The sequence below is a fragment of the Lysobacter arenosi genome, from assembly GCF_016613475.2.
Taxonomy (GTDB): domain Bacteria; phylum Pseudomonadota; class Gammaproteobacteria; order Xanthomonadales; family Xanthomonadaceae; genus Lysobacter_J; species Lysobacter_J arenosi.
On record NZ_CP071517.1, the window covers coordinates 109681 to 333187 of the forward strand.

Sequence of the window (223507 nt, forward strand, 5' to 3'; positions counted from 1 at the left end):
GTCCAGGTCGTGCCGTTCAGTGCCGATCCGTATCCGGCGATCGAGAGCATCGATGTCTTCAGCGGCCGGCGCGCACGCGTTGCCGTTTCGCCGGTGCGGCGCGCCACCTTCTTCACCGACAACCGTGGCGAGGTCCGCTTCGTCGCCGGGTCCGAGTCCGACAACGTCCGCAAGCTCTACTACCGTTCCGGTGAAGGCGACGGCTGGGCGCTGTTCGGCATGGAGGACAGCAAGGGCCGCTTCGAATATCCGATCGGATTCTCCGCCGACGACAAAGTGGTCTACCTGATCGCCGAACAGCCCAAGGGACCCGACAAGATCGTCGCGCTGGACCTTGCCAGCCGCGAACGCAAGATTGTGCTCGGGGATGACAACGTCGACCCGGAGCAGATCATCTACCGCAACGGCACGCGCATTCCGCTCGGCGCGTTCTTCATGGACGGCAAGCCGCGCACCGCCTTCATCGACGAGACGGTGCCGGAAGCCAAGCTTTACCACAGCCTGGAATCGGCGTTCGCCGGCAGCAGCGTCGAAATCACCTCGCAGACGTCCGATGGCAGCCTGGCGCTGATCCGCGTCTCCAGCGACCTCAATCCGGGTGACTTCTACCTGTTTGACACCGTCAACAAGAAGGCGGCGCATGTGCTGGCGCGCCGGCAGTGGTTCGATCCCGACAAGATGTCGCCGATGCAGGCGGTCAAGCTGGCCGCGCGCGATGGCCTCGAGTTGCAGGGCTACCTGACCACGCCGCGGGGCAGCAGCGGCAAGGGCCTGCCGCTGGTGGTGATGCCGCACGGCGGTCCGTTTGGCATCCAGGATGCGTGGGGCTTCAACGACGAGGCGCAGATGCTGGCCGCCGCCGGCTACGCCGTGCTGCAGGTCAACTACCGTGGTTCCGGCGGATACGGCCTGGCCTTCAGGCAGGCCGGTGCGCAGGAGTGGGGCGGCACGATGCAGGACGATCTGACCGATGCCACGAAGTGGGCGATCGCGCAGGGCGTGGCCAACAAGGATCGCATCTGCCTTTACGGTGCCAGCTACGGCGGCTATGCCGCGCTGATGGGCGTGGCCAAGGAACCGACGCTGTACCGCTGCGCGGCGGGCTACGTGGGCGTGTACGACCTTCCGAAGATGGTGGCCGACGACAAGCGCGTCCTCACCCGCTGGGGCAACTGGTCCATGGATTGGGTAGGCAAGCCGGCGGACCTGGGTGCGGTATCGCCCAACCGCATGGCGGACCGGATCAAGGTGCCGGTGTTCCTGGCCGCCGGTGGCGAGGACACGACCGCCCCGATCGAGCACAGCAAGATGATGGAACAGGCGCTGCGCAAGGCCGGCACGCCTGTCGAGTCACTGTACTTCGACACCGAAGGCCACGGCTTCTATCTGCCCGAGCACAAGAGCGAGTACTACACCCGCCTGCTGGCCTTCCTGTCGCGCAGCCTCGGCGGCGCGGTGGCGGCGACCGGCGCTGGCGACGCCAAGTCGGCGAAGTAATCGCCGTAACGAAAGAGGGGCTGCATGGCAGCCCCTCTTTCTATCTGGAAGTGTCGCAGGCGGACTGTTACTTCACGCCGTGCATCATCCGTCGCAGCATCGGCGAAGCGATCAGTGCGACCACGGCCCAGCCGATACCGATCCACATCATCAGCCAGAACAGGCTTTCGTACTTGCTGCCGGCGACGGCGAAGTCGAGCGTGGTGCCTTCGGGGATGTCGATCGCGGCGAGCTTGCCGAACAGAGCGGCCAGGGTTTCCGAGAATGCGGTGGCGAGGAACCACGTGCCCATCATCAGGCTGACCACGCTCTTGACCGACAACTGCGTCACCGCCGCCAGGCCGACAGGTGCCAGGCACATTTCGCCGATCTCCAGCACCAGGTAGGCCAATACCAGCCACCACACGCTGGCGACTTCGCCCGATGCGCCGGCTTGCTGTGCTGCCATCGCCAGCGGGATGAAGCTCAGTCCCGCGAACAACAGGCCGAAGGCCGACTTCACCGGCTTGGACGGGTCCATGCCGCGGCGGTCGAGCACATCCCACAGGCGACCGAACAGCGGTGCCAGCAGCACCAGGAACAACGCGCCCAGGTAGGTCAGCGAGCCGGCCGTCTGCGGCAGCACCAGGCAGTCGCGCAGCAGGAATACCAGCATCACCAGCACGGCCGATGCGAACAGCACCTTGGGCATGCGCGACTCGGGATGGCGGTCCGACAGCGCCGCCGAGACCATGAACGCCAGCGGCGCCAGCAGCAGCGAAATCGTCGACCACGGCCACGGCGTACCTTCGCGGATCACCAGCGACGGCGCCACGTCCTTGGTCAGCATGCGATCGGTGAAGGTGACCCACGAGCCATAGGTCTGCTCGTACAGGGTGAAGAACACCAGGCACATGAAGATCATCGCCAGCAACGAGATCATCTGCTGCCGTTGCACTTGCGTGCACCGCGCAGTGACGAACCAGGCGAACCAGGCCAGCACCGCCAGCATCACCAGCAGCATCAACAGCAGCGCCAGCGAAACCTCGCCACCGAGGGCGAAGCGGCCGTTGGCCACGGCCCACATCAGCGCCGCGACCGGTACCAGGCCCAGCATCGTGCCCAGGTAGATCGCCCACTCGCGCGGCAGGCCGAACACACGCTCACGCAGGCGTGCAGGGTCCGGCGGTTCGGCGTGGCCGTGCAGGTACTTCTGGCCCCACAGGAACTGCCCCAGGCCCAGCAGCATGCCGATGCCGGCCGCGCCGAAGCCCCAGTTCCAGCCCAGCGTCTGGCCGAGGTAGCCGCACACCAGCGAGGCGAAGAGCGCGCCCAGGTTGATGCCGGCGTAGAACAGCGAGAAGCCCGAATCGCGGCGCGGATCGTTGTCGGGATACAGGCGCCCGACGATCGTGGAGATGTTGGGCTTGAGGAAACCTACACCGAGGATGATCAGCGACAGCGACAGGTAGAACACCCGCAGCGAGCCTTCGTCGCGCACCACCACGCCGTTGGTGATCGTCGCGGCATGGCCTTCCACCGCCATGCCCAGATGGCCGGCGACCAGCAGCAGGCCGCCGAACACCACCGCCTTGCGCATGCCCAGGAAACGGTCGGCCAGCAGGCCACCGACCACGGGCAGGCAGTAGACCAGGCCGCCGTAGGCGCCGAGCACGTCCAGGCCGGAGCGGTCGCCGAATTTGTGGTGCTGCAGCAGGTACAGCAGCAGCAGCGCCTTCATGCCGTAGAAGGAGAAGCGCTCCCACATCTCGGTGAAGAAACAGACGTAGACGCCCTTGGGGTGGCCGAAGAGCTCATCGCGGGCGTCGCGGATGACGACGTCGCCGGGGACGGCCGGGGCAGCGATGGTGGACATGGGCGATCCGTGACTGAAGTCGCCGAATTCTAGGCCCTGGAGGGGGGGCTGCGCGCATCGCCGGCACCGCCCGGGGCCGATGTACGGCGCGCCGGCCGGTCTGCAATACTCGCCCGAACTTCAGCAGGGGCCCGATCCAGTGACCAGCACCAGCCTGTCCGACACCGCGCCGCGTACCGAACTGACTGTACGCAGCCTCATCCTCGGCGTCGTCATCACGCTGCTGTTCACCGCGGCCAACGTGTTCTTCGGCCTCAAGGCCGGCCTGACCTTCGCCACGTCGATTCCGGCGGCGGTGATATCGATGGCCCTGCTGCGCAATTTCAAGGACTCCACGATCCAGGAAAACAACATCGTGCAGACCGTCGCCTCCTCGGCGGGCACGCTGTCGTCGATCATCTTCGTCCTGCCGGGCCTGGTGATGATCGGCTGGTGGACCGGCTTCCCCTACTGGGAGTCGTTCGCGATCTGCGCCCTGGGCGGCATCCTCGGCGTGATGTATTCGATCCCGCTGCGGCGCGCGCTGGTGACCAATTCCGACCTGCCGTATCCGGAAGGCGTGGCCTGTGCCGAGGTGCTGAAGGTTGGCAGCGGCGGTGACTCCTCCACGGCATCGGGCGTCGAGGAAAGCCGCTACGGTTTGCTGGCGGTGGTCTGGGGCTCGGTCGTGGCCGCGGCGTTTTCGCTGATCGTCGCCACCCGCATCTTCGGTTCCAATGTTGGCGCCTACTTCCGCCTCGGCGGCGACCGCGGCGGCGTCACCGGTTTCGATTTCACCCTGTCGATGGCGCTGCTCGCGGTCGGCCACCTGGTTGGCCTGTGGGTTGGCGTGGCGATGGGCGTGGGCGCGCTGATCGCCTGGGGCTGGGCCGTGCCGCACTACTCGGCACTGGCCGCCACGGCGGGTCCTGCGGCCGACCTGGGCCAGGCGACGTGGGCAACCTACGTGCGCTTCATCGGTGCCGGCACCATTGGCGTGGCCGCGATCTGGACGCTGGCCAAACTGGTCAAGCCGGTCGTCAGCGGCCTGTCCTCGGCGATGGCCGCCTCGCGCATTCGCAAGGCCGGCCAGGCCGGTTCATTGCCGCGCCAGGAACAGGACATCCCGATCGGCGTCGTCGGCCTGATCTCCATCGCCTGCTTCATCCCGATCGCCTTCCTGCTGGGCCACTTCGCCCTCGGCAGCGGCCTGGGCGAGCACATGTGGAAGCTGGTCATCGGCGGCCTGCTCTACGTCATCGTGATGAGCTTCCTGGTGTCGGCGGTGTGCGGCTACATGGCCGGCCTGATCGGCTCGTCCAACAGCCCGCTGTCGGGCATCGGCATCCTGGTGGTGATCGGCGCGGCGCTGTTGCTGGTCTTCGGCATCAAGCCGCTGCTGGCGCCGGGCAACGAGAAGGGCCTGGTCGCGTTCGCGCTGTTCGTCACCGCGGTGGTGTTTGCGGTGGCGACCATCGCCAACAACAACCTGCAGGACCTCAAGACCGGGCAACTGGTCGACGCCACACCGTCCAAGCAGCAGTGGGCACTGGTCGTCGGCGTGCTGGCCGGCGCGGCGATCATTCCGCCGATCCTCGACCTGCTCAACCAGGCTTACGGCTTCACCGGTGCGCCGGGTGCGGTGCCGGGCCGCGCGCTGGCCGCGCCGCAGGCTGGCCTGATTTCGGCGCTGGCGCAGGGCGTGATCCTGGGCAACATCGACTGGAGCCTGATCCGCATCGGCGCCTACATCGGCGCCGGCCTCATCGTCATCGACATCATCCTGCGCCGGACCACCAAGTCGGCGCACCTGTCGCCGCTGGCGGTCGGCCTAGGCATCTACCTGCCGACCTCGGCGACGCTGATGGTGGTGGTCGGCGCGGTCATCGGCTGGCTCTACGACCGCCGTGCCGAGCGCAGCGCCAAGCCCGAGTCGACCAAGCAGATGGGCGTGCTGCTGGCCTCGGGCATGATCGTCGGCGAAGGCCTGATCGGCGTGGCGATCGCAGCGATCGTGGCGTTCTCCGGGGAAGACTTCCCGCTGGGCCTGGTCGGCGACGGCTTCGCCGGTCCGGCGGTGTGGATCGGCGGCGCGGCATTCGTCGCGGCGGTGTTCGTGCTGTATCGCTGGGCCGAGCGCGTCAGCGCGAAGGCCGCCGCGGCCTGACTTGGCGGCCAGGCCAACTGGCCTGAACAGGGGGCGCCGGCCAACCGGCAAACCCGGCAATGACGGCGGGCGCATTGGCCTTTGCGGCCGCCGTCACGGACGCCTAACATCGACGGTCTTTGTACTCAGCTGGAGCCGTCATGACGTTTCGCCGCGCCCTTCTGCCGCTGATGTTGGCGGCCGCGCTGTCCCCCCTTGCCGCCTCGGCCGCCCCGCGTGGCTTCGAAGTCCGCGACATGGCCACCCTCGACCGCGTCTCGTCGCCGACCCTGTCGCCCGACGGCCGTCGCGTCGTGTTCGCCAAGCGCGTGGTCGATTTCGCCGCCAACAAGGGTGCCTCGTCGTTGTGGATCGAGGACCTGTTCGCGCGCGATGCCGCGCCGCCGGTGCGACTGACGCCGGAAGGCTGGAACGTCAACTCGCCGAGCTTCTCGGCCGACGGCAAGACCGTCTATTTCCTCAGCGCCAAGTCGGGCAGCTCGCAGCTGTACTCGATCCCGGCCAGCGGCGGCACGCCGAAGCAGCTGACCGCGTTTTCCACCGACGTGGGCGGTTACAAGCTCTCGCCCGATGGCAAGCGCATCGCCTTCAACGCCGAAGTTTTCGCCGACTGCAAGGGCGACTTCGCCTGCTCGGCCAAGCGCCTGGACGACAAGGGCAAGCAGAAGAACAGCGGCATGCTGTTCGACCGCATCTTCATCCGCCACTGGGACGCCTGGAACGACGGTCGCCTCAACCGCCTGTTCGTGACGGCGGTGACCGACAAGCCGGCAACCACGGCGACGCTGGTCAGCTTTGATGTGATCGGCGACGTGCCGTCGCGTCCGTTCGGTGACAGCAGCGAATACACCTGGGCGCCGGACGGGCAGAGCCTGGTGTTCAGCGCTCGCATCGCCGACGCCAAGGAACCGACTTCGACCAACTTCGACCTCTACCAGGTCAGTGCCGACGGTACCGGCACGGCGAAGAACCTGACCACGGCCAATCCCGCCTGGGACACCGGCGCCACGTTCAGCGCCGACGGCAAGACCCTCTACTACCGCGCGATGAAGCGCCCGGGCTTTGAGGCCGACCGCTTCGCGCTGATCGCGCTCGACCTGGCCAGCGGCCAGCGTCGCGAGATCGCACCGCAGTGGGACCGCTCGGCGGACGGCATCACCCTGTCGGCCGACGGCAAGAGCATCTATACGACCGCGACCGACATGGGCGAGCACCCGCTGTTCGCCGTCGACATCGCCAGCGGCAAGGCCAGCAAGCTGATCGGCGAAGGCAGTGTGTCGGCCATCGACCTGGCCGGCCCGACGCTGGCGCTGACGCGCAACTCGCTCAAGAGCGGCGACGTGCTGTACACCACCAGCAGCGATGCCACCGCGCCGCTGCGCGCGATCACCGCGACCACCGGCGAAACGCTGAAGGACGTCGCGTTCGGCGACTTCGAGCAGTTCAACTTCAAGGGCTGGAACGGCGACACCGTGCACGGCTACGTGGTCAAGCCGTGGAACTACGTCGAGGGCAAGAAGTACCCGGTCGCGTTCCTGATCCACGGCGGCCCGCAGGGCAGCTTCGGCAACGGCTGGAGCTACCGCTGGAACCCGCAGACGTACGCGGGCCAGGGCTACGCGGTGGTCATGATCGACTTCCACGGTTCCACCGGTTACGGCCAGGCATTCACCGACGCGATCAGCCAGCACTGGGGCGACCGCCCGCTGGAAGACCTGCAGAAGGGCTGGGCCGCGGCGCAGCAGAAGTACGGCTTCCTCAACGGCGACAAGGCTTGCGCGCTGGGCGCCAGCTACGGCGGCTTCATGGTCAACTGGATCGCCGGCAACTGGAACCAGCCGTGGAAGTGCCTGGTCAACCACGACGGCGTGTTCGACCAGCGCATGATGGGCTTCGCCACCGAAGAGCTTTGGTTCACCGAGTGGGAGCAGGGCGGCACCGCGATCGACAAGGCCGCCAACTACGAGAAGTTCAACCCGGTCAACCACGTCAAGGATTGGCGAGTGCCGATGCTGGTCGTGCACGGCCAGCTCGACTTCCGCATTCCGGTGGAGCAGGGCATCGGCGCCTTCACCACGCTGCAGCTCAAGGGCATCGAGTCGAAGTTCCTGTACTTCCCGGACGAGAACCATTGGGTGCTCAAGCCGCAGAACTCGGTGCAGTGGCATGACACGGTCAATGCCTGGCTGAAGCAGCACATCGGCGAGTAATGCCTTCAAAGCCCCTCTCCCGCTTTTGGGGGAGGGGTGTGCGGCGCGACGTCAACGCAGCAACGCTGCCGTCTCCGCGACCAGCGCATCAAACAGTTCCTGCGCGTGCCGATGTTTCAGCAACGGCGCGCCCTGTCCGGCCCACAGCGAAATCATGTCGCCGCGCCCCTGCGCAGCGGCCGTCGCCTTGAACGTCCCGGTGAACCAGTTCTGGATCGGGTAGGGCAGCGGCGCTACTCCTTCCCACTCCTCGACGAAGCGATTGCGGATGCCGCGCGCGAGCCGCCCGCTGAAGGCGCGCGTCAGTGCGGTGTACTTGGCGTCGTCGGTGAACAGCATCCTGCGATGCAGCTCGTTCGTACCGGATTCCTCGCAGGCCAGGAACGCCGTGCCGATCTGCACGCCCTGCGCACCGAGTGTCAGCGCAGCAGCGACGCCACGACCGTCGGCGATGCCACCGGCGGCGATCACGGGCCTGGATACGCGATCGGCTACCTGCGGGATCAGCGCCAAGGTCCCGGTCAACGACTCTTCGGCCGAGCGCAGGAACGACACCCGATGCCCGCCTGCCTCGAAGCCGGTGGCGACAATCACGTCCACGCCGGCCTGGTCCATCGCGATCGCTTCGTCGATCGTGGTGATGGTGCCCATCGTGGCGATGCCGCGGCTCCTGCATTCCGACAGGATTGCCGGGGAGGGGATCCCGAATACGAAACTCATCACCGGCGGCGCTGCATCGAGCATGGCTTGCACCTGGTCCTCGAAGCGCTGGCCGTAGCGCTCTGGCATCGGCGGTGGCGTCATGCCGAGCGCGTCGTAGTACGGGCGAAAACGCTCGATGGCGGCAGCGAACTGGTCGGCCGATAGGCGATCGCCGCCGGGATCCTGGTTCGACACCCAAAGGTTCAACGCGAACGGCCGCTGCGTGCGCGCGCGGATCTGCCGGGTGAGATCGCCGAGCTTCTCCGGGGCAAGATGGTGCGCGCCGAACGAGCCCAGGCCACCGGCCTCGGAAACGGCGACCATCAGATCGATCGAAGACAGTCCGCCACCGAACGGTCCCTGCACGATCGGATAGCGCAGGCCCAGGCGCCGGGTGAAGTCGTTGTCATGCCACATGGCATCACTCCGTTGCGGGAAAGGGCGTCCGGGCCGCAGGGGCCGGAACGTGGTGCCAACTCTAGGAGTAATCGCGCAGCGGGCGGATGAAGGCAGGCATCCGAACAGGCGCGTCGCGTTGGGAACACCTCGCCGAACAGGCCCCGCAAGCTGGTACATTCCGGCCGGGAAGGTCCAGCGCAAAGTCGGCTGCAGTTTTCGGCTCCGGCCATGTCGCTAGGCCAGGCAGTTTGTGGTTGGGCGTCGGTGTCGTCGGGCACCCTGTGGTCCTGACGTCGCGTGGCGGCGCCTGACAATTCATTCAAGCCGAAGCCGCTTCCTGGCTCGGCTCAATTCAGGCGTTAGGCGCTCATCGGCAGGCACCGCGAATGCTCAATAGGGTCGTACGAAAGCTTGGCTGGTTGTCCATCCCCGCGGGCCTCATCACCGCCGCGTTCTCCATCGCCAGCTTGTGGTTCCTTATGGCATTGAAGGACTACTCATCCACGCTTCGTGACGCTTACGAAGCTCCCCCCGGGATCACGCAGTACATCGTCTATGGGGCGGCGTGCCTTGGCCTCCTGCTACTCTTCGCGGGAGGGGTGGCGACGTTTGTTCTCGGGCTCCGGTCCGGTTCACGCGGCGCCTGACAATTCATTCAAGCCGACACCGCTCCGCGGTGCGGCATTGTCAGGGGGCTGGCATGGCATCTGGGATTCGGTTGTTGGCTGCCGTGCTTTTAATTCTTGCGCTCGCACTGAGCTGGAAGGCAGTCTCCATGCTCGGTGCCAGTTCCCATTTTGGCAGTCCCGCCATGCAGCTCTGCAGCGCCTTAGGTGATCCAGTGGATTTCGCGAAAGCCTGCGAGACATTCAAGTCGCAGGTTCTCGCAATGTCTGGCCAGTACAGTGAGGCCTTGAAGCTGTTGGTCATGGCCGCAATTGCCGCCTTTTTCCTCGGTGCAGCCGCGTTGAATCTTAGCTTCAGGCGGGAGGGTGCGCCCCCTGACAGTTCACTCAAGTCGAAGCCGCTTAGCGGCTCGGCTTGACTAGGGAGTTAGGCCCGTGACAAACATCAATCGTCTCCCCACGAAGTCGGAAACATTCTTCGGGGCCATCTTCTCCGTGCTTCTGAGCTGCGGGCTTGGCTATGTGGTCTGGTACTTGCTCCGAACAGCTTCTGGTCGCCCCGAACTCCTGACGCCCGGGACAATTTCTGTCCTCGCCGTTCTTTCCATCATCTTCGCTTGGTCAAGTGCCCTGTTTCTCCGCATCCTGTTCGGCTCGCCGAAACTTCCAGGCTTCAGGGGGCAGGCCGTAATGGGCTATTTCATGGCCACCGCCGGTCTAGTTCTTTGTCTTGGCTCGATGCTGATCTCGAATCAACGCCCGGCGCTGTATTTTTCGCAAGGTGTTTGCGCAATCGGCCTTGGTCTGTTCTGGGTGGCTCAGGCGCGCAAAGCAGCGCGGCGACGGGCCTGACAGTTTGTTCAAGCCGAAGGCGCTTCGCGGCTCGGTTCAGTTGGAATCAGGCGGAACAGCATGAAACTGAGTGATCTTGAAAAGTCAGCCTTGCAGCTGAACAAACTCTACGAGCAACTTGAGCTCAAGAGGTATGGGCGCATCTGGAGCACGGAGGAGCTTGCGCTTGGTTTCGTGGGGGACGTAGGCGATCTGGCAAAACTGATCCAGGCAAACGCTGGCATCCGAACCATTGACGACTGCAAAGCGAAACTTGGTCACGAATTGTCGGACTGTTTATGGTCGATCATTGTGCTGGCGAACAAGTGCGGCATCGACCTGGAGGCGGAGTTTGTCAAGAACACCAGGGAGCTGGCCGAGTATGTAGCTGGCGAGCTGGACACATAGAGCCTATACCGTTCCGCGGCACGGCCTGGTTATGGCACTGGGGGGAGAGTCATGTCGGGGTGTGTTCTCAGGGCAGCGGGATCCGCGTTCTCGCCGGAGTCGTTCCTGGCGGCGTTCCCACTTCCAGAGGCGAATCACCGAGGCAACGCGCTGAACGTCGTGGTCAGTGACCGTGACGGGGCGGACCTGGCGGGGCAGGTCCGCGATGCGCTGGCATTTCTTCAGTTGCACGCACCAGCCGTAAGGGCATTGCTCGCCATGCCAGGCGTCGAGGCATCGCTGGATTTTGGTTTGTGGCGCAAGGACACCTTGTCGCAGTCGGTACTGTTTCCGCCGACGCTTACGGCATTTGCTGGTGAGTTGGGGCTTGGGCTGGAGGTCTCGTTGTACGTCGCTACCCCGCCAAGGAGCATCTGAGCAGTCTTGCGATTCATCTCTCAACGGAACAGGGGATATCCATGTGGTTTGCACTGCTTGTACTCAGTCTGCTCGCTGCATCCATCCACGTTCGAGTTCGCCCGACAGGTTCCAAAGCCGCCTCGGCAGAGCTTGTGCTGGTCTACCTTCTGGCGGGCTATTGCGGGTTCGCGCAGATCATTCGCGCTTTCGCCATCCTGGTTAAGGGCGCGCCTCTCATGGCGCATGTCCAGTTCACGCCAGGCGATCCGGCCGTGATGTGGCTGGCGTTCTTCAGCCTGGGGTGTGGAGCGATTGGCGCACTCTCCATCTGGAAGCGCGGCGACTTCCTGCTTGCGCCTGTGGTGGTGTGGGCCATCTTCTGGACCGGGACCACATTCGCGCACCTTCGCATGGACGAGTGGCATGGAATCACCAACTCGTGGGTCGGCGTCGCATGGGCGTTCGCCACGCATGGGTTGATCGCCGTCCTGCTGGTCGCGTTCTACTCACTCTCGATCCGGCGTCCGCCGGTTGCATCGGGGCAAGCCTCCGCGGCCTGACCGTTCATCAAGCCGACGCCGCTTCGCGGCGCGGCTAACTCCAGGCATCAAGTGGCAATGCAAACTCTGCGCAGCTTGTGCTTTTGCAAGGCTTGCTCTACGGGTTCGGCGCCGTAGGGCTCTTTGCAATTGGCGCACTGCCGTTGCGTACTTACATGATTGCGGTTCGATTGAAGGCTGCTTCAAGACCTGCCTGGCAATTGTTGACGGTCTTGACCGTTGCGCTCGGTTCGATGGTTCTGTCCAGCCAGTTTCTGCTCCAACTAGGCAGATGCCTCTTGGGGTATCACTGCTCGGCAAACGCTGCCGGAGGCTGGATCAACTCCGCGTTCCTGGGCGCAATCTATGTGTCCTTCGAGATTGTGGCCTTTGTTGTTTTCCGGGTTGGCGGACTTCGCCGCTTCTCACCCTGATGTTTAATTAAAGTCGGCGCCATTTTTCGGCTCGGCCAGGTTCACGCGTCCAGGCTGCGCGATAATGGCATCCAACGACAGGAGGCCGACATGCTTCAGATGCGTCCAGGCTGTGAGTGCTGCAATGTTGATCTGGCGCCGGATTCGCAAGACGCCTGGATCTGTTCGTTTGAGTGCACGTTCTGCACGAATTGTGTTGAATCAAAGCTGGGCGGTCGCTGTCCCAACTGCGGGGGGGCGTTCTCCAGGCGTCCCACTCGTGTCGGAGGCGCTCTGGAAAGAAATCCGGCATCGACAGTGCGCGTGTTCAAACCCAGTGGCTGTGCTCCTGCGGCCTGAGAAGTCATCCAGCCCAGCACGCGAACCAGAGAGTTCGCGCTCCGAGACCCTGTTGGGGACTACGTCATGGTCATCGCACTGAGGCCGGGCTGACGCGGCAGACCGGTCGGCGAAAGAATTTGTGGCGATCGTCACGTTAATGGGAGGCGCCTCATCGGCAGCCCGCTGAGAATTTTTCTCGCGTGCTGGCTCAACGGTCCCAGCGGGCAAACTTCCGGGGCGTCTCCCATGCTTGAATGAGCGTTCGACGGCTCAGGGAACCTGCTGGGGAGCGGGTGGGGCCAGGAGGGGATTGCATGGAAAAGATGCTCGTTCGCGTGCCGCTGGCTCGCGCCGTCATGCTGTGTCTTGCCGTTTCGCTTGCAGGCTGCGGAGGCGGCGGCGGTGGCGGTAATGTCCGAAGCGATCCGCCGCCACCGGCACCTGTGATCACCCCGCCCGTCACGCCTCCTGTGACGCCGCCGGTCACGCCTCCAGTCAATCCTCCAGTCACGCCTCCGGTCACGCCTCCGGTCACACCACCGGTGACGCCTATCCCGACGGGCCTGGTGATGCCGACGCGCCTCGACGCACCGCCCGCCGTGGGCGACGAGCATCTGCGGGTGATGCACGCGGTCGATGCGCACCTCAATGGCCACAAGGGCAACGGGCAGTTCATTGCGCTGTTCGATACCGGAGCGCTGCGCACTCCCGCGCTCGACCAGCACCTTTGGTGGAGTAATGACTCCGACCTCGTTGACCGCGACCACGCCGATTACACCCGTGACGACGTCAACGGACACGGCACGGCGACCGCTTTGGCAGCCATCGGTCGCGCCCAGGGCAGCTGGAGCGGCGGCATCGCACCCGATGCAAACCTGTCGGTCATGCGGATCATTCCCGATCAACCCACGCTCGGGAATCCGTTTGGCCAACCCACGGTGGAAGCCGGCCTGACTGCGCTGGAGCGTGGCCTGTCCGGCAAGAGCGCATTCACCCGGGCGGCCGGCTTCACCTGGGATGGAAACTTCCAGTGGACCGATCCGGCCATCTCGACCCGCCTTTTCAATGCGTTCGCAACCTTCGTGGACTCGTCGACCAATTTCCCTCCGGACGACGGACTGGTGGTCTTCGCGGCCGGCGATGGCGGCAAGGCCGAACCGAGCCAGATGGCGAAGCTTCCCAGCCTTGCCGGTGCACCTGCCTCACTGGCGGATCACTGGATCACCGTTGCGGCGGTGGAGACTGCTCGTCCCAACCGTCTGGCGGCGTACTCCAACGGCTGCGGCGCCGCGATGAACTACTGCCTGGTCGCACCGGGCGACATGACGCTCGTGGGCAAGGACGACACCGCGGGCAATCCCACCTACTGGACGATGAGCAGCACGCAAGTCGCCGCTCCGCTGGTGCTGGGTGCCACCACACTGGTCTGGGGAGCGTTTCCGAACCTGAGCGGCGAGCAGGTGCGCGACATCCTGCTCGGCACGACCACCGATCTCGGCGTTCCGGGTACCGACCCGATCTTCGGTCAGGGCCTCATCAACATCGAGAAGGCGCTGCGCGGCCCGGGTCGCCTCGATTGGGGCGACATGAATGTCTTCCTGCTCTACGACACCGACACGATCTGGTGGAACGACATCTCCGGACGCGCCGGAATCAATGTCACCGGTTCCGGCGGTTGGCTCCTCCTGCATGGCAACAACACCTTCGAGGGGCCGCTTCACATCAAGGGAAGAGCCGACGTCACCGTCAATGGCAGCCTGGCCGCCGACATCGAAATCGAGCGCGATGGCTTGCTTTACGCCTCGGAAGTGACACTGGAAGGCGACGTCACCAATCGCGGCAGCCTGCTGTTCAACACCAGCGCTACACCGCAAAGCCCGACGGTGATGAAGGGTGACGTGATCAATGAAGGCTTCATGGCCAACTGGGGCAATACCGACGCTACGACGATGGAAGGAAACTTGACGCTGCGCGCGTCCAGTCTCTACCAGATCGAGCTGGGCGCGCCCCCGCTGCACGTCAATGGCCATGCCGATATCGACGGCAAGCTGCAAGTCGTGGGCGTCGCACCCGGCTACGTGGCGCGCAGCAACACCGAAGTTCTGATTGCCGATGGCGGCATCGACGGGACCTTTTCCGAACTCAAGCTGATGGGTCTGATGGTGCAGGCGACGCTGGGTTACGACGCAAATCGCGTCTGGCTTGACGTCACCCAGATCCCGGCCACCACCGCCGTTGGCATGGCCTTCACGCCGGCCAGCTTCAGCGCGGCTGAGCGACTGGACGGGGCATTCGGGAAACTCGACGAGCGCGAAGCGCGCAAGTCGGGCAACTCCGCCGACCGCGACCGCGACGATGTCGCCGCGTTCGCCAATGGCGCAGGCACGCTGCAGCGCATCGCCGATCAAGGTGCACTGCAGGAATCGCTCGACAGCCTTTCGGGCGAGCTGCATGGTGCCGACCTGCCGTTTGCCACGATGGCGATCGAGGACAATCGACACGCGCTGGAGTCGCGAATCGACGCACTTCGCGAGGGGCCTGCCGGCATCTGGACGGATGAACTGCGCTCGCGCCGTGAGATGGGTCGCTTCGACATGGATGCCCAGGGTTGGACGATGGGCATGGACCTGCGCCACGACAATCGCCTGACGGTTGGCGCTGCGCTGTCCGAAGTGAATGGCACGGCTTACCACGCACAACGTGGCGATCGCGAAGTGAATCGCCAATACGACGGCCAGCTCTACGCCACTTGGGCGCTGGGCAGCGGTTACCTGCTCGGCACGACGTCGTTCGGTCAGATGCAGCGTTGGACCCGGCGCGAAGTCCTGCTCGGCGCGAACGCTTTCCGTGTCGGCACCGACTACACGCAGCGCTATGCGACGGCGGGCCTGCAGGCGGGAATGCCACTGGCATGGAACAGCGGTTCTGTCACGCTCTACGGCGGTGCGCAGGGCATGCAGTTCGAACGCAATGGCTTTGATGAATCCGGCGCCGCCGGTTTCGGCCTGACCACGCAGGACTCGACGCTGCATGCAGCGCAGGCACACCTCGGCACTCGCCTGCAGCAGGAAGGCAGCATCGGCCCGGTCACCTGGCGCTTGCACGGGCGACTGGAATGGCAGCGCATGCTGTCAACGTCCGGCGAGGAGCTGCAGGCCCGCTTCTCCGCGGTGGATGCATGGGCGCCGGTGGATGTCGAGGGTCTCGCGCGCGAAGCCGGCGTGTTCGGCCTCGGCTTCGACGCGCGGTTCGGTCGTCGTGGCGTCCTCGGCCTCAACGTCGATTCGCGCCGGGAGCATGGGGAAATCTGGAGTGGGGCGATGGCCACCTGGTCGGTCGCGTACTGAGGCCAGCGCCGCGGCTCGCATGACTCAGGCGATGGGCAACCAGGTTCCATCGCCGTATGCGGTGCCTCGTCGGGGATTCTGGCCGGTACGTCGCAGGCTGGTTGCTAAAGGCCTTTACGGCCGGCAACGTCCCCACTTCTGTCAGTCACAGGGAGACTGGGTATGAAGGCGCTCATTGCCATTGTCGCGTGGTGCATCCTGTTCGTTCTTTGCTGGCCGCTGGCGCTGCTGGCGTTGGTCCTCTGGCCCATTGCCTGGCTGGTATCCCTTCCGTTTCGTCTCGTCGGCGTCACGTTCTCTGCGCTGTTCGCACTGTTGGGGGCTATCCTTTTCCTGCCTGCCCGGATCCTGGGGTGGCGTTCCGGATCAACGCAGCCGCGCAGCGCGGCCGTGGCCTGAACGTTCGTTCAAACCGAACCTGCCGTGATTCGGTTGCTGGCCTGAAGGGGGGTGCATGACCGCAGTCCATCAGATCACTCCCTTTCTGCATGTGCCGGATCTGCAGGAGGCGCTGGCGTTCTTCTGCAAGCTCGGGTTCGAGCTCAGGTTCCGGGAGAGCAACTACGCCTACATCGAGCTCGCCGGTTGTGGCCTGCGCCTGCTGGAGGAGCCAGCGCGCAGACTCACTGCCGATGGCAAGGCTCGCGTGGCGGTCTACATCGATGTCGCCGACATTGATGCGCTGCATGACGAACTCGCTCCGGCGCTTGCATCGCTGCCGGGTGACCGGGTCGAGCCACTGATGAATCGGCCCTGGCGTCAGCGTGAATTCCAAGTCCGCATGCCCGACGGCGACTGGCTCACGTTTGGGGCAGCAGTGACCACGGACCCAGTTCGTTGAACCTCGGTGTCGCCAGAGCGCACATGCGTGTCCGGGGTCTTGAGTCTTTGATCGCGGCCGGTCAGGATCCGCGAGGGGTAGGGCCGCGCGAAAGCGACTATCGGGGATTGCATGTTCGGACTGTTCCAGTCAGCTCCATTTTCCGATCCGATGCTTGGTGAGCTGGTTCGCTGGCGCGGCTTCTGGCGCGGCAGCATCCAGCTCGAATCCGGTTCGGCGCCGCTGGTGCTGGCCGGAACCCGAGCCGAGCCCGATCCCATGGCGCTGGCCGTCGCAAACGAAGTGCAGGCCAGGCTTGCCGGTTGGCGTGCCACGATCGAAACCGCGATGTTCGAGCACTACCAGCCCTATGCCGAATCATTGGCGGCTGGCGAGGAGGCGGGTGACGGATTTCCCGGCATCACCACGCCCGCTGGTGTCTGGCCGCACGTTTCGCTGCAGTACATTGCCGTGCTGCCGCTAAGCGGCCATCTCACGACCGAACTCGGCTACACCGCCGCGTGGGACGAGGAGCACACGCTGGGCATGCGCTTCAAGGGCGACGCGTTCGTCGAGCTGTGCGGGAGTGTGCTGGCGCCCTGAAGCGGGGTTCGGCAGTCCACCCGGAATGGCCTCCGCCGTCCTGTTGTCGATCGCCAGGCCAGGTGATAGCGTCTTCCCCGGGGGATTGGGGCTAAAGGGGGCTCCTTGAATCGGAACGTCTTCGGCGTCCTTCGGGCGGCGCGGCCATGAGTCGCGTCTCTGGCTATCCCACTTCAACCTTCGCATCGAGCGCGCTGCTGTTCTTCGGCAGCGGTCTTGCCGCGACGCTGCTGTTCTCGGCGAAGCCATTGGAATCATTGATAGGCGTCGCCGTGGCCTGCATCGGCCTTTCGATCATGTTCTGGCGATGGCGACAGCGCAGCTTCGCAAGTCGTCTGCTGCAGCACGGCACAGCGTTGGAGGCCAGGATCACCCGTGTCCTGGCCGGCGGGTTGTTCCAGGTGAACGGTGGTTCGCCGTACCGGATCGAGGCGCAGTGGGTGGATCCGGTCACGGGTGAGGTCCGGATATTCCGAAGCTGGAACCTCTGGAACGACCCGGCGGTGTTCATCAGGCACGAGCACGTCGTTGTCCACATCGATCCACAGCGCAGCGACCGCTACTACATGGACGTCTCGTTCCTGCCCGAGTTCCAGCAGGCCTGACGAGCGACAGCATGGGCGCGCGAACACACGGCACACTTTCGAAGTGGAACGACGACCGCGGCTTCGGCTTCATCACGCCGGCGCAGGGAACAGCCGAGATTTTCGTCCATGTCTCTTCGTTTCCCTCGGGCGGCCCGCGTCCCACGGAGGGTGAGCTGATTTCCTTCGAAACGCAGGCCGGCCCTGACGGCAAAGTGCGCGCCATCCGGGTCATGCGGACCGGTAGCGCCGCCAAGAGCACGCCGCGTCATCGCCCCGCGCCTGCACGGGTTCGCATCAGCCTGACGGGTGTGCTCACGGCCGCCGCCATCGCTGCAATCGCGATGTACGGCTATCGTGAGTTCGTCAGCTCGTCGCCCGTCGAAAGTGTCGTTGCCACGCCGGTCGCCCGCGTCGCCGCGTCGCCGGTGGTCGCGCAGTTCAAGTGCGACGGTCGCACCATGTGCTTTCAGATGACTTCGTGCGCGGAGGCGAAGTACTTCCTGCAGCACTGCCCGAACACACAGATGGACGGGAACGGCGACGGCCAGCCCTGCGAGCGGCAATGGTGTAACTGACGAACCGCGGCCGTCACGGCGCCCACTGGCGGCGGGCCGTCGGCCGCGACTATCCTGCGGGCGGAGTCCTGGGGAGGGCGCCGCGGCACCGACTTATCCGGCGCCATCCATTCGGTCGACCGCGAGGTCGGCACAAAACCGTAAGACCAAGGGGAAACCAAATGCAGAATCCGTATCAGGCGCCGGCCGCAACGCTGGCCGAACTGTCGATGGGCGGCGACAACACATCCGGCATGGGCAAGGACGCTACGATCCCGCCGGGCGTCGCAGGGTGGAGCTGGGGCGCGTTCCTGCTCAACTGGATCTGGGCGGTGAGCAACCGCACCTGGATCGGCCTGCTCTGCTTCATTCCGTACGTCGGCTTCGTGATGTCGATCGTCCTCGGCATCAAGGGCCGCGAGTGGGCATGGCGCAACAAGCGCTGGGACAGCGTCGAGCACTTCCAGCGCGTTCAGCGCAAGTGGTCGATCTGGTCGCTGGTAGTCATCGTGGGCGTGATGGGGCTGGCCATCCTCGCGGCGATCGCGATCCCGGCGTATCAGGATTATGTGGTGCGGGCGCAGGCGGCAGCGGCAGGCTGACCTCGCAGGCTCTCACCTCAACCCGCACCGGCCCGAGCGCACAGCGCTCGGGCGTTCGAGGCCACGCGAGCCGATGGCTCGCAAGCGGTGTCCTCTTACCCCGCGAGCGGGAGAGAGGCTTCAAGCCGGTCAGCAGCAGCGCGAACGGCCCTTGCCGTAGCGCGCCATCATCCGCTCGTGGAAGAACTCGTCGCGGCTCATCGGCAGCCGATCCGGGTGGTTGCGCTGGATGTGCTCGACATAGTTGTCGTAGTCGGGAATGCCGATGGCCAGGCGCGCGGTCTGGGCTGCCGCACGCCACCAGCGTGCGAGCAGCTCCAGACCCAGCATGCCGGCCTCAGCGAGCGACCGCATCGAACGCGACATACTCACTCTCCTTGGCCGTCGGAGCGTTGCTGCGGCGTGCCGCCAACGCTGCCTTGAAGCCGAAGTAGACCGTCGCCAGCACCACGAACACGAACAGTGCGCACAGGCCGGCGTCGAGGTAGTTGTTGAAGATCACCCGCGACATGTCGTCCATCGACTTCGCCGGTGCCAGCACCTCGCCGCGCGCGGCGGCGTCGGCGAACTTGCGGGCGTTGGCGATGAAGCCGATCTTCGGCTCCGGGTGGAACAGCTTCTGCCAGCCGGCGGTCAGCGTGCAGATCAGCAGCCACGCGGTCGGGATCAGCGGGATCCACAGGAACTTCTCGCGCTTCATCTTCACCATCACCACGCTGCAGAACACCAGCGCCAGGCCGGCGAGCATCTGGTTGGCGATGCCGAACAACGGCCACAGGGTGTTGATGCCGCCCAGTGGATCGACCACGCCCTGGTAGAGGAAGTAGCCCCACAGCGCGACCGCCAATGCGGTGCAGGCCACGTTCGCCGCCCAGCTTTCGGTCTGCTTGAACGGCGCGTAGGCCAGGCCGATCAGCTCCTGGATCATGAAGCGCGCCACGCGCGTGCCGGCATCGACCGTGGTCAGGATGAAAAGGGCCTCGAACAGGATCGCGTAGTGGTACCAGAACGCCATCATGCCTTCGCCGGGGATCAGGCCGTGCAGGATCTGCGCCATGCCGACCGCGAGCGTCGGCGCGCCGCCGGTGCGCGAGAGGATGGTGGTCTCGCCGATTTCCTTGGCGGTGGCGGTGAGGATGTCAGGCGTGAGCACGAAGCCCCAGCTCGAGATCGCCGCGGCCGCGGACTCGGCCGTGGTGCCGATCAGCGCGGCCGGTGCATTCATCGCGAAGTAGACGCCCGGCTGCAGCACGCAGGCAGCAATCAGCGCCATGATCGCCACGAAGGCTTCCATCAGCATGCCGCCGTAACCGATCAGCGGAATCTGCGATTCGTTGGAGATCATCTTGGGCGTGGTGCCGGAGCTGATCAGCGAGTGGAAGCCCGAGACCGCGCCGCACGCGATGGTGATGAACAGGAACGGGAAGAGCTTGCCGCTGAACACCGGGCCGGTGCCGTCGACGAACGTGGTCATCGCCGGCATCTGCAGGTCCGGCATGGCGATCAGGATCGCCAGTGCCAGCACCAGCACCGTGCCGATCTTGAGGAAGGTCGACAGGTAGTCGCGCGGGGCCAGCAGCAGCCACACCGGCAGCACCGCGGCGATGAAGCCGTAACCGATCATCAGCCAGGCCAGGGTGGTACCGGTGAAGTGGAACATCGGCGCCCAGTCCGGGCTCGCCGCGACCTTGCCGCCGCTCCAGATCGCCAGGATCAGCAGGACGAAGCCAATCACTGACACTTCCATGATCCGGCCCGGACGGAAGTAGCGCAGGTACAGGCCCATCAGGATCGCGATGGGAATGGTCATCGCCACCGTGAAGGTGCCCCACGGGCTGTCGGCGAGCGCCTTGACCACGACCAGTGCCAGCACCGCCAGCAGGATCACCATGATCATCAGGATGCCGATCATCGAGATCACGCCGGCAGCCGGCCCCATCTCGGCGCGGATCATCTCGCCGAGCGAGCGGCCGTCACGGCGCGTGGAGAAGAACAGCACCAGCATGTCCTGGACCGCACCGGCCAGGACCACGCCGAACAGGATCCACAACGTGCCGGGCAGGTAACCCATCTGCGCGGCCAGCACGGGACCCACCAGCGGGCCGGCGCCGGCGATCGCGGCGAAGTGGTGGCCGAACAGCACGCTGCGCGGAGTGGGGACGTAATCGAGGCCGTCGTTGCGGCGCCATGCCGGCGTCGCGCGGGTGGCATCGACCATCAGCGCGTTGCGCGCGATGTACAGACCGTAGAAGCGGTACGCGATGGTGAACACCGAGACCGAGGCCACCACCAGCCACATCGCGCTGATGGTCTCGCCACGGTGCAGGGCGATCGTGCCGATGCAGAACACGGCAAGGACCGCGAGCGCGACCCAGCCAAGCCAGGACAATGCTTTCATGACACCCCTCCGTAAGGATCACCGAAGGGTCGCGCCGGCGATGGCACCGGGTCAATGCGCAGTGCGCAATGAAACCTGAGACTTTGGTCTAACCAGGAGGCAAATCCCTGCGTTTACAGCCACTTGGCCCGGCGCAGGAAACCGAAGAGCACCAGGCACACCAGAACCGTGACGCCGATCAGGATCGCGTAGCTGTAGCGACCATGCAGTTCGGGCATGGCCTCGAAGTTCATGCCGTACCAGCTGGCGATCAGCGTGGGCGCGGCCAGCAGCGCGGCCCAGCCGGCCAGGCGCTTTACCACTTCGCCCTGGTAGATGGTGACCAGGGACAGGTTCACGCTCATCGCCGCGGTGAGCATTTCGCGCAGGGTGTCGGTGGACTCGTTGATGCGCACGACGTGGTCGAGTACGTCGCGGAAGTACAGCGCGCTCTCCTCGTCGATCATTGCGCCACGTGCGCGCGCGAGCTGGCCGAGGATGTCCTGCAGCGGTGCCACCGCCATGCGCAGGCGGGTCAGTTCGCGTTTGAGCTCGTAGAGCTTCTTGACGGTGTCCTTGCGGAACTCGTCGGCGAAGATGTCCTGCTCGAGCTCGTTGAGGTCCTGGCTGAACTCCTGGACGATCGGCAGGAAGTTGTCGACGATCTGGTCCAGCACCACGTACAGGGCCGCGGCGGGGCCGTGGGCGATGTCATCCGGGTCGCGCTCGAAGCGCGCGCGCGCGGGGGCGTAGCTGGTCGACGCGCCATGGCGCACGGTGACCAGGTAGCGCTCACCGACGAACATGTGGCTTTCGCCGAAGCGGATGTGGCTGTCAACACTCTGCGCGGTGTGTACGACGATGAACAACGAGTTGCCGTAGGTCTCGATCTTCGGGCGCTGGTGCGCGTTGCGCGCGTCCTCGATGGCCAGGTCGTGGAGGCAGAATTCCTCCTGCAGCTTCTCGAGGATGTCATCGCCCGGCTCGTACAGGCCGACCCAGACGAAGGTGCCGTCATCGACGGCGAGGACGTCGCTGATCTGGTCCAGGGTGATGTCGCGGCGCTTGCCGTCGCGGGTGTAGGCGGCGCAGTTGACCACGCACTGGGGGAGGGTGGGATCTTTCATGGCGCGATCCTGCCCGCCTCAGGCCGGCACGGCAACCCGGCGATTTCTTACCGGGGGCGCCGGAAGGCCAGCCACAGGCCCAGCTGGATCGGCAGCATCAGCGCGACCCAGTGCGCGTTGCGTTGCGGGTACACCGGCAGCCAGTACAGGAACAGCGCCGCCACCGCGGCCACGGCCAGCACGGCCAGCCAGCGCCGGAACCAAGGACCCGGATCGCGCCCGCGCAGCACTCGCCATCCGCCCGGCAGCAGCAGCCACGCCAGCGGGCTCAGCAGCAGCAGGTTGTTGTTGGCCCAGCCGTAGCGGTGCTGGGTGCCGAGCCAGATGAACAGCATCAGCGCGCCGAGCACGCCCGACAACGTCCAGAACGGCAAGGCGACCGCAGCCAGTACCCGCGGCTGCCGGCGACCGGCCCACGCCGCGGCGATGCCGAGGGCGAGGCCGACCAGGCACCACGGCCACCAGCGCGGCGGCGGCTCCTGCGGTTCCGGCGGCAGGCGGTGCGGAAGGATCGGCTGCTCGGATTTCACCAGCGGCCGGCCTTCGCTGTTCTTCACTTCGCGCAGGGCCGCGGCCAGGCGCATCGGCACGTACGACTCGTTCCACACCGGCAGCGGCTTGTCCGAGGACGGACCCAGGCCGACGTCGAACCCCAGCCACATCCACCATGCCGGCGAAGCCAGGCGCACGGCCTCGCTGCGGTAGGTGCTGCCGTGCGAGCGGCCTTCGATCTGGCGGCGCAGGCCGCCGCCGAGCACGCGGTCGAGCGAATCGCGCACGCGCGTGCTGCAGTTGTCGTCGAAGTACTGGTAGGCGTAGTGCGCGTTCTCGGGCTTGGCGTTCTCGGCCAGGGCGGCGGCCAGTTCGTTCGCCTGCGCGTCGCTCAGGTCGAGCCACTGCACGTCGACGCCGCGGCCTTCGGCACGGTACTGCAGCAGGTCCTGCTCGAACGGCAGTGCCGCCAGCTGGTAGCGCATGTGGCCGCGGACGAAGCGGCTGATGAAGTCCGGCTCGCTCGGGTCGAAGAAACCGAAGTTGTAGGAAGTCGCGGCGCCGGTGTCGGGGTCGACAACCACTATCGCGTTGTGGCCGAAACGCTCGAAAAAGATTTCGCCGGGCTGCATCGTCGCCACGCCGATGCGGGGCGTGGCGGCGAAGGCTTGGGTGGCGAACAGGGCCAGCAACGCCAGCAGGAAACCCAGCGTGATCCGCTTCGTTCGCCCCCACCCCAACCCGTCACGCATCCGACAGGACGCCAACGTGGAAGGCGTGCACGCGGCGCGCGTCGGCGCCGGAGACGCGGAACACGAAGCGACCGAGGGTGAGTTCCTCGCCGGCTTCGGGCAGGTGGCCGATCGCGGCCGTGACCAGGCCGCCGATGGTGTCGTATTCGTCGTCGTCGAAGTCGGCACTGAAGCGCTCGTTGAAGTCGGCGATGGGCGTGAGCGCGTCGACCACGAACTGGCCGTCGGCCTGCGCGGCGATGAGGGCGCTGGGGTCCTCGGCGTCGTCGTGCTCGTCGTCGATCTCGCCGACGATCTGCTCCAGGACGTCCTCGATGGTGACCAGGCCGGCGACACCGCCGTGCTCGTCGATCACGATCGCCATGTGGTTGCGCGACTGGCGGAACTCGCGCAGCAGCACGTTCAGGCGCTTGGACTCGGGGATCAGCACCGCCGGACGCAGCAGCTCGTGGACGTTTCCGGGGCCGAAGTCGGCGACGACGCCGCGCAGCAGGTCCTTGGCCAGCAGCACGCCAAGGATCTCGTCCTTGTCGTCGCCGTGGACCGGGAAGCGCGAATGGCCGGACTCGACCACCTGTCGCATCAGGTCGAGGAACTTGCCGTCGGCCGGCAACGAGACCATCTGCGAGCGCGGGATCATCACGTCGCCCACGGTCAGGTCGGACACCGCGATCGCGCCTTCCATCATGCGCAGGGTGTCGGCGGCGATCAGGCCGTCGGCTTGCGCGTCGCGCAGCAGTTCGACCAGGTCCTCGCGGGTGGTGGGTTCGCCGGAAAGCGCCGAACTGATGCGTTCGAGCCAGGAGCGCGGCTTCTCGTGGTGCCGCCGCTCGTGGGTTTCCTGCGCGTGGAAGCTACTACTGTCGTCCTCGGACATTGCGTTCTTGAAGGCGCCCAGGGGGAAGGGCGACGGGAGGAGTCTACCTCGGAAGCGGCTGGGGTGGGTTTCGGGCCTGGGACAGGCTGATCCAGTGTCGCCGCCACCCGGGGCACGCTCACTCGTCCCGGTACGGGTCCTCGATCCCCATCCCGGCCAGGATCTCGCGCTCGAGCTGCTCCATGCAGATCGCCTCCTTCTCGTCCTCGTGGTCCCAGCCCAGCAGGTGCAGGGCGCCATGGACGGTGAGGTGGGCGTAGTGGGCGGCGAGCGGCTTCTTCTGTTCCTTGGCCTCGCGCGCGACCACCGGTGCGCAGATCACCAGGTCGCCCAGCAGCGGCAGCTTCACGCCCTTGGGCAGGCCGTCGGGCAGTTCGGCGGGGAAGCTGAGCACGTTGGTCGCGTAGTCCTTGCCGCGGTAATGGCGGTTGAGCGCGCGACCTTCCTTGGTGCCGACGATGCGGATGGCCAGGTCGGCTTCGCGGATGCGGCTTTCCAGGGCGGCGGCCACCCATTTGCGGAAACTCACCGCTGCCGGGATGCCGGTGCGCGGCACCGCGTAGGTGATCGAAACGTCCAGTCGGATAGGACCCCGGGTCATAGGTCTGCGCTCATTTGGGCGGGCCGGGCCGCGCGTCGCCAGCGTCGGCATCCCTCGCGTCGCGGGCGTCATAGGCGTTGACGATCCGCGCGACGAGCGGGTGGCGTACCACGTCGCGCGATTCGAAGAAGGTGAAGCTGATGCCGTTGACGCCACGCAGCACGTCCAGCGCATCGCGCAGGCCGGACTTCTGGTGCTTGGGCAAATCGATCTGGGTCAGGTCGCCGGTGACGACGGCAGTGCTGCCGTAGCCGATTCGGGTCAGGAACATCTTCATCTGCTCGATCGAGGTGTTCTGCGCTTCGTCGAGAATCACGTAGGCATCGTTAAGCGTGCGTCCGCGCATGTAGGCCAGCGGCGCGATCTCGATGACGTTCTTCTCCAGCAGCTTGACCACCTTTTCCACGCCGAGCATCTCGTAGAGCGCGTCGTACAGCGGGCGCAGGTAGGGGTCGACTTTCTGGGTCAGGTCGCCCGGCAGGAAGCCGAGCTTCTCGCCGGCCTCCACCGCGGGGCGCACCAGGATCAGGCGCTGCACGCGTGCTTCGTTCAGTGCTTCCACCGCGCTGGCGACGGCAAGGAAGGTCTTGCCGGTGCCGGCCGGACCGATGCCGAAGTTGATGTCGTGGGTGGCGATCGCGTGCAGGTACTTGGCCTGGTTGGCGCCGCGGCCGCGAATCGTGCCGCGCTTGACGCGGATGCTCACTTCCTGCGGTTCGACGTCGTCGTTGGCGACGCCGTCGGCATCGATCTCGGTCAGGCGCAGGTGGATCGCAGGTTCGGTCAGCGTTTCGTCAGCGGCATCACGCCACAGGTCGCGCAGCAGTCGCTCGGCCTGGTTGACCGCCAGCGGCGGTCCGACGACGCGGAAGACGTTTCCGCGATTGGCGATCTCCACGCCCAGGCGCAGTTCGATCATGCGCAGGTGGCCGTCGAACGGGCCGGTGAGGTTGGCCAGGCGTTCTGCCTCGGCAGGTTCGAGGGCGAATTCGGAAGTGGTTCGAGAGGACATCGAGAGGAAGTGTCTTCCGTGGCGAACGGGGGGACGCACTCGCTTGCGCGTCGGGGGGCAAACAGCTTGCGCCTGCTCGGGCGATTTCGCAAAACGCTCGCCGCTTGAAAGCGTCCGGTGGACTAGTCGCGCGGCGGCGGGGACGGGGATTTCAGCGCGCGGTAGACCAGTCGCACGCCGATGGCACCGACGACTAGCGAGCCGACCAGCCACAGCCACATCACCGCATCGCCGGCATGCTCGCCGTCGCGCAGGTAGCGCATCGCATAGCGCAGCAACCCGAGTGCGGCGATGGCGCAGAACCACAGGCCCAGTGCGCAGCGCTGGAGCAGGCCGGGAGCGGGAGCAGGGTCGGGCATGGCAACGGCGATCTCAGGCGATGGCAGGCAACACGATAGGGCAGGGCGCGCCGCCAGTGCTTGCAGCTCCGGGCGGTCGGGCGGCCGCCCGCTGACCGTTCGTCGGCTTGGAGTTGAAACTAATTAATCATTGAATTAAATATAGCGCCCATGACAGAGTCCCCCAAAACCAGGGCCGCGAAGGCCAGCAAGTCGGCCAAGGCCCCCAAAGGCGCGGTCCGCCGGGCCCCCGGCCGCCCCGGCCCGGATAGCCCCGACCTGCGCGAGCGCCTGCTCGACGGCGCCATCGCCTGCTTTGCCCGGCAGGGCATCGCGGCTACCCCGTTGCGTGCAATCGCCACCGAGGCCGGCGTCACGCCGGCGCTGCTGCACTACTACTTCGGCGACAAGGCGCAGCTGCAGGAGGCGGCGGTCGCCGAGCGCGTGCTGCCCGCGTTCGCGCGCCTGCGCGAACCGCTCATGCATGCCGGCGACGACATCGCCGACCTGGTCGCTGCATTCGTGAAGGGCATCGGCCTGCTGGTTGCCGAGCATCCCTGGCTGCCGGCGCTTTGGGTGCGCGAGGTCCTGTGCGAAGGCGGTGCCCTGCGCGAGGTCCTGTTCGAACGGATCGGCCCGCAGATGCCGCTGATGATGGCCGCGCGCTTCGCCCAGGCGCAGCAGCGCGGCGAATTGAACGAGGACCTCGACCCGCGCCTGCTGATGGTGTCGCTGGTCGGTCTGACCCTGTTTCCCGCGGCCGGCGCCCCGATCTGGCGCCGCATGTTCCAGGCCGACGACCTGGATTTCGATGCACTGCGCCGGCACACGCTGGCGCTGCTGGACCGCGGCCTTGGTGTGGGATGACACGCGTTGGACAAGCGAACGAAGCCATGAACACGAACAAACACTCGACAACGCCGGGCGCCTGGCTGGGCCTTGCATGCATCGTGCTGCTCGCCGGCTGCCGCAAGGAACCGCCGCAGGCACTGGGCACGCTGGAATGGGACCGCATCGCCTTGCCGGCGACGGCGCCGGAGCGCATCGTCCGCATCGACGTGCGCGAGGGGCAGCGGGTCAAGGCCGGCGCGCGCCTGGTGCAGCTCGAAGTCACCCGCACGCAGGCCGAGCTGGCGGCGCTGCAGGCACAGGCCCGCCAGGCCGGTGACGTGCTGGCGGAACTGGAAGCCGGCCCGCGTAGCGAAGACATCGCCCAGGCCCGTGCCAACCTCGCCGCGGCGCAGGCCGAAGCCGCCGACGCAAGTGCGTTCTACGCGCGCCTGCAGCCGCTGGGTCGGCAGCAACTCGTCGCCGCTTCCGACGTCGACCGTGCACGCGCCGCTGCCGGCAACTCGCAGGCGCAGGTGCGCGCTGCGCAGGCGGCGCTGCTCGAACTCGAGCGCGGTACCCGCATCGAACAGATCGCACAGGGCGAATCGGCGCTGGCCGCCGCCACCGCGCAAGCCGCTTCGCAGGAAGTGACGCTGCACAAACTCGACCTCATCGCGCCGCGTGCCGGCGTGGTCGACAGCCTGCCGTACCGCCTTGGCGACCAGGCGCCGGTGGGCGCGCCGCTGGCGATCATGCTCGTCGGCGATGCGCCGTATGCACGTGTCTACGTGCCCGAGCCGATCCGCGCCGACGTGCGCGTCGGCCAGTCCGCGCGGGTGTTCATCGACGGCCGCGACGGCTCGCTCGAGGGCCGCGTGCGGATGATCCGCAACGAGGCAAGCTTCACCCCGTACTACGCGCTGATCGGCAAGGACGCCGCACGGCTGAGCTATCTGGCGGAGGTCGAACTGGTCGGCGGCAAGACCACGGACCTGCCGGCGGGACTGCCGGTGCGGGTCGAATTCGGGGCTGGCACGAAATGAACGCAGGCGCGGACGAGCTGGCCATCCGCGCGCGCGGCCTGACCAAGCGCTTCGGCTCGCTGGCCGCGGTCGACCATGTCGACCTGAGCGTGCCGCGCGCGAATGTCTACGGTTTCCTCGGGCCCAACGGCTCGGGCAAGACCACCACCATCCGCATGCTCTGCGGCTTGCTGACGCCGAGCGAAGGCGATGTCGAAGTACTCGGCCTGCGCATTCCCGAGCAGGCCGAGGAGCTGCGCAAGCGCATCGGCTACATGACGCAGAAGTTCTCCCTGTTCGATGACCTGACGGTGCGCGAGAACCTCGAGTTCCTCGCCGCCGTGCAGGACATCCCCCGCGCGAAGGCGGCAAAGCGCATCGACGAACTGGTCGAGCAGTACCACTTCGCCGATCGCCAGAAGCAGCTGGCCGGCACCATGAGCGGTGGCCAGAAGCAGCGCCTGGCGCTGGCTGGCGCGGTGATCCAGAACCCCGAGCTGCTGTTCCTGGACGAGCCTACCAGCGCGGTCGATCCGGAGTCGCGCCGCGACTTCTGGGAAAAGCTCTTCGATCTCGCCGACGCAGGCACCACCATCCTGGTCTCGACCCACTACATGGACGAGGCCGAGCGCTGCCATCGCATTGCAATCCTCGATCGCGGCGTGCTGGTGGCCGACGGAACGCCGGACGACCTCACCCATGCACTGGCCGGACGCACGGTCGAGGTGCTGGCGGCGCAGCCGCGGCGCGCCCAGCAGATGCTGGTCAACGTACCGGGCGTGCTGAGCGTCGCGCAGATCGGCAACACGCTGCGGGTGTTGAATGAAAGCAACGGCGAGGCCGCGGCACGGCTGCAGAAGGCGCTGACCGATGCCGGGCTGGAGGCGACGGTAGCGGCCACGCATCCGAACCTGGAGGACGTGTTCGTCGCCTCCACGCGCGGTCGTGCAGAGAAACCGCAGGAGCGTGCCGCATGAACCTGCGCCGCATGTTCGCGATCGTGCAGAAGGAGTTGCGGCAGATGCGCCGCGACCGCATCACGCTGGCGATGATCGTCGGCATCCCGGTGATGCAGCTGGTGCTGTTCGGCTATGCGATCAATCTCAACCTGCGCGGCCTGGAAACCGGCATCGCCGACCAGGCCAACACCGCTGGATCGCGCGCGGTGGTCATGGACATGATCGCCACCGGGGTGATCGACCCGACGTTCAGCGCGACTTCGCCGCAGGAACTCATGGAACAGTTGCGTCGCGGCGAAATCAGCATCGGCGTGGTGATCCCGCCGGACTTCGAGCGTCGCCGCTTCGAAGGACGCGAGGCGGTGCAGGTGCTGGTCGACGGCAGCGACACCGTCGTGCAGAGCGCGGCGGTGCAACTGGCGCAGCTGCCGCTGAGCAACACGCCGACCAATAACCTCGCCCCCACGCGCGGCGGCACCGGTCAGGTGGCCGCCGGGCAGATCGGCGTGGTCAGCTTCTACAACCCCGAGCGGCGATCGGCGGTGAACATCGTGCCGGGCCTGATCGGCATCATCCTGACCATGACCATGGTGATGTTCACCGGCGTGGCGATCGTCCGCGAGCGCGAGCGCGGCAACATGGAACTGCTGATCGCCACGCCGCTGAGCAGCAGCGAGCTGATGATCGGCAAAGTGCTGCCGTATGCCGGCATCGGACTGATCCAGACCACGCTGGTGATCCTGCTGGGCGTTTGGCTGTTCGACGTGCCGATCCGCGGCAGCCTGCTGGATGTCTACCTGGCCTCGGTGCTGCTGATCATCGCCAACCTGACCCTCGGCCTGCTGATCTCGACCAAGGCACAGTCGCAGTTCCAGGCGATGCAGATGACGTTCTTCGTGTTCCTGCCGTCGATCCTGCTGTCGGGCTTCATGTTCCCGTTCGCCGGCATGCCCAGGATCGTGCAGTGGCTGGCCGAGGTGCTGCCGCTGACGCACTTCCTGCGCCTGATCCGCGGCGTGATGCTTCGCGGCGCGAACCTCGTCGAGCTGTGGCCGGAGGTGCTGGCGCTGCTGGTTTTCATCACCGTGATGATGACGGCGGCGATCATGCGGTTCCGCAAGCGGCTGGATTGAGACCTCTCCGCTCCCTCCACGCCGTCATCCCGGCGAAAGCCGGGATCCAGTTTGCCGTTGCAGCTGGCGGGCAGGAGCGAGATGGATCCCGGCGTTCGCCGGGATGACGGTGCGACTTGCACCTCATCGCATCATTGCGCAAAGTCGCCAGGCTCCGATCGCCTGGGGAGGGCGTGATGCAAAAGCTTGGATTGACCATTTCGACGTTGCTGCTGGCGCTGGCAGGTAGCGCGAACGCCGCCGAAGTCACGGTTTTGAGCGCGGCCCGGATCCACACGATGGCCTCCGCCCAGCCGCGCGTGCAGGCACTGGCCTACGACGACAGCGGACGGATCCTCGCCCTGGGCGACACCGCCGCGCTGATCAAGCGCTACCCCAAGGCCAGGCGGATCGACGCGGCGGACGCCACGGTCATTCCCGGCCTGATCGACGCGCACGCGCACGTCTCCGGCCTGGGGCTGACGATGCTCACCGCCGACCTGGTCGATTCGACCAGCAAGGACGAGGTGATCAAGCGCCTGCGCGAGTTCGCCACCAAGCTGCCGGCCGATGCCTGGCTGATCGGGCGCGGCTGGGACCAGAACGACTGGCCCGAGAAGCGCTTCCCGACCGCTGCCGACCTCGACGCGGCCTTCCCCGATCGGCCGGTCTGGCTGGAACGCATCGACGGCCATGCCGGCTGGGCCAACAGCGCGGCGCTGCGTGCGGTCAAGCGCGACCTCGCCGGCAGCTGGCAGCCCGACGGCGGCCGCATCGAGCGCGATGCCGCCGGCAAACCCACCGGCATCTTCGTCGACGGCGCCATGGCCCTGGTCGACGAATCGCGACCGCCGCTCGATGACGCCACGGCCGAACGCGCGCTGGTGCTGGGCATGCAGTCCGCCGTCGAACACGGCCTGACCGGCGTGCACGACGCCGGCGTCAGCCTGGCCGAGTTGCGGCGTTACCAGCACCTGGCCGATCGCAACCAGATGCCGTTGCGCATCACCGCGATGGCGGCCGGCGACGGCGACGCGCTCGCGCAGATCTGCCGCGATGGCCTTTACCGGCACGCGTCGGGCCGCCTGCAGATGCGCACCGTCAAGCTGTATGCGGACGGCGCGCTCGGCAGTCGCGGCGCGGCGATGGTGCAGGACTACAGCGACGACCACGGCAATCGCGGCCTGATGCTGATGTCGCCCGATGCGTTGCTGGCCGCTGCTATCAAGGCCAAGGGCTGCGGCGTGCAGGTGGCGACGCACGCCATCGGCGACCGTGGCAACCACGAAGTGCTCGAAGCCTATGCGAAGGCGCTGGGTGCGGATTCGGCGGGCGACCATCGCTGGCGCATCGAACACGCGCAGGTGCTGACGCCTCAGGATCTGCCGCGGCTGGCGCAGCTGCACGTGATCGCCTCGATGCAGCCCACCCACGCCACCAGCGACATGCCGTGGGCGCAGGACCGCGTCGGGCCGCAGCGGATCGTCGGCGCCTACGCCTGGCGCCAGCTGCGCGACAGCGGCGCGCGCCTGGCGCTGGGATCGGACTTCCCGGTGGAGTCGGTGGACCCGCGCTTCGGACTCTATGCGGCGGCCACGCGCGCCGACTCGCACGGTCTGCCGGTCGGTGGCTGGTTCCCGCAGGAGAAGCTGACCGCGTTCGAAGCGCTGCGTGGCTTCACCCTCGATGCCGCCTACGCGGGATTCGCCGAGGCGGAAGTCGGCAGCCTCGAGGTCGGCAAGCGCGCCGATTTCGTCGTGCTGAAAGAAGACCCGCTGGCGATCCCGCCGGCGCGCTTGCGCGAGTTGACCGTTGAAGCGACGTACGTCGACGGTCGCGCGGTGTATAGCGCCGCGAAGTAGGGCAACGCCCTCATCCGCCCGCCGGGCACCTTCTCCCGCTCGCGGGAGAAGGGATTGACGCGTCAGGCGACCTCGAGCTCGCCCATGGCCACGCGACCGCGCAGCGAGTTGCTCAGCGCCTCGGTGATCACCACGTCGACGAACTGGCCGACCAGGCGCGGATGGCCCGGGAAGTTCACCGAGCGCATGTTCTCGGTCTTGCCGGTCAGCTCATTCGGATCCTTCTTCGAAGGACCTTCGACCAGCACGCTCTGCACGCTGCCGACCATGGTCTGGCCGATCTTGCGGGCGTTGTCGTTGATCGTCGCCTGCAGGCGCGACAGGCGGGCGTGCTTTTCCTCGCTGGAGACGTTGTCTTCCAGGTCGGCGGCCGGCGTGCCGGGGCGACGCGAGTAGATGAAGGAGAACGACTGGTCGAAGCCGACGTCCTCGATCAGCTTCATGGTCTTCTCGAAGTCGGCACCGCTCTCGCCCGGGAAGCCGACGATGAAGTCCGACGATACCGAGATGTCCGGACGCACGGCGCGCAGCTTGCGGATCTTCTGCTTGAACTCGAGCGAGGTGTAGCCGCGCTTCATCGCCGCCAGGATGCGGTCGCTGCCGGCCTGCACCGGCAGGTGCAGGTAGTTGGCCAGCTTGGGCACGTCGCGGTAGGCCTCGATCAGCGAGTCGGAGAACTCCAGCGGGTGCGAGGTGGTGAAGCGGATGCGGCCGATGCCTTCGATCTCGGCGATGGTGCGGATCAGCAGGCCCAGGTCAGCGACTTCGGCCTCACCGCCGTCTTCGGCCGGGGCGATCGGCCCGCGGTAGGCGTTGACGTTCTGGCCGAGCAGGTTGATCTCGCGCACGCCCTGCGACGCCAGGTCGGCGACTTCGACCAGCACGTCCTCGAACGGACGGCTGATTTCCTCGCCACGGGTGTAGGGCACCACGCAGAACGAGCAGTACTTCGAGCAGCCTTCCATGATCGAGACGAAAGCGCTCGGGCCTTCGGCGCGCGGCTCGGGCAGGCGGTCGAACTTCTCGATCTCGGGGAAGCTGATGTCGACCTGCGGCAGGCCGGTCGCGCGCTTGGCGGCGATCAGCTCGGGCAGGCGGTGCAGGGTCTGCGGACCGAACACCAGGTCGACGTACGGCGCGCGTTTGACGATCGCCTCGCCTTCCTGCGAAGCGACGCAACCGCCGACGCCGATCACCACCGTGCGACCGCCATTCTTCAGCGCCTTCCAGCGGCCGAGCTGGCTGAAGACCTTTTCCTGCGCCTTCTCGCGGATCGAGCAGGTGTTGATCAGGATGACGTCGGCTTCCTCGACGTTGTCGGTCAGCTCCATGCCGTCGCTGGCGGCGAGCACGTCGGCCATCTTGGCCGAGTCGTACTCGTTCATCTGGCAACCGTGGGTCTGGATGTAGAGCTTGCGGGCACCCGGAGTGACGGGTGCGGGGGCGCTGGTGGCAGTCTTGTCGGTCATCTGGCTCGTTCCGGGAGGGGCGGCGGTTATTCCGCTCCGGAGGGGGCGTCATTCTACCCGCGCCGGCGGCACGGGGTCGGGCCGGGTTGGCGGCTGGTTCGCGTTGGCTCAGGAGTAGGGCAGGCGCGTGGTGCGCCGACGGGGCCGAGGGAATGTCCGTGAAGGCAGGTTCGTGGTGGCTGCGGGTGGTGTGCCTGCTGGCGTTCTCGCCGGTCGTGGCCGCGGGCCCCGAGCGCTGCGAACGCGGCGCCGAGCCGCTGACGGCGGCCGCGGAAGCCTCCACGCCCGTTTGCCCGGGCACCTTCGAGCCTGCGCCGCTGGGCCGGGTCAGCCAGCCGTCGATGCCGGCCCGGGTCGGCGAGACGAACCTGCTGCCGCCGGTGGCTCGCGAGCTCCAGGAGCCCCAGATCGCCAGCGCGGCGCCGACGGATGCACCTGTGAATGCACCAGTGCATGCGCCTGCGCGTGCTCCTGCAAGACCGGCAAACGCCGTTCCGATGCGCGTCGCCCAGGGCGAGATCTACAGCTACAACAGCGGCGGCGACGTCATCTACAGCAGCCGTCGGCCGGAGCATGGCGCCGGCATCGGGCCGGTCAGCCGGGTGCGCTACACCTACATGGAAACCTGCTACGCCTGTGACCTGCAGCCGGGCGTGGACTTCGGCACCGTCGGCCTCAACACCGAGGCCTACCGGCGCGAGATCGCCGCGGCCGCGCGCGACTTCGGCGTCGACGAGGCGGTGGTGCGGGCGGTGATCCATGCCGAATCGGCCTATAACCCGCGCGCGCTGTCGCGGGTCGGGGCGCAGGGCCTGATGCAGCTGATGCCGGCGACGGCGCGGCGCTTCGGCGTGGCCAATGTCTTCGACATCGGACAGAACATCCGCGGCGGCGTGCAGTACCTGGCGTGGCTGCTCAAGCGCTTCAACGGCAACCTGACGCTGGCTGCGGCCGGCTACAACGCCGGCGAAGGCGCGGTCGACCGCTACCAGGGCGTGCCGCCCTACAGCGAGACCCAGCGCTACGTCGAACGGGTCGCCGTACTGGCCGATCGCTACCGCAACGCCAGGCAGTCGCCCTGAGCGAGGCAATGACAGGGGCCCAGGGGGCGAAGCCGGGGGTGGGGCTCCGGCGTCGCCCGCCATGGGAGCAGGACCAGGCACCGGGGGAGGCGCCAGTGGCAGGCATGACGGGGTACCGATCACGTTTCGATTCAACCCGCACGATCAAGCACTTGAAGCACCTGGGGAGACAGGACACACTCGCGGCCATGAGGGGGGGCTCACTGCTACTGGGGATTGCCTTGTTGCTGGCTGCGGCGCCGTCCGTGGCCGGTGGCCTGTACCGTTGCGACCTGCCTGACGGCAGCCGCAGCTACGTCAGCAAGAAGCCGGCAGGCGCCCGTTGCACCCTGATCAACCAGTCGCGCGGCGCGGACCGACCCGCTGCCGCGCCCGCCAAGGCGCCGGCCGCGATGGGCAGCGCCACCCCGGCCAGTCCGGTTGCCGGGTCTCCCGTTTCGATCCATGCCCCGGCTGCACCGGTCGCGGTGCCTGTCGCCATGAATGTGTCCGCGGCAGCCACGCCGGCGCCGGCCGCCCCGGCCCAGGCCAGCGGCACGGGCCCGCGCGTGGTGCGCGGCCAGGTCTACTCGTACATCCAGGATGGCGTCCGCCACTACACCAGCAAGGCACCGCGCGGGGTGGCCAGCGCCAGCGCCGTGCGCACCATCCGCTACAGCTACATCGAGGCCTGCTACGCCTGCAGCGCCCGGCCGGGCGTCAACTTCGGCACCGTCCGCCTCAATACCGATGCCTATCGCAACGAGATCGCCGCCGCCGCCCGCCAGCACGGCGTGGACGAGTCGATCGTGCGCGCGATCATCCATGCCGAGTCGGCCTACAACCCCAATGCGCTCTCGCGCGTGGGCGCGCAGGGCCTGATGCAGCTGATGCCGGCGACGGCGCGGCGCTTCGGCGTCAGCAACGCATTCGATGCCAGCCAGAACATCCAGGGTGGCGTGCAGTACCTGGCCTGGCTGCTCAAGCGCTTCAACAACAACCTGACCCTGGCCGCGGCCGGCTACAACGCCGGCGAGGGCGCCGTGGACAAGTACAAGGGCGTGCCGCCCTATAACGAGACCCAGCGCTACGTCGTGCGGGTGGCCCAGCTGGCCGAGCGTTACCGCGGCGCGGGCAGCGTCGTCCGCTGATTTGAGGAGTTTCTGAGGCCGCAGGGCGCCTGCCGGGGTCCAGCGGGCGGTTTGCGCAACATCGGCGGATTGTCGGGCCATTCACCGTTCCGTTACACTTCCCCGTCTTTTGTGCCGCGAGCCGTCGCCAGTGGCTGGCTACGCGGTGTAACTTCGAACAGCTTTGCGGAGTGCCGGATGGCCAACCAAGGGGTCCACGATCCTGTCAACCAGGGCCGCCGTCGGTTCCTGACCGCGACCACTGCCGTGGTCGGTGCGGTCGGGGCCGGTTTTGTGGCGGTACCGTTCATCAAGTCCTGGAATCCGAGTGCCCGAGCCAAGCTCGCCGGCGCTCCGATTTCGGCGGACATCAGTGCGTTGGAGGAAGGCCAGCGCATGATCCTCGAATGGCGCGGCCAGCCGATCTGGATCGTCAAGCGCTCCAAGGCGATCCTTGCCGCGCTGCCGACCCTCGACGCTCACCTGCGCGATCCCAAGTCCGAGAACAAGGACCAGCAGCCGGCGTACATCACCGGTGAGCTGCGCTCGATCAAGCCGGAGGTCTCCGTGCTGGTCGGCCTGTGCACGCACCTGGGCTGCTCGCCGGAAATGAAGGCCGAGATCCGCCCGGAGCCGTTCGACGAGAACTGGAAGGGCGGTTACTTCTGCCCGTGCCACAAGTCGCGCTTCGACATGGCCGGCCGCGTGTTCCAGGGCGTCCCGGCGCCGACCAACCTGGTCGTGCCGCCGCACCACTATGAGAACGACACCACGATCGTGATCGGCGTCGATCCGTCGTCCGGCAGCAAGGGAGCGGCGTAAGTCATGTCGAACATCATTACCCGCACCGCCCTCGGCGCCTGGGATTGGGTCAACGCGCGCGCGCCCGGCATGATGCCGGCGTACCGCAAGCACATGACCGAGTACTACGCACCGAAGAACTTCAACTTCTGGTACTACTTCGGTTCGCTGGCACTGCTGGTGCTGGTCAACCAGATCGTCACCGGCATCTTCCTGACGATGCACTTCAAGCCGTCCGCGGCCGAAGCGTTCTCGTCGGTCGAATACATCATGCGTGACGTGGAGTGGGGCTGGCTGATCCGCTACATGCACTCCACCGGTGCGTCGATGTTCTTCATCGTCGTCTACCTGCACATGTTCCGCGGCCTGATGTACGGCTCGTACCAGAAGCCGCGCGAACTGGTGTGGATCCTGGGCATGCTGATCTACCTGGTGCTGATGGCTGAAGCCTTCATGGGCTACGTGCTGCCGTGGGGCCAGATGTCGTTCTGGGGCGCCAAGGTGATCATCTCGCTGTTCGGCGCGATCCCTGTGATCGGCAACGGCCTGACCGAGTGGATCATGGGCGACTACCTGCCCGGCGATGCCACGCTCAACCGCTTCTTCGCCCTGCACGTGATCGCGCTGCCGCTGGTCCTGCTGCTGCTGGTCGTGCTGCACCTGGGCGCGCTGCACGAGGTTGGTTCCAACAACCCCGACGGCGTCGACATCAAGAAGGGTCCGAAGGGCAACCGCTGGGACGCGGCGAAGCCGCTCGACGGCATCCCGTTCCACCCGTACTACACGGTCAAGGACCTGTTCGGCGTCGGCTTCTTCCTGATTATCTGCGCGTTCGTCATCTTCTTCGCGCCGGCCTTCGGTGGCTGGTTCCTGGAGCATGACAACTTCACCGAGGCCAACCGCCTGGTGACGCCGGAGCACATCAAGCCGGTCTGGTACTACACCCCGTACTACGCGATGTTGCGCGTCATCCCGCACAAGCTCAGCGGCGTGATCGTGATGTTCGCCGCGATCGCGGTGCTGTTCCTCGTGCCGTGGCTGGACAAGTCGCCGGTCAAGTCGCACAAGTACCGCGGCTGGATCACCAAGCTGATGCTCGGCATCCTGGCGATCTGCTTCCTGTGGCTGGGCAAGATCGGCGCCGGTCCGGGTACCGACCCGGTCGAGACGATCATCGGCCGCGTGCTGACCTTCCTGTACTTCGTCTTCTTCATCACCATGCCGATTTGGACCAAGCTCGACAGGACCAAGCCGGTGCCGGAACGGGTGACGATGCATGACTAACCAGACCGACGTCCGCCAGCCCTTCCAGAAGACGCGCATCGTGAAGAAGCTCGCCATTTTTGCCGCCGGCCTGTTGGTGTCGGTGTCCGCCTACGCTTCCTCGGGCGGCAACCTGCTGCAGTCGGGCACCGACCTGGGCGACCAGGCCTCGCTGCAGCGCGGCGCCAAGCTGTACATGAACTACTGCTCGGGCTGCCACTCGCTCAAGTACCTGCGTTACTCGCGCATGGCCGAAGACCTCGGCTTGAGCGAGGACGACGTCATGGCCAACCTGAACTTCACCGGCGCCAAGGTCGGTGAGCAGATCCAGGTCAGCCTGACGCCGGAGCATGCCAACCAGTGGTTCGGCAAGATGCCGCCGGACCTGAGCCTGATCTCGCGCGTGCGTGGCAGCGACTGGATCTACACCTACCTGAAGTCGTTCTACCTGGACGAGTCGCGTCCGCTGGGCTGGAACAACCAGCTGTTCCCGAACGCCTCGATGCCGAACCCGCTGTGGGAACTGCAGGGTCTCCAGCACGCCGAGTTCGGCGAAGCCGACAAGAAGACCGGCGACCGTCCGGTGCACGGACTGAAGGTGACCCAGGCGGGCCAGCTCGACGAGCAGGGTTTCAACCAGGCAGTGCGCGACATCACCACTTTCCTCGAGTACGCCGGCGAACCGGCCGCCCTCAAGCGCCAGAACCTGGGCGTATGGGTGATCCTGTTCCTGGCGATGTTCACCATCATTGCCTACCTGCTCAAGATCGAGTACTGGCGAGACGTGGACAAGCACTGATCGCTGCTGTATCCCTTGGAACCCGCCCAGCAATGTGCGGGTTCCTTGGTTGATGCGGCGGGCTGCGCGATCGAGGCCGTGACGACCGTCCACACGGGGTGGATGGCGTCTTGCCACCGGCGGATTCTGGTGGCTGGGAGAGGTCGATAATGGCGGCGAGTCCACGTATGCGTAATGCCCTGACGCTGTTTTCCTCCACCGATTGCGTGCTGTGTCACCGCGTGCGCCTGGTGCTTGCGGCCAAAGGCGTCACCTACGATCTGGTTCCGGTCGACCCGCAGAATCCGCCCGAAGACCTCGTTGATCTGAACCCCTACCACTCGGTGCCGACCCTGGTCGAGCGCGACCTGGTGCTCTATGCGGCCAGCGTGGTCAGCGAGTACCTCGACGAACGCTATCCGCACCCGCCGCTGATGCCGGTCGACCCGCTTTCGCGCGCCCGCCTGCGCCTGGCGATGCTGCGCCTGGAGCACGACTGGGTGCCGCAGGTGCAGGCCATCCAGCTGGGCAACAAGGCCCAGGCCGAAGCCGGCCGCAAGCGCCTGAAGGAACTGCTGACCGCCTCGGTGCCGCTGTTCAAGGCGAGCAAGTTCTTCCTCAACCCGGAGATGAGCCTGGCCGACTGCGCGATGGCGCCGATCATCTGGCGGCTCGATGCGCTGGGCGTGCCGATGCCGAAGGACGGCAAGGCGATCGAGGACTACGGCAACCGCATCTTCCGCAACCCCGGCTTCACCCGCAGCCTGACCGAACAGGAACGCAAACTGCGCGAAATGCCGGCCTGATCCGGCCGCCGGTACTACGGATTCGACGAGCGGGCCGCATGGCCCGCTTGGTTTTTTTGCCGCCGGTTTCCACCTGCCCACGACACGACGGCGCTAAACTCGCCGCATGAGTCAGGAAAGTCCCCCGATGACCAGCCACCGCCCTTATCTGCTGCGGGCGTTGTACGAATGGATCGCCGACAACGGCATGACCCCGCACCTCCTGGTCGATGCCGCCCGGCCGAGCGTGCAGGTGCCCATGCATGCGGTGAAGGACGGCAAGATCGTGCTCAACATCGCCGAGCGCGCGGTCTCGCATCTGGAGATGGGCAACGACGCAATCCGCTTCAGTGCGCGCTTCGGCGGCGTCAGCTATCCGGTGAGCGTGCCGGTGCAGGCCGTGCTGGCGATCTACGCGCGCGAGACCGGGCAGGGCATGGCATTGCCGGACGACGTGCATGCCGCGGGCGACGACAGTGAGCTCGACAGCGACATCGACAGCGCCGAAGAGGGCGTGACCACGACGCTCAGCGCGGTGCCCAGCGATCCGGCCCCCGAGGGTGACGACGACGGTCCGCAATCGCCGACGCCGACGCCGCGCCGCGGCGGGCATCTGCGCATCGTCAAATAAACCGACTGTCATTCCCGCGAAGGCGGGAATCCAAGGACGTTGCGCCTCAATGCAACTGCGCAGGCGCCCGCGTCACCGGCCCACTGAAGGCAATCAACCGATCCCCGCGCAGGACCATGCGGCCCACGTGCCGGTCCTCGCCATCGATCGAGTAATCGAAGCGGAACGTGCGCTCCCAGCCGAGCCAGCCATTGTCATGCCGGCACAGGCGGATGCCCGTCGCGTGCACGCTCTGGTCCAGCCATTGCACCCCGGCTGCCCGGCAGGCGTCCCGCCCGACCGCCTCGGCGCGCTCGGCCGCGGCGCGTCCGGCGCTCCAGAATGCGAACACCATCGCAGCGGCAATCATCAGGATCAGTAAAGTCGGCATGCAATTCGGGACCGCGGGATAGGGTATCCAGGTCCTAAATGTGGCGGCGCGCCGCGCCGGCCGCAAGGGGTACAGGACATTGCTGACAGGGGAGCAGGTCCAACAATGAAACTCGTCTTTCCGGGTGGCGAACACCCGCAGGTTCTGCTGGGCCACGGCATCAATCGCGTCGGCTCCGATCCACATTCCACCATCGTCATCGACCACCCCGGCGTGCTGCCGCAGCACTGCCAGCTGCACGTGACCGCGCAGGGCGTGATGCTCGATGTCCCGCCGGGCACCGCGGTCACCGTCAACGGCCGCAAGGTGGCGGGCCTGATCACGCTGCGACCGGGTGACAGCGTCGGTTTCGACCAGGTCCAGGCCAAGCTCGCCGCGTTGGGTCCTGCGCCCGTGGTCGCGCGGCAGGCGCCGCCGACCGGGCCTGACCTGATGCCGGCCAACGACGACCCGGGCGTGACCGCGGTTCGCCCGGTGGTCCCGCGCTTCTTCCTGCGCGGCGTGTCGGCCGAAGTGTCGGGACGCAGCGACCCCCTGGTCGGTGTCATCACCGTCGGACGCAGCAGCGAAAGCACGATGCGTTTCGATTCGCCCGGCCTGTCGCGCAACCACGCCCGCCTGATGCCGACGGAGAGTGGCGTGCAGGTCGAGGACCTGGGCTCGAGCAACGGCAGCTTCATCAACGGCAAGCGCGTGCTGCGCGGCGAAGCCAGGGTCGGTGACGAGATCGCCTTCGACACCCTGCGCTTTCGTCTCGCCGCCACGGCGAAGTCCGAGCCGGTGCAGGTGGTCGCGGCACCGCGTCCGGCGCCGCGTCGGCGCCCGGTGTGGCCGTGGCTGCTGGCCGTCGCGCTGCTCGCATCGGCGGCAGCGGGTGCCTACGTGGTCATGGCTCCGGGCGGCCTGCAGATGCTCTGAGCAGGCCGGCGCACCGCGCCGCCTCAGGCGGGCGGTGGGCCGAGCTTGAGCGAGAGGTCGATGGCGCGGACGTGCTTGGTCAGTCCGCCAATGGAAATGCAGTCGACGCCGTCCTCGGCGATCGAGCGCAGGGTCTGCATGTCGACACCGCCGGAGACCTCCAGCGGGATGCGCCGGTTGGACGGCGGGTTGGCGGCGATGCGGACCGCTTCGCGGCGCGTTGCCGCATCGAAGTCGTCGATCAGGATGCGGTCGCAGCCCTCGTGCAGCGCTTCTTCCAGCTGGGCGATCGTCTCCACTTCGACGATCAGCGGCAGCTGCGGATGCATCTGGCGTGCGGCGCGGATGGCGGCGGTCAGCGAACCGGCGGCACGGACGTGGTTCTCCTTGAGCATCACCGCGTCGAACAAGCCGATGCGGTGGTTCACGCCGCCACCGACGCGCACCGCGTACTTCTGCGCCTGGCGCAGGCCGGGGATGGTCTTGCGCGTGTCGAGGATCTTCGCGCCGGTGCCGCGCACGGCATCGACATAGGCCGCCGTGGTGGTCGCGGTGCCGGACAGGGTCTGGAGGAAGTTCAGCGAAGCGCGCTCGGCGCTCACCAGGGCGCGTGACCGGCCCTGCAGAAGTGCCAGCACGGTGCCCTTGGCAACGCGGTCACCCTCGGCGACGCGCCAGTCGATGCGCACGTCCGGATCGAGTGCGCGATGGCAGGCGTCGAACCAGGGCCGGCCGCAGACCACGGCGTCTTCCTTGCACAGCAGGTAGGCGCTGTCGGCGGCGTCGGGCAGCAGCGAGGCGGTGACGTCGCCGCTGCCGAGGTCCTCGGCCAATGCGCGGGCGACGTCGGCGGCGATGACCTCGGCCGGCGGCGGGGCAAAGGGCGCGGTCATGCGCTGGGGAAGGCGTCGACCTGGGCGGTGGCGATGGCCTCTTCGGCCAGCAGCACCGGGATGCCGTCGTCGATGCGGTAGGCGATCTTGCGGTCGCGGGTGACCAGCGCTTCCTTGACCGGTTCGGCCTGGGCGCCGCCATCGCCGCGGACGATGCCGCCGGCCTGGATCGCGGCATTCAGGGCCTGCAGGCTGCGGCTGTCCAGCAGTTGCAGGGGCTGGCGGGTAGTCGGGCAGACGAGCAGGTCGAGCAGCTTGCGATCCATACGGTGTGATGCCGGGAGAACGGAACAGGCGGTTAGAATACGTCTTTGCACCAAGGCTGGACCAATGTCCGAATCTTCTGTGGCCCCTCTGGTGGGCATCGTGATGGGCTCGCGCTCCGACTGGGAGACGATGCAGCACGCCGCCGCCAAGCTGGAGGCGCTGGGCGTCCCGCATGAGATCCGCGTGGTCTCGGCGCATCGCACCCCCGACGTCCTGTTCGACTACGCCGCCACGGCGCAGTCGCGCGGCCTGCGCGCGATCATCGCCGGCGCCGGCGGTGCCGCCCACCTGCCGGGCATGCTCGCCGCCAAGACCGCCGTGCCGGTGCTGGGCGTGCCGGTGCAGAGCAAGGCGCTCAACGGCATGGACTCGCTGCTGTCGATCGTGCAGATGCCGGCCGGCATTCCCGTGGCGACCTTCGCCATCGGCAACGCCGGCGCCGCCAATGCCGCACTGTTCGCCGCCGCGATGCTGTCCGCCGAGCATCCGGCGATCGGCGCCGCGCTCGATACATTCCGCACGCGCCAGACCGACGACGTGCTCGCCAACGACGACCCGCGGAAATGACCACCGTAGGCATCCTTGGCGGCGGGCAACTGGCCCGCATGCTCGCCCTTTCCGGCGCTCCGCTCGGCCTGCGCTTCCTGGTGATGGACAACGTCGCCGATGCCTGCGCCGGCCAGTTCGCGCCGATGGTGGTGGGTGACTATCGCGACGAAACCACGCTGGCCGAGTTCGCTTCGCGCGTCGACGTGGCCACGTTCGATTTCGAGAACGTGCCGTCCGAGTCGGCGCAGTGGCTGAGTGAGCGCGTGCAGGTGTTCCCGAATCCGCGCGCGCTGGCGACGGCGCAGGACCGCCTGGCCGAGAAGACCCTGTTCCAGAAGCTGGGCATCCCGGTGCCGCCGTTCGCCGCGATCGATACGCGCGAGCAGCTCGACGCCGCGATCGCACAGATCGGTACGCCGTGCATCCTCAAGACCCGGCGCCTTGGCTACGACGGCAAGGGCCAGTTCCGCATCAAGACGACGGCCGACGCCGACGCCGCGTGGGATGCGCTGGGCGCGCAGGCGAGCAAGGTCGGGCTGATCCTGGAAGGCTTCGTCCATTTCGAACGCGAGCTGTCGGTGGTGGCCGTGCGCGGCCGCGACGGCGAATTCCGCACCTGGCCGCTGACCGAGAACTGGCATGTCGACGGCGTGCTGTCGGCCAGCCTTGCCCCCGCGCGTGTCGACAGCGCACTGGCGCAGGTCGCTTACGAGCATGCCCGCAAGCTCGGCGAGGCATTGGATTACGTCGGCGTGTTCGCGCTCGAGCTGTTCTGCCGTGACGGTGAGCTGCTGGCCAACGAACTGGCGCCGCGTGTGCACAACTCCGGTCACTGGACCATCGAGGGCAGCGAGACCTCGCAGTTCCAGAACCACCTGCGCGCGGTGCTCGGACTGCCATTGGGCGACACGCGCATGGTCGGCCTGGCTTGCATGCTCAACTGGATCGGCGAGATGCCGTCGGCAACGCCGGTACTGGCCGAGCCGGGTGGTCACTGGCACGACTACGGCAAGTTGCCGCGGGCCGGGCGCAAGGTCGGCCACGCCACCGTGCGCGCCGACTCGGCGCAGGCGCTGGCGACGTCATTGCAACGCGTTGGCGAAGGCCTGGGCCGACAGGCGCAGGTCGATCCGGTGATCGCTGCGCTGGCTCGTTCGTAGCGCTTGCCGACATCGTCCTGAAACGCAAACGGCCGGGTTTCCCCGGCCGTCTGCTTTTGCGGCGTTGAATCGCGCGCGGTTACTTCAGGTTCGCAGCCACGAAGTCCCAGTTGACCAGGTTCCAGAACGCCTCGACGTACTTCGGACGGGCGTTGCGGTAGTCGATGTAGTAGGCGTGCTCCCACACATCGCAGGTCAGCAGCGGGGTGTCGTCGCCGGTCAGCGGGGTGGCGGCATTGGAGGTGCTGACCAGGGCCAGCGAACCGTCCGGACGCTGCACCAGCCAGCCCCAGCCCGAACCGAACGTGCCGACCGTGACCTTGGTGAACTCTTCCTTGAACTTGGCGAAGTCGCCGAAGGCCTTGTTGATCAGCTCGGCCAGCTTGCCGCCGGGCTCGCCGCCGCCGTTGGGCGCCAGGCAGTTCCAGTAGAAGGTGTGGTTCCAGATCTGCGCGGCGTTGTTGAACATGCCGCCCTGCGACTTGCGGATGATCTCTTCGAGCGCCATGCCGGCGAACTCGGTGCCCTCGATCATCTTGTTGAGGTTGTCGACGTAGGTCTTGTGGTGCTTGCCGTAGTGGAAGTCGATGGTTTCGCCGGAGATGTGCGGTTCGAGCGCGGTGCGGTCGTAGGGCAGGGCGGGCAGTTCGATGGCCATTGCGGGCTCCAGAGGGCTGGCTAAGGGGAGGGCCGGGGGCGAGTTCCGGGTGGCCGGAGCGTCCGCGGCTCGGGAAGGCTTACAATTGGACATTCTATCCCCACGCTTCGTTGCCGTGCCGTCAAAGGTTCGCAACGCACCATCGCAGGAGTTGCACCCATGTCCGTAATGGAGCGGATCCAGGCTGAAGTCGAAAGCCATCCGATCGTCCTTTTCATGAAGGGGACGGCGCAGTTCCCGATGTGCGGCTTCTCCAGCCGCGCGGTGCAGGCGCTCAAGGCCGCCGGTGCGGACGAGCTGCACACGGTCAACGTGCTCGAGGATCCGGAGATCCGCGCCAACCTGCCGCGCTATTCGAACTGGCCGACGTTCCCGCAGTTGTTCATCCACGGCGAACTGATCGGCGGTTGCGACATCACCATGGAACTGTTTGAGTCCGGTGAGCTGGCGCGCATGATCAGCGAGACCCACAGCCAGTGAGCCCGGTGGTGGACCGCGCGCTTGACGGGCGCCCGCTTGAAGGGCGCGTGATCCTGGTGACCGGCGCCCACGGCGGCCTCGGCCAGGCCGCGGCGCTGGCGTGCGCGCGCGCTGGCGCGACGGTCGTGCTGCTCGGACGCAAGCTGCCGAAGTTGAACCGCGTGTACGACGCACTGACCCAGGTCGGCCCGGAGCCGATGCTGTATCCGCTCGATCTGGAAGGCGCATCGCCCGACGATTACGCCGAGCTGGCGCAGCGCCTGGAAAGCGAAGTAGGGCGCCTGGATGGCGTGCTGCACTGCGCCGCCGAATTCACCGGACTGACGCCGTTGGCGCAGACCGACCCTGCCGTGTTCGCCCGCGCGATCCACGTCAACCTCACCGCACCATGGTGGCTGACCCAGGCCTGCCTGCCGCTGCTCGGCAAGGCGCCTGATGCGGCCGTGGTGTTCGTGCTCGACGATCCGGCACGCATCGGCAAGGCTTATTGGGGTGGCTATGGCGTCGCCAAGCAGGGCCTGGCCGGACTGGTCGGTACCCTGCACGGTGAACTCGCCAACACCCCGGTGCGCGTGGCCGGACTTCAGCCCGGCCCGATGCGCACGCCGCTGCGCGCCAAGGCCTACGTCGAAGAGAACGACCGCGGTGCCGTCGAGCCATCGGCGTACGCCGGCGCCTGCGTCACCCTGCTGTCGCAGGCTGGCGCGGTCCATCGCGGCCAAGTCTGGAATCCCCCGGCCGCCACTGCGCTGCCGACCTTGCCGACGCTCGGCCTCTGACGCCGTACCGATGACGCCACGCCCATGACGATTGCCTCGGCAGCACTGCTGCTGTTCCTGATCCTGGATCCGCTCGGCAACGTGCCGGTGTTCCTGAGCCTGCTGCGTGGCCTGCCGCCCAAGCGCCAGCGGATCGTGCTGGCGCGCGAGCTGCTGATTGCCCTGGCCGTGCTGATGATGTTCCTGTGGGGCGGCAAGTACGCCCTGGAACTGATGCACCTGCGCCAGGAGTCGGTCTCCATTGCCGGCGGCATCGTCCTGTTCCTGATCGGCATCCGCATGATCTTCCCGCCGCCGGAAGGGCTGATGGGCGAGATCCCCGACGGCGAGCCTTTCATCGTCCCGATGGCCATCCCGCTGGTGGCGGGGCCGTCGGGCATGGCCGCGGTGATGCTGATGGGCAGCAACGAGCCGACCCGCCTGGGCGAATGGAGCCTGGCCCTTTTGATTGCCTGGGGTGCGACCGCGGCGATCCTCTTCAGCGCCACCTTGCTCTACAAGCTCATGGGCATCCGCGCGCTGACCGCGATCGAGCGCCTGATGGGCATGCTGCTGGTTGCCATCTCGGTGCAGATGTTCCTGGACGGGCTGGGCACCTACCTGCAGATCGCTCCCCCGTAAGCGGCCGTGCTGGCCGATGGCCCCTCCGGGGCGGCCTGGCACTGCCCGGTATCGGCGTAAAGGCCGAGCCTGCGGGGCGGGAGGGCAGCACCGAACGCTCCCGGAGCAAAGCCAGCGGGCGGCGTTCCCCGGCTTTGCCGCCCATGGCGTTTCTTGACAGTCGTCACGACTCTGTCACAAGCCCCACCTAGCCTGTTAAACTACTGTTAACAAACGGGTTGGGGGCCCACACCCACCGGGTGTTGGGGCCACGCAATTTTTTCAAGCATTTACCGCGCGGAAGTCGCCCCGTGCAGGCAACGCATTCCTTTCCTTTGATCTGACGCATGAGGCCATCTGCAATGACCCATCCGAACCGCGTACGCATGTCCAAGCTCGCGCTTGGTCTGTTCGCCGCTCTCGCCACCTCTTCCGTGTTCGCCCAGGCCACCTCGGCCGGTATCGGTGGCCGCGTTGTCGCTGCAGACGGCCAGCCGGTCGCCGGCGCCGAAGTCGTCATCACCCACACCGAGTCGGGCACCGTCAGCCGCGCCACCACCGGTGCCGACGGTCGCTACAACGCCCGCGGCCTGCGCGTCGGCGGTCCGTACACCGTCACCATCAACAAGGCCGGTGCTGGCACGACCAGCCAGGATGGCGTCTACCTCAACCTCGACAAGGTCAACCAGGTCGACCTGGCGCTGAACAACGAAGTCACCACGCTGGAATCGGTGCAGGCGATCTCGTACGGCGGCTCGGAAGTATTCAGCGCCAACAAGATGGGCGCAGGCTCGCAGATCACCCGCGAGCAGCTCGAGACGATGCCGAGCATCAACCGCAACCTGCAGGACTTCGCCCGCCTCGACCCGCGCATCGTGCAGAGCGACAAGGCCCGCAACGAAATCACCGTTGGCGGCCAGAACCCGCGCTACAACGTGATCCGCGTCGACGGCATCAGCAGCGCCGACTCGTTCGGCCTGCAGGGCAACGGCCTGCCGACCCCGCGCCAGCCGTTCTCGATGGATACCATCGATGAAATCGCGGTCGACGTCGCCAACTACGACGTCACCATCTCCGGTGGCACCGGCGGCGTGATCAACGCCGTCACCAAGTCGGGCACCAACGAGTTCCACGGTTCGGTCTACGGCATCTACCGCGACAACGACTGGTCGGGCAAGAACCAGAACGACATCCGCCCGCAGCTGTTCGACAACGAGCAGACCTACGGCATGACCTTCGGTGGTCCGCTGATCAAGGACAAGCTGTTCTTCTTCGCCAACTACGAGAACTACACCGGCAAGGACCTGTTCACCGGCAACTCCGGCTTCGGTCCGGTCGGCTCGGGCGAGAGCAACATCGTCGGCATCACCCAGGCGCAGATCGACCAGGTCATCGCCCTGTCCAACGCCAAGGGTTTCAATCCCGGCACGCTGACCAAGCCTTCGCTCGACACCGAGAGCGAAGAGTACGGCCTGAAGATCGACTGGAACATCACCGACGCCCAGCGCGCCAGCTTCCGCTACGGCAAGACCGAGCAGAGCACGCCGTTCCTGCAGGGCTTCAACAACACGTCCCTGGCACTGAACACCTACCACTACGTGCAGGACTTCGAACTGGAGACCTACAGCGCGCAGCTGTTCAGCGACTGGACCGACGTGTTCTCGACCGAGGCCAAGGTTTCGTACCGCGACTACACCGCCGTGCGTAACCCGCTTACCGACCTGCCGGCGATCGCCGTGCGCATCGGCAGCAACACGCTGAACTTCGGCACCGAAGAGAACACCCACGCCAACGTCCTCGGCACGAAGACCTGGAACGGCTTCTTCGCCGGCAACCTGTTCCTCGGCGACCACACCGTCAAGTTCGGCGCGGACTATGAGTCGAACGAGGTCTACAACCTGTTCGGCCGCCGCGTGAACGGCGTCTACACCTTCAACAGCATCGCCGACTACGCCGCCAACCGCTCCAGCCGCTACCAGTTGTTCTATCCGCAGGGCGGCGACCTGGACGCGATGGCGGCCGTGTTCACCCAGGAGAACCTGGGCCTGTTCGTGCAGGACAGCTGGGCGGTCAACAGCAACCTGACGCTGACCTACGGCCTGCGCTTCGATCATTCGATCGTCGACGACAAGCCGGTGTTCAATGCCGCAGCCTCGTCGCTGTTCGGCGTCCGTAACGACAACACCATCGATGGCGCCGACCTGTGGTCGCCGCGCTTCGGCTTCAACTACACCATGGACACCGAGCGCCCGAGCCAGGTCCGCGGTGGCGTTGGCCTGTTCAAGGGTGCGGCGGCGACGGTGTGGCTGGCCAACCCGTTTGCCAACAACGGCGTGACTTACACCGACTACTTCGACTCCAACGGCACCAACGTGTTCTCGGCCGATCCGCGCGGCCAGCTGGCCGTTGCCCAGACCGGCGGTACCCCCGGTCAGCAGTCGGTCGACTTCATCGGTTCCGATGTGGTGCAGCCGTCGGTGTGGAAGTCCAACCTGGCGTTCGATACCGAGCTGCCGTGGTGGGGCGTGGTCGCGTCGGCCGAGCTGGTGTTGACCTCGGTCAAGGACGGCATCTACTACCAGCAGCTCAATCTGGGTAACTCCACCCGGACCGGCCTGGATGGTCGCGCACTGTTCTGGAACGCCGCTGGCTACAACCCGGCCAACTGGAACCGCGACGGCGTGTCCAGCGGCGGCGCCACCGCGCGCGCCAATCGCGCCACAGCCTTCAACGACGCCATCATCGCCAAGCGCACCGGCAAGGGTGAAAGCCAGCAGCTGACCATTGGCCTGAACAAGCCGTTCAACGACGGTGACTGGGCCTGGGCCGCGTCGTACACCTACACCAACGCCAACGAAGTCAGCCCGCTGACCAGCTCGACCTCGAGCTCGAACCTGGGCAACGTGTCGGTGTTCCAGTCCAACGAAGAAGTCAGCGCGACCTCGAGCTACGAGATCAAGAACCGCTTCCTGGCCACGGCCCAATGGAAGCACGCCTTCTTCGGCAGCAACAACACCATCGTGTCGCTGGTCTATGAAGGCCGCTCGGGCCGTCCGTACAGCTACACCTTCGACAACGATGCCAACGGCGACGGTCGCGTCAACGACCTGCTGTACATCCCGGCCGGTCTCGACGACGTCATCATCGGCCAGGGCGCGACGAAGGCCGCGGAAGAGGCGACGTTCTGGGCGTTGATCAACAACAATGAGTACCTCAACTCGCATCGCGGCCAGGTGGCAGAGCGCAATGCCGAGACCAGTGACTGGGTCAACCAGTTCGACCTGCACATCGCCCAGGAATTCCCGGGCTTCATGGACGGTCACAAGGCCGAGATCTCGATCGACGTTCTCAACATCGGCAACCTGCTCAACAAGGACTGGGGTCGCGTCGAGGAAATGGCGTTCCCGGGCATGCGCGGCGTGGTCGAGTACGGCGGCGTCGATGCGGCGACCGGCAAGTACATCTACCGCGTCAATACCCCGGATGCCCTGACCATCTACGACGACAAGGGCATCTCGCGCTGGGCCGCCCAGGTCAGCCTGCGTTACAAGTTCTGATCTGACTCGGGTTGTCTGAAGCACCTGAAAACGGCCGGGTTTCCCGGCCGTTTTCTTTTGTGGGGGAGGCAGGCTAGAGTCATGCCGGTAAACAGAAGAAAAGAAGAGAAAGATGAGCGCCACCATTGAAACCACCCTTCCGACCGTCAACGCCCGGATCTACCCGAAGGGCGGGCTCGACGTCCTCTCCCGCGACGAGGTCGCGCGCCTGCGCGACGTGTCCACTGGCATGCACGACCTGCTGCGCCGTTGCGCGCTGGCGGTGCTGACCAGCGGCAGCGCATCCGACGACCCGCGCGCCGCGCGCGAGCTGTACCCCGAATTCGACATCCAGGTGCACCAGCAGGATCGCGGCGTCCGCATCGACCTGACCCATGCCCCGGCGATGGCCTTCGTCGACGGCGAGATAATCCGCGGCGTCGCCGAACTGCTGTTCGCCGTGGTCCGCGACCTGGCCTACACGGTGATGGAACTGGGCCCTGACTCGAACAAGGACCTGGAAACCTCGTCGGGCATCACCGACTCGGTGTTCGGCCTGTTGCGCAACGCTCGCATCCTGCATCCGACCGAACCCAACCTGGTGGTGTGCTGGGGCGGCCACTCGATCTCGCGCGACGAGTACGTCTACACCAAGCAGGTCGGCTACGAGCTGGGCCTGCGCGGCCTCGACATCTGCACCGGCTGCGGCCCGGGTGCGATGAAGGGCCCGATGAAGGGCGCGACCATCGCCCACGCCAAGCAGCGCCGCGGCCGCACGCGCTACATCGGCATCACCGAGCCGGGCATCATCGCCGCCGAATCGCCGAACCCGATCGTCAACCATCTGGTGATCATGCCGGACATCGAAAAGCGCCTGGAGGCGTTCGTCCGGCTCGGCCACGGCATCATCGTGTTCCCGGGTGGCGTCGGCACGGCCGAGGAAATCCTCTACCTGCTCGGCATCCTGCTGCGCGAAGAAAACGCGCACCTGCCGTTCCCGCTGATCTTCACCGGCCCGACCGCATCCGCGCCGTACTTCGAACAGATCGACAAGTTCATCCGCCTGACCCTGGGCGAGGAAGCAACGAAGCGCTACGAGATCATCGTCGGCGAGCCGGACAAGGTCGCCAAGCGCATGTCCGCGGGCATCCGCAAGGTCCGCGAACACCGCATCGCGCAGAAGGACTCGTTCTTCTTCAACTGGTCGGTCGATATCCCGCTGGCGTTCCAGCGTCCGTTCGTGCCGAGTCACGAGGCTATGGCCTCGCTCGACCTGCACCATGGCCGCAAGCCGCATGAACTGGCCGCCGACCTGCGCCGCGCTTTCTCCGGCATCGTTGCCGGCAACGTCAAGGAAGACGGTATGCGCCGGATCGAGGCGCACGGCCCGTTCGAGATCCACGGCGACGCCGACATGATGCAGTCGCTCGATGCACTGCTGCGCGCTTTCGTCGAGCAGCGACGCATGAAGATCGCGGGCGAGTACAAGCCCTGTTATCGCGTGGTTGCGTGATTTCACTGCGCCCTTCTCCCGTTCGCGGGAGAGGGGTGGGCGGCAAGGGCTAGCCCGGCGAGACCGGCAAGCGCACCGTTGCGATGAACCGCTTGCCCTCCTGCTGGGTTATCACGCTGCCACGGCCGCCGGTCAGCGCCTCGATCCGCACCTGGGAGGCATTGAGGCCGACATGATGGCCGGGATTCTGCCCGGCTCTCGATGCAAGCGGATTGATGATGCGCACGATGACCGTTTCCGGCGTGGTCGTGACCGCGATCTCGATCTGCCCGCCCTCGGCGCGACGTTCGATGCCGTGACGAATTGCGTTCTCGACCAGCGGCTGGATCGACAGGGCCGGGACGGTCACCGCGGGAATTTCCCGGGGCAGCTGCCAGTCAATCTGCAGACGCTCGCCGAAGCGCAATTGCTCAATCTCCAGGTATCGCCTGGCCAAGGCCAGTTCGTCTTCCAGTGAGATGTCGTGCGGACCGGCCAATGCCGCCCGGAACAGATCGGCCAGGTCCAGCAACAGGCGTTCGACCTCTTCCGGCTTGCGGTGGACCAGGGCCGCGCCGGTATTGAGGGTATTGAAGAGGAAGTGGGGGCGGATGCGGGCCTGCAGGGCCAGCAGTTCCGACTGCTTTGCGCGAACGGCGTGCAGGATGCCGCGCCAATGGTTCTGGAACGCGGCCAAGCCGAGAAGTCCCACTGCCAGCGCGATTCCAGTCAGCTGCAGAGTCAGCGCCGGCCAACCGCCTTCGGCCAGGGGCCAGTCAGTTCCCAGCGCCAACCAGGCGAGCCCGGTAACCACCCAGGTGCTCGAGAGCAGCAGCGCCAGCGTCACCCAGGCCAGGATCTGCGGCCGCAGGCCGGAGAGGAGATTGCGCAACAGGTACAACGTGCCAAGTGACAACAATGCGATCCACTGCACGACCAGCGACGCCAGCCCGAAGTAGATCAAACGGTTGCCGCGACCCTCGCCCGGGGCCAATGCCAGCACCGTAGCCACGCATTCGCCGGCCAGCACGACCCAGATCAACACGGGGGGCTGCCAGAGAACGTCGAGAGGGCGATGGGGTGGATTGGACTTCTGCATCGTGCGGGCGGAAGCGAGGGGCCAGGTTCCCATCATGCCTGTCCTGGTCGGCTTCGGCAGGCCCTCCGCCGCTCATGCCATCGCCGTGACCACCCATCGGTGTTCGCTGGCACCCACCGGGCAGGCCCCCTAACGTTGTCGGCAGACGATCCTCGGGAGGGAGTCATGTCGCGTTTCGCTGGCCGTAAACGGGCCAATTCCTTGAATGCCACCAGCTCGCGCGGCTTCACGCTGCTCGAGTTGATGGTGACGATCTCGGTGCTGGGGATCCTGGCCGTGATCGCGTTCCCCGCTTTCACGTCGATCACCAACAGCAACCGATTGACCTCGGCGGCCAATCAGTTCGCCGTGGACCTGCAGTTCGCTCGCTCTGAAGCAATGCGCCGCAACGTGCGCGTGGAAGTCTGCGCGAGTGCGGACGCCGCCACCTGCAGCGGCGACGACTGGCAGAACTGGATCGTCCGCGACGCCGGAGCCGTGCTCCGCGTGGGTAATGCGAAAGCGCCGGTGCAGATGGTTGCGAGCGCGGCGCTGGTGGCAGACGACAACAAGATCACCTTCCGGCCGGAGGGGCTGGCGCGCGGCGATGACGATCTGGTCCAGGACGTCAGCCTGCAACCGTGCATCGCAACGGACAACCCGCCTGAGAACATGCGCGTGGTTGCACTTGGCAGTGGTAGCCGCGTTTCCGTCAACAGACATGACGGCGGCGGGGCGTGTGAGGCAGTCGACGATGGCGATTGAGGGATGCAAAGAATGAAGTCCGTGAGCAGACATCTTGCCAATGACCGCATCGGCGGCGCTGGTCAACGCGGCGTGGGCTTGCTGGAAGTGCTCATCGCCGTCCTGGTGATGGCGGTCGGCATGCTGGGCATCGCGGCGCTGCAGGCCGTGGCGTTGCGCAACAGCCAAAGCTCGTTCGAGCGAAGCAACGCGGTAGTGCAGAGCTACGCGATCCTCGATGCCATGCGCGCCAATGCGGCTGCCGCACGCATCGGTCAGTACGACCGCGGAATGATCTGCGAGTTGCCCGACGAGGGCGACCTCGTCGAGACGGATCTGCGCAATTGGATCACTTCGTTGCACCAGAGTCTCGGCGACGACGCCTGTGGCCAGACCGATTGCGACAGCGTCAGCTGCAAGGTGACGGTGCAATGGAACGATTCCCGCTCCCAGGATGCAGGTGACGACGGGGAAGACAAAACGCAGACGGTGACAGTGGAGACCAGGATATGACGGCGCGACGTTCCCTTCGCGGCACCCGCGGGCCGGTGCTGGCGTCAGGTTTCTCGTTGATCGAACTGATGATTTCGCTCGTGCTCGGCTTGCTGGTCGTGGCCGCGGCCGGGACGCTGTTCATGGCCAACCGGCAGACCTACACGGCCACCGAGAGCCTGGGTCGCCTGCAGGAGAATGCCCGCGTCGCATTCGAGTTGATGTCGCGCGACGTGCGCGAGGCTGGCGGCAATTTCTGTGGCGCGCCGCTGGCAAGCACGGTCAACGTCCTGGTTCCGGGCGGTGCCTGGTACACGGACTTCTCCGGTGGCGTGCGCGGCTACCCCGGTGATACGGCCTTTCCGGATTCGGCATTCGGCACAGGCGCGGCGCAGCGCACCGCGGGCACCGATGCAATCGAGCTCAAGTCGGCCTTTGCCGATCCGGTGACGATCGAATCCGACAACCCGACTACCGGCACGATCACCCTGAACTCGGCGGACCACGGTTTTGCCGTCGGCGATATCGCGGTGGCGTGCGACTCCAACCACGCTGCCATCTTCCAGGTCACCACGGCTGGTGCCGAGACCATCGAGCATGCCACCGGCAGCGGCACTCCGGGCAACTGCACGCAGGGCCTGGGCATGCCGCTCAGCTGTGACGGCGCCGCCGGAACCGGCTACCAGTTCGGCTGCGTGTTCGGCGGCGTGCCCGCTTCCGGCGTGGATTGCACGCAACCCGGCAGCAAATGGACCGCGGTTGTCACCAAGATTCGCGCGGTTCGCTGGTACGTGGCCACCAACGACCGCGGTGGGAAGTCTCTGTATCAGTCCGTCCTGCACGGCTCTGCCGCAGCGCTGGAGACGAACGAAATCGTAGAGGGCGTCAACGACATGACGCTGGAGTACCTCCGGCAAGGTGACGCGGCATACCAGGGCACCGTCGCCGCCGCGGATTGGCCGTCGATCGTCGCAATGCGGGTCACCCTGGACCTGGTCGGACAGGATCGGGTCGGAACCGACGGCAATCCGCTGCAACGCACCCTGGCGCACGTCATCACCATCAGGAACCGCCTGCCATGAGGCACTCATTTCCCACCCGCCAGAAGGGCGTGGCCTTGTTCGTAGTGCTGATCCTGTTGGTCATCTTGACCCTGCTGGGCCTGGCTGCGATGCGCGGCACGCTGCTGGAAGAACGCATGAGCGCCAACCTGCTTGACCGGGGCATGGCCTTCCAGGCGACCGAGGCAGCGTTGCGCGAGGGTGAGGAGTACGCGGAGTCGCTCGCAGTGAGCAGCTTCCCCGCCAGTGGCTGTGCCGACGGCCTCTGCTCCAGGCCCGATCCGGCCGTTGCCACCGACAACCAGCGCTGGCAGGCCGACGGATTCTGGGACGACGATTCGGGCTTCTGGCGCGAGGCCACCGTCGATGTCGGTGACCTCACTGCCAAGCCGCGCTTCATCGTCGAACTGCTCGACACCACGTTGCCGGCCAGCGGCCAATGCTCGACCAGCATCGACGTTTCGCCGGATGCCAGTTGCTCCGGCAACGAGCGTCGCTACCGCGTCACGGCATACAGCCACGCCGACGGACGCGCTGAAGTGATGCTCCAATCCACCTACGCAGTGCCTTGATCGAAGGATCACCATGACCATCAAGACAATGGACGGCACGTCCAAGCGCGGCCCCGGCCGAGTAGTGTCTGCGCGACGCCCTGGTACCTTGCGCCGCCTGACGCCCTTCTTCGTCACCCTGTGCGCGACGCTTGTCGCCGCGCCGGGACACGCAGTGGACATCCCGGTATTGCCGATGCAGACCGGCGTGGCCTACCCGGCGGCGAACGTCATGCTGATCCTCGACGACTCGCTGTCGATGGAAGGCGACACCCTTCCCTACAAGTTGTCGATCGATACCGGCGCCAGCGAGGACGAGGCGTATACCGCCAACTCGCTCGCCTACAACCCCGCCACGACATACTCCGCCTGGCTGGGCAGCAACAGCGAGCCCGTTACCGGAGGCACCACGTTCGACACCGCCTACAGCGATGCCTCGTTGCTTTCAGGCAGCGCCAACCTCGCCAATACCACACAGACGTTCTATATCCCCAAGCCCACTGCGACCAACCTGACGGTCTCTTCCAGCTACTACCGTTACCAGATTCTCAGTGGCACGGGCCGGGTCGTGCAGGCCGAATGGCTCAGCGCGGCGCCCACAACCCCGGCGGTGGCGCTGACCAGCGACTCCGATCTGCGCGCCAACAGGGGAGCCTGGGCATTGAAAGGCACCAGCGGCGCCGACACGGCTGCCGACGCGCCTGTCGCCGCCCGCTTTTCGTTCACCATCCCCGAAGTAGAGGGCAAGACGGTGTCGTTGACGGTCACGACGTCCGGAAACGACGCCGATGCGCACCTCTATGTGCGTCACTCCAATGACGGATCGCCTTCTACGAACCAGGGGAATAACAACAATAGTTGGCGCTGCAAGTCAGAAACGACGGGCAGCAGCGCCGAAACGTGCACGGCGTCGACCGCGCAGCCCGGCGTCTGGAACCTTGCCCTCAAGGCGCGCAACAACAGCAACAGCGACAGCTTCACTGGCGTCAGCTTCACCGTCAGCTATACGGTTACCGAGAACAACACCCTGGGTTGCACGGCCGCAAGTACCAGCGGCAATGCCTGGCGAAACTGCACGCGTACCACGCCCCAGTACAAGGCAGATGGCAGCAAGCGCACCGAACAAGCCGAGAAGGACAACTACGCAACCTGGTACTCATATCACCGCACCCGCATGAAGTCCGCGAAGAACGGCGCGAGCACGGCATTCGCCGGACTGCAGCAGAACATCCGCGTCGGCCTGATTGGCCTTTATCCCCCGGGCGACAACAAGTACCAGGGGTACAAGATCCCGGTTACGCACGACAGCGGATTGTTCAAGGATACCAATCGCTCGCAGTGGTTCACGAAACTCCACGAGATGGACGGCAAGAACACCACGCCGCTGCGCAAGGCGCTCAATACGGTTGGCAAGTATTTCTCCGAAACGGCCGATGACGGCCCGTACGGTCCCGCCACTGGTTCTGGCGCCACCAAGGTACAGCTGGCATGCCGACAGAACTTCGCCATCCTGACCACGGACGGTTACTGGAACAACTTCAACGGCACCGACGATCCGGACAACAACTACACGCACATCAGTGGTGATGAAGAAGACGGCGTGACGATCACAGGGCCGAACAATGGTGACTTCAAGTACACCAAGCAGGCACCCTACTGGTACAACCCGGCTGGTGATGCGGACGACGGCCTGGACACCACCACGCTGGCCGACGTTGCCATGCATTACTGGAAGACCGACCTGCGCACCCTCGAGAACAAGGTGCCTTCCTCCACGGCAAACCCTGCCTTCTGGCAGCACATGGTGACCTTCGGCATCAGCCTGGGCGCGCGTGGCCTGATGACCGATGCGCAGATCAAGGCGGCGAAGGAGAAGACCGCGGGTGCGTACTGGGTCCAGCCGAAGCACGCCACCAACGGCGACGACAACCCTCAGAACATCGATGACCTCCAGCATGCCGCCGTCAACAGTCGCGGCACCTTTGTCTCGGCGCAGGATCCCGAGCAGTTCGCCAAGGCGCTGAAATCGGCGCTCGCCACCGTGGCCGAGCGCCTGGGTTCGGCGTCCAACGTTTCCACCAACACATCGTCGCTGCAGGGCACCGATGGCCGGGTCTACCAGGCCAGCTATACGTCAGGCAAGTGGGCCGGCGAGTTGGCGGCCCACAGCGTCAGTAGCGCGGGCATTGACCTGACTCCGGCATGGATCGCCTCCGAGCATGTCCCGGCGGTGGCCAGCAGGAACATCAAGACCTGGGAGGGGTCGGAAGGCGTAGCGTTCCCCACCACTGACCAGGTGACGGCGCTGGGGGCGCAGGTCACGAGCATCTTCGGTTCGACTTCGACGGTTACCGGCGCGCAGATCGCCTCCTACATCAGGGGCGATCGGAGCAAGGAAACCAACCAGACCAATGGTGTTATGCGCGAGCGTTCGACGGTCCTGGGCGACATCGTGAACTCATCGCCGAACTACGTCGCGGACAGCAAGACCATCTTCGTCGGGGCCAACGACGGCATGCTGCACGCCTTCAAGACGGTGACCGAATCCAGTGGTCCGGTGGCCGGTACGGAGCTGTTTGCCTACGTGCCGCGCGGTGTCTCCATGACCGACCTGGCGCAACTCGCCAATCCGCTGTACGTGCACAAGTATTTCGTCGATGGTCCGATCACGGTGTCCAACACCACCCAGACCCCGGGCAAGAACTACTTGGTCGGCGCGCTGGGGCGCGGTGGCAAGGGCGTTTACGGGCTGGATGTCACCACCCCCGGCAGCTTCGACGACGACGACGTGCTTTGGGATCTGACTGGCTCCGCGGCACCGACCAACATGGGCCTGGTCCTGGGCGAGCCGTTGATGGTGAAACTCAACGACGCATCGAAAACAAAGGCCGTCGTGGTGAGCAACGGCATCAACAGCAGCACGGGAACCGCCAGCCTGTTCGTCATCAACGTCGCCACCGGCGACGTGATCCGCGAGATCGACACCGGCGTGACCGGCGACAACGGCCTCTCCGCGCCGCGTGGCGCCGATCTGGACGGAAACGGCACTGTCGATTACGTCTACGCCGGCGACCTCCAGGGCAATGTCTGGAAGTTCGATCTCCGGTCCAGCGCATCGGCGAGTTGGTCAAAGTCGAAGTTGTTCACCGCGATGGATGACGATGACAAGGCGCAGCCGATCACCGCAGGCGTTGCACTCGCGCGCAATCCGCTTACCGGGCAGATCTGGATTTTCGTCGGCACGGGCAGCTTCCTGACCGAGAACGACCGCGACAGCAACGACGTGCAGTCGATGTACGGCATCATCGATGACGGCGGGTCGTACGACCGCGGCGACTTGGCGGAACGCGAAATCATGGTGGTAACCACGAAGGACGGCCGAAAGGTGCGCGCGTTCCAGCAGCACATCGAATCGCTGGAAAGCGGGAACAAGGGCTGGTACATCGACCTCGACGATCCCGAGCCGGGTGAGCGCATTGTCAGCAATCCGCGAGTCAGCGGTACGGCTCTGATCACGGCCAGCCTGATTCCGCCGGACGACGAAACGACGACCGACTGTGAGAGTGGCGGCTCGGGCTATATCAACGCACTCGACGCATTCACCGGCACCAGCCTTTCGGAGTCGTACTTCGATTCCAATGGCAATGGTGATTCCAGCGACGATACCGTTGCAGATGCCGACGGAAACCAGCTGCCGATCGGCTCGGTCGACCTGGGCGTGGGCATGCCGACGCTTCCCACCGTCATCGACTCGCTGCTGGTCGTGGGCGGTTCGAAGGGCACCCTTGGCTCGGTCACCGTTAACCCGCAAGGCGGACAACCCCGCCGCGTGTCCTGGCGCGAAATTCAGAGGAACTGACGAATGATGCCGAGCTCCAAGAATGCGGTTCTCCCGGCCCGGACACGCCAGCGCGGCGCGCCCGGAAAGGCGGCGGGTTTCACCCTGATCGAGTTGATGATCGTGGTGCTCGTTATCGCGGTCCTCATGGCCATCGCTTACGCGAGCTACCAGGGGGTGGTGGTCAAGTCGCGCCGCGTCGCGGCCGAAGGCTGCCTGATGCAGCACGCGCAGTTCATGGAGCGCTACTACACGACCAACTTCACTTATGTGGGGGGGGCGGCCCCGGCCTGCGATGCCGATGTCGCGAATTTCTACACCGTGGGCTTCGTAGCGGATCCGACCCGAGCGGCGTTCACGCTGCAGGCTGCGCCCAAGTCAAACCAGCGCGATGGGAAATGCGGCACCCTCACGCTCGACGAGAAGGGGCAGCGGGGTGAAGGCGGTACGGGCTCGGTCGACGACTGCTGGTAAATCCGGTCCGGGCGCGCACCAGGCGCCCGGCGTCATGCCTGCCAACTCCGTGGAATCAAGAAAATGCCCGCATCGATGCGGGCATTCTTCTTGGGCGATCGTGCCGGTACAAGGCAAAAAAAAAAGACCTGCGACAGCGTCGCAGGTCTTTTTTATTATCTGGCGCCCGAAGTTGGACTTGACGCGGGCGCCACGGTCGCCGGAGGCGTCGGCCTGACGGTCATGTGGCGCGCGTCAGGGATGAACGTCTAAGCCAGCCCCGGCTGGTACGCGGCAAGGAACGAGTTCAGTCGCGGCGCGTCGTAAGCGCACACCAGCCCGTTGTACTGGCCGCCGAGGATGTGCAGGCGCATCACGTCGTAGCGATGGCCCGGTTCGCGCACGTCCATCCGCCGGCCCTGATGGACCGCGTACACATACGGGAAGGCGTTGGTCAGGTAGTCGAGGAAGTCGGGGACCGAAACGCGGTGGAAGGCGTTGAGGCACCAGTGGTTCATCTCCAGCGCTATGACCGGGCGATAGCGCCATAGCGTCTCCGGAGCGCCCTTGATGACCTCCAGTTCGTAGCCCTCCACGTCCATCTTGATGAAGTCCACCGGGCCGATCTGCTGGGCTCGCACCACGTCGTCCAGGCGATTGATCTGGATCGTCTCGACCGTGTGCCCCTCGGTGGCCTTGGTCTGATCCGACACGAAGCCACCCGATCTGTTGTTCGGGGCAAAGGTCAGTTCGGATACCGCCGCGGCCCGGCCCAGCCCGAGGTTATGCGTGGTCACGTTCGGCGCCTGCCGCGTGTTCTGGTGCAGCCAGTGATGCGTACTGGGCGATGGCTCGAAGGCGTGGACCTGCTTGGCGATCTGGCTCAGGAGCAGGGCAGTGCAGCCGACATTGGCACCGATGTCCAACGCGACGTTACTGCCGGAGGCAAGGTGCCGGAACAGCTTCACGGTGTCAGGCTCAAACACCCCTCCATGTGCTGCGAGGTAGTCGTCGTCGGAGACGAGGGTGTAGCCCCGTCCGCCAATATCGATCCGTGCCGCTTGCTCCATTTAGCTTCACTCCGGACAGGTCTGCCCGATCATAAGGCATGCGCCTGCTGCAGATTGGGCGCTCCTAAGCGCGGCTTCGTCAGCGGCCCGGCCACTAGCCGCTGGCTGCACTGCGGCCCTGTAGCCGTCGCAGTGATCGCATTCCACAACGACCTGTGGCGGACGACCCTCAACCGGCATCTAGATGTGGGCATGGAGCGCAAGGCCAACGCGCCGTGTGAGGCCGTGGCGATCGCTTGGGTGGACCGGTGGGCTGTGGCGAATGCGGGGCGGATCAGGCGAGAGCTACCTGCACAGCCCAAGAGTTTTCGACAGTCCCGACAATTTTTGGAAAGTGGCCGCAGAAACGAAAAAGGCCCGCATCTCTGCAGGCCTCGATCTATATAGCTTGTACTGGCGCCCGAAGTTGGACTCGAACCAACGACCCCCTGATTAACAGTCAAGTGCTCTAACCGGCTGAGCTATTCGGGCGGGGACGGGCATTGTAAAGCCTCAGCGGACAGGGTCAATAGTCCAGGCGGAGATCAGGGGGAATTACTGCTGATCGTGGCCATTGGCGTGCGTTCCGATCGGATCCGGCCTGCCTGGCTCACCTTGATGACACCAATCAATGGGCCATCCGCGTCGGCGTACACGTACAAGGTGAGATTGCTCCCCTCGCTGAAGCCGCCCGCCTGGAAGCGCAGACGCGGGCGATTGCTTGTGATCACCAGCCCGCGTCCGCCGGACGAAGCACGCACAAGCCTGCCGTCGCGTGCGGTGAATGCGATCCATCCCTGGTCCCAGACGCTGTCGTGCCTGCAGGTGACGCCATCCTGGCTCGGGCAGACCACGACCGGGGCGTTTCGCATCAGCGAGTGGGTTCTCGCCATCGCCAGCGATGCCGTCAATTCATGGAAAACGCCATTGGCCCGGACCGCCAGGGTCATTTGCCTGAACGCGGGAGCGACCAGGCCCAGCGTCACCCCCAGTATCGCCACGGCCACCAGCAGTTCGATCAAGGTCAGGCCTTGCATGTGCCGGTCCATGGCGCCAGTTCCGGTGTCGCGGGCAGCCGACTATCCGCGCGCCGGCAGCTGAATCCAGTCGGCGCCCGGACGTGAGCCGGGGTAGGGAAGGGCCGCCGCTGCCCCCATCTCCAGCAGCGACTACACTGAAGGATTACCCCCGGGGCCATCGCCGATGAACGACAGTCTCCATCCCGCAGGCTTCCAGCTGGTATCGCCCTACGAGCCCGCGGGTGACCAGCCGCAGGCGATCGCGCGCCTGGTGGATGGCTTCGAGAGCGGACTGGCCTCCCAGACCATGCTCGGCGTGACCGGCTCGGGCAAGACCTTCACCGTCGCCAACATCGTCCAGTCGGTGCAGAAGCCGACCCTGGTGATGGCGCCCAACAAGACCCTCGCCGCGCAGCTGTACGGCGAGTTCAAGGCGTACTTCCCGCACAACGCGGTCGAATATTTCGTCAGCTACTACGACTACTACCAGCCCGAAGCCTACGTGCCGTCGAGCGACACCTTCATCGAGAAGGACAGCTCGGTCAACGAGCACATCGAGCAGATGCGCCTGTCGGCGACCAAGGCGCTGCTGGAGCGCCGCGACACGATCATCGTCTGCACGGTGTCGGCCATCTACGGCCTGGGTGATCCCAACGAATACTTCCGCATGGTCCTGCACATGGTCCGTGGCGAGCGCATCGACCAGCGCGAGCTGATCCGCCGCCTGACCGAGATGCAGTACACCCGCAACGACACCGAGCTGCGCCGCGCGACCTATCGCGTTCGCGGCGAGGTCGTCGACGTGCATCCGGCGGAAAGCGATTCCGAGGCGTTGCGGATCGAGTTGTTCGACGGCGAGATCGAGCAGCTCAGCGTGTTCGACCCGCTCACCGGCGAGACCCTGCGCCGCGTGCCGCGCTACACCATCTACCCCGGTTCGCATTACGTCACCACGCGCCGCACCGTGCTCGACGCGATCGAGACGATCAAGGATGAGTTGCGCATGCGCCTGGAGCAGCTCTACGCCGAGAACAAGCTGGTCGAGGCGCAGCGCCTCGCCCAGCGCACCCAGTTCGACCTGGAGATGCTGGCCGAGGTCGGCTACTGCAACGGCATCGAGAACTACTCGCGCCACCTCACCGGGCACATGCCCGACGAGCCGCCGCCGTGCCTGTTCGACTACCTGCCGCCGGACGCGCTGCTGGTGGTCGACGAGTCGCACGTGACCGTTCCGCAGATCGGCGCGATGTACAAGGGCGACCGCTCACGCAAGGAAACCCTGGTGCAGTTCGGTTTCCGCCTGCCGTCGGCGCTCGACAACCGACCGCTGCGCTTCGAGGAATGGGAAGGCCGCTCGCCGCGTGCCATCTATGTCTCCGCTACGCCGGGCCCATACGAGCTGCGCAAGTCCGAAGGCCAGATCGTCGAACTGGTGGTGCGCCCGACCGGCCTGGTCGATCCGGAAGTCGAGATCCGCCCGGTCGGCACGCAGGTCGACGACGTGCTCGGCGAGATCCGCGAGCGCGTCGCCATGGGCGACCGCGTGCTGATCACGACGCTGACCAAGCGCATGGCCGAGAACCTCACCGAGTACCTCGGCGAGCACGGCGTGCGCGTGCGCTACCTGCACTCGGACATCGAGACCGTCGAACGCGTGGAGATCATCCGCGACCTGCGCCTGGGCAAGTTCGACGTGCTGGTCGGCATCAACCTGCTGCGCGAGGGCCTGGACATGCCGGAGGTGTCGCTGGTGGCGATCCTCGATGCCGACAAGGAAGGCTTCCTGCGTTCGGCCGGTTCGCTGATCCAGACCATCGGCCGCGCCGCGCGCAACCTGCGCGGCAAGGCGATCCTTTACGCCGACCGCATCACCAACTCGATGCAGAAGGCGATCGACGAGACCGACCGTCGCCGCCAGAAACAGGTCGAATACAACCTCGAACACGGCATCACGCCCAAGTCGATCGCCAAAGCCATCGTCGATGTCATGGAGGGCGCACGCGCCGAACCGGGCGAGACCGCGAAGGGCAGGGGCAAGGCACGCAAGGTCGCCGAGGACCTGGCCGAGTACGCCCGGCTCAGCCCGAGTCAGTTCGCGGCGCGGATCAAGGCGCTGGAGCAGCAGATGTACCAGCACGCGCGCGATCTGGAGTTCGAGGAAGCCGCGGCGGTGCGCGACCAGTTGCGGCAACTGAAGGACGCAGGCTTCGCTGCCTGATTCCTTCACTATCGTTCCCGCCAAGGCGGGAATGAGACGACAAGGGTGTTGCCGCCATCGCGCCGACGGGCTAAACTGCGCGCCCTCGTGAGCCACTTGTGGCGAAACGAAGGGCGGTTAGCTCAGCGGTAGAGCACTACCTTGACATGGTAGGGGTCACAGGTTCGAACCCTGTACCGCCCACCAATATGTTGCGAACGGCCGGGCTCTGCCCGGCCGTTCTGCTTTCCGGGCCCGGGTTTCCGATGCCTGCACGCGCTCCGGCGTTGACTTGGCCGCGCGAAGACCCAACTATTTCACCCTGGCATCCGGCAATCGGCCGGAGGCAGGACCCAGAGGTGGCCCGCGGCAACACCGTCGGCCGAGCGTGCGACATGAGCACTACCACTTCCCATCGCTGAACGCCGACGACGCCCCTGCAGGACGGCGCCGCGGCGCCGTTTTTGTTTCCGGAAGCCGACATTTGCCGCCGCTTCCGACGATCTCCAACCGCCAAGCCGCGCACCCGCGCGCCAGCAAGACGCCCTCTCATGATCGCAATCACCCTCCCTGACGGCAGCCGCCGCGAATTCGAACAGCCCGTGTCCGTCGGCGAGGTCGCCGCCTCGATCGGCGCCGGCCTGGCCAAGGCTGCCCTTGCGGGCAAGGTCGACGGCAAGCTCGTCGATTCCAGCTTCCGCATCGACCACGACGCCTCGCTCGAGATCGTCACCGAAAAGCACCCCGACGCCCTCGAAGTGCTGCGCCACTCCACCGCGCACCTGCTGGCGCAGGCCGTGCAGCGCCTGTACCCGGGCGCGCAGGTCACCATCGGCCCGGTCATCGACAACGGCTTCTATTACGACTTCGCCTACGAGCGCCCGTTCACGCCGGAAGACCTGCCGGCGATCGAGGCGGAGATGCAGAAGATCGTCAAGGAAGCCCTGCCGGTCTCGCGTGGCGTGAAGTCGCGTGACGACGCGGTCGCGTTCTTCCGTGGCATCGGCGAGGCCTACAAGGCCGAGATCATCGAATCGATCCCGGCCAGCGAAGACCTCTCGCTGTACAGCCAGGGCGAGTTCACCGACCTGTGCCGCGGCCCGCACGTGCCGTCCACCGACAAGCTGCGCGCCTTCAAGCTGATGAAGGTCGCCGGCGCCTACTGGCGCGGCGATTCCAACAACCAGATGCTCAGCCGCATCTACGGCACCGCCTGGCTCAACGACAAGGACCTCAAGGCCTACCTGACCCAGCTTGAGGAAGCCGAGAAGCGCGACCATCGCAAGATCGCCAAGCAGCAGGACCTGTTCCACCTGCAGGAAGAGGCCCCGGGCCTGATCTTCTGGCACCCCAAGGGCTGGTCGATCTGGCAGGTCGTCGAGCAGTACATGCGCAAGGTCTACCGCGACAGCGGATACCAGGAAGTGCGCTGCCCGCAGATCCTCGACGTGTCGCTGTGGCAGAAGTCCGGCCACTGGGACAACTACCAGGAGAACATGTTCTTCACCGAGTCGGAGAAGCGCACCTACGCGCTCAAGCCGATGAACTGCCCGGGTCACGTGCAGGTGTTCAACCACGGCCTGCACAGCTACCGCGACCTGCCGATCCGCTACGGCGAGTTCGGCGCCTGCCACCGCAACGAGCCCTCCGGCGCGCTGCACGGCATCCTGCGCGTGCGCGGTTTCACCCAGGACGACGGCCACATCTTCTGCACCGAGGACCAGATCGAGGCCGAGGTCAGCGCCTTCCACCAGCAAGCCCTGGCCGTCTACGACGTCTTCGGCTTCAGTGAGATCCAGATCAAGATCGCCCTGCGCCCGGACAAGCGCCTGGGCGACGATGCCACCTGGGACAAGGCCGAGAACGCCCTGCGTTCGGCCCTGAGCGCGGCCGGCGTGCAGTGGGAAGAGCTGCCCGGCGAGGGCGCCTTCTACGGCCCCAAGATCGAATACCACCTCAAGGACGCCATCGGCCGCACCTGGCAGCTGGGCACCATGCAGGTCGATTTCATGATGCCGGGCCGCCTGGGCGCCGAATATGTCGACGAAAGCAGCCAGCGCCGCCACCCGGTGATGCTGCACCGGGCCATTGTCGGCTCGATGGAGCGCTTCATCGGCATCCTGATCGAGCACCATGCCGGCCAGTTCCCGGCCTGGCTGGCCCCGATCCAGGCGGTGGTCATGAACATCACCGATGCCCAGGGCGATTACGTGGACGAAGTCCGGAAAACCCTTGCAAATCAAGGATTCCGGGTCCACGCCGATTTGCGCAACGAAAAGATCGGCTATAAGATTCGCGAGCATACCCTGCAGCGCGTGCCCTACCTGCTCGTGGTCGGAGACCGTGAGAAGGAAAACGGCCAGATTTCTGTGCGCACGCGGGGAGGGGAGGACCTCGGGACGATGACCGTCTCCGAATTCGCCTCGCGTTTGCGCAATGAGGGCGTTCAATAAGCCCGTGAGCTGCCCAGGTCCGGCTGCCACCCCACGGTGGCCGGCACGATCCATACCGGAGATTGCAACATCAGTACCCCCGAAAAGCCGAATCGCAAGAACCAGGAAATCCGCGTCCCGCGCGTGCGCGTGATTGGTAGTGATGGCGAGATGATCGGCGTGCTTACGCGCGACGAAGCGCTGCGCATGGCAGAAGACGAAGGCCTCGACCTCGTCGAAATCCAGCCCAACGCTGATCCGCCGGTCTGCAAGGTCATGGACTTCGGCAAGTTCCGCTTCGAGCAGCAGAAGAAGGCCAACGAGGCGAAGAAGAAGACCAAGCAGGTCGAGATCAAGGAACTCAAGTTCCGTCCGGTGACCGACGAAGGCGACTACCAGATCAAGCTGCGCAACATGCGCCGCTTCCTGGAAGAGGGCGACAAGGTCAAGGTCAACATCCGCTTCCGTGGCCGAGAGATGAGCCACCAGGAACTCGGCCGCGAGATGGCCGCGCGGATCGAGGCCGACCTGGGCGAGGACATCGTGATCGAGTCGCGCCCGCGCCTGGAAGGCCGGCAGATGGTCATGATGATCGCGCCGAAGAAGAAGGTCTGACGCTTTACACCCTCTCCCGCCTGCGGAGAGGGGCTCAGGGGGCCAAACCCCCCGCTCAAACCTCTGATTCTGAAAGAAAACATTTGCAAGCCCGGCAGCCAGCCCGCATAATGTGCGGCCCGGTTCGCCGGGTTTGTTGTGTGCTGTACCAGGAACCTGTCGTAGAATCCTTTCAAGATCAACGACTTACAAGCCGGCAAGGGCAGGACGGAAAGAGTGGCGCAAGCCACCGCCCAGGCCAGTGACCAAACTCCGAAAGGACATCGCAATGCCCAAGATCAAGACCAATCGGGCGGCAGCCAAGCGCTTCCGGAAGACTGCTTCCGGCAAGTACAAGTGCGGCCACGCCAACAAGAGCCACATCCTCACCAAGAAGGCGACCAAGCGGAAGCGCAACCTGCGGCAGACGAACCATGTTCGTGCCGAGGACGCGGGCCGTCTGGACCGCATGCTGCCTTATCTCTGAGGAGGACTGAACAATGGCACGAGTTAAGCGTGGTGTTACGGCGCGCCGCCGTCACAAGAAAATCCTGAAGCAGGCCAAGGGCTACTATCACGCCCGTCGCAAGGTCTTCCGCGTCGCCAAGCAGGCGGTGACGAAGGCCCTGCAGTACGCCTACATCGGTCGTAAGCAGAAGAAGCGTCATTTCCGTTCGCTGTGGATCACCCGCATCAATGCGGCTGCCCGCATCAACGGCATGAGCTACAGCCGTTTCATCAACGGCCTGCTGAAGGCTGGCATCACCCTCGACCGTAAGGTGCTGGCGGACATCGCCGTGCACGACGCGCAGGGTTTTGCAGCGCTGGCAGAGAAGGCGAAGAGCGCGCTCGCGGCGTAAGTTGCTCGCCCGGTTCCACGGTCCGCACTGCGGATCGTGTTGCCGCGGCACAACGCAGTACACGCATGGGGAAGGGCGCAAGTCCTTCCCCATGTTTCGTTTTGGACGATGCTTTTTGTCCGGGGGTTGCTGGCAAATGAGTGGAATCGAATCACTGACGCAGCAGGCGCTTGGCGAGATCGCCGCCGCCGACACGCCCGACGCCGTCGAGGCGTTGCGCGTCGCGCTGCTGGGCAAGCAGGGCAGCGTCACCGCGCAGCTCAAGCAGCTGGGCGCATTGCCCGCCGACCAGCGCAAGAGCGCCGGCGAGGCCATCAATCGCGCGCGTGACGCGCTGACCGACGCACTGGGCGAGCGCAAGCGCGTGCTCGACGATGCCGCGCTGGATTCGCGCCTGGCCTCCGAGAGCATCGACGTCACCCTGCCGGGCATCGACGCCGGCCGCGGTGGCCTGCATCCGGTCAGCCGCACCATGGAGCGCATCGCCGAGATCTTCGGTCGCCTGGGCTTCGAGCTCAGCAATGGCCCGGAGATCGAGGACGACTGGCACAACTTCGAGGCCCTGAACTTCCCGCCGCACCACCCGGCGCGGGCCATGCACGACACCTTCTACTTCGGCGACGGCCGCCTGCTGCGCACGCATACCTCCGGTGTGCAGGTGCGCTACATGCAGGACACCCGCCCGCCGCTGCGCATGATCGCGCTGGGCAAGGTCTACCGCAGCGACAGCGACCAGACCCACACGCCGATGTTCCACCAGTGCGAAGGCCTGCTCGTCGACGAGCACGCCAGCTTCGCCGACCTCAAGGGCACGCTGGCCGAGTTTGTGCGCGCGTTCTTCGAGCGCGACTTCGAGATGCGCTTCCGCCCGAGCTATTTCCCCTTCACCGAGCCGTCCGCTGAAGTCGACATCGCCTGGCAGCAGCCCGACGGTTCGACCCGCTGGCTGGAAGTGCTCGGCTGCGGCATGGTCCACCCGAACGTGCTGCGCAACGTCGGCATCGATCCGGAGAAGTACACCGGCTATGCCTTCGGCCTGGGCGTGGAGCGCTTCGCGATGCTGCGTTACGGCGTCGATGACCTGCGCAGCTTCTTCGACAACGACGTGCGCTTCCTGAAGCAGTTCGCTTGAGCGACAGCAAATGGGTCCCGGCGTTCGCCGGGATGACGAAGCAGAGATACCGGACACCAACGCCGCAATGAAATTCTCCGAAAACTGGCTGCGACAGCATGTGCCGACCACCGCGACGCGCGACGAACTCGCCGCGACGCTGACCGCGATCGGCCTGGAAGTCGAGGAAGTGACCGCGCTGGGCGAATCGCTCGACGGCGTCGTCGTCGGCCACATCGTCAGCGCCGAAAAGCATCCCGAAGCCGACCGCCTGCAGGTCTGCCAGGTCGACACCGGCAATGGCACCGTGCAGATCGTCTGCGGCGCGCCCAATGCGCGCCCGGGCCTGAAGGCACCGCTGGCGATGGTCGGCGCGAACCTGCCCGGCGGCATCGCGATCAAGGCCGCCAAGCTGCGCGGCGTCGAGTCGTCGGGAATGCTGTGCTCGGCCAAGGAACTGGGCGTCGATCCCGACGCATCGGGCCTGCTCGAGTTGCCGGTCGATGCGCCGGTGGGCGCGCCGCTCGCGCAGTACCTCGGCCTTCCCGATGCCAGCATCGAGATCAAGCTCACGCCCAACCGCGCCGACTGCTTCAGCGTCCGTGGAATCGCCTACGACGTGGCCGCGGCACTGGCCAGCGAAGTGCATGACTTCGACGCCACGCCGGTGGTGGCACAGAGCGATGCGACGATGGTCGTCGAACTGCAGGCCGGCGCCCGCGTGCCGCGCTTCGTCGGCCGCGTCATCGACAACGTCGACGCCACGGTGGCGACGCCGGCATGGATGGCCGAACGCCTGCGCCGCAGCGGCGTGCGTCCGATCAGCTTCCTCGTCGACGTCACCCAGTACGTGATGCTCGAACTCGGGCAGCCGATGCACGCCTTCGACAAGGCGACGCTGGAAGGCGCCGTAGTCGTTCGCCCGGCACGCGCGGGCGAGGAACTCAAACTGCTCGACGGCCGCACGGTCGCGCTCGACGAGGAGTTCCTCGTCGTCGCCGACAGCCGTGGCGGCAATGGCGCACGCGCAGTTGCGCTCGGCGGAATCATGGGCGGGTTCGACACCCGCGTGACCGATGCCACCCGCAGCGTCTTCCTTGAAGCCGCGCACTGGGTGCCGTCGGCGATCATCGGCCGCAGCCGCAAGCTCGGCATGCACACCGATGCCGGCCACCGCTTCGAGCGTGGCGTCGATCCGGAGCTGCCGCGCATCGCCGTCGAGTACGCGACGAAGCTGATCCTCGACATCGCCGGCGGTGTCACCGGCCCGATCATCGAAGCCGTATTGCCCGAACACCTGCAGCCGTCGCAGCCGATCACGCTGCGACGCGCGCGCCTGGCGCGCGTGCTGGGCCTGCAGGTCGCCGATGCCGAAGTCGAGCGCATCCTGCGCGCGCTCGGCCTGTCGGTGGAGAACCTTGCTGACGGTTGGCGCGTGATCCCGCCGAGCCGCCGCTTCGACCTGGCGATCGAGGAAGACCTGATCGAGGAAATCGCGCGCATCCACGGCTACGACTCGATCCCCACGACGCTGCCGAGCGGCGCCGCGCGCCTGGTCGCGCCGAGCGAAACCCGCGTCGAGGACGCCAGCGCCCGCCGCCAGATGGCCTCGCGCGACTACCTGGAAGCGGTCAACTACGCCTTCGTCGAAGCCGACCTGCTGGCCCGGTGGGGCAAGGCCGACGGTGCCGTGCCACTGGCCAACCCGCTCAGCGCCGAGCTGGGCGTGATGCGCACGGCCCTGCTGCCCGGCCTGGTCGCCGCGCTGGCGCGCAACACCGTGCGCCAGCAGCCGCGCGTGCGCCTGTTCGAGCTGGGCAATGTCTTCAGCGCAAATGGAAGCGATGCACCGCGCGAGACCCCGCGCATTGCCGCCGCTATCTGCGGCGAGGCGACCGCCGAGCAGTGGGCGACGACCGCCCGTCCGGCCGGTTTCCACGACCTCCGGGGCGACCTGGACAGCCTGGCTGCCCTGGCCGGTGCCAACCTCGAATACCGCCCGTCGCAGCCCTCCTGGGCGCACCCGGGCCGTTCCGCCGACGTCTACCGCGACGGTGTCCAGCTGGGCTGGATCGGCCAGCTGCACCCCCGCCTGCAGCGCTCATTGGACATCGATGTCGACGTGGTGGCCTTCGAGCTCGATCTGGAGCCGCTGTTCAGGCGCGCGGTGGCCAAGGCCGGCGCGCTGTCGAAGTACCCGTCGGTGCGCCGCGACCTGGCGTTCGTCGTGGCTGAATCGGTCACCACCTGGGGTGCCTTGTCGGCCGCCGTTCGTCGGGCTGCGGGAACCGCTCTTCGCGATCTGGTCCTGTTCGACAAATACCAGGGCAAGGGCGTGGAACCGGGTTTCAAAAGTCTTGCTATGGGCTTGATTCTGCAGGATGAATCGCGCACGCTCACTGACCGTGACGTGGACGCAACGGTGGCTTCGGTGACCGATGCCCTGCAGCGCGAACACGGTGCGGTGATCCGGGGCTGAGGTTGAAGGAAAAAAGATGGCACTGACCAAAGCTGAGATGGCCGAGCGCCTGTTCGACGAAGTCGGGCTGAACAAGCGCGAGGCCAAGGAATTCGTTGATTCCTTCTTCGACGCCCTTCGCGAGGCGCTGGAGCAGGGCCGCCAGGTGAAGCTGTCGGGTTTCGGCAACTTCGACCTGCGCCGCAAGAACCAGCGGCCGGGTCGCAACCCGAAGACCGGCGAGGAGATTCCGATCTCCGCGCGCACCGTGGTGACCTTCCGTCCCGGACAGAAGCTCAAGGAACGCGTGGAAGCGTATAGCGGCGTTGAACAGGCAGGAGTGAAGCATGCTTGATCCCGGCAGCAATCGTGAACTCCCGCCGATCCCGGCGAAGCGCTACTTCACCATCGGTGAAGTCAGTGAGCTGTGCGACGTCAAGCCGCACGTGCTGCGCTACTGGGAGACCGAGTTCCCGATGCTCAACCCGGTCAAGCGTCGCGGCAACCGCCGTTACTACCAGCGCCACGAGGTGCTGATGGTCCGGCAAATCCGCGGCCTGCTGTACGAACAGGGCTACACCATCGGCGGCGCCCGCCTGCGCCTGGAAGGCGAATCGGCCAAGGACGAGTCCGCGCTGAGCTCGCAGATCATCAAGCAGGTGCGGATGGAGCTGGAAGAGGTCCTCACGCTGCTGCGCCGCTGACGCGGCACCTCGTAGTGTTCATGGCCGGATGGATGGCCGGACACGGCAACAAGCGGCTATACTTGCCGCCCGCCGCAAGGCGGAGATCGCAATACACGTCGGGGCGTAGCGCAGCCTGGTAGCGCATCTGCCTGGGGGGCAGAGGGTCGTCGGTTCAAATCCGGCCGTCCCGACCATTGCATCAAGTACCTGCGTGACGTGGAACAGACGCGTCACGCCGAAGTCGACGACTACCTTCTCGGCTCATACCGCAAGACCAACGCCCCCGAGTCGAGCTGGCCCTCGCTCACGAGCTTCAGGTCGACAGGTTTCGGCATCCCCGCGAACAACGTCGGCCCGTGGCCGGCGAGCCTGGGATGCACCACGAACTCGTACTCGTCGATCAGGCCCAGTTCGGCCAATGCCCGCGGCAGCGTCACGCCTCCCACGAAAATCGCCTTGCCCGGTTCCCGCTTGAGCCGTTGCACGGCGTCGTGAAGGTCTCCGCGCAGCAGCTCCGCGTTCCAGTCGACCTGTTCGAGGGTTGTCGAAACGACATACTTCTTCGCCGCATGGATCGTCTGGGCGAACGGCATCACCCAGGGTTCCGCCCAGTCGGGCATCACGCCTGTCTCCGCCGGCTTCCGCCACGCTTCTTCCATCATCTGGTAGGTCACCCGGCCGAACAGGAGGGCGTCGGCCTCGGCGAGGTTGCTGGCGTGGTGACGATGCAGCTCTGCGTCCGCTTCGATCCCGCGATGGTCGCAGCACCCGTCCAGCGTGAGGTTGATGGAATACCGAAGTGGACGCATTGCGATTCTCCTGTGCTCAGGCCGGGGCGACCGGGTTCTCGGCTTGCCACTTGCTCCAGTAATGCAGCAGCAGAGCGATGCCGTCGTTTCGTTTGAACGAGCTTCGGGTCACCGGAATGGACTCTTCCCAGCGTGCCTGCGCCAAGTCCTGCAGAGTCGACGCCGTCGCGTTGCAGAAGCCCATGTGCCAGGTCTCGAACTGACGGTTCGCGACCGGCGCATTCATGAGTTCGCGGATGTCGGCGTGGCTCCGCGCCTGGCGGATTCGCTCATACGCGGCATCGACGTAGTCGGGCAGTCCTTCGAAGTACTGGAAGAACTGCTGGCCATTGAAGAACAGGACTCCCGTGACTCCCGACATTGCATTGAATCCGCGGGCGTCGAGCAACAGCCCGTCGATCTCGGCGGGCTGCAAAGTGCGCGTCGCGGTACTGACGTACGCGATGGCGCGCAAAGCGTTGTTCAAGTCGGTGGTCCGCATTGGATCGATCCGCACCCGAAACTGGGGCGCCCCGCGGCGAGACTAGGCGAGCCCTTGGCCGGCCGCAACCCGCGGCTGCTTCACGCCCAACAAAAAAGGGCCGCGCGCCTCGGTGGGAGGCTCGCGACCCTCCGGCGGATGGCATGCTTGGAGCAAGCCATCGTCGACCGATTCGGCTCGTACGGGAGATCGATGATCTGAACTACATGATCTGATCTACTCTCGTCACCGGATCGGCAGGGCAAGCATAGTGGCGCTGGCGAATTCCAGCGTGAGGAAATCGCCGAACCGGGAACACCTGGCCATAACAATTACTCACGGCGGCACATGCATCCCCGCGCAGAACACCTGATCAGCGAACTGCAGCTCGCCCCGCATCCGGAAGGTGGTTACTTCCGCCGCGTGTATGCATCGGAAACGAGCGTGGAAGCGGCCGGAACATCGCGGCCGGCACTGACCGCCATCCGCTTCCTGCTTGCCCGCGGGCAGGTCAGCCAATGGCACCGGATCGATGCGGACGAGTGCTGGCATTGGCAGGAGGGCGACGCGCTGGAGCTGCTGGAGTTCGACCCGGGCACCGCTGCGCTTACGACCACGCTCCTCGATCGCAGCGGGCAGGGCGCGCCGATGCATGTCGTCCCGGCCGGGCGCTGGCAGGCGGCGCGTCCGCTGGGCGAATACGCGCTCGTGGCATGCACGGTATCGCCAGGATTCGTCTGGGAAGGTTTCGAAATGCTGGATGGGAGCAGTGAAGTGGCCGCCGTGCTTTCGCGCTTGGGCAGCTACTACTTGGGATAGAGCAGGGTGAAGGTGAATCGCAGTCCCCAGTCGGCGCCATTGTCCGGCGCTTCCGCGTAGTAGCGGATTCCGCCCTGATAGCTCACCAGCTGGCTGCCGATCTTGCTGACCTTGCTGTAGCCCAGGTTGATGGGCACGGTCCACTGGCTTCCCTTCCAGTCATACGTCGACTCCAGGTTGGCTGAAAGCGTGCGGCCCTGGCCCAGTCCCTTCGCCAGGAACGGCTGCAGGAACGTGCTGCTGATATCGGCACGGTTGTCCTCGCCCGCGAACGACCAGACGTGGTTGACCAGTGCGCCGTAGGTCCACCCATCCTTGGTCTGCTTGAGGACGACGGCGGTAGGGCCAGCGCCCCATTTCTCGGCACCCAGCAATTCATCGGTGGCCGTCGGCAGATACAGGACCGGGCCGACGCCCCAGGTCCAGCCCGAGGCCGTCGGTTCCTTGGGAGAGAAGAACACGCTCTGCAGCGTGTCGCCGAGCCCGAACTGCGATCCCGAGCCGGGGAAGATGTTCTCCTGGTACGTGATCGGAACGATGGTTCGCGAGATCAGGTTCCAGTCTTCGTTGATGGACACCGGAATAACCGGCTGGACGTTGACGAAAGTCTTGCTGCCATCGTCGGTGGGTCCGATTCCATCGTCGTAGTTGAATTGCAGCGGCACGCTGATCAGGCTGGCGACGGGATTGGAAAGCTTTTTCGCCAGCTCATCCGCATCCTGTGCCAGCGCCGGCGAGGAGAACAGCAACGCCATTGGTGCGAAGCAGGCCATCCAGCGATTGATATCCATATGCACGCGCGCCTGGCCAGTTGACTGCATATGATCGATCCCGTTGTAGATTCGGCGTGAACGCCGTCGCCGGAACCAGCAAGGGCCGCCAGACGACAAGGCCGCCCGCCAGGGCCGGCGGCCTTGCGTTACGTCAGGGCGTCAACGACAGCGCATTCGCCGCGGTGATCAAGCCTTCGCCAGTGGCGTCCGCGCCCCAGCAGGTCTGCACCGGTGGGCCAGAAGGCTGCGTCAACAGCGCGCAACCGGCGGGCATCGGAAGTGCGGCTGTTTCGAGGATGTCCTCGACGTCGGCCTGCAGTAGGGTCGGGTTCTTCTGCAGCATCAGTGCCGCTATTCCTGCCACATGCGGCGAGGCCATCGACGTGCCACTGAGATAGAAGTACGACGTCTTGCCGCTCTGCGTCTGGTACGGACCGACGACCCACGAACCCGGGGCGACCACGTCCAGGTCCTGGCCGGCCAGTTCACGGCTGGAGAAGTCCGCGATGTGGAAATCGGAAACCGACGTCGGGTCGGCCACGTTGTCGGCATTCCACCAGTTGCCGGGATTGCCGTCAGCGCCAGGCTTCCATTGCCCGTTCCAGCCCGATGCGGCCACCGAGATCACCGGTGCATAGGCGCCGGGAAATCCCATGCCGGACTCGCCCTCATTGCCGCCCGAAGCGACGATGATCACGCCCTCGTCGATCGCGAAGTCGATGGCGGCCTTCTCGAGTGCATCCAGCTCCGAGCCGCCCAGGCTCATGTTGATTACCACGGGTGCGTTGCCCAATGCGCCGCTGGCCTTGAGGTCGGCCACGTACACGATGCCGGCGGCGACCACCGACGACCAGCCCGATCCGTTCTGATTCAAGACCTTTACCGGGATCACGGTCGCCAGCGGCGCCGTGCCGTTGATGGGCACCCCGTTGAGGCTGTAACCCAGGATGGTGCTGGTCACGTGGGTGCCGTGGGAGTTCTGGTCGTGTTCCCACTTGTTGGGAGGTTCGGAGATGCCGCCCTGTTCACCGCCTCCGCCGTTGAAGGCCTTGGCGAACTGGGCGGCGATGCGTTCTTGCGGGAAGTACTGGCGCCACGTGTCGAGCAGGCCCGTGTCGAGCACGGCGACATAGACACCGTTGCCGTCCTGCGCAATGGTGCGGCCTTGTCCGAGGTTGGTGACGTCGACGGCGTCCTGGTCCCAGGTGCTCAAGCCGGTGACGAAACTGGTGGCACTGACCGTATCCACCGGTGCGCCCTTGCGTTCGGCATCCGGGTTTGCGGACAACACGAAATCAAGCGCGCGAATCGCCGCCAGTTGGCTTTCGGTAGTCTTGAGGGTGACCGCATCGATCTCGGTCAGCACCTTGCGCACGTTGCCGTGGGCGCCAAGCTGCGCGAGGATCGCCGGTGAGGGGGCGGTATTGAGCAGCACGTTGACGCCAATCTGGCGCGAGCCGGGGGCTGCCTGGGCGGTGATTGGAAGCAGGCATGCCAGGGTGAGAACGCTCATGACACTCTTGACCACGGTGACCTCCTCAAATGACATTGGACGATCGCGGAACTGCCTTCCCGGTAGCAGCACCGTCCGGACGGCCTCGCGGCCGGCCGCTTCCCTATGTAATCCGGCTTCCCTGATCGATGTGACGGTGCCCCCGAGGCGTGGAAGATGCGCGCCCGTTCGTTCACGCTGCGTGAGCGGGACGATACGCCCCATGACGGTCCTGCCCCTGGTCCCGCCTTCGCGGGAATGAACGGGTGGAGGTTTGATTGGCCTCCGGGTTGCGGGCACGCTGGGGCTGAACTCGCCCGGCCAGCCGTGGTCCATGTCCGGGAATCGAGTCCCCCACAAGGAGTGGAAATGCGAACTGGCCTTGCCCCCGCAATGCTCGGATTGTCGATCGTCTTCGCCGCAGTGCCGGCATCGGCGCAGGCACCGCTGCCCCCGATCCGCGACATGGACACGCTCGTCGTCAGCGGCGTGCAGCCCGGTCCCGGCATGTGGAAGATCACGCGCGACGATCACACGCTCTATGTGCTCGGGACGCTGTCGCCGCTGCCCAAGCGCATGGAGTGGGAATCGCGCGATGTCGAGAACGTGATCGCCCAGGCGCAGGAAGTGATCCAGGCGCCGAGCGTGAGCATCGATGGAAAGCTCGGCATCTTCCAGCGCCTGTTGCTCGCGCCCAAGGCGCTGAGCGCGCGCAAGAATCCCGACGGCCAGACCCTGCAGCAGGTGGTGCCGGCCGACATGTACGCGCGCTGGCTGGTGCTCAAGCGCAAGTACATGGGGCGCGATGAAGGCGTCGAGCAGTGGCGGCCGATGATGGCGGCGCTGGAGCTATTTGACGAAGCGATGGACGACAGCGACCTCAAGCAGTACGGGATGGTTTCGCCGGTTGTCGAGAAGATGGCTCGTCGCCACAAGGTCCCGTTGACGACCACGCGCGTGACCATCGTCATCGAAGATCCGAAAGTTGCCTTGCAGGAATTCCGCGAGTCCAAGCTCGACGACGTCGATTGCTTCGGCAAGACGATGCAGCGGCTGGAGTCGGATCTGGAGATGATGCGCGAGCGTGCCAATGCCTGGGCGATCGGTGACATCGCGACGCTGAAGTCGCTGCCGTACACCGACCAGAACGAAGCCTGCATCAAGGCCGTCTCGCAAGCCGCGGTGCTGCGCAAGCGCGCCGGCGACATCGAGGCGAAGGTGCGTGAGCGCTGGCTGGACGCCGCCGAGCTGGCGTTGAAGAACAATCGCGTAAGCCTGGCGGTGCTGCCGATGCGCGAGTTGCTCAAGCCCGATGGCTACGCTGCGCAACTGCGCGCGCGCGGCTATTCCGTCGAGGAGCCAGGCGAACCTGCTACCGCCACTGCAGCACCGTAGGCTGCTGCACCAGGGCCCGCTCGACTGTCCGGATGGCGTCGGGCTTCGGGTTTACCAGGAAGCGCTGCGTGCTCAGCTCCAGCACAGGAAGATCGCACTGGTGGTCGGTATAGGCGATGGCCCAGGGTGGAGCGAACCCGAGCCTGGAGAGCATGGGCGGCTTGTTCGCTCCAAAGCAGTGCTCGTGGCGCACCATGCCCCCGAGCCAGGGCTTGAGCGACGAGCCCACCAGCGGCACATGCCCGTACCCGGCTCGTTCGAGCAGTTCGCGTGCCAATACTTCGAGGCAGCCGGTTGCGATGACCACGCGGTCACTCTGGTCCAGATGATGCTGGAGCTGCGCAAGTCCATCCGCAAGAAATACGGGAGGGCCGATAGCAAAGAGAGCATCGGTGTGTTCGCGCGCCAGTGCACGCAGATCGTCGTGCGACCTTCCCAAAGTGGCCACCCAGACGGCGTAGCGAACGGGCCATTTGCGTGTGCCGCGAATCAGGAGCAGCGGAGCGAGGGCGGGCAAGGGCAGCAGGACCAGGGCCAAGCGCCAGGCTTGTCGCTTCAGCAACCAGCGAAAGAAGCGGTCGGCTGTGTCCCAACGCGTCAGTGTCAGGTCGAAATCGAAAACGACGGTGGGCACCGGGTCGGTCATCCGCCTTGCGCCTGCGGCGGCGCCAGGGTCACGGAGTAAGCCACGGTCGTGATCTTCCAGCCCGCGCCGGTCCTGACCATCAGCCAGCATTCCTTGCCCCAGTTGGTGCGTTGCCATTGGACAGGAACGAATAGTCGAACGTGACGGCCGCCACTTCGCCGTCGGAATCGATCTTGATGTTCGAGAAGGTTTCTTCGCTGCGATTCTTGCTGGCGACGATGCCGTCGATGAAGGCGACGGGGTTGTTCTCCTTCTTGAATCTGGCCTTGATCGCCTCCGGGTGCTTGCCCTGGATCTGCGCGAGCGACTTGTCGTCGAGCACGCTCTGCCACGGGACATCCTGCTGGACGAAAAGGTCGAGGAAACGTTCCCGGTCCTTGTCGATAATCGAAGTGCGGAACGACTCGATCACGGCGAGGATGCCGGGGTCGCCTTCGGCCGCGAATGCCTGCGGGAACGCCAGGGCAAGCGCGAGCGATATCGCTGCAAGCGAGCGCGACTTCATGGCGACACGATTCCTGATTGGTCCTCGACCGGATCGCGCATGTTAGCGGCGATCCGGTTTCCTCTCTGACCCGATGCAGGCAGCCCGCGGTGCGAACCGGGGCTGGCGGGTATCAGAGCGAGGCGCTTTGCGGCTGCGGCTTGAGCAGCAACGGCCAGCGCTTGAGCACGGCAGCGCGGATGCCTGCGACATCCAGGCCGGCTTCGGCGAGCAGCTGCTCGCGGCTGGCGTGGTGCTGGTACTCGTCCGGCAGGCCCAGGTGCAGGATCGGCATGGCGATGCCTTCGGCTGCCAACAGTTCGGCCACGCCGGAACCGGCGCCGCCGGCGACGACGTTGTCCTCGAGCGTGACGAAGCCTTCGTGGCTGCGTGCAAGCTCCAGGATCAGCGCGCGATCGAGCGGCTTGACGAAGCGCATGTTGACCACGGTCAGGCCGAGTTCCTCGGCCGCCTTCTCCGCCGCCGGCACGATCGCGCCGAAGGCGAGCAGGGCAATGCGCGAACCCGGTCGACGCAGCTCGGCCTTGCCGATCGGCAGCGTGTCCAGGTTGGCCTGCACGGCCACGCCGGGGCCGGTGCCGCGCGGATAGCGGACCGCGGCCGGACCCTGGAAGTGGTAACCGGTGCTGAGCATCTGCCGGCACTCGTTCTCGTCCGACGGCGCCATCACCACCATGTTCGGCACGCAGCGCAGGTAACTCAGGTCGAGGTTGCCGGCATGGGTCGCGCCGTCGGGGCCGACCACGCCGCCGCGGTCGAGCGCGAACAGCACGTCCAGGTTCTGGATCGCGACGTCATGCACCAGCTGGTCGTAACCGCGTTGCAGGAACGTCGAGTAGATCGCCACCACCGGCTTGGCGCCTTCGCAGGCCATGCCGGCCGCAAGCGTGACCGCATGCTGCTCGGCGATGGCGACGTCGAAGTAACGCTGCGGGTATTCCTTGCTGAAGCGCACCAGGCCGGAACCTTCGCGCATCGCCGGAGTGATGCCGAGCAGCCTGGGTTCGGCGGCGGCCATGTCGCACAGCCACTCGCCGAAGACGTCGGTGTAGGTCGGCTTCTTCGCGCCGGGCTTGCTGACAAGACCGGTCGACGGATCGAACGGGCCGACCGCGTGGTAACCGATCTGGTCGCCTTCGGCCAGTTCGTAGCCCTTGCCCTTGGTGGTGATGATGTGGAGCAGCTGCGGACCCTTGAGGGTCTTGAGCACCTTCAGCGCCGACATCAACGCGGGCAGGTCGTGGCCGTCGATCGGGCCGGTGTAGTGGAAGCCCATTTCCTCGAACAGCGTGGACGGCACGAACATGCCCTTCCAGTGTTCTTCCCAGCGCTTGACGAACTTCGCCGCCGGCTTGTTCTTGTCGCCGAGCAGGCGCTTGCCACCTTCGCGGATGGCGTTGAGCGTGCGGCTGCCGGTGAGGCGGCCAAGCATCTGGGTCAGGCCGCCTACGTTCTCGGAGATCGACATCTGGTTGTCGTTGAGGATCACCAGCAGGTTCGGCTCCGGATCCATGCCGCCGCCGTGGTTGAGCGCCTCGAACGCCATGCCGGCGGTCATTGCGCCATCGCCGATCACCGCCACGACCTTGCGCTCGTCGCCCATCTGCTGCAGCGCGATTGCCATGCCCAATGCAGCCGAGATGCTGGTCGAGCTGTGGCCGACGCCGAAGGTGTCGTACTCGCTCTCCTCGCGCTTCGGGAACGGCGCCACGCCGTCCTTCTGCTTGACGGTGTGGATGATGTCGCGGCGACCGGTGAGGATCTTGTGCGGGTAGGTCTGGTGGCCGACGTCCCACACCAGTCGGTCCACCGGCGTCTCGAAGAGCCAGTGCAGGGCGACGGTGAGTTCGATCACGCCCAGGCCGGCGCCGAAGTGTCCGCCGACCAGGGCGACCTGTTCGATCAGGTACGCACGAAGCTCCTCGGCGATGGCCGGCAGCTCCTCTTCCGGGAACTGGCGCAGATCGGCGGGGACTTCGATCCGGGAAAGGCGGGGATAGCGCTGCGGGTCAATCATCACGACGTTATCAGACGGCAAGTTCGCCATTGTCCCGCCCCAGTCGAGGGCGGGCAAGGCGCAGCATTCAGTTTTCGTCGTGACGGGGCTGTCAGCGGCCGCGCAGGCGTCGCATCAGCCCTTAGCGGCCGCGCAGGCGGCCGAACAGGCCACTGCCGGACTTGCCGGCTTCCAGCGGCTCCGGCTCGCGCTCGACTTCGGCGAAACCGGTGGCCAGGTTGGCATTGATGAAATCGGCGACTTCGGCCACCGACACGCCGCTGGCTTCGGCGATCTCCGGGATCAGGGCCGGACCCTTCATCATCACCGTGGCGATGCGGAAGTGCTTGGGGTAGTCGCGCTCGGTCTGCGGCCACTTGACCATCTGGTAGCGGCGCTGCGGGTCGTGCTCGGGCGCCAGCGCGCCCTTGCCGGCGAGCAGGTTGCCGAACCACATCAGGCGCACCAGTGGCATCGCCGCGCCCAGGCGCGCGCTTTCGCTGTCCCAGGTGGCGGCGTCGACGGAAATGAAGTCCGCCGTGGAGAGCTTGCCTTCGAACAGCGCCGACAGCGGCTTCAGCGCGGCCGGGCCGTGGTAGACGCGCTGGTCCATGTCGATCAGCACGACTTCGTCGCCGCGAACGCGCATGCGGCCCTTCAGGCGGTCGTTGTCGAGCCAGTCGAGCAGGGTGTCCGCGCCCGACCTGGCCGGCTGTGCGGCGGGTGCCGGAGCAGGTGCGGCGACAGGCGCTGCGACGACGGCAGCCGGAGCGGCCTGAGGCGCCACTGCGGCGACGCTGGGGGCCGGAGCGGGTGCCGGTGTCGGCGCAGCCACCGGTGCCGGCGCGGGCGCAGCCACGGGCGCCGGAGCGGCCACTGCGGCGGGCGGCGCGGCTGCAGCCGGGGCCTCGTCGAACGAGACGCCGGCCTGCATGCCGATCTCGCGCAGCAGGGCGCCGACGCTGTTGGCATCGAACGGGTTGGCCAGGCGGAAGTCGGTCTGGCTGCGCTGGGAAGCGGTCAGGGCGATCACGCTCTTGCCGGCGGCGTGCAGCCGCAGCCAGCTCATCGGACCGTACATGCTGTCCATGTCGACGATGACATAGTCGGCCTGGGTGTCCGGCAACATCTGCCAGCGTTCGCCGAGGCGACCGTTGGCGGCCTGGAAGGCCGCCTGCAGGGCGGACTCCGTGGCCGGATCCATGCCCGTCAGACCTAGGGTCAGGCGCATCGTCGCTTCCGTTTGAATTGCAATGGTTCGCGAGTGTTGCGGACGCCCACAAACTCGTCAACGCGCGCTGCGCGTCGAAAGTGAGCGTTTTGTGTCAGGTGTGCATTTAGATTGTCGGAACGGGCGCGGCAAAGCGCGATACCCATCACGGTCCGGGTCGAGAGGAGAAGGGCTTCGGCCCCGGCAGGAGGCCTTGAAGGACGCAAGCCCCGCTCAGGCCTGCAGTCGCGCGTTCTTGGGCAGCTGGTTGCGCAGGAACGCCATCTGGTCGGCGAGGATGTTGCGGTTCGACAGGATCAGGTGCTCGACCCAGCTTGGCCGGTACGGTACGGCCAGCAGAGGCATGCTCGCCTGCTGCGGTGTGCGGTTGCCCTTGCGCGAGTTGCAGTGGAAGCAGGCAGCCACGACATTTTCCCAGATGTCGCGCCCGCCCTTCGACACCGGCATGACATGGTCGCGGGTCAAGTGCGGACGGCTGAAGTCGTGGCCGCAGTACATGCACAGATAGCCATCGCGCGCGAACAGCGCGGCGTTGGTCAGCGCCGGGGTCGGGTCGAGCGCGTGGGCACGGGCATGGCTGCGGGCGGCGACGATCGGATGCAGTTCGATGACGCTCTGCTCGCCGCTGAGCCGGTTGATGCCGCCGTGCACCTGCAGGCAAGGATCACCGAGTGTCCAGGCAACCGCGCCGCGTACGTACAGGCAGGTCGCATCCTGCCAGCTCATCCAGTCGAGGACCCGGCCGTGCGCATCAAGTGAGAGCAGTCGCACCGAGTTAAGCCGGTCGAGTGCCGGGCGCGGAGCGAAGGAGGGAGTGTCCGGACCCAGACTGGTTCCGGTTCTGACCAAACGAAGCGGTGCTCTATCGGTCTCCATTGGGAAACCAGCTTATACGCCTTTGTTTACATTTTGTGTACCCGCAGCGAATGACTGCGGCCGTGGCGGGCCGCAGTCGAGGTTCGCGAGGAGAGGTACAAACGGCGTCAGGCGATGGCGACGTCGAGTTCGGGCAGACCGGCCGAGCCGCTTTCGATCGCGGCCGCATGGGCCAGCGTGCGCGGCAGGATGCGGGCGAAGTAGAAGCGGGCGGTGGCGCGCTTGTCGTCCTTGAATGCCTGCGGCTGCGCCGATGCCTCGGCGGCGGCGACACTGCGCGCCCACCAGTAGGCCAGCACGACGTAGCCCGAGTACATCAGGTAATCGTAGGAGGCCGCACCGATCTCGTCCGGATTGGCAGCCGCACGCTTGCCGACCTGCATCGTGATCTGCTGCCACTGGGCCGCCTTCTCGCGCAGCGGAGCAATGAAATCGGCCAGCGCCGGATCATTGCCGTGCGCATCGCAGAACGCCGCGACCTGGCCCAGGAACACCTTCAGTCCCGCGCCCTGCATCTGCATGATCTTTCGACCCAGCAGGTCGAGCGCCTGGATGCCGGTGGTGCCCTCATACAGCGTGGTGATGCGGGCATCGCGCGCGAGCTGCTCCATGCCGTGCTCGGCGATGTAGCCGTGGCCACCGAAGCACTGCAGCGCGTGGTACGTGCACTCCACGCCCCACTCGGTCAGGCATGCCTTGACGATCGGCGTGACGAAACCGACGAGGTCATCGGCCAGCTTGCGTTCTGCGTGATCCGGAGCGTGGTGGGCGATGTCGACCTGCAGCGCGGCGTCGTAACCCATCATGCGGCCGCCTTCGACCAGCGCCTTGCAGGTCAGCAGCATGCGCCGCACGTCCGGGTGGACGATGATCGGGTCGGCCGGCTTGGCCGGGAACATCGGTCCCGCAGGCGCGCGCATCTGCAGGCGCTCGCGCGAATAGCGCAGCGCGTTCTGCAGGGCGCGGTCGGACAGACCCAGGCCTTGCAGGCCGACCGCGAGGCGGGCGGTGTTCATCATGGTGAACATCGCCGCCAGGCCTTTGTGCGGATGGCCGATCAGGTAGCCTTCGGCACCATCGAAGTTGAGCACGCAGGTAGCCGAGGCATGGATGCCCATCTTGTGTTCGAGGCTGCCGCAGCGCACCGCGTTGGCGTCGCCGACCTTGCCGTCGCGATCGACGCGACGCTTGGGCACGACGAACAGCGAGATGCCCTTGCTGCCGGCCGGTGCATCCGGCAGTCGCGCCAGCACCAGGTGGACGATGTTGTCGGTGAAGTCGTGCTCGCCGGCGGTGATGAAGATCTTGGTGCCGGTGATGGCGTAGCTGCCGTCGGCCTGCGGCTCGGCGCGCGTGCGCAACAGGCCCAGGTCGGTACCGCAATGCGGTTCGGTCAGGCACATGGTGCCGGTCCAGCGACCTTCGACCAGCGGCTTGAGGAAGGCCTCCTGTTGCCAGGCTTCGCCGTGGTGCAGCAGCGCCTCGGTGGCGCCGTGCGACAGCAGCGGGAAGTTGCCCCAGGCCAGGTTGGCCGCGTCGATCATTTCCTTCAGCGGCACACCGGCGGCATGCGGCATGCCCTGGCCGCCGAACTCCGCCGGCGAAGTCAGGCCCGACCAGCCGCCTTCGACAAACTGCGTGTAGGCCTGCTTGAAGCCCGGCGGCGTGGTGACCTTGCCGGTGGCCTGGTCGAGCTTGCAGCCTTCGCGATCGCCGACGCCATTGAGCGGCGCGAGCACGGTTTCGGTGAAGCGTGCGGCTTCATCGAGAACCGCATCGAGCACATCGCGCGTGGCGTCGGTGAAACCCATGCGCTGGAACTGCGCTTCTGCGCCGAGCACGTCGAACAGGACGAAGCGCATGTCGGCAAGGGGGGGCGTTGTAGCTGCTCATTGGAATCTCGTCAGTGAATGCATTGGTGATCCCGGCCATCGCGGCCGGCATCGACGTGGGAAACGATCAGCGCAGCACGCCCGGCAGGCCCGGCGCCGGACTCAACGCGCTGCTGCGCTCGACTTCGAAGCTGCGCAACTTGCCCTGGTCCGGGGTGGCATCGATATGGCCGGTGAGTTCGTACGCCAGGCTGCGGCCCGCGGCGAGGGCGTCGGCGGCGGCGAGCTTGGCCGCGGCCTGCGGAGCCAGGGTCACGGTGATCACGTCGGCCGATTCGGGGCCGATCGAAAGCCCGGGCTGCGCACGCAGGCTGCCGGCCGCCGTGTCGGCGACCTTCAGCGCCAGGTCGACGGCGTCGAAGCGCATCGGGATGCTGCTGAAGTTCTCGATGCGAAGTTCGGCCGACCAGCTTCCATCGGCGCGTACGGTCAGCTGCTGGATGCGGGCGGAGGGCTCGGAGACGCGGCGGACAGGGCCACTGGAGCAACCGGCCAGCGTCAGCGCCGTCAGCAGGGACAGCAGCAGCGCCAGACCGCTCCAGCGTTTCCAGATCGCCTCGTGCTTCATGCCGCAGCTCCGCCGTGATGGGACGGCGAGCATACTACGGCGCATGGCGGCGCCAGCAGGGGTGTCAGGTGGCGGCGGCCGGGGCCACGGCCTGCGCGATCAGGGCGAGGGCAGCCACGGCGCCCCACACCGCCAGATAGCGAAGTACCGCCCGGCGCGCACGCGCGGCGCGAGACAGGCGCGAGGCGCTGGAGGGAATACGGATCCTGGCGAGCGCACGCTCGCTGGCATTGGTCGTAGCCATAGGGGAGACACGTTTCCGTGGTGCTGCGATGGCGTGATTGTGTACCAGCAAAGCTGAAGGAACCCCGGCCCAGCTATTCACCTGCTCAAGGTGACGGTCATCTTTCCCTTGCTGAGCGGCATCCGTGCTGTCGCATAGACCGGGCTGCCGGGGCATCGACAGAATCGCGCCTGAACCGCGGGCAATGCCATCGGGGTAGGGCGCGAGCAGGGGTAGGGATTTTCTGACTCAGGCGCCGCGATCGCGGGCGGGTCAATTGCCACCGGCGAAGAAATTCGCCCCCTCGCCGCCGCGCAGGGGGTAGGCCCAGCCCAGTTCGATCTCGACGCCGACGAACCAGCTCAGGCGGATGCGTACGCCCACGCCGATGTCGGCATACGGCGAACCGTCGCGTAGGCCTTCGCGGTCGTCGCCGCTGCCGCCCACCTCGACGAAGGCGAGCAGGCGCAGCCAGTCCCATTTGACCGGGCGCAGGTATTCGAGCGAGCCGTAGTAGTAATAGTTGCCCTCGAGGAAGTCGGAGTCGTAGCCGCGCATCTGCCCCGAGCCGCCGAGGGAGAATTCGTTGCGACTGCCCGTGCCGCCGGTGAGCACGCCGGCGCTGCCCAGGACATGCACGGTCTGGTGCGGCACGTTGCCGATCGCGCGTGACTGGAAGTAGCTGGCGGTGCTGCGGGTGTAGTCGTAGTCGGACGCCACGCCTTCGGCGGCGAGTTCGACGCGTGCATTGAAGCGGCGCCCGGTCTCGCTGTAGACGTGGAAACGCATGTCGTCGTAATCGGCCGTCCCGACCAGGGCAAGCGCCTGGCCGTCCGGGGGCGGCGCGAATTCTCCCTCGGTGTCCTGGCGTTGCCAGAACAATGCGCCGCCCAGGATCCAGCCACTTCTCGGACGGTTGCCGCGCAGGTCGCGCGCAGCGCCGATCTCGAAATGGTCGAAGGTTTCGTCGAAGCTGTCGTCGCTGACTTCGTTAGTGACCGGGTCGATGATCGGCGTCACCCGCTCGCGCCGCTCCAGGCGAACGCGCAGCTCGTAGGGGCTGTCGAAAATGTACGGTGCGCGGTAACCCAGACGCGCGCTGGTCTCCTCCAGGCGGTCGCGTTCGTTGGGGAACTTGCCCTTCTCGACCGTCAGGTTGAGGCGGTGGTTGAGCCCCCACACGTTGCTCCAGCGCAGCTGCGCCCCGTAGCTGTAGTCGCTGTCGGAGCTGGCGTCGATGCGCGGCAGCACCAGCAGGTGGTACTTCTCGCGCACCGCCAGTTCCAGCACCACGCCACCGTCCACGGCATGCGTGGTGGCCTTGACCTCGCGGAACAGCCCCAGGTCGAGCACGGCCTGGCGGCCATCCTCGATCGCGGCGGGGTCGGCGATGTCGCCCGGCGCCAGATCGAGTTCGCGCAGGATGACCTTGTCGCGCGTCTTCTCGTTGCCGACCAGGCGAATCTCGACGATGCGCGGCTCGACGATGCGTGGCTCAACAATGCGTGCCTCGACGGTGTCTGGCTGAGGCTCGTGCATGGGCGCCTGCGCGGCCACCGAACTAGTCGTCGCGCAAGCGATCAACATCCAGGCGGAAAGACAGGCTTGCATGGCGCACTTCAGTCGAGGCCCGCGCCAGACAGGGGGTCATCGCCGTCGCGCGGCGGCCGTGCGCAGCTTCGCCAGTTCGCTGAGCGCACGCAGCAACCCCATCTCGCTGGACAGGGCCAGGTCGTAGATGAGCTCGCCGTCGATGCGGGCATCGCGCCGCCAGACGCGGGCGTGGCCGCCAAGGGCGAGGTCGGAGGCCATCACCAGGGTCCGGTATCGCGCGCTGCGCAATGCCGACTCGTGCGCGCGCCAGTGCTCCTCGACGAAGTCGCCGCGGCCTTGCAGGATCGCCCGCGCCGGGCTGCCCGGCATCTCCTCGCCGTGGGCCAGCGCCGGCGATACCGCCAGCAGCAGGTGGGCGGTGTCCTGGGCGAGGCTGGCGCGTTCCTCGGCGGTGTAGGTCTGGTCACGGCGCAGCAACCCGTCAGCGCGTTGCTGGCAGGCGGAGAACAGTTGCGACAAGGGCCGATCGAGGTAGGGATTGGAACCGGCGAACGGCGAAGGCCGGGGCCGGACAGCGATCGGGCCATGCAGGCCGGGGGTGGGATGGGTCATGGCGGCAGCCTCTACTTCCGCCGTCTCAGGGAACAAGACTCCAGGCGGACGAACGTACGCCTTCGATTGATAGGGCAGCGTCAACGCTTGGTCGCGTGCCGTCGCAACCAATGAGACGGCCATCGCGTCCACTCGCGGGCGCCCAGCAGGAGAAGACGATGTCGCCGCCCACCCATGCGCTTGCCCTGAACCACGACAGCGACGAGCGCGCAATCGCCTTGCGCGAGGACGGCCCTGCCTTCATTGATAGTGGCGCAGCGGACAGCGGCCTGCTCGCGCAGGCGCTGTCGCGGCGCTATGCCGGCCGCATCACCGGCAGCTTCACCGTTCCGGGCAGCGAAGGGCGGTATGCGGACCTGCCATCGGACCTGCCGCCGTCGTTGGCGCAGGCCTTGCGTGCACGCGGGATCGAACGCCTCTACAGCCACCAGGCTCAGGCGTGGGAGGCGGCAGGCCGCGGCGACAACGTGGCCATCGTCACGCCGACCGCGTCGGGCAAATCGCTGTGCTACACGCTGCCGGTGGTCGCCGCGGCGATGACCTCGCGGGCCAAGGCGCTGTACCTGTTTCCGACCAAGGCGCTGGCGCAGGACCAAGTCGCCGAACTGCTGGAGCTCAATCGCGCCGGCGATCTCGGCGTCAAGGCGTTCACCTTCGACGGCGATACGCCGGGCGATGCGCGCCAGGCGATCCGCCTGCACGGCGACATCGTCGTGTCGAACCCGGACATGCTGCACCAGGCGATCCTGCCGCATCACACCAAGTGGGCGCAGTTCTTCGAGAACCTGCGCTACGTGGTGATCGACGAGGTGCATACCTATCGCGGCGTTTTCGGCAGCCATGTCACCAACGTGCTGCGCAGGCTCAAGCGGATCTGCGCGTTCTATGGCGCGCGGCCACAGTTCATCCTGTGCTCGGCGACGATCGGCAACCCGCAGGCACATGCCGAAGCCTTGATCGAAGACCGCGTGCACGCCATTACCGAATCCGGCGCGCCGACCGGCGACAAGCATGTGTTGTTGTGGAACCCGCCGGTGGTCAATGCCGACCTCGGCCTGCGCGCCTCGGCGCGCTCGCAGAGCAATCGCATCGCCCGCATCGGCATCAAGTCCGGGCTGAAGACGCTGGTGTTCGCGCAATCGCGGCTGATGGTCGAGGTGCTGACGAAGTACCTCAAGGACGTGTTCGACCACGACCCGCGCAAACCGCCGCGCATCCGCGCCTACCGCGGCGGCTACCTGCCAAGCGAGCGCCGCGACGCCGAGCGGGCGATGCGTGATGGCCGCATCGACGGCATCATCTCGACCTCGGCGCTCGAACTGGGCGTCGACATCGGCAGCCTCGACGTGGTTGTGCTCAACGGTTACCCGGGCACCGTCGCCGCGACCTGGCAGCGCTTCGGCCGCGCCGGCCGCAGGCAGCAGCCCAGCCTCGGAATCCTGGTTGCCAATTCGCAACCGCTGGACCAGTACATGGTGCGGCATCCGGACTTCTTCGCCGACAGCCCGCCCGAGCATGCGCGCACCGCGCCGGACCAGCCGCTGATCCTGTTCGACCACATCCGCTGCGCGGCCTTCGAGCTGCCTTTCCACGTGCGCGAGATGTTCGGGCCGATCGAGCCGGAGGTGTACCTGGAAGCGCTGGCCGAGTCCGCCGTGGTCCATCGCGAGGGCGAGCGCTGGGAGTGGATTGCCGACAGCTACCCCGCCAACGCGGTGTCGCTGCGGTCGGTCGCCGACGGCAACTTCGTCGTCGTCGACCGCACCGACGGTCGCCAGACAATCATTGCCGAGGTCGACTACTCGGCGGCGGCGCTGACGCTGTACGAGGGCGCGATCCACATGGTCCAGTCCACGCCGTACCAGGTCGAGCGGCTGGACTGGGAAGGGCGAAAGGCCTACGTGCAGCGCACGCATGTCGACTACTACACCGACTCCATCGACTACACCAAGCTCAAGGTGCTCGAGCGTTTCGACGGCTGTGCCGCGGGCCAGGGCGATGCCAGCCATGGCGAGGTGCACGTGGTCAGGCGGGTGTCGGGCTACAAGAAGATCCGCTACTACACCCACGAGAACATCGGCTACGGTCCGGTCAACCTGCCCGACCAGGAGCTGCACACCACTTCGGTGTGGTGGCAGCTGCCGCAGGCGACGTTGCTGTCGTGGTTCGCCAGCCGACAGGACGCGCTCGACGGCTTCCTCGGCGCAGCCTATGCGCTGCACATCGTCGCGACGGTGGCCGTGATGGCCGACGCGCGCGACCTTCAGAAGGCCGTCGGCAACGGCGACGGCGCCTGGTTTGTCAGCAGCGACCAGGGCGGTCGCGGCACACTGCGTGGCGTGGAAGGCAGCATCGAACTGGCGGACGTGCAGCAGTTCGTACCGACGGTCTACCTGTACGACAACTTCCCCGGCGGCGTTGGCCTCAGCGAGCCGTTGTGGCGACGCCAGGAAGAGCTGGTGCTGCGCGCGATGGAACTGGTCGAGCGATGCGATTGCCGCAGTGGCTGTCCGGCTTGCGTTGGTCCGATCCTGGCCGCGAGCGAGGAAGGCGAGGGCGCCACGCCGAAGGCGCTGGCGCGCCGGGTGCTGTCGTTGCTGATCGAAGCCCGCGAGCTGGCGTCCGACGTAAACGTCAACGTGGTGGGCACATGACGGTCACCCTCGAGAAGTTGCGCGCGCTGCGCAGGCAGGCGGGTGAAACGGCAAGCGGCAATCGTGCTGGCGAGGATGGGGTTCCGCAGGCGCTGTTTGCCGCACCCGTTGTCGGCGCGCCACGGCCCGACCCGGGCGCCCAGCTTGACGCGCTGCGACGCATGCTCGGCGTGCGCCAGCGTCATGCGCCTGCACCGTTGGCCTCCCGCGATCGCAGCATCCCGGGCATCGAGATCGAACCCGGGTTGTTCCTGGCCGAGTCCACCCAACCCATGCGCGCACCACCGTCGGTGCCATTGGCGTTCGCCAAACGCGAAGACTCGGTGGACACCGATGCGCTGCTGTTCTTCGATACCGAGACCACCGGGCTGGCCGGCGGCACCGGCACCCGCGCTTTCATGATCGGCGCCGCCGACTGGAGCGCAGGCACGTTGCGCATCCGCCAGCTGACCATCACCACGCTCGCAGCCGAACCGGCGATGCTGCGCACGTTCGCGCAATGGCTGTCAGCGAGAACCGTGCTGTGCAGCTACAACGGAAGGTGCTACGACGCGCCGCTGCTGAAGACCCGCTTCCGCCTGGCGCGCATGGGCGATCCGATCAGCGCGCTCGACCACGTCGACCTGCTGTTCCCGACCCGGCGCCGCTATCGCGGCGTATGGGAGAACTGCCGGCTGGCCACGATCGAACGTGAGGCGCTGCGCATCGTCCGCGAAGACGACCTGCCGGGCTCTGAAGCGCCGGCGGCATGGCTGTCGTTCCTGCGCGGCGGCTCATCGCACAACCTGCGCCGCGTGGCCGAGCACAACCTGCAGGACGTGGTGACGCTGGGGCGTCTGTTCGTGCACCTGGCCGAGGCGGCGTAGTGCCTTCGCTCAGGTCGTGATGAACGTTTTCGGGATCGGCCCGGTCAGCCACACGCCGTTGTCGGCCAGATAGAACGCGTAACCCTGCTGGTGCATTTGCCTGGATTGGATCGTCAGCACCACCGGCGTGCCATGCCGCTGCCCGACCTGCGCGGCGGCGGCGATGTCCTCCGACAGGTGGACGTGGTGGCGGATGCCCGGCCGCAGTCCCTCGACGAGGATGGAGTCGAGGAATCGGGTTGCAGTGCCGTGGAACAGGCGTTCGGGCGGCAACGCCGGTTCGCGCTGGATGGTAACGGCATCGGTCGAATGCCCCTGCACCGCACGGATGCGCTGGCCACAGACCGACAGGGCGAAGCGCTGCTTGTCGTTGCCTTCGACGACGGCGCGGATCACGCGCGGGTCGAGCGTGTGGCCGGCCTGTCGCGCACTGGCGATCAGGTCGTCGATGTCTGCCCATCCTTCGCGATCCAGCGTCAGCCCGATCGCGCCGGGTGCATGACGCAGTACGTAGCTGAGGTATCGGCTGGTGTCGGTGATTCTTCTGCGCATGGTGCCTGCTGCTGATTCGTATGGAGGTGGAGGACTAGCGGCCGTGATACGGCTCGCAGCCGACACCATCGCCATCGCGGTCGAGATGGCTTCCATAGCCTGCTTCGCCTCGCCGGACGGGCGCGGCTCCAGCTGCGCGGGCTTCGGCGCAGTTGCGAAATACCTCTGAGGCGCCCGGCGTCGCGGATGCGGCCGGCCCTCGATGGCAGTGGTAGTCACCGGTCTTTCGATTGGTGTGGCAGCCGTTCTTGTCGAGGCCGCCGCCGTGCGCATGCGCGGTTTCCCAGCCCGACGCCGTCAAAAGCGCGAGCAAGGAGAAAACGAGAGGTCGCATACAGTCCCCCAACTGTAATGTGACAGGGGTCCGAATCTAGCAGCCCTTCGAGCCGCACCGAACAACCCCGTGTGCGAGAAAAAGTCGCGGTCGAAACCGGGGCCGCTATTCAGCTTGCAATGAACGCTGACAGGCGTCGCCGGACCGAAATGAACGGACATCATGGCCGGGCAATGACCTGCGGGCCGTTGAAGCGCTAAGGCCCAGCAGCGGAGCATCGCGATGACGTCGTATGTCCGGCTCGGCCTGGCGCACGTGCTTGCACTGGTGCTGGCAAGTTGCTCCGCGGGCGATCCCGCATCCCTGGCGTACGCACCCAAGCCCATCGTGCAGCTCGCCCCGATCCCGGGCCTGAAGGTGCGGCCCCTTACCGACCGCACATTCGAACGAACCGACGCACGGCGAGCCCGTGGCGAGTACCTGGCCGAAGGCATCCTTGCTTGCGCCGCCTGCCATTCCGAGCGCGACTGGCACAAGCCGGGCGGACCCATCCCTGCTGGCCGCGCGTATGCGGGTCGGGTCTGGAAGACCGACGGCAAGACATGGCTGGTCGCGCCGAACATCACACCCGAGCCACATACCGGTGCGGGCCGATGGAGCGACGACATGCTCGCCCGCGCGATACGCGAGGGCATCGGCCATGACGGTCGCCTGCTGCATCCGCAGATGTGGTACCGGTCGTTCCGGTTGCTTTCCGACGAGGACCTGGCATCGGTGGTGGTGTATCTGCGATCGCTGCCCGCCGTGCGCAACACGCTGCCGCAGACAGTGCTCTCGGACGAGCAGGTCAAACGCTTTGTCGGCGAGCCCCGGCCGATCACCTCGCCAGTGTCCGAACCCCCGCACGCCACACCCGAAGAGCGCGGTCGCTACCTTGCCGGCCTTGCCGACTGCGGCGGCTGCCACACGTTGTGGGACGGCAAGCGGCTGCCTGGTGCCTTTGCCGGAGGCAACGAGGTCGGGCGGGATGGGCGCACGGTGTTCAGCGCCAACATCACTCCCGACCCGACCGGCATGTCGTACGACGCGGCGGGCTTCATCCAGGTGATCCGTACCGGCAAGGCAGGTCTGCTCGCGCCGGAGATGCCGTGGCTCTTCTATCGTCGTCTCAGCGACGACGACCTCACCGCCCTGCATGCATTCCTCAAGACGCGCTATCCCGTCTCCCATCGCATCAGCAATCTCGGTCCGGGCACCGCCTGCGCGGTGTGTGGAGGGCAACATCCCCTGGGAAGTGCCAACCGCCTCGTGCCAGTGCGCGGGATAGCAGTGCCCGAGCGCCTGCTGCGTGACTATGTCGGCAGCTATCGTATCGACGAGTACGACTGGACCCTGCGGATCGAGCTGCTGCACGGCAAGCTGCACATGGTCGATGGCGAGGCGCCGCCAAAGGAACTGGTGGCGCTGACGCAGTCCAGGTTCGCGATGGACGGTGGCCTTGGGCCGCTGCGATTCGAGCGCGATGGCGAAGGTCGCGTAGCGCGCGTGGTTTCCGAGGACGTCGAAGACGTGCCGCTGGAGCGCATCGCCGAGGTTGCGGCGAAGGCCGGTGGCTCGCCGTAGCGCGAGGGCGCGCCGCGTCCGGATTCGCCAGGTCGGAAGATTGTTGCGCTGTGGGCAACACACAGGGTCCGTCACGAGGGCTACCCACGGCGGGGGCGGGACTCTACTCTTGCGGCCACAAACGCTTTGTCCGCCGTAACGAAGACGACGGGTGTCAGGTCGTCGAGGCTGCTGTAAAGGGCGTGCACTTTCCACCCGTTCGTGCACGGGACAACCTACGTCGGCGCGGCGTCTCCGCGAATTACCGATCAGCGACACGACGATACGGCGGACCAGAAGCCCCAACCCAATGCCCGTACCGGTCAAGCCCGATGGCGCGCCCCGGGGCTTGATAGCAGGACAACATGCGTTCCCAGTTCATTGGCAAGTGGCTGCTGGCAGCCACTGCGATCTCGTTTTGCTCCCTAGGAACCGCCCAGGCACACGGTCGTGAGGACTGCACCAGCGGTCGCACGCGGCTTCCGCCCATCGTCAACCTGCGCGTCGACAACGACGTGATCGGCGGCCAGGACCAGGGCTACAGCAACGGCGTGCAGCTGACGCTGGTCTCGCCCAACCTGCGCGACTACACGAACGATCCCTGCATCCCGCGGCTCGCCCAATGGGTCAACAGCTACCTGGGCGCGCTCCAACCGGAGACGTTCGAGCAGCAGAACATGATCGCGACTTTCGCCCAGGGCATCTTCACACCGACCGACTTCAGTCGCAGCGACCTGATCGAGGATGACCGGCCGTATGTCGCCGCGTTGCTGGTTGGCCTGGGCTACAACGCACGCGAGGGCGACACGCTGCGCACCACGCAGCTGCAGATCGGCATCGTCGGGCCGGCCGCGCTGGGCAAGCAGGCGCAGGATGCCGTGCACCAGATCACCGGCAGCGAGAAATTCCGCGGCTGGGACAACCAGCTCGAGAACGAGCCGGTCTTCCGCATCGTCCACGAGCGCATGCGTCGTTTCTCCTCCAGCGACGGCGCGCACGGGTGGGGCTGGGACACGATCGCCCACTACGGCGGCAGCTTCGGCAACCTGGCGACCTACCTCAACACCGGCGCGGAGTTCCGCTTCGGCGTGAACCTCCCCGACGACTTCGGCAGCACGCCGCTGCGCCCGGCAGGCGAGAACACGGCCCCGACGCGCGAGCCGCAGAGCCAGTACGTGCCGGGCGCGCATCTGTTCGTGACCTTCGATACGCGCTGGGTGTTGTACGACATCACGCTGGACGGCAACACCTTCCGCGACAGCCACAGCGTCGACAAGCGGCATGCCGTGGCCAACATCGGTTACGGCGTTGCCCTGATGCGTCATCGCTGGAAGTTCGCGCTGGCCCGCTACCACGGCACACGCGAGTTCGATGGCCAGCGCGAGACACCTGTGTTCGGGAGCTTCACGATCAGCCGGGCATTCTGATCTCCGAGGCCGGCTTGCTGACGTGGTGCGGCGTGCATAAGCTCATTCCGCCGTCGCCGCATCGGCAGCATCGGAGGTCACATGGCAGCCCAGACAAGGTCGCTCGTCGCTTTTGCACACGTCGCCGACGTCGAGCGAAGCATCCGGTTCTACGCTGATCTCGGTTTCAAGGTGGGCAACAGCGTTGTCCCGGAAGGGAGCACCATCCCCGTCTGGGCCTGGCTGGTGAGCGAGAAGGCCAATCTGATGGTCGGCCTGGCATCGGGACCGGTTGATTCTTCCCAGCAAGCCATTCTCTTCTACCTCTACTTCGACGACATCAAACAGACCCGCGCCGCCCTGGTGGAGCTCGGCCACGGGCCGGGCGAGATCAAGTACCCGTTCTACATGCCAGGCGGCGAGTGCAGGCTCGAGGATCCGGATGGTTATGTGTTGATGCTGGCTCAGATCTAGATCTGAATGGGGTCGCGGCGCCTTCTGCCGGCTGCATGGCCAGCAGCCGGCCCCGGGCGGGTTGAAAGTGGCGGGATGTGCCATATACCTCTTTTCAGGCCGTCCGAGTTTCCCGTCATGCTTACCGTTGGTTTCGTCCTTCCGCCCGGGTTCCAGATCATGGGCCTGGCCGCGGCATCCGCGTTCGAACTGGCCAACGTCGTTGCCAAGGAACAGCTGTACCGCGTTCTGCTGCTGTCGGAACGCGGCGGGCCGGTAATGAACTCCTTCGGTATCCCGGTCGAAACCCGGCCGTTGGCCCGCAACCGGGTCGATACGCTGATCGTCACCGGCCTGCTGGTGCCGGCGCCGTCCACCCCTGAGCTGCTCCGGCAGGTTCGCAGGGCCACCGAGACCGCGCGTCGCACGGCGTCGGTGTGCACGGGTGCGTTCATCCTCGGTGAAACCGGCCTGCTGGATGGCCGTCGCGTCACCACGCACTGGTTCCATGCGCGCGACCTCCAGAAGCAGTTTCCGCAAGCGCATGTCGAGGACGATCGGATCTACATCATCGACGGAAACATCTGGACGTCGGCGGGGATGAGTGCGAGCGTCGACGTTGCCCTGGGCATGATCGAGAAGGACTTCGGCGCGGACCTGTCGCGCAAGGTGGCGCAGAACCTCGTCGTCTACCATCGCCGTGCCGGAGGCCAGTCGCAGCACTCCGCGCTGTTGGAACTCGATGCCAAGTCCGACCGGATCCAGAGCGCGCTTGCTTACGCGCGGCAGAACCTGCGCGCGCCGCTTACGGTCGAGGAGCTGGCCGAGGCGGCGCACTTGAGCCCGCGCCAGTTCACGCGCGCCTTTCGTGCGGAAACCGGGCAGTCGCCTGCGAAGGCGGTTGAACACCTGCGGGTCGAAGCGGCGCGCGTGATGGTCGAGCAGAGCCGGCACTCGATGGACGAAGTCGCCACCGAGACCGGCTTTGCCGACACAGAGCGCATGCGTCGCGCTTTCCTGCGTGCGTTCGGGCAGCCGCCCCAGGTGCTGCGCCGCAATGCCCGCATGGGCGAGGCGCTGGCCTGACAGCACGCCAGCGACCCGACGCGGCCATGCGACGCTAGAGAATCTCCATACCGCTGCGGGCTTCAGCGGCAGGGAAGCCCTGTCGCTCATGGAAGTTGGTCGCGGGGGTGCGATCGATCAGCAGCGACAGCAGTTCGGGCCGGTTGTAGTGGCCGCGGGAGTCCATGAGCATCTTGCGACGGTCGATCAGCGAGAAATCCAGGTCGGCGATCACGACGCCTTCGCCGGAGCGCAAAGGCTCGCCGATCAGCATTCCATCCGGCGCCACGATCGCCGTGAAGCAACCGCCCGAGATCGGCTCGATCGCGCATCCGGTGTCCTGCATGATCCGTGCTTGCTGATCGGCATCCAGCCACGCAGTGGCGTTGACCACGAAGCAGCCGGACTCGAGTGCGTGCTGGCGGATATTGATCTCCATCCGCTGCGCGAACCCTTCGCCAAACGCTGAGCCTGGGTACATCGCCGAATGGATCTGTTCTCCGTCGGCCATCAGTGCATAGCGCGCCAAGGGGTTGTTGTGCTCGAAACAAGCCAGTTGGCCGATGCGTCCGACCCGGGTGTCGGCGGCCCGCAGGCCAGAACCATCACCCTCGCCCCAGATCATCCGTTCGAAATGCGTCGGCGTGATCTTGCGGCGGCGCTGGACCAGCGTGCCATCGGCGTCGAACAACAGCTGGGTGTTGTACAAGGTGCCGCCATCGCGTTCGTTGACGCCGATGGAGACCACCATGCCGGCCTTGCGCGCGGCCTGGCCGATTGCATCGGTCGCGGCCGATGGCACAGTGACAGCCTGGTCGAGCAGTCGAAGGTGTTCCTTTCCGGCCAGGAGTTCGAGCGGCGTCTGGACCGCCGAGAAATAAGGGTAGTACGGCACCACGGTTTCCGGGAACGTGGCGAACTGCACGCCCAGCTCGCCAAGCTCGAGGATCTTGCGCACGACCTTGTCGACGGTCGCTTCGCGGCTGTAGAGCACCGGGCTGAACTGTACGGCGGCGGCTTTGATGATGGTCACGATTCAATACTCATTGTCTGTTGGTGGTTCTGCGCTCAGGAAGTTCGTTGCGACACTCAGCCGATCGCCGCCTCGACACGACGCGCCACATCGAGCAGCTTGCGGTCGCTGCCAGCGGCGCCGTCGAGTTCAAGCCCGATCGGAAGGCCGGTGTCCGATACGCCCATCGGCAGGCTGATGCCGGGCAGGCCAGCGAGGCTCGCCGCGACGGTATGCCTGGCCAGCGCGAGATCGCTGACCGCTTCGCCGGCGATGGTGAAGCTCGTCTGCTGCTCGATCAGCGGCGCAGCGCGGGGTGTGGTCGGCAGCAGGAGTGCGTCGGCGCCGGCACCGGTGAAGACCTTGTCGAAGCGACGCTGGATCTCGGGACGGTGGACGTTGAGTGCCTCAAGGTAGACATCCTGCGTGGCAAAGCCGGCGCCATCCGGCAGGACGAGATGCGCCCATGCGTCCCTTAGGCCGGGCTTCAGCGCCTTGAAGATCTCGTCGAACGAAGTTGGTACGCGGTGCTGTTGCAGGAACCCGGAGATCGACGGCATCGTCTCGCGCAGGAAGATGGTCCACGTCGCTGCCTCGGAGATCGCGAAGAAGTCGTCGCCGAGATCGATCTCGACGACATCGGCGCCCGAGTCACGCAGCCGGCGCAGCGTCTCGCGGAAGGCGCGCTCCACATCCGCGTCGATCCGCTCGAGGTGCTGGCGTGGCGCATACGCCAGGCGCATACCATCGAGACCCGGGTGGCGGGGCGACGCATGGGGCAGGGCACCGGTGACGACCTGGTCGATCAGCGCACAGTCCTCGACGCTGCGCGCGAGCACGCCGGGGGTGTCGAGTACATGGGAGATGGGCGCGACACCGTCGCCGGACCATCGGCCCGGGCCCGGCTTGAAGCCGACGACACCACAGAACGAGGCAGGCACGCGGATCGAACCTACCGTGTCACCACCGAGGGCGGCGGGAACGATGTGCGCACCGACCGAAGCGCCAGCACCGCTGGACGATCCACCGGTGACGTGTGCGCGACCGCGCGGATTCCTGGCCTGTCCATGGGCGCCGTTGTGGCCGGTCAGTCCGTAGGACATCTCGACCAGGTTGTTCTTGCCGAACACGATGCCGCCGGCGGCCTTCACGGCTCGGACGACCGTGGCGTCCTGGTCGGGTACGAATTCGTGCAGGTTGCCGATGCCGAGCGTGGTGCGAAGGCCCTGCGTCAGATAACTGTCCTTCACGCCCAACGGTACACCGAGGAGCGGATGAGTGGAGCCTTGAGTGCGGGCTTTGTCCGCATCCCGTGCTGCGCTCAGTACCGCCGTTTCGTCGATCGAGATGAACGCATCCAGGTCCGCGTTCGCGCGTGCCTGCCGAAGCAGGGCTGTCGCATAGCTCTCGGAGGACATTTCGCCGGTGCGGATCGCGGTGGCCGCGGCGGCGACGCCGAGCCCGGTCAAGTCACCTGCTTCGGAGGGCGCGACGAGGTTGGCAGGCGTGTCGAAGTTGGACATGGGGATCACTCGGGTAGGGGACTGGAGCCAGCGATGGCAAGCGTTCAAGTGCGCCCCCGCGCTGGCGCGGGGGCGCGTGGTACAGCGACCTGCTTATTCCTTGGTGGAAAACAGGCCCGTGGGCAGCTCGCGGCCGTTCTCGTTGTAAGCGGCCTTGACGCTCAGGTAGGACTCCATCTCGTCGATGTAGCCATCCTTGTTCGTGTCCTTCTTGGCGAACACGGCAACGCCCTTCGGCGCGACCTTCAGGAACTCGGCGCGCGAGATTCGGGCGTCGTCGTCGGTGTCGATCGAGTTGAAGATCGCGTCGCCGCACTGGCCTTCGCCACACTTTCCTTCGGCAGTCTTGGATGCGGACTTCTGGGCGCCCGGCTTGGCCTCGGTGCTACCGCACTTGCCTTCGCCGCACTTGCCTTCGGCGGCTGCATGGGCGGCGCCGAGCATGTAGCCCTGCGCCAGCGGCTGTACGGCGAACGCCGAACCGCTGAGGACCAGGCCGGCCAATGTGATGCCAAGCAAGCTGGCGGTCTTGTTGCGGGTGTTGTCGGTCATTGCAATTTCTCTGGGGGAGGTTGGTGCGGCAGGGCCGCGGGGAAGCACTGCGGAATGCAGTGCAAAGGGAAATCGGAGCGAGGGAGGGGGATGCTTCGGAAGCGGGCAATCTGCGCGATCGCCCGCCACCGTCAGTCAATTGATCGCAGTGGGCGCGGTGCGGTAGCGCGGCGCAGGGGCGGAGCTCGACAGCTGCGGCGCCAAGGCCTTGCGTGCGCTTTCCAGCGCGTTCCAGTCCTTGAGTTCGGCCAGCGCGGGAATGGTGACCAGCTCGCCCTGCGCGAGGCCTGCCAGTGCGGCATCGACCATCGCCTCCACCGGCATCACGATCTCCTGCGGCAGGTGGGCAACCGGCAGTCCTGCCACGTCCCAGAAGTCGGTAGCGGTGGCACCCGGCAGTACGGCCTGGACGCGAACGCCCTTGTCGGCAAGTTCGTGCTGGAGCGACTGCGAGAACGCCAGTACGTACGCCTTGCTGCCGCCGTAGACGCCGTTGAGAAGTTCCGGTGCCAAGGCGACGATGGAGGCGATGTTGATGATCGTGCCGGTGCCGCGGGCGACGAACGCAGGCGCGACGGCGTAGGCCAGGCGGGTCAGCACGTTCACGTTCAGCGTGATCATGCGTTCCATGTCGTCGATGCTCGACTGCAGCAGCGGTGCGGTCGCTCCGATGCCGGCGTTGTTGACGAGCATCGTGATGCTGGCGTCCGTGCGCAGTGCTTCCTGCACACGGGCCACGCCGTCGGGATCGGTGAGATCGGCGGCGATGGTTTCGACCGAGCGGCCTGTGCGTGTGGTCAGCTCCCGCGCCAGGTCGCGAAGCTTGTCGGCCCGGCGGGCGACGAGGATCAGATCGTAGCCGTCGCGAGCGAGGCGGTCGGCGTAAACGGCACCGATGCCGGACGAGGCGCCCGTGATCAGGGCGGTGCCCTTGTGAATGCGAGTGTTCATGACGTTTCCTGTGGCCCGGTTCCGGGGGTTCGGCGCAGAATCTACGCCGGTTGCCTCGCGGCCTAAACGACGTAGATCCCTCGTTTTGCGCCACAGGCCGTCATGACCGTCCCAGGGCAGCGATCCTGGTTAGTGTTGCGGTCCGCATGCACGAGGCGTAGAAGATGGATAGCGAGCAATAGAGATTGCCTCGCGGCCGGCACAGCCGGTATCAACACAAGGCAGTAGCCCGCGGTCCCCCCGGTCTATCCACGCCGTGGCGCTTACGGAGTAGGCGCTTTTCGACGAACCCCAACCGTTTGCTGCGGGCACTGTGCCCAGCAAATCGACGTTCGTGCCGCTCCGCTCCACGCAGTGACCCATTTCACCAATGCCCCACGTCGGCATCGCCACGTGGCTGGGGATTGCTGCGCCCATTTGCCGGTTCGATCCCGAACGCACTCCAACCAGAACGTTCCCATGGATACGAAGATGGACACCTTGCTAAAGGCAGTTCTCGATGCACATGGCGACCTGAAGAAATGGGCCGCCGTCAAACAGATCACGGCTGACATGTCCCTGGGAGGTCCCTTCTGGGCCGCAAGGGGATGGCCCGACGTCTACGCCGGCCAGACCGTCACCCTCGACCCGCACAATCAGCACATCCGGTTTGCCCCGTTCACGGGCACTGGCCGCACGTCTGTACTGGATGTCGATCCCGAACGCGTCGCACTGACTTCCAACGGTGGCGAAGTCGTCGAAGAGCGCCTGCATCCGCGTGGTTCTTTCCCGTTGCCATTCGATCCCATGACTACGCCGTGGGACGCAATCCAGGTGGCTTACTTCACCAGCGCAGCGGTCTGGAACTACCTGACTGCCCCGTTCGTGTTCGCGCGTGCCGGTGTTGAAGCAAGGGAGATCGAGCCGTGGACCGAGGGCGCCGAGACCTGGCGGCGATTGGCCGTGACGTTCCCGAAATCCAACGCAAACCACAATGCCGAGCAGGTCTTCTACTTCGACGAAGCGTTCATGCAGCGGCGCATGGATTACTCGCCAGACGTCACCGGCAGCCCGCCGGTAGCGCACTACAGCGACGATCACCGGACCTTCGACGGCTTCGTCTTCCCAACGCATCGACGCGTCTACCTGCATGACGCCAATGGCGTCGCGGACAAGAGCTTCGCGCCCATCACGATGGACGTGAGATCCATCGTCCTCGAAAGCGCCTAGAACACGGAGAAGGGAATGAACGCATTCAACAAGGCGCTCGCAGCGACTGCGGGCGGGCTGCTGATCGCGGCGAACTGCTTCGCACAGGGTCCGACGTCACTGGTGGTGCCCGTCGAGAATGAGCCCGCCCCCAGGTTGATCGTGGGGCAACCACTGCCGGGACCACTCGCGACCGGCGTCGCCTACATCCCGTACCGGGTGGAGAACCTGCGCATCCTTCCTGTCGGCGGACCCCATTCTAAGAACGTCTCGCCACGAATAGGCCACCTGCACATCACCGTCGACGACCTGCCGTGGGCATGGGCGGACTACGGCCGCAGCGACACCATCATTCTGGTCAACCTGCCTCGTGGCGAACACAAAGTTCTGATCGAGGCGGTCGATCCTGAGGGTGGGCTGCTGACCTCGCAAACCGTGAAGTTCAATTCGCCGGGGAAGCCGGCCGGACGCTGACCGCAAAGGAACAACCATGAATCGCAAGACCAAACTCTGGATTGCCTCGGCAGCGGCTGCGCTTGCTGTCGTGGCAGGCGTCGCCATCGGCGCTCAAGACAAGTACGCACTCGTATCGCCCAGCGGAGTCGCGTTCGCCGACTTCAAGGGTTACGAGGACTGGGCGGTGGTGTCCTCTGCGAAGACCGATGTACTGAAAGTGATCGTCGCCAACCCGATCATGATCAAGGCGTACAAGTCCGGCATTCCGGGCAACGGCCAACCGTTCCCTGATGGGGCCAAGATCGCGAAGCTCCAGTGGAAGCCGAAGAAGAGCACCGACGCCCCGTTCGATGTCGACGTGCCGGACGTCTTCACGCAGGCCTTCCTGATGGAGAAGGACAGCAAGCGGTTTCCGAAGAGCGGCGGCTGGGGGTATGCGCTGTTCAACTACAGCGCTGCCAATGACACGATGACGGTCGATCCGACGGGCGTCTCGGATTGTGGTCATGCCTGCCATGTGAAGGTGGCCGACAAGAACTACATCTTCCATCCGTATCAGAAGCGCTGATCACCTGCGCGATGCCGGTCTACGAGCTGCGCGCCGCGGGTACCTCCGCCGACGAGGTGCGCGAGTACCTGCGCAGCAGCTGATCTACGGCCGCTGCGGCTCGCTGTTCCCGGTCTTTTCGGCGGGACCGATCTCGACGGCACCGTCCTTCCAGATCGCGTCTTCGACCGCCCAGTACCGTTCCGGATCCAGTCGCCAGCTGGCATACATCGAGTTCATCTCGTAGCTGGCGTTGTCCCACAGATCGGCGGCGCCTGCCGGAGGTGAGCGCACCTGGACCTTGCTGGTTATCTGGCCGGTGCGGCTGCCGGTGATCTGGGTGTTCTGCCGGAGGATCGCCGCAGCCAGGCGTCGCTTGGCCACCTTGTCGCCGTACTTCGCGTACAGCGCTTCACCCTCGCTCAGGGCAGGGTCCTTCTCTGCCGGGTTCAGCGACATCCAGATCTTCTCGCGCAGCACCAGGAAGGCCGGATAGGCTCGCTCGGCGGCAAGGTCTGCCCACGCATAAGCCAGTGCCGGATCGCGCGCCACGCCTGCGCCGTGCCAATACATCAGGCTGATGCGGTGCTGCGAATACTTGTCGGCGTAATGCGCGGCCTTGGTGAAATTGCGCAGTGCATCATTCCATTGGCCTTTCCCGGCGGCCTCGCTTCCGTAGAGGCGGTACAGCTCGTTGGGGAAATTGGCAACGAAGCGGACCCGCTCGTCGAGATCGCCGGCGCTGATGGCGTCCGTGGGGGCAGCGACGGTATCCAGGGATTCCGCAGCCGGCGTGGCCGGTCCAGCGGCGAGTGCGGCAGCGAGTACGACTGAAGTCAGCAATTCCATGTTGCCTCCGGGTCGGTGGGTTCCTGGTTACTTCAGGCCACTTCCAGTTCACTTCCAGGAAGTTCGAGCCTAGCTGATTGCTGTTTGCCCGAATTGGCGGGTCGATCGCCGGCGATCCACGCCTTCGTTGGCTCCTGGATGAGCGCCTTGACCTCGACGTTGAGATCGGCAATTACAAGGGATGTCAGGCAGGCAATTGTTAGTACCAGGTATTGCCTGGACGGCGTAACCATCACGCTGGAATTTCGCAACGCGCGCTACGTTACGCTGGTCGATCCGGAAACGAGGAGCAGGCACTTCCGCCGACCTCCTGGACGAGCCGAATCGGCCGACGCAAGCGCGCTTTCAGCGCCAGGCGCCGGAGGGCCGCCAGACCCCTGAATGGGGCTAGCGGCCCTCTTCATTTGAACGCTACTGACCGGCACCGGCCCGCATGTTCTCGTAGTCAGTGTCGGACTTCTGCAGCGCTTCAGCGGGCGGAATGCGTCTTTGCTTTGCTGCGCAACGACAGGCAGTAGCCGATTGTCACCAGTATTCCCAGGATGACGGCGGCAGATCCTCCCGCTACTGCGACCTGCTTCGGGGCGAACACCCAGAGCGCGGCATAGATCAGTCCACTAAGTGCCATCGACCAGCCGCCGACGCGTGCGGCCTTGCGTGCCAATGCGTTGGGGACGAACTTCTTGGGCATCCGGTTGCCGAACCAGGCCACCATCAAGCCCGTGGCACACATGACGATTCGCGTCACCGTGTCGGCTTCGATGTAGCCCAGCTTGCGCGCGTAACTCGAGGCCAGCGCGAGCACCACGATGCCGACACCCCAGGCGAGGTCTGAAACCAGCTCTTTGTTCACCGTGCCTTCTCCTTCCTGGCCTTCGGTTTCTCGGCGCCAACGCCGAAGGAATGAACGAAGCCGAGCAATGCTTCCTCCAGCACCGACAGCTTCAGGTGGTAGATGACGGACTTCCCCGACTTCTCCGCGTGGACCAGGTCCGCCTCCTTCAACACAGCGAAGTGGGCAGACATCGTCGGCTTGGAGACGTCGAAGTGGTCGCTAAGCTCCCCCGCGGTCAGTGGGCCTTTCCGCAGAAGTTGCAGTACCTGCCGTCGGGTCGGGTCGGAAAGGGCTTTGAACACCTGGCTCATATTGTGATAGTTAGCTAACTATCTAAATGTGTCAAGATGCAAAACCTATCTGGGGAAGGGAAGGCAGCTCCCTTTGCCTTCTAGTACTGTCGGTCGATGAGCAACGCCCACCCATTCCACGCGCCGCCGCGCGACCTGGCGCTGATGCTGGGCTGGCGCCGCCTGGCGGTCGCCGCGCGTGCTCCCGGGCACTGAATCGGAATAACGATCCTTGGGTCGGTAACGCGAGCTCGCCAGTGGCGCACGATTGCATGGCATCGATCCCCAGCCACTAAAGCAGACCCGACCGAAGTCGGGTCCGCATGGCTCTGAAGGAAGCACTAGAAACTGGCGCGCACACCCACGCGGTACTGGTTCCATGATTCGGCGAACTCCAGTTCTGCGACTACGCCCCACGTCCGGCCCAACTTGACCTGAGTGCCGAGCGTGGCCGAGAACCCGCCTTCGAAGTCGCCGCCGCCGAGATACCCGGCCTTGGCCCAACCCTCGAGCCGATCGTCCATCGAGCCACGCAGGCCAAGGGCGAATCTGCTTGCGTTGGAGCTCTGGTCGCGCACGGTCACCGTGTAGGGCGTTGGATCACCGAAGAAGGGCCTGGTGGTGCGGCAGGTGGAAGCGGCTGCCGACTTCGATCGATCCACCGACATACGCGCCGTCGACTTCGGTGTCGTCGCCAAACTCTTCGTCGATGTCGGCCCGATCGTAGCCGCCTTCGACGTAGCTGTAACTCATGCCCTGCGCGGGCGTGGCAAACGGTGCAACCGCAAGCAGCGCGGCTAACGCGAAACGCTTCTTCATGAAGTCCCCTGGTCCTTGTGGAGTTGTCCCCGCCGCGACACGCGGCGGGGCGAAGGTACCAGAAGCTGGAGCCCGGTCTTGGGGCAGGGCTTCCAGATCGCCACAATTCGGCGGCGCCCAGTGACCGCTTCCGACCCGAAGCGGTCGTCAAGCCAGTCTCCGGTGATCCTGGAATCGGAGCGCCTTGCCCGACTTGAAATGCCCCATGCCCGACGGCAGACTCGGCCCGGGGAAACCAGGGGGCAAGGATGAAGCGGATCGCGTGGATTGCGGCGCTGGCGGCGTGCGTGGCAGCGCCAGCCTCGAGCGGGTCGTTTGATGCGAAGGACACCCTCAACCCGGGGGAAGGTATCCTGCTAACGAACATGACCTGCGGAGGCCCGGTGGGTGGCGTGCAGGTCTTTGCCGAAGGCACGTCGAGCGCTGGCTTCTTCGGCCCGCTGAAGGCGGATGGCAGCCTCCACTGCGCCGGTGGCTTCAGGACGATCCGATTGAAGTCCGGTCGCTACTACGTGGGCCAGCTCTACAGCGCCACGGACAATAGCCCGGTGCCACCCGACAAGTCGCCGCACTTCAGCATCGAGGCAGGAAAGCTCAACTACGTTGGCGACCTCTATGCCGGCGGCCCGATCTCCGAGCCACTCGACGACGAAACACAGATGCGCGTGATGGGTCGCGTGCTGACCTTGCTCAACCACGAGCCGCAGATGCGCGAGCGTCTAGCCAAGCCCGAGCATGCATGGTTGGCAGGCTACGAGTTCGTCACAGACAAAAGCCTGGGCCCGATAGTACCGATTGGCGCGATGCCATCGCCAAACTCGCGGCAGATGCAGGTGACCATGCAGATTGGCAAGCCGCGCTGGAAGCGCGGCGAAGACGGCCAGCCGATCGTCTGCAGGCGGCTGTTGCCGCTGCCCGAGGGTGCAACGCCGGTGCCCGGAGAGCCGCGTCCGTGCGACGGCGAGTTCATCACTCCGGCGCAACTCGTCGCCGAGGAGTACGGCGCCTCGGCCACGTTGCGTCGCGTTGAGGTCTTGGATGGGGATGACGGCGCCCTGACGCTTGCCGCAACCGCGACCCCGCCCGGACTGAAGAACACCGAGCGCCGCCAGCTGGAGGTACCCGCCGGGCAGTGGTGGGACGGGCGCCAGGGTAAGGTTGTCTGCTACGACAGCGCCACAACCGGCACCGTGAACATCACCGACGTGAGCGGAACGTGCCCGAAGAAGGCGATCTCGCCACGCGAGTACCTGCGGCGCAAACTTGGCAAGGAAGTTCGCTTTGTCAGCAGCGCCCGGGTAGGCCCCGATGGTGGCCTGCTGCGCATCGACTACGACATCGACGTACCCGTGCAATAGCGCGCGGAGGACATCTGAAGTTGAACGACGGCATCTAGCCGGAACAGGCGTTGGGGAAGGGGCAGCCGGGAAGCTAGTGCTAATGTCCGCTTCCGACCCAATGCGGACATTCAAGGCCAGATGAACTTTCGTAAGGCGGTACTGACTGTAGTCCCAGCGCTCGCCGCGCTGGCCAACTTGTTCGGCAACATTGCTTTCATGGGCACTTTCATTGCTTGTGCCGATTCGCTTACTCCGTGCACTCCAAGCAAAGATCAGATCGTGCTGTCCAGCATTCTTGCGTTTCCGATCTCGCTGTTGCCCGTCAGCCTTGGGTACTTGGGTCTTCTAATCAACGCCGCTCTCTGGGCCGGCGGAGCATACGTCGTTCTCGGGCTGGTGCTCCGTAAAGCCGAAGCTGCCTACTGGCCGAAGCACGTTCGGAAACTCGACACGAGGCCGAACAAGCGGGCATCCGCTACATGCCCGTCCACACCGCGTCTAACGGCGCGCGTGTCCTGATGGATCTGGCCGCTTAACTAGCCCCGCTAGTCGCCAAATCCAAAGACATTCGTCTCGTGAAACTCAATGGCTTGCCCTTCCGCAAGCCCGTTGTACTCAATCGCCGGACCGGGCTCAAGGCCGCGGAGTACTGTGGCGTCGCCCTGTCCACCTTCCGCGATGGCTACCGTTCGCTAGGGATCGCTCCGCGCAGATTCCTTGGCAAGAAGCTTTACTCGCGTGCCGATCTCTTTGCAGCGATCGACAGATCGCCGGCTTGGGAAGCCAGTCGCCGACCGCCGGCCAGCGATTCCGGCCTGCTGGCCAACCTAAGACCAGTTCGGCAACGTCCCTACAAGCCACGAAAAAGCACGTCGCAGCCTGTGGCCGAGCTGATGCAGGCGGATTCCACGTTGGCCCGCCGCTTAGGTGGAGAGCGACTGAGACCGTACAAACCCCGCAAAAGGAAGGATCCCACCAATCCCTAAGGATTGGTGCGGTTAGCTTGCCCAAGGGAAGCTGGAGCGAAGTAGCTTCGTCCAAAAATGGGAAACGACGCCTACGATCTCTTGCGTCGAAAAGAGTCTCTGTACGATACGTACAGCTCGCGCTCAAACGCTACGCGTTGATCCCAGTCTTTCGGCAGGTCCGGAAAGCGAGGCAGGGCGCTTATAAGGTCTTCCACAGCATTCGTTGCGATATTCGCCCAGCTAGCATCGTGGGGCTTATAGCTGAGGTCGGAGAGGATGAACACTCCTTGCTCGGCTTCCAATGAATATCGCAGATGGACTTGATGCCTTCCAAGTAGCGCCTTAACGCGCTCGAAGATCGGGGATGCGCTCGATTGATGAGCCAGATCTGCCAGGTCGTCAATCTTGTGTCCTTGGCCGTTGCGGAAGCCCCTTAGCATCTCTGCCGCTGGGGGCGGATTCGAGGCAGCGCATATGTGCGCTTTGAGCGCGCATTCTGCGGCCATGAGCAGGTCTGTGAAGCACTTGAACTTCCACGCCGAGTGCTCCATGACGTTGCAGGTCATCAAATAGCGATCGAAGAACTGCTTGGCGTCCAAGGCGTAGTAGGCGCCTAAGCGCAAATGGACCGTTAGTTGGAGTGGCTGATCATTCATGGCGGGGAATCGTAGCGCGCATACACTCGCCGCACGTACCTCCCACGACCGTCTCCGTGCCCCAGGTCCATCGAGGTCTGTGCCTCGGCCTCTCCCTTGCTGAAGCCATCCGCCTGATACAGGTCCAACAGGTCGCAGGCGTAGGCGTATCGCAAGGCGTGTGCCTGCAGGCCTAATTGCTCCGTAATGTGCCGATTGACCGTGTTTCGATACCAGTCATCGCGGCCTCAAACTCCGCTTGTCGTCACGCGGCGATGGCACGGCCCCTTGCTGCATATTCAGGTTCCCCACGTCAAAGCCAGCCATCGCGTGGCTGAAATTCGGACCCTGAGTGCACGGAAAGCTTAGGGGGAGGCGGGCGTTCCAGTCTTAAGGGCCAGACGACCCGAACCAGGCGCGTTCATTCACGGGCTTCACCCTCACGTCATTCGCGTCGCGATCTGCTCCAGTAGCGGGGATAACCCGAACATGCCGAGCCGCAACTGCGATGGGTCCTATGATTGCCGGTCTTTCCGTTTTCACCGCCGCGGCGATCGCGCTGGGAAGCGGTATCGTGTGGAATCGCTACTTGCGAGAACCCCAGCAGCATCTGGAACCGATGCCGGCGCATCTGGTGGTGCTGGACACGCCTGCCGGTCGGGCGCTGCTGGCTGGCAGCGACGCCGTGGCTGACTTCGATGAGTTGCGCGCACACTTTGTTCCGCAATCCCGGCGCGCATACTGCGGCGTTGCCAGCGCGCTGACCACACTCAATGCCGGAGGCGCGCGGCTCGATGAAGCGGCGCTATTCTCCCATCCCAACGTGGATTCGCATCCGTTGAAGGTGAGCTTCACCGGGATGTCGCTGAGGCAACTGGGCACGCTAATGCGCGCGCACGGAGCGCGTGTCGATATCGTGCATGCCTCCGACGCGAACCTGGACGACTTCCGCCGGGTGGTTCGTCAGAACCTCGCGCGCGAAGGCGATTTCCTGATCCTCAACTATGAGCGCGAACTCCTCGGCCAACCGCCCATGGGCCACATCTCTCCCGTCGCTGCGTACCACGCAGACAGCGATCGGCTACTCGTGCTCGACGTCGCGGCGCATAGGTACCCTCCGACTTGGGTCCCCCTGGAGGGCATGTGGAATGCGATGAGGGCACCTCTCAACGCTGGCACCACGCGCACGCGCGGCTTCTTGGCTGTGCACGACAACGCACCGAACCACTCAGAGTGAAGGGGGCACTGCGGCCCCTAAGCATTCAATGGAGGAGGCGCGAACGGAAGCGTCTGGTCGAAAGCGGTCGTTGGTCATCCACCGGTCGACCGCATTCCCCACCGAATCCCGAAAAGTGCCCGTTTACGCCGAATGCGGTAGTGGAGCGGCAGGTGTTGTCGACACCGAATGCCGCGGAAGGTCAATCGTAAAAACGCAACCCGAACCTGGGACGTTTCGCACACTGAGAATGCCCCCGTTAGCCTCGATGCTCCGCCGGGAGATCGACAGGCCCAATCCCAGACCGCTTCGGTCTTCAGCCCCTTGAGTGAAAGCCTCAAACATCTTCTCCGCGTCGCCTGGTGGGAGACCTCCGCATTGGTCCTCGACGTCGATCAAGACGCGATCAGCCATCGCATATGCATTGAGGCTGACTTCGCTATGGGGGTGCGAAAACCTTGAAGGCGTTCTGGAGGAGATTTCCGGCCGCTGCCAGGATCAGGTCCCGATCCACATCGAGCGCCAACAACGGATCGACGTTGGAAACATTCAACTTGCAGCCTCTTACGTCTGCTTCAAGCGATGCAGATAGCTTCAGCTCGGCGAGGAAGTCGCCAACGGAGAAGAGCCGATTCTGCAATGGCATGCCCGCTGTCATTCGGACCTCTGCCAATGAACGATCGATTAGATTGCTCAAGCCAACCAGGGCCCGGTCGAGCACGACACCCGTTGCGCCACCTAAGCCAACACTGCCGCCCTTTATGACGGAAAGTGCCAGGGTGGCTGTACACAGCTGATTGCGCAGTTCGTGGGCAAAGAATCCAAGTCTCTCGTTGAGCGCGAGAGCCTGCTTATCGGCGACGATAAAGTCGCGCTGATAGCCGAATTCGGTAACGGCGTTCGCGATGGCATTGTCCAGGCAACGGTTGAGTGTCCTGAACTCATCAATGCTGATTGCCGCATCCTGTTCGAATGCCAGGTCGGTGATTGCCTGGCATAGGTCGCCGTAGTCGTGGACTACTTCTTCGATAGTGAACCCTTGTTGCATCAACTCCTTGCCGTGCTGTGCTGCCGATTCGCCAATCTCCGACAGCGCTGGCTTTCCACCGCCGGAGCGACCAGAAACTTTCCGACTCCGCATCGGATCCGAGGTCATCTCTAACGCGAGTGTCCTTATGACCTGATCGAGGAACACGGTGATCCCGTGTTCTAACTCTTTCCCGGCGGTACCGGCCGGCGCCCGTTCGGCTACCTTCACCCTGCAGCGAGCTATCAACTGGTCTCGATTCGCGGTGAGGAACTGGTGCATCATCCCGCCACTGTACTCTTGGGACTGATCGCGCGGCGTCGAGAGACCGCATCGGGCAGCAACCAGCGCGCCCTAACCCGCTGAGGCTTCGCCGTTCTCGCGCTGCTGGAGAATCTTGGGCACCTGCGCGTCGGATACCACTGAGCGGTCCGGCGGAATCCGCATTCAGCCAGACGGGTGGGTCCGCTTCTCATGCGATGCCGACTGATTAATTTTTCGTTCACCGGCGCCAGAGTCGACTGTCCGCTTCGGCCTGAGCAGCTACAAAGAGATTGGATGGTGATGCCGCAGCCTTCGGCTTCCCAAAGGGTTCCTGAGCGTCACCGCTGGCCTACAGTGCGCGACCAAGCCACCATGGGCTTGGTGGGTAGCAGAAGGCCACGGCTTGCCAGGCACAAAGCCGGCTCACTGCTTCAGGGCATTTATCAGGTCAGTGCGGATCGCGATCGGATCGATCTGCACTCCTAAGACTGTCAGGCACGACTCGCAACAGAACGCGATGGTCTTCCATTGCTTACCCATGGGGACGCTGGCTTGGATGATGCTGATCTTGGCCGTGAGTACCGGCTGTTCACACTTCGGACACTTGCCGTGCATTGCACTCTCCTCGAGGGCCTCGGGACCATGCTACGCCTGAGTTGTCTCGTGCCGCGCCGAGCTTGTTCTGGAGCTTCACATCGCCGAAGAGGTCCCAGGGGCATAGTCCAAATCGCGAGGCCGGGTGCGCGGGTGCGGCCATTCAGAGCCATTTTCTGCCGCGGATCTGAAAATCGGGGATGGAACGTGCAAAACGAAGTGTTGTTGGACGGGGACAGCTTGTTCGTGAAGGTGATTGACGGGCGCAGGCACGTGATCAGAATCGGCGCAGCAGTGGGTACGGTTGCGTTTACCGGCCCGGAGTACTTCTATGACCTTGAGTCGAAGTACTCCGCTTCTGAGCTAAGGTGGATGGAGAACAGGTTCCTGGCGCACAAGAAGCGAATGATGCTGGAACTTGCGGGCGCTGCGGCGCGTTGATTCAGGCTCCTCACGGGTCTGTCATGGCGGCACGCCTAGGTTGAAAGGCGTGATTCTCACGCATAGGTTTGACACGACATGACACGCGACATTCTTAAGACCCTCAAGACCGAGCATGACGAACTGCGCGGGCTTTTCGCGGAACTGAAAGAGACCACTGATCGTGGCGTCAAGAAGCGGGAAGGCCTGCTGGAGAAGATTGAAGAGGCCCTCATTCCGCACGCGAAGTGGGAGGAAAAGGTCTTCTATCCGGCGTTCAAGGAGCGCGCAGACCGTGAAGGTCTGCAGACGCTGGCAGAGGCGATCTCGGAGCATCACGCTGTTGAGAACTCGGTGATTCCGGAGGTGCACGCCGCCGATCCGAGTACTCCGGAGTTCGCTGGACGGACCAAGGTCTTTGGTGAGTTCGTCGATCACCATGCCAAGGAAGAGGAGAAGACGATGTTTAAGATGGCGCGGGAGATGTTCTCCGCGAACGAACTCGCCCAGTTCGATGAGCAGTACGAAGACTGGAAGCAGTCCGACGCTGCCAGTGCTCTCATAGCAATGGAAAAGACCAAAGCAGGTGTCAAGGGCGCGGTTAAGGCAATGGCCCAGTGAGGTCGACACGAGCGGGTTCCGATGGCAGTAGGACATGACCGAGCAGTTGATTCGCGTCCGTACTCGGCGCTGATCCGCGCTATCGGCGAGCAGGCTCGAGAGCTGTATCCGGACTCAACCTGGAAAGTTGCCTCAAGGAAACTCGAGCAACTTTGGCGGTCGTATGTCAGCGCGACCGGGATCGGGTGGGAAGCTGTCGAACCCAGGATTCATCAAGCTTGGGAGGATTCAGACCTCCCGGTAGACCCCTCCCAAGCGCGAAGGGATCTCGACCACGGGAGGTAAGGTCACCCGCCTGGTCGTACTAGACGGAGCTGACCACTACCTTGAGTCAGTAGCGATTACGTTGGTCAGCCAAGCCAATTCCATCTCGCTCGTAGCTTCAATTGCTCCTGGCCTGTGGCGGTCGGCGTGCGCGGCGGTTCCGTATGCGGTCGAGCATGTCCATGACCCAGCCTGCGCTGACTCCATGTAGCAGGATCGACAGCAGCACTACCAGCGCCACCACTGACCACAGGGCTTGCGTGCCCTCGAATTGCGCATGGTTAAAGGCGAATGCCAGGTAATACAACGAGCCAATCCCGCGTACACCGAAGATGGCAATGGCCCAGCGCTCGCGGCGCGTCAACGCGGTGCCCAGCAGGGCGAGCCAACCAGCCAGGGGGCGCACACCCAGAACGAAGATTGCTGCAAAGGTGATTTCTCGCCAGCCTAATCCCCGCAGTATTCCTCCCGCAACCGCCCCGCCCAGCAGTAGCAGCAGCAATGCAGTCAGCAGCTTCTCGCACTGTTGCGCGAAGAGATCCAAGGTGGCGTGGTACTCGTGGTCGTGCTCGAGCTGACGCACCACCAGCGCGCCGACGAAGACCGCCAGAAAACCATAGGTATGGCACAACTCGGCCACGCCATAGACGATCAAAGTGATGGCAAGCGCGGTTAGGCCGTCGCTGCTCGTGGACAAGTTCGGAGCGCGTTCGCTGCGGAAGATCAGGTGCATTAGACCGTAACCCACCGCCGCGCCGATGCCGATGCCACCGAGCACCCGCCATAGCACGTCCAGCGCCAGCCACCGGCCCCAGTCCATCGGTTCGCCTGCTGCATCCAGAGCCAGGGCCACCGCGAGCCACACGAACGGGAAGGCCAGACCGTCATTGAACCCAGCTTCGGACGTGAGCGCAAAGCGCACCGGATCCTCGCCTCCCTCCCCGGGGGGGGGTGCACCTGCACATCGGCGGCCAACACCGGATCAGTGGGGGCCAGAACTGCAGCCAGGAGTAGAGCGCTCGCCACCCCGTAGCCGAGCCAAGCCTGTCCCAACCACCAGCCCGCTAGGATTGTCGCCGGCATCGTGATGGCCAACAGTCGCCAAGTCAGAGTCCAACGCCGCCAGCCGAAGCGTGTGTCGATGCGAAGTCCCGCTCCGATCAGCGCCACAAGTACCGCTAGCTCGGTGAGATGCTCAGCGAGTCTTGGGAAACGCAACGGATCGGGTGGTGGGAGCGGCAAGGGCAACGCATAGAGGCCCAGTCCTGCGAGTACGTAGATGATCGGCAAGGTCAGCGGGCGACGACGGATCAGGTGCGGCCAACCATGCCGCCCCCAGGAGGGCGCCTCCTACTACAGCTAAAGCCAATTTGTAGCCATCCATTCGATACGGACTAGTAGGAACACTGTTCCGTTGTAGCGGACGTAGTGACAGCAGAGCGTCAAGGCTTGCAACCCGGTGTGGCTGCCGCTGCGGTTTGCTGCCACGTGGACTGCGGTCCTGGCGGCTGGCGCGCGCCCGCTGTTACGGCCTTAGTTCCTTCAGGATAAGAATTAGACGATCTAAGTCGTAAGGCTTCTGCAGATAGGGTTCATTTGCGAAGGCCTCTGGCAAGAGATTCTGGTCACGAGCGCTGGTGAAGAAGAACCGAAGCCCTATGTCCACCAAATGATGGGCGAAACCAAAAGACAGCTCTTTGCCGATCTCGATGTCGAGCATTGCCACGTCGAAGGATACGGTGCTGACCGCCTCGGATGCGCTGGCTATCGTCGAGGCATGAAAAGTGTCGTGGCCCTCGGCATCCAAAGCCAGCACTACGCACGCAGCCATCAGTGCATCGTCTTCTAGGAGGAGAATGCGCACAGCGCTCCCAAAGCTTTACGCCTGGAATGGTCCGCCGCACTGCCCGCTTGGGTAATACTGGCGCGGCAGTCCTGGGTCATAAGCATCTGCACGGCTTAGCCTCATCATCTCGCATAGAGCTGCACGGAGGCCCGGATGGCAAGACTGGGATGACACCAGTCCGATGCACGAGCAACGTTACGCACTAAAAGGTAGCGGCAAGTGACGACCCAGTCATTGCGGCGTTGCGCGTTACGTGGAGTTAAGCCGCCCAGCAGTCGTAGAAGGGGATGGCGCGCTTGTCTTCAAGGATGTCGAAAAATTGTCCCTGGAGCCGCTTGGTCCCCCGTACACAGTAGCCAACGCAACTATGGCTAGGTGTTATCCCTTGGCGCGAACAGCAGTTCGGCGACAGTGTTCAGCCCTTTCAGGAATTCAGCCCGAACTGCCGGACTGAGGTCACTCTGGCGATAACGCTCATCGTGCGCGGCTACTCCCCGAAGGGCCGTCGCGCAGATGGCTTCGCGTGAAGGGGAGGCATCAATGATCGCCCACAGAGCCCATTGCATGGCCGTCAACTGGCCTTCGAGGAAAGCTTCTTTCTCGTCCATTTGCACTCCTTCGGGTCGCCCAAAGGCGAAGGTGGCAGTGCTGGTCAGGGCAGGGCCTAGTCGTCTTTCAGCGTGACCGGCCCCAATCCGTTGGCTATTGCGATTGCCAGCAGTCGCGCCGAGACATAGCTGCTTTCTGTCCCGGCCTGAACGCGGATCGCATCCGCAGCCGACGCGAATGCGACCAATAAGTCGTCGCGATCGGGATATGTCGTGCGCATGAGGACTATGGCCTCATCCAACGAGGCCAGGAGCCTGTCGAGTTCTGCGCGTGAAAGCTGCATGGACCGGACGCCAACGACCTGGCGAGCACAATGTTTACTCGCCTAGGAGGCATTTTCAACTTCTCGTGCGGATCAATGGCCCTAGGTCGCCACCGGCCCTTGGACGCGTCGTCACAACCCCGTCCGCACTACTCAGGCCCACTTGGGGTATGAACTTGGACCATGGATATCGAAAGACGGAACGCAAGGCGAGTAGGCGCGTGTGGCAGGGCGCCGTGGTTGCGATAGCGGCGCTGATCCTCAACGGACTTCTTGCCATGATCAGCAACGGGGCAGGGGGCCTCCTGCGTCCAGTCGTCGAGGTCCTCGGATGGGTCGTTCCGATCGGGCTGTTCGCGCTTGCATTCGCGCTGGTCATCAGCGGCACGTGGACGATTTGGCGACTTCGTGGGGATTTCCGCTCGGCCCATGAGGGCTGATCGAATCGCCGTGCTCCCCCGGTGCTCCCCCGGACGTGGTGAGAGCCAAGAACGAAAAAGCCCAGTAGGGCCTGAGAGCCTTACTGGGCTTACGTTTAATCATGGTGGCCGGGGAGGGAATCGAACCCCCGACACGGGGATTTTCAATCCCCTGCTCTACCAACTGAGCTACCCGGCCATTCCGCGACGGTCAGGCCGTGCGAGGAGCGGAATGATACGGATCACGGGCGGGCATGGCAAGCCGGATGTGCGCTGAACGGGTTCGCGGGCCGCTGCGGCGCCGGCAGCGGGGCGGTGCAAGATTGGGGCGTGTTCTTCCACAGGCAGCCCGTGGCTGCAGGAGAGCGTCATGAAAGCCCTTGTCTTCGCTTGCCTGGCCGCGCTGTTCGCCAGCGGCTGCGCCAGCCAGTCGCGCATAAGCGATGCCGACAAGTTGCAGCTGTACCGCGCCCATGCCGGTGCGCCGGTTCCGAACTTCCAGTACTTCGGTCGCCTCGATGGCTGGACGCCCCTGGGCGAGACCGCGCTGGCGGTGTGGACCAAGCCCAGCGAGGTCTACCTGCTCGAACTCAAGAACACCTGCCAGGACCTGGATTTCGCCCAGGCCATCACCGTGACCAACCAGTTCGGGCGGGTCTACCAGAACTTCGACAAGGTCATCGTGCTGGGGCAGGGCGCCAACCAGATCCCGTGCTGGATCAAGGAAATCCGTCCGGTCGACGCCAAGGCGCTGAAGCAGGCCGAAAGCGAGAAGCGCGCCGCGCAGGTCGCCGAGCGCGAGAAAACCTGACTCAGGCTTCCGGGGCGACGTAGCCCGCGGGTTTGGCCGCGTCGCCGCCGAACAGGAACTTCTCCATCTCGCCTTCGAGGAAGGCGCGGTGCTTGGGGTCGAGCGGCGACAGCCGGTTCTCGTTGATAAGCATGGTCTGGTGCGCCAGCCACGCCGCCCAGGCGGGTTTGCCGATGTGGGCGAAGATGCGCTTGCCCAGCTCACCCGGCCACGGCACGTAGTCCAGGCCTTCGGTTTCGCGCTTTTCGTATTCGCAGTAGACGGTGCGGGGCATGGTTCAGGGTTCCCGGGCGCTGGCTTCCAGCAGTTTGCGGATCGGTGCTGGAATGCCGATCGCGCCGAGTTCCTCGCGTGCGACCCAGCGCAGGTCGTCATTGTCGCCGATCCGGCCGCGCAGCGCGGTACCGCGCCAGCGCAGCGGCTGCAGTTGCAGCTTGTAGTGGCTGAAGGCGTGGTCGATGGCGGGCAGCTTCTGTGCGTGTGAGAACTCGCCCGTGAGGTGCTGCTGGAACCAGTCCTGCGCCAGCGTGTCGTCCTCGGCCTGCGGCAGGGTCCACAGCGATGCCCAGATGCCGCTCGGCGGTCGCCGCTGCAACAGGATGCGACCGTCACTGTCTTCGGCCCACAGAACATGCGCGTACTTCTGCGGCGGTGTCTTGCCGGGCTTGGGCGTGGGCAGGTCAGCGACGCGGCCTTCGCGGCGGGCGACGCAGTCGTCCTGCATCGGGCACAACACGCAGGCCGGGTCGGCGCGCGTGCAGAGTGTTGCGCCCAGGTCCATCTGCGCCTGGGTGTAGTCGGCCATCCGCAGCGGCGGCAACTCCGCGCGGGCGACATGGTCCTCGGCCAGCGACCAGAGTTTCTTTTCGACTGCGGGCAGGCCGGGATAACCGTCAATGCCGTGGTAGCGCGTGAGCACGCGCTTGACGTTGCCGTCGAGGATCGCGCAACGCTCGCCCCACGCCTGCGACGCGATCGCCGCCGCGGTGCTGCGGCCGATGCCGGGCAGGGCGGTGAGTGCGTCGAGATCGCGCGGCAGGTCGCCGTCGTGCAGTTCGACGCAGCGCTTGGCCGCGGCGTGCAGATTGCGTGCGCGGGCGTAATAGCCCAGGCCCGACCACAGCGCGAGCACGTCGTCGAGCGGCGCGGCGGCGAGGTCGCGCAGGGTTGGCAGCGCCGCGACGAAACGCTCGAAGTAGGGCGCGGCGGTCTTGACCTGGGTCTGCTGCAGCATGATCTCCGACAGCCACACCCGATACGGCGAGCGTGGGTGCTGCCAGGGCAGGTCATGGCGACCACTGACGTCGAACCAGGCAAGCAGGCGCGTGGCGAACGGGTCCACGGATGTCGTGGTGCTCACGGCGTCATCGCCTCGCCTGGGGATGGAGCGAAGTCGACTTCCACGCCTTCAAGCGTCCCGCCGGCAATATCCAGCTTCGGCGTCGACAGATGCCCGGCCAAGGGTGGCAGCGGTGTCCCCTGGTCGATGGTGTCGATCCACGTCAGCACTTCCGGCAGGCGGAAGTGACCGTCGAAGTGGGTCTCATCGCGCTGTAGTTGCAGCGCACTGGTGTCGGACAAGTCGGCGCGGCCTCGATATTCGTACTTGAATGGAAGTGCCGACACCGATGATTCCAGCGGTTCGGGCAGTGCCGGCCAGGCTTTCGGCCAGTCGGCGATCATGCCGTCCAGTCGCAACGCCAATGCGTCGCCAAATGCGAATCCGCCCCGTGCATGAAAGCTCGGCATGGCGTCGCGTCCGCGCAGGGCGAAGCCTAGCGGCGTCATGGTCACTTCGCCCGAATGCAGGCGCAGCGGGCCGGCCAGACCGAACACGAACGGCAGTTCGGTTTCGCCGTTGCGATAGCGCGCGACCGCGCCAAGTCGGATGACGTCGACCCCCATGCCATCGTCGCCGTCGCGCACGCGCCCGGACAACGTCAGTCGCATCGGCAGCGACCATGGCGGTGATTCGACGCCGACATCGCCGCTCAGGCCCAGGCCGGCGTTGACGGCGAAGCGGGTCAGCGCTGCATCGAGGTCGAACGGCGCGGCGAGTGTGCCGCTGATGAAACGTCCACGCAGGTGTGCGCTCAGGGCGCGGTCGGGATAAAGCGCAGGCAGGTCGATGTCGAGCGCATCGACCGACCAGCCATCGCCGATGACGCGACCACGCTGCAGGCGCATACCCTCGGTGAGCGTCGGGATCCGCGTCTTCGACGGAGGCCGCGTGGCCTGCCAGCGCTGCAGTGCCGCGAGGTCCAGTTGCGGCGCGTCCAGTTCGATGCGGCGAACCGTGAGGTCGTCACCGGCGGCGCGGATGGTGGCCCATGGCAGTTCGAGCTGGATGCGCTCGGCGCGCAGCAGTGGCGTGGGCGCACCGGGTTGGCGGGCGACGACATCACGAAGCAGCAGCATCGGCGTGCCGCGCAGCCGGTACTCGCTGGCGCCGGCGGCAGTGATCTCCAGGCCGAGGGCATTGCCGGCCTGGGAGAGGATCAATCCGGCGACGCGACTGGGTTGCCCGACCCAGCGCAATGCGAGCACGAACAGGGCGAGCGCGACGACCAGCGCGATCAGAACAAGATTGCGGCGGCGCGAAGGGCGACGCGGGATGGCGGGTTCCGGCGTGGCCATGCGTGGCGTCGGCCGCGTCAGGCGCCGAGCGAACCCGGCAGCAGGGCGTCGACGAAGGCCTCGGCATCGAACACGCGCAGGTCTTCCGGACGCTCACCGATTCCGGCGAAACGGATCGGAATGCCGAACTCGCGAGCGAGCGCGAACACCACGCCACCCTTGGCGGTGCCGTCGAGCTTGGTCACGACCAGGCCCGTTACGCCAACCGCGGCATGGAACTGGCGCAACTGGGAGAGGGCGTTCTGGCCGGTGGTGCCGTCGATCACCATCAAGACCTCGTGCGGTGCGTTGACGTCGATCTTCTGGATCACACGCTTGATCTTGCCCAATTCGGCCATCAGGCCCTGCTGGGTGTGCAGGCGGCCGGCGGTGTCGGCGATCAGCACCTGCGTGCCGCGCGCCTTGGCGGCCTGCAGGGCATCGAAGGCCACCGACGCAGCGTCGGCGTTTTGGCCCTGGGCGACGACCGGCACGCCGTTGCGATCGCCCCAGGCCTGCAGCTGGGCGACGGCGGCGGCGCGGAAGGTGTCGCCGGCGGCGAGCATCAGCGGGCGGTTCTCGTCCTTGAAGCGCTTGGCGAGCTTGCCGATCGTGGTGGTCTTGCCGACGCCGTTGACGCCGACGGTGAGCAGCACGAAGGGCTTGGCGTTGGTGTCGATCTGCAGTGGCTGCGCGACCGGAAGCAGCATCGCCAGCAGGTCCGCGCGCAACGCGGCCAGCAATGCGCGGGCATCGGCGAACTCGCGCGCCTTCATGCGCTTGCGCAGCGATTCGATCAGCTCGGTGGTCGCGCCGACGCCGACGTCGGCGGTGATCAGCGCGGTCTCGATCTCGTCGAGCAGGTCGTCGTCGAGCTTGGGATTGCGCGAGAACAGGCCGCTGAAGCTGCGCGCGAAGCTGCTGCCGCGCAGGCGCTCGCGCCAGCCGGTCTTGCCCGGCGCGGCAGGGGCGACGATGGGATGGGTGGCGAGGGCGGCTTCGGGCGGAAGCGAAAGTTGCGGTTCCGGCTCGGCGGCTTGGGTCTGGACCGGCTCGACGTCGAGTGCGGCGGCGATGATCTCGGCGGGTACCGGCTCGGGTTCGCGGTGCTCGGGCTGCGGCGGCTCGACGACCGGTTCGGCGTCAGTCGCCTCGGCTTCGAGCGGTGCCGGGAAAGCCGCGGCAAGTTCCTCGGTGCTGTACGCGCCCTCGCTTGTGCCCGGCTTTGCCGCTTCGGCTGGAGTCTGGGGTTTCTTGCGGCGGAAAAAACTGAGCATCGAGGGCAATGGGGGAATGCGCGAGAATGCACACATGCTAGCACCGGCCCCCTCCCGACCCCGATGAACAAACCGCCCCGACGCCTTCCCGGCACCGTCGCGATGCCGGCCACTGCGGCCGCGGGCAAGGTGCGCCTGATCGGTGGACGCTGGCGCGGCACGCGCCTGACCGTGCCCGCTGTCGACGGTCTGCGGCCAACCTCGGACCGCGTCCGCGAGACCCTGTTCAACTGGTTGATGCCGATGCTGCCCGGCGCCCGCGTCCTTGATGTGTTCGCCGGCAGTGGCGCGCTGGGCATGGAGGCGCTTTCGCGCGGTGCCGCCAGCGCGGTGCTGGTCGAGCGCGACGCGGGCCTGGCCAATGCCCTGCGCGAACTGGCCGCGCGCCTGCCCGGCGGGGAGGCAGCGACGGTCGTCCAGGGCGACGCGCTGTCCTGGCTGGCGGGGCAGGCCGGGGCGGGTTTCGACCTGGCGTTCCTGGATCCGCCTTTCGCCGCCGGCCTGTGGGACAAGGCGTTGCCGCTGGTCGTGGCCACGCTCGGGCCCGACGCCTGGCTGTACGTCGAGGCACCGCATGACGCAGCGCCGCAATTGCCGCCGGACTGGCGCCTGCACCGCGAGGGGCGGACGCGGGAGGTGCGTTTTGCCCTCTACAAGCGGAGTTAGGCGGACGTCGTCGCAGGGGTAGGGGCGACGGAATACTGTGTCGCAGGCGGGCCGGGCCTGCCGGCGCCACCCGGTTTTCCGCCACTGTTACACTTCGGCCACCTGTCGACGACCGAATGACCGTGGCCCGAAACCGAATCGCCGTATACCCCGGCACCTTCGACCCGATCACCAACGGCCATATCGACCTGGTCGACCGCGCAGCGCCGCTGTTCGAGCGGCTGATCATCGGTGTCGCCGAAAGCCCGGGGAAGAGCCCGGCGCTGCCACTGGACCTGCGGGTCGAGCTGGCGCGCAAGGCGGTCGCCCATCACGCCAATGTCGAGGTCCGCGGATTCGACAGCCTGCTGGCGCACTTCGTCGACCAGGTCGGCGGTGGCGTGCTGCTGCGCGGGCTGCGCGCGGTGTCGGACTTCGAGTACGAGTTCCAGCTGGCCAGCATGAACCGCCACCTGATACCGGAAGTCGAGACGCTGTTCCTGACACCTGCCGAGCAGTACGGCTTCATTTCCTCTTCGCTGGTGCGCGAGATCTCCCGCCTGGGCGGCGATGTCTCGGGTTTCGTGCCGCCGGCGGTAGCCGCAGCGTTGCAGGCGCAATGGCAACGCAACCACCGTTGATCCGCGACGGCGTCCGCGCGGACGCGCTCAAAGCATCCAGAACCTCCACCAGTTCCACCATTACACAAACCTAAAGTCACCGAAGGGGACCCCGATGAAGACCACCACCCGCCTGTTGCTGCTCGCTTGCCTGTCCATGCCGCTGCTCGTTGCCTGCAACAAGGGCGAAGACAAGCCCGCCGTCGTCGAAGCGCCGCTGGTCGCGCCGACCACCAATGAAGGCGCTGCCTGGGACACGTACCTGACCGAAGTGGTCAAGCGCAACATCGAAGGCGCCACCAACGTCTACCTGTACACCCTGCCGGACCCGGCCGGTGCCGACTTCGAGGGCGAGTACGCACGCCAGCTCGAGAAGGCGCAGGGCGACGTCGCCCGCGGTGGCGTCGAGGGCACGCTGCTGGCTTTCGGCTCGCAGAACTCGCCCAAGTCGGCTGACCTGGCGATCGCCTCGTTCGCCGGTGCCCAGGCGGGCACGATGAAGGGCGTGCGCGTGATGTTCATCGGCGCCAGCGCCGACAGCGAGCGCGTCAAGGCTGCCGTCGAGCCGTCGGGCGCGAAGTACGAGTTCATCGAAGCCAAGTGACGATTCCACGCGGGGCCGCCCAGCGGCCCCGCCTTTGTGGAATCGTCATCCCCGCGAAGGCGGGGATCCAGGGACGTTGCTTTTGCCCGTTGCGGCACGCATATCAGAAGCCAGCGCCCCTGGATTCCCGCCTTCCCGGGAACGACGAGAAGTAGTGGCCTGATGGAATGAGTCTCCCCCTGCCGTCGGCCTGAGTCCCCCCATGTCCCTCAAGATCAACGAGCTCTGCGTCAACTGCGATGTCTGCGAACCGGCCTGTCCGAACCAGGCGATTTCGCAGGGCGAGACCATCTACGTGATCGATCCGGCGCGCTGCACCGAATGCGTCGGCCATTTCGACGAACCCCAATGCGTGGTCGTCTGTCCCGTCGAGTGCATCGACCCCGACGCGGACCACCCCGAAACCAACGAACAGTTGCTGGCCAAGCTCGCGCGCCTGCAGCAGGAGCTGAAATGATGCGTCAAGCGTTGCGTGCGCTGGTGAGCGCCAGTGTGTTGTCCGCCGGTCTCCTGCTCACCGCGACGCTGCCGCTTCACGCAGCGCAGAAAGCCGCCAGGCCTGCCGGCCATCCGCCGGGCGTCGCGATCGCCAGTGCCCACGCGCTGGCCACCGATGCCGGCATGGAGATGATCCGCGCCGGCGGCAACGCCTTCGATGCCGCGGTCGCGGTGTCGGCAACGCTGGCAGTGGTCGAGCCGATCAGCTCGGGCATCGGCGGCGGCGGCTTCTTCCTGCTGCACGATGCGAAGAGTGGCAAGGATGTCTTCGTCGATGCGCGCGAGACCGCAGTCGCCGCGTCGACGCCAGCGGCGTACCTCGACGACAAGGGCGAGCTCAACCGCGACCGCGCCACCAATGGCCCGTGGTCGGCCGGCATCCCGGGCCTGCCTGCGGCGCTGGTGCATGTCTCGGGCAAGTACGGCCGGTTGCCGCTGAAGACGACGCTGGCGCCTGCGATCCGCATCGCGCGCGAAGGCTTCGAGGTCTATCCGCGCCTGGAACGTGGTTACGGCAGTCGTCGCGAGGTCATGGAGCGTTACCGCGGCACGCGCGAGGTGTTCCTTGCCGACGGCAGCCCGCTCAAGGCCGGCGAGATCCTCAAGCAGCCGGACCTGGCCCGCACGCTGGAGCTGCTGGCCGACAAGGGCTTCGATGGCTTCTATCACGGCGAAGTCGCCGCCAAGTTGCTGGCCGCGGTGAAGGAAGAAGGCGGGCAATGGCGCGCCGACGAGCTGGCGGGCTATCGCGTCAAGGAACGCGAGCCGCTGCACTTCCAGTACCGCGACTGGACCGTCACCACCGCGCCGCCGCCGTCGTCGGGTGGCGTGGCGCTGGCGGAGATGCTGCAGATGCTGTCGGGCTGGGACCTGTCCAAGCTCGACCAGGCGCATCGCACCCACCTGATCACCGAGGCGATGCGTCGCGCCTTCCGCGACCGCACGATCTACCTGGGCGATCCGGACTTCGTGAAGATGCCGCTGGCGCGACTGACCAGTGTCGATTACGCCGCCGGGTTGCGCGCGACGATCCACCCGGAGAAGGCCACGCCCAGCGATCTGCTGCCGGGCCAGCCGGCACCGCTGGAAGACGACGAAACCACGCACTTCTCGATCATCGATGCCGCCGGCAATCGCGTATCGACCACGCAGACCGTGAACCTGCTCTATGGCTCGGGCATGGTCGCGCCGGGTACGGGTGTGCTGCTCAACAACGAGATGGACGACTTCGCCCTGCGTCCGGGCACGCCCAACGCGTTCGGTGTGATGGGCTTTGCCGCCAACGCGCCGGCAGCGGGCAAGCGCATGCTCAGCTCGATGACGCCGAGCTTCATCGAATCCAAGGACAAGCTGGCCGTGATCGGCGCACCCGGTGGCAGCCGCATCATCACCGAAGTGCTGCTGGGCATCCTCGGCTACGACGCCGGCCTGGGCGCGCAGGAAGTTGCCGCACTGCCGCGCATCCACCACCAGTGGATGCCGGACGTGATTTCCGCCGAGAAGGGCACGCTGGACGCGCAGACGGTGACGGCGCTGGAAGCGATGGGGCACAAGGTCAATGCCGGCGAAAACACCTGGGGCAACCTGCAGACGGTGTCCTGGGACAAGCGCAGCAACGTGCTCGAAGCCGGCACGGACCCGCGCAACCCGGTAGGCAAGGGTGCCGTAGAGGGGCGCTGAGCCCGCTTCGATCACTGGCCCCGGCAAACCCCCGATACCGTTCGTCCTGAGCGTAGCGCCAAAGGCGCGAAGTCGTAGGACCAAGTCGCTGGCGGTTTCCGGGTTCCCGATCCTTCGACTTCGCTGCGCTACGCTCAGGACGAACGGAGATTCGTTGAATTGAGCTATCGCGAACCTAACGCGAGGGGAGTTACCCTAGTCCCATGAAACTCTGGTCAATTCTCGGCAACAGCCAGAAGCTCGATGGCGGTGCGATGTTCGGCAATGCGCCGCGCGCGATGTGGGCCAAATGGTCCGCGCCCGACGAGCAAAACCGCATCGAACTGGCCTGCCGCGCGCTGCTCGCCAGCCCGCTTGCCGGCAAGACCGTGCTGTTCGAAACCGGCATCGGTGCGTTCTTCGAGCCGAAGCTGCGCGAGCGCTACGGCGTAGTCGAAGACCAGCACGTGCTGGTGCAGTCGCTGGCAGCGGCAGGCTTCGCCCCGGAAGATGTCGATGTGGTGGTGCTGTCGCACCTGCACTTCGATCATGCCGGCGGTCTGCTCGCGCCGTGGAAGGAAGGCGAGGCGCCGAAGCTGCTGTTCCCGAACGCGACCTATGTCGTCGGTCGCGAGCATTACGAGCGCGCGCTGAACCCGCATCCGCGCGATCGCGCGAGCTTCATTCCGGAACTGCCCGGCCTGCTCGAAGCGACCGGTCGTCTCGAACTGGTCGATGGCGAGTACTCGCGCACGCTCGGCAAGACGGTGCGCTTCCACTACAGCGACGGCCATACGCCGGGACTGATGCTGGCCGAGATCGTCGGCCCCGACCAGGTCGACGGCGAGACGCACGGCGGCGTGGTGTTCTGCGCCGACCTGATCCCGGGACGGCCGTGGGTGCATGTGCCGATCACGATGGGTTACGACCGCAACGCCGAGTTGCTGATCGACGAGAAGAAGGCCTTCCTCGCCGACAAGCTGCGTCGCAACGTCCATCTGTTCTTCACCCACGATCCGCAGTGCGCGCTGGCGCAGGTCACCCAGGACGACAAGGGCAAATTCGGCACGACCCACGAGGTGGCCGAACTGCAGGCGAGGGCGCTGGGCGCATGACGCGGCCCGGAGCGACAGCCTGGCTGTCGCTGGCCTGCGCGCTGGCCATGGGCGCAGCGTGCTGCGGCAAGGCATGGGCACAGCCTGCGGTCGTCGATGATTCGCTCGATCCACCACAAGCCGGAAAGGCACTGCGCGACCGCGATTTCGGCGTTGGCACGCGCGGCTTTGGCCTGGATCGCAGGGTCGAGATGTATCAGTGGCGTGCCGACCGCGACGCCTACACGCGCGTGTGGAACACGGCTGCGATCGACTCGTCGCACTTCGCGCCGGGGCACGCCAATCCGAAGAAGCTGCCGTTGGACAACCGACGCTGGTGGTCCGACGACGCGACGCTGGAAGGCAAGCCGATCGACCTGGCGGTGCTGCAGACGCTGGGCCAATGGCGCGTGTTCCGACCCAACTTCTCGCGCCTGCCGGCGAACCTGGCGGCGTCGTTCCAGCCCGAAGGCGACGGCCTGGGCAGTGCCGAGAATCCGCTCGATCCGCAGATCGGCGACATCCGCATCACCTGGCGCGAGCTGAGCCTGCCGCCGCTGGAAGGCAAGGTGGAACTTCGCGGTGATCGCTGGGTGCTGTCGCCGGAAGCCGCCGCGCAGGCATTGAGTGCGGAGCGCGCATCGACGGTCGTGGAATTGCCGCCGGGGACGGACCAGCGGCTGTTGCCGTGGTTGCTGGGCGCGGCGGCGATGCTGCTCGTCGCTGCGCTGGTGTGGCGGCGCGTGCGACGCAGGCGCGGCTAGTTCCCCGTCATACCGGCGAAAGCCGGGATGACGATAGGACTCAGCCGTTGTGCCGCGTGCCGAAGATCTTGTCGCCGGCGTCGCCCAGGCCCGGCAGGATGTAGCCGACGTCGTTGAGGCGGTCGTCGATCGAGGCGGTGTACACCTCGACGTCCGGGTGGCGGCTTTCGAGCACGCGCAGCCCTTCCGGCGCCGCGACCAGGAACAGTCCCTTGATGCGCTTGCAGCCTGCCGCCTTGAGCATGTCGACGGTGGCGACCAGCGTGCCGCCGGTGGCCAGCATTGGATCGAGGATCAGCGCGGTGCGTTCGTCCATGCGACCGGTGAGTTTTTCGTAGTAGCCGACCGGCTCCAGCGTGCGCTCGTCGCGCTGCAGGCCGACCACGCCGACCTTGGCGGCGGGGATCAGCTCGAGCACGCCTGGCAGCATGCCCAGCCCGGCGCGCAGGATCGGCACCAGGGTCACCTTCGCGCCCTTGATGCGGCGCGTCTTCACCGGCCCGGCCCAGCCTTCGACCATGACCTCCTCGGTCTCCAGGTCGGCGGTGGCCTCGTAGGTGAGCAACGTGGCCACTTCGGACGCGAGCTCGCGGAATTCCTTGGTGCTGATGCCGGCCAGGCGCATCAGGCCCAGCTTGTGCTGCACCAGCGGGTGGCGGACTTCGATGATCTTCATCGCGCAAGCCTAGCGCAGCCGGGCGCGCCTGGCATGCCAGGCCGCCGCCCGGGCGCCTACACGTTCCCGTCCGCATGGACGGCCGAATATCGAGGCGTCCGGCAAGGAACGCCGAAGGAGCCCCATGAGCAATCCTGCCGTCACCTACGAACGCGAGATGGTCCCGGTGCTGTTCCGCCCCTGGGTCGGCGCGCTGCTGGACCTGGCGCAACCGGCGCCCGGCGAGCACCTGCTCGACCTGGCCTGCGGCACCGGCATCGTCGCGCGCCTGGCCGCACCGCGGGTGGCGCCGGACGGGCGCGTGGTCGGCGTCGACCTCAACCCCGACATGCTCGGCGTGGCGCAGGTCCAGGGCGCGCTGGAAGGGCTCGACATTGAATGGAAGCAGGGGCGGCTGGAAGTGCTGCCGTTCGCCGAGGCCGAATTCGACCTGGCGCTGTGCCAGCACGGCTTGCAGTTCGTCCCGGACCGCGCGGCGGCATTGGGGGAAGCGCGGCGCGTGCTGCGCGACGACGGTCGCCTCGCGCTTGCGGTCTGGTGCGGCCTTGACCACCACCCGTTCTGGTCGCGGTTCAACGACGTGCTGGTCGAGCTGATTGGCATTCCCGCGCTTGCCTCGCCATTCGCGCTGGGCGAAGCGTCGGAGCTGGAATCGCTGCTGCGCGATGCCGGATTCCGCGATATTTCGATCGAGGCGCGGGCGATGCCGGCGGCGTTTCCCGATCCGGACACCTTCGTCGCGATGGAGGTGGACGTGATTGCCGCGGCGGTGCCGGCAACGCAGCACCTCGACGCGAAGGCGCGCGCGGAGCTGACCGAGGCGGCACAGGCGCGGATGGCCGGGGCGATCAGGGAGCAGATGTGCGACGGGCACGTGGTGGTGCCGATGCATTCGCACCTGGTGCTGGCGCGGATGTAGCTGTCGTCCCGACGGCGGACCGTCGGGACGACATCGCTGTCAGAACGACATCACGATCAGAACGAATAGCGGGCGATCAGCTGGTACACCGGTCCGGCCGTCTCGCGCTCCAGTTCGTACTCGTCGAAGTCGCGATCGATCTGGTCGGCGGCATTGTCGAACTTGTTGAAGGCCTCGTCCTTGGAGGCATCGAGCAGGTTCGAGCCGGTCAGGCGCACCGACATGCGATCGCCGAAGCGCTTCTCGACGAACACTTCAAGGTCACCTTCGTAGGTCGTGGTGACTTCCTCGCTGACGATGCGCGAATAGGCATCGCCCTGGCGGCGGTAGCTGGCACCGAACGAGACGCCCCAGTCCGGGAGGTTCTGGATGAAGCCGACGTTGTAGACGTACCTGGCCTGGTTGTTGAAGCGGCGTTCGCCGAACTCGTCGTCGACCGAGCTGTCCAGCCACGAGTAGTTCACGAACACGCCGGTGTCGGGCAGGCCGAGAACGGTCAGCGGCGTCGACAGGTCGAACTCGATGCCGTAGACGTAACCGTCGCCGACGTTGCGTGCGGTGTAGACGAAGCTGTCCGGATCGAACTGCGGATAGCCCGGGGTGTTCTCGTTGGCGCCGGGATTCTCGTCGAGGAACTCCTCGACCTCGTCCTCGAAGTCGCCCAGCGCGGTCGAACTCGGCTCGCCGGTGTTGACCGTCTCGATCAGGTCCTGGATGTCGCGGTAGAACGCGTTCACGCCGAACACGCCGCGCTGGCCGAGGCGACGCTCGTAGCCCAGGTCCAGGCCCCAGGCGCGCTCGGGTTCGAGCAGCGGGTTGCCAACGAAGTCGTTGTCGCCGAACTCCTCTTCCAGCGTCAGCGGCAGGATCTGGTCGAAGTTGGGGCGACGCACGGTGCGCGCCAGCGACAGGCTGATGCGGTCGTCGGCGGTCAGGTCCCACTTCAGGTGCGCTGACGGCAGCACGGTCGAGTAGTCGTTGGAGGCGGCGGTGTCGTCGGCACGCACGTCCACGTCGGTGGTCTCGTAGCGCAGGCCGGCTTCCCAGGCGAGCGCACCGGAGGCACCCGAGAACATCAGGTAGGGGTCGATGCGGGTCTCGTCGATCCGGCTGGCCATGCCCTCGAAGTCTTCGTAGGCCGGCAGGGCGACGTCCTCGTCGTCGGACTCGACCTCGGCGATCTGCAGGCCCGTGTCGCGCTGCTTGTCGAGGTAGTCGACGCCGAACTCGACCTTGGCGTTGCCGAGCTCGCGCTTGTGCGCGGCCTTGAAGCCGAGCTCGTCGTCGCTGATGTCGCTGAGCGTTCGCGTACCTTCGCGTCCATCGAACGACGGCGGGGTGTCCTCGTCGTCGTAGCCGGTCTCTTCCTCGGTCGCCATGGTGTCGTCGTCGAAGCGGGCGTAATCGAGGTCGAGCTCGGTGCGGCCACCGAGCATGTCGAACTCGTAGTTGGCGCCGAACGACCAGTTGTCCTGCTTGATGTTCTCGAACTGGTCGTTGACCGACAGCAGGTTGTCGCGGCTGCTGCTGGTCGGGTCGTTGTATTCCAGCGAGTGCTCGGTCTCGTCGCGGTCGGTGCGCACGTAGAAGCCGTCCAGCGACAGGCGGCCGCTGCCGATGTCGTGGGTGTAGGACACGTTGGCCGAGTAGTCGGTGCCGTCGCGGGTGTCGGCCTGGTCCTCGCGGTCGACGAAGTCGCCGCCGGGTTCGTCGAAACGGTCGCTGCGCTTGACCTTGGGGTTGTAGCGTCCCTGCACATTGAAGCCGCCGAGCAGGCGGCCACCGCCGACTTCGCCGCTGCTGACCGCGCCGTAGGTGTTCTTGTACTTGCCGTCGTCGAAGTGCATGACGCCGCCGCGGACGTAGCTGCCGTCGAACTCGTAGGCATCGCGCAGGACGATGTTGAGCGCGCCGGCCACGGCGTCGCCGGAGCGGTTGGCGCTGGCGCTGCGGACGATCTCGATGCGCTCGACCAGTTCAGCCGGGATGCGGTCGACGAAGAAGGAGCGGTCGTTGCCGGCGCCGGGCACCTTCTTGCCGTTGATCAGGATCTGCGTGTAGCCCGGGTCCAGGCCGCGCAGCTGCGCACCGTCGTACTCCAGCACGTCGGAGACGAAGGCGACGCTGGGCACGCGCTTGAGCATGTCGCCGACGGTGAGCGGCTCGAAGCGCTGGAAGTATTCCAGGTCGTAGGACAGCACTGGTGCGACAGCGTCGGTGCGGTTGCGGTAGGCGATGTCGGCCTGGACGACGACGGCGTCGAGCTGCTTCGGATCCGGTGCCGGATCGCCACCGTCATCGGCGACGGCGGTGAAGCTGACAGGCGCCAGCACGGCGACAAACAATGCACGCGACAGAGCGCGCGACAGGAGGTTTCGTTTCATTCGATCTGCATCCCCATGCAAGACGGCGGCAAACAAACCGCGATTTGTACGCGGCGGGGATGGCGGAAAAGTGACAGCGAAAATGCACTTCGGCCAAACGAGGTATTGGTGCGGGGTGTAACGACACGGTCACAATGGACCCGTAGAAAGTCGAGGTTTGCATTCCATCTTCCGGGGGATCCGTGACATCACGCCTGACCACGTTCGCACTCGTCCTCGCGCTCAGTGCCTGCGCGACCACCGCGCCGGCGCCGCCGCGCAACGGCCATGAGCCAGAGCCCGATGAGAAGACCGCGGACGTCGATCCACTGCTGAGCCAGGCGGGCGTGCCGCACAAGGTGGTGGCCGAAGCGTTCATCACCGCCGCCACGCCGGCCGACAACATCGACTCGCCGGCCAGCTGGCGATCGGCGGACGGCAAGCGCTGGCTTATCGCAACCGGCAAGGCCACCGACAAGCTGGTGGTCTACGACGGCGACAGCGGCAAGTCCGTCCGCAGCGTGGGCGGCCCCGGCACCGAGCTGGGTCAGATGCAGCGCCCGAACGGCATCGCCGTGATCGACAACTACGCGCTGGTGGTCGAGCGCGACAACCACCGCGTGCAGATGTTCCAGCTGCCCGACCTCAAGCCGCTGCTGGTGTTCGGCGGCGACGACCTCAAGCAGCCGTATGGGCTGTGGGTGCGGGCGCAGAAGGACAGCTACGAGGTGATCGTCAGCGACAACTATATGTCGCCGCAGAACGGGGACCTGCCGCCGCCGCTGGCGCAGTTGGGCGAGCGCTTCAAGCGCTACCAGCTACGGCGTGTGCCGGGTGGCTGGCAGGCGCGCCTGATGGGTGTGTTCGGTGACACCGGCGAGGCCGGCGCGATCCGCATCGCCGAATCGGTGTTCGGTGATGTCGGCAACGATCGCCTGCTCGTGGCCGAAGAGGATGTCGCCACCGGCACGCGTATTCGCGAGTACGGCCTCGACGGCCAGTACCGTGGTCGCGACATCGGCGCAGGTCTGTTCAAGGCGCAGGCCGAGGGCATGGCGCTAGCACGCTGCGCCGATGGCAGTGGTTACTGGATTGCCACCGACCAGTTCAAGGATCGCAGCCTGTTCCATGTGTTCGATCGCGACACGCTGGAGCATGTGGGTGCGTTTGCCGGTGGCAAAACCGCCAACACCGATGGCGTGTGGCTGGACCAGAGCGCGAGCGCGCGCTTCCCGCAGGGTGTGTTCTACGCGGTCGATGACGACCAGGCGGTTGCGGCGTTTGATTGGCGGGACATTGCGCGGGCGTTGTCGCTGCGGGATTGCCGCGCCCCCTGACAACGACGTTTGAAGCATCCGCGTAACCCTCTCCCTTGTGGGGTGAGGTGACGCGGCTTGCGAGCCACTGGCTCGCGCGTCGCCGAACGCCATCGCGCTATGCGCGATGGCTGGGGGCCGGAGGCGGGGCAGGCGCGCAGCGCCAGGGAGAGGGTCCGCGGAAAGGGAGTTACGCCGCCACAGCCTGCTCGGCCCGCGGCCCTTCCTTCAACGACTTCGCCACCATCGCCACCAGCAGATCGATTTCCTCGCTGGTGATGGTGAACGTCGGGGTGAAGCGCAGCGAATTGACGCCGCCGTGGATCACGCCGATGCCGTGCTCGCGCAGCCACTCTTCGGTCGAACGCGCGCCGTAGCACTTGAACTGCGGCGCCAGCTCGCAGGAGAACAGCAGTCCGGTGCCCTGGACCTTGGTAATCAGGCCGCCGAGCTCGCCCTTGAGCTTCTCGAGCTTCTCAAGTGCCTCGACGCCGCGGGCGCGGATGTTCTCCTGCAGGGCAGGGGTCACCTGCTCCAGCACGGCGCAGGCGACATCGAGCGCGCGCGGGTTGCTGGTCATGGTGTTGCCGTACAGGCCCTTCTTGTAGAGTTCGGCCGCGCGCTTGCCGACGGCAAGCACCGACAGCGGGTACTGGCCGGCGTTGAGCGCCTTGGAGTAGGTCTCCATGTCCGGCGGATCGAGCTGCTCGAAGCCGGGGTAGTCGATGACCGACAGCACGCCGTGCGCGCGCAGGCCGGCCTGGATCGAGTCGACCAGCAGCAGCGATCCGTGGGCGCGGGTGAGTTCGCGCGCGGCGGCGTAGAACGCCGGCGGCACGCCGCGGCCCGGGTCGCCTTCGCCCATCACCGGCTCGAGGAACATCGCCTCGATGAACCAGCCATTGGCGTCGGCGTCGGCGAAGATCTTCTTGAGCGCGTCGACGTCATACGGCTCGACGGTCAGCAGGGTGTCCTCGCCGCGGAAGCTGGCCAGGTGCTGCATGTAGGTCTTGCGCGAGGAGTCCGAATACAGGGCCGGGCGTTCGGTGCGGCCGTGGAAGCTGCCCTTGACCACCACGCGCTTGATCGCGCGGCCGGCGTGGCGACCACCCGGGTCGGTCATCAGCTTGGTGTTGACGTCAGCGATGCGCGACGCCAGCGAGACCGACTCCGAACCGGAGTTCAGGCACAGGAACTTCTCGTACGGACAACCGCCGCGGGCAGCGCCGATGGCAGCGCGCAGCGCGCGGTCGAAGCGCAGCTGCGACAGCGACGGCGTCATGATGTTGGCCATCGCCTGCGGCTTGGCCATCGCCGCGATCACCGACTTGGGCGCGTGGCCGAAACCGAGCATGCCGTAGCCGCCGGAGTCGTGCAGGACGGCGCCCTTGAGCGTGACCACCCACGGCCCGCGCGCGGCCAGGGCGACGTACGGATTGACCGCGTCGTCCGCGTAGAAATTGATGTAGCCGGCCAGTACGGCCTGGATCTGCGCTTCCTCGTCGAGGTCGAGCAGCTCGGCGAAGTCACCCTTCAGGCGCTGGTACTCCTGGTCGGCGGCTTCGATCGCTTCGATCAGCTCGGCGTGGCTGGCGGCGAAGCGGGTGATCGTGGCGTCGTCCAGGCCCTGGGTGCGACGAAGGCCCTTGTGGGCGCGCAAGGGGGCGAGGCGGTCGAGGACGGCCATGGTCTTTCTCCTGTCGGTACGCAATCTCCCTATTATCTGGAATAATTCGTCGGTAGACAGTGCTGATTTGTACGAATTACTGGACATTATCGTCGATCCGACGAACAATCTGGGCGACATGAAGATTACCGACGCCGACCAGCAGCTGCTCTCGGTCCTGCGCGAGAACGCGCGGGCCTCCACGGCCGACATTGCCCGCCGCCTGAAGCTGTCGCGGACCACCGTCCACAGTCGCATCGAGCGGCTGGAACGGCAGGGCGTGATCGACGGCTACACCGTCCGCGTCCACGACGAGGCCGAGCGCGGCCATATCCGCGCCCACATCATGGTGACCGTGCTGCCCAAGCAGATGGCCTCGGTGGTGACGGTCCTGCACGGGATGCCGGAGGTGCGCGCCCTGCATTCGGTCAGCGGGCCGTTCGACCTGATAGCGCTGGGCGTGGTGCCGACGGTGGAGGCGATGGACGAGCTGACCGACCGGATCGGCGCCATCGACGGGGTCGAGCGGACCACCTCGGCGATCATCCTGTCGGCCAAGTTCGAGCGGTAAGGCCCCTGTAACCGGCCCGGCTCGCAACAGGCGCCGGGGTCTTACAATGCCCGGTCCTGCGGCCAGTCAAGCCGCCAGCCAGCCCCCCCCCGCCTTGAAGAAATCCGATTTCCATTACGACCTGCCGCCCGAGCTGATCGCGCAGGCGCCCTTGCCCGAACGGTCGGCCAGCCGCCTGCTGGTGGTGCCGCCGACGGCCACCTTCGAGTTCCAGGACCGCATTTTCCGCGACCTGCCGGACCTGCTCGCCCCGGGTGACCTGTTGGTGTTCAACGACACCCGCGTGATTCCGGCGCGCCTGTATGGCCAGAAGACCAGCGGCGGACGCGTCGAGATCCTGATCGAGCGCCTGCTGGGCGGCCACGAAGTGCGTGCGCAGCTGGGCGTGAGCAAGTCGCCCAAGGCAGGCGCCAGGATCATGCTCGATGCCGGCGGCGAAGCCGAAGTGCTCGGCCGCGACGGCGAGTTCTACCGCTTGCGCTTCGATGTGCCCGAGTCGCTCGAGCAGTGGCTGCTGCATGCCGGCCGCCTGCCGTTGCCGCCGTACATCCAGCGCGAAGCCGGCAGCGACGACGACACCCGCTACCAGACCGTGTTCGCGCGCGAGGTCGGCGCGGTTGCCGCGCCCACCGCCGGCCTGCACTTCGACGAGGCATTGCTCCAGCAATTGAGCGACCGCGGCGTGCAGTTCGGCCATGTCACCCTGCATGTCGGCGCCGGCACGTTCCAGCCGGTGCGCGTGGATGACCTGGGCCAGCACGTGATGCACAGCGAATGGCTCAACGTCGGCGCCGCGTTGATCGAGCAGATCCAGCGCACACGCGCCGCCGGTGGCCGCGTGATCGCGGTTGGCACGACGGTGGTGCGCGCGCTGGAAAGCGCGATGCGCGGCAACGATGCCGGCGAGCGCGAGCTGCAACCGTACGCCGGCGAAACCCGTTTGTTCATCCTGCCGGGCTACCGGATCCGTTCGGTCGACGCGTTGATCACCAACTTCCACTTGCCCGAGAGCACCCTGCTGATGCTGGTATCCGCCTTCGCCGGCAAGGCGCGCATGTTCGCCGCCTACGACCACGCGATCGCCTCGCGCTACCGCTTCTTCTCGTACGGGGACGCGATGTTGCTGTTCCCGGCACCGGAGGAGTCCGCATGAGCCGCATGTCGTTTGATCTCCTCGCCACCGACGGCGCCGCCCGCCGCGGCCGCCTGACCTTTCCGCGTGGCACGGTGGAGACGCCGGCGTTCATGCCGGTGGGCACCTACGGTTCGGTGAAGGGCGTGATGCCCGAGCAGATCCGCGAGCTGGGCGCCGAGATCATCCTCGGCAACACCTTCCATCTGTACCTGCGCCCGGGCCTGGACGTGATCGGCGACCACGGCGGTCTGCACGGCTTCGGCCGCTGGAGCGGCCCGATCCTGACCGACTCCGGTGGCTTCCAGGTTTTCTCGCTGGCGCACAAGCGCAAGATCACCGAACAGGGCGTGACCTTCGCCGCGCCGACAGACGGCAGCAAGGTCTTCCTTGGTCCCGAGGAGAGCATGCACATCCAGAAGGTGCTCGACTCGGACGTGGTGATGATCTTCGACGAGTGCACGCCGTACCCGGCCACCGAGGAGGTCGCGCGCAAGTCGATGGAGCTGAGCCTGCGCTGGGCGGAGCGCTCGAAGAAGGCGCACGAGGGCAACGACGCGGCGCTGTTCGGCATCGTCCAGGGCGGCGTCCACCCGGCGCTGCGCGACAGTTCGGCCGAGGGGCTCAAGTCGATCGGATTCGATGGCTATGCGATCGGGGGCCCCGCCGTCGGCGAGCCGGAGGCCGAGCGCAACCACATGCTCGAGCACACCTGCCCGCAGCTGCCGGCCGACCGCCCGCGCTACCTGATGGGGGTGGGGCGGCCGGAGGACCTGGTAGAGGGCGTGGCCCGCGGCATCGACATGTTCGATTGCGTGATGCCGACCCGCAACGCCCGCAACGGCCACTACTTCACCAGTTTCGGCACAGTCCGCGTGCGCAACGCCAAGTACGAGCGCGACCTGCGCCCGATCGAGGAAGGCTGCGACTGCTACGCCTGCCGCAACGGCTTCAGCCGCAGCTACCTGCGCCACTTGGACCGCTGCAACGAGATGCTGGCGCCGATGCTGGGCACCCTGCACAACCTGCGCTACTACCAGCGCCTGATGGCGCAGATGCGCGACGCCATCGCCCGGGGAACCTTTTCGGCCTTCCGGGAGTCTTTCTACGCCGCAAGGGCTGCCGAGCCGGTCTAGGCAAGGGCAGGGCCCCCGATTCCGTCCCATCGGGGCTGCCGCAGGCGGCCCGGGGGAGGGCGCGGGGCAGGACCCCGCCCCGTGGCATAATCCCCCGCTATTTTTCGATCCAGGACAATCGTCATGAACCTGCTTGATCTCGTGGTATCCCCCGCCTATGCCCAGGCGGCCGCTCCGGCCGGCGGTGGCGGTTTCGGCATGTCGCTGCTGTTCCCGATCCTGCTGATCGGCGTCATGTACTTCCTGATGATCCGTCCGCAGATGAAGCGCCAGAAGGAGCATCGCGCGATGCTCGAGAAGCTCGCCAAGGGCGACGAAGTCCTCACCAACGGCGGCATTGCCGGCACCGTGAGCGACATCGGCGAGAACTTCATCACCGTGGAGATCGCCGACAACGTGCGCATCCGCGTGCAGAAGGGCGCCATCGCCAACGTGCTGCCGAAGGGCACCTTGAAGTCGGCGTAAGCCGTCTCCAGAAGAATTTGACATACGGCGGCCGGGGTGGCCGCCGCAGGGGCCCTAGATGCTGACTTACGCGCGCTGGAAATACTTCGTCATCCTGATCGTTCTGCTGCTCAGCGCTCTGTATGCGTTGCCGAACATCTATCCGCAGGATCCCTCCGTGCAGGTCACGGCCAGCCGCGGCGCCAAGATCGATCCGGCGCTGAGTGCACAGGTCAGCACCATGCTCAAGCAAGGCGGGGTTTCGCCCAAGTCGGTCGAACTCGACAACGGCAACCTGCTGGTGCGCCTGAACAACCCTGACCAGCAGATCAAGGCCAACGACGTCCTGCGCGAGAAGCTCGGCAGCAACTACGTGGTTGCGCTGAACCTCGCCTCGACGGTGCCGAACTGGCTCGAGAAGATCGGCGCCAAGCCCATGCTGCTGGGCCTGGACCTCCAGGGCGGCGTGCACTTCCTGATGCAGGTCGACCAGAAGGCCGCCCTCGACAAGCGCATGGACGCCACCGCCGAAGACGTGCGCGTGAGCCTGCGCGACGGTCGCGTCCGCTACGAGTCGGTCGAGCGTCGCGGCGCCAACTCCATCGTTGCCACCCTGGCCAGCCCCGCCGATGCCGAGAAGGCACGCGTGGAGATCGCCAAGAGCCAGCCGAACCTGCTGCTCGACGTGCAGGGCAACACCCTGACCGTGCAGATCTCGGAAGCGGAGATGCAGCGCATGGCGGTGGAGGCGATCGAACAGAACGTCGGCACGCTGCGCAACCGCATCAACGCGCTGGGCGTGTCCGAGCCGATCATCCAGCGCCAGGGCAGCGACCGTATCGTCGTCCAGCTGCCGGGCGTGCAGGACACCGCGCAGGCCAAGCGCATCCTCGGCGCCACCGCCACGCTCGAGTACCGCGGCGTGGTCGAGGGCAATCCGTATGACGCCGTCTCCACCGGCACCGTGCCGGCCGGCGCGCGCGTGTACTACCGCCGCGAGCTCGGCCCGGACGGCAAGCCGATGCCGGTGCTGCTCAACAAGCGCGTGATCGCCTCGGGCGACCAGCTGGTCGGCGCGACCTCGATGATGGACCCGCAGACCGGCACCCCGGCGGTCTCGGTGCGCCTGAACGGCGTCGGCGGCCAGCGCATGTTCGACTACACCACCGAGCACGTCGGCAAGCCGATGGCCGTGGTCTACATCGAGCGCATCCCCGAGGTGCGCATGGTCGACGGCAAGGAAGTGCGCACGACCAAGATCAATGAAGAAGTGATCTCGGTGGCCAACATCAACGGCGTGTTCGGCAAGGAGTTCCAGACCACCGGCCTGGACAGCTCCAAGGAAGCCGCCGACCTGGCCCTGCTGCTGCGTTCGGGTTCGCTGGCTGCGCCGATGGACTTCATCGAAGAGCGCATCGTCGGCCCGAGCCTGGGCCGCGAGAACATCGAGCGCGGCCTGACCGCGGTCATGTACTCGTTCGCCTTCGCCCTGGTCTTCTTCCTGTTCTACTACCGCGTGTTCGGCATCATCACCTGCCTGGCGCTGCTGCTGAACATGCTGATGCTGATCGCGGTGATGTCGCTCTTCAACGCCACGCTGACCCTGCCTGGCCTGGCCGGTATCGCGTTGACGGTGGGCATGTCGGTCGACGCCAACGTGCTGATCAACGAGCGCATACGCGAGGAGCTCAGGTTGGGGCTGCCTCCGCAGACCGCCATCGCCGAAGGCTACGAGCGCGCATCGGGCACCATCGCCGACGCCAACCTCACCGCCATCCTCGCCGGTGTCGCCCTGTTCGCGTTCGGCACCGGTCCGGTCAAGGGCTTCGCCGTGTCGTTGATCGTGGGTATCGCGACCTCGATGTACACCGCGGTGGGCGTCTCGCGAGCCATTGCCACCCTGATCTACGGCGGTCGCCGCAAGATCAAGACGATCTGGATCTGACGGGAAGATCACGCAAATGAAACCGTTCAACGTCTTCCCTTACGACAGCAACATCAACTTCATCCGCCTGCGCTGGTTGTCGCTGGGCATTGCCCTGGCGATGCTGCTGGTCGCCGTCGGCGGCATGTTCGTCAAGGGCTTCAACTTCGCCCTCGACTTCACCGGCGGCGCCGTCACCGAGATGCGCTTCGAGAAGCCCGTCGACGTCGATGACGTCCGCGAGCGCCTCGACCGTGCCGGCTACGAAGGTGCCCAGGTGCAGTCCTTCGGCAGCGGCAACGATCTGCTGATCCGCCTGCAGCCCAAGCAGGCCGCGGCCGGTGCCGAGGACAAGGGCAACACGACCGCCAGCGACGTGCAGAACGCGCTGGCCTTCGAGGGCAACCCCGGCAAGGTGCTGCGCAGCGAGGTGGTCGGTCCGCAGGTCGGCAAGGACCTGGCGATCAACGGTCTGTGGGCGCTGATCTTCGTGGTCGTCGGCTTCCTGATCTACATCTCGTTCCGCTTCGAGAAGAAGTTCGCGATCGCGGCCGTGCTGACCACGCTGCACGACGTGGTGGTCGTGACCGGCTGGTTCGCGCTCAGTGGCCACGAGTTCGACCTGACGGTGCTCGCCGGCGTGCTGTCGGTGATGGGCTTCTCTATCAACGACACGATCGTGGTGTTCGACCGCGTCCGCGAGAACTTCCGTTCGATGCGCGCTTCGCCGGAGGAGATCCTCAACAAGTCGATCAACCAGACGCTGTCGCGTACGGTGATCACGTCGTTCGTGGCGTTCCTGACGGTGTTTGCGCTGTACCTGTACGGTGGCGGTTCGCTGGAAGGCATGGCCGAGTCGCAGATGATCGGCATCATCATCGGCACGCTGTCGTCGATCTTCGTGGCGTGCCCGCTGCTGACCATCGGCTTCCTGAAGGTCACCAAGCAGGACCTGATGCCGAAGGCCAAGGACGAGGCGGCACTGGCTCGTCGCCCGTAACGGCTGCTGTTGGTTTGACGGAAAAGGCCGCGCATTGCGCGGCCTTTTTCTTTGCCCGTCATCCCGGCGAATGCCGGGATCCATCTTGACGTGGACTTCTGGGCTTGCCGTCTGCGGAGCGGCGTCGTCCACCGCGCCGGGGATTGCTCCGCCCCCTAGTCAGACATCCTGTCTGATGCGGGGCGCGGGACATCCATGTCCCGCTGCGGATCAATCCCCGGCGCGCTGAACGACGCTTCGGCATTTCATTACCCGGTCTTCGTCTCCCGTCGTTCCCGCGAAGGCGGGAACCCATGGACGTTGCCCTTGACCTTCAGCGCTTATCGAAGACCAGGAAACGACATGCCAGAGCGGTGTCCGCCGGCTTGGGGATTGCGCAGCAGTGGGCCATGGATGGCCCACGCCCCGCCTTCGGACAGGATGTCCGAACGAAGGGGCGGAGCAATCCCCAAGCCGGCGGACGCCGCCACTCCGCAGACGCAGACTCGAAACAAAAAAAGCCGCGCAAAGCGCGGCTTTCCTTTACGTCAGAGCAGGGCGCCTCAGTCGAACGCCGACGCATACCCCGTGTTGACGATCTTGCTCTGCAGCGCGTCGCAGATCTTCAGGTTGCCGGCGACCAGCTGGCGCGGCATCTGGCCGCGGGTGTCCATCGGCCCGGTGCTGCGGCCGCGGAAGTCGACGACCTTGCCGCCTGCCTCGCGCACCAGGAGCGCGCCGGCGGCGATGTCCCACGGCTTCACGCCGGCCTCGAAGTACGCGTCGGCGCGACCGCAGGCCACGTAGGCCAGGTCGAGCGCGGCCGAACCGGTGCGGCGGATGTCCTCGGCCTCGGTCAGCAGCGTGTCGATGCACTTGAGGTGGGCGCTGGTGCGGGCGCGCTCGCGCGGCGGGAAACCGGTGATCAGCATTGCGCCGTTGAGGTCCTTGCGGTCGGCGACGCGGATCTTGCGATCGTTGAGCGTAGCGCCACTGCCGCGGCTGGTGGTGAACAGCTCGTTGCGCAGCGGATCGAAGATCACGCCATGGACCGGCTCGCCGTTCTCGACCAGGGCGATCGACACGCAGAAATGCGGGATGCCGTGCAGGTAGTTGCTGGTGCCGTCGAGCGGGTCGATGACCCAGGTGAAACGGCTGTTGCCGATCGGACCACTTTCTTCGCCGAGGATGGCGTAGTCGGGGGTCGCGCGGCGGAATTCCTTGATGATCTCTTTCTCGGCCAGGCTGTCGACTTCACTGGCATAGTCCATCCGGTCCTTCTCGACCACGTTGAGCGCATCGAGCTTGTTCATGTGCCGCAGCAGCACGTTGCCGGCGGCGCGGGCGGCCTTGACCATGAGGGTGACGGCGGGTTTCTGCATGGCAAGCGGCCTCGTAGGGGGAGGTGGGGGACGGACTGGCGGCGGCAAAGAGCGGACCGGCTCGGGGCCGGGGCGCGGAGTTTACCATTGCAGGCCGTGACTTCCGAAGCGAAAACCGTGTCCGACCCTGTCCCCTCACCGTCCAACCACGTTCCCGGCCCGGCCGACCGCCTGCGCATCGTGCTCGTCGGCACCCAGCACCCCGGCAACATCGGCTCGGCGGCGCGGGCGATGAAGACCATGGGGCTGTCGCGACTGGTGCTGGTGGCGCCGGAGAAGGCACCCAGCGTCGAGTCCTACGCCCTGGCCGCCGGCGCCGACGACGTCCTGGCCGGCGCCAGCACCTGCGCGACCCTGGCCGAGGCCGTGGCCGATTGCCGGCTGGTGCTGGGCTGCACGGCGCGCAGCCGGCGCGTCGCGCTGGAAGAGCTGCTGCCGCGTGATGCCGCCGCCCGCGCGGTCGGCGAGGCGGCTGCGGGCGCCGAGGTCGCGCTGGTCTTCGGCCGCGAGCGCACCGGCCTGAGCAACGACGAACTGCAGCTGTGCCACGCCTCGGTCCATATCCCGGCCAATCCGGACTACAGCTCGCTCAACCTGGCCGCCGCCGTGCAGGTGCTCAGCTACGAGCTGCGCCTGGCCGTGCTGGCCGCCGCCGCCCCGGTCGGCAGCGACGGCGAAGGCCCGGAACGGCGCGAACCACCGGCATCGCATGCCGAAATGGAAGGCTTCTTCGCCCAGCTCGGCGACACCCTCGACGCGATCGACTTCCACAAGGGCCGGGCCCCGGAGTCGGCCATGCGCAAGCTGCGCCGGCTGTACCTGCGGGCCGCGCTGGACTCGCGCGAGGTGCGGATCCTGCGCGGGATCCTGGCCGACGCCCAGCGCATGGCGTCCATCGCCCGAAAAGGGGATTGACCGCAAGGGGGGGCGACCACCAGCCGGGCCCGGATCCGGACCAGACGCGTGAACTGCGGTCCGGCCGGGGGTTTGCAGTATCGGCCCGCCGGCGTTTCGTATTAGGCTGGCCCCGGCACTTTGACGGGTTGTCCGTACTTGATCGCTAGCCTGAGTCGTATTGCCCTGTTGTCCGTACTCGCGCTGGCATCGGCGGCCGTGTCGTTTTCGACAATGGCCGGCAATGACTCCGGCGTGCTGGTGCTCGGGCGTATCAGCGATGACCCCAAGACCCACTACGAGCAGCTCAAGCCGCTGCTCGACTACGTGGTCCCGCGCATGGCCGATGTCGGCATCCGCGAGGGCCGCATCCTGATGGCCAAGGACACGCAGCAGATGGCCAGCTATCTGCGCCGCGGCCGGGTCGACTGGGTCACCGAAACCACCGGCACCGCGATGCTGCTGCGCCAGCGCGCCACAGCCAAACCGCTGCTGCTGACCGAGCGCGACGGCACCAGCCACTACCACAGCCTGTTCTTTGCCCGTCGCGACAGCGGCCTGCGCTCGATCGCCGACCTGCGCGGCCACAGCGTCGCCTTCCAGCGGCCGACTTCGACCAGCGCCTACTTCGTGCCTGCAATCGAACTGCTCGATCGCGGGCTGTCGCTGGAGATCCTGCTGTCGCCGGATGACCGCATCGAGAGCGGCGCGGTCGGCTACATGTTCGCCTGGTCCGAACTCAACATCTCGACCTAGGTGCACAAGGGCCTGGCCGATGTCGGCGTGATGAGCAACCTCGACTGGGGCAATCCGCGGCGGATGCCGCCGGCGTTCCGCAACGACCTGGTCGTGATCGGCGAGAGCGAGGAATACCCGCGCGCCATAGAAATGGTGCGCGGCGACCTCGACCCGCGCGTCGAGGCGCGCCTGCGCGAAGTCCTCATCGACGCCGCCGGCGACCCCGAAGCCGGCGACGCCCTGCTGCGGTTCTTCGGCACTACGCGGTTCATGCCGATCGATCCCGAGTCCAAGCGTGCGCTGGACCACATCGCCAATGGCGTGACGCGGGTCCGGGCGGAGGTCGAATGAACCTTCGCTTCGGCCTGCAAGCCAAGTTCATGCTGCTGATGGGCATCGCCTTGCTGGTGGTGCTGGCACTGGTCGCGTTGCTGTTCAACCGGCAAGAGCGCATGCGCATGGAAGTCGAGGGCGTCAGCCGCCAGACCATGCGCACGATGATGGGCGAAAGCTTGCGCCGGCAGGGTGAGGGTGCCGTCGCGCAGCTGGCAGCCACGCTGACCAATCCGATGTACTACTCCGACCTCGATGCGATCGGTGTGCTCAGCCGGGCCACGCTGCGCAATCGCGACGTTCGCTACGTGGTCGTCTACGACGACGCCGGCCAGGTCCTGCACGATGGCAGCGAGGCGATCGCCAATTACGGCAAGCGCATGGACGATGCGATGGCCGGCAAGGTCATCGCCTCCAGGGCGCTGCTGACGCAGTGCGACGAGAAGGTGATGGACGTGTCGGCGCCGATCATGATCGGCCAGCAGCGCATCGGCGGCGTTCGCATCGGCTACGACCTGAGCGCGATGCGGGGCTACCAGGACCAGGCCGTGGGCCAGTTGCGCGGCCGCCTCGACGCGCTCAGCCAGCGCTACGTGATCTGGATCGGCCTGCTCGGCGCGGGCATGCTCGCCTTCGGCGCGCTCTCGTTGTGGCTGATCCAGCGCCTGCTGGTACGACCGATCCGCGAGCTGGCCGAGTCGGCGCGCGCGATCGAGGCCGGTCGCTTCGACACCGCCACGCCGATCGACAACCGCAACGACGAAGTCGGCGACCTGATGCTGGCCTTCGACCGGATGAGCCGCAGCCTGGCCCGTCACGATCGCGAGATCCGGCGCATGGCCTACACCGACGCGCTGACCGGACTGGCCAATCGCCTGGCGTTCCGCGAATCGCTCGACCAGCGCCTGTTGCAGCTGCACGGCGCCGGCTGCCAGCTGGCGCTGCTGTTTGCCGACATCGACGACTTCAAGCGCGTCAACGACACCCTCGGCCACGATGCCGGCGACGACGTGCTGCTGCAGTGCGCGCGCCGCATCGAGCACACTGTGCAGCGCATCGGCGGCGACCAGGCGATGCTGGCGCGCTTCGGTGGCGACGAATTCGTCATCCTGATCCAGGCCGACCACGACCCCAACGCCGACGTGCGCAAGATCGCCACGCACCTGGCCGAGACGCTGGTGACCGAGCTGGGTGAACCCATCCTGGTGCAGGACCGCCAGGTGTTCCTGGGTACCTCGATCGGCATCACCCTGTTCCCGGAAGATGCCTCCGGCGCGACCTCGCTGATGAAGAACGGCGACATCGCGATGTACCAGGCCAAGGTCGCCGGCAAGAACTGCTTCCGCTTCTACAGTCGCGCGATGGACCAGGCGGTCGAGCGCCGCGTGCACCTTGAGCACGAGCTGCGCGGTGCCTGGGACCGCGGCGAACTGAGCCTTGCCTACCAGCCGGTGTTCCGCCTGGTCGACGGCGCGATGATCGGTGCCGAGGCGCTGCTGCGCTGGAAACATCCGGAGCTGGGCGTGGTCGCGCCGTCGGTCTTCATCGACGTGGCCGAGCAGAGCGGTCTCATTGAAGTGCTGGGCCCGCAGGTGCTGCGCCAGGCCTGCGCCGATGCCGTGCGCTGGCAGGAATCGCGCAAGGGCGAGGAGCCGCTGTTCCTGGCGGTGAACGTGTCACCGCGCCAGCTGCGCAACGGCGACCTGCCGGATGTCGTGGAGGCCTCGTTGCGCGAAACCGGATTGCCGGCCGACCTGCTGCACCTGGAACTGACCGAGACCGCGGTGATCGGCGATGAGCGCCACGCCAGCAGTCTTCTCTCGCAGTTGCGCGGCATGGGCGTGAAGGTGTGGCTGGACGACTTCGGCACCGGCTTCTCGGGGCTGAGCCACCTGCGCCGCGTACCGGTGGATGGCGTCAAGATCGACCGCAGCTTCGTCGCCGACGTGCTGCGCGACCCCGACGACCTGGCGCTGACCACGGCCATCATCGCCATGGCGCATTCGCTGGGGATCCTGGTGGTCGCCGAGGGCGTCGAGAAGGAAGGGCAGTACGCGATCCTGCGCGAGCGCGGCTGCGATTTCGCCCAGGGCTACTGGCTGGGACATCCGGTGACGGCGGATGAGTTCATGGCTGTCGCTTGCTGAGTGACCGGCTACTGCTGCCTGGTCACATCAACATGTCAATCCAACGCGCCGCAGCCGCCGCCAGGCTCCCGGACAGAATCCCGAACACCGCGATCGCGATCACGCCGGCAACCCAGGCAATCGCCATCAGGTAGCCGTCGCGCTCGAGCAGCGCCAGCGCGAACACCACCAGCAATCCGCCGAACAGGAAGTTGGTGAACGGGATCGGCAGCGACAGCAGCAGGCCCAGCAGCACCAGCAGCAAACCGGTGAAGAAGTCGGCGAGGCGGTGATCGAGCATCCCGGTGGCGCGCGGTCGTACCAGCTTCTCCAGCCGCGTCAGCCATGGCGCCAGCAGGTCGCGGAAGCGCGCCATCGCGCTGCGGTGGGGACCGCGACGGGCCAGGAATGCCGGCAGCCACGGTTCGCGCATGCCGAACAACTGCTGCAGGCCGATCAGGATCACCAGTGGCCCGCTGATCGCTCCGCCCAGGCCCGGGATCGGGATGAAGGCAGGAATCGTCGAGACGAACAGCAGCATGCCGAACGAACGGTCGCCCAAACCGTGCAGCACGTCGCTCATGCGCAACTGCTCGTTCGGGTCGCCTTCCGCGAAGCCGTCGAGCAGTGCGCGCGTACCGGCTTCGTGGGGCCGCTCTTGCCTAGCCCGCTGTGTCATCCGGTACCGGTTCCTGTTCGATGCGTTGCAGAAGCAGCTTGTCGATGCGCGGGCCGTCGAGGTCGACCACTTCGATGCGCCACTGGTTCCAGTCGAAGTGCTCGCCGACGTAGGGGATGCGACCGAAGTGGGCGATCACCATGCCGGCGGCGGTGTGGAAGTCGTGCTCGTCTTCGTCCGGCAGGCGGCCGCCACCGATCAGCTCGCGCAGATCTTCGATGGCCAGGGAGCCGTCGAGCAGGTACGAGCCGTCGGCGCGCTCCACCACCGGTGAGCTGTCCTCTTCGGCTTCGCCGGAATGGACGGTGCTGGAATGGATGCGACCGACCACCGCGTCCATCAGGTCGCCGACAGTGACCATGCCGCTGATGTCGCCGTATTCGTCGACCACCAGGGCCAGCGACTGCTGCTCCTCGCGGAAGATCTCCAGCAGCTTCATCGCATGCGTGGACTCGGAAACGAACAGCGGTTCGCGCAAGTGCCTGAACAGATCCGGCGCCTTTTCGTCCAGGCGGTCGAGCAGCGCCTTGACCTCCAGCGTGCCGAGCACTTCACTGTCATTGCCGCGATACACCGGGTAGCGCGAGAACGGCGTCTCGCGCATTGCCGCAAGGTTCTCGGCGAAATCCACCGAGGCATCCAGCCAGGCGATGCGCGTGCGCGGCGTCATCAGGCTCTCGGCGGTGCGATCGCCCAGGCTGAGCACGCGGTTCATCATCTTGCGCTCGTCGGCGTCGATCACGCCCTGCTCGTGGCTCTCGCTGACCAGCAGGCGGATCTCTTCTTCGCTGATGGCGCTGCGGGCGTCGTCCTTGATGCCGAGCATGCGCAGCACCAGGCGGTTGATCGCGCCAAGCGTGGCCACCACCGGCCGCGCCGCGCGCGACAAGCCATAGAGCGGCAAGGCAATCGCGCTGGCGATGCGCTCGGGGTTGGTCAGGGCCAGGCGCTTGGGGATCAGCTCGCCAAAGATCACCTGCGCGGCCGTGATCAGGCTGACCGCGGTGCCGATGCCAATGGCGCGGCTGTACTTGGCCGCGGCCGGCCACAGGTCATGCAGCCAGCCGGCGATGGCCAGGCCGATCGCCTCGCCGCCGAAGACGCCGGTCAGCACGCCGATCAGGGTGATGCCGACCTGCACGGTCGACAGCAGGTTGTCGGGATGCTCGGCCAGGAGCAGGGCGGTGCGGGCGCCGCGGCTGGGATGGACCGGGTCTTCGGCCATCTGCTTGAGGCGCAATTTGCGCGAGGTCATCAGCGCCATCTCCGACAGTGCGAAGAAGGCGTTGAGGATGATCAGGGCGATGACGGTCAGCAGTTCCAGCATGCGGTCCCTACCTCAGGATGGCAGGCCGGAGTGCACACGCCGTGATGGGGGGAAGGGGGGCAGGCGTGCGCGGAGGGCTGTTCTGGGTCGTCGTCCATGGGGCCGGGGGCAGGAAAAAGGGGGGCGCAAGCAGCAGGGATGGTAGCAGGGCCGCCGAATTCAACCCGTCAGGCGAGCGCGGCTGTCCCCGAACCGTCATAATTCCGCCCGCAGAACCCCACCGAGCCGCCAGTCCGGCACCTAGAAGGCACCTCCCGCATGTTCTCCCTGCAAACGATCTTCGGCCAAGGCAACCAGTTCTATACCCTGCTGGAAGAGGCCGCAGTCGCCGCCCACGACAGCACCAAGGCGTTGCACGCCATGCTCAAGGCGGCCGACCGCCAGCCGGCCCTGGACGCCTTCAAGCTGGCCCGCCAGCGCGAGCGCGACGCCTCGGACAAGATCAGCCAGGAGCTGGTCAACAGCTTCATCACTCCGATCGAGCGCGAAGACATCGAGGCGCTGGGTACTGCGCTGTACAAGATCCCCAAGCAGGTCGAGAAGTTCGCCGACCGCTATTCGCTGGCGACGCGCCATCTGGAGCACATCGACTTCGCGCCGCGCGCGGCGATGCTGGAGCAGGCCTCGGCGGTCGTGGTGCAGATGGTCCACCAGCTGCGCCACCTGAAGCTGGAGCCGATGAAGGCGCTCAATGACCAGCTGCGTTCGATCGAGAACGAGGCCGACCGGCTGATGCTGGAGCTGTACCGCGACATCTATTCCGGTCGCCTGGACAACCTGCAGATGTTCCTGCTCAAGGAGTTCTTCGAGATCCTCGAGAAGGCCATCGACCGCTGCCGCGAGGCGGGCGTGGTGGCCTACGAAATCGTGCTGAAGAATTCCTGAGGGCCGGGCCGATGTTGACCCTGGTCCTGGTCGTGGTATTCGCGGCACTCGCCTTCGAATACATCAACGGCTTCCATGACACCGCCAACTCGATCGCGACCGTGGTCGCGACCAAGGTGCTGTCGCCGATGCAGGCGGTGGCGATGGCGGCGACGACCAACCTGCTCGGCGCGCTGTGGGGCACGGCGGTGGCCAAGACGATCGCGTCGGGACTGCTCGACAACGGCGTCGTCCAGGTCACTTCGCAGCTGATCCTGTGCGCGCTGTTGGGCGCGATCGTGTGGAACCTGATCACCTGGTGGAAGGGCCTTCCGTCCTCGTCCTCGCACGCGCTGATCGGTGGCCTGTGCGGCGCCGCGGTCGCGGCGGCCAGCAACAACTTCCATGCGGTGATCTGGTCGCAGCCTGCCGACCCCTGGTACAAGAGCGCCGGCGTGCTGTGGAAAGTGGTCGTGCCGATGTTCAGCTCGCCGCTGCTCGGCTTCGCCTCCGGCTTCCTGGTGATGGGCGTGCTGTTCGCGATCATCTCGGCGATGGCCAGCAGCGGCGGTTTCCTCGCACGCCTGGCGCGGCCGCGCTGGGTCAATGCGTTCTTCGGCAAGGCGCAGCTGGTCAGCGCCGCCGGCATGGGCTTCGCCCATGGCATGAACGATGCGCAGAAGACGATGGGCATCATCGCCCTGGCGCTGGTCGGCGCGCAGTCGGCCGGCACGCTCGACAACCTGCCGTCGTGGCTGGCGTTCCTGCATCCCTCGCGCGAGGCGCTGGAAAACAACGACATCGACACCTGGATCAAGTTCACCTGCGCGATCGTGATGGCCGCCGGTACCGCCGCTGGCGGCTGGCGCATCATCAAGACGCTGGGTCACAAGCTGGTGAAGCTGCACCCGATCAATGGATTCGCGGCCGAGACCAGCGCCGCTGCGGTGATCATGGCGGCGTCCTCGCTGGGCATCCCGGTGTCCACCACGCACAACATCTCGTCGGCGATCATGGGCGTGGGCACGGCCAAGCGCTTCAACGCGATCAAGTGGACCGTGGTGGAGAAGATGATCTGGGCGTGGATCCTGACGATCCCGGCCGCCGGCGGCATCGCCTACATGTTCTTCGAGTTGTTCCGGGCGATGGGCTGGGCGTAAGCGCCAGCCCCGGGCACCTCAGAACAAATCCCCACCTGCCGACAGCGACCGCTCCATGCGGTCGCCCAGTCCGCCGATCTCTAGCACCAGGCGGTCGATCTCGGCCGCATCGAGACCCTCGTACGGACGGTTCTCGCACAGCTGCAGGTGCGGCACGCCGTCGAGATCGCCGATGGCGAGATAGCCGACGCGGCTTTGCCAGTTGAAGATCAGCGCGCGCCTGGCGTCCAGGCCGGTGATCGGCGAGACCGCGGTGCTGACCCGCAGATAGGGACGGCCGTCGTCGTCGTCCAGTTCGGACAGGAAGATCGCCTGGTGGCGCGTTCCCTGCTCGAGCGACAGCTCGATGCAGATCAGGTCGGCGCCGTGTTCGGTGGTGTTGAAATCGGCCGCTTTGAGATGGCGACGGATGGATTCGAAGTTGCGCACGTGGCGGCTCCTTCCGGGGGATGATCGGTATGCTACCGCGATGAGCAAGCCCACTGCCGCAAAGGACGACGCCGCAGCGCGCATCCGGGCCGCGATCCGTGCGATCCCGGCGGGCGAAGTCGCAGGTTATGGCGAGGTTGCGCGTCGCGCCGGCTTGCCGGGCAGGGCGCGCCTGGTGGCGCGGATCCTCGGGCAGAACGAAGACCCCGACCTGCCGTGGCACCGCGTGCTGCGCTCTGACGGCCGCATCGCCTTCCCCGAAGGGTCCAAAGGCTTCCGCGAGCAGGGCCAGCGGCTGCGCGCCGAGGGCGTGCGGGTCGAGGCCGGGCGCGTGCGCGGCCAGCGCGCCGCCGCCACGCTGGACGAGCAGATGTGGGGTGTGCCGATGGCGCCTCCGGCGAAAGCAAAGCCGCGCCGCGCGAGGACAAGCCCTGCAAAGCACTCGGCCGCGCCCAGCAAGGCGCCTGCACGCGCCAAGCGCCCGGGCTGAGGCCGCGGGCTCAGCGAATCATTCCTCCGGCCCGATCGTGCCGGTCAGCGGCTACCATGTAGCGCAGCCCCAGGAGTCGCAATGTTTTCCAACCTTCCCCCCGTCACCAAAGCCCTGCTGATCGCCAACGGGCTGGTGTTCCTGTTGCAGTGGGCGCTCGGCGACGTCGCCCTCGCGCAGTTCATGCTGTGGCCGCCCGGTGGCGGCGAGCTGGACGGCGTCGGTTTCATGCCGTGGCAGTTGCTCACCTACGGCTTCATGCATGGAAATTTCGCCCACCTGCTGTTCAACATGCTGGCGCTGGCGATGTTCGGCGCGCCGCTGGAACACGTGTGGGGCGATCGCCGTTACCTGACCTACTACCTGGTGTGCGTGGCCGGTGCGGCGCTGTGCCAGATCGGCGTGGGCATGTGGACCATGTCGCAGGGCGGCGAAGCCTATCCGACCGTGGGTGCGTCCGGCGGCATCTTCGGTCTGTTGCTGGCCTACGGCCTGTTGTTCCCGAACCAGCGCGTGATGTTGCTGATCCCGCCGATTCCGATGAAGGCGCGCACGCTGGTGCTGGTCTACGGCGCGATCGAGTTGCTGCTCGGCGTGACCAATGCAATGCCGGGCGTTGCGCATTTCGCGCACCTGGGCGGCATGTTGTTCGGCTGGTTGCTGATCCGCTACTGGCGCGGGCAGCCGCCGTTCGGCAAGAAGAAGGGCCCGCCGAAGATGCGGGTAGTGCGCTAGCCCTTCACCATCGTCCCGGCGAACGCCGGGACCCAGGCCCGCACGTCATCGGCAACCTCACGTCATCCCGGCGAACGCCGGGATCCATCCTGACGTTGCCGTTGCTCCCTTACGGGAACAACCTGATCTGCTGATCCGCCGCCAGCTGCATGCCACTACCGGCCTTGCACGCGAACGCTTCACCAAAGCTCGCCTGGTTCAGCAGCGGCCCATTCGCGCGCCAGCGCCCCGGCGCATGCACGCTCGTGGCCGCGCGCTGTCTCGCCGCCTCGGGGGTCATGTGCTGCGGCCATAGCGCGGCCCAGCCCTTGTAGAAGTCCTCGCTCGCCGGCTTCGCGGCGGCCGGTTCGGATGCGTGCCATGCCGCCCAGGCCAGCTCGACGCCGGCGATGTCGGCGATGTCCTCGCCGGCGGTCTGCGTGCCATTGACCCGCGTGCCGCCCAAGCCCGGATAGTCGAAACCGCCGTACTGCGTGGCCACGCGCCTGCTCAGTGCATCCCAGGCCGAGGCCTCGGCCGGCGTCCACCAGTCGCGCAGCTCCTGCTTGGCGTCGACGAAGCGGCCGCGGTTGTCGAAGCCATGGCTGAGTTCGTGGCCGACCAGCGCGCCATACGACCCGTACAGCCAGGCCGCCGACTTGCCGGTGTCGAACACCGGCGGCTGCAGCATCGCCGCGGTCACGATCAGGCGGTTCTGGGTGATGTCGTAGGCCAGCGAGGGTTCCTGCGGCAACACGTCCCAGCGACGATCGGCATTGCCGCGGCCAATGCGCTTCATCTCTTCGCGATGGCGCCAGGTCGACGCGATCAGCATGTTGCTGCCGAAGCTGCCACGGCCCATCGGCTGCACGGTGTAGTCGAGGTCGCGGTTGGGCGTGCCGACTTCGATCTTGAGGGCGTCGAGCTTGGCCTTGGCTTCGGCTTTGGCGGCTGCACTGAATCGCGTGTCGCGATCGAGTGCCTGTCCCAGCGCATCGCGCACTTTCGCCGCGATCTCCTCGGCGCGCTTGTCGGTGGCGGCGGGCAGGTAGCGGGCGGCGTATTCGTGTCCGACCATCGGACCGGCGGCAAGCGTGATCGCATCGAGCACGGCCTGTGGCCGCGACGGCGGCGCGGCCAGGCCCTGCAGCACCTGACCGCGGAACTCGAAGCTGGCATCGCGAAATTGTTTTGCCAGGTAAGGGGCCATCGCATCGCCGATGCGCCAGCGCAGGTACGCCTTCCACTGCGCCGGCTTGAGGCTGCCGACCAGGTTGTCGAGCTGTGCGAACAGCGCCGGGTTCGCCATCGACACGGTGTCGTCGTTGACGCCCTGGACCTTCAGGAACTGGTCCAGTTGCAGGCGCTTGTATTTCTTGCCCAGGGTATTGGTCGCCACCGGTCCGAAGTTGCTGCGCGGGTCACGCAGGTCGAGGAGCGGTCTTGATGCGGAGGCGATCCGCGTTTCCAGGTCGATCACGGACTGCGCGTCGGCCGCCAGCTGTGCCTGCGGCGTGCCGGTCAGGGCCAGGATCTTCTGCACGTAACTGCTGTAACGCCCCATCAGCGCACGCGTGTCGGCATCGGTGCGGGTGTAGTAGGCCGGATCGGGCAGGCCGAGTCCGCCCTGGGCGAAGTAACCGATGTGGCGATTGAAGTCGTTGAGGTCGATGTCGGCACCGAAGTTGAACAGCACCGGGATGCCGACCTGATGCAATGCCGCGATCGCAGGCGGGATGTCCTTGGCGCTCTTGATCGCATCGATGCGACCGATCAGCGGCGCGATCGGCTGGGCGCCATCGCGTTCGACCGCGGCCTCGTCCAGGCCGCTGGCCCAGAAGTCGCCGAGCAATCGCTGCACGTTGCCTTGAGGCGCCTTGGACGCGGCATCGAGCAGGTCCAGCTGCTGCTGGCGCGAGCGTGCGCCCAGCTGCTCCAGCGCCGAGACCGAGCCGACGTTGGGCAGCAAGGTATTGCTCCTGAGCCAGTCGGCGTTGGCGTTGGCGTAGAAGTCGCTGCACGCGCTTGCCGCGGCGGCGGCCTTGGGTTTGGCAGCGCGCTTCTTCTGCGCATCGGCGGGCGGCGAGGCGAGTCCGGCGATCAGGCTCAGGGCCAGGGCACAGGCAAGCGGGCGTAGGTTCATGGCGGAATCCGTTCGGGGGAGACGGGGTGGCCCGGAGTCTAGCAGCGGCCATGTGATGCCCATCTGGCCATCCCGAACGCCGCCGGGCGCGGGGTTTGGGCCGTTTTTCGCAGCACTGGCGGTGGCCGCGGATCGTGCGACCATCCCTCGCATCTTGCCCAGGCAGGGAACCGCGCATGGCCACCACCCCCGATGACGACGACCTGGATCCGCTGCCGGAATCGTCACTCGTGTCGCGAATCCTTGCCGTCGCCGGCACGCTGCTGCGCAAGGGCGCGGTACTCGTGGCGCTGCTGGTGCTCGTGGTCGTGGCCGTGCGCGCCTGCCAGTCAACGCAGGGACCGTCGCTGCAACCGTGGCACACGATCATTCCCGACGAGCCCGCCGCCAGCGAGATTTCCGCCGGCAACTGGCAAGGCTATCTGACTGCCGAGCAACGCATGTACGAGCAACTGCGTCGCAAGCTCGACAGCGCGATGAAGCCCGGCGACCGTACCCTGCTCAATCGCTATTACCCCGCTAGCCTGACTTCGCCGGAGGCATTCGGCCACGACTGGAACCGCTCGTACGTACTCGAACCCGACGGCGCGGCGAAAGGCGTCGTCGTGCTGGTGCACGGCCTCACGGACTCGCCGTACAGCATGCGCAGCGTGGCCGAGTTGTATCGACGGCATGGCTTCATCGCCATCGCGCCGCGCATGCCGGGGCACGGCACCGTGCCGGCAGGACTGACGAAGGCGGGACGCAAGGAGTGGCACGCGACGCTGGAGATGACGATGGCCGAAGCTCGGCGCCGTGCCGCCGGCCGCCTGCCGGTTCACCTGGTCGGCTATTCGAATGGCGCCGCGCTGGCGATGCACTACGTCATGGCGCGGATCGAACGCGGCGAGAAGCGCGACGTCGACCGCATCGTGCTGATGTCGCCGATGATCGAAGTCAACCGTTTCGCCCGTTTCGCCGGCATCGCCGGCTGGCCTGCGCTGTTCAGCCGCTACGCCAAGTCGGCCTGGCTGGACGTGCTGCCGGAATTCAACGCGTTCAAGTACAACTCCTTCCCGGTGCGCGCGGCGCGTGAGTCGTACCTGGTCACCGACGAGCTGCACGTGGTGATGGAGGAAGTGACTGCGCAGCGGCGCCTCAACCAGGTGCCACCGATCCTGGCGTTCCAGTCGGTGGTCGACGACACGGTCGGTGCACACGCAGTGATGACGCGCCTATTCGATCGCCTCGCCACCAATGGCAGCGAGCTGGTGCTGTTCGACGTCAACCGCAGCCGCGTGATCGCGCCCGTGTTGCGTACGACCGCGACCGACTGGGTGGGCGATGTGCTGCAGGATCCGGCGCGGCGATACACGCTCACGGTCGTCGGCGCGGCGTCGTCCGAGGATGCGGCGGTGGTGGCACGGACGCGTGACGTCGGGTCGGACGTGGTCAAGCAGCAGCCTGTCGGTGTGCGCTATCCGGCTGAGGTGTATTCGTTGTCGCACATTGGCTTGCCGTTCGCGCAGGACGATGCGCTTTACGGCAACGTGCCGTCGGGGAAGGCGATCGTGCAGCTGGGGGCGTTGGCCGTGCGCGGTGAGCGCAACGTGCTGGTGGTTTCGCAGGAGAGCCTGAGCCGGCTCAGCTACAACCCATTCCATGCATACATGCTGGCGCGCATCGCGGAGAAGATCCCGGCGAAGTAGGGCGCAAAAAAGAAGGCCCGGGAGGTCCCGGGCCTTCTGCCTTGCCGACGAGGGCCAGGAGTAAAGCGTTACATCACCAGATCACGACCTGCTTGTCGCCTTCGCGGACCATCGGCTGGCCCGGCTTGCACGAGAACGCAGCAGCGAAGGCCGGCAGGTTCGACGGAGCGCCGATCGCGCGGAAGTTCGCCGGAGCGTGCTCGTCGGTGTTCACGCGCAGCTTCAGCTCATCCGGCGTGAAGTTGCGACGCCACACGGTGCCCCAGTTGAGGAAGAAGCGCTGGTCGCGGGTCAGGCCGTCGGTCTTCGGATCCGGCGTGCCGTCGGTGGCCTTCTTCATCGCGTCGTAGGCAGTGGCCAGACCGCCCAGGTCGGCGATGTTCTCGCCCAAGGTCAGGTCGCCCTTCACCTTCATGCCCGGAGCTGCCTCGTAACCGTTGAACTGCTGCACCAGCTTGTCGGTACGGCCCGAGAAGCTCTTCGCATCGGCGTCGGTCCACCACACCTCGAAGTTGCCGGCCGGCCCGAAGCGGCTGCCTTGGTCGTCGTAGCCGTGGGTCATCTCGTGACCGATCACCGCGCCGATGCCGCCGTAGTTGGTGGCGTCGTCAGCATTCGGATCGAAGAACGGCGGCTGCAGGATCGCGGCCGGGAAGACGATCTCGTTCTGCAGCGGGTTGTAGTAGGCGTTCACCATCTGCGGCGGCATGCCCCACTCGGTGCGATCGACCGGCTTGCCGATCTTGCCCAGGTTCCACTTGTAGTTGAACTCCTGGGCGGCCAGCACGTTGCCGATGTAGCTGTCGCGGGTGGTGCTCAGGCCGTTCCACTCACGCCACTTGTCCGGGTAACCGATCTTCGGAGTGAAGGCGGCCCACTTCTCCATCGCCTTCTTCTTGGTGTCGTCGCCCATCCAGGCCAGGTGCTCGATGCGGCCCTTCAGCGATTCCGACAGGTTCTTGACCAGCGTCTGCATCCGCGCCTTCGACTCTTCCGGGAAGGCGACCTTGACGTACATCTGGCCCAGCGCTTCGCCAGCCTGGTCCTCGATCGTCGCCAGCACGCGCTTGCCACGCTCCTTGAGCTCCTTCTGGCCGCGCATGGTCTGGTTGTAGAACGCGAAGTTCTCCTGGACGAAAGCGTCCGAGAGGTACGGCGAGGCGCTGTCGATGGTGTGGAAGCGCAGGTAGGTCTGCCACTGCGCGGCCGGCACGTCGGCCAGCATCGCGCTGACTTCCTTGTGGAAGTCCGGCATCGCCAGCGAGAACATCTTCGGCACCGCAACGCCCTGCGACTCGAAGAACTTCGTCCACGGGAAGTTCGGCGCCAGCTTGTCGGCGTCGGCCGGGCTGACGGGGTTGTAGTACAGCGAGACGTCGCGCTGCAGCGTCTTCTTGTCGACCGAAGCCTTGGCCAGGCGCGTCTCGAACGCGACCACGTCCTTGGCCTGCTTGGCGGCGTCGGCGGCGGCAACGCCGCTCAGCTCCAGCACCTTGGCGACGTGCTGCTCGTAGGCGGCCAGCTTGTCCTTCTTGTCGGCGTCGAAGTAGTACGCCTTGTCCGGCAGGCCCAGACCGCCCTGCGAAGCGTAGGCGATGTTGTTCTTGGAATCCTTGAAGTCGGCTTCGGCGCCGAAGCCGAACAGGAAGTTCTCACCCTTGGCGGCGCTGGTGCGCAGGTAGTCGGCGATCTTCTCCTGGCTGTCGAGCGCGGCGATCGCGTCGAGGTGGCCCTTCAGCGGGGCAATGCCCTGCTCGTTGATCTTGGCAGCGTCCATGCCGGTGGCCCAGAAGTCACCGACGATCTTCTCCACGCCCGTGGCCTTGGTGTCGGCGGCGGCCTGCTCGGCGAGCTGGCGCTGCACGGCGATCGAACGCTCGTTGAGCATTTCGAACGCGCCCCACGAGGTGCGGTCGCCCGGGATCGCGTTGGCGGCGAGCCACTTGCCGTTGACGTAACCGTTGAAGTCCGTGCACGCGTCCTTGCTCGTGTCGAGGTCGGCGATGGTGAAACGGTTCACGCCGGGCAGCTTGCTTTCGTCGAGCTTGAGTGCGGAGGCTTCGGCCGGCTTGGCGGCGTCGGCGGCCGGCGCCGCGGCTTCTTCCTTCTTGGCACAGGCGGCCAGGGCGGTGACGACGGCAAGGGAAAGTACGAGGACTTGCGGTTTGTTGAGGCTCACTGAGGGCTCCGGCCGGTCAGGCATTGGAAATGAAACGACGTCCCCTGGGCGGGGCATCGGCGGACATTAGACTGGTTCAGCTCTGTCGGGGGGTGTCGAAGGTCACGATGGCGGGCTGTCCGGCAGGGTCGGCACTATCGACCCGGGACCTGAATGGGGGGCGATGCCCGATCGCCCCCAAACGATTGCCCCCAAGAACGTGCTCAGGCCGAGCCGGCCTCGAGTGCCACGCCGCGGCGCTGCCGCCACAGGTAGCCGATGCCGAGCAGCACGAACCAGACCGGGCTGGCCATCAGCGCCTGGCGGGTATCGGCCTGCAGGGTCAGCAGCACCAGCACGAAGGCGAAGAACACCAGGCAGGCGTAACACATGGCCACGCCGCCGGGCATCTTGAACTTCGAGGCCTCGTGCAGGTGCGGACGCTTGCGGCGGTAGGCGATGTAGGCGAACAGGATCAGCGACCAGACGAACATGAAGAGCACTGCGGCCAGCGTGGTGATCAGGGTGAAGGCCGTCACCAGGTTCGGGATCACGTACACCAGCATCGCACCGGCGAGCAGGCACAGGCACGAGAACAGCAGGCCGCGCGAGGGCACCGCGGCGCGCGACAGCAGCGCGAACGACTTGGGCGCGTGGTCTTCCTGCGCCAGGCCGTAGAGCATGCGGCTGGTCGAGAAGATGCCGCTGTTGGCCGAGGAGGTGGCCGAGGTCAGCACGACGAAGTTGATCAGGCTGGCTGCGGCCGGGATGCCGGCGAGCACGAACAGTTCGACGAACGGGCTCTTGCCCGGCACCACTTCGCGCCACGGCGTCACCGCCATGATCGCCACCAGCGCCAGCACGTAGAACAGCATGATGCGCACCGGGATGGAGTTGATCGCCTTGGGCAGGTTGCGCTCCGGGTTGGCGGTCTCGGCGGCGGTGGTGCCGACCACTTCGATGCCGACGAAGGCGAACACCGCGATCTGGAAGCCGGCGAAGAATCCGGCGATGCCGGTCGGGAACAGGCCGCCGTCGCTCCACAGGTTCGACAGCGAGGCGACATGGCCCGACGGCGACTGGAAGCCCCAGGCAACCATGCCCAGGCCGGTGACGATCAGCGCGCAGATCGCCACGATCTTGATCAGCGCGAACCAGAATTCCATCTCGCCGAACAGCTTCACCGTCACCAGGTTCAGGCATAGCAGCAGCACCACGCACATCACCGCCGGTATCCATGGCGCCAGTCCGGGGAACCAGAACTGCGCGTAGGCGGCGATGGCGATGACATCCGCGATCGCGGTGATGATCCAGCAGAACCAGTACGTCCAGCCGCAGAAGAATCCGGCCCAGGGTCCGAGCAGGTCGGTGGAGAAGTCGATGAACGACTTGTACTCCAGGTTCGACAGCAGCAGCTCGCCCATCGCCCGCATCACGAAGAACAGCATGATGCCGATGATCAGGTAGACCAGCAGGATCGAAGGGCCAGCGAGGTTGATGGTCTTGCCCGAACCCATGAACAGGCCGGTGCCGATGGCGCCGCCTATGGCGATGAGCTGGAGATGCCGGTTGGACAGGCTGCGCTTGAGGTGATCCGGATGCACGGATGAATCGGACATGTGGCGCGGCCGTCGTGATTGGGTGTGCCGACAACATAGGGGAAGCGGCGGGCCGCCGCCATAGGCCTCGCCGTCGGGCCGCGAGCGCTGCGTTGTCTGCTCTGGTGGAGTGCGCCTCGAGCGAGTGAAGGACCATGAACCAGCGCCTGGCCGTGGTGGCAACCTGCGTGCTGCTGGCATCGTGCGCCACGCATGCGCCGACCAGACGCATGGAACGCGCCCAGCACACCGCCTTCCAGGCGCTGCAGGGCGGCGAGCTGACCGCGGAGGAGATCGACAAGGTCGCCGAGCTGTGCCCGTTCGGCATGCCGCAGCATGCGCCCGGCTGGGACCATGGTTTCACCGAGTTCGTCGTCCGCGACGGCTACGCGCTCGAGCACAGCGGCCAGTACCGGATTCCGCTGTGGGTTTGCGAGCGGCTGGTGCCGGAGCACCTCACCAGCCGCTATCCGCGCAAGGACAATTTCCGCGCCGATCCGGAGCTGTCCGGACCGCATGCGGAGCTGGCCGATTACAAGGGTTCGGGCTATGCGCGCGGCCACCATGCGCCGGCCGAGGACCACGCCTGGAGCAAGCGACTGCTCGACGAGACTTTCTACCTGTCGAACATGTCGCCGCAGCTGGGAGGATTCAATTCCGGCGTCTGGAGCCAGGTCGAAAAACGCGTGCGCACCATGGCCGCCGACAGCGCGGTGACCTGGGTGATCACCGGCGCGCTGCTCTACGACCCGGAAGAGGAACAGGCCGCGACCGCGGACGGCTGGGTCGAGTACTTCACCATCGGCGCCGGCGTTGCCGTGCCGACGCACCTGTTCAAGATCGTGGTCAGCGAGCAGGACAACGGCGCCGTCGAGACCGTCGCTTTCGTGATCGCCAATGCCAAGCCGCCGTCGCCGTACTCGCATGCCGATTTCATCAAGCCGGTGCGCTGGATCGAGGAGCGTTCCGGGCTCGACTTCATGCCCGAGCTGGAGCCGGCGCAATCGCAGCGCCTGGAAGCCCGCGCCGGGCAGATCGACTCGCCGTGACGCGGTGGACGCGGTGATCGGGCCATGATCGCCAACTACCGTCTGCGCTACCGGCCGTTGCGCGCCGGCGTGGCGATCTCGTCGGCTGAGCTGGGTACGTTCGGCACGCTGGGCTGCCTGGCAACCAGCGACGGGCAGGACCGATGGGGCATCACCGCCAGGCACGTGCTCACGCGCACCAATGCGCTGCGCATGGATGTATTCCAGCCGGACCTGCGTGTGGTCGGTGCGCTGGTGTCGGAATCGCTGGCCGACATGAAGTTCGTCGCCGGCCTGGACGTGGTGGCATTTCGCATCGCCCGCACCATCACCACGACGCCAGTCATCCTGGAACTGGGCGCGTGGCAGGGCGTTGTCGAACCCGTCAGCGGCATGACGGTGGTCAAGTCGGGATTCGCGACCGGTGTGACGCGGGCGCGCATCGGCCAGGTCGATGCCGAAGGTTTCCAAGTATTGCCCGAGCCAGGCATGCCGCCCGGCTATGCCGCCTACGCCGCCGGCGATTCGGGCGCGGCATGGATGACGCAGGATGCGAGGCTGGTCGGCATCCACGTCTCGCAAAGCCAGCAGGGCGCAACGGGACGGGCGCTGCGATTGAGGTCGGCGCTGACGCGGCTGGGGTTGCGGCTTGTAGTGTAGGTGGCCAGACTCGCCGCCATGACCGATTCATCGTTCCGCATCAACAGCGCACTGACCGTGGAAGCCAGGCGTGGCCCGTTCGGCGGCCGGCGCTGGATGGCATTGCTGGCCGCGCTGGGCGATGCCGAGTCGATCACCGCCGCGGCCAAGGATGTCGGCCTGAGCTACAAGGCGGCATGGGATGCGATCGATGCGATGAACAACCTCTCCGATCAGCCGCTGGTGGAACGCGCGGTCGGAGGCAAGGGCGGTGGCGGCACGCGTCTGACCGATCACGGTCGACGGCTGGTTGCGGCTTACCAGGCAGTCGAGGAAGAGAACGAACGTTTCATCGAGCGCCTCAACGCGCGCATGTCCGGCGCGGCGGCGGAACTGGAAACCATCGGGAGACTGGCCATGCTCACCAGCGCACGCAACCACTTTGCCGGCAAGGTCGTCCGCATCGCCACCGGTGCGGTCAACGATGAAGTCGAACTCGAACTGTCCGGTGGTGCGCGCATCGTCGCGATCATCACCCACGAGAGCCTGCAGCACATGGCGCTGGCGGTGGGCGACAGTGCGGTCGCGCTGGTCAAGGCGTCGAGCGTGATCGTCGCCACCGGCGCCGACGTCAAGCTGTCGGCGCGCAATCGACTGCAGGGCAAGGTGGCGCGGGTGCAACCGGGTGCGGTCAATGCCGAGGTGGTGATCGACCTGGGCGGCGGCAATTCGGTCGCGGCGATCATCACCAACACGTCGGCGCTGGCACTGCAGCTGGCCGAAGGCGTCGAGGCCGCGGCGATCTTCAAGGCCTCCGGCGTGATCCTTGCCGTCGGCGCCTAGGGCGCCACACCAAGCCGGCCGCGATCCATCGTGATGACGGCATCGGCGAGGTAATCGATCTCGTTGCGCGAGTGCGTGACGTACAGCATCGGCACGCGCGTCTCTTCCTTGATGCGTCGCAGGAACGGCAGGATCTGCTGCTTCAGGCGTTCGTCCAGCGACGACAGCGGCTCGTCGAGCAGCAGCAGGCGCGGCGAATAAAGCAGTGCGCGGCCGAGGGCGACGCGCTGGCGTTCGCCACCGGACAACAGGGCGGGGCGGCGGTCGAGCAGCGGCACGATCTCCAGCAGCTCGGCCACCGACTGCAGGTCATGCCGGCGCATCTGCGGCGCGATGCGGTCGTGGCCGTACAGCAGGTTGCGGCGCACGGTCAGGTGCGGGAACAGCTGGCCGTCCTGGAACACGAGGCCAAAATGCCGATCCCATGGCGGCACGAATCGATTGCTGGCGGTATCGACCAGCACGTCGCCATCGGCGCGGATGACGCCGCGGCCGGGGCGCAGCAGTCCGGCGATCAATGCCAGCAATGTGCTCTTTCCCGAGCCCGACGGGCCGAACACGCCGGTGACGCCGGCATCGACCTCGGCACGCGCCGCCAACGTGAAATCGCCACGGGCGAAGTCGAGGTCAAAGCTCAGCATGCTGGTGCCTGTGATCCTGGAAGCCCAGTTTGCGCTCCGCGCGATGGCTGACCCAGCGGCTCAGCAGCAGCGCCGCCACGGCCAGCACGATCGACAGCAACGACAGCCGCATCGCCGCCGCTTCGCCGTCGGGCACATGGGTCAGGCTGTAGATCGCCAGCGGCAGGGTGCGGGTCTCGCCGGGAATATTGCCGACGAACGCCATCGTCGCGCCGAACTCGCCGAGGCTGCGCGAAAAGCACAGGAAGCTGCCGGCAATGATCCCCGGCACCGACAGCGGCAGCGTCACGCTGAAGAACACGCTCCACGGTCGCGCGCCCAAGGTGATCGCGGCATTTTCAAGGCGCGGATCGATCAGGCGGAACGCCAGCCGGATCGGCTGCACCATGAGCGGAAATGCCATCACCGCCGAGGCGATCACCGCACCCTTCCAGGTGAAGGCGACGACTATCCCGAAGGTGGCCTGCAACCATGCGCCGAGCGGACCATTGGTGCCCAGCAGCAGCAACAGCAGGTAGCCCGGCACGACCGGTGGCAGCACCATCGGCAGCTGCACGAGCATGTCGATCCAGAACTTGCCGGGGAAGCGCCTGCGCTCCAGCAGCCAGCCCAGCGCGATGCCGAACGGCAGGCAGGCCGCGGTCGACCACAGCGCTACCTTCGCCGACAGGCGCAATGCATCCCACTCTTCTGGCGACAGCCACATGCGGATCAGGGTTTGAGGCGGGTGAACCCGTAGCGGTCAAAGATATCCGCAGCGGCGGCGGAGGTCTGCACGAAGCGCACGAAGGCCTGCGCTTCCGGGCGCGCGCCCTTGACCACCGCGAACGGGTACACGATCGGCTTGTGGGTGTCGGCGGGGAAGGCCTTGAGCACGTCGACCTTGCTGCTGACCTTCGCGTCGGTGGCGTAGACGATGCCGAGCGGGCACTCGCCGCGTTCGACGAATGCCAGCGCCGTGCGCACGTCGTCGGTGCCGACGATGCGGCCCTTCAGCGACGCCCACCAGCCCAGCGCCTCCAGGCTCTGTTTCGCGTAGATGCCCACCGGCACCACGCCCGGCTCGCCGGTGCACAGCTTGCCCTTGAAGGCGCCCGCGAAGTCGAAGCCGCGCTTCATCTCGACCGGGACGCTGCGGCCCTTGGGCGCGATCAGCACCAGGTCGTTGCCGAGCAGGCTGACGCGGGTGCCGGGTGCGATCCGGCCGCGCTGGTCGAGGTAATCCATCCAGGTCAGGTCGGCCGAGGCGAAAACGTCGGCCGGCGCGCCGGCTTCGATCTGCTTGGCCAGTGCCGAGGAGGCGGCGTAGGCCAGGCTCGGCTTGGGGTGGCCGGCCTTTTCCCAGGCGGCGCCGATGTCGTTGAGGGCGTTGGTGAGGCTGGCGGCGGCGAAGACGCGGACCGGTTCCTCGGCGGCGGCAGGGCCGGCCAGGGCCAGCAGTGCGAGGAGGGCAAGGCGGCGAAGCACGGGCGGGGCGGACATGGGGCTGCTCCGGGCGGCAACTAGTCGCTATATAGCTCCATATATAGCGCAGTCCGCCGCCCGCCCGCTAGGCGTACTGGGCAATGCCGTCGCCGAACGACCAGTTTTCCTTGACCACTTCGACCAGGTTGATGAACACGTCCTGCGTGCGCATGCCCAGCCGTGCGTGCAGGCCGTCCGCCACGGCGCGGTAGAAGGCCTGCTTGGTTTCGACGCTGCGGCCCTGGCTGATCGTGACCTGGATGAGGATGCAGTCGTCGCTGCGTTCGATGCCCATGTAGGTGCGGTCAATCGACAGCTCGCCGCGCGGATGCCGGGTGAATACCTGGAAGCGGTCGTCCTTCGGTGCCTTGAGGACGTCCTCGATCGCGGCGTGAATCACATCGCCGATGCCTTGCAGCCAGGCATCGTCCTTTCCTTCCATCAGGTCTACACGTACCAGTGGCATGGTCGGTTTCCTTTGCAGCGGGGGAGCAATCACCGTAGCAGACGTGTCCCGTCATTCCCGCGAAGGCGGGAACCCATGGACGTTGCTCCGGCCAAAAAAAAAGGCCGGCGAGCGCCGGCCTTTTTCCTCGCACGAGAAGGAACTCAACCCTTCTTCGCAGTCTCCGGCTTGGCTTCCGGCTTCGCCGCCGGCGCAGCCGCGGCCGTGCCATTGGCCTGCCAGCCGCAGGTCTTGCCTTCGTTCTGCTGCTTGAGCCAGGTCTGCAGCGGCGCGAAGTATTCCAGCACCGCCGAGGCGTCCATCTTCTCGCCGCCGGTCAGTTCCTTCATGGTCTTCTGCCACGGCTGGCTGGCACCCTTGTCGAGCATCGCCTGGAAGCGCGCACCGGCTTCCTTGTTGCCGTAGAAGCTGCACTCGTACAGCGGGCCCTTGTAGCCGGCCGAATCGCACAGCGCCTTGTAGAACTGGAACTGCAGCACGTGCGAGAGGAAGTAGCGCGTGTACGGCGTGTTGCCCGGCACGTGGTACTTGGCGCCGGCGTCGAAGTAGTCCTCGCCGCGCGCGGAGACCGGGGCCACGCCCTGGTACTTGGCCTTCAGGTCCCACCACGCCTTGTTGTACTCGCCCGGCTTGATCGAACCGTCGAACACGCCCCAGCGCCAGCGGTCGATCATCAGGCCGAACGGCAGGAACGAGACCTTGGCCAGGGCCATGCGCATCTGCGCATTGATCAGCGCCTCGTTGCTCTGCTGCTGGTCGCCGACCAGGCCGATCGACTGCAGGTACTTGGGCGTCATCGACAGCACGATGGTGTCGCCGATGGCTTCATGGAAGCCGTCGTGCGCGCCCTGCTGGAACAGCGGCGGCTGCTTGTTGTAGGCCAAGTCGTAATAGATGTGGCCGAGCTCGTGGTAGATGGTGGTGAAGTCTTCCTCGTTCGGCTTGATGCACATCTTGGTGCGCACGTCGCCGGCCATGTTCATGTCCCACGCGCTGGCGTGGCAGACCACGTCGCGGTCGCGCGGCTTGATGAACTGGGTCTTGTCCCAGTAGCTCGCCGGCAGCTTCTGCATGCCCAGCGAGGTGTAGAAGTCCTGCGCGCGTTCGGTCATCAGCTTGGCCGAAGCGAGCTTGGCGTCCTGCTCGATCTGCGCCAGGTCGGTCGGCGTGCGCTGGCCGGCGTGCTTGACCAGCTGCGCGTCATACGCGGCCTGGTACTGCGACTCCAGCGCGGCGGTGATGTCGAGGCTGCCTGCGTTCTGGTACGGGGCGAGGATGTCCCAGAGGTTGCCCCAGTCCTGCTGCCACATGTTGCCCATCAGGTGCGCCGGCAGCATGTTGCCGGTGACATGGCCCTTGTCGTCGCCGTACTTGGCTTCCAGGCGGGTGCGCGCGTAGCAGTGCAGCTGCTCGTACAGCGGCTTGACCTGGCCCCAGAGGCGGTCGGTTTCAGCCGACATCTCGGCCGGGCTCATGTCGTAACCCGAACGCCACATCTCGCCGGTGTCGGCGAAGCCCAGGTCATGGGCGCCGTCGTTGACCAGCTCGACGAAGCGCGTGTAGTCCTTGCGCATCGGCTGGGCGATGGTGTGCCAGCCCTGCCAGGCGTCGAGCTGGGTGTCGTAGTCGCGGCTGCTGCGCAGCACGTCTTCGAGCTCGCCGAGCTGACGGCACTTCTTGGCGTCGCCGTCGCCGGTGCAGTAAGTGCCTGCGCCGTACATGCCCTCGAGCTTGGAGGCGATCTTGGTCAGCTCCTCAAGCTTGGCCGGATCCTTCGGCGGCGGCATCGAGGTGCCGAGCTTGAGCAGCTGGATGGCGCGTGCGGTCGCAGGCGACATCTGCTGGCCTTCGAAGCGCTGCGACTGCTCGATCCAGCTGTTGAGCTGGGCGAGGTAGCGCTCGTTGGCCTTGGCGGCCAGCAGCTGGCTGTCGTCATTGATGTAGGTCGACGACAGCCATTGCGCGGCGGACATCTCCGGGAACATCTTGCGGTATTCGTCGTTGACCCGGGCGATGAACTGGTCGGCGGTCTCGCCTGCGGGCGCGGTGGCGGCGGTTCCGCCCGTGGTCGTCGTGGTCGGGGTCGGTTCCTTCTTGCAACCGGCCAATCCGATCACGGCGGCGGTAATGCCGAGCGCGAGCAGGGCGCGTACAGGTTTCATCATCGTTCTCTCCGGGTAGGGCCCGCGCTGCTGCGACGAGGCCCCCGAAGGCTAGTGGCCCGTCCGCGGTCGTGCAAGGTGCGGATGTCCCGCCCGGGCCAGCGGCTGCTAAGCGGGGCTGAGGGTACGCGTCGTGGCGTCAGCCAGGCCGCGCTCGTGCAGCCATTGCCAGGCGTTGTCGGCGTCGTGCTCGAAATAGGCGCGTGCCGAGCCCAGGCGGAAGGTGTAGCCCCAGCCGTCCATGTCGGCCAGGATGCGATCGCGGCCGACGCCGGGCAGGGCATCGCCCAGCAGGGCCTGCAGCACGCACACCGCGTCCTCTTCCTCGATCGAGTCGGTGGCGTCGGTGTGGACCAGCGCGCGGCGCTCGGGTGGCAACACGATCAGGTGCGCGGCTTCGTGCAGCAGCGAATGCACCGGCGTGTCGCCGCGGGCATAGACGTTGTGGCCGATCAGGCCGGCTTCGCACTCGCCCCAGTAACTGCCCGGGATGGGCTGGCCATCGGCCACGCGCTCAAGCTGCAGGCCGTAGCGGGCGAGCAGGGTGGCAACCGGGACGGAATCGATGTCGGACAGGGTAAGCATGGGTGGTACTGCCTCCCCTGCGGCTGGCGCAGGGGAGGGGGAGCGTCAGGCCTGCGCCGGGTTTTCCGGCAACGCCACCGAGATGTCCAGGACCTTGTTGTCGCCGTCGCCGATCAGGTCGACCTTGACCGCGTCCGCGTCGACGTTGATGTACTTGCGGATCACTTCCAGCAGCTCGCGCTGCAGCATCGGCAAGTAGTCCGGGCTGGTGCCGCCGCGACCGGCGCGCTCGTGCGCGACGATGATGCGAAGGCGATCCTTGGCGATCGACGCGGTCTGCTTCTTGGCCAGCAGGAAATCGAAAAGGCCCATCCTCAACCTCCGAAGATCTTGCTGAAGAAGCCCTTCTTCTCCGCAGTGGTGAAACGCATCGGGCGGGTATCGCCCAGCAGGCGCGCGACGGCGTCGTCGTAGGCCTGTGCGGCGTCGGACTCGGTCTCCAGGATCACAGGCTCACCCTTGTTGGAGGCGTTGAGCACGTCCGGGGACTCGGGGATCACGCCGACCGTCTTCAGGCCGAGGATCTCCTCGACGTCGCCGACGCTGAGCATCTCGCCGGTTTCCACGCGCTTGGGGCTGTAGCGGGTCAGCAGCAGGTGTTCCTTGACGCGCTCGCCGTTCTCGGCGCGGCGGGTCTTGGACGAGAGCAGGCCGAGGATGCGGTCGGAGTCGCGCACCGAGGACACTTCGGGGTTGACCACGACCAGGGCCTGGTCGGCGAAGTACATCGCCAGGTAGGCGCCCTTCTCGATGCCGGCCGGGGAGTCGCAGACGATGTAGTCGAAGCCGTCGGCGATCATGTCGTCGAGGACCTTCTGCACGCCTTCCTTGGTCAGCGCGTCCTTGTCGCGGGTCTGCGAGGCAGCCAGCACGAACATGTTGTCGAAGCGCTTGTCCTTGATCAGTGCCTGCCTCAGCGTCGCCTCGCCGTTGACGACGTTGACGAAGTCGTAAACCACACGACGTTCGCAACCCATGATCAGGTCGAGGTTACGCAGGCCGACGTCGAAGTCGATGACGCCAACCTTGTGGCCTCGACGTGCGAGGCCGCAGGCAAGGCTGGCGCTGGTCGTGGTTTTGCCAACGCCGCCCTTGCCCGAGGTGACTACGATGATTTCGGCCAAGTTAAATCCTCCGTTGATGCGGCATCAGTCAAGTGCCGCGATTTTTAGTTGTTGGTCTTCGAGCCACACCTGCACGGCCTTGCCGCGCAGGTCCTTGGGAATCTCTTCCAATACCTTGTAGTGCCCGGCGATGGCAACCAGTTCGGCATGGAATTCGCGACAGAATATCCGTGCCTGCTCGTTGCCCTGCGCGCCTGCGAGCGCGCGACCACGCAATGGTCCGTAAATATGCACCGAGCCGTCGGCAATGACTTCGGCGCCGGCGCCCACCGTTGTGAGAACGGTCAGGTCGCGGTTCTCGGCGTAGATCTGCTGGCCCGAGCGCACCGGCTTGGACTGGATCATGCCCGGCGATGCCGACGCGGTGGCCGGGCTCGCCTTGGTCGCGGCTGCCAGTTCCGGCTCGCGGCGCGGCGGCGGTGCCGACTGCGGCGCGGGTGTGGCGGCGGCAGCGGCTTCGTCGCGTTCGTACGAGGCACGGAACTTCGCCAGCAGCGGCAGCCCCAGTGCTTCGGACAGTTGTTCGATCTCGCTGGTGCCGTAGGCGATGGCGACCGGCAGCACGCCGGCCTCGCGCAGGCCCTTGATCAGGGCGGTGGCGGTGGCCTGGTCCGGCGTGCGGGTGAGGCCGCCGAAGTCGAGCACCACCGCGGCGCGCGCGAACAGCTTGGGCGCGCGCTGGACGCGGTCGCGCATCTCGCTGACGAGGCGGTCGACGTCGAGGGTGCGGATGCGGAGATTGGCGATTCCGACCTGGCCGATCTTGAGTTCGCCGGCCGGTTCAAAGTCCATCGCCGCGCTCACAGGCCGGTTCCCGTGGGTCGCTGCATCAGCGCATCGGCGGCCTTGGGGCCACCGTGGTTGCGCGGGCCGCGCGCCTGGATGATCCAGGGTACCTGCGGCAGCGCGTCGCCGTAGGTGTCGCGCACCCAGGCAAAGCTGCACAGCGGTTTCATCAGCATCGCGGCGCGTACATCCGCCTCGGTCATCATGTGTTGTCCGACCTCGTGGAATCCAAAGCTGCCGTGGAACAGCAGGGCGGGGTCGTTGCTGCCTTCCAGAAACACTTCGCAGGCCATCTGCGGATAGCGCATCTCGGCGTAGCTCTGGGCATCGGCATAGAACGCGCGGCCGACGCCACCGCCGCGACGGCGGCTGGCGACGACGATGCGGTCGATATAGAAGAAATCGGGATAGCGCTCGCGGAACCAGCGGAAGTTGCTGCTGTCGTGTTCGCTGTGGCTGCCCATTCCGATCAGGAATCCAGCCAAGGCGCCGTCGCGTTCGGCGACGCGGAAATATTCGGCGGTTTCGAAGAAATGACGCAGTCGGGCCGCATCCAGCGGCAGGATCGCGGGGCCGGCGGCATTGTTCAGTGCAAGGACGGAATCCAGCTCGTGCTCACGCACGTCGCGGACGACGATCGACATTCCGGGCTCCAGTATTTCGTAAACCGGGCGCATGGCACGTCCGGCCGGGCGATTATCGCATGGCCGTCACGCATGGGCGACCGGCGGCGCGAAATGCAGGGCGAACGGGAGGGGAGGCACTGGACGTCCGGGCGGCTGGCCGTCCCGCCGGTCGGATTCCCTCCGGGCCTGACCCTATTTTCGCCCCGATTGCTACACCATGTTGCTCCAGCATGACTTTCGGACGGCTCCCCAGGCCCTTGATGCAGTTAGCATGCCGACATGCTTGCCCGCCTGAATCACACTCGACTGCTGCGCTACGCGGGCCTGTTCACCTGGGGCGCGGTAGGACTCTGGCTGCTCAACGTCTGGCTCGATCCGACCCTGCTGGCGCCCGATGCCGAAGGCCCGCCGACCCTGCAGGTGCTGCGCTGGCTGTCGGTCTACCTCACTTTCGGCGCGGTCTACTGGTGGATCACCCGCCAGCTTGGCCAGCGCCGTCCGGGCGTGGTCGACCACGGCCTGCTGCTGGTCCTGACCGCCTGCGCGATCGGCGTGGGCTACTTCTCCGGCACCGGCCTGGGCAGCATCCTGCTGATGGTCGTCGCCGGCCTGCTGCCGTGGCTGATGCCGGTCCGGTTCGGCCTGGTCTGGCTGATCTGCGGCAACGTCGCGATCATCCCGGTGTTCGTCGGCGCCCTGGACTTCCCGCCCATCCTGGCGGTGCTGCAGTCGCTGGCCTACATGGGCTTCTCCAGCCTGGTGTTCGTCACCGCCCTGGTCGCCCGCCAGCAGGCCGAGGCACGCGAGGAACAGCGCCGCCTCAACGCCGAACTGCGCGCCACCCGCGCCCTGCTCGGCGAGAGCGTGCGCGTCAACGAGCGCACCCGCATCTCGCGCGAGCTGCACGACCTGCTCGGCCACCACCTGACGGCGCTGAGCCTGAACCTGGAAGTGGCCGGCCACCTGTCCGAGGGCCGGGTCAAGGAACACGTGCAGCAGGCCCATACCCTGGCGCGGTTGCTGCTGACCGACGTGCGCGAAGCGGTAAGCCAGTTGCGCGAAGGCGGCGCCATCGACCTTGGCGCGGCCTTGCTGCCGCTGGCCGAGAACGTGCCCGCGCTCGACATCCACATGGACATCGAGACGCCGCTGACTTTGGACGATCCCGAGCGCGCCCATGTCATGCTGCGCTGCACGCAGGAAATCATCACCAACGCGGTGCGCCATGCCGGCGCCCGCAATCTGTGGATCAACGCCGGCCGCCGCAGCGATTGCATCGTGATGAGCGCGCGCGACGACGGCCATGGTGCGGACACTTTCGTCGCCGGCAACGGCCTTCGCGGCATGCGCGAACGGCTGCAGCAACACGGCGGCGACCTTAAAATCGAAACCCGGCCGGAAGCAGGCTTCTGCCTGCATTTGACGCTGCCGGCCTCGGCGGCTGCTGCCGCTGCCTGCGAAGGAGCCATCGCATGATCCGTGTGTTGATAGTCGACGACCAGACGCTTGTGCGACAGGGCGTTCGTTCCCTGCTGGCGCTGGCCGAGGGGATCGAAGTGGTGGGCGAAGCCGGCGACGGCCGCCATGCGGTGGAACTGATTCCGCAGATCAAGCCCGACGTGGTCCTGATGGACATGCGCATGCCGGTGATGTCGGGACTGGAGGCGCTGCAGGCACTGGCACGCACCAACAGCCTGCCGCCGACGATCATCCTGACCACCTTCGACGACGACCAGCTGGTGCTGGCCGGCCTGAAGGCCGGTGCCAAGGGTTACCTGCTCAAGGACGTGTCGCTGGAGCAACTGGTCAGCGCGATCCAGGCGGTGGCCGACGGCGGCTCGCTGATGCAGCCGGCGGTGACCCAGCGCCTGCTGTCCGGGCTGGAGCACATGCGCAACGATTTCGTCAGCCTCGACCGTCCCGATCCGCTGACCGAGCGCGAGACCGAAATCCTGCGCCTGATGGCCGGCGGTTTCTCCAACAAGGAGATCGCCAATTCGCTGGGCGTGGCCGAGGGCACGATCAAGAACCACGTTTCCAACATCCTGTCCAAGCTGGGCGTGCGTGACCGCACCCGCGCCGTGCTCAAGGCCTTCGAGCTGCAGCTGGTCTGACACCGGCCCTCAGGGCAATGGGAGGGGCTTCGGCCCCCGGGGCAGGCGGCCCCTCAGGCAGGGGCTGATGCCCCTGCCGCCGTCAATTCCGCGAATTGGCGCCTACACCGCCCGCAGCTTCCTTGATACGATTGCGGGTCTGTGTCCCGGTCCGACCGGGTGCCGGCCCTCGGAGAAACCTGAATGACCCGTCTGATCGAGATTTTGATTTCCTTGGCGATTGTCGCCGCGCTGTTCCTCATCGTAGGTATCGCGCTGCCGGCAAGCCGTCATTTGCAGCACTCGGTTGAAACCAACCGAAAAGTGACGATTGTTTTCGACACCCTTAACAGCCTGCGCCGCTTCAAGGACTGGAACCCGCTGGTCCTGCGCGATCCGAAGATGCAGCTGAAGTTCTCCGGCCCGGTTTCGGGCGTCGGCGCCCGCATGGACTACGACTCCCAGGAGAAGGGTCTGCGCCAGGGCAGCTGGGAAATCACCGAGAGCGTCCCGGGCAAGAAGGTTGCCTATGCCCTGACCGACATCGAGCCGGGCAACAACAAGCGCACGGTCTTCACGCTGAAGCCGACCGGCCGCGGTGGTCGTAACGTCGAAATCACCCAGACCTACGATGTCGAGTACGGCTGGAACCTGATTGGTCGCTACGCTGGCCTGTACGTCAGCAGCAACGTCGGCGAAGACATGAAGATGGGCCTGGGCCGCCTGAGCAACATGCTCGCCGCCGTGCCGAACTACGACTACGCCGAGCTGAGCAAGGACGATCCGGCCAAGGCGCCGAAGCTGTTCGATCGTCCGGCCGAGAACCTGCTGGTCGTGTCCGCCGCCGTCGAGCGCAACAACGACAAGGTGCTGGGCCAGATCAACTCCAACATGGAGTGGATCAAGAAGGTCATGGCCGCCAACGGCCTCGAGCCGGCCGGTCCGGTCCGCATCGTCACCAACGAGTTCGGTTCCGACATCTACTCCTTCGACGTCGCCCAGCCGGTCCGCAAGATCGGTGACGAGGCCAGCGCGTCGACCAAGCTCGATGTCAAGATCGAAGGTCCGGTCGTGGCCGTGTTCAACGAGCCGGCGAAGGTTGCGATGGTGCCGTCGTTCAAGGGCCACATGGCCAACCTGGCGAAGGTGCGTGATGCCCTGCGCGGTTGGGCACTGACCCACGGTTACGAGACCGTCGAGCGTCCGTACGAGTCGTGGAAGGCGGGCGTCGCTGCCGGCTTCACCGAAGACGGCGAGTACGACGTGTTCTGGGCCGTCAAGTAAGACGCGCCTCGCTCGCAACTGCTGTAAACCAGAACGCGCCGCGGATTTCCGCGGCGCGTTTTGTTTTGGGGGCGCCACTCGGCTGATATCGTGCCGTGGCGCCCCACTGACCGCTCACACATGAATGCCAATGCCTCGACGCTTCCCACTCGTCTACTGACTGCCTCCGGTGCGGTCCTGGCGTCCCTGGCGGTTGCCTTGTCGGCCTACGCGGCGCACGCGGTCGATGCGGGCGCGCAGCATCGGCTGTATTCCGCGGCGCTGTTCGCGTTCGGCCATGGCATCGCGCTGGCTGCACTGGCGCCGCACCTGCGCCGCAAACTCACGCTGGCGGCGCTATCGACGTTGCTGCTGGGCACGTTGCTGTTCTCCGGGAGCCTGGTTGCGGCCGTGCTGATGGGCGCATCGACGGCGCTGGCGCCGTTCGGCGGCACGCTGATGATCCTCGCCTGGCTGGTGTATGCGGCCGATGCCCTGAGGCGCTGACATGCCACGCCATTCGCGCGGATTCGATACCGACGCGGCTCACGCGCACCTGCTCAAGCGCGACCGCAAGCTCGCCCGCTGGATGCGCAGGATCGGTCCGCTAGCGCCGGATCCGCGCTGGCGCAAGTCCTTCGATCCAGTCGATGCGCTGGCCCGGGCGATCCTGTACCAGCAACTCAGCGGCAAGGCGGCGGCGACGATCGTCGGTCGCGTCGAAGCGGCGATCGACAGCACGCGTTTCCATTGCGACACCCTGTGTCGCATCGACGATGTCGCGCTGCGTGCCTGCGGTGTGTCCGGCAACAAGTCGCTGGCGCTGCGCGACCTCGCCGCGCGCGAGGCACGTGGCGAGATACCCGACCTGCGCCGCATGAGCACGATGGACAACCAGGCCATCATCGATGCGCTGGTGCCGGTGCGCGGCATCGGCCGCTGGACGGTGGAGATGATGCTGATGTTCCGCCTCGGTCGCCCGGACGTGCTGCCGGTCGACGACCTGGGCATCCGCAAGGGCGCCCAGTTCGTCGATGGCCTCGAACAGATGCCGACCCCGAAGGAACTGGCCGCCACCGGCGAGCGCTGGGGACCCTATCGGACCTACGCCAGCCTCTACCTGTGGAAGATCGCCGACCTCGGCGGCCAGGCGCGGACCCCGACCAAGCGCTCGCAGGACTGACAGCCGCTCCCCGCATCAAGGCCGTCTTGACATCGGTTGCGGGAAGATCGGCTTCTCCAGACCGATCAGGGAGGTGTGGCATGCAATCCCGGCAACAGGGTGGTCCGAAGCGGTGGATGCTGGTTTCAGCGTCGGTGCTGTTGTTTGCATCGGCGATGGCGATCGCCAGCCCGTCCAACAAGTGGCGCATCCAGGTCAGCAGTGATGCCGACAGCGATGGCGTCGTCGTTTTCCATATCGCTCCGCTGAAGGATGCGGCGGTCGATGTCTCGGTGGCCATTCCCAAGGACGCCAACGAGAACCATGTCGCCCGACTGATCCGCGACCAGCTGCGCGCCAAGCTTGGCAACAGCTATCGCATCGAGGTCGACGATGGCGAGGACGTGCTGATCAAGAAGCACCTGGGCGATGCCAACTTTGACCTGACCATCACCCAGCAGACCGCCAAGGGCGTGCGCATCACCCTCGACAAGGAATAACCGCTAGCTCAGCCGTCCGCGGCCACAGGGCTGGCGGCGGCTGTCGCCGGTTCGGGCGCGGTTTCGGGCGAGGTTCCCGGCGTGGTGCTCGGCGTGCGTCTGCCCAGGCGCGCCCCGAACCGGTGCTTCAGGCGCAACGCCGGCTCCTCGACCAGGCGCCACGACAACGCCGCCAGGGTGCCGGCCAGCAGGGTCGCCCACAGCGTGTTGTGCAGCGCGCTGCCGGGCGAGAACTGCTGGACCAGTTGCTGCGACGGCCAGCCGTACAGATAGACGCCGTAGGAAATGTCGTGCCGGCGGATCGCTGGAAGCTTCGGCACGTACGCCAGGAACAGCGTGGTGTAGCTCAGCGCGACGAAGTAGGCGATGAAGTAGTACGGGCCGCCGCGCAACGCCGCGGCCCCGACCAGCAGGCCCACCAGCAGTGGCCACGACAGCGGGATCCGCGCGCGGTGGTGCCAGGCAAGGCTGCCGGTCAGGAAGTACGCCGTGCACCACAGCAGGTTGCTCTTCTCCGGCGTCAGCGACTCGCCGCCGTAGCGCACGATCGCCGCCACCAGCGCGACCAGGCAGAACACCGTGAAGCGACCGCGCCGGAACAGGCGCGCGAAGGCGAGGAACGCCAGCAACAGGTACAGCTTGAACTCGATCGGCAGCGACCACAGCGAGCCATTGATGGCCGCGCTCGGCAGCGTCTCGAACACCCCCGGCAGGAAGTACTGGGTCTGCCGGAGAGTGATGTTCTTCCACAGGTACTTCCAGGTCCCGGCCGAGCTCCAGTAGTCGGGCGCCGTCGTCAGCAGAGGTCCGAGCACGAACACGCTCAGTGCCACGCACACGATCAGCGCCGGGAAGATGCGCAATGCACGCGCCACCAGGTACTGCGGCAGCGGGTTGCGCTCGACGCTGCAGGCGATCAGGAAACCGCTGATGACGAAGAACATGTCCACCGCGATCCCGCCGGCGAACTTGATCTGCACCACCTGCAGCAGCAGGTCGGCGCCGCCGCTGGCAGTGACCGGCCAGGAATGCCCGTAGATCACCAGCCAGGCGGCGACGAGTCGGATCAGGTTGAAATTGTTGTCGTGCTGGACACTGCCGTCGGCAAGCGTGCGCAAGGTCATGGTGGGCGGCGGCAAGATAGGGAGGGAGGCAGGCGACCCCAGCGGCCTGCCGGCGAAACATTCAGCTGATTTGGTTCAGCCTCAACCTGACTGATACCGCCAGTGCCAGGGCTCGTAGACGATACCGTGCGGATTGTCGCGCGGGTAACTCATCACGAACCCGAACCCCTCGGCGTTGTCGCGCAGCCAGGCAAACGCGGCGGTGCCTTCGAACGACTCCTCGGCCGGAGGTTCATCCGGTGCACCGATGTCCAGCGCGAGGCCGGAATGATGTTCGCTGTAGCCGGGCGCGGCATTGACGGTAAGGATCTCCTCGACCCCCAGTCCGCGGGCGAGCTTGCGCTCGAAGATGCCCAGCTGGTAGTCGTGGCTGCGGTAGCCGGATATCGCTTCGAGCACGATGCCATCGCGCAGCGCCGCATCGTGCAGGTGCGACCACGCGCGCGCCGCCTCGACATGCAGCCACAGCGGGCGGCGGTAGCGGTCGAATCCGGCGAAGGCGAGCCAGTCCGGTTCGGCGACCAGCTCCAGGCCGGTGCGCTCGCCGTACTCGCCGTCCAGCCCGAGCGCATGCAGTCGCTCTTCGAGGCGGTCCAGCGGCAGTTCGCGGACGTGTTCGATGCCGGCGCGCAGGTGGGAGGGCGGGGCATCGATGGCGTCGAGGGCAGCGTCCAGACCGGGTTCGCGGCGCAGGTGCGGCACCAGCGCCAGCAGGCCTTCGGGCAGATCGACGGCGAGGTACTGGCCATCGCGCTTGCGGCGCAGGACATGGCGGGCGCGGGCGAGTGCACGCGCGTCGAAGTTGCTGCGCGCACGCAACAGGCCGCCTCGCCAGAGTTCGATCTCCGGCGTGTTGATCAGGATTCGGGGCTGGCCGCGCATGGCGTGCAGGTTAACGGGCCGGCGCGGTCGATGCCACGCTTCCAGGTGCTGCGCGAGGCTTGAACCCCGATTGGCGGCGGCAAGGGGCGGCCCGGGCCGGAAGCCTTTCCCGCAAGCAGATGCCGCCAGGCCTCAGACCGGCCGCTTCAGCACCGCGCGCAGGTGGTCGAACGGCGTCACGGCGGTCACCGACACCAGCTCCCAGCCCTCTTCACCGAGGCGGTTGAGTTCTTCCTGCAGGCGCTCGCTGACGGCAGGGCCGAGCATCCTGGGCACGATCTCGATGACTTCGTAGGTCCAGCGTTGGCTCATGACGGTGTCCTCATCGGTACGGGTTGGTCAGTGATGGTCTGGTCAGGGGGCGGATCAACCCGGGGTAATCCGATACAACGGCGCCGGGATGAATTCGCCGGTCGCGTACAGGTGCTTGCCATCGCGGCTCCAGGCCAGCGCCTCGGCCTGCGGCAGCCACGGCAGTGGTTCGAACTTCGGCGCGCGCGCCACTGCCTGGCCCCAGTCCTCGCGGGAATGGCGCGGGTACAGCAGCAGCCAGCGATAGGTCATCACCGCGAGCGTGCGGCCGTCGGGCGACACATCCGCCGCGGTCACCTGGCTGTCCAGGCGCGCGCGCTGCGGATTGCGGCGCAGTGCATTGGCATCGGCCTGTGGCACGCCGGCAAGCGTGCCGAGCTTGTGCGCGGTCTGCAGCGTCGTCCCGCGCGGGTGCAGTGGCAGCGAGAACAACTCCGGCGGCTGGCGGCGTTTCGAGATCAACAGCACCTGGCGATTCTCGGCATCCACCGCCACCGCTTCGCAATCGCGCGCGCCGTCGGGCCAGCGGAATGCGATCGACCACGCCGGGCGCAGGCGCGCATTCTCGATCCGCGCCGGCTCCTCGACGATGTGCAGTTGCAGGCTGCGGCGCAGGCCACCGTTGTCGCCGGTATCGGCGATCAGCAGATAGTTGCGGCCATCGAGCTCGAAGGACGCCAGGTCCTCCCAGTCGGTCTTGGTCACGCCCTCCACGCGCAGCGTGGCCAGTCGCGTGCCCCCGGTGCTGACCGCGAACAGTCGCTCCGGGTTGCCGCCGTCGTCGAGCATCCACAACACGTCGCGGTGGCGGCGCGATGCGGCGATGCCGCTGATCTCGTCCAGCTGCGGGTCGATCATCACGCCTGCAAGGTGCGTGCCGCGGCTCTCCTCGACAGGCTCGGGCGCTTCGTCGGCGCAGCCGGCGACGGCGATCACACAGGCGATCCCGCAGGCGAGCGCGAGGGCGATTCGTTGCGCGGCTGCGGAGGTGGGGGCGGGGCCGGACATCGGCACAGGATGGCACGCGATTTGCGACCCGACAAAGGTGGCGGCGACAAATTGCGAACGCTGGTGGAACTGTCGTGTTATCGCAGCGTGGACGCAGCTGGGTCCGCGGCCATCGGGACGCGCAGGGACGGGGCTGGCGTGCTTCGGGCAGAAGCCTGAAGACCTTTTGCCCGCGTCCCCATAAACTGACCGCCAGCCCTCCGCCCGGACCCCACATGATCACCCTCGGCACGCCTCTGTCCCCGCACGCATACCGCGTGCTCCTGCTCGGTTCGGGCGAACTCGGCAAGGAAGTGGCGATCGAGTTGCAGCGCTTCGGCGTGGAGGTGGTCGCGGCAGACCGTTATGCCGACGCACCGGCCATGCAGGTGGCGCATCGCAGCCATGTGCTGGACATGCTCGACGGCGGCGCGATCCGCGCGCTGATCGCACTCGAGCGTCCGCACCTGATCGTCCCGGAGATCGAGGCGATCCACACGCAGACCCTGGTCGACCTGGAACGCGAATTCGGCGAACGCGGCACGCAGACGCGGGTCATCCCGACCGCGCGCGCCGCGCGCCTGACCATGGACCGCGAAGGCATCCGCCGCCTCGCGGCCGAAACGCTCGGCTTGCCGACGTCGCCGTACAAGTTCGTCGACACGCTGGAGGACTACCGCGCAGCGGTCGAAACCATCGGGCTGCCTTGCGTGGTCAAGCCGGTGATGTCGTCGTCGGGCAAGGGCCAGAGCCTGGTGCGTGACAGCGACAGCATCGACAAGGCCTGGGACTACGCCCAGACCGGCGGCCGCGCCGGTGCCGGCCGCGTGATCGTGGAAGGCTTCGTCGACTTCGACTACGAGATCACGCTGCTGACGGTACGCCATGTCGGCGGCACCACTTTCTGCGCGCCGATCGGGCACCTGCAGCGCGATGGCGACTACCGCGAGAGCTGGCAGCCGCAGGCGATGTCGACCAAGGCGCTGGCGCGCGCGCAGGGCATCGCCCGCACGATCACCGACGATCTGGGTGGCTGGGGCGTGTTCGGCGTGGAGTTGTTCGTCAAGGGTGACGATGTCTGGTTCAGCGAGGTCTCACCCAGGCCGCATGACACTGGTCTTGTCACGCTGGCTTCGCAGGACTTGAGCGAGTTTGCCCTGCATGCACGGGCGATCCTCGGATTGCCGGTGCCTTCGATCCGCGAGTACGGCCCGGCGGCCTCGTGTGCGGTGCTGGCGCAGGGTCACGGCGTGCCGGTGTTCGACGGCGTCGATGCGGCGCTGGCGCAGGCCGACACGCAGCTGCGCCTGTTCGGCAAGCCGCGCGTGGAAGGGCATCGCCGTGTCGCGGTCACGTTGGCCTTGGCCGAGGACATTGATACGGCACGCGAGCGTGCACGGCGGTCGGCTGCCGCGCTCAACATCGAATTGCGCTGAACGCATCATTCCCGAGGAGCCGCGACCATGCTCGACGAAACCCAGGGTTATGCCGTGTTCTTCTACCCGCAGGCGCTGGAGGCGCTTGGTGAGGCGATCCGCCCGTACATGCACGATGGTGCCAGCGGGCCGCACGTGCTGTGCAATTCGATCGACACCGGCGGTGCACTGATCGAGATGACCATCGAGGGACGCACGGCCGAGGGCAATGCGATCGCGGTCGAGTTGATGGTGCCGGCCAACATGGTGCGGATGATTGTGTCGGCGCGCAGCGATGGTGTGTTCGGCTTCGGACCGCGCGTCGTGGCGGCGCCTGCAGACGCCGATGCGGTGGCGGTGCCACCGACGGCATTGGCATCTGCGCAGACGGTGCATGCGCCGGTGGAGATTCCGATGCCGATGGTCGATCCGGTCACGCCGGTGATGGCCATGCTGCCGCCGAAGGCGCAGTAACGTCAAATCACCGTCGTCCCGGCGAACGCCGGGACCCGTTCTGACTTGCCGTCGCGCGACGCTCAGCGCGGCTCCATCCCCACATCCACCCACACCAGGTGATGGTCGCTGCCATCGGCAATGGCTGCTTCCGGCTGCGCCGCGGCCGGCCAGAACACGCCGCTGCCTTCGACGCTGAAGCCCACCGAGGGCAGTACGTAATCCAGTCGCATCGTCCCGGCCTTCGGTCCGAAATCGCCGGTGGCGTGGGCGGGCGAGCCGCGACGGACGATGCCGGCCTGGGCATAGCGGGCGCCGACTTCGACCGCGCCCTCGCTGCGCGGCGTCGCGTAACGCGCCACGCGCGCATGTTCGAGCAGTTCAACAATCGCCTCGTGGTGGCCGTCGCCGTCGCTCGGGTCGTTGTTGAGGTCGCCGGCGATGACGAAGCGTGCATCCGCGGGCAGGCCGCCACAGCGGCCCTGGTCGTCGCACAACCAGGCGGCGTTGGGCGATGACAGGTACTCGCGCCACAGGCGGATCTCGTCGGCGTTGCGCACGCCGTTGCGGTCCTCGGGGCCGTCGAACACCGGCGGTGTCGGGTGCGAGACCAGGAAGTGCACGACGCCTGCCGGCGTGCGCACCGGCACGTCCCAATGCGATTTCGAAGACAGGCGCAGCTGCGACCAGATCGATGCCGGGTACCACGGTTTGCCGTTGGCCGGATCACGCGGTTGCGAGGCGCCCGGCATGGCGCTCCATTTCAGCAACTGGAACGTGCGCACCTGGTCGGCATCGATCGGGTGGCGTGACAGCACCAGCATGCCGTACTGGCCCGGGTGCAGGCCGTAGCCCCAGGCGTCGTTGCCGCGGTTGCGACCGGCGCCGCCGGCCTCGCCGTTGCCATCCAAGTCGAGACCGCTCGGCACGCCGGTGTTGACCGGGGCCAGGTAGCGGTACGGGTACTTGAGCGGTTCGCCACCGCCGGCCTGGGCGACGGCGAGGTAGTCGCGCTGGAACAGGTCGGCGGCCGTGCCCTGGGCGTCGTAGTCGAACTCGTTGAGCAGCACCAGGTCGGGGCGCACGCGCTGCAACACCGCGGCGATCTTGCGCGCGCCGGGGTCGCCGGCCTCCAGGCGGTGGATCAGTCCGCCGTCCTGGTCGTCATAGAGCGAGGTGTTGTACGTCGCCACGCGCAGGTTCGTGTCGGAGCTCATCGATCGGGCCCATGCTTCCGGATCGCCCTTGATGTTTACCTGCGTGCACGCGCAAAGCAGCGAAAGGGCGGCGCCAATGAGGGGAAGGGAGAGTCTGTTCATCGCGCGATGATGTCATGCCGGCGCGCAGCGGCAATGACAGGATCAGGCCAGCGGCAGGTCGTGCCAGTCGCGGCCATCGAATGCTTCCAGCGGGCGGAAGCGGCGCTTGTAGTCCATCTTCGCGTGGCCCTGGATCCAGTAGCCCAGGTAGAGGTGGCGACGGCGCTCGCGCCGGGCCCATTCCAGCTGGCGCAGGATCGCCAGCGTACCCAGGCCGCGATCTGCGAGGTCCGGGTCGTAGAAGGTGTAGACCGCCGACAGCGCCGCTTCGGTCACGTCGGTCACCGCCACCGCCAGCAGCTTGCCGGGGCCGTGCGTGGATGCCTCGCGCAGCTCCAGGAAGCGGCCTTCGCTCCAGCTGCCGATCAGGAACTGGTCGAACTCGGTCGCGCCGTGGCCGTCCATGCCGCCGCCGGCGTGGCGGGCAGCCAGGTAGCGGCGGTACAGCGACAGTTGCTCGGGCGTGCGCTGGGTTGGCAGCACCCGCATCTCGACGCCGGCATTGCGGGCCAGGCAGCGGCGCTGGCTGCGGTCGGGGACGAAGCGGTCGACCGGGATGCGCACTGCCACGCAGGCACGGCAGCCGGCGCAATGGGGGCGGTAGACGATGTCACCGGAGCGGCGGAAACCCCAGCCCAGTGCGTGCGGGTACCACTGCCGCAGGCGCGGGTCGCGCGGGTCGAGCACGAGGTCGCGGGCGACGCGCTCGGGCCAGTAGCCACAGGCGTGCTCGCCGGTATGGAACAGGCGGAGATCGTCGCTGTCCTGCGGTTCGGTGCCCATGGCGCCAGCATAGCGCCGTGGCGCGTGAGGAAAATGCTGTCGCGCGACTGAACGCGGCCCGCCCGCTGTCAACCGCAACCATGGCCGGGCGTTGATGTGGTCATCGGCGCCAACCGACGCCACCCGCAGGAGTCCCACTCATGAAACAGCGCAATTCCCTGTCCGCCGTGCTTGCCGTCGCCATCGCCGCGATCGTCACCGCCGGCACCGCGCTGGCCGCGACCCAGGCCAGCGATGGCACGCATGCGCCGCGCCCGAAGCTCGACGTCAACGACGACGGCGTGGTCGACCGCAACGAAGCCGCTGCCAGCCCGCGCCTGGCGGCGAAGTTCGACCAGCTCGACGTCAACAAGGATGGCAAGCTCGATCGCTCCGAGCGCCCCCATCACGGCGGCAAGGGCCGCGGGCATGGCGGTGGCATGGGCGGTCTGATCGACGCCGACAAGGATGGCGACGGTCGCATCAGCAAGACCGAGGCTTCGTCGTTGCCGTGGCTCACCAAGAGCTTCGACCAGGTCGACGGCAATCGAGACGGCTACGTCGTCCGCAGCGAGCTGCGCAGCTATCACGAGAAGATGCGTCCGCAGCGTGAGGCCGAGCGGGCCAAGCAGGCCGAGGAGCGCTTCGCCGCGGCCGACCTCAACCACGACGGCAAGCTGAGCAAGCTTGAGGTCAGCGAGAACATGCCGCGCCTGAGCAAGGGGTTCGCGTTCATGGACGAGGACCGCGACGGCTACCTGACCCGGGACGATCTCAAGCACTCGCCCCGCCACTGAACTTTCCCAGGCGGGCGAGGTCGATGCCTGCACAACAACGTGCTGGCTGTCCTGCGAATCCCAACTACCCGTGCCGGGTCTCCGCGGCACGGGTTTTTTTTTGGCTGTCGCCGGCCTACATCGACACGTGCTTGATCGTGCGCACGACCTTCCAGCCGGTGCCGCCGACCTGGGTCACTTCCAGCGTCTTGTACGAGGCCGACATGCGGTGGTGGTAGGCCGTGTACTCGACCACGCCGGTGATCGCGTCGTCGTTGGCGGCATCGCGCTTCTGCGGGCGGAACGCGTGCACGTCGATGATGAGTGCCGGCGCGCCGGTGGCACGTTGCTGGCTGCCGACTTCGTCGTTCGCATTGCGCACGCATTGCGACGCCGGCACGACCTGGCGGCCGGGCTGCTGCATCGCGCTGACCAGCGTTGCCGGCGCGTCCTTGCCATCGACGGCAAGGCACAGCACGTCCAGCCGCGCCTTCGGCAATTCCTGCGCCAGCACCGCCGCCGCCAGCGGCTGCGGGATGGCCGCGGTGGAGCCATCGAGCGGATGCTCCTTGAGCGCTTCGTTGGCGATGTCCAGGTTGACCGCGTGCCGGATCACCAGGCCGCCGATGATCACGATGCCCGCCATCAGCACCAGCTTGATCCGCAGCATGCGCGACTGTTGCGGCGACTTGCCCTGGGTTTCGGGCTCGAAGCGGAAGCTGGGGCCGCGGAAGCTCTCGCGCGTGGACTCCAGCAGGCCGGCGTCGCGCAGGATCTCGCGGGCGCGCACCTGGTCCTCCGAGCGCACCACCCACACCGCCGGCTTCGGGCCGCCGGGTTCGCTGTAGCTGAAAGTGCCGCGGCGACCGCCCTTGTACGAACGGCCGTTGGTGATGCGCACCTCGATGTCGGCGTCGCGCATCATCTGCGCGACCTGCTCGACGTTTTCCAGGCGCTGGCTGCTGAATACCTGTCTCATCGCGCGGTCATTCCTTCGCCGGAACCTGCGCGGCCGCGGCCGCATCGCGAACGACGCGGATCAGGCCTTCCTGCGCGGTGCTGGCGACCAGGCGGCCGTCGCGGTCGAAGATCTGTCCGCGGGCGAGGCCACGGCTGCTCTGCACGCTCGGGCTGTCGATCGAATACAGCAGCCATTCGTCGGCACGGAACGGACGGTGGAACCACATCGCGTGGTCGAGCGAGGCCATCTGCACGTTCGGCTGGTAGTAGCTGATGCCGTGCGGGAAGGTCGCGGTGCCGAGCAGGTGGAAATCGGAGGCGTAGGCGAGCAGGGCGCGGTGCAGTTCCGGGGCGTCGCCGACGCGCTCGCTCAGGCGGAACCAGACCTGTTGATACGGCGGCCGCTTGGGCGGGTTGAGCTCGTCGCGCGGGTAGACGTGGCGGAACTCGAACGGTCCCTGCCGCGACAGCCAGCGCTGGACCTTGGTCGGCAGCGTCGCCATCACGTGCTCTGGCACCGGCGGCGCCGGGTCGATGTCCTCCGGCTTGGGCACCTCGGGCATGGTCAGCTGGTGCTCGACTGCGTCCTCGTGCTGCTGGAACGAGGCGGCCATGAAGAAGATCACCTCGCCGTGCTGGATCGCGGTGATCCGGCGCACGGAGAAACTGCCGCCATCGCGGGTGCGGTCGATCTGGTAGACGATCGGCGCGGAGACGTCACCGGCGCGCAGGAAGTAGGCGTGCAGCGAGTGCGCGCCGCGCGGCTCGGACATCGTCGCCTGCGCCGCCGACAGCGCCTGGCCGACGACCTGGCCACCGAAGACGTACTTGGTGCCGATGTCGCGGCTCTGGCCGCGGAACAGGTTGTCTTCCAGTCGTTCCAGCGAGAGCAGCTCGACCAGCTCGGGAACGACTTGCTCGGAAGCGGGTGAAGTCATGCGCGGAAAACTCGTGGGACGCGGATCGGAAGTATAACCGTGCGCCCCGAGGCGGCCCGGCTACGGAAGCCGTTCGAGATCCACCGCCGCCATCACCTGCGCCCAGGGAAACTGCGGCCCCGGGTCGAGCTTGCGCTGCACCTGCACCGACGGATCGTCGCTGGCGGCGACCGTGGTGGTGTCCAGGTCCTCGTGGCCGGCGATATGCCGCAGCGAGGGCAGCGTGCGTTGCAGGTGCAGCAGCAGCGACACCAGCGCCTCGATCTGCTCGGGCGTGTAGCGCTCGCCCATCGCCTGGTGGTCCGCCGCCAGCCAGTCCGGGTAGCGGCCGCGGTTGACCAGCTCGATGCCGATCGCGCGCGGGTTATAGCCGCGCACGTGGTGGGCGACCCGGTCGAGGGCGACGTACTGGTGCAGGCTGCCATCGCGGTCGATGTAGTAGTGGCCGCTGTTGCCGGTCTGCGAGCCTTCGTAGAGCACTTCCTCGCCGAAGCGGCGTGCCATCGCCAGGTCCGGCAGCTCGGTGCAGTGGATCACTGCCAGGTCGATCTGGTCGAGCGTCCGCGCCTCCAGCCGGTCCTGGTAGGGGAGGGGATCGAAGGCGATGGGCGGAGCCGTAAGGTCGGGCGACATGGGGCCGGATGCTACCATTCGCCCCCGCCCGGCCTTGCTGGCCGCCGGCCCCGACGACCCCACTTTGAACGATACGGACGTCGAGCCCCGCGAACCGCGCGCCCCGGCGCCGGTTCGAACAGCGCAGATTGCCCCAGCCGGTCGACAACGTGACTGCACGGATCCCCGCCATGAAGCTCCCTCCCGCCGACTCCGAACTCGGCAAATTGATGGCCATGCTGCCGCGCCAGGGCCGGGTCGAATGGATCGGCCTGCGTCCGAAGCGCGAGGTCGCCATGGATGCGGTCACGCAGGTGATCGCCCAGACCGGCGCAGGCCTGGTCGGCGACCGCTACAGCGGCGGCAGCGGCGAGCGCGGCATCACCCTGATCCAGGCCGAACACCTGCCGGTGATCGCGGCGCTGTCCGGCCATGACGCCGTGGCGCCGGCAACGCTGCGCCGCAACCTCGTCGTCTCCGGGCTGCCGCTGGTCGCGCTCAAGGGACGCCGCTTCCGCATCGGCGAGGTCGTGCTCGAAGGCACCGACGACTGCGATCCGTGCTCGCGCATGGAGGCCGCGCTCGGCGCTGGCGGCTACAACGCGATGCGCGGCCATGGCGGACTGTGCGCGCGCATTCTCGACGGCGGCACCATCCACCTCGGCGACGCCGTCGTCGCACTCCAGGATTGACCAGAGACGACATGAGCAGCACGCGCGGACATTGCATCCTTTCCCACGGTTTCGAGAGCGGACCCGACGCCACCAAGGTGACCGCGCTGGCGGACGTCGCCGATCGCCTGGGCTGGAGCCATGAACGCCCCGACTTCACCGACCTGGATGCGCGTCGCGACATCAGCGAGCTGGGCGACGTGCACAGCCGGCTGCAGCGCCTGCTCGGGCTGGCGCGCGCTGCCGCCGCGCGCGGCCCTGTGGTGCTGGCCGGCTCGAGCCTGGGCGCCTACATCTCCGGACTGGTGTCGCTGCAGGTGCCGACCGCCGGCCTGTTCCTGATGGCACCGCCCATCAAGATGGGCCCGGCGCCGCGCCTTGAAGCCGCCGCCGTGCCGACCTCGATCATCCATGGCTGGCACGATGACCTGATCCCGGCCAGCGCCGTCGTCGAATGGGCGCGCGAGCGCGGTTCGCGCCTGCTGCTGGTCAACGACGGCCATCGCCTGACCGACCACGTCGAGGCCAGCGCCGATGCCTTCGCTTCCCTGCTGTCGGTGCTGTAAGCCATGAAATTCTTCGCAAGCTGCGGCAAGGGCCTGGAATACCTGCTCGCCGACGAACTCGTCGCACTCGGCTGCACGCGCGCAACCGCGGCCATGGCCGGTGCCAATGTCGAAGGCAGCGCGCTCGATGCACAGCGTGCGGTGCTGTGGTCGCGCCTGGCCAGCCGCGTGCTGTGGCCGATCGCCGAATTCGATTGCCCCGACGAGCACGCGCTGTACGCCGGCGCCGCCGCCATCGACTGGCCGCAGCACCTGGCCCAGGGCGATACGGTCGCGGTCGACGCACATGTGTCCGGCGATGCGATCACGCATGCGCGCTACGCCGCGCAGCGCGTCAAGGACGCCGTGGTCGACGTGATGCGCGCCCGCACCGGTTCGCGCCCCGACGTCGACGTCGAAGCCCCCGACCTGCGTTTGAACCTGGTCGTGCGCAAGGGCCGCGCGATCGTCTCGATCGACCTCGGCGGCGGCCCGATGCATCGCCGCGGCTGGCGCAGCAAGCAGGGCGAAGCACCGCTGAAGGAAAACCTCGCCGCCGCGGTGCTGATGCGCGGGCAGTGGCCGAAGGTGTACGCGGCCGGCGGCGCGCTGCTCGACCCGATGTGCGGCAGCGGCACGCTGCTGATCGAAGGCGCGCTGATGGCGGCCGACGTCGCGCCCGGCCTGCAACGGCATGGCAACGGCGTGCCTACCCGCTGGCTCGGCTTCGATGCGTCGTCGTGGCAGCAGCTGGTGGACGCGGCACGTGCGCGTGAGGCCACCGGCATGAATGCCCTGCGCCCGGCGTTCTTCGGCAGCGACCTGGATCCGCATGCGATCCGCGCCGCGCAGGACAACGCGGTGCTGGCGGGCCTGGCAGGCGTGATCGACTGGCGTGTCGGCGATATCCGTTCGCTCGAAGCACCCGGCACTGCCGAGAGTGAGAGCGCTCCAGGCCTCGTCGTCTGCAACCCACCCTACGATGCCCGCCTGGCTGCCGACGCCGCCCTGTACCGCGGCCTTGGCGATTCGCTCAAGCGCACCGTGCCGGAGTGGCGTGCCAGCCTCCTGTGCGGCGACGCCGAACTGGCGCGCGCCACCGGCCTGCGCGCCGGCAAGAAATACCAGCTGTTCAACGGCGCGATCGAATGCACGCTGATCGTCTGCGATCCGGTGGCACCGCCGCAGCGCGAACGCGCGGCCGACGAGCCGGCGCCGACGTTGTCGGAAGGCGCGCAGATGGTCGCCAACCGCCTGCGCAAGAACATCCGCAAGCTCAAGTCCTGGCGCGAGCGCGAGCACATCAGCTGCTACCGCGCCTACGACGCCGACCTGCCGGAGTATTCGGCGGCGATCGACGTCTACGTCACCGACGAGGCCACGCCGCGCACGTTCCTGCACGTACAGGAATACGCGGCACCGGCAGACATCCCCGAGGCCGTGCAGCGCAAGCGACTCAACGAATTGCTGGCGGCGGCGCGCGACGTGTTCGCCGTGCCGCGCGAGAACGTCGCCCTGAAGACCCGCGCCCGCGGCAAGGGCGGCAGCAAGTACGGGCAGTTCGATTCGCGTGGCGAGCTGGTGACGGTGCGTGAGGGCGATGCACGCCTGCGCGTGAACCTGTTCGACTACCTCGACACCGGCCTGTTCCTCGATCACCGGCCGATGCGCCTGCGCATCGGCGCCGAAGCCGAGGACACGCGCTTCCTCAACCTGTTCGGCTACACCGGCGCGGCCACCGTGCATGCGGCGGTCGGCCGCGCGCGCAGCACCACGACCGTCGACCTGTCGGCGACCTACCTGGAGTGGTGCGCCGACAACCTGCGCGAGAACAACGTCGGCGGCACGCGTCACCGCCTGGTCCAAGCCGATGCGCTGACCTGGCTGGAAGCGGACACGCAGCAGTACGACCTGATCTTCTGCGACCCGCCGACCTTCTCCAACTCCAAGCGCGCGGAAGACTTCGACGTCCAGGCCGAGCACGTGCGCCTGCTGCGCGCGGCAGTGGAGCGCCTGGCCGATGGCGGCGTGCTGTACTTCTCCAACAACTTCCGCCGTTTCCGCCTGGACCAGGCGGCGATCGACCAGTTCGCCGAATGCGTCGACATCAGCGCGCAGACGATCCCGCCGGACTTCGAGCGAGACGCCCGCATCCACCGCTGCTGGCGCCTGCGGCGGCTCGCCTGAGGTAAGCCCATGCGCCGGCTGACGCTCCCGAAAGGTTCGTGGACGTTCTTCCGGCAGTGGCTGCGCAATCCCGCGCGCATGGCGGCGGTGGCGCCATCCGGCCGCGACCTGGCCGCGGCGATGGTCACCGCTTTGCCCGAGGGCGCGCGCCGGGTGATCGAACTGGGCGGGGGCACCGGGGCCATCACCCGCGCGCTGCTTGCGCGCGGGATCCTCGGTCGCGAGCTGATGGTGCTGGAACTCAACGAGGAATTGCACGCGCACCTGCGCACGCGATTCCCGCAGGTGCGCATCGTGCTCGGCGACGCCCGTGACCTCGTCCAGCTCGCCACAGGCGACGGTTACCTGGCCGACGGACCGGCCGACGCGATCGTGTCGGGCCTGGGTTTCCTGAGCATGCCGCGCGACACCCAGCTCGGGATCCTGCAGGCCTCGTTCGAGTGCCTGCGCGAGGGTGGCCGCTTCCTCCAGTTCACTTACGGTCCGCAGTCGCCGGTCGCCGCGGAGGTGGTCGAGGAACTCGGCCTTGAGGTCGAGCGCGGGGAGTTCGTCCTGCTCAACGTGCCGCCGGCGACGGTCTACGTGATCAGCCGGCGCGCCTGAGCCCGGGCTGCCGTCCGCGCGCTGTAATGGATCGTTCCATCGGCGATGCTGGCGGCCCTGCGGCGCGCACCCGACATTGACGGGCAGTCAACCAGTAATCCGGAGTACGCCATGAGCCACCCCGACATCAGCCAGGACTTTGCCCGCATCGGTCGCGTCATCCGCGGCATGCCGGCCTCCGACGGCGCCGGCGTACGCCTGACCCGCGTCATCGGTACCCCGCAGCTGGACATGCTCGATCCGTTCCTGATGCTCGACGAGTTCGGCACCGACAAGCCCGAGGACTACCTGGCCGGTTTCCCCGATCATCCGCATCGCGGTTTCGAGACGGTCACCTACATGCTCGACGGGCGCATGCGCCACAAGGACAACCACGGCAACGAGGGCGTGCTGGTGCCCGGCAGCGTGCAATGGATGACCGCCGGTCGTGGCCTGGTGCATTCGGAAATGCCCGAGCAGCACGAAGGCCGCATGCGCGGTTTCCAGCTGTGGGTGAACCTGCCGGCGAGCGAGAAGATGGCGGAGCCGCAGTACCAGGAATTTGCTCCCGATCGCATCCCGCAATTGCAGCCGGCACCGGGCGTGACCGTGAAGCTGATCGCCGGTCGCATCGGCGACGTCGCCGGTCCCATCCAGCAGCCGGCAACCGATCCGGTTTACCTCGACATCGAGCTGGCTGCGGGAACGTCGTGGCAGTACGAGTTGCCCGATGGCCACAACGCATTCGCCTACGCATTCGAAGGCGAGGGCACGATCGGCGATGGCGACGATGCGCGGCCGTTGTCGACGCAGCAGTTGGCGGTGCTCAACGGCGGTCGCGTGTTCAAGCTCAGGGCAGGCCTCAAGGGCGTGCGCGTGATCCTGGTCGCCGGTCGTCCGCTGCGTGAGCCGGTGGCGCGCTACGGTCCGTTCGTGATGAACACGAAGGAGCAGATCATGCAGGCCTTCGTCGATTTCCAGGAAGGCCGGTTCTAAAGGCGCAGGAACAAACGGGCCGCATCGCGGCCCGTTTGCATTTCCTGAAACCATCCTCAGCGCTGGGCGTCATCCCCCAGCCAGCGATAGATCACGCCGCCGAGCAGTCCGCCCGCGATCGGAGCGACCCAGAACAGCCACAGCTGCGAAATCGCGGCTGCGCCGGCGAACACCGCGACACCGGTCGAACGCGCCGGATTCACCGACGTGTTGGTGACCGGGATGCTGATCAGATGGATCAGGGTCAGTGCCAGGCCGATCGCCAGTGGTCCGAAGCCCGCCGGTGCGCGCGGGTGCGTCGCGCCGAGGATCACCACCAGGAACATCGCCGTCATCACGATCTCGCACAGGAACGCCGCGGCAATCGAATAGCCGCCCGGCGAATGCGAACCGTAGCCGTTGCTGGCGAACGCACCGGCCGCATTGGGATCGACCGCGAACGTGGCCGTGCCGCTGGCGATGTGCCACAGGATGAAACCGGCGAACAGGCCGCCGAGCACCTGCGCAATGATGTAGGGAAGAAGATCACGCGCCGGGAAGCGACCGCCGGCCCACAGGCCGAAGCTCACCGCCGGATTGAAGTGACCGCCGGAGATGTGGCCGAGCGCGTAGGCGCCGGTCAGCACCGTCAGGCCGAAAGCGAGCGACACGCCGACGAAGCCGATGCCGAGCGGGTTGCCATCGCCGCCGAAATTGGCCGCCAGCACTGCGCTGCCGCAACCGCCCAGTACCAGCCAGAACGTGCCGATGAACTCTGCCCCTAGACGCTTGATCATGCTGCCTCCAGTTCCTTCCTTGCGAAGTGACGGAAGCCCGGGTCGTACTGCCAACGTTCCGCCCGGGCGGTGCTGATGCAGTGGATGCACCCAGCCGCAGGGCGGGGCCGGCCCATCTTAGGAGGCGGCTGTAGAGCCGGAGTGATGTTGACCCGATGTGCGCGTGCAGCCAGGTCGGCGGCAGATGATCGCAATGCATGTGCCGGCAGGCACGTCAGCTCGCCAGCAGGCGGGCTTGCCTGTTGGTACTTGCAGCGGTGCGCGCACGCGCCCGCGAGCCGCGGCCAGGCCGCGGCATCCACGGTTGCTTACTTGCTGCTCAGTCGCGTTGCCGGGAACCGGATCGACTGCGCCAGCATGATCGAGTTGCCAAGCTGTCCATCGCTGGCCTGCAGCCAGATGTGCGCGGTGCGACCGTCCGGCAGCTCGATCAGCGTTTCACGTACCTGCATGTCGGGCTTGATCGCGACCTCGCCCTTGTACCAGTACATGCTCTGCCCATCGATCATTCCGGCTTCGGCACGATTGCCGCGCTTGGGCGCGAACGGTGACTTCGCCGAGATGTACAGGCCGAATGCCTCCGAGCCGTCCTCACGTAGTGCGCGACAGAAGTCGGCTCCACCGCTGCCCTTGTACTCCCAGACCAGCCCCGAGCTTGCGGGCAGTTGCGGACACGTCCCCTGGTCCTGTGCCTGTGCGTTCGCCGCGAACATGAGCCCGGCGAGCACGGGCAAGGCCGACATACGCCATGCCGTCGTTTTCACGACTAACCCCCTGTGGTCAATTGCCTAACAGCCCCAAACCCCTGAACACCAGACCGGTTTGACCAAAACGTGATCAAGTTGCCCGATCTGGACCGAACATAGTCCAGAAAACGGCACTTGACAAATAACGTTGCTTAATAGGCGGGTGACCTGGCTTATGGATCCGGCCGGACCGGGGGGCGGTCCGGCCCGGAGGGGGCCGAAAGCAGCGGCGAGGGCTCCCAGGCGGCCTCAGCGCTCCGGCAGGGGGATGAACTCGTCGTCGCCCGGGACCTTGCCGAACCGTCCCTCCAGCCAGTCCTGCTTGGCCTGCTCGATCCGCTCCTTGGAGCTGGACACGAAGTTCCACCACATGTGGCGTGGACCGTCCAGCGGCTCCCCGCCCAGCAACATGGCCTTGACCGGGGTCCGCGCCCGCAGCTTCGGCCGGGTGCCGGGGTCGAGCACGACCAGGTGCATCGCCGGGATGTCGGCGCCGTCGAGCTGGGCGTCACCTTCCAGCACATACAACGCCCGTTCGGCATGGCCGTCGTCGAGCGGCAGCTCGGCATCGGCGTCCAGGTCGATGGCGACGTACAGGGTTCCGTTGTAGACCTTCACCGGCGACTCCTCGCCATAACCGCGACCGGCGACGACGCGCAGCCAGCTGCCATTGCGGCGCTGCTGCGGCAGGGAGGCGGCCGGGTGGTGGAAGAAGCCGGGAGAGGCTTCTTCTTCCGAGCGCGGCAGTGCGACCCAGGTCTGCATGCCGTGCAGCGGATGCTCGTGTTCGCGCAGGGTCGCTGGCGTGCGCTCGGAGTGGGCGATGCCGCGTCCGGCCGTCATCCAGTTGACGTCGCCGGGATTGATGTCCTGGTAGCTGCCGAGCGTGTCGCGGTGCGTGATCGTGCCCGACCAAAGGAAGGTCACCGTGGCCAGGCCGATGTGCGGATGCGGGCGGACATCGATGCCGCGTCCCACTTCGAACACCGCCGGGCCCATGTGGTCGACGAACACGAACGGGCCGACCGATCGCGCCTGGATGCTGGGCACGGCGCGTCGCACCTGGAATCCGCCGAGGTCGTGTACGCGCGGTGAGACGATCGTGGTCATGTCGGTTCCTCGTCGTGACTGATGCGCCGCAGCTTGGCATGCCATCGCTGGCGGCTGCGTAGCGTTTGATGAAACAGCCCGTTACGGCCAGCGAACGCTAGCCTCCGCCGCCTTCGCCGTTTTCCAGCCGCAGCGTGGCAGCCGGTGCGGCGCCGCGTTCCAGCCCGACCAGCGTGAGTGACCACGGCCCCATCGGTTGCGGCGCCGGGTTTGCGCTGTGCAGCACGACGTCGGCATCCTTGCCGGCCTGTTCGAACACCAGCTTCACCTCCGCGTCGCCGGCCCACACGCACTGCACCGTCGGCGGGCAGCGTGAGTCGTTGGCCACGCCGGTGTAACGCAGTGAAGATTGTCCGGGCAGGGTGGCCCGCTCGCCCGGTCGCAGCGTGAACTGCTGGTTGCCCGAGACCTGGATGGCGTCGCGCACCGGGCTGGCACAGCCGGCCAGGAGGAGGATCAGTGCGGCGCAGGCAAGCGATCTTGTCAGTCGGCTCATGGCCTCAATTGTAAGCGCCGATGTGAAGCGGTCGTGCAGGCGCCATGGCTAGAATCGGCCCGCGCCTTCCCATCCGCGTCACTACCGGGAACACCATGACCAGGAAGCTCCGCTGGGTGGGTATCACTGTCGTCGTGCTGCTCGTTGCCTCGGCGGCATCGGTCTTCAGCTATGGCCGCTTTGCCCATTACGCGCGCGGCGCACCGTCGCAGGCCATCGCGGCCGATCGGGTCGAGACACCGGTCGACCGGGCGATCGCGCCGATGACGCAGGCGCACGCGGGCGAGGCCGGGCTGTCGCTGATCAACGACAACCTCGATGCGTTTGCCGTGCGCGCAGTCAGTGCACGCGCTGCCGGCCGAAGCCTCGACCTCCAGTACTACATCTGGAAGCCGGACTTGACCGGCAACCTGATCGTCCACGAAGTCCTGCGCGCGGCCGATCGCGGCGTCCGCGTGCGCCTGCTGCTGGACGACCTCAACTCGCACAAGAAGGATTCGGTGCTGGCGGCGCTGGATCAGCACGAGAAGGTCGAAGTGCGGATGTTCAACCCGTCGCGCGGACGCGCCTCGAGTTTCATGCGCGGCGTGGAGATGCTGCTGCGCGGATTCAGCCTCAACCGTCGCATGCACAACAAGGCGTGGATCGTCGACGGCCGGATCGCGGTGGTCGGTGGCCGCAACATCGGCGACGAGTACTTCGGCGCGTCGTCGCAATCGAATTTCATGGATGCCGACCTGGCCGTGATCGGGCCGCCGGTGCAGGAAACCGCCGCGATCTTCGACGCCTTCTGGAACAGTCCGTCGGCCATTCCGCTGTCGGCCCTGGTCGACAGCGACGAGGTGTCGCTGCAGCGTTTGCGGCGGATCGTCGACCTCGAATACAAGTCGCGCAACGCCCACCCCTACCTGGCCAAGCTGCGCCAGTCGCCGACGATTGCGGCAGTGCTGCGCGGCGAGAAACTGCCGCGCTGGACGCGCGACGCGCACGTCTATTCCGATCCGCCGGCGAAGGCCGAGGGCGCGCCACGCAAGGGCTGGCTGGCCGACGTGCTGGTGCCGGCGGCGATGGCCGCGCGACGCGAGCTTTTCATCATCTCGCCATACTTCGTGCCGGGCGACCAGGGCGTCGCCGCACTGGTGGGCATGCGCAAGCGCGGCGTCCACGTCGGTGTCCTGACCAACTCACTGGCCGCCACCGATGTCGCCGCGGTCCATGGCGGTTACGCACCGTATCGATTGCCGCTGCTCGAGGGCGGAGTCGACCTGTTCGAGCTGATGTCACGTGGCGGCGGGGGTGGCCGGGGCAGTGGCAGTGGTGGCAGTGGCTTCGGTTCCAGCGATGCCAGCCTGCACACCAAGGCATTCGTGGCCGACGGCAACGTTGGTTTCGTCGGCTCGTTCAATCTCGACCCACGCTCGATCAACCTCAACACCGAGATGGGCATCCTCTTCAGCGACCGCCAGCTCAGCGGCGACCTGCAGCGGACCTTCGAGGCCAAGACCAGTGCGTCCAACAGCTACAAGCTGTGGCTCGACGATGGCGAACTGCGCTGGCGCGACGGCTCGGCGCAGCCGCCACGGGAATGGACGCACGAACCGGCGGTAGGCATCGGCAGGCGCGCGATTGCGCGCGTGATCGGCTGGCTGCCGGTCGAGTCGCAGCTATAGCTACTGCCGGCCTTCCTCGAGCGTCGCCTTGCCATCGGCGGCGATGCGCACCGTCGTCAGCCGGTCGTACTCGGCCTCGCTCATCTCCGCCACCGCGCAGCTGCACAGTGCCGATGCGATGCCGGGAATGGTGTTGCTATGACCGACCACGAGCACGCTTTGCCCGGCGTGCTCGCGCTTGAGCCGGGTCGAGAAGTCGGCCGCGGATTCCTTTGCGTCATAGGTGATCACCGTGAGGTGATGTCCGCGCGCAGTCGGTGCCGCAGTCTGCTGTGTTCGGCGGAAGTCCGTGGAATAGACGGCATCGAGCGGTGCGTCGGCCAGCCGCACCGCCAGCGCGTCGGCACGGGCCAGTCCGGCCGGGGTCAGCTCCGGGTCTTTCGAGCCATCGGGCACCTTCTCGGCATGCCGCACCAGCGTGAAGGTGGTCGCCGGCGGCGGTCGGGTCACGCAACCGGCGAGGAGGGCGAGGGCAAGCAGGCAGGGCAGGGTGAGCTTCATCGAGCGTTCCGCGGCAGGGTTGCCGCGCAACGATAGCGTCTTCCCCGCAACCCTGTCGCCGTCCCCGGCATGTCAGGCCGGCTGCAATGCCGTGACGATTCCGCGCGCCGCCAGCAGCCGCGACTGTGCATCGGGCAGTTCCAGGGTCATGCGCAGCTTGTCCGGTCCCTCCATCCGGTAGAGCTTTGGCTGGCCCTGGATGAGCTTGATGATCGCCATCGGATCGACGTTCGGCTTCTCGACGAACTGCACGCGCCCGCCCTTTTCGCCCAGGTCGAGCTTGCGGATGCCCAGCGTGGTCGCGCGCTGCTTGAGCTCGGCAATGGCGAACAGGTGCTTGGCCGCGTCCGGCAGCAGGCCGAAGCGGTCGATCATCTCCACCTGCAGTTCGCGCAGCTCATCGGCGTCACGTGCGCCGCTGATGCGCTTGTACAGCGTCAGGCGCGTGTGCACGTCAGGCAGGTAGTCGTCCGGTATCAGTGCTGGCACGTGCAGTTCGACGTCGGCGCCGCGGGCATGGCTGCCGTCGACATCGGGCAGTTCGCCACGCTTGATCGAGCGAACCGCGCGTTCGAGCAGCTCGGTGTAGAGGCTGAAACCGACCTCGGCCATCTGTCCGCTCTGTTCCTCGCCGAGCAGTTCGCCGGCGCCGCGGATTTCCAGGTCGTGCGTGGCCAGGGTGAAGCCGGCGCCGAGCTCGTCCATCGCCGCGATCGCATCCAGGCGCTTGCGCGCATCGGCGGTGATCGATTTCTTGTCCGGCACCACCAGGTAGGCATAGGCACGGTGGTGGGAACGACCGACGCGACCACGCAGCTGGTGCAGCTGCGCCAGGCCGAACTTGTCGGCGCGGTTCATGATGATGGTGTTGGCGTTGGGGATGTCGATGCCCGATTCGATGATCGTCGTCGACAGCAGCACGTTGAAGCGCTGCTTGTGGAAGTCGAGCATCACCCGTTCCAGTTCGCGCTCGGGCATCTGGCCGTGGGCGACGCCGATGCGCGCCTCCGGCACCAGTTCCTCCAGCTGGCGCTGCATGCGGCCGATGCTCTCGACGTCGTTGTGCAGGAAGTACACCTGGCCGCCGCGCGACAGTTCGCGCTGGAACGCCTCGCGCAGCTGCGCGTCATCCCACGGCACCACGAACGTCTGCACCGCCAGGCGATGCGCCGGCGGGGTGGCGATGATCGACAGGTCACGCAGGCCGGCCATGGCCATGTTGAGTGTGCGCGGAATGGGCGTGGCGGTCATCGTCAGCAGGTGGACGTTGGCACGCAGTGCCTTCAGCGCCTCCTTCTGGCGGACGCCGAAGCGCTGCTCCTCGTCGACGATCACCGCGCCCAGGTCCTTGAAGCGCACGTCCGGCTGCAGCAGACGGTGGGTGCCGACGACGACGTCGATCTTGCCCTCGGCCACCTTCTCCAGTTCGGCCTTGATCTCCTTGGCGGTCTTGAAGCGCGACAGCACCTCGACCTTGAGCGGCCAGTCGGCGAAGCGGTCGCGCATGGTGCGGTAGTGCTGCTCGGCCAGCAGCGTGGTCGGCACCAGCACTGCGACCTGCTTGCCGGCGGCGGCGGCGACGAAGGCGGCACGCACCGCGACTTCGGTCTTGCCGAAGCCGACGTCGCCGCAGATCACGCGGTCCATCGGCTGGCTCGAGCCCAGGTCGCGGATCACCGCCTCGATCGCCGAATGCTGGTCGGGCGTCTCCTCGAACGGGAACGCGGCGGCGAACGGCTCGTACATGCTGCGGTCGATGTCGATCGCAAGCCCTGCGCGGGCCTGGCGCTTGGCCTGGATCTCGAGCAGTTCGGCAGCGACGTCGCGGACCTTCTCCGCCGCCTTGCGCTTGGCCTTGGTCCACTGCTCGCCACCGAGCGAATGCAGCGGCGCGGTTTCGTCGGAGGCGCCGGAGTAGCGGTTGATCAGGTGCAGTTGCGCGACCGGCACATACAGCCGGTCGCCCTTGGCGTATTCGATCTCCAGGTACTCGCCCGGCAGACCGCCGGCTTCCAGCGTGATCAGGCCGCGGTAGCGACCGACGCCGTGATCCTCGTGGACGATCGGCGCGCCTTCGCTGAGTTCACCCAGGTCGCGGATGATCGCTTCGGGTTCGCGGCCGACGCGGCGTCGGCGCCGCGGCTGGCTTGCGCGCTCGGGAAACAGCTGGCGCTCGGTAAGGACCGCGATCGCCGGCTCGCTGATGGCGAAGCCGTCGTCGAACGGTGCGACTGCGATCGCGAACCGGCTCTGCGCCGGGGCGAATGCCGGCCAGCCCGTCACGACATCGGGCCGGAGGTCGGCCGCCTGCAACAGTTCCAGCAGCGCCTCGCGGCGACCTGCCGAATCGGCGGCGATCAGCACGCGTCCGGGATAGCTGCCGAGGAATGACTTGAGCGCATCCGCCGGCGCGTGGTCGCGGGCGGCGATCGGCAATGCCGGCGCCGGCTGGTCACCCAGGGCCTGCGCGCGATCGCGTTGCGGATGGCCTTCGCCGCAGACTTCGACGCGGTTGCCTTCGTTGAGGCGCTCGCGCAGCGCATTCGGAGCCAGGTACAGGGTATCCGGCGGCAGCAGGGGACGTTCGAGATCGTGGCGCCGCTGCTCGTAGCGTTCGCCCGTGTTGGTCCAGAACTGCTCGGCTGCCTCGAAGGCGCCGTCGCCGATCACCGGCAGCATGTCGTCGCCGAGGTAGTCGAACAGCGTCGCGGTCTTGTCGAAGAACAGCGGCAGGTAGTACTCGATGCCCGGCGGCGTGAGGCCGGCCTTGAGATCCTGGTAGAGCGCGCTGCGACGGGTGTCGAGATCGAAGCGGTCGCGCAGGGCGTCGAGCGCGCGCTTGAGCGAGGCGTCATCGAGCGGGACTTCGCGGCCCGGCAGCAGGTGCACCGAGTCGATCTTGTCGAGCGAACGCTGCGACTCCGGATCGAAGGCGCGGATGGTGTCGATCTCGTCGTCGAGCAGTTCGACGCGGAACGGCTGTTCGGCGCCCATCGGATAGACATCGAGCAGGCCGCCGCGCACGGCGAAGTCACCCGGGTCGAGCACCTGCGGCACGTGGCGATATCCGGCCGATTCGAGCCGGCGCTTCTCCGCGTCCAAGTCCAGGCGCTGGCCCAGCTTCACGTCGAAGCTGCCGCCGACGATGTGCTTGAGCGGTGCCAGGCGCTGCAGCAGGGTCTGGACGGGTACCACCACGATCCCGCGCTTGAGCGTCGGCAGGCGATGCAGTGCCGACAGGCGCTGGCTGACGATGTCCGGATGCGGGCTGAAGATGTCGTAGGGCAGGGTTTCCCAGTCCGGGAATGCCAGCACCGGCACTTCGGTCTGTCCGGCCAGTAGCGTTTGCAGGTCGGACTCGAGCTGGTGAGCGGTCTGGTTGTCGCGCGCAACCGCGAGCACCGGGCCCGCGTGCGCACGCGCCGCCGATGCGATGTGGAAGGCCAGCGCGGAAGGCGATGCCGGCGCGCGCCACCAGGCGCGCTGCTGTCCGGCCTTGGGCAAGGGCGGAGTGGGAAAATCGGACTTCGGCATCAGGGGATCTCTTCCGGTTTTCGCGATCGGGAAAACGAGTGCAGCGCCGGCAGCCATCGCCGCCAGCGCAAAGAGGCTGCATTTTACGTGAGTGGGGCGGGGAGGACCCGGGACGCCCGGCCTGGACCGCAGTGTTCCAGTGGCCGCGATAATGATCGCTTGCAAGTAGATAGCGCGCTATGTAAAGTGCGCAGCATGAAGACCGCAGCCACCAAGCCATCGAAGACCAAGGCGCCGCAGACGCTCGACGAGCAGCTGTGCTTCGCCCTGTACTCGACCGGGCTGGCGCTGAACAAGGTCTACCGCAAGCTGCTCGGCCCGCTCGGCCTGACCTACCCGCAGTACCTGGCGATGCTGGTGCTGTGGGAGCGCGACGGAATTACGGTCAGCGAGATCGGCGAGCGCCTGTTCCTGGACTCGGCGACGCTGACGCCGCTGCTCAAGCGGATGCAGACCGCCGGCCTGATCACCCGTACCCGCGCGCTCGATGACGAGCGCCAAGTCATCATCGCGTTGACCCAGGAAGGGCGCGCGCTCAAGGCGAAGGCGCGGACGGTGCCGGCCGACCTGGTCTGCGCCGCCGAGTGCTCGATCGACGAGATGGTGTCGCTCAAGCACCAGCTCGAGTCCCTGCGCGGGAGCCTGGCGAAGAACGCATGAGCACCCGCACGCCTGACATATACATAGTGCACGATCAACTATTGCACTAGGTACAGGCCACCGCCGGCAACGGCACTTCACGCAAGCCCCCCAGCAAACCCCCAAAGGAGTCATCCCATGTCCCTCGACAAAGTCCTCTACACCGCCCATGCCACCGTCACCGGCGGTCGCGACGGCCGCGCCGTCTCGTCCGACAACGTGCTCGACGTCAAGCTCACCACGCCGCGCGAACTCGGTGGCGCCGGCGGCGAAGGCACCAACCCGGAGCAGCTGTTCGCTGCCGGCTACTCGGCCTGCTTCATCGGCGCACTGAAGGTCGTCGCCTCGCGCGAGAAGATCGCGTTCCCGGCAGACGCCAGCATCGAAGGCAACGTCGGCATCGGCCCGGTCGGCCAGGCGTTCGGCATCCAGGCCGAGCTGAAGATCTCGCTGCCGGGCCTGTCGCGCGAGCAGGCCGAAGCGCTGGTCGAAAAGGCCCACCAGGTCTGCCCGTACTCGAACGCGACCCGCGGCAACATCGACGTCACCCTGACGATCGTCTGATCACGCACGCACTTGCGCAGGAGCCAGCCCGCTGGCTCCTGCTGCATCGACGACGCGTTACGGCCGCGCTTCCAGCACCAGGTTGAACGGTGTCTGCGTGGCCCGACGGAAGCGCTTGAATCCGGCTTCCTCCAGCACGGCGCGCAACCGCGCCTCTCCGGCCTGCGCCCCGAGCGCTGGCCCATTGCGCGCCAGCGATACCGGCACGCAGATCTGCGACGACGCACCGTAGTAGACCCGACCGACCGGGTTGAGGTTCTCCTCGACGCTGTCGCCGGCGAAAGGTTCGACCAGCAGACAGGTGCCGTCGGGCTTGAGTGCGTGCAATGCATGCCGCGCGGCGCCGACCGGGTCGGCCATGTCATGCAGGCAGTCGAAGAACGCGATCAGGTCGAAGTGGTTGCCGCTGTAGCTGGTGGCGTCGGCGACTTCGAAATAGGCGTTGTCGACGCGCGCCTGGCGGGCGCGTTCACTGGCCACTTCTATCGAACCAGCGTGGTAGTCGTAGCCGATGAAACTCGATTTCGGAAACGCCTGCGCCATCAGCGTGGTGCTCGCACCATGACCGCAACCGACGTCCGCGGCCTTGCCGCCGGCCTTGAGTTTCTCGAGCACGCCATCGAGCGCCGGCAGCCAGCTGGTGATCAGGTTGGCGTTGTAACCGGCGCGGAAGAAACGCTCGGTGCCGTGGAACAGGCACGGATGGTGCTCACCCCATTCCATGCCCTTGCCGGTGCGGAAATTTTCCTTGGTGCGCTCCAGCGCATGGAACGTCGCCTCGACCAGCGAATACGCGCCGGGCAGGTCGACCGGTCCGCCCGGATCGGCCAGGCACAGCGCCTGTTCCGGGCTCAACGAGTAGGTGTCGGCGGCGGCGTCGTACTCGACATAACCACCTGCGGCCTGGTTGCCGAGCCATTCGCGCACGTAGCGTTCGTTGGTGTCGGTTTCCGATGCCAGTTGCACCGAGGTCATCGGTCGCTTCGCCAGGGCGCGGTACAGGCCGAGCTGGTCGCCGACCAGCATCAGCGTGGCGCTCATCGCCGCGCCGAGGTCACCCACGGCGTGGCCCAGGAACTGGTTGAGGCGTTCTTCATTAACGGTCATGGCAGGTCCGGAAGGTGGGGTCCTTCCATGGACGCGCGGCAGCACCTTGCCGCTAGGCCCCCCGAGCAAAGAATTGAACGCGACCACGTCGTCCTTGCGGACAGGTCAGGCTTTGCGTGCCTTCAGGTCCAGTGCGACCCGGATCAGGCCGGGTGCGTCCTGCTGGAACTCGCGCTGGAAGCCCAGCGACTCGGCCAGCGAAAGCATCGCCTGGTTGTGCTCGAACACATCCCCGTAAACACGGTCGAGCTTCTTGCCGCGGGCCCACTTCACCAGCCGCGTCATCAGGTACCGGCCCAGGCCCATGCCAGCCACATAGTGGCTGACCAGGATGGCGAACTCGGCGTCCTTCCCGTTCTCGTCGATGGCGATGCGCGCCACCGCGCCGACCAGGGCTTCGCCCGGCGGCAGCGGTTCGGCCGCGACCAGTGCGAATTCAGTCTTGGGGTTGATGCGCGTCATCCGGTCTGCCATGTCCGTGGTCAGCTCCTTGAGCGCATACAGAAAGCGCTGGCGGACCTCTTCGGGTTCTAGCAGGGAGAAGCTCGCGCGGATGGGTTCGGCGTCTTCGGGCCGAATCGGGCGTATCAGCACTTCGCGCCCGTTGGGAAGGCGCATTCTTTCGTGCCAAGGCGGGAGTCGTTCGCGCGCGGCCATGGGCGGATATTGGCACACTTCCCCGCTGAGGCGTATTCACAATCTTCACAAGACGCCCTTGGGCGGGGGCCGTTCATCGGCCAGCCGGCGGGGCGGGGGCAGGGAATGAGCATATGAACGAAGACACGTTGCGGACCTGGCTGGAGCCGTGGCCGGGGGTCGAGGAGTCGGTGAAGTGGGAGGACGACCTGGTCTTCTCGCTGGCCGGGAAGATGTTCTGCGTGATCTGCCTGCGCGGGCCGAAGGCCGGCAGCATGAGTTTCAAGGTCGAAGACGAGAGGTTCCTCGAGCTGACCGAGCGGCCGGGCTTCATCCCCGCCCCCTACCTGGCGCGGGCGCACTGGGTCTACATCGAACAGCCCAAGCGGGTTCCCGCCAAGGAGCTGCGCGACCTGGTCCGGCGCAGCTACGAACTGGTCCGCGAGAAACTGCCGAAGAAGACCCAGCGCGAACTCGCCGACTGACCGGTCGCGGCGATGGGCTGCGCGTACTGGCCGGCCATGTGCCGATGCTAGACTCGCGCGGTTCAGGTTTTGCACCAAAGTTCCGCACTCCAGCGACCCAGACACTAAGGAAGGCACATGGCAGGTGGTGGTGATTCGACCCGCGCGATCCTGTTCGCGTTGGGCGCCAATTTCGCGATCGCGGTCGCCAAGGGCGTGGCTGCGTTCTTCACCGGATCCAGCGCGATGCTGGCCGAGACCGTGCATTCGCTGGCCGACTGCGGCAACCAGCTGCTGCTGTTGCTCGGCATGCGCCAGGCGCGCAAGCCGCCCTCGCCGGAATACCCGCTCGGTTACGGCAAGGCGATCTATTTCTGGTCGTTCCTGGTGGCGGTGATGCTGTTCACCGTCGGCGGCATGTTCTCGTTGTACGAAGGCATCCACAAACTCCAGCACCCCGAGCAGATCAAGCACTGGTACTGGGCGGCGGGCGTGCTGACCTTCGGCATCGTTGCCGAGGCGGTGTCGATGCGCGCATGCCTCGTAGAGGTCAACAAGGCGCGTGGTAACCGCAGCCTGTGGCAGTGGTTCCGCGAGAGTCGCCAGGCCGAGCTGGTGGTGATTTTCGGCGAGGACCTGGCGGCGCTGTTCGGCCTGGTGTTCGCGCTGATTGCGGTGCTGCTGGCCGCGGTCACCGGCAACCCGCTGTGGGATGCGATCGGCACGATCACGATTGGTGCGTTGTTGATCGTGGTCGCGGTGTTCGTCGCGATCGAGGTCAAGGCAATGCTGATCGGGCAGAGCGTGGACCCGGCGCGGCAGAAGCAGATGCGCGAGTTCCTCGATGCGCGCCCGGAGATCACCCAGGTGATCAGCCTGATCACGCTTCAGTTGGGCAACGAGGTGCTGGTGTCGGTGCAGGCGCACATGCGCGAGGAGCACAGCGTCGCGGCCCTGACCGAGCAGATCAACACGGTCGAGCGGGCGCTCAAGCAGAGCTTCCCGGAAGTGCGCTGGAGCTTCTTCGAGCCCGACAAGAAGATGGACTGACGGTCCTTCACCGTTGTCCCGGCGAACGCCGGGACCCATTGGACTTTGCAGGGGGAGCCAAGCTCCCTACGCCGCCCGCACCAGCCACTCCAGCCGGCTGGCCGCGCCCGGGCCTTCGCCGAGTACCTTTGACAGCAGCGGAAGCACGCCCGCCAGCGACTGGTCCAGTTGCCAGGGCGGGTTGAGGACCAGCAGGCCGCTGCCGTTCATGCGCAGCGGCGAGTCGTCGGCGCGGACCAGCAGTTCGGCCACGAACGACGACTTGGCCGGGATCGCCGCGGCGCGCCGGTAGAACGGCTGCAGTGCGCGGCGCAGCTTGATCGGATACCACAGGGCGAACGTCCCCTGCGGCCAGCGGCTGATGCCTTCGCGCAGCGCCGCGATGGCGGTGTCGAATTCCTCGAGCTGCGCTTCGTAGGGCGGGTCGATCAGGACCAGGCCGCGGTTGTAGCGGGTCTCGCCGATGCGTGCCGGCAGCAGTGCCTTCATCGCGGCATAGCCGTCGCGGGCATGCACGGCAACGCGCGGGTCGCGTTCGAACACGGACTTGAGCTGGCCGGCTTCTTCCGGCAGCAGTTCACAGGCGGCGATGCGGTCCTGTTCGCGCAGGGCGTGGGCCAGCAGCCAGGGCGAGCCCGGATAGCTGGCCTGCCCGTGTTCGTGGCGGCAGGCCCGGATCGCAGCCAGGTAGCGTGCGATGGCCGGGTGCTTGGGCGCCTCGGCGATCAAACGGCCAATGCCGCCTTCTGCCTCGCCGGTGCGCTGCGCCGAATTGCTGTCGAGCGCGTACAGGCCACGGCCGGCGTGGGTATCGAGTGCGAACACCGGCGCCGGCTTGGCGACCAGGGCGTCGCAGATCGCCAGCAGCGCGATGTGCTTGAGCACGTCGGCATGGTTGCCGGCGTGGAACGCGTGACGGTAATTCATGGGGGACGGGGGAGCGGGGACCCGCACAATCTACACGCACCGCTCGTTCCGGGCGCGGTGAGCGGACTGCTACGCTTGCCTCGACACGTTCCGGCTGCACCTTCGGACCCCGATTGCCACCCATGCACATCCTGCTGGTAGAAGACGAACCCGCCATCGCCGACATCGTCCTGCACGCCCTGCGCGCGGACGGTTTCGAGGCGTCGCATTGCCTCACCGGGCGCGACGCGCTGGCGCTGGCGCGCGGCCAGGCCTTCGACCTGGCGGTGCTGGATGTCGGCCTGCCCGACATCGGCGGCTTCGCGCTGTGCCGCGAGCTGCGCCGCGGACGCGACCTGCCGGTGATCTTCCTGACCGCGCACAACGCCGAGGCCGAACGCATCCTCGGCCTGGAAATCGGTGGCGACGACTACGTGACCAAGCCCTTCTCGCCGCGCGAGCTGGTGGCGCGCGTGCGCGTGGTCCTGCGCCGCCTGCACCACGAGACGCCTGCCGCCGCCGGTTTCGTCCACGACGTGGAGGGCAAGCGCATCACCTTCCGCCGCCAGCTGCTCGACCTCACGCGTTACGAGTACGGGCTGCTGGCCGCACTGCTGCAGCGCCCCGGCGCGGTGTTGTCGCGGGCGCAGTTGATGGACCGGGTCTGGGGCAATGCCCTCGACAGTGGCGATCGCACGGTCGATACCCACATCAAGACACTGCGGGCGAAGCTGCGCGAGGTCGCGCCCGACCTCGATCCGATCCGCACGCACCGTGGCCTGGGTTATTCGCTTGAAGTGGACAGGCGCGAAGCAGATCCTCGCGAAGCGGATCCTCGTGAGGTCCCGCGCGAATGAAGATCGGCCTGCGCATCTTCCTCGGCTATTTCCTGATCGTCGCGCTGGCGGGTTTGCTGCTGGCGCAGGTGTTCGTTGCTGAGGTCAAGCCCGGCGTCCGCCAGGCGATGGAAGACACCCTCGTCGACACCGCCAACGTGCTCGCCGAGCTCGCCAGCGATGACTTCATCGCCGGACGCATTGACGACGGCACCTTTGCCCGCCGGGTAAGGGCAATGGCGCGAAGAGACTACGGCGCCAGGATCTGGGGATTCGGCAAGCGATCCTCGCAATACCGCATCTATGTCACCGACGCCCGCGGCATCGTCGTGTTCGACAGCAGTGGTCGCGATGTCGGTGCCGACTACTCGCGCTGGAACGACGTCTACCTGACGCTGCGAGGCAAGTACGGCGCCCGTTCAACCCGCAGCGCATACTCCGATCCCAATTCGACCGTGATGCACGTGGCCGCGCCGATCCGCGATGGCCAGGGCAAGGTCATCGGCGTGCTCACGGTGGCCAAGCCCAACAGCGCGATCGCGCCGTTCATCGAGCGCAGCCAGGGCGTGGTGTTGCGCTGGGGCGCAGTGCTGCTGGGCGTGTCGCTGCTGGTGGGGCTGGTGGCGGCATGGTGGTTGTCGCGGCAACTGAGCGAGTTGCGCAGGTATGCGAACGGCGTCACCGCCGGCGAGCGCGTCACCTTGCCGCATGCCGCCGGCGAGTTCGGCGATCTTGGACAGGCGCTGGAGACGATGCGCGTGCGCCTGGAAGGCAAGCAATACGTCGAGCAGTACGTGCACACGCTGACGCACGAGATGAAGAGTCCGCTGGCGGCGATACGCGGCAGCGCCGAGCTGCTCGAAGGCCCGCTGGAAGAAGCCGACCGGATCCGCTTCGCCGCCGCCATCCGCAGCCAGAGCGATCGGTTGGCGCAGATGATCGACAAGATGCTGGCACTGGCCGCGGTCGAGCATCGCCAGCGCCTGGAGCAACCCGAGCCGGTGGCGCTGGCGGTACTGGCCGAAGAGGCGATCGCGCAATGCACGACCCGGCTCGCGCGTTCGCAGGTGACGCTGGATGTCGACCTGCCGGCCGACCTGCCGACCATCGACGGCGATCCGTTCCTGCTGCGCCAGGCGCTGATCAACCTGATCGAGAACGCGGCCGACTTTGCCCCGGCCGGCAGCCGCATCGAGCTGGGCCTGCAGCGCGAAGGCGAGCGCCAGGTCCTGGAGGTTCGCGACCGCGGCGCCGGTATTCCGGACTACGCGCGCGATCGTGTGTTCGAGCGCTTCTACTCGCTGCCGCGGCCTGGCAACGGCAGTCGCAGCAGCGGCCTGGGGCTGTGCTTCGTCGCCGAAGTGGCAACCCTGCACGGCGGCGAGGTGAGCTTGCGCAATCGCGAAGGCGGTGGCGCCGTCGCCCGCCTGTCGCTGCCTGGCTGAGAGCGGGGACTTCACCCTCGCTTCACCGTGGCGCCATCGTCGCCACGCGTTCGCCTCCGATCCTGTCGCCAATACCCCGACAGGAGTTGCACATGCGCCTTGCTTTCAAGATCGTCATGGTGGTCGCGATGACCATCGCGATCCTGGTTCCGCTGCTGATGATCCGCGGCGTGATCGACGACCGGCAGAACTACCGCGCCCAGGCGGTCGCCGATATCGCCCGCAGTTACGCCGGGGCGCAGTCCTTCGCCGGGCCGGTGCTGGTGGTGCCCTACACCGAGACCGTCGAGGTCGAAGAACCCGACAAGTACAACATCGTCCACAAGGTGCAGCGTGAAGTGACCCACCACTGGACCTTCTTCCCGACCACGCTCGACGTGCGCGGACCGATGCGTCCGAGCACGCGCAAGCGCGGCCTGCACGAAGTGCGCGTGTACGAGTGGCACGGCAAGGCCAAGGCGCACTTCGAGGCGTTGATTCCGGCGCCCGAGGCCGTTCCGCGCAGGATCGGCAAGCCCTGGCTGAGCTATGGCATCGCCGACGTGCGCGGCCTGCGCGCATCGCCGCAGCTGCGCATCAACGGCCGCAGCCAGGTGGTGGAGGAAGGCCTGGGCAGCCGCAGCGGTTCGGGCCTGCATGTGCGCCTGGCCGAGCCGCAGGCCGGAGACGTGCTCAGGCTCGACACCGAGCTGGACCTGGTGCTCGGCGGCACTGAATCACTGGCGCTGGTGCCGCTGGCCAAGAGCAACCGCTTCGGCCTGCAGTCGAGCTGGCAGCATCCCAGCTTTGGCGGCAGCTCGCCGCGCCACGAACTCGATGCTTCCGGCTTCAAGGCCGACTGGGAAATCGCCTCGGTCGCGACCAACGCGCAGCGCCAGTACCAGCAGGGACAGATCCTGCCGGACCTTCGCGGCGGCATCGCCGACATGGACGGCATCGATGCGGTCGGCGTGTCGCTGATCGACCCGGTCGACATCTACACCCAGGCCGATCGCGCGACCAAGTACGGCCTGTTGTTCGTGCTGCTGACCTTCGTCGGCTTCTTCCTCTTCGAGCTGATCAAGCAGCTGCCGATCCACCCGATCCAGTACGGCCTGGTCGGCCTGGCCCTGGCGATCTTCTTCCTGTTGCTGGTCAGCCTCAGCGAGCACATCGCCTTTGCCATCGCCTACCTAGTCGCCAGCATCGCCTGCATCGGCCTGATCGGTTTCTACCTGGTCGCGGTGCTGCGCAGCGTTGGCCGCGGCCTGGGTTTCGCCGCGATGCTGGCCACGCTCTATGCTGCGCTCTACGGCCTGCTGGTATCGGAGGACAACGCCCTGGTACTCGGCGCCGGACTGCTGTTCCTGGTCCTGGCTGCGATCATGGTGGTCACCCGCCGGGTGGACTGGTATCAATTGGCCGGATCGCGACCGGCGCCGCGTGATCCCGGCCGAGACGCGGTCGGCCGTCATGAACCTGCCTGACCGCACTGCCTGACCGTGTCCCGCCGATCCGACCCATCCACCTCCAACCGCGATAGGGAATCGAAGATGTACGTGATGGATGCCAAAGCCCCTGAAACGCCTTCGGCACTCGATGTGCGCTGCTACAGCGGCGCGGCGATCTCGCCCTGGCTGGACGACCTTGCCCGCCTGCGCATCGCCGTGTTCCGCGACTGGCCGTACCTCTACGACGGCGATGCCGATTACGAAGCGCAGTACCTGCAGACCTACCTGCAGTCGCCGCGCAGCATCGTGGTGCTGGCGTTCGACGGCGACCAGGTGGTCGGCGCCTCGACCGGGATGCCGCTGGCGGCCGAGTCCCGGACCTTCCTGGAGGCGTTCGATGGCGTCTCGGTCGATCCGCAGGAGGTGTTCTATTGCGGCGAATCGGTGCTGCTGCCGCAGTACCGCGGGCGCGGCATCGGCCATCGCTTCTTCGACGAGCGCGAGGCCCATGCACGCAGCTACGGCGACTATGCGTGGACCGCGTTCTGCGCGGTCGATCGCGAGGCCGGGCATCCGCGTCGTCCTGCCTTCCATCGCGGCAACGAGGCCTTCTGGAGCAAGCGCGGCTACCGGCCGCGCCCGGAACTGCAGGCACACCTGACCTGGCGCGAGGTCGGCGGCGCGGTCGCCGACCACTCGCTGACGTTCTGGCTGCGACCGCTGGAGCGGACGCGATGAGCGAAAGCATGAAGAGCGAGGGCACGCTCAAGGTAGCCGTGGCCAAGTACAGCGTCGGCGCGCCGGACGACTTCGCCGCCTTCGCCGGCAAGCAGGCGCGCTGGCTCGACGAAGCACGCCAGCAGGGAGCGCAGATGGCGGTGCTGCCGGAATACCTGGCGCTGGAACTGGGCGCGATGTTCGACGAGGCCACGCGCGGCGACCTGCACGCATCGCTGGCGGCGTTGCAGGCCTGGCACCGTCCTTGGCTGGAGCTGTTCTCGCGCCTGGCGCGGGAACGGCACATGCACGTGGTGGCCGGCACGTTCCTGCTCGACCTGGGCCGCGGCCGTTACCGCAATCGCAGCTATACCTTCGCACCCGATGGCAGCCACGTCTGGCAGGACAAGCTGCGCCTGACCGGGTTCGAGAAATCGGCCGGGGTGATCGAATCCGGCGACGAGCTGAAGGTGTTCGAGACCGGACCGGTGCGCAGTGCCGTGTCCGTCTGCTACGACAGCGAGTTCCCGTTGCCGGTGCGCGCCCAGTGCGAGGCAGGCGCGCGCCTGCTGGTCGTGCCCAGCTGCACGGACACACAGGCCGGTGCGACCCGCGTTCGCGTGGGGTGCCTGGCGCGCGCGCTGGAGAACCGCTGCTTCGTCGCCCAGTCGGTGACGGCCGGCGATGCGCCTTGGAGTCCGGCGCTGGACACCAACACCGGCGAGGCGGCATTGATCGCCCCGATGGATGTTGGCCTGCCGCACGACGGCATGATCGTGCAGACCCGCGGGGACCAGCACTGGGCGGTGGCCACGCTCGACTTCGCCGCGCTCGAGGCCAGTCGCGCGCAGGCGCAGGTAGCCAATGACCGCGACTGGGCCAGCCAGTACTTTCCGAGTGTCGCCCGCGCCAAGGTAGTCCGCGCCGTAGCCGCGTGAGTGCAGCGACGCTCAGCCGAACAGCGACACTCCGGGCACGAGCCACAACGAGAACCCCGCCAGCGACGTGCCGATGGCCGTCGCCGCGAGTACGTCGCTGGGGTAATGCAGCCCCAGCACCACGCGCGAAGCGGCGACGCTGGCGGTGAACGGCACCAGCAGCCAGGCCAGCATCGGGTAGTGCGCCATCGCCACCAGGCTGAAGGCGACCGCATGCAACGTGTGGCCGGACGGGAAACTGAACTCGTCCAGTGGCGCGACCCAGGCATGGATGCGCTGGTCGGACGCGAACGGACGCGGCCGTCGCGTCCAGCGCTTGAGCAGCTTGTAGAGCGTCAGCGCGATCACGCCGGTCGCGGCCAGGTGCGCTGAAGCGGCCAGGCCGTCGAGTCCGTCGACCACGATCAGCGCCGCCATCAGCGCATACCAGAACACACCGTCACCGAGCCGGCTGACCAGTGCGAAGTACGAGCGCGAGCGACCGCCTTCGCCCCAGCGATTGGCGCGCAGGCACCAGCCCGAATCGCCATCGAGCAGACGCTTGTGCAATGACGGGCGGTGCAGCATGCGGTGAAGAGAGTGGCGGTTCATGACGCCTCCTGTTCTGACGGGGAGGATGGCGGGATGGAGGGCAGCGGCGCGATGCCGGTGGTGCGGCGTGCCTGCACCAGGTCCTGCAGCAGTGCGTCGAAATCGGTGGCGACCTGTTCCGGGCGCAGGCTGGCGACGGCCTGGCGGGTCGCCATCCGCATCGCACTGCGGCTGAGGTCGTCTCCGGCGATGCGGGTGCACGCGGCGATGAAGCCGGCTTCGTCGCCATTGGCGATCGCCGCGCCGTGCACGCCGTCGCGCAGGTACTCGCGCGCCGCGCCGTAGTCGAAGGCCACGGTCGGCACGCCGCTGGCGAGGGCTTCCAGGGTGACGTTGCCGAAGGTCTCGCTGAGGCTGGGGAATACGAACAGGTCGCCGCTGGCGAAGTGCCGTGCCAGCTCCGCACCGCGCTGCACGCCGCAGAAGATGAAATCCGGATTGTCCTGCTCGAGCTTCGCCCGCGCCGGGCCGTCACCGATCCAGACGAAGCGCGCACCGGGGCGCGCACTCTGCAGGGAACGGAACGCACGCACGGCCAGGTCGAGGTTCTTCTCCGCGGCGATGCGCCCGACGTAGATGGCGGCGAAGCCGTCGTCACCCAAGCCCCACTGCGCGCGCAGGCCGAAGTCGCGGCGCTGCGGATCGAACTGCGCGGTATCGACCGCGCGCGGCAGTCGCACCACGTTGTCGAAACGCTGGCCCTGCAGGAAGTCGACCAGTTCGCGCGTCGGCACCAGGGTGGCATCGGCGCTGTTGTGGAAGCGTCGCATCCAGCGCAGGGCGGTCTGTGCGAGGAAGGCGACACCGTAGTCGCGCATGTATTCGTCGAACCGGGTGTGGAAGCCGGTCGCGGCGGGGATGTCCAGGCGTCGGGCCGCGCGCAGTGCCGACCAGCCCAGCGGTCCCTCGGTGGCCACGTAGATCGCATCCGGGCGCATGGCCTGCCAGGCCTCGCGCAACCTGCGCGTGGCGGGAAAGCCGATCCTCAGCCCCGGGTAGCGCGGCAGCGGTGCGCCGGGCACCAGCAATTCGTGGAGCGTCGCGCTATCGTCCTCGCCCTGCCGTGGCCGCACCACGTGGACGTCATGGCCGCGGGCGCGCAGGCCCAGTTCCAGACCCTGCACGGTCAGTGCCACGCCGTTGATCTCCGGCGGGTAGGTCTCGCTGACGATCGCGTAGCGCATGCGCGGCTCCCGGTTTGCGCAAGGTTGGACGCGCGCGGTGAAACCGGGATGGCAGGACGGTGACGCAGCGATGACGGAGGCGATGAAAACGGTTACCCGAGCCCCGCCGCTGACGAAATACCGCCGGATGCGCCGTACGTCGCGGCGGCGTTAACAAATGAACACCTAAAATGAATGGTTAACTGTCACCGTAACCAAGGAGAGCGTGTGCAACGACGCGAAGTGCTGCTGGCAGGATTGTCCTCGCCCCTGATGTCGCTGCTCTCCGGCGCGCCTGCGCGCGCCTTCGCGGCGCCGGCGGCGGCGACACCCTTCGACGCCGACACGGTCGCTGCGCTTGCGCGCGCGCTGGCGGCCAAGCCCTTCGTGCCCCAGAGCAAGCAGCTGCCGGCATCGCTGGAGAAGATCGGCTACGACCAGTACCGCAGCATCCGCTTCAACCCGGCGCAGGCACTGTGGCGCGGCGACAAGGTGCCGTTCCAGGCGCAGTTCTTCCATCGCGGCTTCTTCTTCCGCGACCGCGTGGACATCCATGACGTTGCCGATGGTGTCGCTACCCCGGTGGTCTACCGGCCGGCGCAGTTCACCTTCGACGGCACCGCCGCGCCTAAGGAGAACGACCTGGGCTATGCGGGCTTCCGCCTGCATTACCCGCTCAACCGTCCCGAATACTTCGACGAGGTTTGCGCCTTCCTCGGTGCGAGCTACTTCCGTGCCGTGGCCAAGGGCCAGGCCTATGGATTGTCGGCGCGCGGCCTCGCTCTCAAGACCGGCGCGCCGGCGGGCGAGGAGTTCCCGGTGTTCCGCGGCTTCTGGCTGGAGCGGCCGGCGAGCGGCGCCGATCACGCGATCGTGCATGCGCTGCTGGACAGCCCGAGCGTCGCCGGTGCCTACCGCTTCGTGATCCGCCCTGGCGTGGAGACGGTGTTCGACGTTTCCGTGCGGCTGTATCCGCGCGTGGCCCTGGACCAGGTCGGCATCGCGCCGCTTACCAGCATGTTCCAGTTCGATTCCAACGACCGCGTCGGCATCGACGACTACCGGCCGGCCGTGCACGACTCCGACGGCCTGGGCCTGGTCAACGGCAGCGGCGAGCAGATCTGGCGCCCGCTGCAGAATCCTTCCGTGCTGCAGGAAAGCGCCTTCGAGGACGTCAATCCGCGCGGCTTCGGACTGATGCAGCGCAAGCGCGCCTTCGCCGACTACGCCGACAGCGAGGCGCATTACGAGAAGCGCCCGAGTCTTTGGATCGAGCCGCAGGGAGAGTGGGGCGCCGGTGCGGTGCATCTGTTCGAACTGCCGACGGCGGACGAGTTCCACGACAACATCGTTTCGTTCTGGCGCCCGAAGCAGGCGCTGGCGGCCGGCAAGGAGCATCGCTTCGATTACCGCATGCACTGGTGCGACCAGCACGCCTGGCTGCCGCAACTGGCGACGGTGACGCGCACGCGCGTCGGTGCAGTCGTCGCCGGCTCCGCTGCCCAGCGCGGCTCGCGCCAGTTCGTGATCGACTTCGCCGGCGGACGACTGGACGGCATGGGCGATGGCGCACCGGTCCGCGCCAATGTCACCGCGGGCAAGGGCAAGGTCGCCAATGTCACCGCGCACGCCAACGCGGGCGGGGGCGGATGGCGCCTGGCCTTTGAACTGCAGCCTGGCAGCGAGCGCAGCATCGAACTGCGCGCGGTGCTCGGTGATGCTTCCGGTCCGCTCAGCGAGACCTGGCTGTACCGGTGGACAGCGTGAGCGGCGTGACGATCACTCCCGAATCCGGCGCCGCGACTGGCGCCCCGGCACCGGCGCAATGGCTGCCGGCCGAAGCGCCGTTGCCGATGCCGGTGCAGACCCTGCGCGAGGGACGCCTGGCCAATCCGGTGCTGCCAACCACGCCCGGTGCGATGGCCTGGCGACGCACGCTGGTCATCGGCGGCGCCGCGCTGCTCACCCTGATCGCCGCCTACCAGATCTGGTGGGTGCTGCGCGGCAGCGGAACCGACGTCCTCGAAGGCTTGCTGCTGCTGCTGTTCGTGGCGCTGTTCGCCTGGATCGCGCAGGCCTTCGTCAGCGCAGTAGCCGGTTTCATCCTGATCGTGACACGTCGCGGCGGACGTCTCGGACTCACCCGCCAGGGTGAACTGCCGACACTGGCGTCGCGCACCGCGCTGCTGATGCCGACCTACAACGAGGAACCCGAACGCCTGCTCGCAGGTTTGCAGGCGATCTACGAATCGCTGCAGGCGACCGGGCAGCTGGCGAAGTTCGACTTCTTCGTCCTCAGCGATACCACCGATGCCGAAATACGCGGCGCCGAGGCTCGCGCCTTCGCCAGCCTGCGCGAACGCACCGGCGGACACGCCAATCTCTTCTACCGGCATCGTTCCGACAATCACGAGCGCAAGGCGGGCAACATAGCCGAGTGGGTACGTCGTTTCGGCGGCGCCTATCCGCAGATGCTGATCCTCGACGCCGACAGCCTGATGACGGGTGAAACCATCGTCCGCCTCGCCGGCGCGATGGAAGGCCATCCCGATGTCGCGCTGATCCAGACGCTGCCAATGATCGTCAACGGCAACACGCTGTTTGCGCGCATGCAGCAGTTCGCCGGGCGCGTGTACGGGCCGGTCATCGCCCACGGCATCGCCTGGTGGCATGGCGCCGAGAGCAACTACTGGGGCCACAACGCGATCATCCGCACGCGCGCTTTCGCAGACCAGGGCGGCCTGCCGGAGCTGTTCGGCATCAAGCCGTTCCGCGGCACGGTGCTGAGCCACGACTTCGTCGAAGCGGCCCTGCTGCGTCGCGGCGGCTGGGCCCTGCACATGGTGCCGGGGCTGGGTGGAAGCTACGAGGAAGGCCCGCCGTCGTTGACCGACATGCTGGTGCGTGACCGCCGCTGGTGCCAGGGCAACCTGCAGCACAGCGCGGTGCTGCCGGCGAAGGGACTGCACTGGGTCAGTCGCTGGCACCTGATGATGGGCATAGGCCATTACTTCACGTCGCCGATGTGGGCGATGCTGATGCTGATCGGCCTGGCGATCCCGCTGCAGAAGGCAGGCCTGGCGTGGGACAGCTTGAAGCTGCCGGGGTTCTCGCCGACCGCCTACTGGCGCGAACAGGATCCCGAGCGCTTCGTCTGGGTGTTCTTCCTGACCATGGCGGTGCTGCTGGCGCCCAAGTTCATGGGCTACCTGACGCTGTTCTTCGATCGCGACACGTGCCGTGGCTGCGGCGGTGCGATTCGTGCCTTCCTGAGCATGGTGCTGGAAACCCTGCTGGCGGCGCTGATGGCGCCGGTGACGATGTACGTGCAGTCGCGCGGCGTCGCCGAGGTACTGGCAGGCAAGGATTCGGGCTGGGATGCACAGCGCCGCGACGACGGTACGCTGCCGCTGTCGGGCCTGGTGCGCAACTACGCCGGTGTGACCGTGCTGGGCGTGATGGCCGGCTGGATGGCCTACATGATCTCGCCGTCGCTGGCGGCGTGGATGGCGCCGGTGATCCTGGGCCTGTTCCTGTCGATTCCGATCGTGGCGCTGACATCGACGCGTGCGGCAGGCCTGTTCCTGCGGCGCATCGGCATCTTCTCGATTCCGGAAGAGCACACTCCGCCGCAGGTACTGGTGCGGGCGGCGAAGCTGCGCGAGGCGTTGCACAAGTAACGCCTCATCGTCGTCCCGGCGAACGCCGGGACCCAGGCCGTCAGGCAATCAGCCCCGTCACGTCAACTCCCGCGAAGTGCGCCTGAAGTTCACGCTCCGTGCTCTCGCGCGTCTCGGCAACCCGCTCCGGCGCTGCGCTGGTGCCCTGGACCGCGAAGAAGGTGACGTCGTGCAGGCCGATGGTTGCCAGGATGGCCCGCAGGTAGGGCGTCAGGAAATCCGGCTGTCGCGCGCGTTCTCCCGCGAACCAGCCGCCGGACGCAACGGCGATGAACACCGGCCGGTCGTGTAGCAGACCGATCTTTCCCGCAGCCGAAATTTCGAACGTGCGTCGCGCGCGCACGATGTGGTCGATCCACGCCTTCAGCACCGACGGCACCGCCAGGTTGTGCATCGGCGTACCGATGACCACGTAGTCCGCCTCCTCCAGTTCGCGGATCAGCGTTTCCGACTGCGCCATCGAGCCGTCTCGCGAAACGTCGTGACTGGAGGACTGGGAGGTCGCGTAATCGCGGTCGACATGTGCGAGCGACCCGTCGCCGAGGTGCCGGCGCACCACCATCGCCAGCCGCTCGGACTGCAGCAGCCGATCGACAATGCGTCGTGACAGCCGCTCGCTTTCGGATGCCGTGCCTCGCGGGCTGCAGGTTATATGCAGGATCTTCTTCATTGCCCATCCAGTTCGTTGCGCAGGCCGTTGCCTGCCCAGTGCTCACTGTATGAATGCCGTGGCCTATGCCACAGAGCCATGAAGTGGAACAATGGCTGGGCCATACCGGCCGCTCGGAGGTCACGCAGATGCCCGCTGCCAGGCCCGGCCTCACCTCGCCGCTAGATGCCTCCGCGACCACGCCGTACTACCGGCAGATCTACGATCGCTTTCGCGATGCCATCGCCGCCGGCACGCTGAAGCCGGGCGATCGCGTCCCATCGGTGCGCGGGCTGATGCACGAGCTGGGACTGGCGCGCGGCACCATCGAGACCGCGTACTCGCTATTGGCGGCAGAGGGGTACATCCAGGCGCGCGGACAGGCCGGCACCATCGTCACGCCGGACCTGAAGCCGAGGTCGCCCGTGCGCGCGCCGCCACCGTCGGATGTCCGACTGGCCTCGACGAGCTTTCGACCCGATTCGATCCTGCCGTTGCAGATGGGCCTGCCTGCGCTCGATGCATTTCCGCGCAAGGTATGGGCACGGCTGGGCGCGCGCTGCGTGCGGACCATGCCAGCGGCCAGCATGGTGCACCCGGCCGTGCACGGGCTGCCGGAGCTGCGCACGCAGATCGCCGCGTACCTGCAGGTGGCGCGCGGTATCCACTGCTCGCCGTCGCAAGTGTTCGTCACCTCCGGCTACCGCCACAGCTTCCTGCTCGTCAGCCAGGCGCTGCTGAAAGCGGGCGACCGCGTCTGGCTGGAAGATCCCGGTTATCCGCCAACGCGGGAACTGCTCGCGCACCTGGGAATGACGTCCGTTCCGGTGCCGGTCGATCGCGACGGCATGGTCGTCGGCGACGCGCTCAAGCGTGCACCGCAGGCGCGCGCCGCCGTGGTCACGCCGGCGCACCAGAGTCCGTTGTGCGTGTCGCTGTCGCTGCCGCGGCGGCTGGAGTTGCTGGACTGGGCCAGGCGCCGCAATGCCTGGATCGTCGAGGACGATTACGACGGCGAGTACCGCTATGTCAGCCGCCCGCTTCCCGCGCTGAAGAGCCTGGATCGCGATGGGCGCGTGCTGTACGCGGGCACCTTCAGCAAGGTGCTGTTGCCAAGCCTGCGCCTGGCCTATCTCGTCGTCCCGGAAGCGCAGGTCGAACGTTTCGAGCAGATCAACCAGGCCTTCTCCGGAGGCAGTCCGGAACTGACGCAGTCGATCGTTGCCACGTTCATGCGCGAAGGCCATTTCGCTCGCCACATCCAGCGGATGCGCAAGCTGTACGCACAGCGGCGCGATGCCACCGCCGCCGGACTGGAGCACGTGCTGCGCCCGCATCTGCGAATCGATGCGCAGCCCGGCGGCATGCACCTGATCCTGCGCCTGCAGGGCAAGCGCTCCGATCGCCAGCTGGTGGCGCGCATGCTTTCGGCCGGCATGTACGCCGAGGCACTGACCGACTGGAGCGCCGGCGGCCGGCCTGCATCCGCGCTGCTGGTGAACTTCACCAACGTCGCGTCGCAGGACGCAGCGCAAGCATTGGGCAGGCGTATTCTCGATCTGCTTTGAAGGAGGTTCCCGACGCCGTGGTCGCGTTCGATCATGGCCCACTGCGAAGTGCCATTCTTGCCCCTTCGTGACTGAGCCACGGACGCGGATCATGCGCCATCCAACGCCCATCCCGAGGAACTGCCATGACCACCCGAATCGATTACGCCAAGATCTCGCCCGATACCTACAAGGCCTTCGGCAACGTCTACATGAACGTGCACAAGGGTGCGCTGGCCAAGGAACTGATCGACCTGGTCTACCTGCGCGTCTCGCAGATCAATGGCTGCGCATACTGCATCGACATGCACTCGCGCGACCTTCTGAAGTCCGGACTGCCGGTGGAGAAGCTGGTGCTGGTGCCGGTCTGGCATGACGCCGGCAACGTCTTCGGCGTCCGCGAACGCGCCGCGCTGGCCTGGGCCGAATCGGTGACGCGCGTTGCCGACACCGGCGTCCCGGACGCGGCCTACGAAGCGGCCACCGCCGAGTTCAACGACAAGGAACTGGCCGACCTGACCTACGCCATTGGCCTGATGAACGCCTTCAACCGCTTCGGCATTGCCTTCCGTTCGACTCCCGCGGCAAGCGCCAAGGCTTGAGGGAGATCCGACGATGGCATGGACTCTGCTGGTCCTGGCTGGCGTGCTGGAAATCGCCTTCGCCTGCTTCCTGAAAGCGTCGGCCGGCTTCACGCAGCCATGGCCGGCGCTGCTGACCGTTGTCACCGGCCTGTCGAGCGTGGTCCTGCTGGCCAGTGCATTGCGCACGCTTCCGGTCGGAACGGGCTACGCCGTGTGGACCGGCATCGGCGCCGCCGGAACGGCGATCCTGGGCATCGTGATGCTCGGTGAAAGCGCAGCGCCGTCGCGGATGCTGTGCGTCGGTCTGATCCTGGCCGGCGTCATCGGTCTCAAGCTGGTTTCGACCGGCTGAGCTCCGTCCCGGAAGGCGACGGCGCTATATCGCTTCCAGCTTCAGCACCACGCCCAGCCCCGCCATGTCCTGCGGTTCGCCCTCGAGGTCGGCGCGCACCAGCGGACGCATGTCGATCCAGCGGCGCGACATGCCCAGGGTCAGTGCATTGCCGTCCGCGCGAGCATCGAGCTGCGGAATCGGATCGGCCTCGTGGGCGCGATGCAGCAGCACGGCCAGGCGAAGCAGCGCGGCGAGGCGACGGGCAGAAGAGAGCAGACGGTCGGGCAGGGCGTCGAAGGCCGACTTGGGGATGCCGCGGCGATGCGTGCGCACCAGCGCCGCCAGGAACTGCTGCTGCTGGCGTGAGAAACCGGCGATATCGGAGTTCTCGACGACGTAGGCGCCATGCACGTGGTACTGGCTGTGCGCGATCGCCAGGCCAAGTTCGTGCAGGCGCGAGGCGCGCTGCAGCATCAGGCGGTCATCGGCATCGAGCTGCCACGCCTGGGCGATCTGGTCGAACATGCGCAGCGCGGTGGCTTCCACGCGCCGCGCCTGGCCGTCGTCGATGCCGTAGCGCTGCATGAGCGCGGCGACCGCTGCATCGCGCGGATCGTCGACGCCGCCGCGGCCGAGCATGTCGTACAACACGCCCTCGCGCATGGCCGCCTTGCTGACCGCCATGCGCTTGAGGCCGAGCGCGTCGAAGGCAGCCTCGAGGATCAGCACGCCGCCGGCGATCACCGGGCGACGCTCGGACGACAGACCAGGAAGCTCGATCGCGTCGATGCGGTCGGCCTGCAGCAGGCGATCGCGCAGGACCGGCAACGCTTCGGCGGTGACCGCGCCCTTGGTCAGCTTCATCGCCGCGCAGATGTCGCCGATGGCCTTGTTGGTGCCGGACGATCCCAGCGCCTCATCCCAGCCCAGCGCGCGGTAGGTACCGGCGAACTGCTGGAACTCGGCGGTGACTTCGGTCAGCGCATCGCGCCACTTCTTCTTCGACAGCTTGCCGTTCTCGAAGAAGCGGCGGGTGGTGGCGATGCAGCCGACCTGCAGGCTCTCGCGTTCGATCGCCTCGAAGCCGGAGCCAATGATGCATTCGGTCGAGCCGCCGCCGATGTCGATCACCAGGCGCAGCTCGCCGGGCTTGGACGGCTGCGCGTGGGCGACGCCAAGGTAGATCAGGCGCGCCTCCTCACGGCCGGCGACCACTTCGATCGCATGTCCGAGCGCGGCCTCGGCCGGCATCAGGAACGCCTGCGGAACGGCCAGGCGGCGGACGGTGTTGGTGGCGATCGCGCGCACCCGTTGTGGCGGGATGTCGCGGATGCGCTGGCCGAAGCGGGCCAGGCAGTCGAGCGCGCGCTGGCGCACTTCCGGCGACAGGCCGCCACGGCGATCCAGGCCCTCGGCCATGCGCACGGTCTCGCGCAGGCGGTCGACGATGCGCAGCTGGCCGAGCACGTAGCGTGCGACCACCATGTGGAAACTGTTGGAGCCCATGTCGACGGCGGCCAGCAGATCGCCGTCGGCGAGCGGCAGTTTGCTGGTGGGGAAGGCGTCGCTCATCGGCACATGATCCCTGTTAAGGCACTGCCGCGTCCACCTTGGCCGGCAGTGCCTGCCCGATGGCTTCGCTCAGGCGCAGATCTTGGACAACAGCCAGGCTTGTGCAGAGTGGGCGGGCGCGCCTTCGCTCGGGGTCACCCGCACGTAGTCGCCGTCGGTCTGCAGCTCCCAGGCGTTGACGTTGTCATTGAGGTAGTTCTCAAGGGCCTCGTTGTACACACGCTTGGCCAGGTCGGGCGAGAGCACCGGGAATCCGGTCTCGATCCGCCGCAGCAGGTTGCGTTCGAGCCAGTCGGCACTGGAGCAGAACAGGTCCGGCGCGCCGTCGTTGGCGAACCAGTACACGCGGTGGTGCTCGAGGAAGCGGCCGACGATCGAGCGCACCCGGATGTTCTCCGAGATGCCCGGCATGCCCGGGCGGACGGTGCACGCGCCGCGCACGATCAGGTCGATCTGCACGCCGGCCTGCGAAGCCAGGTACAGCGCACGCACCACCTGCGGCTCGTTGAGGGCGTTCATCTTGGCGATGATCCGCGCCGGCTTGCCGGCCTTGGCGTGGCGGGTCTCGCGGTCGATGCGCTTGAGCACGCCGGCATGCAGGGTGAAGGGCGATTGCAGCAGGCGCTTGAGCTTGATGGTGGGCGCCAGCCCGGACAGCTGCTGGAAGATCATGTGGACGTCGGCGCCGATGTCGGGATCGGCGGTGATCAGGCCGAAGTCGGTGTAACCACGCGCGGTGCCGCTGTGGTAATTGCCGGTGCCCATGTGCACGTAGCGGCGCAGCTTGCGGCCTTCGCGACGCACGATCAGCATCATCTTGGCGTGGGTCTTGTAGCCGACCACGCCGTACACGACCTGCACGCCGGCGTCCTGCAGGCGATCGGCCAGGCCCAGGTTGGCCTCCTCGTCGAAACGCGCGCGCAGCTCGACCACGACGGTGACGTCCTTGCCGTTGCGCGCCGCCTGCACCAGGCTGTCGACGATCATCGAGTCCTTGCCGGTGCGGTACAGCGTCTGCTTGATCGCCAGCACGTTCGGGTCTTCCGACGCCTGGCGCAGCAGTTCGAGCACCGGGGTGAACGCCTCGAACGGGTGGTGCAGGAGCACGTCGCCTTCGGCGACCTTGTCGAACATCGCCTCGATGCCCGACAGCTGCCGCGGCTGGAACGGCGGGAACTTCAGTTCCGGACGCTGCACCAGGTCGTACACCTGGATCACGCGATTGAGGTTGACCGGACCGTTGATGCGGTAGACCGCGTTCTCGGTCAGGTCGAAATTCTCCAGCAGCGTGCGCACGATGTCGTCCGGGCACTGCTCGGCGATCTCCAGGCGCACCGCGCGCAGGTAGCCGCGTCCGACCAGTTCGTCGCGCAGCGCCAGCGCCAGGTTCTCGACTTCATCCTCGTCGACGATCAGCTCGGAGTTGCGGGTGACGCGGAACTGGTAGGCGCCCTTGACCTGCATGCCCGGGAACATCTCGTCGACGAATGCCGACAGCACCGCCGACAGGAACACGAAATCGTGCTTGCCGCCGCCGACTTCCTCGGGGATCTGGATGATGCGCGGCAGCGAGCGCGGTGCGCGCACGATGGCGAGGTGGCCTTCGCGACCGAATGCGTCCTTGCCCTTGAGCACGACGACGATGTTGAGCGACTTGTTGAGGATCTTCGGGAACGGATGCGCCGGATCCAGGCCCAGCGGCGACAGCACCGGCATGATCTCGTCACGGAAGTAGTCGCGCAGCCAGCGTGCCTGGTTCTCGTCCCACGCATCGCGGCCGAGCACGCGCACGCCGCCGTCCCACAGGGCCGGGCGCAACACCTGGTTCCAGCACTCGTACTGCGCCTGCACCAGCTGCGCGGCGCGTTCGTGGATGCGCGCCAGCACGGTGGCCGGCGACAGGCCGTCGGCACCGGTGGCGATGCCCAGGTCCTGGGCGTGGCGCAACGTGCCGGCGCGGATTTCGAAGAACTCGTCGAGGTTGGTGCACGAAATGCACAGGTACTTCAGGCGCTCCAGCAGCGGCACCGTCGCGTCCTGCGCCTGGGCCAGCACGCGGAAGTTGAAGTCCAGCTGCGACAGCTCGCGATTGAAATACAGGCCGGGGTCGCGCAGCGGATCGGATTCGGATGGCGCATCCACTGCGGGTGTCACTACTGCGGCGTTCATGGCAATGCCTCGAAGGACAGCGCGAGGTCTTCGCGCGGGCGCACGCGATCGGCGCCGAAATGACAGGAGAACGTACTGCCGCGACCGACTTCGCTGCTGATCTCCAGCCGTGCCTGGTGCAGGTTCAGCACGTGCTTGACGATCGACAGGCCCAGGCCGGTGCCGCCGCTTTCGCGCGAACGGCTGGTGGAGACGCGGTAGAAGCGTTCGGTGATGCGCGGCAGGTGCGCGGCCGGGATGCCGTAGCCACTGTCGGCCACTTCCAGCACCGCGCCCTTGCCCTCGGGCCTGAAGCGGATGCGGATGGTGCCGCCGGCCGGGGTGTAGCGGATCGCGTTGCCGACCAGGTTGGAGAATGCGCTGTGCAGCTCCTTGTTGGAACCCCACAGGTCGACCGCGGCGGCATCTTCCAGCAGGATTTCATGGCGGCCCTGGCTCAGCGCGACCGCTTCGCGCCGCAGCGTCGTCAGCATCGGCGACATCGCCACGGTTTCCTCGGCCGGCAGGCTGTCCTGCGATTCCAGCCGCGACAGCGTCAACAGGTCCTCGACCAGCTGGGTCATGCGCTGCGACTGGCGCTGCATCTCGGCCAGCATCGGCGCCCAGTCCGGATGCTCGGCGGGGTCGAGCATGTCGAGGTAGCCGTGCACCACGGTCAGCGGTGTGCGCAGTTCGTGCGAGACGTTGGCGACGAAGTCGCGGCGCATCTGCTCCAGTTGCAGCAGGCGGCTGACATCGCGTGCGACCAGCAGCCACAGATCGTCGGAGTAGGGGATCAGGCGCAGGCTCAGCGTGGCGGCCGGATTCCACGGCGACGCCACTTCCAGCGTCTCGGCGTTGCGTCCGGAGGCCAGCCAGTGCGACAGCTGCAGGGGCTGCAGGCGCTGCACGATCGGGCCGCCGATGTCGCGCGGGTACTTCAGCTGCAGCAGGCTGATCGCAGCCTCGTTGAACCACTGGATGCGCTGGCTGTTGCGCTCGACCACGACGATCGCGTCGGGCAGCGCCGCCGCGGCGGCACGGTAGGCGCGCAGCATGTCGATCAGGCGCTTCTTGCGCCCGCGCATTTCCGACTGGCTGCGATGGAGCAGCCGGTCGAGTTCGTTCCAGATGCCTTCGCCCAGCGGTGGCGTCAGGCGCTGCCGCGCGGTCAGGCGCACCAGCACGTTGCGCAGGCGCCAGTAGTGCCAGGCGACCACGCCCAGTGCGGCGAAGGTGATCACCGGCCACGGTTGCCCGATGGCAAGGCCGACCACGGCCGCGATGGCCAGGATCAGGGCGAGTTGGCCCAGGGTGCGGAACCAGGCGGAGCGGGCGCGGGGCGGCATGGCCGACGATCAACTATCCATGAGGGTGAGTACGACTTTCCTGAGCGTAGCGAGCGGCCTGCCTGGCCGCCAGCGTGTGGCCCTGCGAATGGTCACTGCGTCGCGAATGGAGACCCGGCCTGGGCGGCGGTCGGTCGGCACCGGCCGGCCGCGACCGCTCATGCCGCCAGCGAGGCGGAGAAGCGGTAGCCGGCGCCGCGCACGGTCTGCACCATGCCGTCGAGACGATGCGGTTCGAGCGTCTTGCGCAGGCGCCGGATGTGCACGTCG

The 223507-nt window shown here is 66.5% G+C and carries 221 protein-coding genes, 4 tRNA genes and 4 pseudogenes (2 of these 229 running past the window's edge); 126 read left to right on the plus strand and 103 right to left on the minus strand.

Translation table 11 applies throughout. The features are described 5' to 3' along the window. On the plus strand, positions 1–1497 hold the 3' portion of the coding sequence (locus HIV01_RS00560) for an alpha/beta hydrolase family protein (protein WP_200604353.1). Its footprint begins 498 nt before the window's first position; the window shows 1497 of its 1995 coding nt (coding positions 499–1995); its start codon lies off the left edge, out of view; the stop codon is at positions 1495–1497. A gap of 67 nt (positions 1498–1564) precedes the next feature. On the opposite strand, the gene HIV01_RS00565 is transcribed toward HIV01_RS00560, so the two are convergent. Next, on the minus strand, positions 1565–3352 hold the full coding sequence (locus HIV01_RS00565) for a peptide MFS transporter (protein ID WP_200604354.1): 1788 nt from the start codon (positions 3350–3352) through the stop codon (positions 1565–1567). A 139-nt stretch (positions 3353–3491) separates the two neighbouring features. Between HIV01_RS00565 and HIV01_RS00570 the strand changes: the two genes are divergently transcribed. Both HIV01_RS00570 and HIV01_RS00575 read left to right on the plus strand, forming a co-directional pair. After that, positions 3492–5498: an OPT family oligopeptide transporter gene (locus HIV01_RS00570; protein WP_245156877.1), complete on the plus strand. Its 2007-nt coding sequence runs from the start codon at positions 3492–3494 to the stop codon at positions 5496–5498. A 140-nt stretch (positions 5499–5638) separates the two neighbouring features. Continuing rightward, complete coding sequence (locus HIV01_RS00575) at positions 5639–7708, plus strand: S9 family peptidase (RefSeq protein ID WP_200604356.1); 2070 nt, start codon at positions 5639–5641, stop codon at positions 7706–7708. 51 nt (positions 7709–7759) lie between these two features. On the opposite strand, the gene HIV01_RS00580 is transcribed toward HIV01_RS00575, so the two are convergent. Then, a complete protein-coding gene (locus tag HIV01_RS00580; protein ID WP_200604357.1) occupies positions 7760–8827 on the minus strand; it encodes an NAD(P)H-dependent flavin oxidoreductase in 1068 nt (355 codons plus the stop codon). 682 nt (positions 8828–9509) lie between these two features. Between HIV01_RS00580 and HIV01_RS00585 the strand changes: the two genes are divergently transcribed. The 13 genes from HIV01_RS00585 (at position 9510) to HIV01_RS00645 (ending at position 18880) form a co-directional block, all read left to right on the plus strand. Next, positions 9510–9854, plus strand: a complete 345-nt coding sequence (locus HIV01_RS00585; RefSeq protein WP_200604358.1) for a hypothetical protein — start codon at positions 9510–9512, stop codon at positions 9852–9854. Positions 9855–9870: 16 nt separating this feature from the next. Further along, positions 9871–10287 carry a hypothetical protein gene (locus tag HIV01_RS00590; protein WP_200604359.1) on the plus strand — a complete coding sequence of 139 codons (417 nt, stop codon included), beginning with the start codon at positions 9871–9873 and terminating at the stop codon, positions 10285–10287. Between the two features lie 60 nt (positions 10288–10347). Then, positions 10348–10674 carry a nucleoside triphosphate pyrophosphohydrolase family protein gene (locus HIV01_RS00595; protein ID WP_200604361.1) on the plus strand — a complete coding sequence of 109 codons (327 nt, stop codon included), beginning with the start codon at positions 10348–10350 and terminating at the stop codon, positions 10672–10674. Between the two features lie 51 nt (positions 10675–10725). Then, positions 10726–11091: a hypothetical protein gene (locus HIV01_RS00600; protein WP_200604362.1), complete on the plus strand. Its 366-nt coding sequence runs from the start codon at positions 10726–10728 to the stop codon at positions 11089–11091. Between the two features lie 41 nt (positions 11092–11132). Next, positions 11133–11633, plus strand: coding sequence for a DUF6790 family protein (locus tag HIV01_RS00605; RefSeq protein WP_200604363.1), 501 nt, complete (start codon positions 11133–11135; stop codon positions 11631–11633). 512 nt (positions 11634–12145) lie between these two features. Continuing rightward, positions 12146–12385, plus strand: coding sequence for a DUF1272 domain-containing protein (locus HIV01_RS00610; RefSeq protein ID WP_245157022.1), 240 nt, complete (start codon positions 12146–12148; stop codon positions 12383–12385). A 551-nt stretch (positions 12386–12936) separates the two neighbouring features. After that, a complete protein-coding gene (locus HIV01_RS00615) occupies positions 12937–15714 on the plus strand; it encodes an autotransporter domain-containing protein (RefSeq protein WP_207527037.1) in 2778 nt (925 codons plus the stop codon). Between the two features lie 162 nt (positions 15715–15876). Continuing rightward, entirely contained in the window at positions 15877–16113 is a 237-nt protein-coding gene (locus HIV01_RS00620) for a hypothetical protein (RefSeq protein ID WP_200604367.1), read from the plus strand. A 55-nt stretch (positions 16114–16168) separates the two neighbouring features. Next, entirely contained in the window at positions 16169–16555 is a 387-nt protein-coding gene (locus HIV01_RS00625; protein WP_200604368.1) for a bleomycin resistance protein, read from the plus strand. A 111-nt stretch (positions 16556–16666) separates the two neighbouring features. Further along, positions 16667–17137: a DUF6985 domain-containing protein gene (locus HIV01_RS00630; RefSeq protein WP_200604369.1), complete on the plus strand. Its 471-nt coding sequence runs from the start codon at positions 16667–16669 to the stop codon at positions 17135–17137. 146 nt (positions 17138–17283) lie between these two features. Then, positions 17284–17742, plus strand: coding sequence for a hypothetical protein (locus HIV01_RS00635; protein ID WP_200604370.1), 459 nt, complete (start codon positions 17284–17286; stop codon positions 17740–17742). An 11-nt stretch (positions 17743–17753) separates the two neighbouring features. Further along, entirely contained in the window at positions 17754–18299 is a 546-nt protein-coding gene (locus HIV01_RS00640) for a cold shock domain-containing protein (RefSeq protein WP_200604373.1), read from the plus strand. Positions 18300–18460: 161 nt separating this feature from the next. Beyond that, entirely contained in the window at positions 18461–18880 is a 420-nt protein-coding gene (locus HIV01_RS00645) for a hypothetical protein (RefSeq protein WP_200604374.1), read from the plus strand. A gap of 129 nt (positions 18881–19009) precedes the next feature. Here HIV01_RS00645 and HIV01_RS00650 read toward each other — a convergent pair whose 3' ends face one another. The 8 genes from HIV01_RS00650 to HIV01_RS00685 all read right to left on the minus strand — a co-directional run bounded on the left by HIV01_RS00650 (position 19010) and on the right by HIV01_RS00685 (position 26477). Beyond that, positions 19010–19210, minus strand: coding sequence for a YbdD/YjiX family protein (locus HIV01_RS00650; protein ID WP_200606266.1), 201 nt, complete (start codon positions 19208–19210; stop codon positions 19010–19012). Positions 19211–19217: 7 nt separating this feature from the next. Further along, complete coding sequence (locus HIV01_RS00655; RefSeq protein WP_200604375.1) at positions 19218–21278, minus strand: carbon starvation CstA family protein; 2061 nt, start codon at positions 21276–21278, stop codon at positions 19218–19220. 113 nt (positions 21279–21391) lie between these two features. Further along, positions 21392–22384 (minus strand): magnesium/cobalt transporter CorA, encoded by a 993-nt coding sequence (corA, locus tag HIV01_RS00660; protein WP_200604376.1) that lies wholly within the window; start codon positions 22382–22384, stop codon positions 21392–21394. Positions 22385–22431: 47 nt separating this feature from the next. Continuing rightward, complete coding sequence (locus HIV01_RS00665; protein WP_200604377.1) at positions 22432–23628, minus strand: lipoprotein N-acyltransferase Lnb domain-containing protein; 1197 nt, start codon at positions 23626–23628, stop codon at positions 22432–22434. After that, positions 23621–24505, minus strand: a complete 885-nt coding sequence (locus HIV01_RS00670) for a CorC family transporter (RefSeq protein ID WP_200604378.1) — start codon at positions 24503–24505, stop codon at positions 23621–23623. The genes HIV01_RS00665 and HIV01_RS00670 overlap by 8 nt, the downstream gene beginning before the upstream one ends. 118 nt (positions 24506–24623) lie before the next feature. Then, positions 24624–25106, minus strand: coding sequence for an rRNA maturation RNase YbeY (gene ybeY / locus HIV01_RS00675; protein ID WP_200604379.1), 483 nt, complete (start codon positions 25104–25106; stop codon positions 24624–24626). 10 nt (positions 25107–25116) lie between these two features. After that, positions 25117–26118, minus strand: a complete 1002-nt coding sequence (locus tag HIV01_RS00680; protein ID WP_200604380.1) for a PhoH family protein — start codon at positions 26116–26118, stop codon at positions 25117–25119. A gap of 122 nt (positions 26119–26240) precedes the next feature. After that, complete coding sequence (locus HIV01_RS00685; RefSeq protein ID WP_200604381.1) at positions 26241–26477, minus strand: hypothetical protein; 237 nt, start codon at positions 26475–26477, stop codon at positions 26241–26243. A gap of 150 nt (positions 26478–26627) precedes the next feature. Here HIV01_RS00685 and HIV01_RS00690 point away from each other — a divergent pair, with 150 nt between their 5' ends. From HIV01_RS00690 to HIV01_RS00710, 5 genes are all read left to right on the plus strand, one after another. Further along, positions 26628–27323 carry a TetR/AcrR family transcriptional regulator gene (locus HIV01_RS00690; protein ID WP_200604382.1) on the plus strand — a complete coding sequence of 232 codons (696 nt, stop codon included), beginning with the start codon at positions 26628–26630 and terminating at the stop codon, positions 27321–27323. A gap of 26 nt (positions 27324–27349) precedes the next feature. After that, positions 27350–28330 (plus strand): HlyD family secretion protein, encoded by a 981-nt coding sequence (locus HIV01_RS00695; RefSeq protein WP_200604383.1) that lies wholly within the window; start codon positions 27350–27352, stop codon positions 28328–28330. Continuing rightward, positions 28327–29286: an ABC transporter ATP-binding protein gene (locus tag HIV01_RS00700; protein WP_200604384.1), complete on the plus strand. Its 960-nt coding sequence runs from the start codon at positions 28327–28329 to the stop codon at positions 29284–29286. Before HIV01_RS00695 ends, HIV01_RS00700 begins: the two co-directional genes overlap by 4 nt. Continuing rightward, positions 29283–30401 carry an ABC transporter permease gene (locus tag HIV01_RS00705; RefSeq protein ID WP_200604385.1) on the plus strand — a complete coding sequence of 373 codons (1119 nt, stop codon included), beginning with the start codon at positions 29283–29285 and terminating at the stop codon, positions 30399–30401. The genes HIV01_RS00700 and HIV01_RS00705 overlap by 4 nt, the downstream gene beginning before the upstream one ends. Positions 30402–30577: 176 nt before the next feature. Then, positions 30578–32242, plus strand: coding sequence for an amidohydrolase (locus HIV01_RS00710; RefSeq protein WP_200604386.1), 1665 nt, complete (start codon positions 30578–30580; stop codon positions 32240–32242). Between the two features lie 62 nt (positions 32243–32304). On the opposite strand, the gene miaB is transcribed toward HIV01_RS00710, so the two are convergent. Then, the gene (gene miaB / locus HIV01_RS00715; protein ID WP_200604387.1) at positions 32305–33711 is read right to left on the minus strand and encodes a tRNA (N6-isopentenyl adenosine(37)-C2)-methylthiotransferase MiaB; all 1407 of its coding nucleotides are present in this window, start codon (positions 33709–33711) and stop codon (positions 32305–32307) included. 152 nt (positions 33712–33863) lie between these two features. Between miaB and HIV01_RS00720 the strand changes: the two genes are divergently transcribed. The 7 genes from HIV01_RS00720 (at position 33864) to HIV01_RS00750 (ending at position 40160) form a co-directional block, all read left to right on the plus strand. Beyond that, on the plus strand, positions 33864–34793 hold the full coding sequence (locus HIV01_RS00720) for a lytic transglycosylase domain-containing protein (protein ID WP_200604388.1): 930 nt from the start codon (positions 33864–33866) through the stop codon (positions 34791–34793). A gap of 188 nt (positions 34794–34981) precedes the next feature. After that, complete coding sequence (locus tag HIV01_RS00725) at positions 34982–35923, plus strand: lytic transglycosylase domain-containing protein (RefSeq protein WP_200604389.1); 942 nt, start codon at positions 34982–34984, stop codon at positions 35921–35923. A gap of 177 nt (positions 35924–36100) precedes the next feature. Continuing rightward, positions 36101–36724, plus strand: coding sequence for a ubiquinol-cytochrome c reductase iron-sulfur subunit (gene petA / locus HIV01_RS00730; protein ID WP_200604390.1), 624 nt, complete (start codon positions 36101–36103; stop codon positions 36722–36724). Positions 36725–36727: 3 nt separating this feature from the next. Next, entirely contained in the window at positions 36728–37987 is a 1260-nt protein-coding gene (locus HIV01_RS00735; RefSeq protein WP_200604391.1) for a cytochrome b, read from the plus strand. Next, positions 37980–38765 carry a cytochrome c1 gene (locus HIV01_RS00740; protein ID WP_200604392.1) on the plus strand — a complete coding sequence of 262 codons (786 nt, stop codon included), beginning with the start codon at positions 37980–37982 and terminating at the stop codon, positions 38763–38765. The genes HIV01_RS00735 and HIV01_RS00740 overlap by 8 nt, the downstream gene beginning before the upstream one ends. A gap of 149 nt (positions 38766–38914) precedes the next feature. Continuing rightward, a complete protein-coding gene (locus HIV01_RS00745) occupies positions 38915–39550 on the plus strand; it encodes a glutathione S-transferase N-terminal domain-containing protein (RefSeq protein WP_158733116.1) in 636 nt (211 codons plus the stop codon). A gap of 106 nt (positions 39551–39656) precedes the next feature. Beyond that, positions 39657–40160 (plus strand): ClpXP protease specificity-enhancing factor, encoded by a 504-nt coding sequence (locus HIV01_RS00750; RefSeq protein ID WP_200604393.1) that lies wholly within the window; start codon positions 39657–39659, stop codon positions 40158–40160. A 46-nt stretch (positions 40161–40206) separates the two neighbouring features. On the opposite strand, the gene HIV01_RS00755 is transcribed toward HIV01_RS00750, so the two are convergent. Continuing rightward, a complete protein-coding gene (locus HIV01_RS00755) occupies positions 40207–40530 on the minus strand; it encodes a DUF3301 domain-containing protein (protein ID WP_200604394.1) in 324 nt (107 codons plus the stop codon). A gap of 105 nt (positions 40531–40635) precedes the next feature. Here HIV01_RS00755 and HIV01_RS00760 point away from each other — a divergent pair, with 105 nt between their 5' ends. Then, entirely contained in the window at positions 40636–41448 is an 813-nt protein-coding gene (locus HIV01_RS00760; protein ID WP_200604395.1) for an FHA domain-containing protein, read from the plus strand. A gap of 23 nt (positions 41449–41471) precedes the next feature. On the opposite strand, the gene nadC is transcribed toward HIV01_RS00760, so the two are convergent. Beyond that, positions 41472–42341: a carboxylating nicotinate-nucleotide diphosphorylase gene (gene nadC, locus HIV01_RS00765; RefSeq protein ID WP_200604396.1), complete on the minus strand. Its 870-nt coding sequence runs from the start codon at positions 42339–42341 to the stop codon at positions 41472–41474. Next, complete coding sequence (locus HIV01_RS00770) at positions 42338–42607, minus strand: Trm112 family protein (RefSeq protein WP_200604397.1); 270 nt, start codon at positions 42605–42607, stop codon at positions 42338–42340. The genes nadC and HIV01_RS00770 overlap by 4 nt, the downstream gene beginning before the upstream one ends. A 64-nt stretch (positions 42608–42671) precedes the next feature. Between HIV01_RS00770 and purE the strand changes: the two genes are divergently transcribed. Both purE and HIV01_RS00780 read left to right on the plus strand, forming a co-directional pair. Continuing rightward, on the plus strand, positions 42672–43175 hold the full coding sequence (gene purE, locus HIV01_RS00775) for a 5-(carboxyamino)imidazole ribonucleotide mutase (RefSeq protein ID WP_200604398.1): 504 nt from the start codon (positions 42672–42674) through the stop codon (positions 43173–43175). Beyond that, a complete protein-coding gene (locus HIV01_RS00780) occupies positions 43172–44317 on the plus strand; it encodes a 5-(carboxyamino)imidazole ribonucleotide synthase (RefSeq protein ID WP_200604399.1) in 1146 nt (381 codons plus the stop codon). The genes purE and HIV01_RS00780 overlap by 4 nt, the downstream gene beginning before the upstream one ends. 79 nt (positions 44318–44396) lie before the next feature. Here HIV01_RS00780 and HIV01_RS00785 read toward each other — a convergent pair whose 3' ends face one another. Continuing rightward, positions 44397–44975 (minus strand): superoxide dismutase, encoded by a 579-nt coding sequence (locus HIV01_RS00785; protein ID WP_200604400.1) that lies wholly within the window; start codon positions 44973–44975, stop codon positions 44397–44399. Positions 44976–45134: 159 nt separating this feature from the next. Between HIV01_RS00785 and grxD the strand changes: the two genes are divergently transcribed. From grxD to ppnN, 5 genes are all read left to right on the plus strand, one after another. After that, the gene (gene grxD / locus HIV01_RS00790; RefSeq protein ID WP_200604401.1) at positions 45135–45455 is read left to right on the plus strand and encodes a Grx4 family monothiol glutaredoxin; all 321 of its coding nucleotides are present in this window, start codon (positions 45135–45137) and stop codon (positions 45453–45455) included. 8 nt (positions 45456–45463) lie between these two features. Further along, on the plus strand, positions 45464–46234 hold the full coding sequence (locus HIV01_RS00795; RefSeq protein ID WP_245156878.1) for an SDR family NAD(P)-dependent oxidoreductase: 771 nt from the start codon (positions 45464–45466) through the stop codon (positions 46232–46234). A gap of 24 nt (positions 46235–46258) precedes the next feature. Continuing rightward, positions 46259–46855, plus strand: coding sequence for a YhgN family NAAT transporter (locus tag HIV01_RS00800; protein ID WP_200604402.1), 597 nt, complete (start codon positions 46259–46261; stop codon positions 46853–46855). A gap of 341 nt (positions 46856–47196) precedes the next feature. Then, positions 47197–50391: a TonB-dependent receptor gene (locus tag HIV01_RS00805; protein WP_200604403.1), complete on the plus strand. Its 3195-nt coding sequence runs from the start codon at positions 47197–47199 to the stop codon at positions 50389–50391. 112 nt (positions 50392–50503) lie between these two features. After that, positions 50504–51883, plus strand: a complete 1380-nt coding sequence (gene ppnN, locus HIV01_RS00810; RefSeq protein ID WP_200604404.1) for a nucleotide 5'-monophosphate nucleosidase PpnN — start codon at positions 50504–50506, stop codon at positions 51881–51883. A gap of 49 nt (positions 51884–51932) precedes the next feature. Here the strand turns inward: ppnN and HIV01_RS00815 are convergent, their stop codons facing one another. After that, the gene (locus tag HIV01_RS00815; protein WP_245156879.1) at positions 51933–52907 is read right to left on the minus strand and encodes a sensor histidine kinase; all 975 of its coding nucleotides are present in this window, start codon (positions 52905–52907) and stop codon (positions 51933–51935) included. Positions 52908–53126: 219 nt separating this feature from the next. Here HIV01_RS00815 and HIV01_RS00820 point away from each other — a divergent pair, with 219 nt between their 5' ends. The 7 genes from HIV01_RS00820 (at position 53127) to HIV01_RS00850 (ending at position 60352) form a co-directional block, all read left to right on the plus strand. Continuing rightward, positions 53127–53705, plus strand: a complete 579-nt coding sequence (locus HIV01_RS00820; protein ID WP_200604405.1) for a GspH/FimT family pseudopilin — start codon at positions 53127–53129, stop codon at positions 53703–53705. Between the two features lie 12 nt (positions 53706–53717). Continuing rightward, on the plus strand, positions 53718–54197 hold the full coding sequence (gene pilV / locus HIV01_RS00825) for a type IV pilus modification protein PilV (RefSeq protein ID WP_200604406.1): 480 nt from the start codon (positions 53718–53720) through the stop codon (positions 54195–54197). After that, on the plus strand, positions 54194–55258 hold the full coding sequence (locus HIV01_RS00830; protein WP_200604407.1) for a PilW family protein: 1065 nt from the start codon (positions 54194–54196) through the stop codon (positions 55256–55258). Before pilV ends, HIV01_RS00830 begins: the two co-directional genes overlap by 4 nt. Continuing rightward, complete coding sequence (locus HIV01_RS00835) at positions 55255–55809, plus strand: pilus assembly PilX family protein (protein WP_200604408.1); 555 nt, start codon at positions 55255–55257, stop codon at positions 55807–55809. The genes HIV01_RS00830 and HIV01_RS00835 overlap by 4 nt, the downstream gene beginning before the upstream one ends. A gap of 13 nt (positions 55810–55822) precedes the next feature. Beyond that, positions 55823–59647, plus strand: a complete 3825-nt coding sequence (locus HIV01_RS18055; protein WP_245156880.1) for a PilC/PilY family type IV pilus protein — start codon at positions 55823–55825, stop codon at positions 59645–59647. Positions 59648–59650: 3 nt separating this feature from the next. Then, positions 59651–60100, plus strand: coding sequence for a type IV pilin protein (locus HIV01_RS00845; RefSeq protein WP_425600243.1), 450 nt, complete (start codon positions 59651–59653; stop codon positions 60098–60100). Positions 60101–60163: 63 nt separating this feature from the next. Further along, the gene (locus HIV01_RS00850) at positions 60164–60352 is read left to right on the plus strand and encodes a hypothetical protein (protein ID WP_200604409.1); all 189 of its coding nucleotides are present in this window, start codon (positions 60164–60166) and stop codon (positions 60350–60352) included. Here the strand turns inward: HIV01_RS00850 and HIV01_RS00855 are convergent. The 3 genes from HIV01_RS00855 to HIV01_RS00865 all read right to left on the minus strand — a co-directional run bounded on the left by HIV01_RS00855 (position 60349) and on the right by HIV01_RS00865 (position 62165). After that, positions 60349–61149 carry an FkbM family methyltransferase gene (locus HIV01_RS00855; RefSeq protein ID WP_200604410.1) on the minus strand — a complete coding sequence of 267 codons (801 nt, stop codon included), beginning with the start codon at positions 61147–61149 and terminating at the stop codon, positions 60349–60351. The genes HIV01_RS00850 and HIV01_RS00855 overlap by 4 nt on opposite strands. Before the next feature lie 394 nt (positions 61150–61543). Beyond that, positions 61544–61620, minus strand: a tRNA-Asn gene (locus HIV01_RS00860). A gap of 53 nt (positions 61621–61673) precedes the next feature. After that, the gene (locus tag HIV01_RS00865) at positions 61674–62165 is read right to left on the minus strand and encodes a GspH/FimT family pseudopilin (RefSeq protein WP_200604411.1); all 492 of its coding nucleotides are present in this window, start codon (positions 62163–62165) and stop codon (positions 61674–61676) included. A gap of 166 nt (positions 62166–62331) precedes the next feature. Between HIV01_RS00865 and uvrB the strand changes: the two genes are divergently transcribed. The 11 genes from uvrB to HIV01_RS00920 all read left to right on the plus strand — a co-directional run bounded on the left by uvrB (position 62332) and on the right by HIV01_RS00920 (position 72679). Continuing rightward, positions 62332–64365: an excinuclease ABC subunit UvrB gene (gene uvrB, locus HIV01_RS00870; RefSeq protein ID WP_200604412.1), complete on the plus strand. Its 2034-nt coding sequence runs from the start codon at positions 62332–62334 to the stop codon at positions 64363–64365. Positions 64366–64476: 111 nt separating this feature from the next. Continuing rightward, positions 64477–64551: transfer RNA gene (locus HIV01_RS00875), tRNA-Val, on the plus strand. 344 nt (positions 64552–64895) lie between these two features. Then, on the plus strand, positions 64896–66797 hold the full coding sequence (gene thrS / locus HIV01_RS00880; protein WP_200604413.1) for a threonine--tRNA ligase: 1902 nt from the start codon (positions 64896–64898) through the stop codon (positions 66795–66797). Positions 66798–66866: 69 nt separating this feature from the next. Then, a complete protein-coding gene (infC, locus tag HIV01_RS00885; RefSeq protein ID WP_245157025.1) occupies positions 66867–67391 on the plus strand; it encodes a translation initiation factor IF-3 in 525 nt (174 codons plus the stop codon). 268 nt (positions 67392–67659) lie between these two features. Further along, positions 67660–67857, plus strand: a complete 198-nt coding sequence (rpmI, locus tag HIV01_RS00890; RefSeq protein WP_027083463.1) for a 50S ribosomal protein L35 — start codon at positions 67660–67662, stop codon at positions 67855–67857. 13 nt (positions 67858–67870) lie between these two features. Then, entirely contained in the window at positions 67871–68230 is a 360-nt protein-coding gene (rplT, locus tag HIV01_RS00895; protein ID WP_158733136.1) for a 50S ribosomal protein L20, read from the plus strand. Positions 68231–68366: 136 nt separating this feature from the next. Then, positions 68367–69362: a phenylalanine--tRNA ligase subunit alpha gene (gene pheS, locus HIV01_RS00900; protein WP_200604414.1), complete on the plus strand. Its 996-nt coding sequence runs from the start codon at positions 68367–68369 to the stop codon at positions 69360–69362. Positions 69363–69429: 67 nt separating this feature from the next. Next, entirely contained in the window at positions 69430–71820 is a 2391-nt protein-coding gene (gene pheT / locus HIV01_RS00905) for a phenylalanine--tRNA ligase subunit beta (RefSeq protein ID WP_207527038.1), read from the plus strand. 16 nt (positions 71821–71836) lie between these two features. Next, positions 71837–72154 carry an integration host factor subunit alpha gene (locus HIV01_RS00910; RefSeq protein ID WP_200604416.1) on the plus strand — a complete coding sequence of 106 codons (318 nt, stop codon included), beginning with the start codon at positions 71837–71839 and terminating at the stop codon, positions 72152–72154. Then, positions 72147–72503 (plus strand): MerR family transcriptional regulator, encoded by a 357-nt coding sequence (locus tag HIV01_RS00915; RefSeq protein ID WP_158733140.1) that lies wholly within the window; start codon positions 72147–72149, stop codon positions 72501–72503. The genes HIV01_RS00910 and HIV01_RS00915 overlap by 8 nt, the downstream gene beginning before the upstream one ends. Before the next feature lie 99 nt (positions 72504–72602). Continuing rightward, a tRNA-Pro gene (locus tag HIV01_RS00920) sits at positions 72603–72679 on the plus strand. A gap of 54 nt (positions 72680–72733) precedes the next feature. On the opposite strand, the gene HIV01_RS00925 is transcribed toward HIV01_RS00920, so the two are convergent. Together HIV01_RS00925 and HIV01_RS00930 are read right to left on the minus strand one after the other, a co-directional pair. Continuing rightward, entirely contained in the window at positions 72734–73294 is a 561-nt protein-coding gene (locus tag HIV01_RS00925) for a dihydrofolate reductase family protein (RefSeq protein WP_207527039.1), read from the minus strand. Between the two features lie 16 nt (positions 73295–73310). Then, positions 73311–73775, minus strand: a complete 465-nt coding sequence (locus HIV01_RS00930; protein WP_200604418.1) for a BLUF domain-containing protein — start codon at positions 73773–73775, stop codon at positions 73311–73313. 327 nt (positions 73776–74102) lie between these two features. On the opposite strand from HIV01_RS00930, the gene HIV01_RS00935 reads away from it, so the two are divergent. Beyond that, positions 74103–74573, plus strand: a complete 471-nt coding sequence (locus HIV01_RS00935; RefSeq protein ID WP_200604419.1) for a cupin domain-containing protein — start codon at positions 74103–74105, stop codon at positions 74571–74573. Here HIV01_RS00935 and HIV01_RS00940 read toward each other — a convergent pair. Continuing rightward, positions 74561–75364, minus strand: a complete 804-nt coding sequence (locus HIV01_RS00940; protein WP_245156881.1) for a transporter family protein — start codon at positions 75362–75364, stop codon at positions 74561–74563. The genes HIV01_RS00935 and HIV01_RS00940 overlap by 13 nt on opposite strands. A gap of 133 nt (positions 75365–75497) precedes the next feature. Further along, a complete protein-coding gene (locus HIV01_RS00945; protein WP_207527040.1) occupies positions 75498–77063 on the minus strand; it encodes a S8 family peptidase in 1566 nt (521 codons plus the stop codon). Between the two features lie 144 nt (positions 77064–77207). Here HIV01_RS00945 and HIV01_RS00950 point away from each other — a divergent pair, with 144 nt between their 5' ends. Next, entirely contained in the window at positions 77208–78233 is a 1026-nt protein-coding gene (locus HIV01_RS00950; RefSeq protein ID WP_200604421.1) for a TraB/GumN family protein, read from the plus strand. On the opposite strand, the gene HIV01_RS00955 is transcribed toward HIV01_RS00950, so the two are convergent. The 10 genes and pseudogenes from HIV01_RS00955 to HIV01_RS01000 form a co-directional block, all read right to left on the minus strand. Beyond that, on the minus strand, positions 78211–78879 hold the full coding sequence (locus tag HIV01_RS00955; RefSeq protein ID WP_200604422.1) for an HAD family hydrolase: 669 nt from the start codon (positions 78877–78879) through the stop codon (positions 78211–78213). The genes HIV01_RS00950 and HIV01_RS00955 overlap by 23 nt on opposite strands. 79 nt (positions 78880–78958) lie before the next feature. Further along, a complete protein-coding gene (locus tag HIV01_RS00960; RefSeq protein ID WP_245156882.1) occupies positions 78959–79384 on the minus strand; it encodes a nuclear transport factor 2 family protein in 426 nt (141 codons plus the stop codon). Between the two features lie 112 nt (positions 79385–79496). Continuing rightward, positions 79497–81401 (minus strand): 1-deoxy-D-xylulose-5-phosphate synthase, encoded by a 1905-nt coding sequence (dxs, locus tag HIV01_RS00965; RefSeq protein WP_200604423.1) that lies wholly within the window; start codon positions 81399–81401, stop codon positions 79497–79499. 121 nt (positions 81402–81522) lie between these two features. Further along, on the minus strand, positions 81523–82611 hold the full coding sequence (locus tag HIV01_RS00970; RefSeq protein ID WP_200604424.1) for a hypothetical protein: 1089 nt from the start codon (positions 82609–82611) through the stop codon (positions 81523–81525). 213 nt (positions 82612–82824) lie between these two features. Continuing rightward, entirely contained in the window at positions 82825–83487 is a 663-nt protein-coding gene (locus HIV01_RS00975; protein WP_200604425.1) for an HNH endonuclease, read from the minus strand. A 107-nt stretch (positions 83488–83594) separates the two neighbouring features. Further along, positions 83595–85380, minus strand: a pseudogene (locus tag HIV01_RS00980) (acyl-CoA dehydrogenase C-terminal domain-containing protein). 66 nt (positions 85381–85446) lie between these two features. Then, on the minus strand, positions 85447–85947 hold the full coding sequence (locus HIV01_RS00985) for an LEA type 2 family protein (protein ID WP_200604427.1): 501 nt from the start codon (positions 85945–85947) through the stop codon (positions 85447–85449). A gap of 64 nt (positions 85948–86011) precedes the next feature. Next, entirely contained in the window at positions 86012–86191 is a 180-nt protein-coding gene (locus tag HIV01_RS00990) for a hypothetical protein (RefSeq protein ID WP_200604428.1), read from the minus strand. 252 nt (positions 86192–86443) lie between these two features. After that, the gene (locus tag HIV01_RS00995) at positions 86444–87709 is read right to left on the minus strand and encodes a BamA/TamA family outer membrane protein (protein ID WP_200604429.1); all 1266 of its coding nucleotides are present in this window, start codon (positions 87707–87709) and stop codon (positions 86444–86446) included. 108 nt (positions 87710–87817) lie between these two features. After that, entirely contained in the window at positions 87818–88336 is a 519-nt protein-coding gene (locus HIV01_RS01000; protein WP_200604430.1) for a hypothetical protein, read from the minus strand. A gap of 158 nt (positions 88337–88494) precedes the next feature. Here HIV01_RS01000 and HIV01_RS01005 point away from each other — a divergent pair, with 158 nt between their 5' ends. Together HIV01_RS01005 and HIV01_RS01010 are read left to right on the plus strand one after the other, a co-directional pair. Further along, on the plus strand, positions 88495–90990 hold the full coding sequence (locus HIV01_RS01005; protein WP_200604431.1) for a DEAD/DEAH box helicase: 2496 nt from the start codon (positions 88495–88497) through the stop codon (positions 90988–90990). Next, positions 90987–91856, plus strand: coding sequence for a ribonuclease H-like domain-containing protein (locus HIV01_RS01010; RefSeq protein ID WP_200604432.1), 870 nt, complete (start codon positions 90987–90989; stop codon positions 91854–91856). The genes HIV01_RS01005 and HIV01_RS01010 overlap by 4 nt, the downstream gene beginning before the upstream one ends. A 9-nt stretch (positions 91857–91865) precedes the next feature. On the opposite strand, the gene HIV01_RS01015 is transcribed toward HIV01_RS01010, so the two are convergent. Continuing rightward, complete coding sequence (locus HIV01_RS01015; protein WP_200604433.1) at positions 91866–92408, minus strand: RNA 2'-phosphotransferase; 543 nt, start codon at positions 92406–92408, stop codon at positions 91866–91868. Between the two features lie 34 nt (positions 92409–92442). Then, positions 92443–92742, minus strand: a complete 300-nt coding sequence (locus tag HIV01_RS18270; protein WP_425600244.1) for an excalibur calcium-binding domain-containing protein — start codon at positions 92740–92742, stop codon at positions 92443–92445. A gap of 222 nt (positions 92743–92964) precedes the next feature. On the opposite strand from HIV01_RS18270, the gene HIV01_RS01030 reads away from it, so the two are divergent. The 4 genes from HIV01_RS01030 (at position 92965) to HIV01_RS01045 (ending at position 97229) form a co-directional block, all read left to right on the plus strand. Further along, positions 92965–94305 (plus strand): c-type cytochrome, encoded by a 1341-nt coding sequence (locus HIV01_RS01030; protein ID WP_200604434.1) that lies wholly within the window; start codon positions 92965–92967, stop codon positions 94303–94305. A 344-nt stretch (positions 94306–94649) separates the two neighbouring features. Next, positions 94650–95711, plus strand: a complete 1062-nt coding sequence (locus HIV01_RS01035; protein WP_200604435.1) for a lipid A deacylase LpxR family protein — start codon at positions 94650–94652, stop codon at positions 95709–95711. An 81-nt stretch (positions 95712–95792) separates the two neighbouring features. Next, a complete protein-coding gene (locus tag HIV01_RS01040) occupies positions 95793–96164 on the plus strand; it encodes a VOC family protein (protein WP_200604436.1) in 372 nt (123 codons plus the stop codon). 117 nt (positions 96165–96281) lie between these two features. Further along, the gene (locus HIV01_RS01045; protein ID WP_200604437.1) at positions 96282–97229 is read left to right on the plus strand and encodes a GlxA family transcriptional regulator; all 948 of its coding nucleotides are present in this window, start codon (positions 96282–96284) and stop codon (positions 97227–97229) included. 34 nt (positions 97230–97263) lie between these two features. On the opposite strand, the gene HIV01_RS01050 is transcribed toward HIV01_RS01045, so the two are convergent. The 4 genes from HIV01_RS01050 to HIV01_RS01065 form a co-directional block, all read right to left on the minus strand. Then, positions 97264–98241, minus strand: a complete 978-nt coding sequence (locus HIV01_RS01050) for a carbon-nitrogen hydrolase family protein (protein WP_207527042.1) — start codon at positions 98239–98241, stop codon at positions 97264–97266. A gap of 56 nt (positions 98242–98297) precedes the next feature. Continuing rightward, a complete protein-coding gene (locus HIV01_RS01055; protein ID WP_200604439.1) occupies positions 98298–99743 on the minus strand; it encodes an amidase family protein in 1446 nt (481 codons plus the stop codon). A gap of 93 nt (positions 99744–99836) precedes the next feature. Beyond that, complete coding sequence (locus tag HIV01_RS01060; protein WP_200604440.1) at positions 99837–100295, minus strand: HvfA family oxazolone/thioamide-modified RiPP metallophore; 459 nt, start codon at positions 100293–100295, stop codon at positions 99837–99839. A gap of 135 nt (positions 100296–100430) precedes the next feature. Then, the gene (locus tag HIV01_RS01065; RefSeq protein ID WP_200604441.1) at positions 100431–101246 is read right to left on the minus strand and encodes an SDR family NAD(P)-dependent oxidoreductase; all 816 of its coding nucleotides are present in this window, start codon (positions 101244–101246) and stop codon (positions 100431–100433) included. A gap of 459 nt (positions 101247–101705) precedes the next feature. Between HIV01_RS01065 and HIV01_RS01070 the strand changes: the two genes are divergently transcribed. Genes HIV01_RS01070 through HIV01_RS01080 form a run of 3 tightly spaced genes read left to right on the plus strand, consistent with a single transcriptional unit; the run spans position 101706 to position 103458 of the window. Further along, the gene (locus tag HIV01_RS01070; protein ID WP_200604442.1) at positions 101706–102455 is read left to right on the plus strand and encodes a hypothetical protein; all 750 of its coding nucleotides are present in this window, start codon (positions 101706–101708) and stop codon (positions 102453–102455) included. Positions 102456–102470: 15 nt separating this feature from the next. Next, positions 102471–102908 carry a DUF6130 family protein gene (locus tag HIV01_RS01075; RefSeq protein WP_200604443.1) on the plus strand — a complete coding sequence of 146 codons (438 nt, stop codon included), beginning with the start codon at positions 102471–102473 and terminating at the stop codon, positions 102906–102908. A gap of 16 nt (positions 102909–102924) precedes the next feature. Next, a complete protein-coding gene (locus HIV01_RS01080) occupies positions 102925–103458 on the plus strand; it encodes a cytochrome P460 family protein (protein WP_200604444.1) in 534 nt (177 codons plus the stop codon). 84 nt (positions 103459–103542) lie between these two features. Here HIV01_RS01080 and HIV01_RS01085 read toward each other — a convergent pair whose 3' ends face one another. The 6 genes from HIV01_RS01085 to HIV01_RS01110 all read right to left on the minus strand — a co-directional run bounded on the left by HIV01_RS01085 (position 103543) and on the right by HIV01_RS01110 (position 106230). Further along, positions 103543–104286: a sel1 repeat family protein gene (locus HIV01_RS01085; RefSeq protein ID WP_200604445.1), complete on the minus strand. Its 744-nt coding sequence runs from the start codon at positions 104284–104286 to the stop codon at positions 103543–103545. Between the two features lie 32 nt (positions 104287–104318). After that, positions 104319–104519 carry a hypothetical protein gene (locus HIV01_RS01090; protein WP_200604446.1) on the minus strand — a complete coding sequence of 67 codons (201 nt, stop codon included), beginning with the start codon at positions 104517–104519 and terminating at the stop codon, positions 104319–104321. Positions 104520–104755: 236 nt separating this feature from the next. Then, positions 104756–105139, minus strand: coding sequence for an SdpI family protein (locus HIV01_RS01095; RefSeq protein ID WP_200604447.1), 384 nt, complete (start codon positions 105137–105139; stop codon positions 104756–104758). After that, complete coding sequence (locus HIV01_RS01100; protein WP_200604448.1) at positions 105136–105432, minus strand: autorepressor SdpR family transcription factor; 297 nt, start codon at positions 105430–105432, stop codon at positions 105136–105138. Before HIV01_RS01100 ends, HIV01_RS01095 begins: the two co-directional genes overlap by 4 nt. A 320-nt stretch (positions 105433–105752) precedes the next feature. Then, positions 105753–105935: a hypothetical protein gene (locus HIV01_RS01105; protein WP_207527043.1), complete on the minus strand. Its 183-nt coding sequence runs from the start codon at positions 105933–105935 to the stop codon at positions 105753–105755. A 76-nt stretch (positions 105936–106011) separates the two neighbouring features. Beyond that, positions 106012–106230 carry a hypothetical protein gene (locus HIV01_RS01110; protein WP_200604450.1) on the minus strand — a complete coding sequence of 73 codons (219 nt, stop codon included), beginning with the start codon at positions 106228–106230 and terminating at the stop codon, positions 106012–106014. A 248-nt stretch (positions 106231–106478) separates the two neighbouring features. On the opposite strand from HIV01_RS01110, the gene HIV01_RS01115 reads away from it, so the two are divergent. Beyond that, the gene (locus HIV01_RS01115; RefSeq protein WP_207527044.1) at positions 106479–107588 is read left to right on the plus strand and encodes a hypothetical protein; all 1110 of its coding nucleotides are present in this window, start codon (positions 106479–106481) and stop codon (positions 107586–107588) included. 1039 nt (positions 107589–108627) lie between these two features. On the opposite strand, the gene HIV01_RS01120 is transcribed toward HIV01_RS01115, so the two are convergent. After that, positions 108628–109194 (minus strand): hypothetical protein, encoded by a 567-nt coding sequence (locus HIV01_RS01120; RefSeq protein ID WP_200604452.1) that lies wholly within the window; start codon positions 109192–109194, stop codon positions 108628–108630. A 496-nt stretch (positions 109195–109690) separates the two neighbouring features. On the opposite strand from HIV01_RS01120, the gene HIV01_RS01125 reads away from it, so the two are divergent. After that, positions 109691–110410 carry a phytochelatin synthase family protein gene (locus HIV01_RS01125; RefSeq protein WP_200604453.1) on the plus strand — a complete coding sequence of 240 codons (720 nt, stop codon included), beginning with the start codon at positions 109691–109693 and terminating at the stop codon, positions 110408–110410. 123 nt (positions 110411–110533) lie between these two features. Here HIV01_RS01125 and HIV01_RS18275 read toward each other — a convergent pair whose 3' ends face one another. Beyond that, entirely contained in the window at positions 110534–110803 is a 270-nt protein-coding gene (locus HIV01_RS18275) for a sensor histidine kinase (protein WP_200604454.1), read from the minus strand. 25 nt (positions 110804–110828) lie between these two features. Then, positions 110829–111698, minus strand: coding sequence for an RsbRD N-terminal domain-containing protein (locus HIV01_RS01135; protein WP_207527045.1), 870 nt, complete (start codon positions 111696–111698; stop codon positions 110829–110831). A 783-nt stretch (positions 111699–112481) separates the two neighbouring features. Between HIV01_RS01135 and HIV01_RS01140 the strand changes: the two genes are divergently transcribed. Both HIV01_RS01140 and HIV01_RS01145 read left to right on the plus strand, forming a co-directional pair. Then, entirely contained in the window at positions 112482–112715 is a 234-nt protein-coding gene (locus tag HIV01_RS01140) for a hypothetical protein (RefSeq protein WP_200604456.1), read from the plus strand. Positions 112716–112793: 78 nt separating this feature from the next. Beyond that, positions 112794–113315, plus strand: a complete 522-nt coding sequence (locus HIV01_RS01145; RefSeq protein WP_200604457.1) for a hemerythrin domain-containing protein — start codon at positions 112794–112796, stop codon at positions 113313–113315. 382 nt (positions 113316–113697) lie between these two features. Here the strand turns inward: HIV01_RS01145 and HIV01_RS01150 are convergent, their stop codons facing one another. The 5 genes and pseudogenes from HIV01_RS01150 to HIV01_RS01165 form a co-directional block, all read right to left on the minus strand. Next, positions 113698–114501, minus strand: coding sequence for a cation:proton antiporter domain-containing protein (locus tag HIV01_RS01150; protein WP_200604458.1), 804 nt, complete (start codon positions 114499–114501; stop codon positions 113698–113700). Positions 114502–114554: 53 nt separating this feature from the next. After that, a pseudogene (locus tag HIV01_RS18280) lies at positions 114555–114893 on the minus strand (cation:proton antiporter domain-containing protein); the annotation flags it as partial. Positions 114894–115104: 211 nt separating this feature from the next. Continuing rightward, positions 115105–115410: a response regulator gene (locus tag HIV01_RS01155; protein ID WP_200604459.1), complete on the minus strand. Its 306-nt coding sequence runs from the start codon at positions 115408–115410 to the stop codon at positions 115105–115107. Between the two features lie 386 nt (positions 115411–115796). Continuing rightward, positions 115797–116033 (minus strand): hypothetical protein, encoded by a 237-nt coding sequence (locus HIV01_RS01160; protein WP_200604460.1) that lies wholly within the window; start codon positions 116031–116033, stop codon positions 115797–115799. A gap of 56 nt (positions 116034–116089) precedes the next feature. After that, positions 116090–116317 (minus strand): hypothetical protein, encoded by a 228-nt coding sequence (locus HIV01_RS01165; protein ID WP_200604461.1) that lies wholly within the window; start codon positions 116315–116317, stop codon positions 116090–116092. Between the two features lie 200 nt (positions 116318–116517). Between HIV01_RS01165 and HIV01_RS01170 the strand changes: the two genes are divergently transcribed. Further along, on the plus strand, positions 116518–116736 hold the full coding sequence (locus HIV01_RS01170) for a hypothetical protein (RefSeq protein ID WP_200604462.1): 219 nt from the start codon (positions 116518–116520) through the stop codon (positions 116734–116736). Positions 116737–116838: 102 nt separating this feature from the next. Here the strand turns inward: HIV01_RS01170 and HIV01_RS01175 are convergent. Then, positions 116839–116914, minus strand: a tRNA-Phe gene (locus tag HIV01_RS01175). Positions 116915–117085: 171 nt separating this feature from the next. Between HIV01_RS01175 and HIV01_RS01180 the strand changes: the two genes are divergently transcribed. Further along, complete coding sequence (locus HIV01_RS01180) at positions 117086–117526, plus strand: DUF6491 family protein (RefSeq protein WP_200604463.1); 441 nt, start codon at positions 117086–117088, stop codon at positions 117524–117526. Position 117527: 1 nt separating this feature from the next. Here HIV01_RS01180 and HIV01_RS01185 read toward each other — a convergent pair whose 3' ends face one another. Genes HIV01_RS01185 through ftsY form a run of 4 tightly spaced genes read right to left on the minus strand, consistent with a single transcriptional unit; the run spans position 117528 to position 121419 of the window. Next, positions 117528–117800: an oxidative damage protection protein gene (locus HIV01_RS01185; RefSeq protein ID WP_200604464.1), complete on the minus strand. Its 273-nt coding sequence runs from the start codon at positions 117798–117800 to the stop codon at positions 117528–117530. Positions 117801–117803: 3 nt separating this feature from the next. Further along, positions 117804–118886, minus strand: coding sequence for an A/G-specific adenine glycosylase (gene mutY / locus HIV01_RS01190; RefSeq protein ID WP_245156883.1), 1083 nt, complete (start codon positions 118884–118886; stop codon positions 117804–117806). Further along, the gene (locus HIV01_RS01195; RefSeq protein WP_200604465.1) at positions 118883–120163 is read right to left on the minus strand and encodes an AsmA family protein; all 1281 of its coding nucleotides are present in this window, start codon (positions 120161–120163) and stop codon (positions 118883–118885) included. The genes mutY and HIV01_RS01195 overlap by 4 nt, the downstream gene beginning before the upstream one ends. Positions 120164–120180: 17 nt before the next feature. Continuing rightward, on the minus strand, positions 120181–121419 hold the full coding sequence (gene ftsY / locus HIV01_RS01200) for a signal recognition particle-docking protein FtsY (RefSeq protein WP_200604466.1): 1239 nt from the start codon (positions 121417–121419) through the stop codon (positions 120181–120183). A 63-nt stretch (positions 121420–121482) separates the two neighbouring features. Here ftsY and rsmD point away from each other — a divergent pair, with 63 nt between their 5' ends. The 7 genes from rsmD to HIV01_RS01235 all read left to right on the plus strand — a co-directional run bounded on the left by rsmD (position 121483) and on the right by HIV01_RS01235 (position 127303). Then, on the plus strand, positions 121483–122085 hold the full coding sequence (gene rsmD / locus HIV01_RS01205; RefSeq protein WP_200604467.1) for a 16S rRNA (guanine(966)-N(2))-methyltransferase RsmD: 603 nt from the start codon (positions 121483–121485) through the stop codon (positions 122083–122085). A gap of 116 nt (positions 122086–122201) precedes the next feature. Next, positions 122202–122705: a pantetheine-phosphate adenylyltransferase gene (gene coaD, locus HIV01_RS01210; RefSeq protein WP_158733222.1), complete on the plus strand. Its 504-nt coding sequence runs from the start codon at positions 122202–122204 to the stop codon at positions 122703–122705. A gap of 94 nt (positions 122706–122799) precedes the next feature. Further along, positions 122800–123288, plus strand: coding sequence for a hypothetical protein (locus HIV01_RS01215; RefSeq protein ID WP_200604468.1), 489 nt, complete (start codon positions 122800–122802; stop codon positions 123286–123288). 202 nt (positions 123289–123490) lie between these two features. Then, positions 123491–123745 (plus strand): YfhL family 4Fe-4S dicluster ferredoxin, encoded by a 255-nt coding sequence (locus HIV01_RS01220; RefSeq protein ID WP_200604469.1) that lies wholly within the window; start codon positions 123491–123493, stop codon positions 123743–123745. Further along, positions 123745–125466, plus strand: coding sequence for a gamma-glutamyltransferase (gene ggt, locus HIV01_RS01225; protein ID WP_425600245.1), 1722 nt, complete (start codon positions 123745–123747; stop codon positions 125464–125466). Before HIV01_RS01220 ends, ggt begins: the two co-directional genes overlap by 1 nt. A gap of 203 nt (positions 125467–125669) precedes the next feature. After that, complete coding sequence (locus tag HIV01_RS01230; protein WP_200604471.1) at positions 125670–126560, plus strand: MBL fold metallo-hydrolase; 891 nt, start codon at positions 125670–125672, stop codon at positions 126558–126560. Then, positions 126557–127303 (plus strand): TMEM43 family protein, encoded by a 747-nt coding sequence (locus tag HIV01_RS01235; RefSeq protein WP_200604472.1) that lies wholly within the window; start codon positions 126557–126559, stop codon positions 127301–127303. Before HIV01_RS01230 ends, HIV01_RS01235 begins: the two co-directional genes overlap by 4 nt. 40 nt (positions 127304–127343) lie before the next feature. Here HIV01_RS01235 and upp read toward each other — a convergent pair whose 3' ends face one another. After that, the gene (gene upp, locus HIV01_RS01240; RefSeq protein ID WP_200604473.1) at positions 127344–127979 is read right to left on the minus strand and encodes a uracil phosphoribosyltransferase; all 636 of its coding nucleotides are present in this window, start codon (positions 127977–127979) and stop codon (positions 127344–127346) included. Positions 127980–128103: 124 nt separating this feature from the next. Here upp and HIV01_RS01245 point away from each other — a divergent pair, with 124 nt between their 5' ends. Continuing rightward, positions 128104–128898 (plus strand): class I SAM-dependent methyltransferase, encoded by a 795-nt coding sequence (locus HIV01_RS01245; protein WP_200604474.1) that lies wholly within the window; start codon positions 128104–128106, stop codon positions 128896–128898. Positions 128899–128954: 56 nt separating this feature from the next. Here HIV01_RS01245 and HIV01_RS01250 read toward each other — a convergent pair whose 3' ends face one another. Then, the gene (locus HIV01_RS01250; protein WP_200604475.1) at positions 128955–131282 is read right to left on the minus strand and encodes a TonB-dependent receptor plug domain-containing protein; all 2328 of its coding nucleotides are present in this window, start codon (positions 131280–131282) and stop codon (positions 128955–128957) included. Positions 131283–131464: 182 nt separating this feature from the next. Here HIV01_RS01250 and HIV01_RS01255 point away from each other — a divergent pair, with 182 nt between their 5' ends. After that, a complete protein-coding gene (locus tag HIV01_RS01255) occupies positions 131465–132598 on the plus strand; it encodes a phytase (protein ID WP_425600246.1) in 1134 nt (377 codons plus the stop codon). 169 nt (positions 132599–132767) lie between these two features. Here HIV01_RS01255 and HIV01_RS01260 read toward each other — a convergent pair whose 3' ends face one another. Further along, complete coding sequence (locus tag HIV01_RS01260; protein WP_200604476.1) at positions 132768–134264, minus strand: aminotransferase class III-fold pyridoxal phosphate-dependent enzyme; 1497 nt, start codon at positions 134262–134264, stop codon at positions 132768–132770. Positions 134265–134382: 118 nt separating this feature from the next. On the opposite strand from HIV01_RS01260, the gene HIV01_RS01265 reads away from it, so the two are divergent. From HIV01_RS01265 to secF, 6 genes are all read left to right on the plus strand, one after another. Then, positions 134383–134814 (plus strand): Lrp/AsnC family transcriptional regulator, encoded by a 432-nt coding sequence (locus HIV01_RS01265; RefSeq protein ID WP_200606279.1) that lies wholly within the window; start codon positions 134383–134385, stop codon positions 134812–134814. A 94-nt stretch (positions 134815–134908) separates the two neighbouring features. Next, positions 134909–135967, plus strand: coding sequence for a tRNA preQ1(34) S-adenosylmethionine ribosyltransferase-isomerase QueA (queA, locus tag HIV01_RS01270; protein ID WP_200604477.1), 1059 nt, complete (start codon positions 134909–134911; stop codon positions 135965–135967). After that, positions 135964–137082 carry a tRNA guanosine(34) transglycosylase Tgt gene (tgt, locus tag HIV01_RS01275; protein WP_207527046.1) on the plus strand — a complete coding sequence of 373 codons (1119 nt, stop codon included), beginning with the start codon at positions 135964–135966 and terminating at the stop codon, positions 137080–137082. Before queA ends, tgt begins: the two co-directional genes overlap by 4 nt. Positions 137083–137205: 123 nt before the next feature. Then, entirely contained in the window at positions 137206–137547 is a 342-nt protein-coding gene (gene yajC, locus HIV01_RS01280) for a preprotein translocase subunit YajC (protein ID WP_200604479.1), read from the plus strand. A 58-nt stretch (positions 137548–137605) separates the two neighbouring features. Next, positions 137606–139471, plus strand: coding sequence for a protein translocase subunit SecD (gene secD, locus HIV01_RS01285; protein WP_200604480.1), 1866 nt, complete (start codon positions 137606–137608; stop codon positions 139469–139471). Between the two features lie 16 nt (positions 139472–139487). Beyond that, the gene (gene secF, locus HIV01_RS01290; RefSeq protein ID WP_200604481.1) at positions 139488–140450 is read left to right on the plus strand and encodes a protein translocase subunit SecF; all 963 of its coding nucleotides are present in this window, start codon (positions 139488–139490) and stop codon (positions 140448–140450) included. 542 nt (positions 140451–140992) lie between these two features. Here the strand turns inward: secF and HIV01_RS01295 are convergent. Further along, on the minus strand, positions 140993–141811 hold the full coding sequence (locus tag HIV01_RS01295) for an inositol monophosphatase family protein (protein WP_200604482.1): 819 nt from the start codon (positions 141809–141811) through the stop codon (positions 140993–140995). A 117-nt stretch (positions 141812–141928) separates the two neighbouring features. Between HIV01_RS01295 and HIV01_RS01300 the strand changes: the two genes are divergently transcribed. The 3 genes and pseudogenes from HIV01_RS01300 (at position 141929) to HIV01_RS01310 (ending at position 145923) form a co-directional block, all read left to right on the plus strand. Continuing rightward, entirely contained in the window at positions 141929–142726 is a 798-nt protein-coding gene (locus HIV01_RS01300) for an RNA methyltransferase (RefSeq protein WP_200604483.1), read from the plus strand. Between the two features lie 213 nt (positions 142727–142939). Continuing rightward, positions 142940–143794 (plus strand): annotated as a pseudogene (locus HIV01_RS01305) (phosphate/phosphite/phosphonate ABC transporter substrate-binding protein). Further along, a complete protein-coding gene (locus tag HIV01_RS01310) occupies positions 143791–145923 on the plus strand; it encodes a putative bifunctional diguanylate cyclase/phosphodiesterase (protein WP_200604484.1) in 2133 nt (710 codons plus the stop codon). The pseudogene HIV01_RS01305 and the gene HIV01_RS01310 overlap by 4 nt, the downstream one beginning before the upstream one ends. Before the next feature lie 22 nt (positions 145924–145945). On the opposite strand, the gene HIV01_RS01315 is transcribed toward HIV01_RS01310, so the two are convergent. Both HIV01_RS01315 and HIV01_RS01320 read right to left on the minus strand, forming a co-directional pair. After that, positions 145946–146581, minus strand: a complete 636-nt coding sequence (locus tag HIV01_RS01315; protein WP_200604485.1) for an exopolysaccharide biosynthesis protein — start codon at positions 146579–146581, stop codon at positions 145946–145948. Beyond that, positions 146565–147908 carry a hemolysin family protein gene (locus tag HIV01_RS01320; protein ID WP_200604486.1) on the minus strand — a complete coding sequence of 448 codons (1344 nt, stop codon included), beginning with the start codon at positions 147906–147908 and terminating at the stop codon, positions 146565–146567. Before HIV01_RS01320 ends, HIV01_RS01315 begins: the two co-directional genes overlap by 17 nt. A 258-nt stretch (positions 147909–148166) precedes the next feature. Here HIV01_RS01320 and HIV01_RS01325 point away from each other — a divergent pair, with 258 nt between their 5' ends. Further along, positions 148167–148793, plus strand: coding sequence for a DUF47 domain-containing protein (locus tag HIV01_RS01325; RefSeq protein WP_200604487.1), 627 nt, complete (start codon positions 148167–148169; stop codon positions 148791–148793). 11 nt (positions 148794–148804) lie between these two features. Beyond that, positions 148805–149932 carry an inorganic phosphate transporter gene (locus HIV01_RS01330; protein ID WP_200604488.1) on the plus strand — a complete coding sequence of 376 codons (1128 nt, stop codon included), beginning with the start codon at positions 148805–148807 and terminating at the stop codon, positions 149930–149932. An 18-nt stretch (positions 149933–149950) separates the two neighbouring features. Here HIV01_RS01330 and HIV01_RS01335 read toward each other — a convergent pair whose 3' ends face one another. Next, entirely contained in the window at positions 149951–150361 is a 411-nt protein-coding gene (locus HIV01_RS01335; RefSeq protein ID WP_200604489.1) for a hypothetical protein, read from the minus strand. A 40-nt stretch (positions 150362–150401) separates the two neighbouring features. Here HIV01_RS01335 and HIV01_RS01340 point away from each other — a divergent pair. After that, positions 150402–150740: pseudogene (locus tag HIV01_RS01340) on the plus strand (MGMT family protein); the annotation flags it as partial. A 192-nt stretch (positions 150741–150932) separates the two neighbouring features. Beyond that, complete coding sequence (locus tag HIV01_RS01345; RefSeq protein ID WP_200604491.1) at positions 150933–151586, plus strand: rhomboid family intramembrane serine protease; 654 nt, start codon at positions 150933–150935, stop codon at positions 151584–151586. Between the two features lie 109 nt (positions 151587–151695). Here HIV01_RS01345 and HIV01_RS01350 read toward each other — a convergent pair whose 3' ends face one another. Continuing rightward, the gene (locus tag HIV01_RS01350; RefSeq protein WP_207527047.1) at positions 151696–153708 is read right to left on the minus strand and encodes a M13 family metallopeptidase; all 2013 of its coding nucleotides are present in this window, start codon (positions 153706–153708) and stop codon (positions 151696–151698) included. 176 nt (positions 153709–153884) lie between these two features. Between HIV01_RS01350 and HIV01_RS01355 the strand changes: the two genes are divergently transcribed. Then, positions 153885–155396, plus strand: coding sequence for an alpha/beta hydrolase (locus HIV01_RS01355; protein WP_200604493.1), 1512 nt, complete (start codon positions 153885–153887; stop codon positions 155394–155396). Between the two features lie 73 nt (positions 155397–155469). Here the strand turns inward: HIV01_RS01355 and HIV01_RS01360 are convergent, their stop codons facing one another. Both HIV01_RS01360 and cycA read right to left on the minus strand, forming a co-directional pair. Further along, the gene (locus HIV01_RS01360; RefSeq protein WP_200604494.1) at positions 155470–157599 is read right to left on the minus strand and encodes a M13 family metallopeptidase; all 2130 of its coding nucleotides are present in this window, start codon (positions 157597–157599) and stop codon (positions 155470–155472) included. A gap of 179 nt (positions 157600–157778) precedes the next feature. After that, positions 157779–159173 (minus strand): D-serine/D-alanine/glycine transporter, encoded by a 1395-nt coding sequence (gene cycA, locus HIV01_RS01365; protein ID WP_200604495.1) that lies wholly within the window; start codon positions 159171–159173, stop codon positions 157779–157781. A gap of 134 nt (positions 159174–159307) precedes the next feature. On the opposite strand from cycA, the gene HIV01_RS01370 reads away from it, so the two are divergent. From HIV01_RS01370 to HIV01_RS01380, 3 genes are read left to right on the plus strand one after another with little or no spacing between them, the layout of a single operon-like run. Next, on the plus strand, positions 159308–160201 hold the full coding sequence (locus tag HIV01_RS01370) for a DNA/RNA non-specific endonuclease (RefSeq protein ID WP_200604496.1): 894 nt from the start codon (positions 159308–159310) through the stop codon (positions 160199–160201). 24 nt (positions 160202–160225) lie between these two features. Beyond that, positions 160226–160840 (plus strand): chymotrypsin family serine protease, encoded by a 615-nt coding sequence (locus HIV01_RS01375; protein WP_200604497.1) that lies wholly within the window; start codon positions 160226–160228, stop codon positions 160838–160840. An 18-nt stretch (positions 160841–160858) separates the two neighbouring features. Beyond that, positions 160859–161662: a TOBE domain-containing protein gene (locus HIV01_RS01380; protein WP_200604498.1), complete on the plus strand. Its 804-nt coding sequence runs from the start codon at positions 160859–160861 to the stop codon at positions 161660–161662. Here the strand turns inward: HIV01_RS01380 and HIV01_RS01385 are convergent. From HIV01_RS01385 to HIV01_RS01430, 10 genes are all read right to left on the minus strand, one after another. Continuing rightward, positions 161659–162303: an ATP-binding cassette domain-containing protein gene (locus HIV01_RS01385; RefSeq protein WP_200604499.1), complete on the minus strand. Its 645-nt coding sequence runs from the start codon at positions 162301–162303 to the stop codon at positions 161659–161661. The genes HIV01_RS01380 and HIV01_RS01385 overlap by 4 nt on opposite strands. Next, positions 162290–163009, minus strand: a complete 720-nt coding sequence (modB, locus tag HIV01_RS01390) for a molybdate ABC transporter permease subunit (protein WP_200604500.1) — start codon at positions 163007–163009, stop codon at positions 162290–162292. Before modB ends, HIV01_RS01385 begins: the two co-directional genes overlap by 14 nt. A gap of 5 nt (positions 163010–163014) precedes the next feature. Next, a complete protein-coding gene (modA, locus tag HIV01_RS01395; RefSeq protein ID WP_200604501.1) occupies positions 163015–163785 on the minus strand; it encodes a molybdate ABC transporter substrate-binding protein in 771 nt (256 codons plus the stop codon). Between the two features lie 67 nt (positions 163786–163852). Continuing rightward, the gene (locus HIV01_RS01400; protein WP_158733256.1) at positions 163853–164233 is read right to left on the minus strand and encodes a tautomerase family protein; all 381 of its coding nucleotides are present in this window, start codon (positions 164231–164233) and stop codon (positions 163853–163855) included. A gap of 143 nt (positions 164234–164376) precedes the next feature. Further along, positions 164377–166395 carry a M2 family metallopeptidase gene (locus HIV01_RS01405; RefSeq protein WP_200606283.1) on the minus strand — a complete coding sequence of 673 codons (2019 nt, stop codon included), beginning with the start codon at positions 166393–166395 and terminating at the stop codon, positions 164377–164379. Positions 166396–166503: 108 nt separating this feature from the next. After that, on the minus strand, positions 166504–166980 hold the full coding sequence (locus tag HIV01_RS01410) for a hypothetical protein (protein WP_200604502.1): 477 nt from the start codon (positions 166978–166980) through the stop codon (positions 166504–166506). A 45-nt stretch (positions 166981–167025) separates the two neighbouring features. Further along, the gene (gene minE, locus HIV01_RS01415; RefSeq protein ID WP_158734134.1) at positions 167026–167292 is read right to left on the minus strand and encodes a cell division topological specificity factor MinE; all 267 of its coding nucleotides are present in this window, start codon (positions 167290–167292) and stop codon (positions 167026–167028) included. A 2-nt stretch (positions 167293–167294) separates the two neighbouring features. After that, on the minus strand, positions 167295–168104 hold the full coding sequence (gene minD / locus HIV01_RS01420; RefSeq protein ID WP_200604503.1) for a septum site-determining protein MinD: 810 nt from the start codon (positions 168102–168104) through the stop codon (positions 167295–167297). A 24-nt stretch (positions 168105–168128) separates the two neighbouring features. Next, the gene (gene minC, locus HIV01_RS01425) at positions 168129–168896 is read right to left on the minus strand and encodes a septum site-determining protein MinC (protein ID WP_200604504.1); all 768 of its coding nucleotides are present in this window, start codon (positions 168894–168896) and stop codon (positions 168129–168131) included. Between the two features lie 8 nt (positions 168897–168904). Then, a complete protein-coding gene (locus HIV01_RS01430) occupies positions 168905–169534 on the minus strand; it encodes a GNAT family N-acetyltransferase (RefSeq protein WP_200604505.1) in 630 nt (209 codons plus the stop codon). A 261-nt stretch (positions 169535–169795) separates the two neighbouring features. Between HIV01_RS01430 and HIV01_RS01435 the strand changes: the two genes are divergently transcribed. From HIV01_RS01435 to HIV01_RS01460, 6 genes are all read left to right on the plus strand, one after another. Continuing rightward, positions 169796–170992 (plus strand): sensor histidine kinase, encoded by a 1197-nt coding sequence (locus HIV01_RS01435; RefSeq protein ID WP_200604506.1) that lies wholly within the window; start codon positions 169796–169798, stop codon positions 170990–170992. Continuing rightward, on the plus strand, positions 170989–171630 hold the full coding sequence (locus HIV01_RS01440; RefSeq protein ID WP_200604507.1) for a response regulator: 642 nt from the start codon (positions 170989–170991) through the stop codon (positions 171628–171630). Before HIV01_RS01435 ends, HIV01_RS01440 begins: the two co-directional genes overlap by 4 nt. A 183-nt stretch (positions 171631–171813) precedes the next feature. After that, the gene (locus tag HIV01_RS01445; protein WP_200604508.1) at positions 171814–172893 is read left to right on the plus strand and encodes a polyketide cyclase; all 1080 of its coding nucleotides are present in this window, start codon (positions 171814–171816) and stop codon (positions 172891–172893) included. Between the two features lie 120 nt (positions 172894–173013). Continuing rightward, a complete protein-coding gene (locus tag HIV01_RS01450; protein WP_200604509.1) occupies positions 173014–173379 on the plus strand; it encodes a DUF423 domain-containing protein in 366 nt (121 codons plus the stop codon). Position 173380: 1 nt separating this feature from the next. Further along, positions 173381–174055 (plus strand): DNA-3-methyladenine glycosylase family protein, encoded by a 675-nt coding sequence (locus HIV01_RS01455; RefSeq protein WP_200604510.1) that lies wholly within the window; start codon positions 173381–173383, stop codon positions 174053–174055. Positions 174056–174171: 116 nt separating this feature from the next. Next, positions 174172–174534 carry a hypothetical protein gene (locus HIV01_RS01460; RefSeq protein ID WP_200604511.1) on the plus strand — a complete coding sequence of 121 codons (363 nt, stop codon included), beginning with the start codon at positions 174172–174174 and terminating at the stop codon, positions 174532–174534. An 8-nt stretch (positions 174535–174542) separates the two neighbouring features. Here the strand turns inward: HIV01_RS01460 and HIV01_RS01465 are convergent, their stop codons facing one another. The 4 genes from HIV01_RS01465 to HIV01_RS01480 all read right to left on the minus strand — a co-directional run bounded on the left by HIV01_RS01465 (position 174543) and on the right by HIV01_RS01480 (position 177788). Next, positions 174543–175658, minus strand: coding sequence for an acyltransferase family protein (locus tag HIV01_RS01465; protein WP_200604512.1), 1116 nt, complete (start codon positions 175656–175658; stop codon positions 174543–174545). 81 nt (positions 175659–175739) lie between these two features. Continuing rightward, positions 175740–176540 carry a M15 family metallopeptidase gene (locus HIV01_RS01470; RefSeq protein WP_207527048.1) on the minus strand — a complete coding sequence of 267 codons (801 nt, stop codon included), beginning with the start codon at positions 176538–176540 and terminating at the stop codon, positions 175740–175742. Between the two features lie 132 nt (positions 176541–176672). After that, on the minus strand, positions 176673–176852 hold the full coding sequence (locus HIV01_RS01475) for a DUF4177 domain-containing protein (protein WP_200604514.1): 180 nt from the start codon (positions 176850–176852) through the stop codon (positions 176673–176675). 54 nt (positions 176853–176906) lie between these two features. Then, positions 176907–177788: a hypothetical protein gene (locus HIV01_RS01480; protein WP_207527049.1), complete on the minus strand. Its 882-nt coding sequence runs from the start codon at positions 177786–177788 to the stop codon at positions 176907–176909. 287 nt (positions 177789–178075) lie between these two features. Here HIV01_RS01480 and purT point away from each other — a divergent pair, with 287 nt between their 5' ends. Together purT and HIV01_RS01490 are read left to right on the plus strand one after the other, a co-directional pair. Next, entirely contained in the window at positions 178076–179275 is a 1200-nt protein-coding gene (purT, locus tag HIV01_RS01485; RefSeq protein ID WP_200604516.1) for a formate-dependent phosphoribosylglycinamide formyltransferase, read from the plus strand. A 27-nt stretch (positions 179276–179302) separates the two neighbouring features. Next, positions 179303–179728: a hypothetical protein gene (locus tag HIV01_RS01490; RefSeq protein ID WP_207527050.1), complete on the plus strand. Its 426-nt coding sequence runs from the start codon at positions 179303–179305 to the stop codon at positions 179726–179728. 62 nt (positions 179729–179790) lie between these two features. Here HIV01_RS01490 and HIV01_RS01495 read toward each other — a convergent pair whose 3' ends face one another. Both HIV01_RS01495 and HIV01_RS01500 read right to left on the minus strand, forming a co-directional pair. Beyond that, entirely contained in the window at positions 179791–181026 is a 1236-nt protein-coding gene (locus HIV01_RS01495) for an endonuclease/exonuclease/phosphatase family protein (RefSeq protein ID WP_200604518.1), read from the minus strand. A 42-nt stretch (positions 181027–181068) separates the two neighbouring features. Continuing rightward, positions 181069–181809 (minus strand): arginyltransferase, encoded by a 741-nt coding sequence (locus HIV01_RS01500; RefSeq protein ID WP_200604519.1) that lies wholly within the window; start codon positions 181807–181809, stop codon positions 181069–181071. 140 nt (positions 181810–181949) lie between these two features. Between HIV01_RS01500 and HIV01_RS01505 the strand changes: the two genes are divergently transcribed. Then, positions 181950–182585: a CREC-EF hand family protein gene (locus HIV01_RS01505; protein ID WP_200604520.1), complete on the plus strand. Its 636-nt coding sequence runs from the start codon at positions 181950–181952 to the stop codon at positions 182583–182585. 115 nt (positions 182586–182700) lie between these two features. Here the strand turns inward: HIV01_RS01505 and HIV01_RS01510 are convergent, their stop codons facing one another. The 3 genes from HIV01_RS01510 to HIV01_RS01520 are packed head-to-tail and all read right to left on the minus strand — an operon-like array spanning position 182701 to position 185095. Then, positions 182701–183543 carry a hypothetical protein gene (locus tag HIV01_RS01510; protein WP_200604521.1) on the minus strand — a complete coding sequence of 281 codons (843 nt, stop codon included), beginning with the start codon at positions 183541–183543 and terminating at the stop codon, positions 182701–182703. A gap of 7 nt (positions 183544–183550) precedes the next feature. Then, positions 183551–184462 (minus strand): acyl-CoA thioesterase II, encoded by a 912-nt coding sequence (gene tesB / locus HIV01_RS01515; protein ID WP_200604522.1) that lies wholly within the window; start codon positions 184460–184462, stop codon positions 183551–183553. A gap of 60 nt (positions 184463–184522) precedes the next feature. After that, positions 184523–185095 (minus strand): N-acetylmuramoyl-L-alanine amidase, encoded by a 573-nt coding sequence (locus HIV01_RS01520; protein ID WP_200604523.1) that lies wholly within the window; start codon positions 185093–185095, stop codon positions 184523–184525. Between the two features lie 170 nt (positions 185096–185265). Between HIV01_RS01520 and HIV01_RS01525 the strand changes: the two genes are divergently transcribed. The 5 genes from HIV01_RS01525 (at position 185266) to HIV01_RS01545 (ending at position 190055) form a co-directional block, all read left to right on the plus strand. Next, a complete protein-coding gene (locus HIV01_RS01525) occupies positions 185266–185766 on the plus strand; it encodes an MOSC domain-containing protein (protein ID WP_200604524.1) in 501 nt (166 codons plus the stop codon). Between the two features lie 11 nt (positions 185767–185777). Beyond that, positions 185778–186311, plus strand: coding sequence for an alpha/beta hydrolase (locus tag HIV01_RS01530; RefSeq protein WP_200604525.1), 534 nt, complete (start codon positions 185778–185780; stop codon positions 186309–186311). Between the two features lie 3 nt (positions 186312–186314). Further along, on the plus strand, positions 186315–188477 hold the full coding sequence (gene rlmKL / locus HIV01_RS01535) for a bifunctional 23S rRNA (guanine(2069)-N(7))-methyltransferase RlmK/23S rRNA (guanine(2445)-N(2))-methyltransferase RlmL (RefSeq protein WP_200604526.1): 2163 nt from the start codon (positions 186315–186317) through the stop codon (positions 188475–188477). A gap of 9 nt (positions 188478–188486) precedes the next feature. After that, the gene (locus HIV01_RS01540; RefSeq protein ID WP_200604527.1) at positions 188487–189080 is read left to right on the plus strand and encodes a class I SAM-dependent methyltransferase; all 594 of its coding nucleotides are present in this window, start codon (positions 188487–188489) and stop codon (positions 189078–189080) included. Between the two features lie 111 nt (positions 189081–189191). Continuing rightward, entirely contained in the window at positions 189192–190055 is an 864-nt protein-coding gene (locus HIV01_RS01545) for a pirin family protein (RefSeq protein ID WP_200604528.1), read from the plus strand. 56 nt (positions 190056–190111) lie between these two features. Here the strand turns inward: HIV01_RS01545 and aqpZ are convergent, their stop codons facing one another. From aqpZ to HIV01_RS01565, 4 genes are all read right to left on the minus strand, one after another. Next, positions 190112–190831: an aquaporin Z gene (aqpZ, locus tag HIV01_RS01550; protein ID WP_200604529.1), complete on the minus strand. Its 720-nt coding sequence runs from the start codon at positions 190829–190831 to the stop codon at positions 190112–190114. Positions 190832–191139: 308 nt separating this feature from the next. After that, positions 191140–191574: a hypothetical protein gene (locus HIV01_RS01555; RefSeq protein WP_200604530.1), complete on the minus strand. Its 435-nt coding sequence runs from the start codon at positions 191572–191574 to the stop codon at positions 191140–191142. 252 nt (positions 191575–191826) lie between these two features. Then, positions 191827–192687 (minus strand): pirin family protein, encoded by an 861-nt coding sequence (locus HIV01_RS01560; RefSeq protein WP_200604531.1) that lies wholly within the window; start codon positions 192685–192687, stop codon positions 191827–191829. Positions 192688–192784: 97 nt separating this feature from the next. After that, positions 192785–193183: a hypothetical protein gene (locus tag HIV01_RS01565; RefSeq protein WP_200604532.1), complete on the minus strand. Its 399-nt coding sequence runs from the start codon at positions 193181–193183 to the stop codon at positions 192785–192787. A gap of 95 nt (positions 193184–193278) precedes the next feature. Here HIV01_RS01565 and HIV01_RS01570 point away from each other — a divergent pair, with 95 nt between their 5' ends. Then, positions 193279–194853, plus strand: a complete 1575-nt coding sequence (locus HIV01_RS01570) for a phospholipase D family protein (protein ID WP_200604533.1) — start codon at positions 193279–193281, stop codon at positions 194851–194853. Here HIV01_RS01570 and HIV01_RS01575 read toward each other — a convergent pair whose 3' ends face one another. Both HIV01_RS01575 and mfd read right to left on the minus strand, forming a co-directional pair. Further along, entirely contained in the window at positions 194854–195354 is a 501-nt protein-coding gene (locus HIV01_RS01575) for a histidine phosphatase family protein (protein ID WP_200604534.1), read from the minus strand. Between the two features lie 72 nt (positions 195355–195426). Then, positions 195427–198888, minus strand: coding sequence for a transcription-repair coupling factor (gene mfd, locus HIV01_RS01580; protein WP_200604535.1), 3462 nt, complete (start codon positions 198886–198888; stop codon positions 195427–195429). Positions 198889–199083: 195 nt separating this feature from the next. Between mfd and HIV01_RS01585 the strand changes: the two genes are divergently transcribed. Further along, a complete protein-coding gene (locus HIV01_RS01585) occupies positions 199084–199548 on the plus strand; it encodes a MarR family winged helix-turn-helix transcriptional regulator (RefSeq protein ID WP_200604536.1) in 465 nt (154 codons plus the stop codon). Positions 199549–199665: 117 nt separating this feature from the next. Continuing rightward, positions 199666–200091, plus strand: coding sequence for an organic hydroperoxide resistance protein (locus HIV01_RS01590; RefSeq protein ID WP_200604537.1), 426 nt, complete (start codon positions 199666–199668; stop codon positions 200089–200091). Positions 200092–200148: 57 nt separating this feature from the next. Here the strand turns inward: HIV01_RS01590 and HIV01_RS01595 are convergent, their stop codons facing one another. Further along, positions 200149–201198 carry a class I SAM-dependent methyltransferase gene (locus HIV01_RS01595; protein ID WP_200604538.1) on the minus strand — a complete coding sequence of 350 codons (1050 nt, stop codon included), beginning with the start codon at positions 201196–201198 and terminating at the stop codon, positions 200149–200151. 105 nt (positions 201199–201303) lie between these two features. After that, on the minus strand, positions 201304–201855 hold the full coding sequence (locus HIV01_RS01600; RefSeq protein WP_200604539.1) for a GNAT family N-acetyltransferase: 552 nt from the start codon (positions 201853–201855) through the stop codon (positions 201304–201306). Positions 201856–201968: 113 nt separating this feature from the next. On the opposite strand from HIV01_RS01600, the gene HIV01_RS01605 reads away from it, so the two are divergent. Both HIV01_RS01605 and HIV01_RS01610 read left to right on the plus strand, forming a co-directional pair. After that, the gene (locus HIV01_RS01605; RefSeq protein ID WP_200604540.1) at positions 201969–202319 is read left to right on the plus strand and encodes an MmcQ/YjbR family DNA-binding protein; all 351 of its coding nucleotides are present in this window, start codon (positions 201969–201971) and stop codon (positions 202317–202319) included. A gap of 117 nt (positions 202320–202436) precedes the next feature. After that, entirely contained in the window at positions 202437–203348 is a 912-nt protein-coding gene (locus tag HIV01_RS01610) for a cation diffusion facilitator family transporter (protein ID WP_200604541.1), read from the plus strand. A gap of 66 nt (positions 203349–203414) precedes the next feature. Here HIV01_RS01610 and HIV01_RS01615 read toward each other — a convergent pair whose 3' ends face one another. Beyond that, positions 203415–204275 (minus strand): 23S rRNA (adenine(2030)-N(6))-methyltransferase RlmJ, encoded by an 861-nt coding sequence (locus tag HIV01_RS01615; protein WP_200604542.1) that lies wholly within the window; start codon positions 204273–204275, stop codon positions 203415–203417. 122 nt (positions 204276–204397) lie between these two features. On the opposite strand from HIV01_RS01615, the gene creB reads away from it, so the two are divergent. From creB to HIV01_RS01640, 5 genes are all read left to right on the plus strand, one after another. Next, complete coding sequence (creB, locus tag HIV01_RS01620; protein WP_200604543.1) at positions 204398–205111, plus strand: two-component system response regulator CreB; 714 nt, start codon at positions 204398–204400, stop codon at positions 205109–205111. Then, a complete protein-coding gene (creC, locus tag HIV01_RS01625; RefSeq protein ID WP_200604544.1) occupies positions 205108–206535 on the plus strand; it encodes a two-component system sensor histidine kinase CreC in 1428 nt (475 codons plus the stop codon). The genes creB and creC overlap by 4 nt, the downstream gene beginning before the upstream one ends. 92 nt (positions 206536–206627) lie before the next feature. Beyond that, positions 206628–208001, plus strand: a complete 1374-nt coding sequence (gene creD, locus HIV01_RS01630; RefSeq protein WP_200604545.1) for a cell envelope integrity protein CreD — start codon at positions 206628–206630, stop codon at positions 207999–208001. Positions 208002–208076: 75 nt separating this feature from the next. Then, positions 208077–208703, plus strand: coding sequence for a GNAT family N-acetyltransferase (locus HIV01_RS01635; protein WP_200604546.1), 627 nt, complete (start codon positions 208077–208079; stop codon positions 208701–208703). Continuing rightward, positions 208700–209620: a carbon-nitrogen hydrolase family protein gene (locus tag HIV01_RS01640; RefSeq protein WP_245156885.1), complete on the plus strand. Its 921-nt coding sequence runs from the start codon at positions 208700–208702 to the stop codon at positions 209618–209620. Before HIV01_RS01635 ends, HIV01_RS01640 begins: the two co-directional genes overlap by 4 nt. Before the next feature lie 12 nt (positions 209621–209632). On the opposite strand, the gene HIV01_RS01645 is transcribed toward HIV01_RS01640, so the two are convergent. Further along, on the minus strand, positions 209633–210187 hold the full coding sequence (locus HIV01_RS01645) for a phosphatase PAP2 family protein (protein ID WP_200606287.1): 555 nt from the start codon (positions 210185–210187) through the stop codon (positions 209633–209635). 20 nt (positions 210188–210207) lie between these two features. Then, on the minus strand, positions 210208–211395 hold the full coding sequence (locus HIV01_RS01650) for a glycosyltransferase family 4 protein (protein WP_200604547.1): 1188 nt from the start codon (positions 211393–211395) through the stop codon (positions 210208–210210). Between the two features lie 207 nt (positions 211396–211602). Here HIV01_RS01650 and HIV01_RS01655 point away from each other — a divergent pair, with 207 nt between their 5' ends. Further along, positions 211603–213141, plus strand: coding sequence for an OpgD/OpgG family glucan biosynthesis protein (locus tag HIV01_RS01655; RefSeq protein ID WP_207527051.1), 1539 nt, complete (start codon positions 211603–211605; stop codon positions 213139–213141). Positions 213142–213146: 5 nt separating this feature from the next. Next, positions 213147–215054: a glucans biosynthesis glucosyltransferase MdoH gene (gene mdoH / locus HIV01_RS01660; protein WP_245156887.1), complete on the plus strand. Its 1908-nt coding sequence runs from the start codon at positions 213147–213149 to the stop codon at positions 215052–215054. A 40-nt stretch (positions 215055–215094) separates the two neighbouring features. Here mdoH and HIV01_RS01665 read toward each other — a convergent pair whose 3' ends face one another. After that, entirely contained in the window at positions 215095–215724 is a 630-nt protein-coding gene (locus HIV01_RS01665) for an FMN-dependent NADH-azoreductase (protein WP_200604549.1), read from the minus strand. 65 nt (positions 215725–215789) lie between these two features. On the opposite strand from HIV01_RS01665, the gene pdxR reads away from it, so the two are divergent. The 3 genes from pdxR (at position 215790) to HIV01_RS01680 (ending at position 218186) form a co-directional block, all read left to right on the plus strand. After that, complete coding sequence (gene pdxR / locus HIV01_RS01670) at positions 215790–217271, plus strand: MocR-like pyridoxine biosynthesis transcription factor PdxR (RefSeq protein WP_200604550.1); 1482 nt, start codon at positions 215790–215792, stop codon at positions 217269–217271. Positions 217272–217396: 125 nt separating this feature from the next. Continuing rightward, positions 217397–217852, plus strand: a complete 456-nt coding sequence (locus HIV01_RS01675; RefSeq protein ID WP_200604551.1) for a carboxymuconolactone decarboxylase family protein — start codon at positions 217397–217399, stop codon at positions 217850–217852. Positions 217853–217865: 13 nt separating this feature from the next. Beyond that, on the plus strand, positions 217866–218186 hold the full coding sequence (locus HIV01_RS01680) for a DMT family transporter (RefSeq protein WP_200604552.1): 321 nt from the start codon (positions 217866–217868) through the stop codon (positions 218184–218186). 24 nt (positions 218187–218210) lie between these two features. Here HIV01_RS01680 and ppx read toward each other — a convergent pair whose 3' ends face one another. The 4 genes from ppx to phoB form a co-directional block, all read right to left on the minus strand. Further along, the gene (gene ppx / locus HIV01_RS01685; protein ID WP_200604553.1) at positions 218211–219740 is read right to left on the minus strand and encodes an exopolyphosphatase; all 1530 of its coding nucleotides are present in this window, start codon (positions 219738–219740) and stop codon (positions 218211–218213) included. Positions 219741–219809: 69 nt separating this feature from the next. Continuing rightward, positions 219810–221909: a polyphosphate kinase 1 gene (gene ppk1, locus HIV01_RS01690; protein ID WP_200604554.1), complete on the minus strand. Its 2100-nt coding sequence runs from the start codon at positions 221907–221909 to the stop codon at positions 219810–219812. Then, positions 221906–223237: a phosphate regulon sensor histidine kinase PhoR gene (phoR, locus tag HIV01_RS01695; RefSeq protein WP_200604555.1), complete on the minus strand. Its 1332-nt coding sequence runs from the start codon at positions 223235–223237 to the stop codon at positions 221906–221908. The genes ppk1 and phoR overlap by 4 nt, the downstream gene beginning before the upstream one ends. A gap of 158 nt (positions 223238–223395) precedes the next feature. Further along, positions 223396–223507, minus strand: partial view of a phosphate regulon transcriptional regulator PhoB gene (gene phoB, locus HIV01_RS01700; RefSeq protein ID WP_200604556.1) — the 3' portion only. 596 nt of this gene lie beyond the right edge of the window; the window shows 112 of its 708 coding nt (coding positions 597–708); its start codon lies beyond the right edge, outside the window; its stop codon occupies positions 223396–223398.

What these genes read in the sequence shown, in the direction of transcription:
- pheS (WP_200604414.1), top strand. Translation starts at nt 68,367, where the DNA reads ATGAGTGGAATCGAATCACTGACGCAGCAGGCGCTTGGCGAGATCGCC.
- HIV01_RS01600 (WP_200604539.1), bottom strand. Translation starts at nt 201,855, where the DNA reads ATGGCCGCGCGCGAACGACTCCCGCCTTGGCACGAAAGAATGCGCCTT.
- HIV01_RS01610 (WP_200604541.1), top strand. Translation starts at nt 202,437, where the DNA reads ATGGCAGGTGGTGGTGATTCGACCCGCGCGATCCTGTTCGCGTTGGGC.
- HIV01_RS18275 (WP_200604454.1), bottom strand. Translation starts at nt 110,803, where the DNA reads ATGGCTGATCGCGTCTTGATCGACGTCGAGGACCAATGCGGAGGTCTC.
- secD (WP_200604480.1), top strand. Translation starts at nt 137,606, where the DNA reads ATGCTGACTTACGCGCGCTGGAAATACTTCGTCATCCTGATCGTTCTG.
- HIV01_RS01680 (WP_200604552.1), top strand. Translation starts at nt 217,866, where the DNA reads ATGGCATGGACTCTGCTGGTCCTGGCTGGCGTGCTGGAAATCGCCTTC.
- modA (WP_200604501.1), bottom strand. Translation starts at nt 163,785, where the DNA reads ATGTCCGCCCCGCCCGTGCTTCGCCGCCTTGCCCTCCTCGCACTGCTG.
- HIV01_RS01410 (WP_200604502.1), bottom strand. Translation starts at nt 166,980, where the DNA reads ATGCTTACCCTGTCCGACATCGATTCCGTCCCGGTTGCCACCCTGCTC.
- HIV01_RS00915 (WP_158733140.1), top strand. Translation starts at nt 72,147, where the DNA reads ATGCTTGATCCCGGCAGCAATCGTGAACTCCCGCCGATCCCGGCGAAG.
- HIV01_RS01450 (WP_200604509.1), top strand. Translation starts at nt 173,014, where the DNA reads ATGAATGCCAATGCCTCGACGCTTCCCACTCGTCTACTGACTGCCTCC.
- HIV01_RS00655 (WP_200604375.1), bottom strand. Translation starts at nt 21,278, where the DNA reads ATGAAAGCATTGTCCTGGCTTGGCTGGGTCGCGCTCGCGGTCCTTGCC.
- HIV01_RS00750 (WP_200604393.1), top strand. Translation starts at nt 39,657, where the DNA reads ATGAGTCAGGAAAGTCCCCCGATGACCAGCCACCGCCCTTATCTGCTG.
- HIV01_RS00680 (WP_200604380.1), bottom strand. Translation starts at nt 26,118, where the DNA reads ATGTCCTCTCGAACCACTTCCGAATTCGCCCTCGAACCTGCCGAGGCA.
- HIV01_RS01375 (WP_200604497.1), top strand. Translation starts at nt 160,226, where the DNA reads ATGATCGCCAACTACCGTCTGCGCTACCGGCCGTTGCGCGCCGGCGTG.
- HIV01_RS00785 (WP_200604400.1), bottom strand. Translation starts at nt 44,975, where the DNA reads ATGGCCATCGAACTGCCCGCCCTGCCCTACGACCGCACCGCGCTCGAA.
- HIV01_RS01520 (WP_200604523.1), bottom strand. Translation starts at nt 185,095, where the DNA reads ATGTCGCCCGACCTTACGGCTCCGCCCATCGCCTTCGATCCCCTCCCC.
- HIV01_RS00705 (WP_200604385.1), top strand. Translation starts at nt 29,283, where the DNA reads ATGAACCTGCGCCGCATGTTCGCGATCGTGCAGAAGGAGTTGCGGCAG.
- ppnN (WP_200604404.1), top strand. Translation starts at nt 50,504, where the DNA reads ATGAGCGCCACCATTGAAACCACCCTTCCGACCGTCAACGCCCGGATC.
- HIV01_RS01135 (WP_207527045.1), bottom strand. Translation starts at nt 111,698, where the DNA reads ATGCACCAGTTCCTCACCGCGAATCGAGACCAGTTGATAGCTCGCTGC.
- HIV01_RS01430 (WP_200604505.1), bottom strand. Translation starts at nt 169,534, where the DNA reads ATGTCGATCGTCGTCCGCGACGTGCGTGAGCACGAGCTGGATTCCGTC.
- HIV01_RS01345 (WP_200604491.1), top strand. Translation starts at nt 150,933, where the DNA reads ATGTTTTCCAACCTTCCCCCCGTCACCAAAGCCCTGCTGATCGCCAAC.
- HIV01_RS01635 (WP_200604546.1), top strand. Translation starts at nt 208,077, where the DNA reads ATGGATGCCAAAGCCCCTGAAACGCCTTCGGCACTCGATGTGCGCTGC.
- HIV01_RS01310 (WP_200604484.1), top strand. Translation starts at nt 143,791, where the DNA reads ATGAACCTTCGCTTCGGCCTGCAAGCCAAGTTCATGCTGCTGATGGGC.
- HIV01_RS00960 (WP_245156882.1), bottom strand. Translation starts at nt 79,384, where the DNA reads ATGAAGTCGCGCTCGCTTGCAGCGATATCGCTCGCGCTTGCCCTGGCG.
- HIV01_RS01250 (WP_200604475.1), bottom strand. Translation starts at nt 131,282, where the DNA reads ATGAAACGAAACCTCCTGTCGCGCGCTCTGTCGCGTGCATTGTTTGTC.
- rplT (WP_158733136.1), top strand. Translation starts at nt 67,871, where the DNA reads ATGGCACGAGTTAAGCGTGGTGTTACGGCGCGCCGCCGTCACAAGAAA.
- thrS (WP_200604413.1), top strand. Translation starts at nt 64,896, where the DNA reads ATGATCGCAATCACCCTCCCTGACGGCAGCCGCCGCGAATTCGAACAG.
- HIV01_RS01325 (WP_200604487.1), top strand. Translation starts at nt 148,167, where the DNA reads ATGTTCTCCCTGCAAACGATCTTCGGCCAAGGCAACCAGTTCTATACC.
- HIV01_RS00575 (WP_200604356.1), top strand. Translation starts at nt 5,639, where the DNA reads ATGACGTTTCGCCGCGCCCTTCTGCCGCTGATGTTGGCGGCCGCGCTG.
- HIV01_RS00800 (WP_200604402.1), top strand. Translation starts at nt 46,259, where the DNA reads ATGACGATTGCCTCGGCAGCACTGCTGCTGTTCCTGATCCTGGATCCG.
- HIV01_RS00725 (WP_200604389.1), top strand. Translation starts at nt 34,982, where the DNA reads ATGAGGGGGGGCTCACTGCTACTGGGGATTGCCTTGTTGCTGGCTGCG.
- HIV01_RS01075 (WP_200604443.1), top strand. Translation starts at nt 102,471, where the DNA reads ATGAACGCATTCAACAAGGCGCTCGCAGCGACTGCGGGCGGGCTGCTG.
- HIV01_RS00805 (WP_200604403.1), top strand. Translation starts at nt 47,197, where the DNA reads ATGACCCATCCGAACCGCGTACGCATGTCCAAGCTCGCGCTTGGTCTG.
- HIV01_RS00605 (WP_200604363.1), top strand. Translation starts at nt 11,133, where the DNA reads ATGTGGTTTGCACTGCTTGTACTCAGTCTGCTCGCTGCATCCATCCAC.
- HIV01_RS00625 (WP_200604368.1), top strand. Translation starts at nt 16,169, where the DNA reads ATGACCGCAGTCCATCAGATCACTCCCTTTCTGCATGTGCCGGATCTG.
- HIV01_RS01100 (WP_200604448.1), bottom strand. Translation starts at nt 105,432, where the DNA reads ATGAGCCAGGTGTTCAAAGCCCTTTCCGACCCGACCCGACGGCAGGTA.
- HIV01_RS00745 (WP_158733116.1), top strand. Translation starts at nt 38,915, where the DNA reads ATGGCGGCGAGTCCACGTATGCGTAATGCCCTGACGCTGTTTTCCTCC.
- HIV01_RS00865 (WP_200604411.1), bottom strand. Translation starts at nt 62,165, where the DNA reads ATGCAAGGCCTGACCTTGATCGAACTGCTGGTGGCCGTGGCGATACTG.
- rpmI (WP_027083463.1), top strand. Translation starts at nt 67,660, where the DNA reads ATGCCCAAGATCAAGACCAATCGGGCGGCAGCCAAGCGCTTCCGGAAG.
- HIV01_RS01055 (WP_200604439.1), bottom strand. Translation starts at nt 99,743, where the DNA reads ATGTCCAACTTCGACACGCCTGCCAACCTCGTCGCGCCCTCCGAAGCA.
- HIV01_RS00995 (WP_200604429.1), bottom strand. Translation starts at nt 87,709, where the DNA reads ATGCACGAGCCTCAGCCAGACACCGTCGAGGCACGCATTGTTGAGCCA.
- HIV01_RS01065 (WP_200604441.1), bottom strand. Translation starts at nt 101,246, where the DNA reads ATGAACACTCGCATTCACAAGGGCACCGCCCTGATCACGGGCGCCTCG.
- HIV01_RS01145 (WP_200604457.1), top strand. Translation starts at nt 112,794, where the DNA reads ATGACACGCGACATTCTTAAGACCCTCAAGACCGAGCATGACGAACTG.
- HIV01_RS00580 (WP_200604357.1), bottom strand. Translation starts at nt 8,827, where the DNA reads ATGTGGCATGACAACGACTTCACCCGGCGCCTGGGCCTGCGCTATCCG.
- HIV01_RS00855 (WP_200604410.1), bottom strand. Translation starts at nt 61,149, where the DNA reads ATGGAGCAAGCGGCACGGATCGATATTGGCGGACGGGGCTACACCCTC.
- HIV01_RS01475 (WP_200604514.1), bottom strand. Translation starts at nt 176,852, where the DNA reads ATGAGCCAACGCTGGACCTACGAAGTCATCGAGATCGTGCCCAGGATG.
- HIV01_RS01195 (WP_200604465.1), bottom strand. Translation starts at nt 120,163, where the DNA reads ATGGCCACGCCGGAACCCGCCATCCCGCGTCGCCCTTCGCGCCGCCGC.
- HIV01_RS01110 (WP_200604450.1), bottom strand. Translation starts at nt 106,230, where the DNA reads ATGAAGAAGCGTTTCGCGTTAGCCGCGCTGCTTGCGGTTGCACCGTTT.
- HIV01_RS01235 (WP_200604472.1), top strand. Translation starts at nt 126,557, where the DNA reads ATGACGCGGCCCGGAGCGACAGCCTGGCTGTCGCTGGCCTGCGCGCTG.
- ppx (WP_200604553.1), bottom strand. Translation starts at nt 219,740, where the DNA reads ATGAGCGACGCCTTCCCCACCAGCAAACTGCCGCTCGCCGACGGCGAT.
- HIV01_RS01000 (WP_200604430.1), bottom strand. Translation starts at nt 88,336, where the DNA reads ATGACCCATCCCACCCCCGGCCTGCATGGCCCGATCGCTGTCCGGCCC.
- creD (WP_200604545.1), top strand. Translation starts at nt 206,628, where the DNA reads ATGCGCCTTGCTTTCAAGATCGTCATGGTGGTCGCGATGACCATCGCG.
- HIV01_RS01435 (WP_200604506.1), top strand. Translation starts at nt 169,796, where the DNA reads ATGCTTGCCCGCCTGAATCACACTCGACTGCTGCGCTACGCGGGCCTG.
- HIV01_RS01650 (WP_200604547.1), bottom strand. Translation starts at nt 211,395, where the DNA reads ATGCGCTACGCGATCGTCAGCGAGACCTACCCGCCGGAGATCAACGGC.
- HIV01_RS01645 (WP_200606287.1), bottom strand. Translation starts at nt 210,187, where the DNA reads ATGCTGCACCGCCCGTCATTGCACAAGCGTCTGCTCGATGGCGATTCG.
- HIV01_RS01165 (WP_200604461.1), bottom strand. Translation starts at nt 116,317, where the DNA reads ATGCAGCTTTCACGCGCAGAACTCGACAGGCTCCTGGCCTCGTTGGAT.
- HIV01_RS01575 (WP_200604534.1), bottom strand. Translation starts at nt 195,354, where the DNA reads ATGAAGCTCACCCTGCCCTGCCTGCTTGCCCTCGCCCTCCTCGCCGGT.
- HIV01_RS00615 (WP_207527037.1), top strand. Translation starts at nt 12,937, where the DNA reads ATGCCGACGCGCCTCGACGCACCGCCCGCCGTGGGCGACGAGCATCTG.
- secF (WP_200604481.1), top strand. Translation starts at nt 139,488, where the DNA reads ATGAAACCGTTCAACGTCTTCCCTTACGACAGCAACATCAACTTCATC.
- HIV01_RS01555 (WP_200604530.1), bottom strand. Translation starts at nt 191,574, where the DNA reads ATGTCGGCCTTGCCCGTGCTCGCCGGGCTCATGTTCGCGGCGAACGCA.
- HIV01_RS00610 (WP_245157022.1), top strand. Translation starts at nt 12,146, where the DNA reads ATGCGTCCAGGCTGTGAGTGCTGCAATGTTGATCTGGCGCCGGATTCG.
- HIV01_RS01010 (WP_200604432.1), top strand. Translation starts at nt 90,987, where the DNA reads ATGACGGTCACCCTCGAGAAGTTGCGCGCGCTGCGCAGGCAGGCGGGT.
- HIV01_RS18055 (WP_245156880.1), top strand. Translation starts at nt 55,823, where the DNA reads ATGACCATCAAGACAATGGACGGCACGTCCAAGCGCGGCCCCGGCCGA.
- HIV01_RS01315 (WP_200604485.1), bottom strand. Translation starts at nt 146,581, where the DNA reads ATGACACAGCGGGCTAGGCAAGAGCGGCCCCACGAAGCCGGTACGCGC.
- HIV01_RS01525 (WP_200604524.1), top strand. Translation starts at nt 185,266, where the DNA reads ATGAAGCTCCCTCCCGCCGACTCCGAACTCGGCAAATTGATGGCCATG.
- HIV01_RS01295 (WP_200604482.1), bottom strand. Translation starts at nt 141,811, where the DNA reads ATGCAGAAACCCGCCGTCACCCTCATGGTCAAGGCCGCCCGCGCCGCC.
- HIV01_RS18270 (WP_425600244.1), bottom strand. Translation starts at nt 92,742, where the DNA reads ATGCGACCTCTCGTTTTCTCCTTGCTCGCGCTTTTGACGGCGTCGGGC.
- HIV01_RS00635 (WP_200604370.1), top strand. Translation starts at nt 17,284, where the DNA reads ATGAGTCGCGTCTCTGGCTATCCCACTTCAACCTTCGCATCGAGCGCG.
- ggt (WP_425600245.1), top strand. Translation starts at nt 123,745, where the DNA reads ATGCGTCAAGCGTTGCGTGCGCTGGTGAGCGCCAGTGTGTTGTCCGCC.
- HIV01_RS00585 (WP_200604358.1), top strand. Translation starts at nt 9,510, where the DNA reads ATGGCATCTGGGATTCGGTTGTTGGCTGCCGTGCTTTTAATTCTTGCG.
- HIV01_RS01045 (WP_200604437.1), top strand. Translation starts at nt 96,282, where the DNA reads ATGCTTACCGTTGGTTTCGTCCTTCCGCCCGGGTTCCAGATCATGGGC.
- pdxR (WP_200604550.1), top strand. Translation starts at nt 215,790, where the DNA reads ATGCCACAGAGCCATGAAGTGGAACAATGGCTGGGCCATACCGGCCGC.
- ftsY (WP_200604466.1), bottom strand. Translation starts at nt 121,419, where the DNA reads ATGCTCAGTTTTTTCCGCCGCAAGAAACCCCAGACTCCAGCCGAAGCG.
- HIV01_RS00640 (WP_200604373.1), top strand. Translation starts at nt 17,754, where the DNA reads ATGGGCGCGCGAACACACGGCACACTTTCGAAGTGGAACGACGACCGC.
- HIV01_RS01470 (WP_207527048.1), bottom strand. Translation starts at nt 176,540, where the DNA reads ATGCGCGGCCAGCCCCGAATCCTGATCAACACGCCGGAGATCGAACTC.
- HIV01_RS01085 (WP_200604445.1), bottom strand. Translation starts at nt 104,286, where the DNA reads ATGGAATTGCTGACTTCAGTCGTACTCGCTGCCGCACTCGCCGCTGGA.
- minC (WP_200604504.1), bottom strand. Translation starts at nt 168,896, where the DNA reads ATGGACTTTGAACCGGCCGGCGAACTCAAGATCGGCCAGGTCGGAATC.
- HIV01_RS00820 (WP_200604405.1), top strand. Translation starts at nt 53,127, where the DNA reads ATGTCGCGTTTCGCTGGCCGTAAACGGGCCAATTCCTTGAATGCCACC.
- HIV01_RS00700 (WP_200604384.1), top strand. Translation starts at nt 28,327, where the DNA reads ATGAACGCAGGCGCGGACGAGCTGGCCATCCGCGCGCGCGGCCTGACC.
- HIV01_RS00970 (WP_200604424.1), bottom strand. Translation starts at nt 82,611, where the DNA reads ATGCGCCTGACCCTAGGTCTGACGGGCATGGATCCGGCCACGGAGTCC.
- HIV01_RS00720 (WP_200604388.1), top strand. Translation starts at nt 33,864, where the DNA reads ATGTCCGTGAAGGCAGGTTCGTGGTGGCTGCGGGTGGTGTGCCTGCTG.
- HIV01_RS01090 (WP_200604446.1), bottom strand. Translation starts at nt 104,519, where the DNA reads ATGGTTACGCCGTCCAGGCAATACCTGGTACTAACAATTGCCTGCCTG.
- pilV (WP_200604406.1), top strand. Translation starts at nt 53,718, where the DNA reads ATGAAGTCCGTGAGCAGACATCTTGCCAATGACCGCATCGGCGGCGCT.
- HIV01_RS00925 (WP_207527039.1), bottom strand. Translation starts at nt 73,294, where the DNA reads ATGCGTCCACTTCGGTATTCCATCAACCTCACGCTGGACGGGTGCTGC.
- HIV01_RS01080 (WP_200604444.1), top strand. Translation starts at nt 102,925, where the DNA reads ATGAATCGCAAGACCAAACTCTGGATTGCCTCGGCAGCGGCTGCGCTT.
- HIV01_RS01220 (WP_200604469.1), top strand. Translation starts at nt 123,491, where the DNA reads ATGTCCCTCAAGATCAACGAGCTCTGCGTCAACTGCGATGTCTGCGAA.
- HIV01_RS01490 (WP_207527050.1), top strand. Translation starts at nt 179,303, where the DNA reads ATGCTCGACGAAACCCAGGGTTATGCCGTGTTCTTCTACCCGCAGGCG.
- HIV01_RS01545 (WP_200604528.1), top strand. Translation starts at nt 189,192, where the DNA reads ATGAGCCACCCCGACATCAGCCAGGACTTTGCCCGCATCGGTCGCGTC.
- HIV01_RS01455 (WP_200604510.1), top strand. Translation starts at nt 173,381, where the DNA reads ATGCCACGCCATTCGCGCGGATTCGATACCGACGCGGCTCACGCGCAC.
- HIV01_RS01385 (WP_200604499.1), bottom strand. Translation starts at nt 162,303, where the DNA reads ATGCTGAGCTTTGACCTCGACTTCGCCCGTGGCGATTTCACGTTGGCG.
- HIV01_RS01245 (WP_200604474.1), top strand. Translation starts at nt 128,104, where the DNA reads ATGAGCAATCCTGCCGTCACCTACGAACGCGAGATGGTCCCGGTGCTG.
- HIV01_RS00695 (WP_200604383.1), top strand. Translation starts at nt 27,350, where the DNA reads ATGAACACGAACAAACACTCGACAACGCCGGGCGCCTGGCTGGGCCTT.
- HIV01_RS00835 (WP_200604408.1), top strand. Translation starts at nt 55,255, where the DNA reads ATGAGGCACTCATTTCCCACCCGCCAGAAGGGCGTGGCCTTGTTCGTA.
- HIV01_RS01560 (WP_200604531.1), bottom strand. Translation starts at nt 192,687, where the DNA reads ATGACCACGATCGTCTCACCGCGCGTACACGACCTCGGCGGATTCCAG.
- uvrB (WP_200604412.1), top strand. Translation starts at nt 62,332, where the DNA reads ATGAACGACAGTCTCCATCCCGCAGGCTTCCAGCTGGTATCGCCCTAC.
- modB (WP_200604500.1), bottom strand. Translation starts at nt 163,009, where the DNA reads ATGTGGCTGTCGCCAGAAGAGTGGGATGCATTGCGCCTGTCGGCGAAG.
- HIV01_RS01350 (WP_207527047.1), bottom strand. Translation starts at nt 153,708, where the DNA reads ATGAACCTACGCCCGCTTGCCTGTGCCCTGGCCCTGAGCCTGATCGCC.
- HIV01_RS01565 (WP_200604532.1), bottom strand. Translation starts at nt 193,183, where the DNA reads ATGAGCCGACTGACAAGATCGCTTGCCTGCGCCGCACTGATCCTCCTC.
- HIV01_RS00565 (WP_200604354.1), bottom strand. Translation starts at nt 3,352, where the DNA reads ATGTCCACCATCGCTGCCCCGGCCGTCCCCGGCGACGTCGTCATCCGC.
- HIV01_RS00710 (WP_200604386.1), top strand. Translation starts at nt 30,578, where the DNA reads ATGCAAAAGCTTGGATTGACCATTTCGACGTTGCTGCTGGCGCTGGCA.
- HIV01_RS00665 (WP_200604377.1), bottom strand. Translation starts at nt 23,628, where the DNA reads ATGCGTGACGGGTTGGGGTGGGGGCGAACGAAGCGGATCACGCTGGGT.
- HIV01_RS01495 (WP_200604518.1), bottom strand. Translation starts at nt 181,026, where the DNA reads ATGAACAGACTCTCCCTTCCCCTCATTGGCGCCGCCCTTTCGCTGCTT.
- mfd (WP_200604535.1), bottom strand. Translation starts at nt 198,888, where the DNA reads ATGCCGAAGTCCGATTTTCCCACTCCGCCCTTGCCCAAGGCCGGACAG.
- miaB (WP_200604387.1), bottom strand. Translation starts at nt 33,711, where the DNA reads ATGACCGACAAGACTGCCACCAGCGCCCCCGCACCCGTCACTCCGGGT.
- dxs (WP_200604423.1), bottom strand. Translation starts at nt 81,401, where the DNA reads ATGATTGACCCGCAGCGCTATCCCCGCCTTTCCCGGATCGAAGTCCCC.
- phoR (WP_200604555.1), bottom strand. Translation starts at nt 223,237, where the DNA reads ATGCCGCCCCGCGCCCGCTCCGCCTGGTTCCGCACCCTGGGCCAACTC.
- HIV01_RS01180 (WP_200604463.1), top strand. Translation starts at nt 117,086, where the DNA reads ATGAAAGCCCTTGTCTTCGCTTGCCTGGCCGCGCTGTTCGCCAGCGGC.
- HIV01_RS01460 (WP_200604511.1), top strand. Translation starts at nt 174,172, where the DNA reads ATGCTGGTTTCAGCGTCGGTGCTGTTGTTTGCATCGGCGATGGCGATC.
- yajC (WP_200604479.1), top strand. Translation starts at nt 137,206, where the DNA reads ATGAACCTGCTTGATCTCGTGGTATCCCCCGCCTATGCCCAGGCGGCC.
- HIV01_RS00630 (WP_200604369.1), top strand. Translation starts at nt 16,667, where the DNA reads ATGTTCGGACTGTTCCAGTCAGCTCCATTTTCCGATCCGATGCTTGGT.
- HIV01_RS01570 (WP_200604533.1), top strand. Translation starts at nt 193,279, where the DNA reads ATGACCAGGAAGCTCCGCTGGGTGGGTATCACTGTCGTCGTGCTGCTC.
- HIV01_RS00690 (WP_200604382.1), top strand. Translation starts at nt 26,628, where the DNA reads ATGACAGAGTCCCCCAAAACCAGGGCCGCGAAGGCCAGCAAGTCGGCC.
- minE (WP_158734134.1), bottom strand. Translation starts at nt 167,292, where the DNA reads ATGGGCCTTTTCGATTTCCTGCTGGCCAAGAAGCAGACCGCGTCGATC.
- HIV01_RS01230 (WP_200604471.1), top strand. Translation starts at nt 125,670, where the DNA reads ATGAAACTCTGGTCAATTCTCGGCAACAGCCAGAAGCTCGATGGCGGT.
- HIV01_RS01105 (WP_207527043.1), bottom strand. Translation starts at nt 105,935, where the DNA reads ATGGACGATCGGCTCGAGGGTTGGGCCAAGGCCGGGTATCTCGGCGGC.
- HIV01_RS00650 (WP_200606266.1), bottom strand. Translation starts at nt 19,210, where the DNA reads ATGCTGGGTCTGGAGCTGCTCGCACGCTGGTGGCGTGCGGCAGCCCAG.
- HIV01_RS00955 (WP_200604422.1), bottom strand. Translation starts at nt 78,879, where the DNA reads ATGACCGACCCGGTGCCCACCGTCGTTTTCGATTTCGACCTGACACTG.
- HIV01_RS00780 (WP_200604399.1), top strand. Translation starts at nt 43,172, where the DNA reads ATGACCACCGTAGGCATCCTTGGCGGCGGGCAACTGGCCCGCATGCTC.
- HIV01_RS00930 (WP_200604418.1), bottom strand. Translation starts at nt 73,775, where the DNA reads ATGCGGACCACCGACTTGAACAACGCTTTGCGCGCCATCGCGTACGTC.
- creC (WP_200604544.1), top strand. Translation starts at nt 205,108, where the DNA reads ATGAAGATCGGCCTGCGCATCTTCCTCGGCTATTTCCTGATCGTCGCG.
- HIV01_RS01465 (WP_200604512.1), bottom strand. Translation starts at nt 175,658, where the DNA reads ATGACCTTGCGCACGCTTGCCGACGGCAGTGTCCAGCACGACAACAAT.
- HIV01_RS01260 (WP_200604476.1), bottom strand. Translation starts at nt 134,264, where the DNA reads ATGGCCGTCCTCGACCGCCTCGCCCCCTTGCGCGCCCACAAGGGCCTT.
- HIV01_RS00735 (WP_200604391.1), top strand. Translation starts at nt 36,728, where the DNA reads ATGTCGAACATCATTACCCGCACCGCCCTCGGCGCCTGGGATTGGGTC.
- HIV01_RS01405 (WP_200606283.1), bottom strand. Translation starts at nt 166,395, where the DNA reads ATGAAACCTGTACGCGCCCTGCTCGCGCTCGGCATTACCGCCGCCGTG.
- rsmD (WP_200604467.1), top strand. Translation starts at nt 121,483, where the DNA reads ATGAACAAACCGCCCCGACGCCTTCCCGGCACCGTCGCGATGCCGGCC.
- HIV01_RS00755 (WP_200604394.1), bottom strand. Translation starts at nt 40,530, where the DNA reads ATGCCGACTTTACTGATCCTGATGATTGCCGCTGCGATGGTGTTCGCA.
- HIV01_RS00990 (WP_200604428.1), bottom strand. Translation starts at nt 86,191, where the DNA reads ATGGCTACGACCAATGCCAGCGAGCGTGCGCTCGCCAGGATCCGTATT.
- rlmKL (WP_200604526.1), top strand. Translation starts at nt 186,315, where the DNA reads ATGAAATTCTTCGCAAGCTGCGGCAAGGGCCTGGAATACCTGCTCGCC.
- HIV01_RS01185 (WP_200604464.1), bottom strand. Translation starts at nt 117,800, where the DNA reads ATGCCCCGCACCGTCTACTGCGAATACGAAAAGCGCGAAACCGAAGGC.
- ppk1 (WP_200604554.1), bottom strand. Translation starts at nt 221,909, where the DNA reads ATGAACGCCGCAGTAGTGACACCCGCAGTGGATGCGCCATCCGAATCC.
- petA (WP_200604390.1), top strand. Translation starts at nt 36,101, where the DNA reads ATGGCCAACCAAGGGGTCCACGATCCTGTCAACCAGGGCCGCCGTCGG.
- HIV01_RS01640 (WP_245156885.1), top strand. Translation starts at nt 208,700, where the DNA reads ATGAGCGAAAGCATGAAGAGCGAGGGCACGCTCAAGGTAGCCGTGGCC.
- HIV01_RS00945 (WP_207527040.1), bottom strand. Translation starts at nt 77,063, where the DNA reads ATGGGGCGTATCGTCCCGCTCACGCAGCGTGAACGAACGGGCGCGCAT.
- HIV01_RS01215 (WP_200604468.1), top strand. Translation starts at nt 122,800, where the DNA reads ATGAAGACCACCACCCGCCTGTTGCTGCTCGCTTGCCTGTCCATGCCG.
- HIV01_RS01015 (WP_200604433.1), bottom strand. Translation starts at nt 92,408, where the DNA reads ATGCGCAGAAGAATCACCGACACCAGCCGATACCTCAGCTACGTACTG.
- corA (WP_200604376.1), bottom strand. Translation starts at nt 22,384, where the DNA reads ATGAAAGATCCCACCCTCCCCCAGTGCGTGGTCAACTGCGCCGCCTAC.
- creB (WP_200604543.1), top strand. Translation starts at nt 204,398, where the DNA reads ATGCACATCCTGCTGGTAGAAGACGAACCCGCCATCGCCGACATCGTC.
- HIV01_RS01265 (WP_200606279.1), top strand. Translation starts at nt 134,383, where the DNA reads ATGAAGATTACCGACGCCGACCAGCAGCTGCTCTCGGTCCTGCGCGAG.
- HIV01_RS01445 (WP_200604508.1), top strand. Translation starts at nt 171,814, where the DNA reads ATGACCCGTCTGATCGAGATTTTGATTTCCTTGGCGATTGTCGCCGCG.
- HIV01_RS00685 (WP_200604381.1), bottom strand. Translation starts at nt 26,477, where the DNA reads ATGCCCGACCCTGCTCCCGCTCCCGGCCTGCTCCAGCGCTGCGCACTG.
- HIV01_RS00910 (WP_200604416.1), top strand. Translation starts at nt 71,837, where the DNA reads ATGGCACTGACCAAAGCTGAGATGGCCGAGCGCCTGTTCGACGAAGTC.
- HIV01_RS00620 (WP_200604367.1), top strand. Translation starts at nt 15,877, where the DNA reads ATGAAGGCGCTCATTGCCATTGTCGCGTGGTGCATCCTGTTCGTTCTT.
- HIV01_RS01400 (WP_158733256.1), bottom strand. Translation starts at nt 164,233, where the DNA reads ATGCCACTGGTACGTGTAGACCTGATGGAAGGAAAGGACGATGCCTGG.
- HIV01_RS01675 (WP_200604551.1), top strand. Translation starts at nt 217,397, where the DNA reads ATGACCACCCGAATCGATTACGCCAAGATCTCGCCCGATACCTACAAG.
- purT (WP_200604516.1), top strand. Translation starts at nt 178,076, where the DNA reads ATGATCACCCTCGGCACGCCTCTGTCCCCGCACGCATACCGCGTGCTC.
- pheT (WP_207527038.1), top strand. Translation starts at nt 69,430, where the DNA reads ATGAAATTCTCCGAAAACTGGCTGCGACAGCATGTGCCGACCACCGCG.
- HIV01_RS00670 (WP_200604378.1), bottom strand. Translation starts at nt 24,505, where the DNA reads ATGTCCGAGGACGACAGTAGTAGCTTCCACGCGCAGGAAACCCACGAG.
- HIV01_RS01355 (WP_200604493.1), top strand. Translation starts at nt 153,885, where the DNA reads ATGGCCACCACCCCCGATGACGACGACCTGGATCCGCTGCCGGAATCG.
- HIV01_RS01595 (WP_200604538.1), bottom strand. Translation starts at nt 201,198, where the DNA reads ATGACCGTTAATGAAGAACGCCTCAACCAGTTCCTGGGCCACGCCGTG.
- cycA (WP_200604495.1), bottom strand. Translation starts at nt 159,173, where the DNA reads ATGTCCGATTCATCCGTGCATCCGGATCACCTCAAGCGCAGCCTGTCC.
- tesB (WP_200604522.1), bottom strand. Translation starts at nt 184,462, where the DNA reads ATGACTTCACCCGCTTCCGAGCAAGTCGTTCCCGAGCTGGTCGAGCTG.
- HIV01_RS01030 (WP_200604434.1), top strand. Translation starts at nt 92,965, where the DNA reads ATGACGTCGTATGTCCGGCTCGGCCTGGCGCACGTGCTTGCACTGGTG.
- grxD (WP_200604401.1), top strand. Translation starts at nt 45,135, where the DNA reads ATGTCCGTAATGGAGCGGATCCAGGCTGAAGTCGAAAGCCATCCGATC.
- HIV01_RS01500 (WP_200604519.1), bottom strand. Translation starts at nt 181,809, where the DNA reads ATGGGCACCGAACCGCAGGACAGCGACGATCTCCGCCTGTTCCATACC.
- HIV01_RS01590 (WP_200604537.1), top strand. Translation starts at nt 199,666, where the DNA reads ATGTCCCTCGACAAAGTCCTCTACACCGCCCATGCCACCGTCACCGGC.
- HIV01_RS01035 (WP_200604435.1), top strand. Translation starts at nt 94,650, where the DNA reads ATGCGTTCCCAGTTCATTGGCAAGTGGCTGCTGGCAGCCACTGCGATC.
- HIV01_RS01510 (WP_200604521.1), bottom strand. Translation starts at nt 183,543, where the DNA reads ATGAGACAGGTATTCAGCAGCCAGCGCCTGGAAAACGTCGAGCAGGTC.
- HIV01_RS01070 (WP_200604442.1), top strand. Translation starts at nt 101,706, where the DNA reads ATGGATACGAAGATGGACACCTTGCTAAAGGCAGTTCTCGATGCACAT.
- HIV01_RS00830 (WP_200604407.1), top strand. Translation starts at nt 54,194, where the DNA reads ATGACGGCGCGACGTTCCCTTCGCGGCACCCGCGGGCCGGTGCTGGCG.
- HIV01_RS00935 (WP_200604419.1), top strand. Translation starts at nt 74,103, where the DNA reads ATGCATCCCCGCGCAGAACACCTGATCAGCGAACTGCAGCTCGCCCCG.
- ybeY (WP_200604379.1), bottom strand. Translation starts at nt 25,106, where the DNA reads ATGACCCGGGGTCCTATCCGACTGGACGTTTCGATCACCTACGCGGTG.
- HIV01_RS00645 (WP_200604374.1), top strand. Translation starts at nt 18,461, where the DNA reads ATGCAGAATCCGTATCAGGCGCCGGCCGCAACGCTGGCCGAACTGTCG.
- HIV01_RS01540 (WP_200604527.1), top strand. Translation starts at nt 188,487, where the DNA reads ATGCGCCGGCTGACGCTCCCGAAAGGTTCGTGGACGTTCTTCCGGCAG.
- HIV01_RS01320 (WP_200604486.1), bottom strand. Translation starts at nt 147,908, where the DNA reads ATGCTGGAACTGCTGACCGTCATCGCCCTGATCATCCTCAACGCCTTC.
- HIV01_RS01120 (WP_200604452.1), bottom strand. Translation starts at nt 109,194, where the DNA reads ATGAATGATCAGCCACTCCAACTAACGGTCCATTTGCGCTTAGGCGCC.
- aqpZ (WP_200604529.1), bottom strand. Translation starts at nt 190,831, where the DNA reads ATGATCAAGCGTCTAGGGGCAGAGTTCATCGGCACGTTCTGGCTGGTA.
- HIV01_RS00850 (WP_200604409.1), top strand. Translation starts at nt 60,164, where the DNA reads ATGCCCGCATCGATGCGGGCATTCTTCTTGGGCGATCGTGCCGGTACA.
- HIV01_RS01605 (WP_200604540.1), top strand. Translation starts at nt 201,969, where the DNA reads ATGAACGAAGACACGTTGCGGACCTGGCTGGAGCCGTGGCCGGGGGTC.
- HIV01_RS01160 (WP_200604460.1), bottom strand. Translation starts at nt 116,033, where the DNA reads ATGGACGAGAAAGAAGCTTTCCTCGAAGGCCAGTTGACGGCCATGCAA.
- HIV01_RS00940 (WP_245156881.1), bottom strand. Translation starts at nt 75,364, where the DNA reads ATGGATATCAATCGCTGGATGGCCTGCTTCGCACCAATGGCGTTGCTG.
- HIV01_RS01380 (WP_200604498.1), top strand. Translation starts at nt 160,859, where the DNA reads ATGACCGATTCATCGTTCCGCATCAACAGCGCACTGACCGTGGAAGCC.
- HIV01_RS00595 (WP_200604361.1), top strand. Translation starts at nt 10,348, where the DNA reads ATGAAACTGAGTGATCTTGAAAAGTCAGCCTTGCAGCTGAACAAACTC.
- HIV01_RS00760 (WP_200604395.1), top strand. Translation starts at nt 40,636, where the DNA reads ATGAAACTCGTCTTTCCGGGTGGCGAACACCCGCAGGTTCTGCTGGGC.
- HIV01_RS00975 (WP_200604425.1), bottom strand. Translation starts at nt 83,487, where the DNA reads ATGGAGACCGATAGAGCACCGCTTCGTTTGGTCAGAACCGGAACCAGT.
- HIV01_RS01370 (WP_200604496.1), top strand. Translation starts at nt 159,308, where the DNA reads ATGAACCAGCGCCTGGCCGTGGTGGCAACCTGCGTGCTGCTGGCATCG.
- HIV01_RS00740 (WP_200604392.1), top strand. Translation starts at nt 37,980, where the DNA reads ATGACTAACCAGACCGACGTCCGCCAGCCCTTCCAGAAGACGCGCATC.
- nadC (WP_200604396.1), bottom strand. Translation starts at nt 42,341, where the DNA reads ATGACCGCGCCCTTTGCCCCGCCGCCGGCCGAGGTCATCGCCGCCGAC.
- tgt (WP_207527046.1), top strand. Translation starts at nt 135,964, where the DNA reads ATGAGCCGCATGTCGTTTGATCTCCTCGCCACCGACGGCGCCGCCCGC.
- HIV01_RS01665 (WP_200604549.1), bottom strand. Translation starts at nt 215,724, where the DNA reads ATGAAGAAGATCCTGCATATAACCTGCAGCCCGCGAGGCACGGCATCC.
- HIV01_RS01530 (WP_200604525.1), top strand. Translation starts at nt 185,778, where the DNA reads ATGAGCAGCACGCGCGGACATTGCATCCTTTCCCACGGTTTCGAGAGC.
- HIV01_RS01060 (WP_200604440.1), bottom strand. Translation starts at nt 100,295, where the DNA reads ATGACCGACAACACCCGCAACAAGACCGCCAGCTTGCTTGGCATCACA.
- purE (WP_200604398.1), top strand. Translation starts at nt 42,672, where the DNA reads ATGTCCGAATCTTCTGTGGCCCCTCTGGTGGGCATCGTGATGGGCTCG.
- HIV01_RS01005 (WP_200604431.1), top strand. Translation starts at nt 88,495, where the DNA reads ATGTCGCCGCCCACCCATGCGCTTGCCCTGAACCACGACAGCGACGAG.
- HIV01_RS00985 (WP_200604427.1), bottom strand. Translation starts at nt 85,947, where the DNA reads ATGAAGCACGAGGCGATCTGGAAACGCTGGAGCGGTCTGGCGCTGCTG.
- HIV01_RS01040 (WP_200604436.1), top strand. Translation starts at nt 95,793, where the DNA reads ATGGCAGCCCAGACAAGGTCGCTCGTCGCTTTTGCACACGTCGCCGAC.
- HIV01_RS01155 (WP_200604459.1), bottom strand. Translation starts at nt 115,410, where the DNA reads ATGGCTGCGTGCGTAGTGCTGGCTTTGGATGCCGAGGGCCACGACACT.
- HIV01_RS01125 (WP_200604453.1), top strand. Translation starts at nt 109,691, where the DNA reads ATGATTGCCGGTCTTTCCGTTTTCACCGCCGCGGCGATCGCGCTGGGA.
- HIV01_RS01115 (WP_207527044.1), top strand. Translation starts at nt 106,479, where the DNA reads ATGAAGCGGATCGCGTGGATTGCGGCGCTGGCGGCGTGCGTGGCAGCG.
- HIV01_RS01615 (WP_200604542.1), bottom strand. Translation starts at nt 204,275, where the DNA reads ATGAATTACCGTCACGCGTTCCACGCCGGCAACCATGCCGACGTGCTC.
- HIV01_RS00600 (WP_200604362.1), top strand. Translation starts at nt 10,726, where the DNA reads ATGTCGGGGTGTGTTCTCAGGGCAGCGGGATCCGCGTTCTCGCCGGAG.
- coaD (WP_158733222.1), top strand. Translation starts at nt 122,202, where the DNA reads ATGACCGTGGCCCGAAACCGAATCGCCGTATACCCCGGCACCTTCGAC.
- HIV01_RS01440 (WP_200604507.1), top strand. Translation starts at nt 170,989, where the DNA reads ATGATCCGTGTGTTGATAGTCGACGACCAGACGCTTGTGCGACAGGGC.
- HIV01_RS01585 (WP_200604536.1), top strand. Translation starts at nt 199,084, where the DNA reads ATGAAGACCGCAGCCACCAAGCCATCGAAGACCAAGGCGCCGCAGACG.
- HIV01_RS01505 (WP_200604520.1), top strand. Translation starts at nt 181,950, where the DNA reads ATGAAACAGCGCAATTCCCTGTCCGCCGTGCTTGCCGTCGCCATCGCC.
- HIV01_RS00770 (WP_200604397.1), bottom strand. Translation starts at nt 42,607, where the DNA reads ATGGATCGCAAGCTGCTCGACCTGCTCGTCTGCCCGACTACCCGCCAG.
- HIV01_RS00950 (WP_200604421.1), top strand. Translation starts at nt 77,208, where the DNA reads ATGCGAACTGGCCTTGCCCCCGCAATGCTCGGATTGTCGATCGTCTTC.
- HIV01_RS01360 (WP_200604494.1), bottom strand. Translation starts at nt 157,599, where the DNA reads ATGCCTGACCGGCCGGAGCCCTCAGTGAGCCTCAACAAACCGCAAGTC.
- HIV01_RS00845 (WP_425600243.1), top strand. Translation starts at nt 59,651, where the DNA reads ATGATGCCGAGCTCCAAGAATGCGGTTCTCCCGGCCCGGACACGCCAG.
- upp (WP_200604473.1), bottom strand. Translation starts at nt 127,979, where the DNA reads ATGAAGATCATCGAAGTCCGCCACCCGCTGGTGCAGCACAAGCTGGGC.
- HIV01_RS01330 (WP_200604488.1), top strand. Translation starts at nt 148,805, where the DNA reads ATGTTGACCCTGGTCCTGGTCGTGGTATTCGCGGCACTCGCCTTCGAA.